A 230,686-nucleotide genomic window follows, 5' to 3' on the forward strand; every position below is an offset into this window, starting at 1 on the left:
GAGGCGTGGACGCTCATGGCCGCCTTCGCCGCCGCGACCGACCGCGTCCGTCTCGGCCAGATGTGCACGTGCATGGGGTACCGCAACCCCGCCTACCTCGCGAAGGTCGCGGCCACCGTCGACGCCATCTCGGGCGGGCGCGCCGAGATGGGCATCGGCGGCGGCTGGTACGAGCACGAGTGGCGCGCCTACGGCTACGGCTTCCCGCCCATCGCCGAGCGCCTCGGGCGCCTGCGCGAGGGCGTCGAGATCATGCACCAGGCCTGGACCACGGGTGAGGCGACGCTGTCGGGGAAGTACTACGAGGTCGACGGCGCGATCGTGCAGCCGAAGCCGCTGCAAGACGGCGGCATCCCGCTGTGGATCGCCGGCGGCGGCGAGAAGGTGACGCTGAAGATCGCCGCGAAGTGCGCCTCGTACACGAACTTCGGCGGCTCGATCGAGGAGTTCGAGCACAAGACCGCGGTCCTGCGCGGGCACTGCGAGGCGCTCGGACGCGACGTGAGCGAGATCACGCAGTCGACGAACTTCAACACGATCGTCGCCGAGACCGAGTCCGAGGCCGAGGAGCGTCTCGCCGCGGTCGTGGCCCGGCTCCGACCGCACGTGGGCGACGAGCGAGCGGATGCCATCGAAGCCGACTACCGCTCCTCCGACGGCTTCGGCACCCCCGAGCAGATCGTCGAGCGCCTGCGCGAGCGTGCGGCGCACGGTCTCGGCTACGCGATCCACTACTTCCCCGAAGCCGCGTACGACACCTCCGGCATCTCCCTCTTCGAGCGCGAGGTGATCCCACACCTCTGATCGTTCCTTCGGCGGCGGTGCCGGGCTCGCGGGAGGCCCCGCGCCCGCCGGCGTCGCGGAATCGGGTCAACGCATCGGAATCGGAACGCCGCCGCGGTGGCATCCGATTCCGATGCACCTGTCCGATTCCGCTGCGTCTTCCTCTCCGCCATGCGCTCGGGCGCTGTCCCGCGCCGAGGTCACACCAGCGGCGCCACCTCGGCGTACGCGTCGCTCTCGACGGAAGGGACGGATGCCGGAGCGTCGAACACCCGCGCACGTCGACCCGTGGCGTCCCACGTCGGCCAGCCGGGGTCGCCGTCGCGCACGAACGCGACCGCCGCGCCGTGCAGCTGCGCGGCCAGGTCGTGAGGGGGAGCATCACCGGCGATCGCGGTGACCCCGTCGGCGTCGAGGTGATCGAACCAGAACGGCACGTCGAGGCAGTGGCACGCGTCGCCGAACACCGGGGAGGGCCACGCGAAGCGGTAGACCCAGGTCGCCGGCGTCGAGCCGTTCATGCCGTCCCCTTCCCAGGACGGTGTCGCTCCCGCCGATCCGGCGTCCATCCGCGCCCGCGCCACCCGCAGCACCATCGTTCGGATCACCCGGTCGGTGGCGTACCCGCCGAGCACCGCCGCGGTCCCCCGCCGCCAGGTTCGCTCGAGGTAGGCGCGCCGCCGCGACCGCCCGAGTCCCAGCACGGCCAGCGCCAGCGATACGGGCACGAACCGCAGCACGGCGCGGTAGCGCGCCGTCAACATCGTGAACTCGTCGTCGGTCGAACCGATGACCAGGGGCACGCTCGGCTCCTCACCGAGGACTTCGAGCGGATGCCGCGGCAGAACGTCCCCGTCGATCACCGGCCCGAGCGGCAGACCGTCGTCGAGCAGCGCCGTGAGCGACGCGAGAGCGCGCCCGCGCGGAGGCTTCCCCGCGGCTTTCTGCAGCTCGATCAGCCGTTCTTCCGGCACGGACGCGAATCCCGCGCGATCCGCGGCGACCCCCGCCAGCGATGCCAGGCGCGCGGCGAAGCCCCGCGCCGCATCGACGGCGACGGCCCCGATCGCCGGCGAGATCGCCATCGCACCGCGGAAGAGTCCGGATGCCGCCGGGCTCGCCATCAGCGCGAGCACCGACCCGCCGCCCGCCGACTGCCCCGCCACGGTCACGCGCGCCGGGTCGCCGCCGAACGCGCCGATCTCGTCGCGCACCCACTCGAGCGCGGCGATCTGATCCCGCAGACCACGGTTCGAGGGCGCTCCCTCGATCAGTCCGAACCCGTCGAAGCCGATCCGGTACGAGATCACGACCGTGATCACCCCGTCGCGCGCGAACGCGTCGCCGTCGTACCACCGGCTCGCGGGCGACCCCGAGGTGTAGCCCCCGCCGTGGATCCACACGAGCACCGGGAGGGTGGCATCCGGATCTCGGTCTGCGGGGGTGAAGACGTTGACGTTCAGGGTCGCGTCGCCCGGCACGCTCGGCTCGGGGATGAGCGTGATGCCCGCGTCACCACGCTGCGCGGTCGGCCCGTACGCGGTCGCGTCGCGCTCGCCCTCCCAGGGCTCGACGGGCACCGGCGCGGCGAAGCGCAACGGCCCGACCGGGGGCTGGGCGAAGGGGATGCCGAGGAAGACGGCGGTCGAGCCCCGGCGGAACCCGCGTAGGCGTCCCCTCGAGGTGGTGGCGAGCACGGCGGCATCCATGTCCCCATCCTGCCCGTGCGGGCTCACCCCTGAGCGCCGTCCCACCACCGCAGGACGCGGAGCGCGAAGAACGTCAGCCACCGCGAGGGTTCGCCCGCGTCCACGTCGACCGGGAACCACACCGCCCCGTCGAGGGGGTACGCCTGGTGCCAGGTGCCGTCGGCATCGCGCGAGGCCCGCACGCGCTCGACGGCATCGGCGAGACGCGGATCGGGCGCGGTGCCGTCGAACTGCGCCGCCGCCCGAAAGTGGTCAAGGGCGCGCAGCGCGCTGTAGCGGTGGCGGAACGGGTAGCCCAGGTGATGCGCCCACACGTGCCGCTCGCCGGTCGACAGCCGGTAGAGCAGCTGGCGCTCGAGCAGGTACTCCTCTGCGCCCTTGCGCGCCGCGTGCAGTTCCGGCGTCCCGCCGGTGCGCCACTCGTCGTCGAGGATCCCGATCACCGAGTTGATCGTCGAATGGAACGACGACTTCGTCGCCCCCTCCACCCACGCGCAGTTCCATCCGCCGTCGTTCAGCTGATGCTCGACGAACCAGTTCCGGATGCCGCTGACATCCGCCCCGAGCCACGCCCCGCTCGCGAGGGTGAAGGCGTTGATGCAGGCGTCGACCTCGCCGCCCCAGAAGGGCAGGTCGTCGTACTCCCAGCGGGCGTTGCGCTCGAGGAGTCCGGCGGTGTCGGGGCGGAGGGCGTCGGCATCCACTCCCCATTCGCGCAGACTCATCAGCGACCAGGACGTCGCCGTCCACGGCTGCGGGTCCCCCCACTCGAACCCGGCGGGGAAGTGCGCGCCGCCGGCCCAGAGCCCGTCCTCACCTTGCGCGGCGAGGAGCTGCGCGCCGAACCCCTCGTGCGCCACCCGGGCGCGGGTCGCCTGCCACTGGTCCTCGGGGGCGTCGAGGAGGTCGCGCTCGACCTTCCACCGCAGGCTCGGATCGCTGTCGGTCAGCCATGCCAGGACGTCATCGTCGGTCATTCGGGCAGGTTACGCCCGTCCGGCGGGCGTCGCCAGGTCGGCGTCCTCGGGCGCGCGCCCCCTCGCGATAAACGCTGATCCTCGCGAAACACGCGGTGCGGCAGCGTGTCTCGGGAGGAACGGCGTTTATCGGGCGTGCCCGGTGGCCGGTGCCCGGTGCCACCGCGCGCCGTGCCTCGTGCCACCGTGCCACCGCCGCGCGCCGCGCCACCCTCGCGATAAACGCCGATCCTGGCGAAACACGCGGTGCGGCACCGTGTCTCGCCAGGATCAGCGTTTATCGAGCACATGGGCGGCCGCGGCGCGCCCCCGCCCACGGCGTCACACGCCGCCCAGCACCCCACCACCGCCGACGGCGTCACGCGTCGCGGCGCGCGCCCTCCGACGGTGTCACCGTGAAGATGTTCGGCGCACGGAAGCCGGATGCCGCGAACGCGGCGTTCACGGCCTCGGTCGCCGCCGGGATCAGCCCGGTCGGGATCAGCGCGATCGCCGCCCCGCCGAAGCCGCCGCCGGTCATGCGGGCACCGAGGGCTCCCGCGGCGAGCGTCGTCTCGACGGCGAGGTCGAGCTCGGGCACCGAGATCTCGAAGTCGTCGCGCATCGACGCGTGCGACGCCGTCAGAAGGTCGCCGATGGCCGTGGGGCCTTCGGCGTCGAGGGCGGCGACCGTGTCGAGCACGCGCTGGTTCTCGGTCACGATGTGGCGGACGCGGCGGAAGGTCACGTCGTCGAGGATCTCCTCGGCACGCGGCAGGTCGTCGATGGTGAGGTCGCGCAGGGCGGCGACGCCGAACGCCTCCGCGCCCTTCTCGCACGAGGCGCGGCGCTCGCGGTACCCGCCCGAGGAGTGCGCGTGCTCGACGAGCGTGTCGGTGACGAGGATCGACAGCCCGGCGTCGGCGAAGCCGAGCGCCACGGGGCGGGTCTCGAGGGTGCGGCAGTCGAGGAACGTCGCCGCGTCGGCCACGCCGAGCATCGAGGCCATCTGGTCCATGATCCCGGTGGGGGCGCCGACGGCGTCGTTCTCGGCGATCCGACCGACGCGGGCGAGGGCGATCTTGTCGAGGCCCGCGTTCCACACGTCGTTGAGGGCGGATGCCACGGCCCCCTCGATCGCGGCGGACGACGAGAGGCCGGCACCCACCGGCACCTCCGAGGCCAGGGCGATGTCGACGCCGCGGGGCGCGGCATCCGGAGCCTCGTGAAGAAGCGCCCACGCCACCCCGAGGGGATACCCCGCCCAGCCGAGGCCGCCGGCGGCGATGCGCGCGTCGAGCTCGGCCAGCGGAACCTCGACCGCGTCGTCGGCGAATGTCGACCGAACGCGGATCACGTCGTCGTCGCGCAGGGCGACGGCGGCGGCGGTGCGCTGGGCGATCGCGAAGGGGAAGACGAAGCCCTCGTTGTAGTCGGTGTGCTCGCCGATGAGGTTGGCGCGACCGGGCGCCGACCACACCCCCACGGGGGGACGGGCGAGAAGGGTGCGGGCGTCGTCGACGGCGGTCATGCCGTCACCTCCGGAACGGTGTCGAGGGCGGCGCGCAGGCGCTCGGCCTGCGACTCGGGGGTCACGTCGCCGATCCAGGCGCCCATGGCGGCCTCGGATCCGGCGAGGTACTTCAGCTTGTCGGCCGCGCGACGCGGCGAGGTGATCTGCAGGTTGAGGCGCACGGCATCTCGTCCCCGTCCGACCGGCGCCTGGTGCCACGCGGCGATGTAGGGGGTCGGGGTGTCGTACAGCGCGTCGATGCCGCGCAGCAGCCGCAGGTAGAACGGGGCGAGCTCGTCGCGCTCGGCGTCGGTCGTCTCGGCGAGGTCGGCGACGTGGCGGTGCGGCAGTACGTGGACCTCGATGGGCCAGCGGGCGGCGAACGGCACGAACGCGGTCCAGTGCTCGCCGCGCAGCACGACGCGGGGGCCGGCGGATTCGAACTCGAGGATGCGCTCGAACAGGTCGTTCGAGGTGCGCGAGATGGTGTCGAGCAGGCGGTGCGTGCGCGGGGTGACGTACGGGTAGGCGTAGATCTGCCCGTGGGGGTGGGGGAGGGTCACCCCGATCTGCTCGCCGCGGTTCTCGAACGGGAAGACCTGACGGATGCCGGGCAGAGCAGACAGGGCCGCGGTCCGGTCGGCCCACGCTTCGATGACGGTGCGGGCACGGGTGCGCGAGAGCGAGCCGAACGACCCCTCGTGCGCGGGACTGAAGCACACGACCTCGCAGCGCCCGACCGACGTGCGCGTGCGGCCGAGGCCGAGGTGCTCGAGGTCGTCGTCGCCGCGGGGCGGGTCGACGGCCGCCGGGGCGTCGCCGATCGCGGTGTCGAGGGCCGGGCCGAAGGACGGCGACTTGTTCTCGAACACCGCGACGTCGTACAGCGACGGGATCTCCGACGGGTTGGTCGGCGTCTGCGGCGACAGCGGATCGAGGTGCGCGGGCGGGAGGAACGCGCGGTTCTGGCGATTGGATGCCACGGTGATCCAGTCACCGGTCAGCACGTCCTGTCGCATCGTCGCCGTCGTCGGCCGCGGGTCGAGGGTGCGGGCGTCGACCGCGCGCTCGGCGCCGAGCGTCGTGTCGGGGTCGTCGAAGTAGATGAGCTCGCGTCCGTCGGCCAGGTGGGTGGGCCGCTTGACGACGCCGGCGCCCAGGGGCACCGCGGTGAGGCTGTCCGTGTTCACGATAACACGCTACATCTGGCCCGTGCTATCGTCAACATGGAGGGGGCGTGATGCGCGTATCCATGGCCGACGTGGCCGAGCGGGCCGGAGTCTCGGCGCAGACCGTGTCGCGGGTGGCCAACGGCAGCCCCCGCGTCGACCCCGCCACCCGGGCTCGCGTCGAGAAGGCCATGGCCGACCTCGGGTATCGGATGCATCGCGCCGCGCGCGCCCTGCGCACGGGACAGACCTCGACGATCGGTCTGGTCGTGTCGACGCTCGCCTCCGTCGGCAACTCCCGCATGCTGCAGGCGATCTCCGAGGCGGCCGCCGCGCGCGATTACGCCCTCGCCGTCGTCACGGTGGGGGAGCGCGGCATCCGCGAGGCTTTCGCCCGCTTGCGCTCGCAGGGCGTCGACGGGGCCGTCGTGCTGAACGAGGCGACCGAGCTCGCGCGCGACGCGCAGCCGCCCGCCGACCTGCACCTCGTCGTGGTCGACTCCCCGGCCGACCCGCGCTTCTCGATCGTGCAGACCGATCACGCCGCCGGCGCGCGCGCCGCGACCACGCACCTCCTCGCCCTGGGGTGCGGCACGGTGCACCATCTCGCGGGTCCCGCGGGCTCCTTCGCGGCGGTGGAGCGCGAGCGCGGCTGGCGCGCGGCGCTGGCCGACGCCGGGGTCGCCGCCCCGGAACCCGTTCGCGGCGACTGGACCTCGGCATCCGGATACCGTGCCGCCCGAGCGTTGGTCGGGGCCTCGGCCGTGTTCGTGGCCAACGACCAGATGGCGCTCGGCGCCCTGCGCGCGTTCGCCGACGCCGGGCGGCGCGTCCCCGACGACGTCGCCGTGGTGGGCTTCGACGACATCGTGGATGCCGCCGAGTACCGGCCCCCGCTCACCACGGTTCGGCAGGACTTCGACGCCCTCGGCCGCCGAGCCGTCGCCGCGCTGATCGCCGCGATCGAGGGCGGCGACGCCGTCGCCGAGACGGTGCCGGCCGCGCTGGTCGTGCGCGCGAGCAGCGCCGCGATCTGACCGGCGCCCCCGAAGCCTGGCGCAGACGTCCGGGGCGGAGTTCTCGGTTCGGGGCGTGAAAGCCCCCGCCCCAAACGGAAGAACGCGCCCCAACCGGGGTGGTCCGAGCGGGCCCGCCCACCGCAGCCCCGCCCCCAGATGAAAGAACGCGCCCCGAACCGGGGTGGTCCGAGCCGGCCCGCCCCCGCAGCCCCGATGGCATCCGGAGACGGAAAACGCCCGCGGATGCCGGAGCATCCGCGGGCGCCTCCCCGGGGGGAACTGTTACTTCTTCACCGGGATCGACTGCGACTCGAGGGCGGTGATCGTGGCATCCTGACCCTTCTGGAGGGCGTCGGCGAGGGTGCCGCTCCCGCTGACCGCCGCCTTGAAGCCGTCGGAGACGTCGGCGTAGGTCTTGGTCATCGTCGGTCCCCAGACGAAGTCGGGGGTGACCTCGGTGGCTGCCTTGGCGAAGACGTCGTAGATCTTCTGGCCGCCGTAGAAGTCGACGCCCTTCGCGAGCGAGGGGAGCTTGAGGCCCTCGGTGGTGGCGGGGTAGATGTTCGCCTCTTCGTTCAGCGCGGTGAGCGCCTCGGTCGAGGTGTTCAGCCACAGCGCGAACTTCGTCGCCTCGTAGGGGTGCTTGCTGCCCTTGAGGACGGCGATCGACGAACCGCCCCAGTTGCCCGAGACCGCGTCTCCGGCCTTCCACTGCGGAAGGTCCGCGACCGACCAGTTACCGGCCGTGTCGGGAGCACCGCTCGAGATGGAGTTCGCGCCCCACACGGCGGAGTTCCAGGTCCACACCTGGCTGGAGTTGTAGGCGTTGTTCCACTCGTCGGTCCACGCCGGGTAGGTCGAGACGAGGTCCTGATCGATGAGCGACTGCCAGTAGTCGGCGACCTTCTTCGACGCCGGGTCGGTCAGCGAGACCGTCCAGCCGTCGGCGTCGTTGCCGAACCACTGCCCGCCCGCCTGCCACACGAAGCCGGCGAACTGGTTGATGTCGGACTGCGAGAAGTTGGTGATGTAGCCGCCGAGCGCGCGGATCTTCTTCGCGGCCTCGGTGTACTCGTCCCAGGTGGTGGGAACGGGGATGTTGTTCTTCTCGAACAGGTCGGAGCGGTAGAACAGGCCCATCGGGCCGATGTCCTGGGGGATGCCGTAGACGCCGCCCTCGCCGCCGAGCGCGACCTGGTTCCACGCCCAGCCGACGAACTGGTCCTTCGCGGCGACCACGTCGGAGCAGCCCGCGATGTTCTCCACGCCGTCCTGGACGAGGAAGTTCGGCAGGGCGTCGTACTCGATCTGGCCGAGGTCAGGAGCGTTGCCCGCGGCGATCTGGTTGAAGAAGTTCTGGTACGTGCCGTTGTTGCCGTTGGGGCCCGTCTGCACCTTGACCTGGATGTCCGGGTTCTCGGTGTTCCACATGTCGACGACCTTCTCGATCCCCGGGATCCACGAGGTGAACTCGAGGGTGACGGGGCCGTCGGAGGGTGCGCAATCGGCCGCGGCTGCGGCGCCGTCGCCACTGCTGCTTCCTCCGCCGGCGCAACCGGCGAGCAGGAGCGCCGACAGGGCGACTCCCGCCGTCGCTGTGAAGAGCTTGTGCTTCATGTGAGTGCCTTTCTCTGGGTACCCGGACGGGCCTTTCCGCCCGGGATCGGGGCGACCGGAGTCGCCGGAGGGATCACTTCAGGGCGCCGGTCCCGAGACCGTTGCGCCAGAAGCGCTGAAGGAGCAGGAAGATGACGATGAGGGGGATGACCGACAGCAGGGCGCCGATCAGCACGAGACCGCGCAGCTCCGGGATCTGGTTGAGCTGGTTGTTCCAGCCGTAGAGACCGAAGACCACGGGGAAGAGCTCTTCGCTGCGCAGCATGATCAGCGGCAGGAAGAAGTTGTTCCAGATCGCGACGAACTGGAAGAGGAACATCGTCACCAGCGCCGGGCTCATCAGGCGCAGGCTCACGGTGAAGAACGTGCGGATCTCGCCCGCCCCGTCGAGTCGGCTCGCTTCGAGCAACTCATCGGGGACGGAGGATGCCGCGAAGATGCGCGCGAGGTAGACCCCGAACGGGCTGACCAGCGAGGGCAGGAACACCGCCCAGAACGTGTTCGTCAGCTGCACCTGGCTGAAGATGAGGAACAGCGGAAGGGCCAGCGCGGTCGCCGGGACGAGCACACCGCCGAGGACGACGTCGAAGATGAGCTCGCGTCCCGGGAAGCGGTACTTCGCCAGCGCGTAGCCGGCCATCGCCGCGAGCAGCGTCGCCACCGCTCCGCCGAGCCCGGCGTACAGCAGCGAGTTGCCGAGCCAGCGGAGGAAGATGCCGTCGCGGTAGGCGAACAGGTCGCCGATGTTCGAGAACAGGCGCATGTCGGCGAACCACAGCGGGTTCGTCGTGAGGATGTCGCCGGTGCTCTTGCTCGAGGCCACCAGCAGCCACCACAGCGGCAGCAGGAAGTAGACCGTGAACACGGCCATGACGAGCATCGCCGAGGTGCGCGAGACGAGCGGCTCCCGGATCGCGCGCGAGCGGGAGGCGCCCGGACGCGAGGCTCCCGGGCGGGGCGCGCCGGAGCGGGCTGCCCCGGAACGGTCGGCGCGGGGGCGAGGGGTGGTGACGGCGCTCATGCGTTGCCCTTCTTCTGCATCCACTTCATGAACCCGAACGACAGGACGAAGGTCGTCACGGCCAGCACGACCGAGAACGCCGCGGCGAGGTTCGCGTTGGGGATGGATGCCGTCGCGTAGACGGTCATGTTCGGGGTGAAGGTGCTGGTGACCGCCGAGCTGAACGAGCGGAACACCTGCGGCTCGGCGAGCAGCTGCAGCGTGCCGATGATCGAGAAGATCGCGGTCATGACGATCGCGGGACGCACGAGCGGAATCTTGATCGACCACGCGATGCGGAACTGCCCGGCCCCGTCGAGGCGGGCCGCCTCGTAGATCTCGCTGGGGATCGACAGCAGCGACGAGTAGATGATCAGCATGTTGTAGCCGACGTAGACCCAGGTCACGACGTTCGCGATCGACCACAGCACGAGGTCGGCGCCCAGGAAGTCGACGTTCTTCGTCAGAGCGGTGAAGGGCGACAGGTTCGGCGAGAACAGCGAGCCCCACATGATCGCGGCGATCACGCCCGGGACGGCGTAGGGCACGAAGAAGGCGAGGCGGAAGAAGCGCTTGCCCTTGAGCAGGGGCGAGTCCAGCAGCAGCGCGAAGACGAGGGCGAGCCCGAGCATGACCGGCACCTGGACGACGCCGAAGGTGAGCATGCGCAGCATCGAGGTCCAGAACGCCTCGTCCTGGAAGACCAGCGCGTACTGCGCGAGCCCGCCGAAGACGAGTTCGGCCTTGCCGAAGGTGCCCTCGCGACGGACGACGAGGAGCGACTGCCCGATCGCGAAGATGATCGGCAGCACGTAGAACAGCAGGAACAGGACCGCGAACGGCGCGAGCAGCGCCGCGATCGCGCCCTTGAACGGCACGCGCGGGCGCCGCGGGTGCGGAACGCTCGGTCGTTCCGCGCGCGCCGGGGCGGGGACGGTGGTGGTCACGAGGCCTCCTCGATGATGCGGACGGCACCGCCGGCCACGCGGACGGGGCCGGCGATGGCCTCGCCGCTGATCGCATCGCGGCCGCGCGCGGCGATCTCGACGGTGTCGGTGGTGTGGTTGATGACGAACAGGAACGCCCGGTCCGCGCTGACGCGCCGGATGACGTCGACGCCGAGCGGAACGGGAGTGGTCGGGATGCCGGCATCCTGTGCCGCGCGGGAGAGCAGGGCGCGGTAGTCGGCGGCGGAGGGCAGGGTCGCGAGGTACCACGCGCTGCCCTCGCCGACCGCGCGGCGGGTGCGGGCGGGAAGGCCCGCCGCCGGTCCGTCGAGGAAGCGGGCGTCGACCTCGGCGTCGGTGACGCGCAGGCGTTCGGCCCACACCGAGGCGGTGCCGCCGTCGTCGAGAGTGACCGTCTGACCGGGACCGAGGGGGGCGAACTCCTCCGAGACGATCCCGAGCAGGTCGCGGAAAGCGCCGGGGTACCCGCCGAGACGCACCCGGTCGTCCTCGTCCACGATGCCGCTCGCGAAGGTGATGACGGCCGTGCCGCCGTCCTCGACGAAGCGGGCGATGCGGGCGGCGTCCTCGTCGCGCACGAGGTGCAGCGCGGGGACCACCACCAGGCGGTACCCGGTCAGCTCATCGTGCGCGGAGACGACGTCGACGCTCACGCCCGAGCCGGTCAGCGCCGCGTGCGCGGCGTGCACCTGGTCGAGGTAGCGCACGTCCTCACTGGGGCGTCCCTCGTTTTCGAGCGACCACCAGCTCTCCCAGTCGAACAGCAGCGCGGCGTCGGAGTGCACCTGAGAGCCGGCGACCGGCTGGAGCCGCCGGAGGGTCTCGCCCACCTCGAGCACGGTGCGCCACTGCGCGGTGTCGGTGCCGGCGTGGGGCAGCAGGGCGGAGTGGAACTTCTCGGCCCCCTGTGCCGAGGCCCGCCACTGGAAGAAGCAGATGCCGTCGGCACCGCGGGCGACGTGCGAGACGACGTTGCGGAGCAGCTCGCCCTCGCCCTTGGCGAGGTTGTGCGGCTGCCAGTTCACCGCACCGGTCGAGGTCTCCATGAGCAGCCACGGGGTACCGCCCGCGAGGCCGCGGGTCAGATCCGCGGCGAACGACAGCTCCGCGGTGGGGTCGGCGAGCCGACGGTCGAGGTAGTGGTCGTTCGCGATGACGTCCATCTCGCCCGCCCACGACCAGTAGTCGAGGGTGCGGATGTGGGCGGTCACCATGAAGTTCGTCGTGACGGGGGCGGTGCTGTGCCGGCGGATGGCCTCGGCCTCCGCGCGGTACAGCTCGAGCTGCTGGTCGGAGGAGAAGCGCTGGAAGTCGAGCAGCTGCGCGGGGTTCCGCAGCGACAGCGCGGTCATCGGGGGGAGGATCTCGTCCCAGGCGCCGTACCGCTGGCTCCAGAACGACGTGCCCCACGCGGTGTTGAGCGCGGCGATCGACCCGTAGCGTGCTTCGAGCCATCCCCGGAAGGCCGCGGCGCTGGCGTCGCAGTAGCAGAGGGAGTTGTGGCATCCGAGCTCGTTCGAGACGTGCCACATGGCAAGGGCGGGGTGGTCGGCGTAGCGTTCGACGACCCGGCGGCTGACCTCGGCCGCGTAGGCGCGGAACACGGGCGAGCTCGGGCAGTACGCCTGGCGACCGCCCGGGAAGCGGCGCGTGCCGTCTTCGGCGACGGGCAGGATCTCCGGATGCCGCGTGGTCACCCAGGGAGCGGGGGAGGCCGTGGCCGTGCCGAGGTTCACGCGGATGCCGTGCGCGTGGGCGAGGTCCATGACCTCGTCGAGCTCGTCGAAGGACCACACGCCCGGCGCCGGGTTGATCCACGACCAGCCGAAGATGTTGACCGCGACGAGCGAGACGCCGGCCTGCCGCATGAGGCGCATGTCCTCGTCCCAGACGGCGCGGTCCCACTGCTCGGGGTTGTAGTCGCACCCGAAGACGAGGCCGTCGCGGGTCAGCGGCTCCAGAGGGGAGCCCTGACGGGTCTCGGGGGCCAGGCGGTCGACGGCGAGCATCCGGGGCGCGCTCCTTTGCGGGGTTGTGTGAACGTGCACACACGAGGCCGACGGAAATGCGGTCTGTAAATGTGTGAACGTGCACATAGTGGCATCCCGGACCCGCCGCGTCAACTCGGACCGCCCGATAGGCTTGCGCTCATGACGCCTCCTCCGCCTGGGCGCCGGCGCAGCACGGTGCACGATGTGGCCAAGGTCGCGGGGGTGTCGCGCGGAACCGTGAGCCGTGTGCTCAACGGCGGCTACGTCTCCGAACAGGCCCGCGAGGCGATCCAGACCGCGATCCGCGAGGTGGGTTACGTGCCCAACACGGCGGCGCGCAACCTCGTCCGCCAGCGCACCCAGGCGGTCGGCTTCATCGTGCACGAACCGCACTCGCTGTTCCTCGAGGATCCCAACATCGGCGGGATCATGCTCGGGGCGAACACCGCGCTGTCCAACGCCGACTACCAGATGGTGTGCGTGGTCGTCGACACCGAGCGCGACACCGACCGGGTGGCCCGCTACCTCAGCGGCGGCTTCGTCGACGGCGCCGTGATCGTCTCGGCCCGCCATCACGATCCGATCACCGACGTGGTCGAGCGCCTCGGACTCCCCGTCGCCTACGTCGGTCACCCGCCCGGCATCAATCGCCCCTGGGTCGGCATCGACAATCACGGCGCGGCGCGCGCCCTCACGCAGCGCCTGCGCGAGACTGGTCGCCGCCGTATCGGCATGATCGCCGCCGCCCTCGACCGCGACTCGGGCAGCGACCGCCTCGCCGGCTTCCGCGACGCCCTCGGTGACGATTTCGACGAGAACCTGGTGGAGTCGGTTCCGCTCTACGCCTACGCCGACGGCGAGGCCGGGATGCGTCGCCTTCTCGAGCGAGCGCCCAACATCGACGCCGTCTTCGGAGCATCGGATGCCGTCGCAGCCGGCGCTCTGCAGGCTCTGCGCGCGGCCGGACGGCGTGTGCCCGACGACGTCGGCGTCGTCGGCTTCGACGACAGCGCATGGGCCTCGCGGACCGATCCGCAGCTGAGCACGGTGGACCAGCCGGCCGAGGGGCTGGGGGCGGCTGCCGCAGAAGCCGTGCTGCTGCAGCTCTCGGGCGGGATCGCCGAGGCCGACGGCATCCTGCTGGACGCGCCCATCGTCTGGCGCGCGTCCGCCTGAGCGCCGTCGCGGGGAGTCGCCGACCCCGGCGACCACCGTGCGCGGTCAGGCGCTCTCCGCCACCACCAGCCGTGTCGCGAAGATCTCACCGGATGCCGCGTCGTCGGTGCCGTCGATCCTCCCGAGCAGGCGGCGCACTACGCGGTCGGCGATCGCGGGCACGGGAATCTCGACCGTCGTGAGGTGCGGGCGGGCGAGGGTGGCGAGCGCGCCCCCGTCGAATCCCGTCACCGCGAGCTCGGATCCCACGGCGATGCCGTGGCGGCGGGCGACGTCGACGGTGAGGAGGGCGAGGGAATCGCTCGCCGTGACGAGGGCATCGGGACGGATCTCCGCCCCCGCGAACACCGCGTCGAGACGGTCCCGGAGCTGCGCGACGGATCCGGTCAGGCGCCAGGGGGCGGGCAGTGAGAGTCCGTGCCGCTCGAGGGCGTCGACGAAGCCGCGCTCGCGCTCGCGGATCCAGGGCACGTCGCTGTCGTGCCCCACGTACGCGATGCGCGAGCGACCGGCGGCGATCACGTGATCCACCGCCGAGGCGATGGCCGCGGCGTTGTCGATGTCGACCCACGCCTGGGCCTGTGCGGGGAGTGTCCGCCCCATGAGGGCGTACGGGATGCCGAGTTCCTCGAGGATCGCGACGCGCGGATCGCCGGGAGCGCTGTTGGCGAGGACGAATCCGTCCGTCTCTCCGCGCCCCGCGTCGGCGCGGAACGCCCCCTCGACGTGGACGTCGTGCGTGTAGACGAGCACGCGCTGATCGAGTTGCGCGGCCGTGGAGAGCACGGCATCCAGGAACGCCAGGGTGAAGGGGTTCCGCGGGTCGAGGTCGCTCCGCGACATGCTGAACCCCACGCGGCGGGAGCGGCCCGTGCGCAGGTGGCGCCCGGCCGGGTCGGGGATGTAGCCGGTGCTGCGGACCGCTGCCAGGACGCGCTCGCGGGTTTCGGGCGTGAAGCCGGGGCGCTCGTTGAGGACGTTGGACACCGTCTGAGCGGACACGCCCGCGGCCCGCGCGACGTCGACGATGCGCGGGCGGGAGCCGCCGCGCCGGTGCGGGGGGAGTGCGTCGGACATCGCGGTTGACAACCTCTCGTGGGGGTTTCAGGATAGAGCGGTTGATCGTTAAAGCGATCGTTAAAGCGGGATGCGCGTCGCCGCTCCCTCGACCCGGGACGAGTTCCATGACCATGACCACCGCCGCCGGCCCGCGGGCCGTCCATGTCCGTCGCGGGGGCACCAGCCTCATCGTCCGGCTCGACGACGACGCCCTGCCCACGATCCTGCACTGGGGTCCCGAGGTCCCGGCGGGCGACGAGGACGAACTGCTCGTCGCGACGGCAGGACCGGTCGGAGACTCGCTCGTGCAGGCGCAGCCGCAGGTGGGCGTTCTCCCGTTACACAGTCGAGGCTGGCTCGGGCATCCGGGACTCCGGGGGAGTCGCGCCGGCCGCGCCTGGTCCTTCGACCCGAGCACGGTCACCCACGACGTCGGTGACACCCCCGGCGAACCCGCACGTCTCGTGAGCGTGGCCGTCGACGAGGTCGACCGCCTCGAGGTCACCACCGAGCTGCTCCTCGAGCCGTCGGGTCTCGTGCGCGTGCGGGCCGGGGTGCGCAACCTCGGCGACGCCGACTACGAGCTCACGGTGCTGGAGCCCGCGCTCCCCGTACCCGCCGTCGCCGACGAGATCCTCGACATGACCGGGCGTCACGCCCACGAACGCCACCCGCAGCGGGGAGCGTTCCGACAGGGGCGCTGGACGCGCGAGGCCTGGGGAGGGCGCCCCGGGCACGACTCGGCCACCGTCCTGTGCGCCGGCGAGACCGGCTTCGGCTTCCGGCGCGGGCTCGTCTGGGGAGTTCACCTCGCCTGGTCGGGGAACGGGGCGGTGTCGGCGGAGCGGACCGCGACCGGCTGGCGGATGCTGAGCGGCGGCGAGAAGCCGCTTCCCGGCGAGATCGTCCTCGCGCCGGGCGAGAGTCACGAATCCCCGTGGCTGATGGGGTCGTGGGGGCGCGGGCTCGACGCGCTCTCCCACCGCTTCCACGAGTATCTGCGCGCGCGCCCGTCGCACCCGCGCGTCGAGCGTCCGATCATCCTCAACACGTGGGAGGCGGTGTACTTCGAGCACGACCTCGCGCGGTTGCGCGACCTCGCCGATCGCGCGGCCGAGCTCGGTGTGGAGCGCTTCGTCCTCGACGACGGCTGGTTCACCGGGCGCCGCGACGACACGGCGGGACTCGGCGACTGGCAGGTCGACGCCGATGTCTGGCCGGACGGGCTCGGCCCGCTGGCGGATCACGTGCACGGCCTCGGCATGCAGTTCGGTCTGTGGTTCGAGCCCGAGATGGTCAACCTCGATTCGCACCTCGCCCGACGGCATCCGGAATGGGTCCTGCAGAGCTCGCACGGGCCCGGGTTGCCCTCTCGCAACCAGCACGTGCTCGACCTCGGTCGCGAGGAGGCGTTCGCGTACGTCCTCGACGCGATGTCGACCGTCATCGAGCGCCACCGGATCGACTACCTGAAGTGGGACCACAACCGTCCCCTCGTGGACGCGGGTCACGGCCCGGATCACACGCCCGGGGTCCACGCGCAGACGCTCGCGGCGTATCGCCTGATGGACGAGCTCAAGCGCCGCCACCCGGGGCTGGAGATCGAGTCGTGCTCGGCCGGGGGCGGGCGTATCGACCTGGGTGTCATGCAGCACGCCGACCGCGTCTGGGTGTCGGACTGCATCGACGCGCACGAGCGACAGCGCCTGCAGCGCTGGAGCTCGCTCCTGCTCCCGCCGGAGCTGCTCGGCACGCACGTGGGTGCCGACCGCGACCACACGACCGGGCGGGTGCTCGACCTCGACTTCCGTGCCGGCACGGCCCTGTTCGGGCACTTCGGCGTGGAATGGGACCTCGCGAAGGCGGACCCCGCCCAGCTCGCGCAGCTGCGGCGCTGGATCGAGCTGCACAAGGAGCTCCGCCCGCTCCTGCACCACGGTACGGTCGTCCACGCCGACGGCACGAACCCGGCGGTCGAGGTCGAGGGCGTCGTGGCACACGACGGCAGCGACGCCCTGTACCGGATGAGCACCGTCGACCACTCGGCGCAGTGGCCGCTCGGTCGCATCACGCTCCCGGGCCTCGATCCCGAGCGTCGCTATCGCGTGACGGTGCAGGAGCCCTCGGCGCCGGACAGCACGCGGCATCCTGTGCCCGCCTGGATGGCCGCGGGGGTGACCCTCACCGGCGCGAGCCTCGAGACGATCGGCGTGGCCACACCCCTGACCGACGTCGACCGGCTCATCCTCCTCCGCGCCCGCGCCGTCGACGCCTGACCCCTCCGCCTCGCGCGTCGCCCCGCGCCCGCTATCCCGCGGGCAGATCCAGCGTCACGGTCGTCCGCTCGTCGGGCACACTGTCGATGCGGACCGTCCCGCCGTGCGCGACGGCGATCGCGCGGACGTTCGTGAGTCCGAGCCCGAAGCCCTGGATCTCGCCCGTGCGCGCGAGCGACCCGCGGTAGAACCGCTCGAAGGCCCGGCGCTGCTCGGTCCGCGCGAGTCCCGGGCCGGAGTTGGTCACCGCCAGGACGGCGCGACCGTCGCGGACGCCGTACGACACGGTGATGGGGGCGGACGGGATGCCGAACTTCACGGCGTTCGTGAGCAGCTCCGCGACCGCGACGACGACCTGGGCGCGGTCGAGGCGCGCCGGGGTCGGACCGGTGGCGGCGGTGTCGATGGTGTGTCCGCGGGCCTCGGCGAGCGCCCCGGCTTCGGCGACGGCGGCGCCGACGACGTCACCGAGGTCCACGTCCTCCCGACGCAACGTCTTCTCACTCTCGCTCGCGGCGAAGAGGTCGCGCACCCGGCGCGAGAGATCGGCCGTCCGCCGGGTGACGACGTCGATGTGGCGCCGCAGGCGAGTGTTCTCCGGGTCGACCTCCTCCTCGATGAGATCGAGGAACCCGGTGATGCTCGTCAGGGGCGTGCGGAGCTCGTGAGAGACGGTCCGCAGGAACTGCTCTCGCAGCTCGATCGCTTCCGCGAGCACCGTGGTGTCGTAGATGACGACCACGGTCCCTCGCACGGCTCCGTCGGGTCGGTGGACGCGGCCCGACGAGGCCAGCACGGCGACGGCGGCTTCCTCGGGGCCCCACCATTCGAACCGGTCGCTGACCGCCTCCCCCGCCAGCGCGCGGGGGATGACCTGCTCGTTCGCGGGCACGACCGTGGAGCGGTCGGCGCTGAAGACGGTTCGCCCCGCCATCGGCGGCTCATCGAGGCGGAATCCCCCGAGTTCCGCGAAGTGGTGCGCCCGCTCGTTGGCCACCTCCAGGTGCCCCTCCGCGTCGTAGAACACGACCCCGGCGCTCACCGTGTCGACGATGCCGAGGGCGACCGCCTCGGTGTCGCGGGCATCCTCCAGCGCGTCCGCCTGGGCGCGGGCGGCCCGCATCACCTGTCGTGAACGACGCCGAAGCTGGCGGGCGGCGACGAACACGATGACGGCGACGCCCACGATGAACGTCGGCATGATCACGACGTTCGCCCATTCGGTCGGCGACGACGGCCAGGAGCCCACGTACGCGAAGCGGAACGACGTGATGAATCCCGCTCCGAACACCGCCGCGATGATCCCGTACCAGGGGAAGCCGTAGGCGAGCCACAGCACCGGGAACATCGCGAGCACCGAGACGGACGGGAACAGGGGCAGCAGTTCGGCGCGGATGAGCGCCACGGCCACGAAGTCGAGCCCCGCGATGAGCATCATCCACCCGCGCGGCAGCCGCTCCCAGGGCACCACGAGCGAGAGCACGCTCGCGACGATGGTCAGGAGGAAGCCCGCGATGACGACAGGCGCCGTCAGCGTCGCCGGTTCCGTGAGGCCCGCGATGCCGACCATGAAGACGACGGCGAGGAGGAACGGGAACTGCGCACGGAGGAAGACGCGCATGCGCCCGCGGGGGCTCGCCTCCATCTCGAACAACGGCATCGTTGCGTCCTTCCCCCGCGCGCTCGCGCCTCTCGACGGTACTTCACCCACCCAACCTCGGGGCGGGCTTGCGCCACGAGAACAGGGGATGCCACGAGGCCAGGGCGCTTCGCGAACGATTCCCCTGTCCCCACGGCATCCCCTGTTCTCGTGGCGGGATGCCGCTACTCCTCGAGTTGCCCCAGTGACGGCTCCGCGACGAAGCGTGCGACGGTCTCGCCCACCTGCTCGAGCTCGAGCACGACGATCTCGTTCGCGCCCGCGCGGGTCGCGGGGCCGGGGACGTACAGGGTGTTCTGCGGGGTGGTGCGCCAGTAGCGGCCCAGGAAGAACCCGTTGACGAACGCGTAGCCCTTGCCCCAGGCGGAGGTGTCGAGGAACAGGTCGGCCGGGGCGTCGAGGTCGAACGAGCCGCGGAACGCCGCGCGCCCGATCCCGTCGCCCCCGGCCCCGGTGACGGCCGTGACGTCGACGGGCGTCGACAGCCAGCCCGTCAGCGGGGAGCCGTTGAGCGTCACGGGGCCGATGAGCCCCTTCGCCTCGCCGAGCCGGTCGGCGTAGTTCACGCGGCCCTGGTCCTCGACGACCACGGTGAGCCGGGTGCCCGTGGGGATCGCGAGAGCGCGCTCGTTCAGCGAGCGCGACAGGCGCCCGACCGGCACGCCGTCCACCTCGATCCACGCGAGGTCGCGCACCTCCGCGGCGGCGAGCACGGCGCGGTCGTCGGGGAGCGCAGGCAGGTCGACGTCGTAGCGCACGAGGGCGCCGAGGTGCCCGAGCTGCTCGAACGTCCGCGGGGCGTCCGTGGGCTCGGCATCCTGTGCCGACGGCATCCAGTCGCCTTCGGCGGTCAGCGCCGCCTCGAACGCGGGCGCGGCCGGTCGCGCCGGCGGCACGTCGCCCGAGACCGGCGCGTACTTCGCGATGACCTCGCGGAACGCGTGGAACTTCGCCGTGGGGTGGCCGGATTCGTCGATCGGGGCGTCGTAGTCGTACGACGTGACGATCGGGTCGAAGCGGCCCTTGTCGTTCGCCCCGTTCGTCGTGCCGAAGTTCGTGCCGCCGTGCACCATGTAGATGTTGACGGACGCTCCGGCCGCGAGCAGCACGTCGAGATCGTGGGCGGATGCCGCGGGGTCTGTCGTGTGGTGGATGCTGCCCCACCAGTCGAACCACCCGTCCCAGAACTCGCTGCACATGAGCGGGCCGGTCGGCTGGTGCTCGCGCAGGGTCGCGAGGCGCTCCGCCGACCGCGAGCCGAACGAGCCGGTGAGGTGCAGCTCGGGCAGGCTCCCCGCCTCGAGCATCCACGGCATCGGCTGGTCGACGGTGGTCAGCGGCACGGTGATGCCGGCGTCCTTCGTCACCCGCACGAGCTCGCGCAGGTACTCCTTGTCGGAGCCGTACGCGCCGTACTCGTTCTCGATCTGCACGAGCACGACGTTGCCGCCGCGATCGATCTGACGGGGAGCGACGATCTCGTAGACGCGGCGCAGGTACTCCGACACGGCCTCGACGAACTGCGGTTCGGAACGACGGATGCCGATCCCCGGCGTCGAGGTCAGCCACACCGGCAGCCCCCCGTTGTGCCACTCCGCACAGATGTACGGGCCGGGGCGCACGATCGCGTGCAGTCCCTCGGCGGCGATGAGGTCGAGGAAGCGCCCGAGGTCGTTCCAGCCCGTGGCATCCCACTCCCCGCGAACGGGCTCGTGCGCGTTCCACGCGACGTAGGTCTCGATGGTGTTGAGCCCCATCGCCTTCGCGGTGCGGATGCGGTCGGCCCAGTGCTCGGGGTGGATGCGGAAGTAGTGCAGCGTGCCCGAGATGACCTGGTGCGGTCGCCCGTCGAGCAGGAAGTCGGTTTCGCCGATGGTGAAGGTCGTCACGGTGTCTTTCGGGTGGGGGGTCAGCCGGCCAGGCGAGCGCGTAGGCGCGCCCAGGCCAGGGCGGGGAGGGTGAAGCGCAGGATGCCGTCTTCGCCGACCCGCACATCGAGGGCGACGGGAGCGACGGGCTCGGCGCCCGCGGAGTTGGTGGTGTGCCGGTCGCCGCCCTCGGGGATGGTCACGACGATGGCTTCGATGCCCTCGACCACGCCGAGGTCGAGCTCGATCTCGGTCGACGCCTCGAGGTCTCGGTGGGCGAGGAAGACGGTGACGTCGCGTCCGTCGACGGTGGCGACGGTGTCGATCGCGTCGACGGCCCCGTGGCGCGCGGTCTCGATCGTGGCCCCCTCGACGCGGGGTTCGACGACACGACCGGATGCCGCTTCGGCGGTGAGCTTGAAGGGGTGGAACGTGCTCTGACGCCACGCCGCCCCGCCGCCCGGCTCGGTGCGGATGGGGGCGATGACGTTGACCAGCTGGGCGAGGTTCGCCATCGACACGCGGTCCGAGCGGCGGATCAGGGTGATGAGGAGCGAGCCGACGACGACGGCGTCGGTGACGGTGTAGTCGTCCTCGATCAGGCGCGGGGCGATCGGCCAGTCGCCGGTGAAGACGCGGGGCTTGTCGACCTCGTTCCAGCGGGTCTGGTTCCAGACGTTCCACTCGTCGACGCTGATGCCGATCGGGTGCCCGTCGGGGGTGGTGGCGCCGACCTCGTCGATGATGTCGGCGACCTCGCCGATGTAGCGGTCGAGGGCCGCGCCGCTGGCGAGGAAGCTCGCCGGGTCGGTCGGGTCTTCTTCGTAGTAGGCGTGGACCGAGATGTGGTCGACGAGGCCCGCCGTGTGGCGGAGCACCGTGCGCTCCCACTCGCCGAAGGTGGGCATCTCGTGGTTCGAGCTGCCGGCGGCGACGAGCTCGACGGTGGGGTCGATGAAGCGCATCATGCGGGCGGTCTCGGCGGCGAGGCGGCCGTACTCTTCGGCGGTCTTGTGGCCGATCTGCCAGGGCCCGTCCATCTCGTTACCCAGGCACCACAGCCGGATGCCGAAGGGGTCTTCGCGGCCGTTGTCGCGGCGGCGGTCGCTCAGCGCGGTGCCGGAGGGGTGGTTGGCGTACTCGAGCAGGTCGGCTGCCTCGGCGACGCCGCGCGTGCCGAGGTTGACCGCTTCCATGACCTCGAGGCCGGCGGCATCCGCCCAGTCGGCGAATTCGTGCAGACCCACCTGGTTGGTCTCGGTGCTGTGCCACGCGGCATCCAGGCGCGCCGGTCGTTCGTCGCGGGGACCTACCCCGTCCTCCCAGCGGTACCCCGACACGAAGTTGCCGCCGGGGTAACGAGCGACGGTGGCACCGAGCTCGCGCACCAGGGCGAGGACGTCACCGCGGAAGCCCGCGGCATCCGCCGTCTCGTGTCCGGGAGAGTGGATGCCGTCGTAGACGCACCGGCCCATGTGCTCGACGAACGTGCCGAACAGGCGGCGCGGGACGACCGCACCGAGGGCGTCTCGATCGACGACGATCCGGGTGGGGGAGGTCATGCGTTTCTCCTGGAGGGAAAGGAAGGGGGCGGGACCGCTCGCGAACGATGCGACCCGCCCCCCGGATGGTCGTGCTTACTTGTTGACCGAGAAGCCCTGCTCGTTGCCGTACTGCACGAGCTGGTCCTGCCAGGCGCTGAGGCCCTTGTTCAGGTCGCCCTTGGTCGAGTACGCCTGGCCGACGGTGTCGTTGAAGATGCTGTTCGCGTACACCTGGTAGGGCAGGTAGCTCCAGCCCTCGCGCACCTCGCTGGAGGCCTGCGTGAGGACCTCGTTGATCTTCTGACCACCGAAGTAGTCCGACGCCTTGTCGACGAAGGAGGGGTCGCTCAGCTGAGCGGTCGTGGACGGGAAGCCGCCGGACTCGGCGAAGATCTTCAGGCTCTCTTCGTCGTTGTTCAGCCACTTGAGGAAGCCCGCCGCCAGGGCCGGGTTCTTGCTCTGCTTCGTGACCGCCTGGCCACCGCCGCCGTTCTCGGCCGTGACGGCCTTGCCGTCGTAGGTCGGGATGGGAGCGACGGCCCACTTGCCGGCGCCGTCGGGAACCGAGGACTCGAGCACGCCCGGCATCCAGGCGCCGATCACGAGCGAGGCGATCGATCCGTCACCGAGGCCCTTGAACCACTCGTCGCTCCAGCTCGGGGTGTCCGAGATCAGGCCGCCCTCGATGAGACGGTTCCAGTTGTTCGCGAACTTCTTCGAGCCGTCGTCCTGCAGGTTGACGGTGACGTCGGTGCCCGACGTCGTGAACGGCGTGCCGCCGGCCTGCCAGATCATGCTGGTGGTGAAGCCCGCGTCGCCGGTGTCGGCGGTGATGTACTTCGTCGGGTCGGCCGCGTGCAGCTTCTGCGCCGCCGCGAGGTACTCGTCCCAGGTCTTCGGCACGCTGATGCCGTACTGGTCGAAGACCGCCTTGTTGTAGAAGAGGGCCATGGGGCCCGAGTCCTGCGGCAGGCCGTAGACCTTGCCGTCGAAGTCGACGGAGCCCCAGGTGCCGGGGCTGTAGTCGCCCTTGAGGTCGGAGAAGCCGTAGGGCGCGAGGTCGACGAGCGAGTCCGAGAGCGCGAACTGCGGGAAGGCGTAGTACTCGATCTGCACGACGTCGGGGGCGCCCGAGCCGGCCTTGATCGCGTTCTGCAGCTTCGCGTACTCGTCCTTGTTGGTGCCCGCGTTGACGTAGTTGACCTTGACCTTGGGGTACTTCGCCTCGAACGCCTTGACCTGGGCCTCGGCCGAGGGGGTCCAGGACCAGTACGTGATCTCGCCGCCGGCCTCGAGGGCCTTCTCGACGTCGTCGGCGCTGCCGCCGCCGGCCGCGCCGCCGTTGGTGCTGCCGCCCGAGCAGGCGGTGAGCGCGCCCGCGGCGAGCGCGGTCGCAGCCAGGGCGAAGACGGTCCGCCGAACGGCGGTGCCCTTGCGGATGAATGTCATTGGGGTTTCCTTCACTTCGTTGTTGTGGAGTGTTGTTGTGGATTCCGGTGCAGGACGCTCCGGGTGCGGGAGGGGGGACGCTTTACTGCTTCACGCTGCCGGCGCTGAGGCCGGACTGCCAGAAGCGTTGCAGCACGAGGAAGGCGGCCACGATCGGGATGATCGAGAGCACCGAGCCCGTGATGACGAGGTTGTAGATGGGCTGCGCGGCGACCCCGGTCGCCTGGGCGTTCCATTGGTTCAGGCCGACCGTGAGCGGGTACCACTGCGGGTCGCTCAGCATGATCAACGGCAGGAAGTAGTTGTTCCACGTCGCGACCACCGCGAACAGGAGCACGGTCACGATGCCGGGCGTCAGCAGGCGGATCGAGATCGTGAAGAAGGTGCGGAACTCACCGGCTCCGTCCATGCGGGCGGCTTCGAGCAGCTCGGTGGGAATGGCATCCGACGCGTACACCCAGATCAGGTAGAGCCCGAAGGGGCTGATGAGCGAGGGGATGATGATCGCCCACGGGGTGTTGGTGAGCCCGAGCTGGCTGAACAGCAGGAACGTCGGCACCGCGAGCGCCGTGCCGGGCACCGCGATCGCGCCGAGGACGACCGCGAACACGGCCTTGCGCCCGCGGAAGTTGTACTTCGCCAGACCGTAGCCCGCGAGGGTGGCCAGCAGAGTCGCTCCGCCCGCGCCCACGACGACGTACAGCAGGGTGTTGCCGAGCCACCGGACGAAGATGCCGTCGCGGTAGGTGAGCGTCTCGGCGATGTTGTCGAACAGCGCGAAGCTGTTGCCGGGTCCGAGGCCGAAGGTCGTGAACAGGTCGGCCTGGGTCTTGGTGGCGTTGATGAGGAGCCAGAACAGCGGGACGAGCGTATACAGCAGGTACAGGCCCATGACGATGCTCAGGACGAGCGACTTCTTGCTGTTCGTGGGGGAGCGGCGAGCGAGTCGCGGACCGCGGGGGGTGGTCACGGCGACGGTGTCGGTACGGGGTGCGGTCGCGGTGGTCATCGCGCCTCCTGACGAGAGCCGCGCAGCTGCACGACATAGGCGATGACGGCGGTGATGACGCCCATGATGATGGCGATCGTAGCCGCGTAGTTGTACTGCTGGCCGGCGAACGAGAGGTTGTACGCGTACATGTTCGGCGTGAAGAACGTCGAGATGACGTTCGGAGCCAGCGGCTTGAGGATGTTCGGCTCGTTGAAGAGCTGGAAGCTGCCGATGATCGAGAAGATCGTGGCGATCACCACGGCTCCCCGGACGGCGGGGATCTTGATCGAGAAGATCGTGCGCCACGCGCCGGCTCCGTCAATGGATGCCGCCTCGTACAGCTCGCCGGGAATGGTCTTGAGCGACGAGTAGAAGATCAGCATGTTGTAGCCGACGAACTGCCACGTGACGATGTTGCCGATCGACAGCAGCATCCATTCGGGCAGGAAGGGCTGGACGAACTGTCCGCCCAGCAGGTCGTTGAGGTTGCGGGTCAGGCCGAACTGGTCGCCGTAGATGTAGCCCCACATGAGCACGGCCACGACGGCGGGCACCGCGTACGGCAGGAAGATCACGATCCGGTAGAAGCCCGCCGCGTGCAGACGGGCGCTGTCGATCGCGAGGGCGGCCGCGAGGGCGAGGATCAGCATGATCGGCACCTGCACGACGAGGAAGATCCCGACGCGGCCGAAGCCGTCCCAGAACTTCTCGTCGCCGAACGCGGTGATGTAGTTGGCGAAGCCGACGAAGGCGTTGCCGCCGATGAGCTGGTCGCGGAACAGGCTGAGGTAGACCGAGTAGGCCAGTGGTGCGAGGAACACCAGCGCGAAGACCAGGGCGAACGGGGCGACGAACAGCCAGCCGCGATCGTCGATCCGGGAACGGCGTTTGCGTCGCGGGGGGCGCAGAGCAGGCGGGGGTGCCGCGGTGGTCGTCATCGTCCAGAGCCTCTTCGTTGGTGCGCATCCGGTCCGGGTGGCCGAGATGTTGACGTAAACATAACTCTGTCGCGCTAGTGTGTCAACGTCAACATTCCAGGGGGTAGGCATGGGCGAGACGACGACGACGTCGACCGCGAGCTGGGTGCGCGGGCGCCGGCGGGAAGTGTCGATGGCTGACGTCGCCGCGGCTGCCGGTGTCTCGGGCCAAACGGTGTCACGCGTGGCCAACGGCCGGACCAATGTCGACCCCGACACGCGTCAGCGGGTCCTCGACGCGATGGCCTCGCTCGGGTACCGCCCGAACAGCGCCGCGCGCGCTCTGCGTTCGGGGCGCTTCCGCAGCATCGGCGTGATCATGTTCTCGCTGAGCTCGTACGGAAACACGCGCACCCTCGATGCCCTGGCGTCGATCGCCGCGGCATCCGGATACTCGATCACCCTCATCACCGTGCAGTCCGCCTCGCAGTCCGATGTCTCCGGCGCGTTCCTACGCCTGCGCGAGCACGCGGTCGACGGCATCGTGATCCTCATCGAGACGCACCGCCTGGGCGAGAACGAGCTGTCGCTGCCCACCGGACTCCCCGTCGTGGTGGTCGACTCGAGCGCGGACTACCCCTACGCCGTGGTCGACAACGACCAGGCGCAGGGCGCGCGGCTGGCGACCGAGCACCTGCTGGACCTCGGGCACGAGACGGTGTGGCACGTGTCGGGTCCGCGCGAGTCGTTCGCCGCGGAACGCCGGAGCGCGGCGTGGCGAGCGGCCCTGGAGGACCGCGGATGCCGCGTGCCCGAGGTGCAGATCGGTGACTGGACGGCCGAGTCGGGGCACGCCATCGGGGTGGACCTCGCGCAGGACGCCCAGGTCACGGCGGTCTTCGCCGCCAACGACCAGATGGCGCTCGGCGTGATCCGGGCGCTGCACGAGGCCGGGCGTGCGGTGCCCGGCGACGTGAGCGTCGTCGGCTTCGATGACATGCCGGAGTCGTCGAACTTCTGGCCGCCCCTCACGACCGTCCGCCAGCGCTTCGAGCGCGTCGGCGAAGAGGCGATGAGCGCCCTGATCGCCGACATCGAGGGCACCGGCGGCGAGCACGCGCGCACTCTCGTCCCGACGTCGCTCGTGGTGCGCGCGAGCTCCGGCCCGCGCGGCTGAGGCTGTACGCCGCGTCCGCCGCGGGGCTGCCTCTCGCCCTCCGTTCGTGAGCTCCTCCGTCCGGGAGGCGCTGCTCCCGACGCTGTGCTTCCGGGAGGCGCTGCCCCGGGCGCCGTCCTTCCGGGAGGCGCTGCCCCGGGCGCCGTGCGCGCCGGTGGTCGTGGTGAGCGGAGGGTCTGTGGCGGGTGGAGGCCCTGCGGGGCGGATTCGTCCTCCCTCCGTCCCTGACCCTCCGCCCGTCACGCGGTGCCTCCCTCCGCCCGTCGCACGGTGCCTCGCTCCCGCCCGCCACGCGGTGCCTCGCTCCCGCCCGCCACGCGGTGCCTCGCTCCCGCCCGTCACGCGGCGGAACCGTTGCGCGCGACCCGCGGCTCGGCTTAGGCTCGCTGTTGACGTCAACATGTTGACGTCAACATCCCCCCACAGGCCGCACCGACGCGGCCGGAAACGGAAACGACGATGACGTCTCGAGTCCTTTCTTTCACGTGCGCCGCGGCTCTGGTCGCCGGTGCCCTGACCGCCGGAGCGGCCGCCGCGCCGCCGCCGGCGAGAGCGGCCGACGACCCGTCGGCCGTGCGCATCACCCCCAATCCCGCCTCGGCCACCGAGGCTTTCGAGGGGTGGGGTACGAGCCTGGTGTGGTTCGCCAACGCCACCGGCAACTACCCCGCGGACGTGCGGCAGAAACTCTTCGACGCCTTGTTCGGCGACGAGGGGCTGAACCTCAACATCGCGCGCTACAACGTCGGCGGCGGAAACGCGACCGACGTGCCGCCGTACCTGCGCGCGGGCGGCGCGGTGCCCGGGTTCTGGAACCCGGACCTTCCGGCGACGGATGCCGAGGGCGAGATCACCTCGACCTACGCCGACCGCGACCGCTACCGCGACGCGTGGAACCCCGATGACCCGACGCACTACGACTTCGACGCCGACTCCGCCCAGCGCTGGTGGCTCGACGCCTTGAAGGACAAGGTCACGCACTGGGAGGCTTTCAGCAACTCCCCGCCCTACTTCCTCACCGACAGCGGCTTCGTCTCCGGCGGCATCAACGACGCCACCAGCGAGCAGCTCCGCTCGGCCGACATGGACAAGTTCGCCGGGTACCTGGTGACCGTCGTCGACGAGCTCGAGAAGGCCTATGGCATCCGGTTCGACACGATCGATCCCTTCAACGAGCCCAACACGAACTACTGGCAGACGCAGATTCCCGAGGGGGCGACCTGGCCCACGGGCGGTCGTCAGGAGGGCGCTCACATCGGGCCGGAGCGGCAGGACGAGATGATCCAGGCGCTCGCGGATCGGCTCGGGCGCGACGGAACGACGACGGATGCCGTGATCTCGGCGATGGACGAGACGAACCCGGGCATCTTCGCGCGCAACTGGGACACCTGGTCGGACGCATCGAAGGACGCCGTCGACCAGCTCAACGTGCACACGTACGGCACGGGCGGGCGTCCGGTCGTGCGCGATATCGCCAAGGCATCGGACAAGCCGCTGTGGATGAGCGAGGTCGAGGGCAACTGGACCGACACGAGCCGCGGCTTCGTCACGAACGACATCGAGAACGGTCTCGGCATGGCCTCCCACATCGTGGGCGACCTGCGCGAGCTCGAGCCCGAGGCGTGGGTGTTCTGGCAGCCGGTCGAAGACCTCTACAACATGGAGAAGGTCGAGAAGCTCAACTGGGGCAGCGTCTTCATCGACTTCGACTGCAACGCCGAGGGGCTCTCGGAGCGTCGCATCGCCGACGGCGACGCCGACCCGAGCTGCCAGGTGCTGACGAACGAGAAGTTCAACACCGTGCGCAACTTCACGCACTACATCCAGCCGGGCGATCGGCTCATGGCGACGGACGACACGAATTCCACCGCGGCGATCGACGCCGACGGCCAGGGAGCGTCGATCGTGCACGTCAACGCCGACGACGCCGAGCAGGTCGTCGACCTCGACCTCAGCCGCTTCGGCGAGATCGCGCCGGGCGCCACGGTCACCCCGATCGTGACGACGCAGTCCACCGCCGAGGAGCCGACCGTGAACGCGTTGCGCGCCGGTGACGCGGTCGCCGTGGATGCGGCATCCGGAATCGCCCGGCTCACGATCCCCGCGAAGTCGGTCGTGACGTTCGAGGTCGACGGCGTCTCGGGTGTCGCCGACGACGCGCCCGCCTTCCGCGACGGCCAGACCGTGCAGCTCGTCGGGGTGCAGAGCGGACTCGCCCTCCACGGCGACGACGACCTCACGATCGAGACGGATGCCACCACGCCCGAGGCCGCTCGTGCCCAGGGCTGGACCGTGCGGACGATCGACGGTGCCGGGACCAACCGCCACCGCTTCACGCTGGAGAACGGCGACGGGGCGTTCCTCGGCTCGCGCGACGGCGCCACGGCGCTGATCGACACCGACGCCGCGACGGCCGCGGCCGACCCCGCGACGCAGTGGATGGGCTCGACCCTCGACGGCACCACCTACTCGGTGCTCAACGTCGCGGCGGAGCGGGTTCTCGACGTCGACGGCGCGAGCAGCGATGCCGGGACGGCCGTGGGGCTGTGGACCTCCAACGGCGCGGGCAACCAGACCTGGCGACTCGTGAGCACGACCGCCGTGGGAAGCGACCCGGTCTCGGCCGCGACGCCCGTGGGGACGGCTCCCGAGCTGCCCGAGACCGTGACCGTCCGCTACGCGGGCAACGTGGGCCGCTCGGCTCCCGTCACCTGGAACACCGAGGGGCTCGACTTCGGCACCGCGGGGACCGTCACGGTTCCCGGAACGGCGGCGGACGTCTTCGGGGCCTCCGTCGAGGCGCGTGCCGAGGTCGAGGTGGGCGCGTTCACGGCGACCCGTCCGCGTTCGGTGACCGTGGTCGCCGGGAGTGCTCTCGCCGCCGTGCAGGCTCAGGCCGACGACACGGTGCTCGCCGAGCTGCGCCCGTCGGGGTCCGGCTACGCGGTGCCCGTCACGTGGGACTGGACGGGCGTGGAGGCCGCCGCGTTCGCGGCGCCCGGCACCGTCGAGGTCGCGGGCACGACGGAGGACGGTCTCGACGCGCGGCTCACGGTCATCGTGACCGCCGCGGTCGAGCGCAACGTCGCTCCCGAGAGCACGCCCTCGGCGACCTACACGGAGGGCGGTTACGGCGTCGAACGCACGATCAACGGCGACACCACCGACAAGGGCTGGTCGAACTGGCGATCGGATGCCAAGAACCCGTCCGACACGCTCAGCTACGCGCTCGCCGCGGAGGAGACCGTGCGCGGCGTCGCCGTGCAGTTCTACCGCGACGGCGGGCCCAGCTGGGCCGACACCCTGCGCGTGGATCACCGTTCGGGTGACGGCGCGTGGGTCGAGGGCGAGCCGGTCGCGGTTCCCGTGCCCGAGCAGGGAGCTCCGCGGGTCGAGGTGCCGGTCGACGGTGCCCGGGCCGACGAGGTGCGGGTCGTGCTGACGGCCCGCGAGGACCAGCACATGATCGTGTCGGAGGTCGAGATCCTCGCCGACGCGGCGGGACCGTCGGGGGTCGCCGACCTCGCGCGACTGACGGTGGGGGACGACCCGGTCGCGGGCTTCGACGCCGCGACCACGGCGTACGCCGTGACGGTCGAGGGTGACACGCTGCCGCAGCTGTTCGCCCTCGCGGTCGACGAGGACGCCGTCGTGCAGATCACCCAGCCCCAGGATGCCGCGGGCACGGGCACCGTTCAGGTCACGGCCGCCGATGGGTCGGTGCGCACCTACACGGTCGCGGTGACGTTGGCGGCGCCGGGCGAACCGTCCGAGCCCGGGCAGCCGGGGGAGCCGGGGGAGCCCGGCACGCCCGGCCCGCCGTCCGGAGGAGACTCCGACCCCGGTCAGCACCACGGGCGTGACGACCTGGCATCCACGGGTCAGGACACCACGGGAACGGCCGTCACGGTCGGCGCGGCGCTGCTGCTGCTCGCGCTCGGTGCGGGGACGCTGCTGGTGCGGCGCCGTCGGTCGCGCGCGTGAGATCGGGTGCGGCCCGCCGCGGCGGGCCGCACCCCCTCGCGGGTCGAGGGTTCACTCCGGTGCGCGGGCGGTACCCGCCTTGGCGGGTCGAGGGCTCAGCGCGGCCCGGGCTCGGGGCGGTGCACGCCGCGCGGGCGGTAGCCCAGAGCGTCGGAGCACTCGAGCAGGTCCGCGAGGTACCAGACGATCGCGAGCCACATCTCGGTGCCCTGCAGGCCCGGGTCGTCGCTGTCGAGACGGAAGGCCATGCCCGCTCCCGCCCGCCAGCCGCTCAGCGCGTGACGCAGCAGGTCGGCGGCGAGGACGCGGATCTCGTCGGTGCGGTACCCGCTCGACCGCGTGAGCCACAGGGGCTGCACGATGTCGAGGACGGTGCACGCGTCGCGTCGGCCGGGCTGCATCCACCGGTCGTCGCGCGCGTGACGGAGCACGGTGTCGATCACGGCGAGCGGATGCGCGACGTCGAGGCCGAACTGCGCCACGGTGCCCCGTGCCGCGCGGTAGAAGCCGTTGACCAGGAGGCGCGAATCGCCGCCGGGGCCGGGCTCGCCCCACATCCCCGTGCGCGGGTCGGCGCGCAGCGCGAGCCAGCCGAACAGTGCCTCGGTGAGGCCCGGGGGGATGGCATCCGTCCGTCGTCCACTCCACAGGAGCGCGGTGCCGAACGCGTCGACGTGATGCCCCGCCCTCCAGGGGTCGGTGGCCCAGGGCAGGGCCTCGAGGTGCGCGACGAGACCGGGAACGTCGGCGTCGACGACATCGATGAGGGCGTGGGGGAAGCGCCCGCCGAGGAGGTCGAGGGCGTAGCCGGCGCTGAGGACGCCGTACGCGGCGTCGGGGTCGTCCCACAGTGACGCCGCGTCGGTCGTCAGACCCGTGGCGGGACGCTGCGCCGACGACAGCACGGCGATCCACTCGGCGCGCCCCGCGCCCGAGGGAGGTGTGCCGAGGAGCAGGTCGGCGAGTTCGACCGCGTCACCGAGACCGCGCAGCGACGGCGCCGCGCCCGGGCGGTCGCGGAAGCCGCCCTCGACGGCGGTGCGGGAGAGGACGGATGCCAGATCGTCACGGGCGCGGTCGGCGAACCGCGCGAGCTCGTCGCGGCGCGGATCGCGAGAACCCGGGGGAGCGACGCGCCACCGCAGATGGCGCGCGGGGTTGCCTCCGACGATCGCGCCGCTCGGGACGTCCTTCGTCACCACGGCTCCCGCGGCGAGCACCGCGTGATCGCCGACCGAGACACCGTCGAGCACGACGACGTGCGAGCCGATCCAGACGTCGTCCCCGATGCGCACGCCGCGCGAGGTCAGGGGCTGGCGGAACACCGGGGTGCCCGGTTCGAACGAGTGGTTGAAGCCGATGATCGAGGTGTGGGCACCGACGCGGACCGCGTCGCCGAGCTGCACGTCGCCGCGCACGACCGTGTAGGGGTTGATCGAGCAGTCCGCACCGATGCGGACCGTGCCCGTGACGTAGGCGCCGAGGGCGACGTACGAGCGGTCGCCGATCGCGACCTGGTCGGGGTCGACCCCCGCATGCTCCGACACGAACACGCGATCGCCGAGGTCCCAATCCGGGTGCTCCCGGCTGAGCGCGGCGAGGTGGGCGCGCTGTCGATCCCGGTCCTCGGGCGAGGCCTCGTCCCAGAACGTCCACGGCGAGAAGTCGTGCGACGAAGGAGACGTCATGACCGCGGGGCCGCCGTCGAGGCGCGGACGTTCAGCCGCGGGCTCAGCTGCACGCGGTGGACGGGACGGTCGGGCTCGGCGATGCGCCGGGCCAGCAATTCGACGGCCGCCTCGCCCACGCTCGCGCGCGGCGGGCTGACCGCGGTGAGAGCGGGCGTGAAGAGCTGGGCCACCTCGTCGTCGTACGCGATGATCGACAGGTCGTCGGGCACCGAGATGCCCCGGGTCAGCGCGAGGTCGACGAAGGCCATGGCCTCGGGGTCCGAGTGCACCAGCAGCGCCGTCACCCCGGTGGCGAGGGCCGAGTCGAGAGTGGCGTTCACGACGTCCGAGAAGTCGGGACTCGCGCGGTCGGGGAGCGTCTGCTCGAAGTGGTCGGCGGGGGTCAACGCGAGCTCCTCGCACGCGGTCTGCCATCCCGCCGCGATCTTGCGCGAGGTCGGCGAGTGCCGCGAGAGGATCAGCCCCACCTTGCGGTGGCCGAGCGTGGCGAGGTGCCGCGCGGCCAGCAGCGCGCCGAGGGCGTGGTCGGTCGTGACCGACTCCATCGGGATGCCGCCGGCCCCGGGCACCGCGTCGCGCTCGACGAGCACGCTCGGCACGGGGCAGTCGGCCAGCCAGCTCATCACGTCGGCGGCGTGGGCGGTGTCGGTGTTGGGGGCGACGATGAGTCCCCGTACGTCGCCGGTCGCGACGAGGCGATCGAGGACCGGTCGCTCGTCCTGCAGCTCGTAGGAGGCGCCGCGCAGGAGCATCTTGTAGCCGAGGCGACGCCCGGCCGTCTCCATCCCGCGCACGACGCCCGGCCAGTAGTAGGCGAGGGAGGGGACGAGGACGGCGATCGATCCCGCCGGCGTCTCGTCGGCGCGGGGTTCGGGGCGCGGCGGGGTGTTCTCTCCCGCGACGGCTCCGCCGTGGACGCGGCGCAGCACCCCCTCTTTCTCGAGCTGGGCGAGGTCGCGGCGCAGGGTCACCGTCGCGACGCCCAGGTCTTCGGTGAGCTGCGAGATGCGCACGGCGCCGTCGCTGTGCAGCGCGCTCAGGATGTGCGCGCGGCGCTCCGCGGCCAAGGGCTGATGCGGGGTGGTGTCGGTCATTCGTGATCCTCGATCGGTGAGTCCAGTTCTACCGTGACCTGGAGCTGAGTGCGGGATGCCAAGGGCAGGGCGAGGCGCGTCAGACGCTCCCCCCACACCTCGGTGAGCATCGGATCGTCGAGATCGCGCACCTCGACCGCCGCGGCGATGTCGCTCGGCCAGCGCACGCGCACCGGGCGCGCCCCGTCTCGCGGGATCACGCGCGCGCCGCCGCTCTCGAGGGTCACGTCGCCCGCGACGAGGAGGTGCAGTCGCGTGTCCTCTCCGGTCGGGATGCCGTCCGCGAAGCTCCAGGAGTCGTCGACCTCCACGCGCGCGGCCGCACGATCGAGCCGCGCTCGCCGGCGCCAGGTCGAGAGCCCCGCATCCGGGTACGCGCCCGCGAGCTCGACGGTGAACGCCGAGCCGTGGTCGGCGATCTCGACCGCGGCGCCGCGGGCGGCGGCATCCGTCCCCTCCGGCTGGGCGGTGCCCCGCACCACGGGGACGTTGTGCCACGCGCTCTGCATCGTCCAGATCGCGTACCGGTCGGGCCCGAACGTGGCCGCGGTGTAGGTCGGACGTCCGGCGTCGACGATCACGGGGACGCCGTCCACCGCGACGAGGAACGATCCGACGTCGTTGTGGTTGTGATGCTCGCCGTTATGGCCGCCCTTGGCGACGAGGGTGAGGCCGTCGCTCGACCCGGCGCTCTCGCGCGCGAGGAACACCTCGGTCGAGGCCAGCCAGACGTCGCGCGGCAGGGGAGGGGGAGCGGGGGATGCCGTGACCCAGGCGGGATCGGTGAGGCCGCGCAGCAGTCGGCCGAGGCCCTCGCGCTCGGTGGCCGCGGGCGCGCCCCGGTCGCGGTGCGACGCGGCGAACGCGGCGGCAGCGGTGTCGCCGTGCCGGCGGGCGGCGCGGTGCAGAGCGTGCCAGGGCTGGTCGGCGGGGGGCTTCGCCTGGCCGTCCGCGTGGTTGACGAACCAGTCGCCGCCCAGGTGCGATCGGTGGGGGAACGCGACGGTCTCGCGCAGGGACGTCACGGCGGTGGCATCGGCCGCGCCGTCGGTCGCGTGGGCGAGGATGTCGAGCACCTCGAGGGCGCGCGCCGCGCCGTTCCACCAGTAGGCGTAGCCCTCGTCGATCGCGCCGTCGGCGGGGAGCACGGCGACGTAGCGGTCGAGGCCCTCGATCGCGAGGGCGATGACGCGGTCGCGCTCGGCGGCATCGCCGGCAGCGTCGAGCAGGCGCAGCGCGGCGACGATGACGTTGCCGTGGATCCAGGGGTTCCAGTTGTGCACGTCGCCGTCGAGACCGATCCAGTGCCAGTCGCGCCGTCGCTGGAACGGTTCGAAGACGCGCACTCGCGCTTCGTACCGGATGCGGTCGCGAACGCCGGGAGCCCGCGTGTCGAGCTGCGCTCCGAGGAGGTGGTCGATCCAGGCGAGCTGCGCGACGGTCTCTCCCGCGCCGAGGTCGACGTAGGGATCGGTCACGGTCGCGAGGACCGCACCGTGCACGCGACGGGTGTCGTCGTGGGCGGGCCAGCACCACGAGCTCTGCTCGCACAGCAGCACGATGCCATCCACGACCTCGTCGATCCACGCGTCGTCGAGCGTGGTGGCGGCGGCGATGGCCGCGCGGCTCAGCCGGCGCTGCCGCTCGAAGGCCGCGTCCTCCCACGCGGTGCGGTCGCCGTCGCGATGGACGCGGGCGGCGTCGCTCGCGCGGGGGTGGGGCCAGGGCGTCGATCGCTCGGCCACGGCGCGGGCGACGATGTCGTCGAGCCCGAGGCGGTCTGCGGACCCGGAGTGTGGGTCCCAGACCGTGCGGTCGGACGCCGGGGCGACGGGCAGCGCATCGTCGCCGGAACGGCGGATGACGACGTGTCCGAGCTGCGCGGCGAGCGGCCCACGGAAGGGCGCGGTGGGGAACGACATCGGTCTCCTTTGAGCGGGCTTCTCCCGCCTGAAACGATCATAAACGATCACGATGATTCAGAAAAGATGTTGTGGTGTTGTTTTTTGATTGCTACGCTCGCCATCGTTCACCCGTTCGGTTCGGGTGTGACGACGGTCTTCGAAGGAGAATCCGTGGCGACTTCCGCCCTTCCCCGCCTCGCCGGCGGACAGCGCAGCGACTGGCTCGCCGTCGCCGACGCGCTCCTCGCGGCGGCGCAGCGGTACGCCACCCCGGGCCGGGGACGCATCGTGTTCCCCGGGGCCGAGGGCGGCTACGGTGCGGCGGTCGACGGCCTCGAGGGCTTCGCGCGGGTCTTCCTGCTCGCGGGCTTCCGCATCGCCGGAGCGCGCGGTCAGGGAGTGGACGAGCTCATCGCGTTCTTCGCCGAGGGCGTGCGCACCGGCGTGGATCCGGATGCCACGGACCGCTGGGTCCGCATGGACGAGCACGCGCAGGCCAAGGTCGAAGCGGCCTCCCTCGCCCTCGCCCTGGATCTCACCCGGGAGTGGATCTGGGACACGCTCGACGCGCGGACCCGCGAGAGGGTCATCGCCTACCTCGCCCCGGTCGTGGGGGACGAGACCTACCCGCAGACCAACTGGGTGTGGTTCCGCATCGTCGTCGAGACGTTCCTGCGCTCCGTCGGGGGTCCCTGGTCGCCCGACGACATCGCCGCCGACCTCGCGCGGCACGACTCGTTCGTCCGTGCCGACGGGTGGTTGTCGGACGGGGAGGAGCGCGCCTTCGACCACTACGTGGGCTGGGCCCTGCACGTCTATCCCGTGCTCTGGCCCCGCATGACGGGTGCCGCCGACCTCGTCGATCACCGCACCGCGGGTGACGTCGCTCGGCTCGACCGCTTCCTCGAGGACGCCGTGCGACTCATCGGCGCGGACGGCTCGCCGCTCCTGCAGGGCCGGAGCCTCATCTACCGCTTCGCCGCCGCGGCCCCGTTCTGGGCGGGGATCATCGCCGGAGTCCCCTCGACCGGAGCGGGCCGCCTGCGGCGCGCCGCGGGCGCGGTCGTCGACCACTTCGTCACCCGCGGCGCCCCGGATGCCGACGGCATCCTCACCCTCGGATGGCACGGCGAGTGGCGCGCGCTCGCCCAGTCGTACTCCGGCCCCGGCTCGCCCTACTGGGCCGTCAAGGGGCTGATGGGGATCGCCCTCCCCGCCGATCACCCCGTGTGGAGCGCGCCCGACGAGCCCCTCCCGATCACCGAGGCCGACGACCTGCGCGCCATCGCCGCCGCCGGATGGATCGTCTCGGGCACCCGTACCGACGGGATCGTCCGTGTCGTCAACCACGGCACCGACAAGGCCCGCCCGGGTGCCCACACGGCCGATTCGCCCCTGTACGCGCGCATCGGCTACTCCACGGCGACCGCTCCTCTCCTCGACGACCTGGCCTGGACCGATCCGCTCGAACAGGCGGTGGCCCTCGTCGACGCGAGCGGCCGCGCAACCCATCGCACGGCCCTGACGCCCTTAGGCGCCCAGGTCGTCGACGGCGTCGGGATCGCGTCCTCGACCTCGGACGTGCACACCGTCGACGTCTCTCCCACGACCCACCGCCACGGCGCGGGCCTCGCCGGCACGACGCGCCACCTCGCGCGGGTCACGGTGCGCTCGCTCGTCCGCGGCCCGTGGGAGGTGCGTCTCACCTCGATCGATGACCTCGCCGTCGGCGTCGACCTCGAGGGGCTGCGCCTGCGCGTGGGTGGCTGGCCCCTCGCCGGCGACGAGCCGCAGCACGGCACCGACACGGGGAGCGCCGAGGTGCGCCTCGACGGCCGGGTGTCCGGCATCCGGGCCCTTCGTCCCGAGGCGATCTCGAGCGTCGTGGTCCGCCGCGGCGCGAGCCCGCTGGGCGAGACCGCGGCCGTCCCGGTGCTCACGTGGGACGCGGAGGTCGGCGTGCCGTTCGCGGCGCTCGTGACGCTGACCGGCGCCGAGACCGCCGACGACATCCCGGCCTCGCTCGAGATCGAGGGCGACGAGCCCGTCGCCGTCGTCACCTGGCCCGACGGTCGGTCGACGCGCACCCCCCTCACAGACTCCGGAGCCTCTCGATGGGCGCACCGGCATTCACGGGCCCGCACCGGTGTCCCGCACGCAATCGCAAAGGAGCAGCACGCATGAAGCGCAAGATCGTCGTCGCGACCGGGGTGGGCATCGTCGCCGCCCTGTCGCTGACCGCCTGCAGCGGCGGATCGTCCGAGGCCCCCGCCCAGAGCGGTCCGGTCACGCTGTCGATGTCGGGGTGGAGCCTCAGCACCACGCCCGAGTTCCAGGCCCTCGCCGACAAGTTCCACGAGGAGAACCCCGACGTCACGATCGAGGTCAAGGAGTACGACTCCGCCAACTACGACACCCTCATGACGGCCGACCTGGCCGCGGGCACCGGTCCCGACATCATCACGCAGAAGAACCTCAAGACCTTCATCACGTACCAGGCCGGCGGCCAGCTCGCCGACGTGTCGGACGTGACCCTTCCCGACGGCATCGGCGGCGCGGACGCCTACCAGGTCGACGGGTCGACCTGGGCTGTGCCCTACCGCCAGGACTCCTGGGTGCTCTTCTACAACAAGGACCTCTTCACAAAGGCCGGCGTCGCCGAGCCCGACGGGTCGTGGACCTGGGACGACTACGAGAAGGCCGCCGAGCAGCTGACGACCAAGCTCGGCGCCGCCGGCTCCGCCGCCCTCGGCACCTACGAGCACAGCTGGCAGTCGACCGTGCAGGGCTTCGCGAACGCGCAGACCCCCGACGTGAACATCCTCGACGGCGACTACGGCTACCTGAAGCCGTACTACGAGCGTGCCCTCGCGCTCCAGGACGCGGGTGCCCAGGTCGAGTACAACACCGTCACCGCCAACAAGCTCACCTACCAGGCCGAGTTCGGCAAGCAGCAGGCGGCCATGATGCCGATGGGCACCTGGTACGTCGCGACCCTCATCGCCCAGCAGGCCAAGGGCGAGGCCGACGCCTTCCCGTGGGGCTTCGCGCCGATCCCGCAGTACGACTCCTCGACGACCGGCACCTCGAAGACCCCGGTGACCTTCGGCGACCCGACCGGCTTCGCGATCAACAAGGCGGCGGATGCCACCAAGCTCGCCGCCGCGAAGAAGTTCCTCGCCTTCGCCTCGGGTGAAGAGGGCGCGCAGGTGCTCGCCGGCCTCGGCATCACGCCGGCGCTCACGAGCGACGCCGTCGCGAAGACGTACTTCGCCGTCAAGGGCGCGCCCACCGACGAGCTGTCGTCGTTCGCCTGGTCGACGCACGAGACCAAGCCGGAGAACCCCACCTCGGCGAAGACCGCGGCCGTGCAGAACATCCTGCTCGACCTGCACACGGCCGTCATGTCGGGGTCGACGTCGATCGACGACGCGATCAAGACCGCCGAAGACCGCGTCAAGAGCGAGGTCGGCGTCGGCTGACGCCCCCTCACCGGTCGGCCCGGGCAGCGTCCCGGGCCGACCGCCCCTGAGATCCCCTCACGATCTGGAGACCCCATGGCGACCATCGCCGACACGCGCCCGAAGGCGCCGAAGACCGGGCGAGACCGCGGGCCGCGCCCCGCGCGCCGCCGGTCGCGCCTGACGCTGCGCAGCACCCTCATCGGGTGGAGCTTCATCCTCCCCAACTTCCTGGGCTTCGCGGCGCTGACGCTCGTGCCCGTCGTCACGCTCTTCTACATGTCGATGGCGAACTGGAACGTGTTCGGCTCGTCGGCGTTCGTGGGCCTCGCGAACTTCCAGCGCCTGCTCGGCGACGGCAGCTTCCGCATCGCCCTGCTGAACACGCTCTACTACGCGGCCCTGCACATCCCGCTGACGATGGTCGTCGCGCTGGGGCTCGCGCTCCTGCTCAACAACAAGCTGCGCGGGGTCGCGTTCTTCCGCACCGCCGCGTTCTTCCCCTACATCACCTCGATCGTCGCGATCGCCGTGGTGTGGAACCTGCTCTTCAGCCCCGAGTACGGCCCGATCAACGAGATCCTGCGCTTCTTCGGCCTGCAGAACCCGCCCGGGTGGCTCACCTCGTCGGAGTGGGCGATGCCCGCCGTCGTGATCATCAGCACCTGGCGCGACATGGGTTACTACATGATCCTCTTCCTCGCGGGGCTGCAGACCGTGCCGCGTGAACTCCACGAGGCCGCCCGCGTCGACGGGGCGAACGTGTGGCAGCGCTTCGTCAACGTCACGCTGCCGTGCCTGCGGCCGACGACGTTCTTCGTGACGGTGATGCTCACGATCAACTCCTTCAAGATCTTCGACCTCATCCTCGTGATGACCCAGGGCGGTCCCGGTCAGTCGACGCTCGTGCTGTCGCAGTTCATCTACCAGAAGGGCTTCCAGGAGAACCAGTTCGGGTACGCGTCCGCGGCATCCATCGTCCTGTTCCTCCTGTGCATCGTCGTGACGCTCGTGCAGTTCTTCCTCAACAAGAAGCGAGACGCCTGATGACCGATCTCCTCGTTCCCGACGCGACCCGCACGCTCGTCACCGCGGGCGCGAAGCCGCCGCGCCGTCGTCCGGTCGCCGGTGCCCACCCCGCCCGGCGCGTGGGCCGGATCATCGGCTACGCCGTGATGATCCTCGCCGCCGCGGCGTTGCTGCTGCCGTTCTTTTGGATGATCATGAGCTCGCTCAAGACGCCCAACGACGTCTTCAGCGCCCCCGTGAAGTGGCTTCCCGAGACGTGGGTGTGGAGCAACTACATCGACATCTGGACGCAGTCCGGGATGCTCACCTGGATCCGCAACACCCTCGTTCTCGCGGTCGTCGTGACGTTCCTGCAGGTGCTCACCGGCTCGTTCGCCGCGTACGGCTTCTCGCGCATGCGCTTCCCCGGTCGCGACGTGCTGTTCCTCGTGTACATCGGCACGATCGCCGTGCCGTGGCAGTCGTACATGATCCCGCAGTTCATCCTGCTGTCGAATCTCAAGGTGTCGAACACCCTCTGGGCGATCATCCTCATCCAGGCCTTCGGCGCGTTCGGGGTGTTCCTGATGAAGCAGTACTACGACACCATCCCCGAGGACCTGTCCGAGGCCGCGCGCCTCGACGGGCTGAGCGAGTACGGCATCTGGGCGCGCATCATGCTCCCGCTCTCGGTCCCCGCGATCGCGAGCCTGACGATGCTGACGTTCGTCAGCACGTGGAACGACTACCTCGGCCCGCTCATCTATCTGCGCAACCCCGACCTCTGGACCATCCAGCTGGGGCTGCAGAGCTTCGTGAGCACGCTCTACGACGCCAACTACGCGCTGCTGTTCGCCGGACTCACGATGTCGGTCGTCCCGATCGCGGTCGTGTTCCTCCTCGGACAGAAGTACTTCGTCGAGGGCATCGCCACCAGCGGAATGAAGGGCTGAGCCGTGCGCCGCATCTCCCACGACACGTACGCGAGCATCTTCTCCACGGTCTACCTGGGGCTGATGGTCAACGTGATGCTGATCGTCGGCTGCGCACCGCTGGTGTTCCTGCTGCTGACGACCGACCCCGCCGCGTCGTGGCCGCTGCTGCTGATCGCGACGCCCCTCTGCGGACCCGCGCTCGTCGGGGCCCTGACGGCCTTCCGCGCGCACGGGCTCGGGGAGGGACGGGTCGTGCGCGCCTTCTGGGCCGGCTGGCGCCGCACCGCGGGGAAGGCCCTCGGCGTGGGGGCGATCGTGGCCGTCGTGCTCGCGATCGTGCTCGTCGACGTGCGCGCCGTGTCGGCGGCATCCTGGTCCGTCCTCGTCGTGCCGCTGTGCGCCACCCTCGCGCTGCTCGCCCTGGCGACCGCCCCGGTGGCGCTCACCGCCCTGGCCGAGGCGCCGGGCACTCCGCTGCGGGTGCTGCTGTCGACGGCGGCCGCGCTGGCCGTCCGCCGCTGGTACCTGAGCGCGGTGAGCCTGCTCGTCCTCGCCGGTCAGGCGGCGCTGTTCGTGACCTCTCCCGCGCTGGCGCTCGGCCTCACCGCCGCGCCCGCCCTGTACCTGGTCTGGGCGAACGCCCGCTACGCCCTCCGCCCCGTGCTTCCGGCCGACGCCACCGTCGCCGCCGTCTGATCCGAAGGATTTCTCCCGCATGACGACCTCGCCCCCCACCACCGGCGCGGGCACCGCCCGCGTCGAGCCCGTACGCGTCGAAACCGACCGCGCGATCGCGCAGGTGCTCGCCACGATCCGCGCCAACATCGACGCCTTCGGCACGCGCTACCCCGACGACACCACCCGCGACAACCGCTACGCGCTGCGGCCGGCGGTTCCCGGCTTCGCCGAGGGCGCCAACCGCGGCTGGACGACGAGCTTCTGGCCCGGCATGCAGTGGATCGCGTTCGAGCTCACCGGTGACGACGTGTATCGGGATGCCGCCCTCGCCCACGCCGCGGACTTCGGTCGCCGCGTGCGGGTGGGCGAGGACCTCGACACCCACGACCTCGGGTTCCTCTACACGCTGTCGTGCGTCGCCCCCGCGCGACTGCTCGGTGACGAGGACGCCCGCGCGAGCGCGCTCGCCGCGGCCGACCACCTGATGACCCGCTACCTGCCGTCGGCGGGGATCATCCAGGCGTGGGGCGATCTCGCCGACCCCGCGCAGCGCGGGCGCACGATCATCGACAGCCTCATGAACATGCCCCTGCTCACCTGGGCGGCCGAGCAGACCGGGGACGACCGGTACCGCGAGGTGGTCGCCCGCCACACGGTCGAGCTGCGTCGCCAGATCCTGCGGCCCGACGGCTCGACCTTTCACACCTTCTACTGGGATGCCGAGACCGGGGAACCCCTGCGCGGAGCGACCGAGCAGGGCGCCTTCGACGACTCGTGCTGGGCGCGCGGGCAGGCGTGGGGCATCTACGGCTTCGCGATGAACCACCGCGCGACGGGGGAGACGGCGCTGCTCGAGGCGTCCCGCATCTGCGCCGAGTACTTCCTCGCGCACCTGCCCTCCGACGACGTGCCGTACTGGGACCTCGTCTACAACGACGGCGCCGACGCCCCGCGCGACAGCTCGGCGGGCGCGATCGCGGTCTGCGGGCTGTACGAGCTCGCGGAGGTCGACCCCGAGGGCGCCGAGCGCTGGCGCGCCGCGGCCGACCGGATCCTGGCCTCGCTCATCGCCCACTACACGCCGGCGACCGCGGCCGACGCCGACACCGTGCTGCTGCACAGCGTCTACGACCTCCCGAAGAACGTCGGCGTCGACGAAGGCACGCTTTGGGGCGACTACTTCTACTTCGAGGCCCTCGCCCGCGCGGCGCGGCCCGACTGGCGGCCCGCGTGGTGAGGCTCGCCCGCGTCGGCGATCGGTCGGTCGCGGTGCTGGCGGGGCCTGCGGGCGATCGCATGCTCGACCTCGGCCCCCGCCCCCTTCCCGAATTGTTCGCCGAGCTCGATGGCATCCGGGATCTCGTGGAGAGGACGGATGCCGCAACCCTGCCGCCGCTCCAGACCGCGGCGCTGCGTGCCCCGGTGGAGCCGCGCACGATGCTCTGCCTCGGCTACAACTACCGCGGGCACGTGCCCGACGGCGTCGACCCGACCGCCGACGACCCTGCGACGCCCGACGTGTTCGTGAAGACCCCCAATACGTTCGGTGGCCCGAACGATCCCGTCGTTGTGCCCGCGGTGGCCGACGACGTCGACTACGAGGGGGAGATCGCGGTCGTCATCGGGCGGCGCGCCCACGACGTGACCCTCGAGGACGCGCTGTCGTACGTGGCGGGGTACACGCTGCTCAACGACGTGTCGGATCGCTCATGGCAGCGCCGGCAGAGCCAGTGGGCGCTGGGGAAGTGCTTCGACGGGTTCGCGCCGCTCGGCCCCTGGCTGGTGACCGCCGACGAGATCGACCCGCAGGACCTGCTCGTCGAGGTGGTGCGCGACGGCGAGATCACCGTGTCGCAGTCCACCGCGACGACGATCTTCTCGGTCGCCTTCGTCGTGCACTACCTCAGCCAGGTGATCACGCTCGAGCCCGGTGACGTCATCTCCACCGGCACGCCGCAGAAGCTCGCGACCGCCCAGGACGCGCACCGCCCGCTCGCCCCCGGCGACGCGGTGACCGTACGCGTCGCCGGCATCGGCGAGCTGACCACCACCTTCATCGCACCCCCGGGAGCCCCCGCATGATCCTCGACACCTTCCGCCTCGACGGCCGCGTCGCCGTCGTCACCGGGTCCAGCCGCGGTCTCGGCCAGGGCGCGGCTCTCGCGCTCGCCGAGGCCGGCGCCGACCTCGTGCTCATCGACCGCGGCGACGCGGAGCACACGGCCGAGCTCGCCCGCGGACTCGGCCGGCGCGTGCACACGATCCACCGCGACTTCGTCTCGGCCTCGCGCGACGAGCTGGCCGCCGCGATCGACGAGGCCGCCGAGGCGCTCGGGCGTATCGACATCCTCGTCAACAACGCCGGCACCATCCGGCGCGCCCCGGCCGCCGAGCACCCCGCCCAGGACTGGGACGACGTCCTCGCGGTCAACCTCGACGCCGTGTTCCACCTCTCGCAGGCGGCCGGTCGCCGCATGATCGCGCAGGGGTGGGGGCGCATCGTCAACGTCGCCTCGATGCTGTCGTTCCAGGGCGGCATCCTCGTCCCCGGCTATGCGGCGTCGAAGCACGCCGTGGCGGGGCTGACCAAGGCCCTCGCCAACGAGTGGGCGGCCTCGGGCGTCACCGTGAACGCCGTCGCCCCGGGCTACATGGCCACCGACAACACCGCGCCCATCCGCGCCGACGCGGACCGCGAGGCCTCGATCCTCGCCCGTATCCCGGCCGGGCGGTGGGGCACCCCCGGCGACCTGCAGGGAGCGTTCGTGTTCCTGGCATCCGATGCCGCCGCCTACGTCACCGGGGCCGTGATCCCGGTCGACGGCGGGTGGCTCGTGCGGTGAGCTGACCCGCCATCGCCTCGGTCCCGCGACCCGCCCCGAACCCCGCGACCCGCCCCGCACTCCGCACTCCGCACCCCGCGACCCGCCCCGGCCCCGGCGGATCACCGACCCCACCCTCGACCCTCGCCCCGGCCCGCCGCGGGCTCGACCCCAGGAGAACCGCATGACCGCCTCGATCCCCCAGCGCTACGCGACCCACCCCGAGCAGATCCCCGGCATGGACACCGCCGCTCTGCGCGACCGCTTCCTCATCGACGACGTCTTCGTCGCGGGCGAGGTGCGCCTGACCTACACGCACCACGACCGCATCGTGCTGGGCGGTGCGGTCCCCGCGGGCCGCGACCTGCCGCTCACCGGGTGCCCCGAGATCCGCAGCGAGTACTTCCTCGAGCACCGCGAGGTGGGCATCGTCAACGTCGGGGGACCCGGCACCGTGACCGCCGACGGCGAGGTGTACGAGCTCGTCACCGGCGCGTGCCTGTACCTCGGGCGCGGCATCCGCGACGTGGTGTTCGCCGACGCGGAGGGCGCCGGCGCTCAGTTCTACCTCTTCTCCGCACCCGCCCACACGGCCTATCCCGCCGCCCTGGTCTCGCCGGGTGAGGGGACGGTGCGCGAGCTCGGCGACCAGCTCACGAGCAACCGCCGCACGCTGAATCAGTACATCCACGAGAACGGCGTGAAGAGCTGCCAGATCGTCATGGGGGTGACGCAACTGCACCCGGGCTCGATGTGGAACACCATGCCCGCGCACACGCACGACCGCCGCACCGAGTGCTACCTGTACTTCGACGTGCCCGAGGATGCTCGCGTCGTGCACCTCATGGGCGAGCGCGACGAGACCCGGCACCTCATCGTCGGCGACCGTCAGGCCGTCATCTCGCCGAGCTGGTCGCTGCACTCCGGGGTCGGCACGGCGGCCTACTCGTTCGTGTGGGCGATGGCGGGCGAGAACCAGGCCTTCGACGACATGGATGCCGCCCCCATCACCGACCTGCGCTGATGTCGGCCGTGACGCCGGGAGGGGACTCGCTCGCCTCGCCTGCCGAGGGTCCGCGCGGCGTTGCCCAGCCCACCGCCTCGCCGGTGCTCCTCGCCGTCGGCGAGACGATGGCGATGCTCGCACCCGCCGACGGCGGGGGAGTGGTGGATGCCGGGGACTTCCTCCTCGACGCGGGCGGCGCCGAGTCCAACGTGGCCGCGCACGCCGCCGCCGGCGGAATGGCGGCACGCTGGGTCAGCCGCCTCGGCGCCGACGCGCTGGGCGACCGCGTGCTGCGCCAGGTCGCCGGCCGGGGGATCGACGTGTCGGGAGTCGTGCGCGACGCCGAGCGCCCGACCGGCCTGTACGTCAAGGACCCCGGCCGCGGTGTGCGCTACTACCGCCGCGGCTCCGCGGCATCCGCCCTCGGGGAGAAGGATACCGAGACCCTGGCACTCGACGATGTCGCCGTGCTGCACGTGTCGGGGATCACCGCGGCCCTGTCGCCCTCGGCGCGCGGGTTCCTCGTCGCGGCCATGGCGCTGGCGCGATCGCTCGGGGTGACGGTGAGCTTCGACGTGAACCACCGTGCCGCCCTGTGGTCGGCCGCCGAGGCCGCTCCGGTGCTCGCCGACCTCGTGGCCCGCGCCGACGTCGTCTTCGTCGGCCGCGACGAGGCCGAGACGCTGTGGAAGACGCCCCGGGACACCGACGTCCGCGCCCTGTTCCCCGACGTTCCCGAGCTCGTGGTGAAGGACGGCGACGTCGGGGCGACGGTGTTCGCGGGAGCCGAACGCGCGTTCGTCCCCGCCCTGCGCGTGGAGGTGCTCGACGCCGTCGGCGCCGGCGACGCCTTCGCCGGGGGCTATCTCGCCGCCCGGGCCCGCGGACTCGACGCTGCCGCTCGCCTCGCGGCGGGGCACGAGCGGGCAGCCCTGACGCTGCGCACCTACGGTGACTCGCTGCACGACTCCGGCGATCGCGGCGCAGCCTCGCACCCCGTCCCCCGTGGGAGCGACGCCCGCCCCGCGTCTCGCCCCTCCGCTTCCGTGCACCCCGACAGGACACCCGCATTGACCCCTCCCGACGACACCGCCGCCTTCTTCGACCGCACCCTCGCCGACGCCCCGCTCATGGCGATCCTGCGCGGCATGGGTCGCGAGCGCTCGCTCGCTCTCGCGACCACGGCGTGGGATCTCGGCATCCGCTCCGTCGAGGTGCCCCTGCAGACTCCCGCCGACGAAGAGGCCCTGCGCGCCGTCTGCGCCGCCGGCGCCGAGCGCGGGCTCCCCGTCTGCGCCGGGACGATCATCGATCCGGCGCAGGTGCCCGTGGCCGTCGCGGCCGGAGCGGCGTACCTCGTGTCGCCGGGGCTCGATCCGGAGGTGGTCGCCGCGGCGCGGGCGCACGGCATCCCGATCCTGCCCGGCGTGGCGACGCCCAGCGAGGTGCAGCGCGCGGTGGCGCTCGGGCTGCGCTGGCTCAAGGCCTTCCCGGCGTCGTGGCTCGGCCCGGCGTGGTTCCGCGTGATCCGAGGCCCGTTCCCCGATGTGCGCTTCGTCGCGACCGGAGGCCTGGACGCGGGCAACGCGCAGGAGTTCCTGGATGCCGGTGTGCGCGTCGCCGCGGTCGGCTCGGCGCTCGAGGATCCGGCGCAACTCCCGCGCCTCGCCGCCCTGCTGTCGCACGCGGAGTGAGGCCCGGCGGGTACGCCCGCTCCCCGCTCGGACGGGGGACCTCAGGCGAGCGGCGGACCGATCACGAAGTCGGTGGCGGCTTTGTCCGGCGCGAGGATGACCGCGTCGCCGGTGAAGAGGAAGGTCTGGCTGTAGCGGCCGTCGATCTTGTACGTGAGGTAGGTGCCGCGCGGGCCGTCCTCGGTGAACCAGGCGCTGTCGTCGGCGGTGAGCTCGCTGACGAGAGCGTCCCAGTCCGTCCGCGATGCCGGTGACCACGTGTAGTAGTCGCCGTCGGGTGAGCCACTGGTGGTGCATCTCGGACCCTGCGCGAGCGCGGGGGAGGTCGGAAGGGTGACGGCCCCCTCGACGGGAACGATCTCGCGGACCGTCTTCCCGGATGCCGGGTCCATGATGTTGTCGCACGTCGAGGCCACGCGCGCCGAGGCGGGGGCGGTCAGGCGCGGATCGGCGGTCGGGCTCGTGCGCGGGCTCACCATCGAACTCGACGGGGTCGGGGGCGTACCCGGGCTCGTGTCACGGGCAGGTCCGACCCCGGGGACGCACGCCGAGAGGCCGAGCGCGGCCGTCGCGACGAGCGCGATCACGGCGAGGCTCCGGGCGGGGCGGAGGGACGTCGTGAGCACGAGTTCACCCTAGCCGCGCGTGCTCCGGCGGCTCGCGCATCCGTGACGTACCGGCGGTGCCGTGACATCTCGCGCACATCCGTGCAAGCCCGCGCCGCAGGGGGATCCGCGGGGGGAGGATGGATGCATCCGCATCGACCCTCCTGAGGAGACCCATGCACGTCAACGCCTACGCGGCGTCGTCCGCGACCTCGCCCCTCGAGCCCACGACCATCGAGCGTCGTGACGTCGGCCCGAAGGACGTCCTCATCGACATCGCCTACGCCGGCATCTGCCACTCCGACATCCACACCATCCGCGGCGAGTGGGGCGACGTCCCCTACCCCCTGACCGTCGGCCACGAGATCGTCGGCACGGTCGCGGAGGTCGGGTCCGAGGTCACCTCGCACAAGGTCGGCGATCGCGTCGGCGTCGGCTGCATGGTCAACTCGTGCCGCGAGTGCGACAACTGCCTCGCGGGCGAGGAGCAGTACTGCGAGAAGGGCAACATCGGCACGTACGCCGGCAAGGACGTCGATGGTTCCATCACGCAGGGCGGCTACTCCGAGAAGATCGTCGTCGATGAGCACTTCGTGCTGCGCGTCCCCGAGTCGATCCCCTACGAGAAGGCCGCGCCGCTGCTGTGCGCCGGCATCACGACCTACTCGCCGCTGAACCACTGGAACGCCGGTCCCGGCAAGAAGGTCGCCGTCGTCGGTCTCGGCGGTCTCGGGCACATGGCCGTCAAGATCGCCCACGCGATGGGCGCCGAGGTCACCGTGCTCTCGCAGACGCTCAGCAAGAAGGACGACGGCCTGAAGATGGGCGCCGACCACTACTACGCGACGAAGGACGACGAGACGTTCGAGAAGCTCAAGAAGAGCTTCGACCTCATCATCAACACGGTCAGCGCCCCGCTCGAGCTGCGGAAGTACCTCGGGCTGCTCACCCTCAACGGCACGATGGTCAACGTCGGCGCCCCGCCGGAGCCCCTGCCCATCCAGGTCTTCACGCTGTTCACCAACCGCCGTTCGTTCGCCGGTTCGTCGATCGGCGGCATCCGCGAGACCCAGGAGATGCTCGACTTCTGCGCCGAGCACGGCATCGCCCCCGAGACCGAGCTCATCTCGGCCGACCAGATCAACGAGGCCTACGAGCGCGTGCTGAACAGCGACGTGCGCTACCGCTTCGTGATCGACGCGAAGACCTTCGCCCCCGCCTGATCCCGGCTCCGGATGCCTCGGCCCCGACGTTCTGTGGAGCGCCGGGGCCGCGGCGTCTCTCCGCCCCGTCGTTCTCTGGGGCGCCGGGGCCGCGGCATCCCCCGCCTCGTCGCCGATAAACGCTGTTCGTGGTCAGAAACGCGGCCTCGCCGTGTTTTTCGCACGGATCGGCGTTTCTCGGCGTGGTGGGCGAGAGGGCGGCTGGGCGGATGCCGCCGTGGCGTCCCCGCCGCCGTGCCCCGGCCGCCGCCGTTGCCCGGGGCGTCGGGGCCGCGGCATCCCTCCGCCCCGTCGCCGATAAACGCTGTTCGTGGTCAGAAACGCGGCCTCGCCGTGTTTTTCGCACGGATCGGCGTTTATCGGTACCGACCGGCCGCTCGCCCGCCCGCCCGCCCGCCCGCTCGCCTGCTCGGCGCCCGCCCGCTCGCAAGCCCGCCGCGCGCGAAAGCCCGGCCCGCGCGAAAAGCCCGGCGCGCGCGCAAGCCCCGGCGCGCGCGCAAGCCCCGGCGCGCGCGCAAGCCCCGGCGCGCGCGAAACCCCGGCGCGCACGAAAACGGCGCCGCCCCGCAGGACGGCGCCGCTTCGACGGAGGCGTTACGCCTGGCCGAGCGCTGCCGACACGACCGCGCGCGCCTCTTCCTGCACCTCGCGCAGGTGCTCCTCGCCGCGGAGCGACTCGGCGTACAGCTTGTAGACGTCTTCGGTGCCCGAGGGGCGCGCGGCGAACCAGGCCGACTCGGTCTGCACCTTCAGGCCGCCGATCGCGGCGCCGTTCCCCGGCGCGTGCGAGAGCTTGGCGGTGATGGGCTCACCGGCGAGCTCGGTGGCCGACACGGCATCCGGAGACAGCTTCGACAGCGCCGACTTCTGCGCGGGCGTCGCGGGAGCGTCGACGCGCTGGTAGGCCGAGGCGCCGAACTCGGCCTCGAGCTCGGCGTACCGCTGCGAGGGCGTCTTGCCGGTGACGGCGAGGATCTCGGCGGCGAGCAGGCAGAGCAGGATGCCGTCCTTGTCGGTCGTCCACACGGTGCCGTCCTTACGCAGGAACGATGCTCCGGCCGACTCCTCGCCGCCGAAGGCAACGGAGCCGTCGAGCAGGCCCGGGACGAACCACTTGAAGCCCACGGGAACCTCGAGCAGCGTCTTGCCGAGCGAGGCGGCGACGCGGTCGATGATCATCGACGACACGAGGGTCTTGCCGACCGCGGCATCCGTCGGCCAGCCCTCGCGGTGCGAGAACAGGTAGTCGATCGCCACCGCGAGGTAGTGGTTGGGGTTCATCAGACCCGCGTCGGGGGTGACGATGCCGTGGCGGTCGGCGTCGGCGTCGTTGCCCGTGAGGATGTCGTACTCGGCGCGTGCGGCGACGAGCGAGGCCATCGCCGAGGGCGAGGAGGGATCCATGCGGATCTTCTCGTCCCAGTCGAGCGTCATGAACTTCCACGTCGGGTCGACCTCGGGGTTCACCACGGTCAGGTCGAGGCCGTAGACCTCGGCGATGAGCGCCCAGTACTCGACCGACGCGCCACCCAGCGGGTCGGCGCCGATGCGCACGCCCGCGCTCTTGATCGCGTCGATGTCGATGATGGATGCCAGATCCCGCACGTACGCGTCGCGGAAGTCGTACTGGCCGAGGTTGTCGAGATCGATGTCGGCGTGCGGGGTGCGCTGGACGCCCTCGAGGCCGGCGGTGATGAGCGCGTTCGCCCGGTCGGCGATCCAGCCCGTGGCGTCGGTGTCGGCGGGGCCGCCGTGCGGCGGGTTGTACTTGAAGCCGCCGTCGCGCGGAGGGTTGTGCGACGGGGTCACGACGATGCCGTCGGCGCGGCCCGGGTCGTCGAGCGCACGCCCGCGGTTGTACGTGAGGATCGCGTGACTCAGAGCGGGCGTCGGCACCCACGCGTCGCGGGAGTCGACGCGCACGTCGACGCCGTTCGCGACCAGCACCTCGATGGCGCTGCGCTCGGCGGGAAGCGAGAGCCCGTGGGTGTCGCGGCCGAGGAAGAGGGGGCCGGTGATGCCCTGCGCCGCGCGGTAGTCGACGATCGCCTGGGTGGTGGCGAGGATGTGGTCCTCGTTGAAGCTCGTGCTCAACGACGATCCGCGGTGGCCGCTCGTGCCGAAGGCGACGCGCTGCTCCGGCACCGCGGCATCCGGTTTGCGGTCGTAATACGCCGCGATCAGTTCGTCGATGTCGATGAGATCGGATGCCTCTGCGGGCTGCCCTGCGCGACTGCTCATGCGCCCAGTCTGCCCGCTGCATCGGACATGCGCACACGCGGTGACGGATTCCGAGGGAATCCGTTGCTCTGCGGCGCATGAGAGGGCCGCGAACGGACTTTTTCACCCCATGCATGCGAGTACGTCATACTCATCGCCATGGGTGCCGGGGTTGATGCGCGGGTGGCGATCGTCGACGACCACGAACTGGTGGCTCTCGCGGTCCAGAACCTGCTCGCGGATGCCGAGGGCCTGACGTTCGCCCGTCACGCGGGCACGGTGACCGCCTTGACGTCGCGCGCTCTCGACGCCGACCTGGTGCTCCTCGATCTGAGCCTGCGCGACGGCTCCACCCCGGGCGAGAACGTCGCCTCCTTGCGCAGGTGGGGCGCGCACGTGCTCGTGCTCACCTCGGGCGAGGATCCGTTCCTCGTGCGGGCCGCGTCGAGGGCCGATGTGGCCGGGATCGTCCGCAAATCCGCCCCGCCCGCGGCTCTCCTCGAGGCGATCATGACGGCGGCCTCCGGCGAGCACGTCGCCACGACCGAGTGGGCATCGGCCGTCGACGCCGATCCGCTGCTGCAGGGCGCACCCCTCACCGACCGCGAGCGGGAGGTGCTCGGTCTCTACGCGTCCGGCCTCGGTGCCCGCGAGGTGGCCCGTCAGCTCTTCATCTCCGAGAACACCGTGAACGACCACCTCCGGCGCATCCGCGCGGTCTACCAGCTGATCGGCCGCCCGGCGACGTCGAAGGTCGAGCTGTATCAGCGGGGGATCGAAGACGGGTTCGTCCCCGGTCCCCGCCGTGTCTGACGACAAGCCCGGCCTCCGCGCCGCTCGCCTCGTCATCATCCGGGCGTCGGCGTTCCTGATCCTCGTGGTCGCGGTGGTCAACGCGGGCTTCCTCAGCCAGGGACAGCAGCAGGGGTTCCCCCTCTGGTACACGTCCCTCGGCTCGGCCTCGGGCGCGTTCACCATCGCCGTCGGCCTGCTCGCCCCGCTACTCCGCCCCCGCGCCCTGCGTCTCGGAGCAGCCGGTGCCCTGGGAATGTACGTCGTCTTCGTCGCCCTGTTCCCGCTCGCGGCGCACGTCGGTCACGTGGAACGGATGCCGTGGCTGTTGACCGCGTCGAGCGCCGCGGTCGCGGCCGCCCTCGTCGCCGGCGGGGTGAGGTGGGGGTGGGCCACCGTCCTCTTCGGCGCGACCGCGGGGGTGTTCTTCCGGCTGGGGTTCGGGGGCTTCGACGTCGACGGGGTCATCAACGACGTCCACGCGGCGCTCACGGCATCCGTCATCTGCGTCCTGGGGGGATACGTCCTCTCGGTCGGGGCGGGCCTCGACGAGGCTGCGGCCGTGCGCCGCGCGGCCGGCTCCCGCGAGTACGCGGAGCGGGGACGGCTGGCCGCACGCACCCGCGCGGCGGCTCTCGTGCACGACGAGGCCCTCGCCACGCTCGCGCTCGCCGCGTCGCCGCTCCCCGTGCCGAGGGACCGGCTGGCTGCTCAGGCGCGACACGCCGCGGACATGCTCACCCGCCTCGTCGACGACGAAGCCGGCGACACCGCGTCCTTCGAGGCGGCGCTCCGCACGGAAGCCCACGCCCACGACGCGCAGTGCGTATCGGCCGGGGCGAGCGTGCCGCCGCTCCCCGGCGCCGTCCACGAGGCGTTCGTCGGGGCGGTGCGCCAAGCCCTCGACAACTCCCGGCGGCACGCGGGCGGGGCGCAGCGAGTGGTGAGCGTGCGGGCGAGCGACGGGACGGTCGAGGTGGTGGTCGCCGACAACGGTGCCGGCTTCGATCCGTCGCGCATCGGAGACGACCGGCTCGGCGTGCGGCAGAGCATCGTGGGTCGCATGGACCGCATCCCCGGCGGACAGGGACGCGTGGAGTCCGCACCGGGGGAGGGCACACGCGTCGTGCTGTCCTACACGCCCGAGCCCGGGGTGGAGGTGGCCGCGCTCGGCGACCGTCGGTCGCTCCGCCGCGGAGCGGCCCTCGTCGGCGTGGGGTTCGTCGTGCTCCAGATCGTCTGCGCGATCGCCATGACGGTCGCGACGCCGTCGTCGTGGCCGCGTCAGGTCGCGATCCTCGTGGTCGTGGTCGTCGCGGCCGAAGCTCTGCGACGCTCGCCCGGTCTCGTGCCCTCCCGAGGGCGGACCGTCGTCGTCGTCGCGGCCGCGGTGCTGGGGGCGCTCCTCACGGTCGTCGCGGCCCCGACGACCTACGGCGACCTGTGGCCGGTCGTCGCGCTCGCGTTCCTCCTCGTGGGACTCGCCCTCCGGGGCCGGTTCGGCATCGCGCTCGCCGCGGCGGCGGTCGTGGCCGCGGTGGTCATCGGCGGCGGCGTCGCCGACGGCACCCCGGTCGGCCAGATCATCGCCTTGACGGCCCGCCCCGCGCTCATCGTCGTCATCGCGACCGTGATGCTCCTGACCGTCCGCCGGATGCAACGGCGTATCGCCGCGCTTCACCAGCAGGCCGTGGCGGCGGAGGAACAGGAGAGCTGGTCGCGCGGCGCGCGAGCGGAGCTGCGGGAGCGGACCGACGAGCTCGCTCGAACCGTGGTGCCGCTGCTGTCCCGGATCGGCGAGGGGCAGCCCGCGTCCGCCGACGACCGGCACGAGTACGCCGCACTCGAGGGGGCGCTGCGCGACGGATTACGCGCGGGATCCCTCTCCCGCGAACCCCTGCGCGGCGCGGTCGCCGCGGCGCGCGGTCGCGGGGTCGACGTCCTTCTGCTCGACGACAGCGATCAGAGCCTGCCCGAGGCCGAGATCCGCGCCGTCGTGGCCTGGATGGTCGACGCGATCGCCCAGGCGCAGCGGAGCGTGGTCGGTCGACTCCTCCCACCGGGTCGGCAGGCGGTGGCCAGCGTCACCGTCGACGGTCACGCGCTTGTCTTCGACAGCACGGATCAGGGCTCCGTCACGAGCTTCCACGGCGAGTAGTCCCGGTCCGTGACCGAGCGGTCCGGGCGCTGACCCCTCGACCACCACTTCGCCTCGTACCCGCTCCCGTTGTACATGACCCGGTCGCCCTGGTTGTAGAGATCCCCGGCGACCCACTCGGGGTAGGTCCCCGCGGGGAGCTGGGGCAGCGCGTACGGCTGGTCTCCGGGCAGCACGGGACCGACGTAGGTCCACGCCGAGGCCGCGGCATCCAGGGTCGGATCATCCGGGACGGCGCCGTCCTCGTTCCACCACTTCGACACGTAGACCGATCCGTGCCACACGACGAAGACCCCCGCCGAATAGAACGACTGCGACGACCAGACCGGGAACGGGCTCTTCTCCGGGTCGTCCGCGATGACGGGGGAGTCGTCGTCGGGGGCGACCCGCCCCGAGGGTGTGCCGTCGCGCCCGGCGCCGAGCACGTCGGAGAACGTCTCCCCGGCCTGTTCGACACCGCTGCACGACACCGAGACCGTGTGCGGGTGCGGGTAGTTGGTGCCGCAGGTGCGGTCGCGGTTCACCGACCACAGCGACACGCGTTCCAGACCGACCTGGTCGGCGAAGGCGGCGAGGGCGTGCGCGTCGTCGAGGCTGAACACCTCGTGCTCCACGTCGTTCTGCCCGATCATTGGCGTCGCGCCGAGCAGCGACCATGCTCCTCCGGCAGGCAGCGCCAGATCCCGGTCGTTCCACGCGGTCTCGAGCTGCGCGGCGGTCGCCCGCAGCGCGCCGATCGACAGGTCGGCCAGTGACACCGACCGGTCGTCGGCGTTGAAGTTCATCGTCATCGCGTTCACTCCCGCGAGCGACACCCCGGCATCCAGCAGGGAGGCGACCTGCCCGAGCCCGTCGTCGGTCAGCCCGTTCGGGGCGACGGGCAGCGTGAGCCAGACGTCCAGCGGCTGCCCGGCCTCCGCGCGTTCCCGCTGCAGCTGCGCGACCGCGGCCGCGCGCCGGGCGGTCGCCGCGGTGTCGCGGAGCGCGTCGCCCTCGATGTCGAGGTCGATGACGTCGATTCCGTAGCGGTCGAGCACGAGACGGTAGGCCTGGACGAGAGAGTCGACCGTGGAGCAGGCCGCCGCGAGCTCCGTGTTGATCGCCCCGCCGAACGACACCGCGAGAGGCCGCCCCTCGCGTCGCAGACGCTCCACGCGACGGTCGAGCTGGAAGCGGGATGCCGCGTCGTCGAGCGAGTACGCCTTGCCCCAGGTCGGTGTGCAGTCAGCGTCTCCGGCCGCGACGACGAAGGCGAGGACGACACCGCCCGGTCCCTCCGCCACCGTGCTCCGCGCGAGCTGCTCCCCGCTGTCGAGGGTGACGTCGTAGTAGCCGGCGAACCACCGATCCGAGCCCGGGGCGACGGTCGGCGTCGTCAGGACGGGCACGACGGCCGCTGCAGCCCCGGCGGCGGCGACGGCGAGGGCGGCGACGAAGGTCAGTGCGATCCGCGCGAACGACAGGCGACGACCCGCGAACCGCGAGCGCGCGGGCGCCGTCACGGGGCTCACGCGGCGACCCCCGCCGACTCCAGTGGACCGTCGTCGAGCACGGCCGCCCAGCGCGCGCGGGCGAGGTCGGGCGTCGGCGCGGGCGCGGGCGGGGCGACCCAGATCCAATCGAGCCACGCGAACCACAGGTCCGACACCGTGTACCGGATGCCGATCAGCCGCGCGATCGCCCACGCGATCGCGAGCGCGGTGAAGGCGGCGAACACCGTCGTCCCCCAGGCCTGGGCGAACACCGAGCGCACGGCCACCGCGGCGGCGATCCCCGCGATCACGAGCGGAGCGATCAGATACAGGGCGGGCACGCGGGTCCTCGTCGACACCTTCGGCGTGCGGGCGAAGCGGGCTCGTCGACCGCTCAGCACCTGGACGAGCGACGCGGCGCTCCCCGCGAGGTTCACCGGCAGCAGGAGCAGGTTCAGCCCGTAGATCGCGGCGACATCGCTCCGGTGGTATCCCAGCGCGTGCAGGTCCGAGGCCATCTCGGTGAAGTAGGGCACCGCGATGAGCAGGAGCAGCACCGTGACGAGCTGTCCGTCCATGGGGTACAGCGTGAGCACCGCGAGCAGGCCGAGGGTCACCCACGACACCGAACCGAGGTAGTTCATCCGCAGCAGCCGTTCCGCGAGACGAAGCGGTCGCCCCTCGCGCCGACGGCGGACGGCCAGCTCGTGCAGCTTCGGCAGCACCAGCAGACCGCCGTCCGCCCAGCGCCGCCGCTGGATCACCAGCGTGCCGAAATCGGGCGGGGTCGCGCTGTAGCTCAGCCGTTCGGGGTAGTTCAGCAGGGACCACCCCCGCGCGGCGATGTCGATCGACGACTCGGTGTCCTCGATCGCGGTGCGATCCGAGATGAATCGGACGATCGGGATGCCGTCTTCCCGGCTCTCCCGTCGGAGCTGGCGGATGGCGTCCCACCGCAGGATCGCGTTCGCCCCCACCCAGAAGGTGGCGTCGAAGGCCGTGAGGCCCTGGTGCACGATGTGCTGCAGGTCGGTGGTCGCGCCCGCCAGGCGTTCCAGGCGCGTCGGTGCTCCGCGATACGCCGAGTAGGGCGTCTGGATCACGGCGACGCCGGCGTTCTCGGGCTGTTCGAGGGCGTGGACCAGACGCAGGCAATACCCGGGCAGCAGCATCGAGTCGGCATCCAGGGTGAGGACGTAGTCGCTCTCCGGAACCTCGAGATCGGTGTGTCCCTCGTCGACCCGCTCGAGCGCCACACCGCCGACCGCGACCCGTTCGCGGTACCGACCCCCCATCAGCCCGAGGTACGCGTTGAGGTTCATGGCCTTGTTCGCCGTGTGCGAGAGGTTCGTGTAGCGGCGCCGCTCGAAGGTCCGGGTCCGGACGCCGAAGATGCGCACCAGTCGTTCGACGAGGTGACGCGCACGCTCGACGGGAAGCGGCGGCTCCCCGGCTTCGGCGGCCTCCAGGAGCGCGGTGGCCGTGGCATCCAGTTCGTCCGCCAGACGGCGCAGGATCTGCTCGACGAAGAAGACCTCGACGTGCGTGTTCGCGGGTTCCTCCGCCGCCCGCGCCCGCAGCCACTGGGCGCACGCGGCGTGCTCGCGCATCGCCACCTCGGTCGCTTCGACGGGGCTGATCGCCTCGTCGCGTACCCGTGCGGCAGCGGCTTCGACACGAGCGAAGACGGGCCGGAGCGTCTCCGCGAGGTCGTCGGTGAGTCGGCGGCATCCCTCCAGCCCCGCCCGTGCGTCGTCGTCCGCGGGGGAGGGATCGTCGTCGAGCAGAAGCACGACGTCGATGCGCGGGAACTCCTGCAGGGCCACCGACCATAGTCCCATCCGTACGAGCGCTGGGTCCTCGGCGCGCGAGGGCAGCAGCGCCGTGAGTCTCGGCTCGCGCTCCGCGAAGTGCTCGTCGAGCACGATACGGCGCGTCCGCCGGTGGGCGGCGAAGCGCGGCAGGGCGCCGGAGCGGGCGAGCAGGTGCATGCACGCCGAGAGCGTGAGGAAGGTGACCGAGATCAGGAAGACGACCGTCGTCACGAGCTGGGCGGCGTCGACCAGTGCGCCGCCGCGCGAGAGCGCCACGACGACGGTCGCGCAGTAGAGCACCCACATCGACGCGCACAGCACCACGGCGAGGCGGGCCCGCGCGATGCGTCGCGCCGAGGGGCGTGCATGTGTCATCGGCTGCGGGGTCGCGTCGCGATCCGTTCCGCGTTGGCGACGAGGGACGGGGACGGCTGCGGTCTTCTCTGACATGGTCGACGGCTTTCGAACGAGTGCCCGGCGGGTCGGGTCCCGCCGGGCAGGCGTCGGGGGCTGAAGCCGGCACCTTCGTCGCATCCTTCCGAAGAGCGCCCGTCCGAAAGGCCCGTCCGCCCACCGACATCGGTGGTTTCCCGACCGGATGCCACGCCCCGCCGTCGCGCGGGCGCCCGGCTCGAGCGGGCCCACCGATCACCGCGGCGGCGGTCGGCATCCTGATCCCGGCGCACTAGGCTGAGCCGGTGCTGCCCGACACAGATCACACCCCCGCCCGCCGTACCTACAGCTACCTCGGCCCGGCCGGAACCTTCACCGAGGCCGCACTCGCCCAGGTCCCGGAGGCGCGCGATCAGATCTGGCGACCCGTCCGCAACGTCGGGGAAGCGCTGGCCGATGTCGTCGAAGGACGATCGGATGCCGCGATGATCGCGATCGAGAACTCGGTCGACGGGGGCGTCTCCACCGCGCAGGACGCGCTGGCCACGGTGCCGGGCCTGCGGATCGTCGGTGAGTACCTCGTGCCGGTGAACTTCGTGCTCGTGGCGCGTCCCGGCGCGACGCTGTCCGACGTCTCGCTCGTCGCCGCGCACCCCGTGGCGTACGGCCAGTGCCTGAAGTGGCTGAGCGAGCATGTTCCCGCCCACGCGCACCTGCCCGCGGAGAGCAACGTCGCGAGCGCGCTCGGCGTGCTCGACGGCACGAGCGCCGCCGATGCCGCGATCGCGGCGCCCGGCATCGTCGCCCACCACGATGTCGCGGTGCTCGCCGAGAACATCGGCGACAACCCCAACGCGGTGACCCGCTTCGTCCTGGTGAGCCGCACGGTGGCCCCGGCGCCGCCGACGGGGGCCGACAAGACGTCGCTCATCGTCGAGCTCCCCGAGGACCACCCGGGTGCCCTTCTCGAACTGCTCGAGCAGTTCGCCACCCGGGGCATCAACCTGAGCCTGCTGGCATCCCGTCCCATCGGCGACGCCCTCGGGCGCTACCGCTTCGTCATCGACGCCGACGGACACGTGCTCGACGAGCGCATGGCCGACGCGCTGCTGGGGCTGCGCCGCTTCAGCCCGAAGGTGATCTTCCTCGGCTCCTACGCCCGCGCCGACCGCGCGATCGTGCGCTACCCGCAGCGGTACAGCGACGACGTCTTCGTCGAGGCGCGCGACTGGCTGCGCGGCCTGCTGAGCGGCGAGCCCGAGGCCTGACCTCTGCGCCGCGCCCGGTGGCTTCGACGGGCTCAGCCACCTCGTGTGCGACGCACGCGTGGTCGCGCGGCGGAGGTCCCTGAGCCTGTCGAAGGGACCAGGACCACAGACGGTCAGGCCGCGACAGCCGCCGGCGACGCGATCAGCTCGAGCGTCTGCGCGCGCCCCACGGACGCGTCGAGCGACTCGCCGTCGTACGCGCCCGCGACGGGCGACACCATGATCTCGTCGACGCCGTACTGCGCGGCAAAGGCGGCGAGCTGACCCTGCACGTCGTCTCCCGTGCCGACGAACCACTTCTGGCGGCTCGAGGCGATCATCGACTCGGCCATGGCGTCGAACGGGTCGGCCTTCGCCTGTTCCACGGTCTCGAGCGCGGTCAGCGGGCGACCGGTGCGGATCCGCGCCATCATCCGCAGCTGCGGCAGCGCGCGCTCCTCGGCCTCTTCGGCGGTGGGCGCGGCGACGACGTTGGCCGTGACGAAGGTCCGAGGACCCTCGCCCGACTCGTTCGGGACGAACTGGTCCCGGTACAGCCGGAGCGCGTGCTCCAGCCCTTCGCCGGCGAAGTGATTGGCGAACACATATGGCAGACCGAACGAAGCCGCGAGCTGCGCGGAGTAGTCGCTCGAACCGAGCAGCCAGATCTGCGGCATCCCGGATGCCAAGGGCGTGGCCTTCACCTGATACTCGGTGCCCGAGGTGAAACGCACCGTCGCCCCCTCGGGGGAGGTGAGAGCCATGATGTCGGTCACATGGTCGGGGAAGCGTGAGACGTCGCTCGTCGTGCCCGAGCGGTTGAGCAACTGCGTGATGACCGGGTCGCTGCCGGGGGCGCGGCCGATGCCGAGGTCGATCCGGTCGGGGGCGATCGCCTCGAGTGCGGCGAACTGCTCGGCGACGATGAGCGGCGAGTGGTTCGGCAGCATGACGCCGCCCGACCCGACGCGGATGCGCGAGGTGCGGGCGGCGGCAGCGGCGATCAGCACGGGGGGAGTCGTCGACGCGACGGCGGGCATGTTGTGATGCTCGGCGAACCAGTACCGGCGGTAGCCGAGCCGGTCCGCGCGCTCCACCAGGTCGAGGGCCGAAGCCACGGCTTGAGCGCTGGTCTGTCCCGCACGAACCGGGACGAGGTCGAGAACAGAGAGGGAGGGCATCACCCCCGTGTCAACCGCGCCGCCGTGTCGTCTATTCCGTCGGAGCGGGCGCGGCAACCCCCCTCGCGGCTTCGCGTCGAGCCGCCTACCCTCCCGGCATGAGCGACGACCAGGCAGGCGACATGCAGGACGACGGACAGACGATGGTGCGCACGCAGATCGCGATCGACGAGGCGTCCTTCTTTCTCGCGCAGGGGCAGGATCTCCCCGAGTTGAGATCTCGGATCGAACAAGCCGTCCAGGCGGGCGGCCGCTTCGTCTCCTTCGTCGTGGTGGGCAACCGCGAGGTGAGCGCCCTCTTCACCGCGCATTCGCGCGTGGCACTCTCGGTCGAGACCGTCCAATACGACCCGCGTGACACGGGCGACTCGGACGATCCGTACGGCGGGTTCTTCGACGCCTGAGCCCGCGGCATCCGTCCTCAGCTTTCTCTCAGGAAATCGCCGTGACGAATCCGCTTCCCGCCGCGTCTTACTCATGACATCGCGGGACACACGGTCCCGGAGACGACGGAAGGAAAGTGCAATGGCTACCCCCACCACCCCCGCCACCCCCACCACCGCCACGAAGGACGGCGGCTCGACCGTCATCGTCGACGCCGTCGTCGCCAAGGTCGCCGGCATCGCCGCGGCCGAGGTCCCGGGCGTCCACGCTCTCGGCGGGGGCGCAGCCCGCGTGATCGGCAACATCCGCCAGGCTGTCGGCGCCAAGGACTACGCCCAGGGCGTGAGCGTCGAGGTGGGCGAGACCGAGGTCGCCGCCGACATCGCGATCCAGGTCGACTACCCGGAGCAGCTGCAGCGGGTGGCCTCGAACGTCCGCGCGGCGGTGCACCAGGCCATCACCGAGCTCGTCGGCATGAAGGTCGCCGAGATCAACGTGACCGTCGTCGACGTCTACATCCCGGGCGATGACGACGAGGACACCGCGGACGACACGCGCGTCAACTGACGACCGTCTGTCAGGGGCGTCACCGAGAGGTGGCGCCCCTTTCGCGTGTCCGGATGCCGCGACCGCGGGCGATCCGTCGGCGTCAGCCGCCGTGCCGGACCTCGGCGTAGGCGTCGAGAGCGCGCTTGCGCGTCTCGCCGAGGTCGACCATCGGCTCGGGAGGGTTCTCGCCGAGGTACTCCGGCGCCCACTCCCGCACGTACGCGTCGTGCGGGTCGAACTTCTTGCGCTGCGTGTCCGGGTTGAACACGCGGAAGTACGGGGCGGCATCCGCCCCGGATCCCGCGACCCACTGCCAGTTGAACGGGTTGCTCGCGGCATCCGCATCCACCAGGCAGTCCCAGAACCACTGCTCGCCGTGGCGCCAGTCGATGAGCAGGTTCTTGATGAGGAAGGATGCCGTGACCATGCGCACGCGGTTGTGCATGACCCCGGTGTGCCAGAGCTGACGCATCCCGGCATCCACGACGGCGACGCCCGTCTTGCCCTGCTGCCAGGTCTCGAGGTGCGCGCGGTTCAGCCTCGGCCACGGGAACGCGTCGAAGTTCCGCCGCCAGTTCACCGTGGCGATGTCGGGGGAGTGGTAGGTCACGTGCCAGGCGAACTCGCGCCAGACGAGTTCGGAGAGGAAACCGCTCGCGCTTTGCGCATGCTCGCCCGAACCGCGGTGCGCGATCGTCTCGTGCCACACCTCGTAGGGGCTCAGCTCTCCCCAGCGCAGGCGCGGAGAGAGGTTCGAGGTCGCCCCGCCGGCGAACTCGTCGCGGTATTTCGAGTAGTCGCCGAGGTCGTCGTCGAGGAACTCCTTCAGGCGCGCCTTCCCCGCGGGCTCGCCCGGCTCCCACGTCTCGCGGAGGCCGCCGGCCCAGTCGGGTTTCGTGGGCAGCAGGTCCCATGCGGCGAGGTCGTCGCCGTCGACGTGTCCGTCGAAGCCCGGAACCTTGCGCGCCTCCGGCATCGGCGGACGCGGCGCAGGAAGCTTCTGCACCGCCCGGGCGAACGGGCTGTAGACCCCATAGGGCTTGTCGGCCTGGGTGCGCACCGTCCACGGTTCGTACAGCAGGTTCGCCGCGAACGACGCGACGGTCACCCCGTCGCCCCGCAGCTTCTCCTTGATGCCCGCGTCGATCTCGCGTTCGACCCCGCCGTAGCGCCGGTTCCAGAACACCGCCCCCGCGCCCACCTCTTCGACCACCGCGGGAACGACCTCGGCCGCTCGGCCCCGCCGCAGCACGAGTCGGCCGCCCCGCTCCTCGAGGCGTTCGCCGAGGGATGCCAAAGACCCGTGCAACCACCAGCGCGCCGCCCCGCCGATCGAGCGGACGCCGTCCGACTCCTCGTCGAGGAGGTACAGCGCCACGATCGGCTCCTCGCGGTCGAGCGCGGCGCGCAGCGCCGGGTTGTCGGTGAGTCGAAGGTCGTCGCGGAACCACACGACGGAGGGCGATGGCATCCCTCGACGCTATCCACCGTGGCATCCCGCCCGCCGGGCTTGACACCCGGCGCGCGCCCGGCCCGTCCCCCGCCCGCGCGACGCGCGCCCGGCCCGGCCCGCGCGCCCGGCCCCGCCCGCCTGCCCGGCCCCGCCCGCGCGCCTGCCCCCGCCCGCCCTCGGCGAAACCGCACGTGTTTGCCGAGACCGCATCCGTTCGGCGTCGAACGCCTGCGTCCTCGGCCAAAGGATGCGTTCTCGATGGACGGCGGCCCGCGCCGCCGCCGTCAGAGCGTCGAGGTGTCGTGGCCCTTCGGCAGCGCGACCACGAGCCCACCGGCGATGATGCGGGTGTAGATGCGCGTCGCTTCGCCGAACTCGTCGCCGTCCAGCTCGATCGGCTGTGCGGGGGCCGTGGCCAGCTCGATGCCCGTGCCGCGCAGGTAGCGCACCGACGTGTCCTTGCGACGCTCGAGCACGCGCCTTCCGGCGCGGAACTTGCGCAGCACCGAGTTGTCCCACACGATGCTGCGCCACACGCCCAGCCAGCCCAGCACACCGCTCGGTTGCAGGACGGCCACGTCGAGGCGGCCGTCGGCGACGGAGGCATCGGGGATCAGCGCCACGCCGCCCTGCAGGGCGCCGCAGTTCGCGAAGAGTACGCTCTGCACCTTCGCGGAGTGCAGACGATGCCCGTCGAGCTGGTACATGACGCGGAACGGCTTGGCCGACACGAGTGAGCGCGCCGCACCGTCGACGTAGGCGACCCAGCCGACCTGCTTCTTCAGGTCGTCGCGCGTGTTCTGGATCATCGCGGCATCCAGTCCGATGCCCGCCATGACCGAGAACCCGTGCTCTTCGACCTCGCCGTCGGCGCGGCGGATGCGCGCCAGTCCGGTGTCGATGGACAGGATGTCGCCGTCGAAGGTCGCGCGGATCATCGCGTCGGTGTCCGTCAGCGGGAGGTTGAGGTTGCGGGCGAGCAGGTTCCCGGTGCCGCTCGGGATGATCGTCAGGGGGACGCCCGTCGAGGTCAGCGCCTCGGCCACCGCGCGCACCGTGCCGTCGCCACCGGCCACCAACACGGCATCCACCTTCTCGTCGAGAGCGGCGCGCGTCGCGTCATCGCCGAGGTCGTCGACCGTCGTCTCGTAGAACAGGGGCTCGGCCCAGTCGGCTTCTGCGGCGAGCCCGGCCACGCGGGTGCGCAGGGTCTCGGGGTCGACCTTCGTGGGGTTGTACACGAGGGCGGCACGCTTCTGCGTCGTCGGTTCGGCATCCATCGGGGCCTCCTCGCCCTCGACGTCGACGCGCTGCGTCTTGCCCGGCTCCTCCGCCGACGAGTCCGGCGCGACGTCCTCCGGCTGATGGATGGTGTCGTCGGGCTCGGCGGCGTCCTTGGGATCGGGGATGTCCTTGCGCGGACGGTCGCTCACGTCATCGCCGAGACGGGCGGCGTGGAAGTCCTCACCCGAGCCCTCGGCGGCGGCGGCATCCGCCTTCACCTCGTCGGGTGCGTCGGCGGGGACGTTCTCGGGGGACTCCGCGTCGTCACGCGGCGCGTCAGGGGCGGCCATTGCTCCACCATAGGACCGCGATCCCCTCCCGAACGGGGGAATCGGCCGGGGTTGACGACCGGATGCCGTTGCCCCATGGCCCGAACGGCGCGCCCGTGTTCCGTGGCCCGGTGCAGGCCGTCGGCGGCGCGGAACCGAGGTCGATGCCGACCGTAGGATGGACGCGTGATCGACCTGACTCTGCTGCGTGAAGATCCCGAGCTCGTGAAGCGCTCCCAGATCGCCCGCGGGGAGTCGCCGGACTCGGTGGACGAGGCCCTCGCCGCCGACCGCGACCGCCGCGCCGCCATCACCGCCTTCGAGGAGCTGCGCGCCGCGCAGAACGCGCACGGCAAGCGCGTCGCGCAGGCACCCAAAGAAGAGAAGGCCGCTCTCGTGGCCGAGGCCAAGCAGCTCAGCGAGCAGGTCAAGGCCGCGCAGCACGCGGTCGGCGAGGCCGAAGCCGCCGCCGACGCCGCGCTCGCGAAGATCGAGAACATCGTCCTCGACGGCGTCCCCGCCGGGGGCGAAGAGAACTTCGTCACCCTCCGCACGCATGGCGAGATCCCGACCTACGACTTCGAGCCGCGCGACCACCTCGAGCTCGGCGAGATGCTCGGTGCGATCGACATGGAGCGCGGCACGAAGGTCTCGGGCAGCCGCTTCTACTTCCTCACCGGCATCGGCGCGCGCCTCGAGCTCGCGCTGATGACGCTGGCCCTCGACCGCGCTCTGCAGGCCGGCTTCACCCCGATGATCCCGCCGACGCTCGTGCGCCCAGAGGTCATGCGCGGCACCGGCTTCCTCGGCCAGCACGCCGACGAGGTGTACCACCTGCCGAAGGAAGACCTGTACCTCGTGGGCACGAGCGAGGTCCCCCTCGCCGGGTACCACATGGACGAGATCCTCGACCTCGAGCGTGGCGCCAAGCGTTACGCCGGTTGGTCCACCTGCTACCGCAGCGAGGCCGGGTCCTATGGCAAGGACACCCGCGGCATCATCCGCGTGCACCAGTTCAACAAGCTCGAGATGTTCGTCTACACCGACCCGGCGGATGCCGAGGCCGAACACGACCGCCTCGTCGCGATGCAGGAAGCGATGCTGCAGGACCTGGGGCTCGCCTACCGCGTGATCGACGTGGCCGCGGGCGACCTGGGCTCCAGCGCCGCGCGCAAGTTCGACATCGAGGCCTGGGTCCCCACGCAGGACGCGTACCGCGAGCTCACGAGCACCTCGAACTGCACGACCTACCAGGCTCGTCGTCTCAACACGCGTTTCCGTCCCGAGGGAAGCAAGACCGCCCCGGTCGCGACCTTGAACGGCACGCTCGCGACCACCCGCTGGATCGTCGCCCTGCTCGAGACCCACCAGCGCGAGGACGGGTCGGTCACGGTCCCCGAGGTCCTGCGGCCGTACCTCGGCGGCCTCGAGGTCATGGAGCCGATCGCGTGACCGACGAGGCCGCTCTCCCCGACACCGGCGCCGTCGAGAGCGCGCCGAAGCAGGAGGCGGCCGACGCCGTCGCCGAGCTGGCCGACGCCCCCGTCGCGCGCATGCTCATCGCGCTCGACGTCGACGGCACCGTGCTCCTCGAAGACGACACCCTCAGCCCCGGCGTCGTCGAGGCGGTCGCCGGCGCCCAGGCGGCGGGCCACGAGGTCATGCTGGCCACCGGCCGCAGCTGGGGCAGCACGCACACGATCATGGACCGTCTCGGCATCCGTCCCGAATACGCCGTGTGCTCGAACGGCGCGATCGTCATGCGCCGCATCGGAGACGGGGATGCCGCGCCCTATGAGCGCGCGCACGTCGAGACGTTCGACCCGACCGAGGTCCTCACCCTCCTCGGCGAGCACCTGGCCGGAGCGCATTTCCTGGTCGAGCTGCCCGACGGCTCGCGTCTGTTCACCGACTACCTCGATGACTGGAACCTCGAGGGCGCGAACCGCGTGACCTTCGCCCAGTTGTCCGAGCAGCCGGTGTGCCGTGTCGTCGTGGTCGCCCCCGAGAAGACCGACAAGGACTTCCTGCAGCTGGTCGAGCGCATCGGTCTCAATCAGGTGTCGTACGCGATCGGCTGGACCGCCTGGCTCGACATCGCTCCGCAGGGCGTCGACAAGTCCACGGCGCTCGAGCTCGTGCGCGGGTGGCTCGGCATCCCCGCGGAGCGGGTGCTCGTCATGGGCGACGGTCGCAACGACATCGAGATGATGCAGTGGGCCGTGCGCAACGGCGGCCGCGCGATCGCGATGCACCAGGGTCCGCCCGAGGTGCACGCCGCGGCGGGAGAGGTCGGCCTCTCGGTGACCGAGGGCGGCGTCGCCGCGGTGCTGCGCGCGCTGTAGCCCTAGATGTGCGCGGCGTGCCCGGGGCGGTGGCTCGCGACGCTCGCGACGGTCCACGCCAGCAGCCCGAACGGCGGCAGGAGCAGAAGCGCCATCGTCCACGTGGCCTTCAGGCCGACGGAGACGTGAGCGTCGCGGACGGTGACGACGGTGGCCCAGATGGATGCCGCGTAGATGAGCGCGAAGGCGATGAGCATGGGGTTCCCCTCCTTGTCGAACAAGGCCCGCTGCGGAGGGCGGTGGGCTGTTTTTCCCCGGTTTACGCCGACGTCCGGGCGAACTCAAGCGCCGGCGGCGTGCGCTGGGTGAACCGATATCCGCGGCTTATCGTTCGTTCAGGAAGGGATGCCGTGCCCCGCCCACGCGGACCGCATCGCGGCGCGCAGCACACGCGTGTCAGCGCGGTCGAGGGCACGTCGACCGCGGTCGAATGCCGCGCGCGCGGCATCCTGGAAGAGATGCTCGTGCGCCGGCGAGGTGGCCGCCAGCGACGCGAGACACTTCTGCAGGCGAACCTGCACCTCGACGTCGGCCGCTCCGTCGCGTGCGAGCGGACGGAAGGCATCGGCGACGAGATCGCGCAGCGTCGGCGGGGTCACGAACACGCGCTCATAGGCGACGTCGTACGACGGCTCGGTGACGAGAGCCCGGGAGAGCACGCGCTGGAGGGCCGCGATTACCTCGATGGCCGTGCCCGGGTCGTTCGTCGCGGCCGAGAGCGCGCGACTGCCGATCTCGGTGAGGGCGATCACGCCGAACCGCGGGTCCTGCTCGAACGTGCGGTGGTGTTCGAGACGGAAACAGCGACGGATGCCGGCCCTCAGCGCGTCATCGATGTCGCCGCGCACGAATGTCAGCGGCACACGCGCGTCGGCGATGCGTCCCGGCGACGCATGGACGTGGATGTCGACCCCGTGGGAGTGCGCGAGTCGATCCAGGCCCGCGATGTCGACGTGCGTGACGTATCCCACCTCGTCGGCGCTGACCGCGGTGGCATCCGCCGGGGTGCGGGTGCTCCGCCGCGCGCCCAGCGTGGGCGAGGAGGCCCAGAGCTCGAGCGAGGTCGTCGCCGCTTTCTCGACACGGTCGATGACGTCGGCCATGCGTCCGAAGGTGGAGAGGTGCGAGATCCAGCGCAGCAGCGTGACGACGACGATCGCGATGATGACGAGGGTGCCGACGAAGAGGATCGTCCGACCCTGTTCGGTGTAGTAGTCCGTCGACAGGGCGACGATCCCGACGAGGGAGAAGGCGAACGCGCCGACGAAGGTCGACACGGCGTTCTGCGAGGTCGGGTCGGCGATGAGCAGAGAGGTCGAGCGGGGTGTCGCCGTGGTCGTCGCGGACGAGAACGCCGTCACCATCGCCGTCACCGAGAAGGTGCTCACGGTGAGCATGGCCGTCGCGATGATCTGCAGTAGCGACCCCACCGCGTTCTGGCCGAGGTCGATCGAGAACGAGAACGGCAGGAGCGGCCCGAGGAACCGCGCCGCCAGGGCTACGAGCACCGCGATCACCGTGAAGATCGCCGCCCGCACCCAGACCTGCCGTCCGAGACGAAGGAAAAAGGATGCCACCGACCCGCGCACTGCTTTCGCCATGCGCCCGACGCTAGTCAGGGCACCGCGCGGTCGGTGGGGGCTGGACGCGCGGCCCACCGCGCCCTCGGTAGACTCGGTCGACCGGGAGGGTTGTCCGAGCGGCCGATGGACCTGGTCTTGAAAACCAGTGGGCAGCAATGTCCCGTGGGTTCGAATCCCACACCCTCCGCAACGAGAGAACGCGGGCCCGCAGGGTTCCGCGTTCTCTCATTTTGACCGGTCAAGCGGGATGCGAACCCACGACGCTATAATTCTGTACATGACCACGCTCTCCCTCGCCGATGCGCGCGCGAACCTCTCGAAGCTCGTCGAGTCCGCCGTCACGACGCACGAGCGGTTCGATGTCACGCGCAACGGTGACCGCGTCGCCGTCCTTCTGAGCGCCGACGATTACGACTCCCTGCTCGAGACGGTCGACATCCTCAGCCGTCCCGACGAGATCGCGGCTGTGCGGGAGGGGCTTGCCGATCTCGCCGAGGGGCGGACCTCGTCCCTCGAGGATGTTCGTGCGGCGATGACCGTGCGTGGGCGCTTCTCGTCGTGACACCCGAGTACGAGGTCGTTTTCAGCCGGGCCGCTCGACGGGCGCTCGAGCAGGATCTCCCCGAGAAGGTCGCGGCCGCGGCCTTCGAGTTCATCGCGGGCGCCCTCCGCGCCAATCCCCGTCGTGTCGGTAAGCCGCTCCGCGAGCCGCTCGCGCCGCTCCACTCCGCACGTCGCGGCGACTACCGCGTTCTGTATCGCATCGTCGACCACCGGCTCGTGATCGAGATCGTTTCGATCGTTCACCGCCGCGACGCGTACCGAGCCTGAGGACCCGTTGTCAGGTGAGATTTCCCTGACCCTCACACGATTCTCAGCAGCGCATCCCTAAGATGGCTCCGACCTGTGGCCGCGGCCCAGGCGAGATGCGATGCCCGGCCGGATGGCATCCGTCCCCGAAAGGACCCGAGTGAGCAAGAGCACGACCCCGCGCGGGCAGAGAACCGTCGCGCGCCATGGACGTCTGCGGACGCTCAGCCCCGCCGGCCAGATCTTCCGCGCGGTCGCGGTGGGACTGGCCGTTCTGCTGGTCTCCGGTTTCGGAGTCGGCGCGTACGCGCTGTACGACCTGTCGTCGAGCTTCACGGCCGACGCGGTCGAGCTGAAGGGGCAGCCCGCGGTTCCGCCGGACCTCGGCGAGCTTAAGGGCGGCGTCAACCTGCTGCTCGTCGGAACCGACGAGTGCGAGCCCGATTTCGCGCCGCTCTTCGGCGACCGCTGTTCGGGGGCCGACTCCGGCGACAGCCTCAACGACGTCAACATGCTCGTGCACATCTCCGACGAGCCGCGCCGCGTGACGGTGATCTCGTTCCCCCGCGACCTCATGGTGCCGATCCCGTCGTGCACGGATGCCGACGGCAACGAGACCTCGGCGATGAGCAAGCAGCAGATCAACTCCGCGTTCTCGTACGGCGGGCTCTCGTGCGTCGTGCAGACCATCTCGAAGCTCAGCGGGCTCGAGATCCCCTTCGCCGCGAAGGTCAGCTTCGGCGGTGTCATCAACATCACCGACGCGATCGGCGGCGTCGACGTCTGTATCGCCAACGGCATCAAAGATCCGTACACCGGCATCGACTGGCCCGCCGGCACGCGCACCGTGGTCGGTCTCGACGCCCTCCAGTTCCTCCGCACCCGCCACGGCGTGGGCGACGGCGGTGACCTCGGCCGCATCTCGAACCAGCAGCAGTACATGTCGCGCCTGGCCAACAAGATGAAGAGCCAGGAGGTGCTGTCGAACCCGGCGACCCTCTACAAGCTCGCCTCGACCGCCCTGCGCAACGTCGACCCCTCGACGTCGCTCACGAACCCGCTGACGCTCGTGCAGATCGCTTCCGCGGTCAAGGACGTTCCCTTCGACCAGATCGTGTTCATCCAGTACCCGACGTTCACCGACTCGGCTGACCCGAACCGCGTCGTCCCCGACTACGACGCGGCCGACACGCTCTGGGCCGCGCTCGCCGCGAACCAGCCCCTCCAGCTCTCGGGCAACCTGAGCGACGGAGACGGCGTCGTCGTCGACGAGAACGCCCAGCCGACCCCGACCGACACGGCCTCCCCGGCGCCGACCGATAGCGCGGCACCCACGCCCGAGCCCTCGTCGTCGGCGATCACGCTGCCGTCGGAGATCGCGGGCCAGACGGCCGCGCAGGCGACCTGCTCGAACGGCAACGTCCGCTGACGCTTCCGCCCTGGCATCCGGTCGGTTCGGATTCGGATGCCAGGGCACGAGCGGGTAGTATGAACCGGTGTGCTCGCGCCTTCGGCGTCGATCACCTGGAGACGTCGCATAGTCAGGCCTAGTGCACCACCCTGCTAAGGTGGAGTCCCCGTAAGGGGACCGAGGGTTCAAATCCCTCCGTCTCCGCCAAATGTGCTTTGTGCGAACCCCGCGAAAACGATAGTTTCCGCGGGGTTTTTGCGTGCCGCACGCCTACCGCCGTCTGAGTGCTGAGAAGTACCGCAGAAGGGCTCCAGCGCCGTTCTGGGCGCGTTCCCCACTCAGTGGCAGGTACTAGGCGTCCATCGGGTCCGTCGGGCGAGACGGTCTCACCCGTTTGCTGCGGGACGGGCACAACCACCTTCTCCCGCTCCTCCACTGACACCATCTCGTCCCGCGACAGGATGCCTGCGAACAGGTCTTGTACCTCGGCCTCTTCGACCGACCCGTCTTCTGCGATGAACACCTTCTTGAAGAGGCCTTGATTCAGGAGACGTCGCTCCGCGTCGGGAGCGGCCGACGGACGCTCTTACGAGATCGACCTGTCGGACAAGAACGCGGACAAGTTCTACACCGCGCTCGCTCCGTACGTTGACGCTGCTCGTTCCATTGGATCGCCGTCGCGCTCAGGGAGCCCTCGACGTAGCCGATCAACCAGCCCGGCCGACCTCAACGCGATCCGCGAGTGGGCTCGTACCAACGGCCACACCGTGAGTGACCGGGGACGGGTTGCCGCCAGCATCGTGGAAGCGTACAACGCTGCACACGTCTGAGATCCGGAGCGCGTTCAGCTCCTTAGCCCCGACCGCTCAGCGTTGCGTTGAAGCTTCTATGGCTGAGTACCCTTTGAAGTCTCAGCATGTAGGCAAAAGTCATCGTTCATCTTGATGACCAACGCAATTAAGAGTCGTAGAGCGTGTGTGTACGCAGTCGCGTGTTCATTCTCTGTTGCGCCGTTTGCTTGGGTCCCGTGCAGATACTTGTTTCGAAGCTTGGGTCCGTTCCCGTGCTCCAATGTGTTCAAGAAGTAGTTGAAGTACGTTCCTTCTGGGCTCGTCAGTAAACTCGATCCCACGGTAGCCCACCCCTTCTCCACCATGCGCTCGACTTCTTTCTGTCCCGCTATCGATAGATGATGAATACTCACGGCCTCTTTGTCGTAGAACGAGCGCAGAATATTCAGGAGAGGGCGATTGGTGATCTGTACTCGCGGGCCAGTGTTCTCGATCACGCCGTTCTCGATAAGAAAATCGATCACGTGATGCTGGTATGGTCGGAAGTCATCGTAAGACACGATGTTTCTAGTGAGCAGCTTCTCTGCGCTTCTCGCCTTGAGCTCTTCGCTGATGTAGGCAATGTGTGACTGATCTGAGAACAGTTGAAACATAGTACCTGAGACTGCACTCTCCTTTATCGGGTACGCATACTTCTCAGGTATGAGGCTAGCGATTTCCTTGTATCGAACCTGATCGCCACTGATTGAAAGAAGATCACGATCCAGGGCGCCTTCCTGTGCGAACAAGTCAAACTGATTGGCGACGCTTTCCATCTCTGCGAACAACTGGCGCGCTCGCGACAGGTACGACGCGCCCTGATCCGATGGGGTGAAGGAGAAGTTCTCTGCCCCGAATTCTTTCACGATGTAGTCTTCGAAGAACCATTGGATTACGTCCTCTATGTACACATCCTTTGACTCGAGAAACTGGAGGTACGCACGAAGTCTCAGAAAGGTGAGGGTGTCAACAAGTCGGAATGCATTTCCGATCGAGTAGTCATCCTTCCCTTTCGTTCCAAGTATCCCCTCGATTGCGCTGATCTGGTTGGGGTATGAAGGTAAATTCAGAAGAACCTGATCATCGGTGAATTCGAAGAGATGCATGAAGTTGTTCAGGATGCTTGGTTTGTCGAGGGTCTCCTCGAGCCACGCAACGCTGTAGGTATAGTGAACAGACCAGCCGTCCTCTTCGCTTATCTCATACTCGACCGGTTCCTTCTGATCCTCGGAAAGTCCTATGCCGTAGCCTGTTCTCACTCCTTTGTTCTCCGCGAACATCGCTTCAGTCATGGCTTCGTACCTGCGTTTCGCGCGAAGCTTCAACTTGGCGTCGAGTCCGATCGAGGTATTTGTTCGGGCATCCCGGACTAGCTTGACGAAATTTGGGTTAGCCTCGTCGCTATCGATGTAACTTTCGAGTAGTGCTCGCGATTGTGCCGTGGAGAGACTTGAGGGAATATATGTCGAACTCCTCGAAGCTCTCTCGATATGCTTTCGTATAATGATCTCGGCGTTGGAGGGCGAGCTGATCAATAGGGCTGTCAGGTCGCCGTCGTAGGCTTTTACAAGAGCCTGATGGCCGAGCATGTGGCCGACGTGGATGTGTGCCCCAGCCAGCGCGGGCAGGGCAACCGTGCTATCGCATCGTTGGAAGACCCCGTGGCGTCCGAGTAGGTCGAGTAGATCATCGAGGAACTGCCAATCAACACCCTGGATGGCTTGGGCGAAGCTACCTTCATCAAGGTTAGAGAAGTGCCGTGCGATCGCGCCGCGAATCTTGGGTAGCTTCGCTAAGGCGCTCGCTTGCTCGACCTCGCTGTAGTCAGGCGGCAGTATGTTCGCGGCCAAGTACTGCTCGACGTTGAACAGTTCGAGGAGGTCCTGTGTATCTCTCGGCGGATTATCGGGATCGAAGTTCTCGATGATCTCAGCGACGCGAGGTGTCTGCCACCCGGTAGACAGATCGTGCGCTCCATAGAACTTGACGCGTCGCAGCGAGGCCTCTTCGTCGTCCATGCTTGTAGTCCCCCATCTGGCCGAAGGCCGCTTCATTGACAGTCTGGTAGAGGGCTCCGACATCTGACGCTGCCGACTGGTCCCCCATCTGCGGGGTTGACTATGAGACGTTCGTCGAGTCGTGTCAAGCCATGCGTGATGGCTGCGCGGTTGGTGTTGGCAAAGGCGCGGGTCAGCGGACTGTCGGAGGGTGCAGAGCGCCAACCTGGTTTGGGATCGCGCCTGGACGCACGATCGGCCAGACTCGGTTCAGATTGACCGCTACCACCTCGAAACTGGAGTCGCGATGATCATCTTGGGTGCTACGGCAGACGACAAGGGCGCGCAGCTGGAAGCATTGGTCGCTTCGATTTTTCTTTCTCAGGGGTATTCAAGTATTCGTCGCAATCTCGTAACTGCCGGTGGCAACGAGATTGATGTGTCCGCGATTCGGGAGTCCCCTGTCCTCTCTCACACGCAGTCGACGCCTATGATGTGTGAAGCGAAGGCGTATGCGAGCCCGTTGAGTATGCCGACGTGGCATAAGTTTCTGGGCAAGCTTCACCTTGCGCGTGCGGAAAATTCGAGCACCATAGGCATCTTGGTCGCGCTGAACGGTGTCAACGGGAACGTGGCCGGGAGCTACGCACAACTGGCGAAGACGGATACCGCGGTTTTTGTGATTGAGGGCCGGGATGTCTCGGACGGTGCCATCGCGCGTAGGGAGCTCTCGGACGCGAGCGCTGTGAGGGACGCTCTCGCAAATCGGCTCGGGCGCGTGCCGGTTGACCTAGACGTGACCTATTACGCGGGAGCGTACTACTGGGCAGCTAGGTGGGATGACGGCTCATATTCTGTCTTCACCGGACAAGGAGAGAGTCTTATCACCCAGCAGCTCGCGGCCTTGACGCCGGCGTTGCTGGCATCGCTGAGCGGTAATCTCGTCGGCAGCGAAACGGAGGAAGCTGAACTGGAGGCGCGGCATGCGATCCGTGTTTCGCTCCTCGACGACCTGTTTCACGATAGGACGCCTGCCATGGGCGATGATCCGGCGCTCGACGAGGAGGTGCAGGCTCTTGAAAAGGAGCCCTTCTGCGCGGGGGTAGGTAGTCAACTGCGTTTGCTGCCACCCGGAGAACTTGACCACAAGGCGGTGTCAAGGCTGTTCGTCGCACTGTTTGAGCAAAAGACAAGTGTCCTTCAGCTCGGCTTCATAGCCGACAGGCTTCACGAGCCGTATGTAGACCGCCTCGTCGATGTCCTGCCGATGATCCAACACGGATTTGCGCTGAATGACGAAGATACGGCAACGCTGAGGGCGATTGCGCCATTCTTTCCGAGCATGTGGGTTTTCTTGTCCGTGCCCTACCCTCTCATCACAACGCATCGTGAGGAAAGTTCGGACGACGTCTCCCCTGAAATTAGCGCCTCCGATTCGAATAACTTCTGGTCCGAAGTGATCCGAATCGTGAAAGCGGAGTACGTAAATCCCTCCCTTCGAGGTCTGCTTTACGACCATCTCGGGCTCGCTGAACTTGCCACCCAAACCGAACTGGTCGTGAAAACCAAATCGGGAGTAGCTGGCGTGATCAAATCCGTTGTGCGCGACGCGGTTCGTCAGATGGACTTCGCGGAGTTCGGTGGAGAGGGAATCACACACGTCTCGATTCGAATGCTGCCCCACGTCCCCGAGCCTTGGGAGGACGAACATCCTGATCCGGCGCATCCCCTGGGGAGGTCGGCGTGAAGTTCTTAGGCGCCCCGCCTGGGTTGGGCTCATGTTCCATTCAGAGCTAGCTTAGGAACGGGCTGGCCGGTGAGGACAGCGAGGGGTCGATTGCGAGGGATTCGCTCAACACCGAGGGAACGGATCGCCGATCGGCCAGCCCTCCTCCAGCCCGAAGTACTGATGCGGTAGTTGCGTTGGGCGTCGGTACTCCATGCCTTGGGCAGTCGGCTGTGCAACCTTCCAGTTGGAGAGCGGTTCGATTGTTTCGGAGGCGTACGGGTTCGGCCAAAATGTTGGAGCATACTTGCTCACCTGGCTGTAGTGGATACCCTCGGCGAGCAGAAGGCCTGCGACGTGTGGATGCCCCGGTCGACCGGGTCTACCCCAGTAGCCCTCATTTGCAAGAACGGGCGTCGCTTCGGCTTGGGGGTCCTCGACGTCGATGCGCCATCCGATCCGGCCATACAACGCTTGCGTTGTGTCCTCCTCATCATGGAAGCCGCTCGTGGTGTTGATGGCAATCACGAGTGGATGATCCAGGCTGCCGTATTTCGATCCCTTTTCGGAAAGCGCTTCTTCAAGAGGGCTGATGTCGTCGATGAAGGCGGCCTCTGCTGGAATGAAGGCTCCGAGTGCACGTTTGGCTGGGGAGTTTCTTGCACTGGCCGCCCGCGGCATCGGAAAAAACACGAGCTCCCAATCCTGCCATGACCATTCGAAGCGTCGATCAGGACGATCGTCCTGTAGAGAGAAGTCACCCGCGTCGGGGTCGAGGCCCGCGAGCCACAATTCAAGTCCCCGGCGAAGTTTGCCAGTAGGTGGAGATTGACTGCCGATCTTGATAGGAGTGACGGCGAGATGGAACGCCCCACTATCCATCGTGTTCAGCGAGTCGTATACGGATTGAAGCCGAGCGGCCGCACCACGGTCTCCACGTGAAAACAAGCATCTCGCCTCCACGTAGTACGCCGTTTCGCCTTTAGAGACGAGAAAGTCTGGGCGAGTGTTGACTCCATCGACCGGCGGTTCGACGGCGATTGTCCAATTATCGCGCCGGTACATCTCATGCAGGTACAGTTCCCAGAACGCGGACGTGAATACCCAATCGTCGTCTGATTGCAGCCGGGAGGCGATTGTTGTCCTTCCCTCGACCGGGTACAAGGCCAGCCATCGATCGATGAGGCTTCGGCACTGATCCCAAACCGGCCCCGCGACCCGACTCAGGAACGCGTGGGTCGATTCAGAGTGTCGCGACGGACTAGCGTCTGTCCGCGCCGATGATCCAAAGATGGATTCTGCTCCCTGCACCGCGCGGCGATGGTTCAACGACATACTTCCCTACTATGCGCCTATCCCGAACGGCTGAAAAGACGCCATAGCCGCCAGTAAGGTCACCCCTCTCTGACATGTGAGTTTCTTGGGTCTTCGGGTTCTGAAATAGCGCGAAGCAACTCCCCGCTAGTTTTCGCTGGTGCGTCGTCGGTCCGACCCTTCGCTTCGTCGTCGCGCCACCCACTCCAACAGTCGCTGCGTCTCCCACGAGGGGTTGGAAAGCCACTGCGTCGGGTCCGCACTGAAGAAAAGCCCCGGTTCGCCGGGGCTTTTCTCGTTTCGCGATGATCCCGCGCGGCGCGGCGCTCCCGGGTTCGGAAGGCGCAGGCGGTCTGGATGCAGGCCGGCGATCCGTTCGTCCGCGCCCGCATCGCCGGACGTTCTCTTCGAGATCCGCGGTGTGCCCCCCGACAGAAATTCCTTGCGAGAGGAGTGATGGTCATATGTATGATGTTCGCGTCCGAGGCCCCGCATCGACGCGGGGTTCCCCCAATCGGAAGGCCCCCATCCATGCTCAATGTCGAGCGATCCCTCTCCTCGTGGCGCGCCTGGGCGGTGCGAACGGTCGTTGCGGCGGTTGTCGCCGGTGCCGCTGTCGCCACCGTGCCCGCGGTCGCCCCCGCCGCCTCCGCGGCGGACGCCGCCCTCTACGTCGCGCCGAACGGCAGCGACTCGGCGAACGGCTCGATCAACGCGCCGTTCGCCACGCTCCAGCACGCGCGCGATGTCGTGCGGACGATGAACTCCACCATGAGCGGCGACATCACCGTCTACCTCCGCGGGGGCACGTACCCCGTGGGGAGCACGATCCAGTTCGGTACGCAGGACTCCGGCAGCAACGGCCACCGTGTCATCTACTCCGCCTACCCGAACGAGGTTCCCGTCCTCGATGGCGGGGTCCCGGTCACGGGGTGGACGCAGCAATCGGGCAACATCTGGAAAGCCCCGCTCGACCGCGCCGACAAGCTACGCGCGCTGTATGTCAACGGCGCGCGCTTCACCATGGCGTCGAAGTCGGTGAACGCGACCGGATGCTTCGGCACGTACAACGTCACCGCCGGTCAGGCGTCGTGGGCGTGGGAGTCGGGCAGCCAGTGCGACGGCGCGACGTATTCGCTGAACGACGTGCCCGCGATCTCGTCGAACCAGAGCGACCTCGAGCTGATGACCGCCACCACGTGGACCACGGCGATCACGGGCGTCCGCGCCGTGACCACGACCAGCGATGGATCCCAGCGCGTCCTGCAGTTCCAAGAGCCGGGTGCGGCGATCGCCTCCGGTGCCTTCAACGGGAACTTCCAGGCCACGGGCGGGCAGACGCTGTCGAACGCATACGCGTTCCTCGACCAGCCCGGCGAGTTCTTCTACGACCGCGCGGCGAAGACCGTCTACGTCTACAAGGACTCGAGCACCAATCTGTCGACCGCGTCGGTGGTCGCGCCGAACAACGTCGAGACGATCCTGGCGGTGAACGGCAACTCGACGTCCGACCGCGTGCACGATGTCACTTTCACCGGCATCACGTTCGCCCACTCCGATTGGAACCTCACTCAGATCGACGGGTCGTCCTTCAAACAGGCGCAGCAGGGCAACCTGACCAACCTGGCGTACGTGAAGGGCAACTTCCACGACTACACGTACCGCAACGTCCAGGTGCAGCCGGGCGCGGTCGAGGTGAACAGCGCGGCGGGCATCACCTTCGTGCGCAACCGTGTCGAGCACACCGGGGCTGACGGCATCCAGTTCGTCAACGACGTGGTCGACTCGGCGATCGACGGCAACGTGACCAACGACATCGGCGGCTCGGCGATCAACGTCGGCGACCCGCAGCACGTGTTCATCGGTGACGGCACGTCGACGAACAAGGAGCACTACGCTCCGGCGGTCGAGGGCGCGCCCAAGAACATCTCTGTGCGCAACAACTACATCTCTGACAGCGCCGTGCTCTTCTGGGGCTCGGCGGCCATCACCGGATACTTCCTCGACACGGTCTCGATCGAGCACAACCTCATCGACAAGACCTCGTGGGCCGGCATCTCGATGGGCTGGGGCTGGGGCAACTTCGACGGCACGAGCGGGTCGAACTCGCCCGGAAACCCGTCGCTCGTCGCCCGGAACAACAGCATCCAGTACAACGAGATCCGCGACACGATGCGGTTCCTGAACGACTCGGGTCCGCTCTACACCCTTGGCAACCAGCGCGGGAGCACGATCAGCAACAACTACATGAAAGGCATCCGTCCCGGACACACCTACGGCCTCCACCCCGACGAGGGCTCGGCCAACATCACCTACAACGACAACGTCGTCGAGGCCGACCCCGGCATCGCGTACGTCATCAACTCGGGCACGTGGGGACGGCAGCACGACCTGCAGATCCTGAACACGTTCGGGCCGACGAACTCGATCTTCGACAGCAACATCCCGAACAGCTACGTGCAGCCGATCCGCGTGGTGTCGGACTTCGTGTGGCCGCTGGAGGCGTATTCCGCCGCGGCGGGGTCCGGCATCCAGGCGCCGTACCGTGACATCCTCGGAGCGCTCGCGACGACGGCGGACTACTCGCTGCCTGCCAGTGCTCTCGTGCCCGACGGCACGGCGTCGATCGCGGTGCGCGGTGTGGGTGACTCGTCGAAGAGGCAGTGGTTGGCCCCGGCGGGGACGACGCAGTTCGCGACGGGGGCGACCATGACCTCGGCCGCGGGCGATGCGACGTCAATCGCGGCTCCGCAGACCCAGGGCGACTACAAGCTGTTCATCGTCAACTCCAACGGCTCGATCGCCTCGACCTCCGCGGCGACCGTGGTGCGGACGGCTCCGGCTCCCCGGAACCAGACCCTCACGCACCTCGACTCGGGCCGGTGCCTGGACGTGCCGGGCGGGTCGCAGCAGAACGGTGCGCAGCCGGCGTTGTGGGACTGCAGCGGCTCGGGCAACCAGCGGTACACCTACACGGCTGCACAGGAGATCCGCGTGTACGGAAACAAGTGCCTGGATGCCGCCGGCGACGGCCGCACCGACGGCACCCGCGTGATCATCTGGGACTGCAGCGGCGCCGCCAACCAGAAGTGGACACTCGCGGCGAATGGAACCCTGGTGGGCAAGTCCTCGAACCTGTGCCTCGCGCTGACGGGTTCGCGGACCGACAACGGCGCTCCCGCGCAGCTGTCGACGTGCTCGGGAGCCTCGAATCAGCGGTGGAGCTTCCCGATCTCGCAGGAGACGACGCCGGTGAGCGCCCTGGTGGTCCAGACCGATTCGCAGAAGTGCGTGGACGTCCCCGGCTCGCAGACGCAGAACGGTGTGCAGCCGGCGCTGTGGACCTGCAAGGGCGACCCCAACCAGCGGTGGACGTACACTCCCGCCGGGGAGATCCGCGTCTACGGCAACAAGTGCCTCGACGCGTACAACCGCGGCACCACCGACGGCACCGTCGTCACGATCTGGGACTGCAACGGGCAGGACAACCAGAAGTGGACGGTGAACGCGACGGGCACGATCACCGGGAAGCAGTCCGGCCTCTGCCTCGCGACCACGGGTGGTCGCACCGATAACTCCGCGCCCCTGCAGCTCTCCACCTGCAACGGTGCCTCTGCGCAGAGGTGGACGATGCGCGGCTAGCCGAGTGGATGCCGGTGTCCCGCGAATTCCTCGGGACGCCGGCATCGGTGGCGTCGCGTCCTACCGGTCGTGCGTCCGACCGAACGCGGGGCGGAGCCGCCCCCGCGTGGAACGGAAGACGGCGAGGACGAGGATCGCGTCGATCACGATCCAGGTGGCCCACGACACCGCCATGTATCCCCAGTAGCTTCCCTCCGGCAGCTCCGACAGGGGAGTCATGAAGTTGTACTGCGCCATCTGGAAGAGGTTGTTGAACAGGGCGTGCGCGAAGACGGCGGGCCAGACGCTCGAGGAGAGGTACCTCAGGGCGCTGACGAGGACCGCGGCGAGAAGCAGATCGACCGTCTTCGAGACCACGTCGCGCGGCGCGAGGTCTCCGGCGACGGCATACGCGAGGGTGAGGGGCAGGTGCCAGACGGCCCACAGCACGGCGATCACCGCGGTCGTCGTCGCGAAACCCCGGGGTGACAACAGCGTCGTGAGGTAGCCGCGCCACGCGAGCTCTTCCCCGGCCACCGGGATCATGAACAGCACGGCGACCGGCAGGGTGAGGGCGACAGCCGTCGCCGCGCCGTCGGCCCAGCGCAGGTCGACGAAGCCGAGGGAACCGGCGATGAGGATCGGCGCGATGCACGCGATGACGAGTGCGCCGAGAGCGAGCAAGGAACCACGTGTGATCGCTCCACCGTGTCCGCGCACTCGGGCCGCGGAGAGCGACCATGCGCTGAGACCCTTCGCCTGATCCCGGCCTTGCGCCCGGAAAGCGGCGTGCAGGGCGACCACCGTCACGAAGGGCACCCACTGCATGACGAAGGTCAGACCGGTGAGGTAGCCGGGGTCCGCGCCGAGGAAGACCGGCGCGGTCGCCGCTCCGACGGCGAGCAGGACGATGAGAGCGAAAGTGCCGAGGAACGGTCCCGCCGGAGGCATCCCGGGGACGGCTTTCGTGCGCGAAGGGGAGATCACGCGTCCGACGCTAGGGACGGGATGCCGGAACGTCAGGGGAGCTGTCCGGAAAGGTTCTTCGGGTTTTCCCGACATGCCACCCGGGCCTCGACCGGGGACCGCGCCCCGGCGTGCTCGCGTGTCGGGGCCTCGCGCTCTGCCACACTCTGATCCAGGGCGCGCTGGGCGTTCCGGACAGGGGGAGAGCCGTGACCACGGCAGAGAAGCACACCACTCGTACACACAGACATGCGCCCCGACGGCGCGAACACCGCCATACCCACACGGTGTGGTTCTTCCTCGGCGGGGTGGCGGTCTGGCTCTACCTCGGGATCGTGGTGCTGCACCTGCTGCGCAACTTCGCCGCGGTGCCGGCGTGGATCTTCGTGGGCGCGGCGCTCGTCCCGGCGACGATCTTCTGGATCATGGTGCATCGCCTGCGCACGACCGACAGCATCACCGCGGTGAACCTCATCGTCGCGGCGGTCATCGGTGGAACACTCGCCTTGACCGTCGCCGCGACGTTCGACACCCTCGTCGGGCAGCTGCCTCAGCCGAGGATCGACGACCTTCCCGTCGTGACCCTCGCGCTCGCCGGGTTCGTCGAGGAGTTCTGCAAGGGGCTGCTGATCGTGGTCGTGGGATGGAAGCTCGCGAAGACCACGCGAAACGGCCTCTTCGTCGGCGGTGCGGTGGGACTCGGGTTCGCCGTGCTCGAGACCATGTACTACATCTCTTCGAAGTTCACGGGCGCAGACCCCATCATCGCGGCGGCCGGCGAAGCGGCGCAGCGTGGTCTCCTCGCTCCGTTCTGCCACGTGCTCTGGAGCGCGCTCTTCGGCGCCGCGCTCTTCAGCGCGGCGGCGAAGAAGGGGCGTTTCCGTCTCTCCTGGTTGGTCGTCGCCACCTACGTCGGCGTGGCGGTCCTGCACGGGGCGTGGGACGGCTCGGCGGCATTGGTCATCGCGCTGACGGGCAACGCCCTGGTCGGAATCCTCGCGCAGCTCGTCGGATGGGCGCTCAGCATCATCGCCGGTGCACTCATCTGGCGTCATGTCGCGCGCAAAGAACCCGCGCCGCCGCTCCCTGCGGAGCCGGTGAGTGGGGAGCCGCCCCTGGGTTCGGCCCCCTCCGCGCCGGTTCCTGCCTGACCCGCTCCACACCCGGAGCACGAGGGGCGCGCTGTCCACAGCGCGCCCCTCCGTGTCATCGACGCCGATATCCTCGCTGAAGACTCCTCGTCGCCTTCCTCTACCCCCGGAGAACCCCCATGTCTGTCGGTCTACTCGCCGTCGTCGATGACATCCTCAGCGCCGCCATGAAGGCGAGCGCGAAGACCGCGGGTGTCGTCATCGACGACGCCGCCGTCACCCCGCAGTACGTCCAGGGCCTCACTCCCGCGCGCGAGCTTCCCGTCGTGTGGAAGATCGCGCTCGGCAGCATCATCAACAAGTACGTGATCATCATCCCGATCGCGCTGCTGCTGGAGGCGTTCGCACCGATGGTGCTGCCGTACCTCCTCATCGTCGGTGGCGCCTTCCTCTGCTTCGAGGGCGCCGAGAAGGTGCTCGAGTGGTTCGGGGTCCACCACGCGGAGCACGAGGACGACGGCCCCCGCGACGAGAAGAAGCTCGTGCTCGGTGCGGTGCGCACCGACCTCATCCTCAGCACCGAGATCATGCTGATCGCCCTGTCGAGCCTCGACCCCGATTTCGGGATCTGGATGACGCTGGGTGCGCTCCTCATCATCGGCCTCGCCATGACCCTCGTGGTCTACGGCGCGGTCGCGCTGCTCGTGAAGATCGACGACATCGGCCTGCGGTTCATGAAGAGCCCCTCGCGTGGCGTCCGGCGCTTCGGCGCGCGGGTCGTGGCATCCATGCCGGCGGTGTTCCGCGTCATCAGCATCGTCGGCACCGTGGCGATGCTCTGGGTCGGCGGGCATCTCCTGCTGCAGAACCTCGCCGAGACGCTGTGGGCGGGCCCGTACGACCTCGTTCACGTCGTGACGCACGCGATCGAAGCGGCGGGACCCGTGATCGTCTGGATCGTCGAGACGGCGATGTCGGCGGTGTTCGGCCTGGCGATCGGGCTCGTCATCGTCGCCGTGATCACGGGGATCACGCGCCTGACGAAGCGCGGCGGCCACTCCGCGCAGAGCCCCGCCGAGACGGCTCACGTCGACGGCTGACCCGTCGCGCCGGGGCCGCGTCAGGCGGAGATGCGGCCCAAGCGCTCGCGCAGTTCGGCTTTGACGATCTTGCCGGATGCCGTGCGCGGCAAGGCGTCGATCACGACCACCTCTTTGGGCAGCTTGTACCGTGCCACCTGCCCGTCGAGGTGGGCGCGCACGACGGCGGTGTCGACCTCCGCGCCCTCCGCCACGGTCACGACGGCCAGGGGCACCTCGCCCCATCGGTCGTCCGGGATGCCGATGACCGCGACGCCCGTGACGCCGGGGATGTCGGAGATCAGCGCTTCGACCTCGGCCGGGTAGATGTTCTCGCCGCCGGAGATGATCATGTCCTTCGACCGGCCGCAGATGTAGAGGTAGCCGTCGGCGTCGAGGTAGCCGAGGTCGCCGGAGCGGAACCAGCCGTCGTCGGTCTTCGCCGCACGTGTGGCGTCGTCGAGGCCGAGGTAGCCGACGAAGACGTTCGGGCCGCTGACGTGGATCTCTCCCACGGTGCCCGCGGGGACGGGACGGCGTTCGTCGTCCACGACGCGAACCTCGGTGAAGAAGTGCGGCAGACCGACGCTGCCCTGTTTGGCCCGCGTCATGTGCGGGGCGAGGGAGGTCGCGCCGGGGGAGGTCTCGGTCATGCCGTAGCCCTGCGAGAACGACAGGCCGCGCTCTTCCCAGGCCCGAAGGATGCGGTCGGGCACGGCCGAGCCGCCGCAGGTGAGGGTGTGCAGACTCGAGATGTCTGTGCTCGCCCAGGAAGGGTGGTCGGCCATGAGCTGGAAGGTCGTGGGGACGCCGGAGATCATCGTCACCCGGTGCTGCTCGATGAGGTCGAGCGCGCGGCCGGCCTCGAACCCCTTCTCGAGAACGAGCGTTCCGCCCTTGAGGACGACGGGGAGGGCGCCCATGCCGAGGGAGGCGACGTGGAACAACGGCGAGATCATCAGGGCGACGTCGTCGGACACGACGTCGTAATCGATGACGGTGTTCACCGCCACGGCCGTGAGGTTCTCGTGCGTGAGCACCGCGCCCTTCGGGCGACCGGTGGTGCCCGAGGTGTAGACGACGGCGGCGGGGGCGTCGGGTTCGGCGATCACGAGCGCGGGCGCCGGGGTCGCGGCATCCATCCTCCGGTCGAAGCCCGGTTCGCCGTGGCGCCCGGAGGCTCCCGTGCGCAGGCGGTGCGGCGGGTGGGCGAGCCCGGCGTCGACGGTGTCGAGGCGGTCATCGAACGAGGCGTCGTGGACGAGCACACGGGCGCGACTGTCGGAGAGGACGTGGGCGATCTCGGGTCCGGCGAGGCGCGTGTTGACCGGCACGAAGACGGCACCGATACGCACCGCGCCGAAGAGCGTGACGAGGAAGTCGGGGCTGTTCTCGCCGAGGAAGGCGACCGTGTCGCCCGCCCCGATCCCTTCTTCGACGAGGACGGCGGACGCCGCCTCGGCGCGGTCGGCCAGCTGCCGGTAGGTCAACCGCTGGTTCTCGCCGAACACCACGGCGGTCTTGTCGGGCGAGCGCAGCCGGCGGCGGGGGAGCCAGGCTCCGAGTCCTTGGGTTCTCATGCGCGGTCTCTTCTTCGAGTGCGGGTCTCGCGGGGTGGTGGCGGTGTCCGGGGCCTGCGTGTGACAGGCCCCGGGCGGCTCACGCGTAGAAGCGGTAGAGGCCGCGCGCGACGACGGCGGGCTTGCTGCCGCCGTCGATCTCGATCGTCTGGTCGACGGCGAGCTGGTAGCCACCGGCGATCTCGGTGATCTCGGCGATGACGGCGTTCATCCGCACGCGGGAGCCCACCGCGACCGGCGAGATGAAGCGCACCTTGTCGAGGCCGTAGTTGACCTTGGTGGTCACGCCCGTGACGTCCAGGAGCTCGGTCCAGAACTTCACGGCCAGCGACAGGCTGAGGAAGCCGTGCGCGATCGCACCGCCGAAGGGGCCGTCCTTCGCGCGCTCGGGGTCGGTGTGGATCCACTGGTGATCGTCGGTGGCGTCGGCGAAGAGGTCGACGCGGTCCTGGGTGACCTCGAGCCAGTCCGACCAGCCGAGGTCGGTGCCGGCGAGGCCCGCGATGTCGTCGTAGGCGATGGTGGTGGTCATGAGAGCTCCTTGGGAGGGGTGGAGAGGCCGAGGAGGCGCGCGGCGTTGTCCTTGAGGATCCCCGGCATCACCTCGGCTTTCAGGGCGGTCTGCTCGACGTCGCGCAGCCAGCGGTCGGGGGTGAGCAGGGGGAAGTCGGAGCCGAAGAGGATGCGGCTCTTCAGGAACGAGTTGGCGGCGCGGACGAGCTGTTCCGGGAAGTACTTCGGGCTCCAGCCCGACAGGTCGATCCAGGTGTTGTGCTTGTGGGTCGCGACCGAGATCGCCTCGTCCTGCCACGGCACCGAGGGGTGGGCCATGATGATCTGCAGGTCTCCGAAGTCGGCCGCGACGCCGTCGAGCAGCATCGGGTTCGACAGGCCGAGCCTCAGGCCCCGTCCGCCCTTCATCCCCGCGCCGATCCCGGTCTGCCCGGTGTGGAACAGGGCGACCACGCCGGCCGCCTGCAACACGTCGTACAGGGGGTGATGACGCTCGTCGCTCGGGTCGAAGTTCTGCACGGTGGGATGGAATTTGAACCCGCGGACTCCCGAGTCCTCGATGAGTCGGCGTGCCCGGTCGACGGCGTCGGCGCGGTTCGGGTCGACGGAGCCGAAGGGGATGAGCACGTCGTTGTGGCGCGCGGCCCCCGCGGCGATGTCGGCGCTCGACAGCGGCGGGTGGTCGAGGTGGCTCTCGGCATCCACCGTGAAGACGACAGCCGCCATCGACCGCTCGCGGTAGTACTCGGCGATGCTGTCGAGGTCGGGGCGGCCGGCGTCGACGGCGAAGTAGCGGCTCGCGGCCGCCGCCAGGTCGTCGGGCAGCGACGCGTGTCCGTGTCCGTCGATCTCGACGTGCACGTGCACGTCGATCGCGGTCAACGCCTCGACATCGATGGCGGGTTCGTAGCGGGTCATGACCGTCAGGCGGTGGGCGCGGGGCGCTGCAGGTCGGCGGGGAGCGCCGGGAATCGCTCGCCGACGCTCTGCAGCTCTCCGACGGCCTCGGCGAAGCCGTCCTCGAGAGCCTCGAACGTCCAGCCGCCCTCGCGGTAGGCCGTCGCGACGGGCTCGGGGTGCGACCACAGCTGGAGCCGGTCGCCGCCGACGCCGATGGCCTGACCGGTGACGCCGGCGGCGGCACCCGAGGCGAGATAGGCCACGAGCGGGGCCACGTCGTCCGAGGTGCCGAAGCCCAGGTCGTGCCGGAAGAACGCCGGCATCGGCTCGCCCGCCGCCTCGGCCTCGACGGCGGCGGCGAAGTACGGGACCGTCGCGGTCATCGCGGTGGCGGCGACGGGGATCACCGCGTTCACGGTGATGCCGGCCTTCTTGAGCTCGAGCGCCCACGTGCGCACCATGCCGACGATGCCGGCCTTCGCGGCCGCGTAGTTCGTCTGCCCGAAGTTGCCCCGCTGGCCGGTGGGCGAGCCGATGCAGATGATGCGCCCGGGGATCTCGTTCTGGCGCATGTAGGTCGCGGCGGCCCGCACGGTGGTGAACGTGCCGCGCAGGTGCACGCCGATGACGGTGTCGAAGTCGTCGTCGCTCATCTTCCAGAGCACGGTGTCGCGCAGCACACCGGCGTTGGTGACGAGGATGTCGAGGCGGCCGAAGTTCTCGACCGCGGCCGCGACGAGGGCGTCGGCGGTTTCGGTCGGGCCGACGGGGGCGGCCACGGCGACCGCGCGTCCGCCCGCATCGACGATGGTCTTCGCCGCGGCGTCGGCGGTGGTGGCATCCACGTCGTTGATGACGATCGCGGCACCCTGTCGGGCGAGCTCCTGGGCGTACGCGAGGCCGAGACCGCGTCCCGAACCGGTGACGATGGCGACTTTGCCGGTGAGCGACATGGTGAACTCCTTTGTGTCGCCGCCATCGTGGCATCCATTCGTTGAATAAGTCAATGATTGATTTTCGCTACACTGACGCCATGAGCACCGCGACGGGCGAAGACGCGAGCGAGGTGTCGCGGCTGGAGCACGCCCCCCTCGCCGACGACCTCGGTTTCCTGCTCGCGCGCGCCTCGGCGGTGTCGCAGGCGGCGGGTAACGAGGCGCTCGCGGCGCACGGGCTGAAGGTGCGGTCCTACTCGGTGCTGGCGCTCGCCGCGACCGGCGGGCGGCCCTCGCAGCGCGAGCTCGCGGCGTTCCTGCGCCTCGACCCCAGCCAGGTGGTCGCGCTGATCGACGATCTCGAGCGCCGCGGTCTCGTGACCCGCGAGCCCGACCCCCGGGATCGACGCGCGAACGTCCTGGCCGCCACCCTGGAGGGGCGCAAGGTGTACCGCCGTGCGTCCGCCGACGTCGAGGCGGGGGAGCGGCGCGCGCACGTCGGGCTGTCCGGCGCCGACCGGGCCGAGCTGGCGCGGCTTCTGCGCGCGGTGGCGTTTCCCGCCGACGACTGACCGCTACGCCCCCGGGTTCAGCCTCTCCAGCAGCTCCAGGCCGTGCCGCGCCCAGGCGATCTCGCCCTCCGCGCGGTCGAGGAAGCCCTCGTACGTGAAGACCTTGAAGGCGACGATGGCGTCCGGATCGTGCTCGGTGTCGCTCGCGAGGCGGCGCGCCACGATCGGGTGCGAACGGCGACGGATGGCATCCAGCTGCGCCTGCCACTGCGCGCGGCGCAACTCGTAGTGGGCGATGTGCTCCTGCAGGTGGCGGCGGGCGACATCGGGTCCGGCCCACTCGAAGTACGCGGCGCGCAGGTGTGCCGGATCGCGTTCACGCGGGTAGTCGATCGGCTCGAGCATCCACGCGCGGAAGGCCTCGACGCCCTCGTCGGTGATCGAGTACTGCGTCTTCGTCGATTTCTCGCCCCACGGCACCGGCTCGTCGACGAGCAGACCGTCCGCGACCATGCGCTTGAGCTCGGGGTAGATCTGCGAGTCGGGAGCGTGCCAGACGTGCCCGACCGACACGTGGAACGCCTTCGCGAGGTCGTACCCGGTCATCGGCTGCGCGGTCAGCAGGGCGAGGAGGGCGTACCGCAGGCTCATCGGCGACTCCTTGAAAGTGCTTGCGGATGCTCAGGTTCCACCGTATCTTCTCGGCTATAACTATCCCCATAGATAGTGGACGAAGGAGTTCCGATGCCGGAGACAGTGACCGCGAAGCTGCTCGACCACCCGCGCAACGCTTGGTACGTCGCCGCCTGGGATCACGAGGTGGGGCGCAAGAAGATCCTCGCGCGCACGGTCGCCGGCCGCCCCCTCGCGCTGTACCGCACCGAGGACGGACGCGCCGTCGCCCTCGCCGACGCCTGCTGGCACCGCCTCGCGCCGCTGTCGCAGGGGACCCTCATGGGCCCGGAGGACATCCGCTGCCCGTACCACGGCATCACGTACGACTCCCGCGGACGCTGCACGAGCATGCCTGCCCAGGAGACCATCAACCCCAGCGCGCTGGTCCCCTCGTTCCCCGTCGTAGACCGGTACCGCTACGTGTGGGTGTGGGTGGGCGACCCGGCGCTGGCCGACCCCGACCTCATCCCCGACATGCACCAGATGACGGATGCCGCCTGGACCGGCGACGGTCTCACGATCCACGCCCCGTGCAACTACCAGCTCATCCTCGACAACCTCATGGACCTGACCCACGAGGAGTTCGTGCACTCGAGCAGCATCGGGCAGAAGGAGCTCAGCGAGAGCGAGTTCGTCACCAGCCACACCGACACCACCGTCACGGTCGAGCGGTGGATGCACGACATCGAGGCGCCGCCGTTCTGGCTCAAGAACATGCGCGACAAGTTCCCCGGCTTCTCGGGCCGCGTCGACCGGTGGCAGATCATCCACTTCGAGGCCCCCTCGACGATCTGCATCGACGTAGGCGTCGCCAAGGCCGGCACCGGCGCACCCGAGGGGGACCGCTCGCAGGGCGTCAACGGCTACGTGATGAACACGATCACGCCCGAGACCGCGCGCTCGAGCCACTACTTCTGGTCGTTCCAGCGCAACTATCGCCTCGACAGCCAGCTCATCACGACGCAGTTGCGCGACGGCGTGCACGGCGTCTTCGGCGAGGACGAGGCGATGCTCGCGGCCCAGCAGGCGGCGATCGACGCCAACCCCGACTACGAGTTCTACAGCCTGAACATCGACGCCGGCGGCATGTGGGTGCGCCGGATCCTCGAGCGGATGCTGCTCGCCGAGGGGCGTGACCACGCTCCGGCCCCGCGCCGCGGCGCCCAGCTGGTGCGCTGACGTGGCGGTCTCACGGACCGAGGTCTGGCAGGGCGGCACGGTCGTGGCATCCCGCCCTCTCACTCCCGAGATCCGCCGCATCGAGATCGAGGTCGACGACCCCGCCCCGGTGAGCCCCGGTGCGCACATCGACGTGCGTCTGACGATCGCGGGCGAGCGTGACCGCCGGTCGTATTCGATCGTGGATGCCACCGACGAGGGCCGCCGCATCGCCCTCAGCATCTACACCTCGCCGGTGAGTCGTGGGGGCGCGGCCGTCATGAACGCTCTGGCGCCGGGCGACCGCCTGGAGCTCACCCAGCCGCTCAACGACTTCCCGCTCCGGCCCGGCGCGGACCGGTACGTGCTGATCGCCGGCGGCGTCGGGATCACGGCGATGGTGGGCATGGCGGCGAGCCTGCGCGCTCGCGGGGCCGACTACCGCCTGCTCTACGCGGGCCGCAGCCGCCCGCTCATGGCCTACGTCGACGACCTGCGCGAGGCGCACGGCGAGCGCCTCCGCCTGCACGTGCGCGATGAGAACAGCTCGCTGGTCGTCCCCGAGCTCGTCGACGGCATCGAGCCCGGCACCGAGGTCTACGTCTGCGGTCCGATCCGACTCATGGATGCCATCCGTCGGGAGTGGATGAAACGGAACCGCCCGATCGCGGACCTCCGCATGGAGACCTTCGGCAACAGCGGGTGGTTCGACGCGCAGGAGTTCACCGTGCGGATCCCGGCGAGCGGGATCGAGGCGCGCGTGCGCCCGAACCAGTCGATGCTCGAGGCTCTCGAGGCGGCCGGCGCCGAGATGATGTGGGATTGCCGCAAGGGTGAGTGCGGCCTGTGCGAGGTGCGCGTCCTGGGTCTCTCGGGCGACATCGACCACCGCGACGTGTTCTACAGCGAGCGCCAGAAGGACGCGCGGTCGAAGATGTGCTGCTGCGTCTCGCGCGTGGTCGCCCCCGCGGACGGCGCGGCGGTGGTGGAGATCGTCACGAGCTGACGGCGGCGCTCGTGCGCGGGTGGGCGCGGTGCGGGGGTGCGCGCGGTGCAGGGACCCGCGTCAGTCGAGCCGCGAGTGCTCGCCGAGGCGGTGCCAGGTGCGGTTGTGGTACACCAGCGCGGCGCCCGGCTCGCCCGGTTCGAGGTCGCGCTCGACGTCGACCTGCAGGGCCTGGGCGGCGATGACGGTGGAGCCGCCGGCATCCATGCGGCTGACGATCTTGCACCGCAGCCAGGCGCGGACGCCGTGGTACACGGGCTCGCCGGTGGGCAGGCGCGACCACGTCGACGTGTCGGCGAAGCGGTCGAGGCCGCTCGTGGCCGCGGTGCGGGCGAGGCCGATGTCTTCGGCGTCGAGCAGGTGCACGACGATCGTGTCGGCGGCGATGATCGTGGGCGTCGCGGACGACAGCGCCGAGACCGAGAAGATCAGCAGCGGCGGGTCGGCGCTCACCGACGAGACCGACGATGCGGTGAGCGCGACGGGGCCGTTCTCGCCGTAGGCCGTGATGACCGCGATGCCGCCGGGGTGCCCGCGGAAGGCGCGTTTGAAGTCGTCCGCCGAGACCGAGGTGCCGATCGCCGGGGTGCTCTCGGGGTCGGAGTGCGGAAGGGAAGTCATACCTCAAACGCTAGGCGCTTCTGCGGGAGGGGGCACCGTGGAGCGCAACACGGCGACACGCTCTGAGCGATCACCGTCCTGTGCGAACCGCGCTTGTGAAGCTTCACATTTATCAATTCGTGACGTTTGAGGCATGGAGATTCCTTGACAGCACCGATTGTGTGAGCGCTAACATTCAGGAGCCAGCCCACCCGAGGGGGCTGCATCACATGAACCGGCATCGGTGCCGGCGAAACGAGGAGGTTTCAACATGAAGGCGAAGAAGATTCTTGCCGGGTTCGCTCTGGTGGGCGCGATCGCTCTGACCACGGCCGGCTGCGCCGGTGGCGGCACCAACGCCGGTGGCGGGGGCGGCGACGACAAGGTCATCACCGTCGGCTTCGCGCAGACCGGCTCCGAGAGCGGGTGGCGCAGCGCCAACACCGAGTCGATGAAGGAGGCGTTCAGCGAGGCGAACGGCTTCAACCTCATCTTCAACGCGGCCGACAACAAGCCCGAGGCGCAGATCGCCGCGGTCCGCAGCTTCATCAACCAGGGTGTCGACGCCATCGTGCTCGCCCCGATCGTCACCGACGGCTGGGACGACGTGCTGAAGGAGGCGAAGGATGCCAACATCCCCGTCATCCTCGAGGACCGCACGGTCTCGGCCCCCGAGGACCTGTACGCCAGCTGGGTCGGCCTCGACTTCAAGAAGGAAGGCGAGACCGCGGGCAAGTGGGTCGCCGACAACTTCGGCAAGACGCCCACCAACCTGGTCGTCCTCGAGGGCACCACGGGCTCGTCGGCGGCGACCGACCGTGCCGCCGGCTTCGACGAGGCCATCGCGGGCACCGACATCAAGGTGCTCGACTCGCAGACGGGTAACTTCACCCGCGCCGAGGGCAAGACGGTGATGGAGGGCTTCCTCCAGAAGTACGGCTCGACGATCAACGTGCTGTTCGCGCACAACGACGACATGGGCCTCGGCGCGCTCGACGCGATCAAGGCCGCCGGCCTCAAGCCCGGCACCGACATCAAGATCGTGACGATCGACGCGGTCAAGGACGGCATGACGGCCCTGGCCGACGGCGAGTTCAACTACATCGTCGAGTGCAACCCGCTGCTGGGTGACAAGGTCGCCGACGTGGTCAAGAAGGTCGTGGCCGGCGAGTCCGTCGACAAGAGCTACATCGTCGAGGACCAGGCGTTCGACCAGGAGCAGGCCAAGGCCGCTCTGCCCGACCGCAAGTACTGATCCCTCCCTCCCCGGGTGTGCGGGGCCGACTCCGGCCCCGCACACCCTCCCGGCACCTCAGAAAGCGATCGAGCATGACATCCGAACGTGCTGCCGCGGCCCCGAGCCCGCGGGCCGCCGTGGTGGAGATGCGAGGAATCAGCATCTCCTTCCCCGGAGTGAAGGCCCTCGACGGGGTCGACTTCACTCTCTATCCCGGCGAAGTCCACTCCCTGATGGGCGAGAACGGCGCCGGCAAGTCCACGCTCATCAAGGCCCTCACCGGTGTCTACGGCATCGACGCCGGCACCATCCGCGTCGACGGCGAGCAGCGGCTCTTCCGCGCCACCGCCGACGCCCAGGCGGCGGGCATCGCCACCGTCTACCAAGAGGTCAACCTCTGCCAGAACCTCACCGTCGGCGAGAACGTCATGCTCGGTCAGGAGATCCGCCGTGCGGGCATGATCGACTGGAAGGCGACCCACGCGGCAGCCGGTCGTCATCTCTCCGGACTCGGCGTGCGCATCGACACCCGGTCGATCCTCGCGAGCCACTCGATCGCGATCCAGCAGCTTGTCGCCATCAGCCGCGCGATGGTCGTCGACACCAAGGTCCTCGTCCTCGACGAGCCGACCTCCAGCCTCGACCGCGGCGAGGTCGAGCAGCTCTTCGGCGTCGTGCGCGACCTCCGCGACCGCGGCGTCGCCATCCTGTTCGTCTCGCACTTCCTCGACCAGATCTACGAGATCTCCGATCGCCTGACCGTTCTCCGCAACGGCACGCTGGTGGGGGAGTATCCCGTCGAGGAGCTCGGCCGCGAGCAGCTCGTCGCCAAGATGATCGGGCGAGAGCTCGGCGAACTGGATGCCATCTCCGCCAGCGCCGAGCGTCCCATCGACCGCTCCGGGACCCCGGTGCTGCGCGCCGTCGGCCTGGGCCGCAAGAACGCCCTCGAGCCCGTCGACCTCGAGGTCTTTGGGGGCGAGGTCGTCGGGCTCGCGGGACTCCTCGGCTCCGGCCGCACCGAGCTCGCGCGTCTCATCGCGGGCGCCGACCGCACCGACGGCGGTTCCCTCGAGGTGGGCGGCGCGTCCGCGCGCACCGGATCGCCCCGGCACGCGCTCGACCGCGGCATCGCCTTCTCGTCGGAGGACCGTCGCGCCGAGGGCATCGTCGGCGACCTCACCGTGGCCGAGAACATCATCCTCGGGGTGCAGGCCCGTCGCGGCGCCCTCCGCAAGGTCGGAGCCGCCGAGACGCAGGCGATCGTGGACGAGTACATCACCGCCCTCGGCGTGCGTCCGGCCAACCCGAACGCCTTCATCCGCAACCTCTCCGGCGGCAACCAGCAGAAGGTGCTGCTCGCCCGGTGGCTCGCCACCGCTCCGGAGCTGCTCATCCTCGACGAACCGACCCGCGGCATCGACGTCGGCGCGAAGGCCGACATCCAGCGCAAGGTCGCCGAGCTGGCCGAGAAGGGCCTGTCGGTCATCTTCATCTCGTCCGAGCTCGAAGAGGTCCTGCGTCTCGCCCAGCGCGTGGCCGTGCTCCGCGACCGTCGTAAGATCGGCGAGCTGGCCACGAAGGACGTCGATCTCGACGGTCTCGTCGCCTACATCGCCGAAGGCCAGGCCGACTCCGAGACATCGCCGTCCGATCGGGAGAAGATCGCATGAAGAAGTTCCTCACGCACCGCCTCGTCTGGCCGATCGCGGCGCTCATCGCCCTGATCGCCGTCAACACGATCTCGCGGCCCTCGTTCCTCAGCATCACGGTGCAGAACGGTCAGCTCTACGGGTCGCTGATCGACATCCTGCGCAACAGCGCCCCGCTCATGCTCGTCGCCCTCGGCATGACGCTCGTCATCGCCACGCGCGGCATCGACCTGTCGGTCGGCGCGATCATGGCGGTCTCCGGCGCGGTCGCGCTCACGATCATCGAGGCCTCGCCCGAGCCGGGCAACCTCGGGGTCGTGATGATCGCGATCGTCGCCGCCGTCGGGACCGCCCTGCTGCTCGGGGTCTGGAACGGCTTCCTCGTCTCGGTCCTCGGCATCCAACCGATCATCGCCACGCTCGTGCTGATGCTCGCCGGCCGCGGTGTCGCCCTGCTCATCACCAAGGGCTTCATCACCACGATCAACAGCGACCCGTACCAGTTCATGGCGCAGGGGTACGTGCTGGGGCTGCCCTTCGCGTTCTACGTCTCGATCGTCGCCGTGATCGTCGTCGGTGTCCTCGAGCGTCGCACCGCCCTCGGCATGCTCACCGAAGCGGTGGGCATCAACCCCGAGGCGAGCCGCCTCGCCGGGGTCCGCTCGCGCGGCATCATCTGGGGCGCCTACATCGCCAGCGGAACCCTCGCGGGGATCGCCGGCATCCTCTACAGCTCGAACATCATGGCGGCCGACGCGAACGCGGCGGGGCTCTACATCGAACTGGATGCCATCCTCGCGGTGGTCCTCGGCGGCACCTCGCTCGCGGGCGGCAAGTTCAGCATCGCGGGCACCGTGGTCGGCGTCTTCACGATCCAGACGCTCAAGAGCACGATCACCTTCCTCGGCGTCCCGCCCGCGGTCAGCCCGGTGTTCATGGCCGCGGCCGTGCTCATCGTGGTGCTGCTGCAGTCGCCGCGGTTCCGCTCGTTCTTCCACACGGCCGGTCGCTCCGCCACCCGTTCGCTCACCCGCCGTCCTGACGCAAAGGTGCTGTCCTGATGACCACTCTCACCGCTCCGGAGCGCGGCGCCGCGTCGTCGACCAGCGCGTACCGACGCTTCCTCAGCCGTCACATCTCGTGGGTCCCGGTGTTCGCCGCCGTGGCCATCCTGATCATCATGATCGCGGGCTCGATGGCCTACTTCCCCAACTTCCAGCTGCCGCGCATCATGTCGTCGATCCTCCTCGACAACGCGTACCTGCTGGTGCTGGCCGTGGGCATGACCTTCGTCATCCTCACCGGGGGCATCGACCTCTCCGTCGGCGCGGTCATGGCGTTCACCGGCATCCTCTGCGCGAAGCTCCTCGGCGACGGGGTCCCCGTCGCCGTGGCGGTTCCCGCGATGGTGCTCATCGGCGCCGCGATCGGTCTGCTGATCGGGGTCCTCGTGCAGTTCTTCGACGTGCAACCCTTCATCGCCTCGCTGATCGGGATGTTCCTCGCCCGTGGTCTCGCGTTCGTGGTGAGCCTCGAGTCGATCAAGGTCGAGAACGAGGGCATCCTCTGGCTGCAGTCCACGCGGTTCTCCTTCGCCGGCTGGTACATCACCCCGACGGGGATCATCGCTCTGCTGACCGTCGCGATCGCGGCCTTCGTCCTCCGGTACACGCGGTTCGGCCGCACGGTGTACGCGGTCGGCGGCAACGAGCAGTCGGCTCGCCTCATGGGTCTGCCGGTCGTCCGGACGAAGCTGTCGGTCTACGTCATCAGCGGCGTGTGCGCGGGTCTGGCCGGAATCGTCCTGACGGCGTATTCCGGTGCCGGGTACCCCCTGAACGGCGTGGGAACCGAGCTCGACACGATCGCCGCGGTCGTCATCGGCGGCACGCTGCTCACCGGCGGCAGCGGGTTCGTGATCGGCTCGATGATCGGCGTGTTCGTGTACGGCCTCATCCGCACGATCATCTCGTTCTCGGGCGCCGAGCAGTCGTGGACGCGCATCACGGTCGGAGCCCTGCTGCTGCTGTTCGTCGTGGTGCAGCGGATCATCGTGTCGCGCTCCGCGCTCAGCCGGTGACGTGCCCGCGCCGTGTTAGCGATCGCCCCCGCGCGAGGGCATGATTGACCCCATGTCCACCGTCGCTCCGCCCCTCCTGGAGGTGCGCGGAGCGACGGTGCGTTTCGGGGTCGAATCGGCCCTCGCCGACGTCGACTTCCGTCTGCTCGCGGGCGAGGTGCACTCGCTCATGGGCGAGAACGGCGCCGGCAAGTCGACGCTGATCAAGGCGATCACCGGAGCCCTCCGCCTCGATTCCGGTCGGATCGAGCTCGACGGGCAGGAGATGCGCTTCTCCTCTCCCGCCGACGCGCAGGCCGTCGGGATCTCGACGGTCTACCAGGAGATCGACCTCCTGCCCAACCTCACGGTGGCCGAGAACATCTCGCTCGGCCGTGAGCCCCGCCGCTGGGGGGTCATCGACCATCGCGCGATGCGCGAGCGGGCGGTCGAGGCGCTGGCCTCGCTCGGCGTCGACGTCGATCCGTCCTCGGTGCTGTCGTCGCACCCGCTCGCGGTGCAGCAGCTGGTCGCGATCGCTCGCGCGGTCTCGACCGAGGTCAAGGTGCTCGTCCTCGACGAACCGACCTCGAGCCTGGATGCCGATGAGGTCGCCGAACTGTTCCGCGTGATCCGCGACCTCAAGGCGCAGGGCATCGCGATCGTGTTCGTCTCGCACTTCCTCGACCAGGTGTACGAGATCTGCGACCGGGTCACCGTCCTCCGGGGAGGGCGCCTGGTGGGCGAGTACGGAACGCGGGAGCTCCTGCGCATCGACCTCGTCGAGAAGATGCTCGGCGCGACCGCCGAGGTGCTCGCCCCGCTGGGCCAGCGCGAGGTCGAGACCACCGAGGGGCCTTCGGTGCTGAGCGCCCGGGGGCTGGCATCCGGGGTCCGTCTGAGAGAGGCCGACGTCGACATCGCCGAGGGCGAGGTGATCGGGGTCGCGGGTCTCCTCGGATCCGGGCGCAGCGAGCTCGCGCGCTCCCTCACGGGCGTCGACCGCCCCGATGGCGGCGAGCTGCGCATCGACGGCGAGCCGGTCCGCCTGTCGTCGCCGCGCGAGGCGATCCGTCGTCGCGTGGCCTACTCCTCCGAGAACCGTCGCACCGAGGGCGTGATCGGCGACCTCAGCGTGCTCGACAACATCACGCTCGCCCTGCAGGCGCAGCGCGGGATCTTCCATCGCCTCAGCACCGCCCGTCGCCGCGAGCTCGCGATGAGCTGGGTCGAGGCGCTGCACATCCGTCCCGTCGACATCGACCGCCCGGTGCGGACCCTGTCGGGCGGCAACCAGCAGAAGGTGCTCCTCGCGCGCCTTCTCGCGCTGTCCCCGCGGCTCATCGTGCTCGATGAACCCACTCGCGGCATCGACGTCGGGGCGAAGGCCGAGATCCAGCGGCTGGTCGGCGAACTGAGCGACAACGGCCTGTCGATCGTCTACATCTCCGCCGAACTGGACGAGGTCCTGCGCGTCGCCCACCTCGTCGCGGTGATGCGCGACGGCGTGCTCGCGCAGATCGTGCCGGCCGCCGACCTCACGTCCGACGCGCTGCTCGCGCTCGTGGCCGGACACACGAGCGGAGACGAGGGACGTGGTGCCTGAGGACAAGGGCTCGCGGACCGCTAACATCTTCGACGTCGCCCGCCTCGCCGGGGTGTCGCACCAGACGGTCTCGCGCGTGCTCAACAACATGCCGAACGTACGGCCCGCGACGCGCGCGCGTGTGGAGCAGGCCATCGCCCAGCTGCGGTACAGCCCCTCGCCCGCGGCGCGCGCCCTCGTCACCCGTCGCACGCGCACGATCGGGCTCGTCACGCCCGGCACCGTCGACTACGGCCCCACCTCGATCGCGACGAACTTCAACTTCGCCGCGCGCGCCGCCCGGTACAACGTCGACGCGATCAGCTCCCCGCAGAGCGACGTGGCTCCCGTGCGCGCGGCCATCGACGGTCTGCTCAAGCAGCGCGTGGATGCCATCGTGCTCGTCGTCGTCGACACGGAGGTGCTCGCGGCGGTCCAGGCGCTCGACATCGACGTGCCGATCGTCGCGGCGGCGACCAGCGCGCGCCCCCACCCGCGTCTGGTGGCGATCGATCAGTACCGCGGCGCCCGCAGCGCCGTGCGGCACCTGCTCGAGGCGGGATACGAGACCGTCCGCCACATCGCCGGCCCCGCCCGCAACCCCGACGCCGTCGAGCGCATCCGCGGCTGGCGCGAGGAGATCGCCGCCGCCCGCGCCCAGTCGACCCCGGCCGTGCACGGCGACTGGTCGGCCGCGAGCGGGTACCGCATCGCCTCCGAGGCGGACCTCGCCCCGGGGGAGGGGATCTTCGTCGCCAACGACCACATGGCCATCGGGGTCCTGTCGGCGCTGCGCGAGCGCGGTCTGCGCGTGCCCGAGGACATCGGCGTGGTGGGCTTCGACGACGTGCCCGAGGCGGCGTACGTCTACCCGTCGCTGACCACCGTGCGTCAGGATTTCGCGGCGCTCGGCGAGATCCTCATGCAGAAGGTGCTGCTGCTCGTGGAGGAACCCGACACGGTGACCGAGAGCACGCCGCTGCCGACGCGCCTGATCGTGCGGACGTCGGCCCCGCTCGCGCGCTGAGCTGGGTGATGCCGGCAGCGACCTGCCGCGGGGGAGCGTCCGGCCGACCGACCGCGATAAACGCCATTCCGTGCCAGACACGGTGCGGCACGGCGTGTCTCGGGAGGAATGGCGTTTATCGCGCGAAGGGTGCCGCCCTCGTGGGGACGGCAGCGCCGCAACGGGGGCCCGACGTGGGCGGGTGGCGCGATCGACGACACCGGGCCTTGCGGAGGGCCGCGCTACGGCCTACAGTGGTCGAACCGGTTCGATGACGAAGGGAGCGACGGATGCCGACGATCGGCGACGTGGCCAAAGCCGCGGGAGTCTCCCGCAGCACGGTGTCGTACGCGCTCTCGGGCAACCGACCGATCTCGCGTGAGACGCGCGAGCGCATCGACGCGGCGATCGCCGAGCTGGGATTCACCGTCAACGCGGGCGCGCGAGCGCTCGCGACCTCCCAGACCATGGTGCTCGGACTGCTCCTGCAGTTCCACGAGGACGAGTTCCCGCCGGCGATGCTGCAGTACATCCTCGCGGTGTCGAACGCGGCACGAGAGCTCGGCTACGACATCCTCATGGTCACCGACAGCGACGGCCCGGGCGCCATCCGTCGCATCACGTCGTCGAACATGGTCGACGGGGTCGTCCTGCTCGACGTGACCCACGACGACCCGCGGCTGGAGGCGCTGCGCCAGGCGCGCCAGCCGGGCGCCCTCGTCGGACTGCCGCGCGACACCGACGGCGTCGACGTGTTCGACCTCGATTTCAGCGAAGCGGCCCGCCTGACCATCGACCACCTCTACGGTCTCGGCCACCGCGACATCGTGCTCGTCTCTCCTCCCCGCCACGTCTTCGAGCGCGGGGGCGCGTACGCCTGGCGCTACCGCGATGCCGCTCTCGAGCGGGCCGCGCGGTATGGCATCCAGGTCCGTCCGTACTACGGCGAGTCGCAGCAGCCCGGGATCGAGCGCAGCCTCAACGCCATCCTCGACGCCCGCACCGACTCGACCGCGCTCGTCGTGCACAACGACGCCTCGATCGCGGCGCTTCCCGCGGTGCTGCGCGAGCGCGGGGTCGTCGTCCCCCGCGACCTCTCCGTGGTCAGCCTCTACTCTCAAGACTTCGGGCGTACCTTCCTCCTGCCGTACACGGCAGTCGAGACGTCCCCAGACGGGCTGGGCCGCAAGGCGGTCCAGCACCTGGTCCGGCGCATCGCCGACCCCGATTACGGGCCCCCCGTGGTCGGGTTCATCGAGCCGGAGCTCACCGACAGGGGGAGCACCGCTTAACGGGGCAGCGGCGTGTCCCGTTCTCGTCGGCCCATCGTCGAACCGGTTCAACGCCCTCGCCTGCACGACAACGCAGTCACATTTCAGAGAGGAAATTGCAGTGAGCACGAACACCACCCGTACCCGGGCTCTCGGCGCGATCGCCATCGGCGCCGTCGCCGTGGGCGTCCTGGCCGGATGCTCCGGCGCATCGACCGGGGCGAGCACCGACGGTGCCGCCGGCGGCACCTACACCTTCTGGGACCCGTATCCGCAGTACGACGCCTCGTCCGACTGGGCGAAGGTCATCGACAAGTGCGCCGCGGATGCCGGCGTCACGATCGAGCGGACCGGCTTCGACACCAGCGACCTCACCTCGAAGGCGCTCCTCGCCGGTCAGCAGGGCGATTCGCCCGACATCCTGCTGATCGACAACCCCGCCGTCTCGACCCTCGTCGAGGCGGGGATCATCACGTCGACCGAGGAGAACAACCTCCAGGTCGGCGACGTCGCCCAGAACATCCTCGGCGCCTCGGTCGTCGACGGGAAGACCTACGGCGTCCCCATCGGCGCGAACACCCTGGCGCTGTACTACAACCCCACCGTGCTGAGCGCGGCCGGGGTCGACCCCTCGTCGATCAAGGACTGGTCGAGCCTCAACGCCGCGATCGAGAAGGTCGTGGCATCCGGGAAGAAGGGCATCACGTTCTCGGGCATCGGGACCGAAGAGGGCAGCTTCCAGTTCCTGCCGTGGTTCTGGGGCGCGGGAGCCGACCTGACCGCGCTCGACTCCTCGCAGGCCGTCTCGGCGGTGCAGCTGTGGACCGACTGGGTGAAGAAGGGCTGGGCGCCGAACTCGGTCATCAACAACACCCAGACCACGAGCTGGCAGGAGTTCGAGACCGGTGACTTCGGTTTCGCCGAGAACGGCACCTGGCAGAAGGCGGGCGCCGCGAAAGCCGGCTACCAGGTCATCCCGATCCCGGGAGCCAAGGGCGGAGCCGCTCCGGCCCCGACCGGCGGCGAGTTCCTCACCCTGCCGGTGCAGAAGGACGCGGGCCGCTACGCCGTCTCGGCCAAGATCGTCGAGTGCCTGACGAGCACCGCCAACGTCGTGGGGACCGACAACACGCTGAACTACATCGCGGCGACCCCCGAGGCGCAGAAGGAGCAGCTCGCTCAGGACCCGACCCTCGAGCCCTGGGTCGAGGCGGTCAACGCGGCCAAGGCCCGCACCGGCGACAACCTCGGCACGAAGTACCCGGTGATCTCCGAGCAGCTCTGGACGGCCGTGCAGAACTCGCTGACCGGTGCCCAGTCGCCGCAGGACGCTCTGAAGGCCGCCCAGCAGGCCGCTTCCTCGAAGTAACACCCGATTCCTGAAAGGGGTACGCCGACATGACCGCGACGCAGTTCACTGCTTCGACGGGCACCGGCGATTCCGGGAGGGCGGCGGCCACCGCCGCCCTCCCCACCCCGGGCCGCCGTCCGCGGCACCGGGGCCAGTGGGCCGCGTGGGCGTTTCTCGCCCCCGTCGTGATCTACCTGGTCGTCTTCTACGCCTATCCGCTCTTCCGCAACCTCGACCTGAGCCTGCGCGACTACACCGTCCGCTCGTTCATCGACGGCACGGCGCCGTTCGTGTGGTTCGCGAACTACGTCACCGTCTTCCAGGACCCCACGTTCTGGCCGGCGCTGGCCAACACGGCCACGTTCACGCTCGTGTCGATCGTCTTCCAGTACTCGATCGGCATGGCGCTCGCGGTGTTCTTCTTCCAGCGCTTCCCGCTGTCGGCGACGCTGCGCGCCCTCTTCCTCGTGCCGTGGCTGCTGCCCCTGCTGGTCTCGGCGTCCGCGTGGTCGTGGATGCTGAACTCCGACTCGGGCGTCGTCAACTACCTCCTCGGCCTCCTCGGCGTCGACGCCGTCAACTGGCTCACCTCGCCGCAGTGGGCGCTGGTGTCGGTGCTCATCGCCAACATCTGGATCGGCGTGCCCTTCAACCTCGTCATCCTGTACAGCGGACTCCAGAACATCTCGAGCGACATCTACGAAGCGGCATCCATCGACGGAGCGAACGCCTGGCAGAAGTTCTGGCGCATCACCTTCCCGCTGCTGCGCCCCGTGTCGGCGATCACGATCCTGCTCGGGCTCGTCTACACGCTCAAGGTGTTCGACATCATCTGGATCATGACCCGGGGAGGACCGGGGTCGAGCTCGACCACCTTCGCCATCTGGTCGTACCGCCTCGGGTTCGGGTCCGCCCTGCCCGACCTCAGCCCCGCGGCGGCGGTCGGCAACCTGCTCATCGTGATCGCCCTGGTCTTCGGGCTGATCTACATCCGCGCCCAGCGCCGACTGGAGGTCTGATCATGAGGCGTCGTCCCTGGTGGATCACGGCGATCGGCATCGTCCTCACCGCGATCATGCTGTTCCCGATCTATTGGATGATCAACGTGTCGCTCACCCCGCAGAGCGACATGCGCAAATCGCCCCCCGATCTGTTCCCGCTCACCCCGACGTTCGAGGGCTACGAGAAGGTCCTCTCCGACCAGTTGCCGTACCTCGGCACGAGCTTCATCATCGGTATCGGCACCGTCGTGCTGACCCTTCTGCTGTCGGCTCCGGCCGCGTACTCGCTCGCCAAGCTCCGCCCGCGGGGTGGGAACGCGCTCAGCTTCGCGCTGCTCATCGCCCAGATGATCCCCGGGATCATCATGGCGATGGGGTTCTACGCGATCTATCTGAACGCCGGGATCCTCAACTCCGTGCCGGGGCTGATCCTCGCCGACTCCACCCTCGCGGTGCCGTTCGGCGTGCTCATCTTCACGGCGTTCATGCGCGGCATCCCCGATGAACTGCTCGCCGCGGCGCGCATCGACGGGGCGGGCACCTGGCGGACGTTCCGCTCGATCGTGCTGCCGGTCAGCCGCAACTCGATCGTCACGGTCTCGCTCTTCGCGTTCCTGTGGTCGTGGTCGGACTTCATCTTCGCCTCGACCCTCAACAGCGGCGGCAAGCTGCAGCCGATCACGATCGGCATCTACCGCTACATCGGCAACAACAACCAGGAGTGGAACGCGATCATGGCGACCGCCGTCGTGGCATCCATTCCGGCTGCCGTGCTGCTCATCCTCGCCCAGCGCTACGTCGCGGCCGGGGTGACCGCCGGTGCCGTCAAAGACTGACCCCGAAAGGCTCTTCGTGTCGCATCCCTCCCTGCCCACGTTCGACGTGCGCGAGATCCCCTTCAGCTTCCGCGGCTCGTGGCTCGACCTGTCGCCCGTCGTGGGGCTGCACCGCCAGGTCGACGACGTGCACCTCGTGTCGCACGTCAACGGCATGCACGCCGTCCTCCGCCTCACCCCCACCGTCGACGGGGAGCGGGCGGATGCCACGACCCGGGCGGACGCGGCAGCTCTTGCCTGGGCGGTGGGCGAGACCGTCGTCGCCACCGCCGTGTTCGAGTCGGCCGACATCGTGCGCATCGCGGGAGCGGGGGCGGACTTCACCCTCGCCGATGCGGTCGAGGAGCTCACGCCCTTCACCGGGTCGTACTTCTTCCGCGATCCGTTGGACGGCGCGTACGTCTTCACCTCCTACGAGACCGGCCGCCGGTATCGCGTCACCGTGCTGTCCGGCGAGGTGGCGACGGAAGGGGTCGAGGCGCTCGGTCAGAGCGTGCGCGCCCTGACCGTGGGAGGCGACACGTGGGAGATCGCGATCGAGCAGATCGAGGCGGCGGCCCCGGCCTATCGGGCGGGCGAGGCGTTCGACGAGGTCCGCGCGCGCGTCGTCGAGGAGTTCACGGACTACCTCGACCGGATCGCCGGCTGGCGGACCGAGGCGACGCCCGCCGTCGCCCGGGCCGCGTACGTCCTCTGGTCGGCCACGGTCGCCCCGGCCGGATTCGTCACGCGCGAGTCGGTGCTCATGTCGAAGCACTGGATGGACAAGGTGTGGAGCTGGGACCACACCTTCAACGCCCTGGCGCTCGCGCCCGGGCTCGCCGACGCCGCGCTCGATCAGTTCTTCGCCCCGTTCGACCACCAGGATGCCGCGGGCGCGATGCCCGACTCGATCACGCACGCCGAGGTGCTCTACAACTACGTGAAGCCCCCGATCCACGGGTGGGCGTGGGCGAAGCTGCGCGAGCGCCTCGCACGGCCCCTCACCGAAGACGAGCTGTTCGCGGGATACGCGCGGCTCTCGCGGTGGTCGCGGTTCTGGCTGGACTACCGCACCGCTCCCGGGCGCGACCTGCCGTACTACCAGCACGGCAACGACAGCGGGTGGGACAACTCCACGACCTTCGACCACGACCGCGTGATCGAAGCGCCCGACCTCGCCGCCTTCCTCGTCGTGCAGCTCGACGTCCTCGCCGATCTCGCGGACGAGCTCGGAACGGGGGAGGGCGCCGACTGGCGCGCCGAGCGCGATCGGGTCCAGGGCGCGCTCCTGCGCGACCTCCGAGACGACGAAGGGTTCTTCGCGGTCGGCGCGCTCAGCGGGACGGTGAGCAAACGGTCCAGTCTGCTGAACCTCCTGCCGGTTCTCGCCTCCGAGCGGTTCCCCGCCGCGGTGACGGACGCCCTGGCGGAGCGCATCGCGGAGCACCTGACCACCTGGGGTCCGGCCACTCAGCTCGTGGGAACGCCCGAATACGAGGACGACGGCTACTGGCGCGGTCCGATCTGGGCCCCCTCGACGATGCTCATCGAGGAGGGGCTGCGTCGCGGGGGGCACGTCGAGCTGGCCGACACGATCAACGAGCGCTTCCGCCGACTGTGCGAGGAGTCGGGCTTCGCCGAGAACTTCGACGCGCGGACGGGCGCGGGACTGCGCGACCGCGCGTACACCTGGACGGCGAGCGTGTACCTCGTCTTCGCGCACGAGCACACGCTGCGCACGGCCGGGGGCGACGCGTGACCGTGCACTTCCACGTCGAGGGGACGCGGCTCGTCTGGCGCGGTGACGGAGAGACCGTGGTCGTGGAGCCGTGGGGACGAGACAGCGTCCGCGTGCGGTCCCGTCTCATGCACGACATCGTCGATCACGACTGGGCGCTGCTTCCCCCCGCCCCCGCCCACGCCGAAGCCGACGTCGTCGTCGCGGGCGACACGGCGACCCTCACCAGCGGTCGCCTGCGCGTGGTCGCGACCTCGCGGACCGGCATCCAGCTGCAGACGGGGTACGACCGCAACTTCTGCCACCTCGCCTTCTTCGACGTCGACGGCCGGCTGCTCTTCCAGGAGAGGGATGCCGGGGGCTCCCTCGCGCTGGTCGCCCGCGAGCACCGTCCCATCCCCGGTGGCGACGTGCGCCTGACCGCGTCGTTCGAGAGCGCCTCGGACGAGCGTCTTTTCGGGATGGGGCAGTACCAGCAGGACGTGCTCGACCTGAAGGGCTGCACCCTCGAGCTCGCGCATCGCAACTCGCAGTCGAGCGTGCCCTTCGTGCTCTCCGACCGCGGCTACGGCTTCCTGTGGCACAACCCCGCGATCGGGCGGGCGACGTTCGCGGCGAACGGCACGCGATGGTCCGCCGAGTCCACAGACCAGCTCGACTACTGGGTCACGGCGGGAGCCACCCCGCGCGACATCTCGCGGGCCTACGCGGATGCCACGGGCCACACGCCGATGATGCCCGAGCGCGGTCTCGGCTTCTGGCAGTGCAAGCTGCGCTACTCCTCGCAGGAAGAGCTGCTCGCCGTCGCTCGGGAGCACAAGAGACGCGGCCTTCCACTCGACGTCATCGTCGCCGACTTCTTCCACTGGCCGAGGATGGGCGACTTCCGTTTCGAGGAGGAGTTCTGGCCCGACCCCGCCGCGATGGTGCGCGAGCTCGACGAACTGGGCGTCGAACTGATGGTCTCGGTGTGGCCGCAGGTGTCGCTCGAATCCGAGAACTACGCGCACATGAAGAAGGAGAACCTCCTCGTCCGCGCCGAGCGCGGCCTCGACGTGCACATGTCCTTCGAGGGGCCGAGCGCGTTCCTCGACGCCACGAACCCGCGGGCGCGCGCCTTCGTGTGGGAGAGGTGCCGGGAGAACTACGGCGGTCATGGCATCCGCACCTTCTGGCTCGACGAAGCCGAGCCCGAGTACGGCCTCTACGACTACGACAACTTCCGCTACCACGCCGGCTCCGTGCTGCAGGTGGGCAACGTCTACCCGCAGCACTACGCGCGGGCGTTCGCCGAGGGGCAGTGGGGCGACGGCGAGACCGAGGTCGTGAACCTCCTCCGCACGGCGTGGGCGGGCAGTCAGCGCTACGGCGCGTTGGTGTGGTCGGGCGACATCGCTTCGACCTTCGCGGCGCTTCGCGCGCAGGTGACCGCGGGCATCCACATGGGCGTCGCCGGTATCCCGTGGTTCACCACCGACATCGGCGGCTTCCACCACGGGGATCCGGATGCCGAGGACTTCCGCGAACTGCTCGTCCGCTGGTTCCAGTTCGGGACGTTCTGCCCGGTGATGCGTCTGCACGGCGATCGGCTGCCGACGACGCCCGTGCACGCGGCCGACGGCTCGCGGCGCTCGCCGAGCGGCGGGCCGAACGAGGTGTGGAGCTTCGGCGACGCCGTCACCCCGGTGCTCGAACGGTACCTCTTCGCCCGGGAGGCTCTGCGCCCCTACACCCGAGAGGTGATGCGCGACGCGCACCTCGACGGGCAACCCGTCCTGCGCGGGCTCTTCCACGAGTTCCCCGACGACGAGCGCTGCTGGACGGTGAAGGACCAGTACCTGTTCGGCCCGGACCTCCTCGTCGCGCCCGTGATGGAGGCCGGCGCGCGCTCGCGGAGCGTGGTGCTGCCCGCGGGCGCGGAATGGACCGACCTGTGGACGGGCGCGGTGTTCGCCGGCGGCGGCGAGATCGACGTGGAGGCGCCGCTGGAGAGGATCCCGGTCTTCGTCCGCGACGGCGCCCAGCCCGAGGTGGTCGAGGCGGTGCGCGCGGCGCTGCGTGCCGACTGACGCGCGAGCGGGGCGAACCGCCGTGCCGAGTACCGGCCGGCTGTCTTGCGATAAACGCCATTCGGTGCCGGAAACGCGGCGGCGCGGCGTTTCTCGGCAGGAATGGCGTTTATCGCGAGTGCGCGGCAGGTAAAGGGACCCCGGATGCCGTGGCATCCGGGGTCCCCTTACGGGTTGACGCTCAGCCCAGCAGCGGTACCGCACCCACCAGCACGCCGACGGCGAGCATCACCAGCGAGACGACGGTCGCGCGCCACAGCACCTTCTTGTGGTGGTCGCCGAGGTTGACGCCGGCGAGCGAGACCAGCAGCAGGATCGCGGGCACCAACGGGCTCTGCAGGTGCACGGGCTGGCCGGTGATCGAGGCGCGGGCCATCTCGACGGGGGCGATGCCGTAGTTCGCCGCGCTCTCGGCGAGGACGGGCAGGATGCCGAAGTAAAACGCGTCGTTCGACATGAAGAACGTGAACGGGATCGACAGCACGCCCGTGATGACGGCGAGGAACGGTCCCATCGACGACGGGATCACCTCGGTGATCCAGGCGGCCATCGCGGTGACCATGCCGGTGCCGTTGAGCACGCCGACCAGGACGCCGGCGGCGAGGACCATCGACACCACCCCGACGATCGAGGGCGCGTGCGCGACGATCTCGTCGGCCTGACCGCGCAGCTTCGGGAAGTTCACGATGAGGGCGACGGCCGCGCCGACCATGAAGACGAACGCCAGCGGGAAGATGTCCATCACCAGGAGGACCATGACGGCCACGGTGAGCGCGAGGTTGAACCAGATGAGCTTCGGGCGCAGCGTCGCGCGGTTCGGGTCGAGCATCGTGTCGGCCATCGCGGTGTCGGCGGTGTCGACGAGCTGGGTCGCGGCGACGGCGTCGCGTCCGCCGCGGACGGTGACGATGTTGCCGGTGCGCAGCGACGCGACCGCGCCGGGCTTGGGCTCCGCCCCGCGGAACAGCTTCGGGGCACCGAGACGACCGAAGCCACCGGGGGCGTCGAGCTTCGAGGTGTCGACGACACCGGCGAGACGCTTGCGCTCGGCGAGGCCGAGGAACCAGGCGAAGGCGAGAGAGACGACGAGACCCGCGGCGAGCGAGGGGATCATCGGCACGAAGACGTCGGTGGGCTGCAGCCCCAGCGCGGTGGCCGCGCGAACGGTCGGTCCGCCCCACGGGACGATGTTCATCGTGCCGTTCATCAGACCCGCGACGCAGGTGAGCACGACGGGGCTCATGCCCAGGCGCAGGTACAGCGGCAGCATCGCCGAGGTCGTGATGATGAAGGTCGTCGATCCGTCGCCGTCGAGAGAGACGGCACCCGCGAGGATCGCCGTGCCGAGCACGATCTTGGCGGGGTCATCGCCCAGCACGCGCGTGATCACGCGGATCAGCGGGTCGAACAGGCCGACGTCGATCATGATGCCGAAGTACATGATCGCGAACATCAGCAGGGCGGCGGTGGGCGCCATCTTGCTGATCGCGTCGATCACCATGTCGCCGAGGCCCAGGCCCGCTCCCGCGATCAGCCCGAAGATCGTCGGGACGACGATGAGGGCGACCATGGGGGTGAGGCGCCGCGTCATGATCAGGGCCATGAACGACAGGACCATGAGGAAGCCGAGGGCCACGAGCACCCCGTCGGCGGGCGTGTACGCCACCGGGTACTCGGCCGTGTCGGCCGCAAGGATCAGGGGGGTCATCGCGACTCCTTCGTCGTGACGGGCGCGAATCTCGCGCTGTCGATCCGGTGACACTACGGATGCCGAGACCCCGACCGCGCGCTTGCTCGCATTGCGCGGGGTTATGCGCGTACCGTGTGTTCTGCGCATTTCGCGCACGAGGTGGTGTTCAGGGAGGCGCATGCGGTTCGCAACCCGAATGCTCGTCGTGCAGGTGGCGACCCAGGTGGTCGTCGTCGCGGTGTGCACCGCGGTCTTCGCCTGGCTCGGCGTGCAGCAGCTCAAGGCCGAGGCCGACTCGTCGGCGCTGAATATCGCGCGCTCGGTCGCCGAAGCCCCCGAGGTGCGCGACCTCGTCGCCGCCTACTCCGCCGATCCGGGCACCCCGGATGCCGCGGGCCTGCGCGACGGCCTTCTCCAGCGGTACGCGGTCGACGTCACCAGCCGCACCGAGGGCCTGTTCGTCGTGATCACCGACGACCATGGCATCCGACTCGCCCATCCCGATCCCGACCGCCTCGGCCAGGTCGTCAGCACGAGTTTCGCGGACGCGCTCGCGGGCCGCGAGGTCGTCACCTGGGAGACCGGAACGCTGGGGGAGTCGGCGCGCGCGAAGGTGCCCGTGTACCCGCCGGGCGGCGGCGCCCCGGTGGGGGAGGTGAGCGTCGGGTTCGAACGCGCGAGCGTTTTCGACGACCTGCCCGCTCTCCTCGGCGGGATCGCCGTGGCCGTGGCGCTCGCCGTCGCGATCGGCGCGCTCGTCGCGCTCCTCATGCGCCGGCGCCTCGAGCGGCTCACGCTCGGCGTCCAACCCGAGGAGCTCGTCGCCCTCGTGCAGACCCAGACGGCTGTGCTCGAGGGAGCCGACGAGGGTGTCCTCGCCATCGACGAGGCGGGGGTCGTGCGCGTGTGCACCACGACCGCCGAACGTCTTCTCGGGATCACGGATGCCGTCGGCCGCCCCCTCGCCGACCTCGACCTCCCGCCCGCCGTCGCGACGGCCCTCGCCGGTGCCGGGGCGAGCACGGGGCTGCCGATCGAGGGTCGGGTCGTGTTCATCGACGTGCGTCCGGTGCGCCGCGGCGCCCGCGCGCTCGGCCGCGTCGCGGTGCTGCGCGACCGCACCGACGTCGCCGCGCTCTCGGGGAGGCTCGACAGCGTCCGCGCGATGGGCGATGCCCTTCGGGTCCAGCGGCACGAGAACGCCAACCGCCTGCACGCGGCGGTCGGTCTGCTCGACGCCGGGCGCACCGCCGAGGCCCGCGCGTTCCTCGCCGACCTCGTGGACCGCGGGTCGGTGGACTGGGCCGTTCCCGGCATCGACCTCGTCGGCGACGCGATGCTGCAGTCCTTCCTCGGGGCGAAGGCGCTCGCCGCGCGCGAGCGGGGAGTGATCCTGCGCGTATCCGACGACACGTACCTCCGCGGCACCGTCGACGACGTGGAAGACGTCGTGGCCGTGCTGGGGAACCTCGTCGACAACGCCGTGACCGCCACGGCATCCGGACCCGAGCCCCGCGAGGTCGAGGTCGCCGTGCTCGGCGACGGCGACGCGATCGTGCTCACGGTGGCCGATACCGGCGGGGGCATCGCCGACATCGAGGCGGCCTTCGCTCCCCGCGAGCGCGACGACGACCCCGCCGCCGTGCACGGCCTCGGCATCGGGCTGCCGCTCTCGCGCGAGTTCGCGCGGCGACGCGGCGGCGACGTGTGGGTCGTCGACCCGGGCGATGACGGCCACGGAGCTGTCGTCGCCGCGCGTCTGCCGGGAGTCCTGCGAGGAGAGAACGAATGACCGACATCCGCGTCCTCGTCGTCGACGACGACTTCCGCGTCGCGGGACTCCACCGCGACGCCGTGGCCTCTCGGCCCGGCTTCCTCGCGCTGGAACCGGCTCGCACGGTGGGGGAGGCCCGCGCGGCGCTCGCCGCGCACACCCCCGACCTCGTGCTGGCCGACGTGTACCTCCCCGACGGGGACGGGATCGAGCTGGTCCGCTCGGCCGGCATCGACGCGTTCGTCCTGTCGGCGGCGACGGATGCCGAGACCGTCCGCCGCGCGTTCACGGCCGGGGCTCTCGCGTACCTGGTGAAACCGTTCGACACCCGCGTGCTGGCGGAGCGTCTCGACCGCTACGCCCGCTACCGCAATCTCCTCTCGAGCGCGCGGCCGCTCTCGCAGGATGACATCGACCGCGCGGCATCCGTGATGCGGGGGGAGCGCGAAGGGCCGTCGCTCGCCCGCTCGGCGACCGAGCAGACGGTATTGGCGGCCCTCGGCGCCGACGAGGCCTCAGCGAGCGAGGTGGCCGAACGCATCGGCGTCTCGCGCGCGACCGCGCAGCGCCACCTCACGGCCCTCGCCGAGCGGGGCCTGGTGCAGGTGAGTCTGCGCTACGGCTCGACGGGGCGGCCCGAGCACCGCTTCCGCGCCGGCGCCTGACCCGCCCCGCCCCGGCTCGCTGTATCTCGGCAGGCGAGGTGGCTGAGCGTGTCGAAGTCGCCGGGCGCGATCCTCGGGTGGCAACCGTCGAGGTGGCTGAGCTTGTCGAAGTCACCGGGCGATGCTTGGGTGGCAACCGTCGAGGTGGCTGAGCTTGTCGAAGTCACCGGTAGTTCGGCGGCATCCCGGTCCCTTCGACAGGCTCAGGGACCTCCGGCGGCATCCCGGTCCCTTCGGCGGGCTCAGGGACCTCCGGCGGCATCGCGGTCCCTTCTACGGGCTCAGGGACCTCTGCGCGCCCTGACCTCACGCCTCCAGCACCACCCACCCGCGCGGTCCGAGCTCGACGCGCCCGTCCACCGGCGAACCCTCGCCGGCGACCACCGACCGCCCGTCCGCGATGGGCAGTAAGACGGGCTCGTCACCGACGTTCAGTGCGACCACGACCGCGTCGTCACCGATCGCGGTCCGCAGCGCGAGAGCCGTGTTCGCGACCTCGATCACGTCGGTGTGCGCGCGCCAGAGCCAGGGCTTGCGGCGGCGCAGCGCGATGAGGGCGCGGTGGGCGTCGAGGATCCGCTCGTCGGGCTCGGCGTCCCCGGGTGCCGCGGGGAAGGAGGGCCGCACCGCGTCGTCGCCCCCGATGCGCTCCTCCTTCACTCCCGTCCACCCGAACTCGTCGCCGGCGTAGACCGACGGAGTCCCGGCGACCGTGAACAGCACGGCCAGCGCGTGCGGCACGAGCGCCGTCCCGACGGCCGAGGCGATACGCGTCACGTCGTGATTGCCGACGAACGTCTGCGGCACGAACGTCGCGAGCAGCCCGTCGTGCCGCTCGATGGCGTGGCTCAGCTCGAAGAGGTTCCGGTCGGCGATGCCGTGCCAGATCCCCTGCCACAGCTCGTACTGCGTGAGCGCGTCCATCGTCGACTCCCGCACGATCGTCGGCGCGTCCCCGTGGATCACCTCGCCGAGGAACCACGCCTCGGGGAACCGCTCGCGCACGCGAGGAAGGACGGCGGCCCAGAACGACGACGGCACCGCGTACGCGGCATCCAATCTCCACCCGTCGAGCCCGCGCTCGAGCCAGTGGCACATGACCTCGACGACGAGGTCGACGACCGCGGGGGAGGAGTGATCCAGCGCGACGAGCGCGTCGTGCCCCTCGAACACCTCGGCCTCGAACCGCCCGTCGACCCAGCGCCCGCGGAACAGGTTCGGCCCGTCCTCCGTCAGGTTGCGGAAGGCCGCGTGCCCGCGCCCGACGTGATTGAACACGCCGTCGAGGAGGATGCGGATGCCACGCTCCCGCGCCGCCGCCACGAGACGTGCGAAGTCCTCGTCATCGCCCAGCCGCGGGTCGATGCGGAAGTGGTCGACGGTGTCGTACCCGTGGGTCTCGGCCGCGAAGACGGGCCCGAGCAACAGGCCGTTGAGGCCGAGGGAGATGATGTGGTCGAGCCACGGCTCGAGCCGGTCCAGACGGTGCTCGGGGGCGGCATCCGGATCCACGTCCTCGCGGATCGGGGCGCCGACGAACCCCAGCGGATAGACGTGCCACCAGATCACGTGCTCGGGCCACGCGGGCATCCGGTCTCCTCTCGATCGGGGGTGAGACCGTCTCGACGGTATCCGCCCGGTCCGTCTCCGCGAGGGGGGTTGTCAGCGTCGGCGCTCGGCCGCGCCCGCCCGCGCCCAGAGCGCCGCCGCCTGCGTGCGGCTCTCCACGCCGAGCTTCGTGAGCACCCGCCCGACGTGCGTCTTGACGGTGGGGAGCGACAGGAAGAGCTCGGCCGAGATGTCGGCGTTCGACGCCCCGCGCGCCACGGCGGCGGCCACCTCCCGCTCGCGCGGCGTCAACGACGCGAGGGCCTCCCGTTCCGCCGCGGTCGGTAGGCGGGTGTGATCGGCGGCGAGACGGATGACCTGGTCGAGCACGCCCGGGGCGAGCACCGAGCGACCGGATGCCGCTGCCCGCACCGCCGCGACGAGCTCGGCGGGAGGCGCGTCCTTGAGCAGGAACCCGCGCGCCCCCGCGCGGAGGGCCCGGACGACGTCCTCGTCGGCGTCGAAGGTCGTGAGCACGATGATCGCGCGGGAAGGGTCCGCGGCCACCTCGCGCGCGGTGGCGGTCAGGCCGTCGCAGCGCGGCATCCGGATGTCCATGAGCACGACGTCGGGCTGGTGCCGCGCGATGACCGACTCGGCTTCGAGTCCGTCTGCCGCTTCGCCGACCACCTGGATGCCGCGATCGGTGCCGAGCACGAGCCGCAGGCCCGCGCGCACCTGCGGATCGTCGTCGACGACGACCACCCCGACCTCGTCGGGCGCGCTCACGCGAGGCTCCACGGCAGGGTCACGTGCACGCGGTGCACGCGGGGGCCGGCGGTGACCTCGGTCGTCCCGCCGACCGCGCGTGTCCTTTCCTCGATGCCCACGAGGCCGAACCCGGGCGACCCCGACGGCTTCGCGAACATCGGATTGGCGACGTCGATCTCGAGGCGATCCCCGGGCTCCCCCGTGACGCGGAGGGTCACCGCCGCCCCCGGCGCGTGCCGACGGGCGTTCGTGAGGCATTCCTGCACGATGCGGTACGCGTGCCGACCGATCGCCGGGGCCAGCGTGGCGAGATCGACCTCGACCCGCGCCTCGACGTCGTCCGTCGTGGCGAGCAGCTCGTCGAGGTCGGCCAGCGTGGGCTGCGGCCTGTCCGCGTCCGCCGCCTCCGGGTCTCGGACGACGGCCAGGATGCCACGCAACTCGCCGAGCGCGCCGCGCGCGTTCTCGTGCACGGTCTCCACGGCCGCCGCTCGCTCCCCGTCGTCGAGATCGTCGCGGTAGCGCAGCGCGCTCGCGTGCATCGCGGTGAGCGACAGGCGATGGGCGAGGACATCGTGCATCTCGCGGGCGATGCGGGTGCGCTCGTGATCGCGCGCCGCGGCCTCGCGCAGACGCTGCTCCTCTTCGACGAGGAGCGCGCGCTCGCGCAGCGACACCACCAGTGCCCGTCGCGCTCCGATCGAGACGCCCACGGCGACCGTCGCCGCCAGCACGACGAGCAGGATGCCGACGGTCAGGGCCAGGTCAGCGGCCGGCGCCGGCGCGCCCAGGAGATCGAAGCCGCCCGCCACCACGCCCGTGATCGCCGCGACCCAGACGATGACGGTCGCGGCGATCTCGCCCGGGCGGCGACGCGTCGCGAGCGACACCAGCGCGAGGAGGGCGGCGGGAGCGGCGAGAGACGAAACGGCGGCGCCGAGGGCCAGGCCCACCGCGATCGCGAGGGGCGCTCTGCGGCGGAAGGGGAACACGACGTGAGCGATCACCCCGACGGCGAGATCGAGCAGGACGAGACCGGCGAAACGCGCGGAGTCGCCGTCCGCGCCGAGATCGAGGCTGAAGCCGACGTTGATGACGAAGAAGAGCAGACCCAGCGCGGCAGCGACGGCGAGGCGCCAGGCCTCACCCCAGATCGGACGGCGGGCGAGGGTGGGAGCGGTGGTCATGTCGGCGAGCCTAGGAAGACGTGCCGGCTCTCCGGATCGTCCGAAGGTCGCACGCTCACGCCCGCGCCCGATCCTCGGGAAGCGCGAACGCCTCGAGATCGAGCGCGCGAGCGCGTGCCGTCTCCACCGCCGCCGCGACGGCCCCGATCGAGACGATGTCGGCGCCGAGCGTCGAGGCCACGATCCGCGGGGCGGGGAGGTGCAGGGAGTCGGGGAACGCCTCGATCGCCGCGGTGATGATCGGTCCCGCACCCGCGGCGATGGCACCCGACACCACCACGCGCTCGATGTCGAAGAGGCTGCCGAACATCGCCGCCACCCCGGCGAGCGCCGGCCCCACCTCGCGCGCCACGGCCAGGGCGCCGGCGTCGCCCCCGGCCGCGAGATCCAGCACGGTCTTGGCATCCAGGGTGGCGGGGTCGAGACCGCGCAGCGCGCTGTCATCGGGGAGGGTCCCGGATGCCAGAGCCTCCCGCGCCGCGTCGACGCACCGCGGGGCGAGGCCCCACGCGCTGCCGACGCCCTCGACGCGGTCGAAGGCCACCGTCTCTCCGGCGCCGCCGTGCGCTCCGCGGAGGAGATGCCCGTCGACGCTGATCCCGGCGCCGAAGCGTTCCCCGGCGAGAAGGGCGACGAAGTCGGCGCAGCCCACCGCGGCCCCGTGCGTCCGCTCGGCGACGGCGGCCAGCGTCGCGTCGTTCTCGACGCGGACGACGGGCGCCCAGGCGGCGAAGGTGTCGACGAAGCCCGGGTTCATCCGCGCCCAGAAGCCGTCGTGGTGGATGGGGGAGCGCCCGGCGCGATCCACGGGCGCCGGGACGCCGACGCAGAGCGCGACGATGTCGGTCCGCGCGCGCCGCGCGCGCTTGAGGGCCGCGTCGACCGTCGCCTCGGCGGCGCGGCGCCGGCGCTCGGGGGAGTCGAGCTCGGGATCGACGGTGAGCCGCGAGGTCGCAAGGGTCGTTCCCCGGAGGTCGGCGACCGTGGCGGTCAGGTGTCCGCGCCCGGCGTCGACGCCCACGACGGTGCCCGCGCCGGGCTGGAAGGCGAAGCGCCGCGCGGGGCGACCCTTCGAGTACTCGCCGACGGCGCGGGCGTTGGGCATCTCCGCCAGCAGCCCGCGGGCGGTGAGTTCGTCGAGGACGTCGATCGCGGTCGAGCGGGTCAGGCCGACCGCCGCGATCACGTCGCTCGCGGTGAACGCGTCCTCGTCCCAGACGCGGGTCAGCACCGCGTCGAGGTTGTGGCGACGCAGCGACGGCGTCGTCGTCATGGCATCCATCGGCTCTCTTGACCCCCCTGAGTTCTCCTGCAATACTGCCTGCACGATATTGATTTGGCGAGTAGATTTACTGCTCGGCACAACATATTCGCAGTGCGGCGGAGGAGGAACCAGGTGTCGACGAAGAGCAGGGCGAGCCGACGATGGCTCGCGGCGACCGCGGTGGGGGTGCTCGGGGCGGCGATGCTGGCCGGCTGCTCCAGCGACGGTCGCGAGACGATCCGCTTCACCTTCAGCAAGCGCGAGGCGCTGGCGTTCATGAACGACGTCGTCGCCGAGTACAACGCCTCGCAGGACAAGGTCCACGTCGAGATGGACAGCTCGGGCGTCGACGTGGTGTCGGCGAGCTTCGTCCGAGGCAACCCGCCCGACATCATGCTCGCGAACTACAACTACGAGGTCGCGAGATTCGTCCAGCGGTGCGCCCTCACCGATCTCGGCGGCACCGAGGCTGCCGGAACCGTCCGTGACGACCTCCAACCGCTCATGGACCAGTACGGCTCGTGCGAGGGACGCACCAGCGCGTTGCCCTACTCGGTGATGGCCGCGTCGGTCATCTACAACAAGCAGATCTTCGAGCAGTTGGGCCTTCAAGTCCCCACCACGTGGGACGAGCTCCTCCAGGTGTCGGACACGCTGAAGGAGAACGGCGTCACGCCGTTCTACGGCACCTTCAAAGACGACTGGACCGTGGCCCAGGGCTGGTACGACTACTCCGTCGGCGGGTCGCTGAACGTCATCGACTTCTTCGACGGTCTCGCGGCCGAGGGGGACGAGGTCGGACCCTCGTCGTCGGTGTCGTTCGCGAAGGACTTCACCGAGCCGATGGACCGGATGATGCAGCTCGCGCAGAACTACACGAATCCGGATGCCGAGAGCAGGGCCTACGGAGACGGCAACCTCGCCTTCGCCCAGGGTGAGGCGGCGATGTACCTGCAGGGCCCGTGGGCGCTGGGGGAGATCGCGAAGACCGCGCCCGACCTGGCCGTCGGCACGTTCCCGCTGCCGATGACCGACGATCCCGGCGACCTGGCCGTGCGCGTGAACATGGACCTCGCGGCGATGATCCCCGAGGCATCCCGTCATCAGGATGCCGCCCGCGACTTCCTCGAGTACCTGTACCAGCCGCAGGTGATCGAGGCCTACAACGAGTCGCAGCTCGGCTTCGCTCCCACCAAGGACGCTCCCGCGCCGAGCGATCCCCGCGTGGCCGGGATGGTCCCGTACTACGAGGAGGGGCGCATCTATCAGGGTGCCTCGGTCCTCGTGCCCAAGACCATCCCGACCTTCAACTACGCCCAGGCGATGATCTTCGGCGCCTCGCCCGAGACCACGCTGCGCACCATGGACGAGGACTGGTCGCGACTCGCCTTCCGGCAGCCGCCCGCCTCGACGAACGACGCATCCGGCGAGGAGGCCGCGCGATGAGCACCACGACCACGATCGTCACGGGTGGGAAGGCGACCGCGCGTCGCAGCACCCGTCGCGTCGAGCCGATCTACTACTTCTTCCTGCTGCCGACGCTCGTGCTGTTCACGCTCGCGATCACGGTGCCGGGGATCATCGGCATCTTCTTCAGCTTCACCGACTCGATCGGTCTCGGCGAGTGGAACTTCACCGGGCTGACCAACTACATCGCCATCTTCAGCGACCCCGCGATCCTGCAGAGCTACCTGTTCACCTTCGGCTTCTCGGTGGCCACCGTGATCGTGGTCAACGTCGCCGCGTTCCTGCTCGCGGTGGGGCTGACCGCGCAGATCCGCTTCAAGAAGGCGCTGCGGACGGTCTTCGTCATCCCGATGGTGATCTCGGGCATCATCATCGCCTACGTCTTCAACTTCCTCTTCAGCAACTCCGTGCCCGAGGCGGGGGCCGCCCTCGGCATCCCGTGGCTCGAGACGAGCCTGCTGGCCAACCCCGACCTCGCGTGGGTGGCGATCGTCATCGTCACCGCGTGGCAGGCGATCCCCGGCACGCTGCTCATCTACATCGCGGGGCTGCTGTCGGTGCCCGGCGACGTCTACGAGGCCGCCGGCCTCGACGGCGCCAGCAAGACGCAGCAGCTGCTGCGCATCACGCTGCCGCTCGTGGCCGGATACGTCGTGATCAACGTCATCCTCGGCTTCAAGGGCTTCCTCAACGCCTACGACATCATCGTGGGCCTCACCGGCGGTGGCCCCGGCACCGCGACCCGCAGCGTCGCGATGTCGATCATCCTCGGCTTCAACGGCGGCGACTACGCCTACCAGATGGCGAACGCGGCGCTGTTCTTCATCGTCGCCATCGTCATCTCGCTCCTCCAGCTCTCCCTCACCCGGGGAAGGAACACCCTGTCATGACCGCTCTCAACCAGCCCGCGCTCGCCGTCGAGCAGGCCGAACTGTCCCTCCCCGCGGCAGACCGCTCGCGGCCCCGCTTCCGCCGCGTCGGCATGGAACGGGTGAACTGGTCGACGACGACCATCCTCGTGCTCTGCTCGCTGACCGTGCTGCTGCCGCTGTACGTGACGATCTCGATGGCGCTGAAGAGCGGCACCCAGGTCGTCGACGGGAACGCGTTCTCGTTCCCCTCGCCGATCAGCTTCGACGGGTTCGTCCAGGCGTGGACGCTCACGAAGTTCCCCGTGGGCTTGGCGATCTCGCTCCTGGTCACCGCGGGCACGGTCGTGGCGACGATCATCCTCGCGGCCTTCGCCTCGTACGCCATCGCGCGCAACTGGGACCGCAAGCTCTTCCGCTACTCGTTCTTCTACCTGCTCGCGGCCATGTTCATCCCGTTCCCGGTGGTGGCCCTGCCGCAGATCCAGCTCACCGGACGCGTGGGACTCGACAACCCCGTCGGCGTGATCCTCCTCGCCACGATGTTCCAGCTGAGCTTCAGCGTGCTGCTGTTCACCGCGTTCCTGCGCTCGATCCCGCTCGAGCTCGAGGAGAGCGCCCGCATCGACGGGGCGACCACCTGGCAGACGTTCTGGCAGCTGATCTTCCCGCTCCTGGCTCCGATGAGCGCGACCGTCGGCATCTTCGCGTTCCTTTACGCGTGGAACGACTTCATGATGCCCTCCCTCATCATCAGCGACCCGGCCCTGCAGACGCTGCCCGTGCGCCAGAACCTCTTCCAGACGCAGTTCAGCAACAACTACAACGTCGCCTTCGCCTCGTACCTCATGGCCATGGCCCCCGCGATCGTCGCCTACCTCTTCACCCAGCGCTGGGTGATGGCGGGCGTCACGCAGGGCGCCATCAAGGGCTGACAGACCCCCGACCCGAAAGGACCCCTCCGTGACCACCCCTGCCCCTTCCCTGCAGACCCGCGAGCTCTCCGACGCCCCCGACTGGTGGCGCCAGGCCGTCGTGTACCAGGTGTATCCGCGCAGCTTCGCCGACAGCAACGGCGACGGCCTCGGCGACATCCCCGGCATCACCTCGCGCGTGCCGTACCTCGCCGAACTGGGGGTGGATGCCATCTGGCTCAGCCCCTTCTACCCCTCCGACCTCGCCGACGGGGGCTACGACGTCGCCGACTACCGCGACGTCGACCCGCGCCTGGGCACCCTGGCCGACATGGACGAGCTCATCGCGCAGCTGCACGCCCACGGCATCCGGGTCGTCGTCGACATCGTTCCCAACCACACCTCCGACAAGCACGTGTGGTTCCAGGAGGCGCTGGCCGCGGGTCGTGGCTCGGCCGCGCGCGAGCGGTACATCTTCCGCGAGGGCACCGGGCCCGACGGCGCCGAGCCGCCCACCGACTGGGAGTCGCTCTTCGGCGGGTCGGCCTGGGAGCGCGTCGAGGACGGCCAGTGGTACCTGCACAACTTCGACGTCTCGCAGCCCGACCTGAACTGGGCCAACCCCGAGGTGCGCGCGGACTTCGTGAAGACCCTGCGCTTCTGGAGCGACCGCGGCGTCGACGGCTTCCGCATCGACGTCGCGCACATGCTGACGAAGGACCTCAGCGAGCCGTTGCCCTCCCGCGCCGAACTCGACGCCCTCCCGCAGGACGGCTCCCACCCGCTGATCGACCGCGACGACGTCCACGAGGTCTACGCCGAGTGGCGCGGGGTGTTCAACTCGTACGACCCGCCGCGCACCGCCGTCGCCGAGGCGTGGGTGCACCCCTCGCGCGTGCCGCTGTACGCGAGCGCCGAGAGCCTGGGCCAGGCCTTCAACTTCGACCTGCTCGAGGCCGACTTCGATCCGGCGCAGTTCCGCCGGATCGTCGCCGACAACCTCGCGCTCGCCGCCGAGTCGGGCTCGTCGACGACGTGGGTGCTTTCGAACCACGACGTCGTGCGGCACGCCACGCGGTACGGGCTCCCGGATGCCGAGCGCGGCGCCGACGGTCGCCCCACCCTCAAGCACGGAAACGAGTGGCTTCTCTCCGGGGGCCAGTCGCCCACCCTCGACGCCGCGCGCGGAGAGCGTCGCGCCCGCGCCGCGGCGACCTTCGTGCTGGGCCTGCCGGGGTCGGCGTACCTGTACCAGGGCGAGGAGCTCGGCCTCCACGAGGTCGCCGAGATCCCCGACGCCGACCGCCAGGACCCGACGTTCTTCCGGAGCCCCGGTGTCGATCAGGGGCGCGATGGATGCCGCGTGCCGTTGCCGTGGACAGCGGAGGGTCCCGCCTTCGGCTTCGGCTCGGCCGGTGCGCACCTGCCGCAGCCGGAGTGGTTCGGCACCTACGCCGTCGACCGGCAGGACGGTGACCCCGCGTCCACCCTCTCGCTGTACCGCCGCGCCCTCGACCTGCGGCATGCGCTGCAGGCCGACGAGCAGCTCGCCTGGGTCGAGACCGGTCGAGACGACGTGGTGGCCTTCGAGCGCCCGAACGGGTGGACGGTCGTGACCAACTTCGGCGCCGAGTCGGCCGACCTCCCCGCGGGCGAGGTGCTCCTGTCGAGCTCGCCGCTCGAGGGCGACGCCCTGCCCGGCGAGACCACGGTCTGGCTCCGTCGCGCCTGACCGCTCCGCGCCCCGCGCCCCCACGCCCCGGGGCCCCCGCTCCGCGTCGCGCGCCCCACGCCCGCCCCGGGGCCGCACCCCCCTTTGAGTGTCCAAAACACCCGGACGAAATTTCACACGTTCCGGGTGTTTTGGACACTCAGCCCGCGAAGAGCCCCCGCGATCACGGCCGGCGGATCGACTCCCGGATCACCACGGGCATGTCCACCAGGTGACGCCCCGCGGGCGGACCGTCCGGCGTGAGCAGCAGCTCGACCGCGCGGCGCCCCATCTCCTCGTGCGGGAGGCCGATCGTCGTGAGCCCGGGGCGGAGGTAGGCGGCGAGCTCGTCGTTGTCGAACGACACCAAGGAGACGTCCTCCGGCACGCGGAGTCCCGCGTCTCCGAGGGCTTGCAGAGCGCCGAAGGCGAGCCGGTCGTTCAGGCAGACGATCGCGCGAGGGCGCATCCCGTCGGCGAGCAGACGCGCGGTGAACTCGTAACCGGGAGCGGGCTCCCACAGCCAGATCGACTCTTCGTGCAGGAATGTCGCGCCCGCGTCGGCCATCGCCGCCGAGATCCCCCGCACGCGTGCGGCGACCGTGTCCGAGCGGAAGAGGTCGCGCTCGGCCTGAGCGTCGTACCCCAGGAGCAGGATGCCGTCGCGGATGCCCGCCTCGACCAGCAGCTCGATCGCACGGCGCCCCCCGGTCTCCTCATCGGGCAGGACGCTGCACCCGTGCACCTCGTTCGTGGCGTTGAGCATGACGGTGCGGAGGCCGGAGGGCAGGGGAGGGACGAAGGTCTCTCGAGCGCGCATCGACGCGAAGATGATGCCGTCGACCTGACGGTCGAGGAGCGCCGACACCGCCTCGGCCTCGCGCGCGGGTTCTCCGCCGGTCTCGGCGACGAGCACGACCTGGCCCGCCGCCTCGGCCGCGCCGAGCGCGCCCTTGATCAGCCCACTCGCGAAGCGCGTCGTCGCGACGAGGTCGGACACGAACCCGACCGTGTGCGACGTGTCGGTACGCAGGGCCCGAGCGGCCATGTTCGGACGGTAGCCCAGCTCGGCCGCGGCGGCGTGGACACGCTCGTGCGCGTCCTTCGAGAGCCGGGTGTCGGGCCGACCGTTCAGGATCATCGAGGCCGCGGCCGGGGACAGCCCGGCGAGGCGGGCGACGTCGGCCAGCGTGACCCTCTTGCCCATCGGTGCTCCCCGTTCTGCGGCGCCGGTGCCGCGGTAACGATCTTCGCAGCGATCTTGACAGCGTCGCGGACGTCTGCGTAAATGATGCTGCTAAATCCTTTCAGCAAAGGGTAGCGCACCAGAAGGCCCGACGCCGGAATCACCCGAGCGCCGGCATCACAGCATCTGACGAAGGAGTCGATATGAACCCCCGTTCCCCGCGCAGCCGCCGAGGGGCATCCCTGGCGCTGCTGGCCATCGCGGGCCTCACAGGCGCCGCCCTCACCGGGTGCGCACCCGGCAGCGCCGCGCCCGTCGCACAGAACGACGTCGAGGTGAGCACCGAGCTCACCACCGACCCCGTCCAGCTCACGATCGCCGACGAGACGGGCTTCCCGGTCACCGACAAGCTGACCGAGGAGTTCACGAAGCAGCACCCGAACGTGACCTTCACGATCAACCGCGACACGTTCCAGAACCTCACCGCCAACGCCCCGAAGCTGCTCGCCAGCTCGACGCCGCCCGACCTCATCCGCCTCCCCACCCTGGGCGACACGGTCCGCGACGGCCTCGTGGCCAACCTCGACCCCTACTTCGACGCCTACGGCTGGAGCGCCTGGCCGGCCTCGCAGCTCGCTCCGCTGCGGATGAACGACCAGGGCGTGCGCGGCTCGGGGTCCCTGTACCAGCTGGGCCTCGGCTACAGCATCACGGGCATCTACATGAACACGACCCTCGCTTCGCGGCTCGGCATCGACTCCCCGCCGCAGACGCTGGCCGAGCTCGAGGCCGACATGGCGAAGGCCAAGGCCGCCGGCATCCTCCCGATCATGGCGGGCGACAAGGACGGCGTCGTCAATTTCGTCGTGCAGGCAGCGATGAACCAGTACGTCGACAAGGACCAGTTCCTGTCGTGGATGTTCAACGAGCCTGGCGCGCGCTACGACGAGCCCGGGAACGTCGAGGGTGCCGAACTGGTGCGCAAGTGGGCGGATGCCGGGTACTTCCCCTCCGACATCAACGCGATCGACTACTTCACCTTCACGAGCCGCTTCTCGGCGGGCGAGGGCCTGTTCACGTTCAACGGCAACTGGGAGGCCGCGAACTACCAGAAGGCGCTCGGCTCCAACGTCGAGTTCTTCCTCGTCCCGCCGGCCGAGGCCGGGGCGAACCACGTCGCGATGGGAGCGGCGAACTCGTTCTCGGTGGCCGCGAAGTCCCCGCACATCAACGAGATCGTGTACTTCCTCAACTGGGTGCACACCGACCCGACGGCGCGCCAGATCATCGTCGACGTCACCGGAGCCTCGCCCGGCGGCGACCCCGCCGAAGCCCTCCCGACGGTGCAGCCCGGCTCGCTCATCGAGAACGCGCTGAAGATGTCGGCGCAGATCGGCGCCGAGGACGGCCAGGTCGACTTCATGGCCAACACCACGGCAGGCATCTACGCGGGCTCGATCATCCCCGAGTCGCAGCTGCTCGTGACGAGCCAGATCACCGGCCAGGACTTCGTCGACCGCGTGCAGAAGTTCTACGAGAGCGAGGTCGGCACCAAATGACCGACCGTGCGGTCGCCGTCGCGGCGGCCCCTCGACAGAGCGACGCCGCTCCGGCGACGACGACCGCACCGCCTCGTCGGGCTGCCGCGCGCGCGGCGGCCCGACGGGCGACCCTCGCCGGGTGGCTGCTCCTCGTCCCCGCCCTCGGCTTCTACATCGGCTTCGTCGTCTGGCCGCTCATCCAGGGCGTCCAGTACTCGTTCTACGACTGGAACGGCATCGGCGTGGCCCGGTGGGTGGGCGTCGGCAACTACCTCACGGTGTTCACCGACCCCGATCTGCTCGGGGCCATCCGCAACGCCTTCATCCTCATCGCGTTCTTCACGTTCATCCCCGTCGGCCTCGGCCTGGTCCTGGCGACGCTGATCCGCGGCATCCGGTACAAGGCCTTCGCCGCGACCGCACAGACGGTGCTGTTCCTCCCGCAGATCATCCCGCTGGCGGCCGCCGGCATCGCCTGGTCGTGGATGTACGCCCAGACCGGCGCGGTGAACCAGATCCTCGGCTGGCTCGGACTCGGGTGGATCACCCGCCCGTGGCTCGCCGATTACGGCACGGCCCTGCCCGCGGTCGGCCTCATCGGCTCGTGGGTGCTCACGGGCCTGTGCACGGTGCTGCTGCTCACGGGCCTCGGCAAGATCGACGTCTCGCTGTACGAGGCGATCCGCCTCGACGGCGCCGGGTGGTGGCGGGAGTTCTTCACCATCACCCTTCCGGGCCTGCGTCAGGAGATCGCGGTGCTCGTCACCGTGACCGTCATCGCGGCCCTGTCGAGCTTCGACATCATCTACACCTCGACCCAGGGCGGCCCCGGCCGCGCGACCCTCGTGCCGGGCCTGTCGATCTTCCGCATCGGCTTCACCCAGAGCGACGTGGGCCTCGCCTCGGCCTTCGGCATCGTGCTCATGGTGCTGGTGCTCATCGTCGTGCTCCCCATCCAACGCCTCTCGAGAGCGAGTGACTCGTGATCGCCAGCCGCACCGAGCGCTACCTCGGGATCGTCCTCCTCAGCGTCGCGACCATCGTGACGCTTCTGCCCCTGATCAGCATGTTCTCTGCGGCGCTCCAGCCCGCCGACCAGAATCCGACCGGCCTGACCTGGCCGACCGACCCGCAGTGGGGCAACTTCGCCACCGCGTTCGAGACGGGCCACGTGTGGCAGCTCATGGGGTCGAGCCTGCTCATCGTGCTCGGCGTCGTCCCGGTGAGTCTCGTCGCGGCGACCCTCGCCGGCTTCGCGCTCGGTGCCCTGCAGGTGCGCTTCGGTCGCGGCATCCTGGTGTTCTTCGTCCTCGGTCTGACGATCCCCTTCGAGGCGCTCATCATCCCGCTCTACTACCAGGCGCAGTCGATGGGCACCGTGAACACCCCGTGGGCGGTGATCTTCCCCCTGATCGGGCTCTACATGCCGTTCGGTGTCTTCTGGATGCGCGCGCACTTCATCAACGTGCCCCGCGAACTGTCCGAGGCCGCCCGCGTCGACGGGGCCTCCATCTGGCGAGAGTTCCGCAGCATCCAGCTCCCGCTGGCCGCCCCGGCACTCTCGGCGCTGGCGATCCTGCTCTTCATCTGGACGTGGAATCAGTTCCTGCTCCCGGTCGTCCTCATCGCCGACCCGCTGCAGCGCACGGTCGCCGGCGCGCTGACGTTCTTCCAGGGCCAGTACTCGCTCAGCATCCCCCTGCTCAACGCCGGAGCGCTGATCATCATCACCCCGGCGGTGCTGCTGTTCCTCGTGTTCCAGCGCCAGTTCATCCGCGCCCTCGTGCAGGGCGCGGTCAAGGGCTGATCGCCCTCCTCTCTTCGAAACGGATTCCCATGACGTTCACGCTGCCCGACCACTGGGTCTGGGACTTCTGGCTCGCCCGCGACGGCGACACCCATCACATGATGTTCCTGCAGGCGCCGATGAGCCTCGGCGACCCCGACCTGCGCCACCGCAACGCGAGCGTCGGCTACGCCACCTCCGACGACCTCCGCTCCTGGACGGTCCACGGGACGGTGCTCGAGCCGTCCGGAGGGCACGCACCGGATGCCACGGCGACGTGGACGGGCAGCATCGTGCGGACGGATGCCGAATGGCGCATGTTCTACACCGGATCGCGATTCCTGCGCGAAGGGGCGATCACGAACGTCGAGACGGTCCTCGCCGCGTCGTCGGACGACCTCGCCACCTGGGCCAAGGACCCGGCCGTGGTGGTGTCCGCCGACCCGCGCTGGTACGAGACCCTCGAGGCGGGCACCTGGCATGAGGAGGCCTGGCGCGATCCCTGGGTCTTCGCCGACCCCGACGGCGACGGGTGGCACATGCTCGTCACCGCGCGAGCGCGCGATGCCGAGACCCGCGACCGCGGGGTCATCGGCCACGCGTGGTCGGCCGACCTGCACCGTTGGGAGGTGCGACCGCCGCTCAGCCGCCCGGGCGCGGGCTTCGCGCACCTCGAGGTGCCGCAGGTCGTCCGTGTCGACGGGAGCTGGGTCCTGGTGTTCTCGTGCGATTCGGCGCACCTCGCCGGTGCCCGCGAAGGACACACGGGCGGCATCTGGGCCGTCGCGCTCGACGACCCCCGCGGCCCCTACCCGGTAGAGCACGCGACCCTCGTCACGACCGAGAGTCTCTACAGCGGCCGCATCGCCGAAGACCCCGACGGTCGGGCGGTGATGCTCGCGTTCGAGAACATCTCCTCCGTCGGCTCGTTCGTCGGGACGCTCTCCGATCCCCTCCCGCTCCGCTGGAACGGCGACCGCCTCGAAGCCGCGGGGGAGGACCGGTGACCGCGGTGGAAGGCACCGTCGCGCCGGGGTTCGAGCGCGTCGGTGAGGCCTTCGCCGCCGCCTTCGACGGCCTGCCCGAGATGGGCGCCGCGCTCGCGGTCCGCCTCGACGGGCGCACGGTCCTCGACCTGTGGGGCGGTGTCGCCGACAGCCGCACCGGTCGCCCGTGGGAGCGGGAGACACCGTCGGTCGTCTTCTCGAGCACCAAGGGGCTCATGTCGATCCTCGTGGCCCGGCTCGTGGCATCCGGTCGTCTCGATCTCGACGAGCCGTTGAGCGCGCTGTGGCCCGCGTTCGGTGCGCACGGCAAGCACCTCGTGAGCGTCGGCGATGCCCTCGCCCACCGCGCGGGGGTGTCGGCGCTGCGCGTGGACGTCTCGCGTGCCCAGCTCCGGGACTTCGACGCGATGACGACGCTGCTCGCCGCGCAGGAACCGCTGTGGGAACCGGGCACGGCGTGGGCGTACCACGCTCTCACGCACGGCTGGCTGTCGGGCGAGATCGTGCGCCGGGCCGGCGGAATCGACCCCGGCGCGGCCTTCGCCGAGATGGCCGAGTCCCTGGGCGGGGGAGCCTGGCTCGGGATGCCGCCCGAGGTCGCCGCCTCCGTCGCGCACCTCCGCGTCGGACCGACGTTGGCCGCTCATGTGGCGCGGCAGCGCGCGGCGCGCGGGCCCTCGGCCGTCGACTGGCAGGAGCGCGCGATGACGCTCGGCGGGGCTCTGCCCGAGACCCTCGTCACCGACGACGACGGCTTCAACGCCGACGACGTGCGGGCCGCGGTCATCCCCGGTGCCGGCGCGATCGCGACGGCGCGCGCGGTCGCCGCGATGTGGTCGGCCACCGTCGCCGACACCGAGGGGGTGCGTCTGCTCGACGACGACACCCTGCGGATCGTGACCCGCGAACGTACCGCGGGCGCCCCCGTCTTCCCCGCACCGGCGCCGTGGCCACGCTGGGCCGCGGGCTTCCAGCTCGACTCGGAGGCACGTCGATTCCTGGGGGATTCGAGCTTCGGTCACGACGGCGCCGGGGGACAGGTCGCGTTCGCCGACCGCGAGTCCCGGGTCGGCTTCGCCTTCGTCACGAACTGGATGGAGGCCGACGACCCCCGCGCGACGCGGATCGTCGATGCGCTGCGGACCGTCGTGCGCTGACCCGGCGTGCACTGACCCGTCGTGAGCTGACCCGGCGTGCACCGACCCGGCGTGCACCGACCCGTCGTGAGCTGACCCGGCGTGCACCGACCCGGCGTGCACGGACCCGCGTGCGCTGCCCCGCCCGCCGCTGACCGACCGTGCGCGGAGCCGCCCGCTCAGCGCACCCGCGCCCAGCCGTCGCCGCGTCGTTCGATCGCCCCCGCCGCGGCGAAGGCGTCGAGCCACCCGCCCATCGGCCAGACGCCCCACCGCTCGTGGAACGTCGCCCCGTTGCGGAGGATGTCGTCGAGGTGCTGCCACGGCGGAGACGACACCGGATGCCACTGGTGGAAGGCGTCCGCCCCGCCGATCCAACGCAGCTCGACATCCCGCTCCCGCGCCGTCCACGCGAGGTCGGTGTCCTCCGCGCCGTAGCCCTCGTATCCGGGGTGGAATCCCCCGAGTCGCCCCCAGGTCGCCGGGGTCACGGCGAAGGACAGCGACCAGAACAGGTCGTACTCCGCGGCGGTCGCGGCACGCGTCTCGCCGACCGGCAGCGCGGGGCGAGCCCGGTGCGGCCGACGGAGAAATGGCAGGTCGGTGGCTGATTCGGGCCGCTGTACGCTCGCGAGGTACGTCACCGGTCCGGCCAGGAGCGCGTCCGGGGTGGCGCGCGCCGCCGCCTGATACGCGGGCACCAGCTCCGGGCCGGGGAGACAGTCCACGTCGAGGAAGACGAGCAGGTCCGCCCCGGCGTCGATCGCCGCTCCCGCGGCCCGATTGCGGCCCTCGCCGACTCGGAATCCGTGCGGCCCCGGCGGCACGTGCAGCGTGCGGGTCCCGGCATCCCGGACGCCATCCGGCGGCGTCTCATCGAGCCACGCCTCGACCCGCACGATGTCGCCGGCCACCTCGGCGAGCGCCCGGCGCTGCCGCTCGAGGTGTTCGCGGCGGGCCGAAGAGGCGACGGTGATGACGGCTGTCCTCACGGCAGGACCCCCTCGACGGCCGCGGCCATCCGTGCCGCGGCCCCGCCGACCTGCCACCGCGCCCAGTCGGGATGGTCGTGCGCGGCTGCCTCGATGATCCCGACCAGGTCGGCGGCAGAGACCTCGTCGTCGGCGCGTCGCGCGAGCCCCCAGCCCGCAAGCGCGTCGGCGGTCGCCCGCTGCTCGTCGAAGGGCCGGTCCTGCGCGATCACGACGGCACGGGCCCCGGATGCCGCGAGGTCGGCGACACTGTTCTGCCCGGCCGCGCTGACCACCACGGTGCTCCGCGCGATCAACGGCCAGGGATCGGCGACCCGGGAAGCGGCGTCGTGCCCGACGGCGGTGACGTTCCAGCCGCGGTCGGAGAGCAGCGCGGTGACCGACGCGTGCGTCTCGGCGTCGAGCACCCGGCCGAGCAGGAGCACCGAGCGCGTCGCGTCCTCGGGCACCGGCATCCGTCCGTCGAACCGTGAGATCCCGCCGGTCCAGACGACCCGGTCGCCGTGCGCGTCGAGCCCGGGAGTGGGCACCGCCCCGTGCGGCCACGGCGCGACGATGCGATCGGCGAGGGCGTAGGCGAGCGAATGGGGAGCGTCCGTGCGGACTCCGGGCTGGGTCACCGCCACGGTGCGCAGTCCGAGCAGCCGCGCGAACGCGACCACCTCGGCGCTGACATCGACGACGAGGGCACCCAGCCGGCGGTCGGAGGCGACCCGCGCGATCGTCGCGAGGCGCGCGCGGTGGCCCGGGTGGTCGTGCGGAGCCCAGTGGAGCGCGCCCCGCGCCGTCGGTTCCGCGTCGCGCGGATCGAGGACCGTGCCGTCCGCCGCCTCGACGACGTCGGCATCCGGGGCAAGCTCCACCCAGTCGACCGCGGGGTCGAGTCCGGCGGGCCGAGCCATTGACGAGAACGCCACGACCGGCGTCCGCAGGTGCGGCTGCACCGCGAGGAACCGGGCCACATGGCCGAAACCGTGATGGTGGACGTACCAGCCGATCACCACGACACCGCCGGCGCGCGCCGCGCGGCGACCGGTTGGGCGACATGCGACAGCACGCGTTCGACCTCGCGGTAGCGCTGCGCGAGCGAGTGCTGACGCACGGCCGCCCGTCGCGTCCACACGCGCGTCAAAGGTTCGCGGGTTCCTTGCGCGGCGAGTTCGGCTGCGGCCTTTCCGAGCGCGACGACATCGCCCGGCATCACGGTCGCCGATCCCGGCATCCCGGCGAGCACCTCCGACACCCCGCCGATGTCGAAGGCGGCCACGGGCGTGCCGGTCGCGAGCGCTTCGGCGATCACCAGCCCGAACGGCTCCTCCCACATGGGCGTGACGAGCGCGACGGCGGACGAGCCGACGAGACGGCACAGGTCGGGTTGACGCAGCGGTCCGACGTACCGCGCGTGCGGGCCGAGCCGGGGGACGACCTCCTGCTCGAAGTAGTCGACGTCGCCGATCCGCCCGGCCAGCACGATGTGGGCGCCGACCGCACGCGCGGCCTCGATGGCCAGGTGAGGGGCCTTTTCCGGCACAACCCGTCCCGACCACACCCACGACGTTCCGCCCTCGCCGCGCGTCCACTGGTCGGTGTCTATGCCATTGGGGAAGACGAACGCGTCGACCCCCTCGACCGACCAGGCGCGGGCGGTCGCCTGACTCACGGCCACGAAGCGGTGCGGGCTGTCGCGGACCTCCGCGGCGGCCTCGAGCAGGGGCTCGAGCGGCGGGGTGTGAAGGGTTGTGATCACCGGGATGTCGGCTTCGTCGCTCCACCGGATGGGGGCCGGATGCAGGCTGTGGTTGTCGACGACGTCGAACAGGTGCCGGTCGGCGATGAGCCGCTGCCGCGCGGCGTCGAAGGCGGCGTCCACGGCCCGGGCGTACCCGAGCGGATAGTCCGTGTCGGACGACTCCTCCGGCCGCGTCCACTCGGGCGTCGGCAGGCGGAATTCGGGGGTCTCCCCGAGGAAGTCGGAGCCCTCCGCCGCGCACAGCGTGACCTCGTGACCGCGCGCCCGGAGCCAGCGCACGCGGTCCCACACGGTGGCCTCGAGCCCGCCCGCGTGCGGCTGCCGCAGCGGATAGCGCGAGGGCGCGACGACCAGCACGCGAAGGGGTCGCGACGCCCGCATCACGCGGCGGCCGCCGTCCGCAGGGCCCGACGATAGACGCGCAGGTGGGCGTCGCGCACGGCGTCGCGCTCGGCGGAGCGGTCCGCGCGGCGCCGCGCGACCTCCTCGGCCCGCCGCGGCGAGCCGGGTGTCGACCACGCCGGAGCCGTGGCATCCGTGATCGCGCGGGCGAGTGCGATCGGATCCCCCACCGCGAACGCGTGGAAATCCCGGGGGTGCTGCGCCGCGATGTGGCCGACGCGCGTGCCGATCACGGGCACGGCGAGGTCGAAGCAGAGCTCGGCCCACCCCGATTGCGTGCCATGCCGGTACGGCAGGAGGCACGCGTCGAGGTCGGACAGCCACCTCTCCAGCTCGTCGTCGTCCATGCGGCTTCCGCGTTCGATCGTCACGCCGTCCGCGTCTGCGGCGAGAAGACCGATGGATGCCGCCGCCTCCGCGTCGCGGACCCGCTCGTTCATCCGCACGACGGCCTCGACCCGCGCACCCTCGGCACGGAGGTCCGCGACGGCGCGCACGAGGGTCGCGACGGTGCCGACCCCGTCGATGTTGGGTCGGAGATCGCGGAGGTGCACGCCCACCCGCGTCGTCGCGTGCGGGGTTCCGACCGGTGAGGTCGCGGACGCGAGGAGCGTGGGATGGGGGATGACGGTCGTGGAGCGGCCGTACTCCCGCCGCACCTCGGCGTCGGCGGAATCGGTGAGGGTGATGAGCTCGGCGGCAGCGGCGGTCAGCACGGCCAGCGCGGCACGGTGCTCCTCCTGCGACGAGAGCTGAGGGTTCTCCAGATCGTGCACGGTGTAGACGAGCGGACGCTTCAGCCGTCGCAACGTCGCCACGGTCTCCCCCAGCTCCTCGGGGCTGTACGACTCCATCCCGAAGTGCAGGTGCACGAGGTCGAACTCCGCCGCGTGGGCGTCGAGCCACGCGGGCAGCAGCGCCTGCGGCGGCCACCACTGGCCCTCCGGTGCGCCCGGCACCGGGGGATCGCCGAGCAGGCGTACCGCGCGGGGATCGGCGACGGCGGCGACGTACGGATGCGCCGACGGCACCGCGGCAACGCGGAGCGGGGGGATGGTGGGGACGTCGATTCTTTCTCCTCCTCGTGCAGCGGGCTTCGTCGGTGCGCGTACCGCATCGACGGAGACATCGCAATGCAACGGGGCGGTTGGGACGACGACGGCACCGACGGATACGTTCACATCATGAGCGGCGGCGAGGGCGGGGCAACGAGCCTTGCGGATCATGACGACCCGGTGCTAGCGCGCCGACGCCACTACGCCGAGTTCTTCGGAGAGGCGCCGCTGCCGGCACGGTTCGGGGTGGTCGTCGGCAATTGCCAGGCCGAGTCGCTGCGTCTGGTCATCGCCTCCGACGCCCTGCCCGCCATCCGCATCCCGGCCGTTCACGAGCTGACGGCGACCGAGACCACGCGCCTGCACGAGGTCCTCGCGCGCGCCTCGTTCCTCGTCGCGCAACCCGTCCGCGACGACTACCGGGGGCTCCCGCTCGGGACGGCGCAATTGCGCGCATCGCTCCCGTCCGAGGCGCGCGTCGTCCTCGTCCCCTCGATCCGCTACGCCGGTCTGCACCCCTTCCAGGTCGTCCTGCGCCTCCCCGGCTTCGAGCTCGACCCGCCTCTCGTCGCCTATCACGACGTGCGGCTCCTGGCCGAGGCGGCGGGACTCCCGATCGCCCGAACGCTGCCGCCGGAGTCGGTACGGGAGGTCGCCGCCGAGTCGGTCGCCGAGCTGCGCCGCCGGGAGGGGCTCGGGCTCGACGTCGTGGCATCCGACCTGTTCTCTCCCGTCGTCGCCGACCTCGCCCGCACCGTCAACCACCCCGGGAATGCCGTGTTCCTCCCCCTCGGCGAGCGGCTCGTCGCCGCCCTCGGCGCTCCCGGCCGTGCGGTCGACCCGGGTCGACCGATCCTCGCCGGCGTCCGCGCCCCGCTCGAGGAGTGGGTCGTCGACGCCTGGAGCCTGGATGCCGAGCCCCAGCCCGACTGGATCGTCGGGGGCGAACCCCTCGCCGCCGAGACCGTCGCCGAGGCCCACCGCGCCTGGTACGCCGAGCGTCCTGATTTCGTCGCCGCGGCGGTCACGCGGGTCGCTCCGCTCCTGCACCGGTGGCGGGCGGCATGACGACCGCGCGCGCTTCGACCCCGCCGGTGCTTCTCGTCCACTCGGGCCCCCACGGGGTCGCGGTCTACGCGCGGGAAGTCGCCGCAGCGGTCGCCGAGGTCGGGGAGGCCCCACGGTCCGTCACCCTCGCCGAGGTCGCCTCGCTCGAGTGCGGCACGCCCGTCCACGCGCAGATCACCGATCGCCTGTGGGGGACCTCGCCCGAGGAGGCGACCGATCACGTTCTCGCGCTCGCCGAGCGTCACCCGTTGACGGTCACGTTGCACGACGTCCCTCAAGCCTCCGACGGGGAGCGCAACCGACCTCGCCGCCGCGCGTTCTACTCCGCCGTCGCCCACGCCGCCGCAGCCGTCGCGGTGAACAGTGCGCACGAGCGCGCGCTGCTCGCCGAGGAGGGGGTGTGGGACGGCCCTGTCGCCGTGGTGCCCCTTCCTGTCGCCTCCGAACCGGTATCGCACCGCCCCGAGCCGGACGCCGCCGTCGGGGTGCTCGGCTACTTCTACCCGGGTAAGGGGCACGACGAGGCGCTCGCCGCGACGGTGGCCGCGGGGCTGACGAGTCTCACCGTGCTGGGACGGGCGTCCGACGGGCACGCCGCCGAACTGGATGCCTTCGTCCGGCGCGCCGCCGATCTCGAGGTCGTCGCGGAGGTCACCGGCTGGCTGGACGATGCGGAGATGGCGGCTCGGGCGCGCGCCGTCGCGGTGCCGGTCATCGCCCATCGGCATGTCTCGGCCTCGGGGTCGTTGGCCTCGTGGATCGGCTGGGGGCGCCGCCCCCTCGCGGTCCGCAACCGCTACGTCGACGAGATGTCCGCACTGCGCCCGGGCACCCTCTCCGTGGCCGAACCCGACTCTTTTCCCGTGATGATCCGGGACGCGTTCGACGATCCGTCCCTGACCTGGCACGGCATCCATCCCGTCCCGTTCGACCGCGCCGACACCGCCCGCACCTACCTCCGGTGGTGGGCCGAGGTGTTCTCGTGAGTGGTCCGGGCTGGGTGATCGGCAACCGTTGGGACGAGCTCTCCGGCGCGACGCCGCGCCTCGCATCGGTGAGCGTCATCGTCACCCACTACGACCAGCAGGCGGAGCTCGACCGCACCCTCCGCGCGCTCGCGAACCAGGACTACCCCGCCGACCTCCTCGAGATCGTCGTCGCCGACGACGGGTCGCCCTCGGCCCCGGTCGTTCCCCGCGGCGTCCGGGTCGTGAGCCAGCCTGATCTGGGGTTTCGCGCGGCGGCCGCACGGAATCGGGGCGTCGAAGCGAGCACGGGGGAGATCCTGTGCTTCCTCGACGCCGACACGTCACCCGAGCCCGGCTACCTGCGGGCGATGAGCCGTCTCCCGGCTCTCCTCCCCGAGGCCGTCACGGTCGGTCGACGCCGGCACGCCGATCTCACGGACGTGGATCCGACCGCACCGGTGGCCACAGTCGCTCCGGCCGTCGAGCTTCCGGAGCCGCAGTGGCTTCTCGACGCGTACGCGCGCACCGAGAACCTGCTGCACGCGGACGACCGCAGCTACCGCTACGTGATCGGAGCGGTCACGGCCTGCTCGCGGGAGATGTTCGACGACGTCGGAGGTTTCGAGGAGAGCTTCACGTCCTATGGCGGCGAAGACTGGGAGTGGGCGCACCGCGCCTGGCAGGCGGGCGCCGTGTTCGCGCACGTTCCCGACGCGGTGGCCTGGCACGACGGTCCCGAGTGGGCAGGTCGCCCGGGTGTCGACCGCGTCCGCGAAGGCAACGCGCAGACGCTCGCGCTCTCGACGCTCATCCCGATCAACGGATCCGCCGGGCGGGGACTCCTGCCCTCGACCCCCGACCTCGCGGTGCACCTCGTCGGCGACGCGAGCCCCGCCGCGACCTTCCTGTGCGTCGACTCGCTTCTCGCCGCGTTCCCCCGCGCGACGGTGATCCTGGATGCCACCCCCAGCACGCCGGCACTGACCTCCGATCCGCGGGTCGCGGTTGGCGCGGTTCCCGACGCCCGGGTCGTCCTGCGCCTCGACCGCCCCGTCGTCCTACAGGAAGTCGAGGAGCTTCGAGAACGCCTCCTCGGCCTCGGGCAGGGAGACGAGGGGCGGCTCACCGTGCGCAGCCCCGATGGAATCCCCGTGGGCGAGGCGGTTTCGCGCCGCGCGCGCCGCAGGGAAGAGCGATGGGGACGGCCGGTGGGCTTCGCCGCGGGCTCCATCGACGCGAGCGGACTCCATGTCCTGGCGGAGGAGCCTCATCTCGAGTCCTGGGTCGGCGGATGGGGTCACCTCGACCGCTGGACCTGAGATCCGCGTTTTTCCGCGGTTTCGGGGGTGCGACACGCCCGGGCGGTGGTGTGGATTGGACGAGTCGGTGGGATCCGCGTAACTTATTACTTGTTCGCCCCACAGGGGAGAGCGGAGCGGCCGAAAGGCCCCGCGTCCTCTCAAGCGGTGAACCACCCCCAACACTCACACTTGAGAGTTTCGATTCTCTGGTCTACAGTTGGGATCCTGCCACTCGGCACCTGTCACCGACACAAACTCTTCTTCAGGAAGTGTTTCTCGTCGTGTTGGCCGTCGGATGTGGCACATATAGAAGTGAACTGCCTCACGGGTAGGTCGAGAGATCGTTTCTGTGGGTGCGTCCGTTCCTTGAGAACTCAACAGCGTGCACTTGTCAAATGCCAATTTATTCCTCGTCGGTCCGTTTTGCGGATTGCGAGAAATTCCTTTGGATCAAAGTCCAACCCTTTGGGGTTGGCATCTGGATAGTCAGTTTTGACTTCCTGTTTGGTCAGATTGAACTCGCTTGTCCCGACCTTATTCCGGTTGGGTGGGCATTTTTCTTTTACGGAGAGTTTGATCCTGGCTCAGGATGAACGCTGGCGGCGTGCTTAACACATGCAAGTCGAACGGTGAAGCCAAGCTTGCTTGGTGGATCAGTGGCGAACGGGTGAGTAACACGTGAGCAACCTGCCCTGGACTCTGGGATAAGCGCTGGAAACGGCGTCTAATACTGGATATGAGACGTGATCGCATGGTCGTGTTTGGAAAGATTTTTCGGTCTGGGATGGGCTCGCGGCCTATCAGCTTGTTGGTGAGGTAATGGCTCACCAAGGCGTCGACGGGTAGCCGGCCTGAGAGGGTGACCGGCCACACTGGGACTGAGACACGGCCCAGACTCCTACGGGAGGCAGCAGTGGGGAATATTGCACAATGGGCGGAAGCCTGATGCAGCAACGCCGCGTGAGGGATGACGGCCTTCGGGTTGTAAACCTCTTTTAGCAGGGAAGAAGCGAAAGTGACGGTACCTGCAGAAAAAGCGCCGGCTAACTACGTGCCAGCAGCCGCGGTAATACGTAGGGCGCAAGCGTTATCCGGAATTATTGGGCGTAAAGAGCTCGTAGGCGGTTTGTCGCGTCTGCTGTGAAATCCCGAGGCTCAACCTCGGGCCTGCAGTGGGTACGGGCAGACTAGAGTGCGGTAGGGGAGATTGGAATTCCTGGTGTAGCGGTGGAATGCGCAGATATCAGGAGGAACACCGATGGCGAAGGCAGATCTCTGGGCCGTAACTGACGCTGAGGAGCGAAAGGGTGGGGAGCAAACAGGCTTAGATACCCTGGTAGTCCACCCCGTAAACGTTGGGAACTAGTTGTGGGGACCATTCCACGGTTTCCGTGACGCAGCTAACGCATTAAGTTCCCCGCCTGGGGAGTACGGCCGCAAGGCTAAAACTCAAAGGAATTGACGGGGACCCGCACAAGCGGCGGAGCATGCGGATTAATTCGATGCAACGCGAAGAACCTTACCAAGGCTTGACATATACGAGAACGGGCCAGAAATGGTCAACTCTTTGGACACTCGTAAACAGGTGGTGCATGGTTGTCGTCAGCTCGTGTCGTGAGATGTTGGGTTAAGTCCCGCAACGAGCGCAACCCTCGTTCTATGTTGCCAGCACGTAATGGTGGGAACTCATGGGATACTGCCGGGGTCAACTCGGAGGAAGGTGGGGATGACGTCAAATCATCATGCCCCTTATGTCTTGGGCTTCACGCATGCTACAATGGCCGGTACAAAGGGCTGCAATACCGTAAGGTGGAGCGAATCCCAAAAAGCCGGTCCCAGTTCGGATTGAGGTCTGCAACTCGACCTCATGAAGTCGGAGTCGCTAGTAATCGCAGATCAGCAACGCTGCGGTGAATACGTTCCCGGGTCTTGTACACACCGCCCGTCAAGTCATGAAAGTCGGTAACACCTGAAGCCGGTGGCCCAACCCTTGTGGAGGGAGCCGTCGAAGGTGGGATCGGTAATTAGGACTAAGTCGTAACAAGGTAGCCGTACCGGAAGGTGCGGCTGGATCACCTCCTTTCTAAGGAGCATCTGGCGCTCATGGTTTTGCTGTGGGTGTCCAGGCGCCGGATCAGACCGAGTGTGTCTGCCGGTTAGCTCATGGGTGGAACATTTGATGGGGTGCTCATTCTGAGGATTTCGGGTCTAGTACGCAGCTTGTCTGTGGGAACGGTTCGGGTCGGAGGGGTGGGTACATGCACGCTGTTGGGTCCTGAGGGGCCGGGCGCTGATCGGGTTTTCGGATCTGGTTGGTGGCTGTTTCCTTGTGGGCCTTCCCTGCTGTCACGGTTGTGGCGTGTGGGGTGGGTACCGCCCGTACTTTGAGAACTACACAGTGGACGCGAGCATCTTCGACATGAGCCTTCGGGTTTGTGTCGTGAAGATGATCTTAAAGATCATTAGTCAATTTTTTGACGATTCAACTCATGTGATTTCAAGTCTTTAAGAGCAAACGGTGGATGCCTTGGCATCTGGAGCCGAAGAAGGACGTAGCAATCTGCGATAAGCCTCGGGGAACTGATAAGCGAGTTTTGATCCGAGGGTGTCCGAATGGGGAAACCCCGCCAGGGCGCGTGCGTACCTGGTGACTCCCGCCTGAATATATAGGGCGGGTAGAGGGAACGTGGGGAAGTGAAACATCTCAGTACCCACAGGAAGAGAAAGCAAAAGCGATTCCGTGAGTAGTGGCGAGCGAAACCGGAAGAGGCTAAACCTAGCGTGTGTGATAGCCGGCAGGCGTTGCATGTTGGGGGTTGTGGGACTTTTCTGATTGTTCTGCCGAGCAGTCGACGTGACAAGAGGGTATAGACGAACGGTTTTGAATGGCCGGTCATAGAGGGTGCGAACCCCGTAGTCGAAATGCCTGTTCTTGGCGTGAAGAGTATCCCAAGTAGCACGGGGCCCGAGAAATCCCGTGTGAATCTGTCAGGACCACCTGATAAGCCTAAATACTCCCAGATGACCGATAGCGGACAAGTACCGTGAGGGAAAGGTGAAAAGTACCCCGGGAGGGGAGTGAAATAGTACCTGAAACCGTTTGCTTACAAACCGTTGGAGCCTCCTTAGTAGGGGTGACAGCGTGCCTTTTGAAGAATGAGCCTGCGAGTTAGCGATACGTGGCGAGGTTAACCCGTGTGGGGTAGCCGTAGCGAAAGCGAGTCTGAATAGGGCGATTCAGTCGCGTGTCCTAGACCCGAAGCGAAGTGATCTATCCATGGCCAGGTTGAAGCGACGGTAAGACGTCGTGGAGGACCGAACCCACTTAGGTTGAAAACTGAGGGGATGAGCTGTGGATAGGGGTGAAAGGCCAATCAAACTTCGTGATAGCTGGTTCTCTCCGAAATGCATTTAGGTGCAGCGTTGCGTGTTTCTTGCCGGAGGTAGAGCTACTGGATGGCCGATGGGCCCTACAAGGTTACTGACGTCAGCCAAACTCCGAATGCCGGTAAGTGAGAGCGCAGCAGTGAGACTGTGGGGGATAAGCTTCATAGTCGAGAGGGAAACAACCCAGACCACCAACTAAGGTCCCTAAGCGCGTGCTAAGTGGGAAAGGATGTGGAGTTGCTTTGACAACCAGGAGGTTGGCTTAGAAGCAGCCACCCTTGAAAGAGTGCGTAATAGCTCACTGGTCAAGTGATTCCGCGCCGACAATGTAACGGGGCTCAAGCACGCCACCGAAGTTGTGGCATTGACATTTTTGGTAGGCCTTCGTGGTCCAGCCGTGTTGATGGGTAGGAGAGCGTCGTGTGGCGAGTGAAGCGGCGGGGTGACCCAGCCGTGGACGCTACACGAGTGAGAATGCAGGCATGAGTAGCGAAAGACGTGTGAGAAACACGTCCTCCGAAAGACCAAGGGTTCCAGGGTCAAGCTAATCTTCCCTGGGTAAGTCGGGACCTAAGGCGAGGCCGACAGGCGTAGTCGATGGACAACGGGTTGATATTCCCGTACCGGCGAAGAACCGCCCAAGCTAATCCAGTGGTGCTAAGAGTCCTAGCTCACGCTTTAGCCGATCCCTTCGGGGTGAGGCGGGTGTGTGTGAACGCTCGACCCCATGCTGGTGCGGCTAGCGTATTAACAGGTGTGACGCAGGAAGGTAGCCCAAGCCAGGCGATGGTAGTCCTGGTGCAAGTGCGTAGGCCGACTCTTAGGCAAATCCGGGAGTCATTGAGGCTGAGACACGATGCGGATAAAAAGTGGGTGATCCTATGCTGCCGAGAAAAGCATCGACGCGAGGTTCTAGCCGCCCGTACCCCAAACCGACTCAGGTGGTCAGGTAGAGAATACCAAGGAGATCGAGAGAATCGTGGTTAAGGAACTCGGCAAAATGCCCCCGTAACTTCGGGAGAAGGGGGGCCATCCACTTATTAGGACTTGCTCCGAAAGGGTGTGGTGGCCGCAGAGACTAGTGGGTAGCGACTGTTTACTAAAAACACAGGTCCGTGCCAAGTCGCAAGACGATGTATACGGACTGACGCCTGCCCGGTGCTGGAAGGTTAAGAGGACCGGTTAGCCGCAAGGCGAAGCTGAGAATTTAAGCCCCAGTAAACGGCGGTGGTAACTATAACCATCCTAAGGTAGCGAAATTCCTTGTCGGGTAAGTTCCGACCTGCACGAATGGCGTAACGACTTCCCAACTGTCTCAACCGCGAACTCGGCGAAATTGCATTACGAGTAAAGATGCTCGTTACGCGCAGCAGGACGGAAAGACCCCGTGACCTTTACTACAGCTTGGTATTGGTGTTCGGTGTGGCTTGTGTAGGATAGGTGGGAGACGGTGAAGCATTCACGCCAGTGAGTGTGGAGTCATTGTTGAAATACCACTCTGGTCACTCTGGATATCTAACTTAGGACCGTGATCCGGTTCAGGGACAGTGCCTGGTGGGTAGTTTAACTGGGGCGGTTGCCTCCCAAAATGTAACGGAGGCGCCCAAAGGTTCCCTCAACCTGGTTGGCAATCAGGTGGCGAGTGTAAGTGCACAAGGGAGCTTGACTGTGAGACTGACAGGTCGAGCAGGGACGAAAGTCGGGACTAGTGATCCGGCAGTGGCTTGTGGAAGCGCTGTCGCTCAACGGATAAAAGGTACCTCGGGGATAACAGGCTGATCTTGCCCAAGAGTCCATATCGACGGCATGGTTTGGCACCTCGATGTCGGCTCGTCGCATCCTGGGGCTGGAGTAGGTCCCAAGGGTTGGGCTGTTCGCCCATTAAAGCGGTACGCGAGCTGGGTTTAGAACGTCGTGAGACAGTTCGGTCCCTATCCGCTGCGCGCGTAGGAAGTTTGAGAGGATCTGACCCTAGTACGAGAGGACCGGGTTGGACGAACCTCTGGTGTGTCAGTTGTTCCGCCAGGAGCACCGCTGATTAGCTACGTTCGGAATGGATAACCGCTGAAAGCATCTAAGCGGGAAGCCGGCCTCAAGATGAGACTTCCATACCTTTATGGTGAGAGGCTCCCAGCCAGACTACTGGGTTGATAGGCCGGATGTGGAAGCGTAGTAATACGTGAAGCTGACCGGTACTAATAAGCCGATGACTTGATAACACACCGTTTTTGGTGCTTGCGTCCACTGAGTGGTTCTCGATGTACGGTCGGGAACGCAACAATGAAAGTAATCGTTGTTGGTTTTTGAAACATCAATAGTGTTTCGGCGGCCATAGCGAGAGGGAAACGCCCGGTCACATTCCGAACCCGGAAGCTAAGCCTCTCAGCGCCGATGGTACTGCAGGGGGGACCCTGTGGGAGAGTAGGACACCGCCGGACTTCTTCTAACGAAATGGCCACCCAAAGCTGGGTGGCCATTTCGCATTTACGGGTAGTTTTTCCCGGGGAGGACAGTCATGTCGACGGACGACGCGAACGATCGCAAGGGCAAGGAAGGACGCTCGGGCGACCGCGCGTTCGGTCGCGGGCCGTCTTCAGGCGGAGCTCCGCGTGGGGACCGTCCCGCGCGCCGCGACGGGGATCGCCCGTTCCGTCGCGACAATGATGCGCGTCCGCCGCGCGATGGCGACCGTCCGTTCCGTCGCGACAACGACGGGCGTCCCCCTCGAGATGGCGATCGTCCTTTCCGTCGTGATGGTCAGGGCGCGGGGCGTCCCGCGCGTGATGGCGACCGTCCTTTCCGTCGCGACAACGATGCGCGTCCGCCGCGCGATGGCGACCGTCCTTTCCGTCGGGACAACGATGCGCGGCCCCCGCGGGATGGCGATCGTCCTTTCCGTCGCGACAACGATGCGCGTCCCGCGCGTGATGGCGACCGTCCTTTCCGCCGGGACAACGATGCGCGTCCGGCGCGGGATGGCGATCGTCCTTTCCGTCGGGACAACGATGCGCGGCCCCCGCGGGATGGCGATCGTCCTTTCCGTCGGGACAACGATGCGCGGCCCCCGCGGGATGGCGATCGTCCTTTCCGTCGCGACAACGACGGGCGTCCGCCGCGGGACGGTGATCGTCCTTTCCGTCGTGACGGCGAGCGTCCGTTCCGACGCGACAGTGATGGACGTCCGCCGCGCTCGAGTGACGGTCGGCCGCAACGCGACGGCGATCGTTCTTTCAACCGTGACTCTCGTGGCTCCGGTCGACCGTCCCGTGATGGCGACCGTCCATTCCGCCGTGACGGCGACGCCCCCGGGCGCCCGCGGCGTGACGGTGAGTCGCGCAGCTTCGGCGGGGGTGACCGTCGCCCCTCCGGCGACCGTCGGCCCGGTGCCGGCGCACCTCGCCGTTTCGACCGTGAGGACTCCCGCGCGACGCGACCGCCTCAGGATCGCCGCGAACGCGGCCCGGAGATTCCGGAAGAGGTCACCGCGTGGGACCTGCCGGGCGCTGCGCGCAATGAACTGAAGACGCTCAGCAAAGACAACGCCGAGAACGTCGCTCGACATCTCGCCATGGCAGCGCGTCTCATCGACGAGGACCCGGCTCTCGCACACCAGCACGCTCTCGCGGCCTCGCGCAGTGCCGGTCGCGTCGGTGTCGTGCGCGAGACCGTTGCCATCACGGCCTACGCGGTCGGCGACTTCGCCCTTGCGCTGCGCGAACTCCGTACGCACCGCCGCATCACCGGCTCCGACGAGCAGCTTCCTCTCATCGTCGACAGTGAGCGCGGGGTCGGCAGACCCGACCGCGCTCTCGAAGAAGGCCGCGCGGTCGATCGTGCGACCCTGTCGGTCCCGGTGCGCGTGCAGCTGGCGATCGCGATGTCGGGCGCGCGCCTCGATCTCGGCCAGACCGACCGTGCTCTTCAGGAACTCGAGATCCCCGAGGCCGATCCCGACCGGGCGTTCGAGTGGAGCCCCGCGCTGTTCTCCGCACGGGCGGCGGTCCTCGAAGAACTGGGCCGGCACGACGAGGCCGCGGAGTGGGAGCGCCGTGCGGAGATCGCCGCTGATGCTCTCGACGCCGCCTCCGGCGTCGCGGACCGCGAGGTCATCGTCGTCGAGGAGATCGACCTGATCGACGACGAGGGCGGTGTGGATGTGGCATCCGGAGTCATTCCCGTAGCCGACATCGACGGCGACCCGGCGGAGGCCGGCGAGTCGACCGTCGACGAGGTTCCGGCCGGTGAAGAGGTGAACGACGGCGCCGCGGTAGACGGCGTGGCTGCGGGAGAGAAGCCCGCCGAGGTCGACGACGACGCGTCCGAGGGCGAACGGTGATCTTCGGCCGTAGCAAGCAGGAGCCGACTCCGCTCGACGGCGTCGATGTCGTGCTCGCGGACCTCGACGGCGTCGTGTACGCCGGTCCGGGTGCGCTGCCGCACGCGGTAGACAGCCTCAACCGCGCCCAGAGCGAGGGCCGTCGGCTCGGATACATCACGAACAACGCCTCGCGGACGGACGCGACGGTCGCGGAGCACCTGTCGTCGCTCGGGCTGCGTGTCGCGGCCGACGACGTCGTGACGAGCCCGCAGGCGGCGATGCGCCTCATGCGCGATCTCGTGCCGGCGGGGTCGACACTGCTGGTCATCGGCGGCGAGGGGCTCGTCGTCGAGGTCGAGAAGGCCGGCTTCGTGGTCACCCGCAGCGCCGAGGACTCCCCGGCGGCCGTGGTGCAGGGCTTCGCGCCCGAGGTCGGATGGGCACAGCTGGCGGAGGCCGCTTACGCTCTCGCGACACCGGTGGAAGAGGGCGGCATCCCGTGGGTGGCGACGAACACGGACTGGACGATCCCGCAGGCGCGGGGGATCGCCCCGGGAAACGGCACCCTCGTGTCGGCGGTGCACACCGCGGTGGGGCGCCTGGCCACGATCGCGGGGAAGCCCGAACGCCCGATCTTCGATGAGGCCGTGACGCGGACCGGCGCCACGAAGCCGCTGTTCATCGGCGACCGGCTGGACACCGACATCCAGGGTGCCCGTGCGGCGGACATGGCGTCGTTGCTCGTTCTGACCGGTATCGATCGTCCGAAGCAGGTGCTCGCGGCGCCACCCTCGCAGCGCCCGGATTACATCGTCGCCGATCTTCGCGAGCTGTTCGAGCCGTACCCCGCGACGATCGTCAAGGGGGAACGGACACGTGTCGGTGACGCGGTCGTCGAGATCGACGGTGTGGACCTCCGGATCGTGTCCGAGGGCTCGCGGCAGATCGATCTCCTGCGGGCCGGGGCGGCCGCGATCTGGAACTCGGGTCGCGCGATCTTCGGCTTCCGCGTCCCCGAACAGCTCTACGCGGATCCCTTCCGCGTGCGGTGACGCCGGTAGCATGGCATCCATGTCGGACAGCCGAGAGAACGCCGCCGACCCCGAACTGATCAGCCGCCTTCGCATCATCGAAGAGCAGCCTCTGGACGCGCGGGCCGAGGCCTACGCGGCCGTGCACGACGAGCTGGCGCGACGACTCGAGTCCGGACCGACCGACCACGCATCATCGACGCACGCATGACGCGACTGGATGCCGAGCTCGCTGCTCGCGGCCTTGCCCGCTCGCGGTCGCACGCGACGCAACTGATCGCCGCCGGCGAGGTGAGCGTCAACGGGCGTGCGGTCGTCAAGGCATCCGCCCCCGTCGACACGGACAGCGTGATCGAGGTGGCGAGTCCGGATCATTACGTCAGCCGCGGGGCGCACAAACTACTCGCGGCGCTCGACGCCTTCGAGGTCGACGTCGCGGGGCGCGTCGCGCTGGACCTCGGCGCATCGACGGGCGGGTTCACACAGGTGCTCCGCGAGCGCGGTGCGCGGCCGGTGTTGGCGGTCGACGTCGGCCACGGGCAGTTGTCCACAGCCCTGGCGTCCGACCCCGACGTGGTGTCGGTCGAGGGGTATAACGTGCGGTTCATGACCGCCGCCTCCCTCGCGCACGCCACCGGCGTCGCCGAGCGACCCGCGATCGTCACCGGGGACCTCTCGTTCATCTCGCTCCACCACGTTCTGCCCGCGGTGGTGGAGACGGCCGCGCCCGACGCGGATGTCATCCTCCTCGTGAAACCGCAGTTCGAAGTGGGACGCACGGCCGTCAAGGGCGGACTCGTGACTGACCCGGCGCTCCGCGCGGACGCCGTTCACACGGTGCTCTGGGCCGCGTGGGATGCCGGTCTCAAGACCAGCGGCCTCATCTCGTCGCCCATCGTCGGGACCCACGGCAACCAGGAGTACGTCGCGTGGTTCTCAGCCGCTCACGGCACCGACCCCTCAGAATGGGAGAGCACCGTGACCCGACTGACCGGAAGCCGATGACCCCCAGCGATCGCCGAATCCTCCTCGTCGTCCACGCGCGCCGTGACGACACCGTCCAGGCTGCCGAGCGCATCATCTCGGCGGTGCTCACGGCGGGGGCGGTTCCCGTCGTCTCGGCGGAGGACCGTCCCGAACTCGCCGAGCGCCTTTCGCTCGAGGGTGTGGCGACGCTCGGCGCCGAGGTGGGCATCGACGAGGTCGAACTCGCCATCGTTCTCGGCGGCGACGGAACGATCCTGCGCGCGGCCGAGATGGTGCGGGGCAGCACCGCACCCATTCTGGGTATCAACATGGGCCACGTCGGTTTCCTCGCCGAGATCGAGCGCGACGACATGGACGATGCCGTGCGTCGCGTGATCGCCCGCGACTACACGGTCGAGGAGCGCCTGGCTCTGGCGGTCAAGATCCAGGATGCCGATGACCGCGTCATCTACGAGACCTGGGCCCTGAACGAGGCCACGGTCGAAAAGGCCAGCCGGGAACGCATGCTCGAAGTCGTCATGGCGGTCGATGGACGCCCTCTGTCGTCGTTCGGCTGCGACGGAGTGGTCATCGCGACCCCCACCGGCTCGACCGCCTACAACTTCTCCGCGGGTGGCCCGGTCGTCTGGCCGACCGTCGAGGCCATCGCCGTGGTTCCCCTTTCCGCGCACGCGCTGTTCGCGCGGCCCCTCGTCGTGGGCCCGGATGCCAGCGTCGCGGTCGAGGTCCTCGAGCGCACGAGCGGGAGTGGCATCCTGTGGTGCGATGGTCGACGCTCGCACGATCTACCGCCGGGAGCCCGGGTCGTCGTGCGTCGGTCGTCGCGGCCCGTGCGTCTGGCTCGGCTGCATCCCGCGGCCTTCACGGAGCGTCTCGTCCGCAAGTTCCGTCTCCCCGTCACGGGCTGGCGCGGCACCGCCGGAGGCGTCTCATGATCGAAGAGATGCGTCTTCGCGACCTCGGCGTCATCGCCGACGCGACACTGCCCATCGGGCGGGGTTTCACCGCGATCACGGGGGAGACCGGCGCCGGTAAGACCATGGTCGTCACCGGGCTGGGGCTTCTGCTGGGCCAGCGCGCCGACTCCGGTGCGGTGCGCAAGGGCGCGGCGCAGGCGGCGGTCGAGGGCGTCTGGCTCGTCCCCGAGGACGGCACGGTCGCGGGGCGCGTGCGGGAGGCCGGCGGTGACGTCGAGCCCGTCGGTGGCGGATCCGCCGAGCTTTACCTCGGACGGACGGTCTCCAGCGAAGGGCGCGGACGCGCCACGGTGGGGGGACGCACCGCTCCGGCCGGCGTCCTCGCCGACCTGGCCGACGATCTCGTCGTCGTCCACGGGCAGTCCGATCAGCTCCGGCTGAAGTCGGCGTCCGCGCAGCGCGACGCGCTCGACCGCTTCGGCGGGGAGGTCGTCACGGCGGCCCGAGAGGCGTACCGCGCGGCGTGGGACGCGTGGCGGACGCTCGACGCCGAGCTGACCACGCTCACCGCCGACCGAGACGAGCGTGCCCGTGAGGCCGAGCAGTTGCGGGCGGCGATCGCCGAGATCGAGGCTGCCGCCCCCGTCCCGGGAGAGGACGAGGAGCTCGCCCGCCGTGCGGAGCGCCTCGCCAACGCCGAGGAGCTGCGGCTGGCCGCGGTCACCGCCCACGCCGCACTGTCGAACGAGGACGGCACACCCGACGTGATCACCCTGCTCGCCGAGGCGCGTCGCGCCCTCGAGCGCATCGCCGGGAGCGACGACGCCCTCGCCGCGATCGGGGAACAGGTCGCCGACCTCGGATACCGAGCCACCGACGCGTCCGTCGCGCTGTCGGGTTACCTCGCCGACCTCGACGAGTCGGGCCCCCACGAGCTGGCCGCCGTCGACGAGCGGCGCGCCGTCCTCGCTGGACTCACCCGCGCACACGGATCCGTGGATGCCGCCCTCGCCCTGCTCGAGACCGGCTCGGCGCGTCTCGTCGAACTCGACGACGACGGCGACCGCTTGCAGCGTCTGGAGACGCAGCGCGATGACGCGGCGGCCGAGCTCGACGTCGCTGCCGAGAGACTCACCGCGGCCAGGCGCGAGGCGGCGGAGCGCCTGGGCGCCGCCGTCACGGAGGAGCTTCACGCGCTCGCCTTGCCCGATGCCCGCCTGACGGTCGACGTGGCGCCCGCGGCACCGGCGGGTCATGGTCGTGACGAGGTGTCGATCCTCCTCGCACCGCACCCCGGCGCCGACCCGCGTCCCGTGTCGCGGGGTGCTTCGGGCGGCGAGCTCAGCCGCGTCATGCTCGCGATCGAGGTGGTGATCGCCGGGGTCGACCCGGTCCCCACGTTCGTCTTCGACGAGGTCGACGCCGGGATCGGCGGTGCGGCCGCGATCGAGGTCGGACGTCGTCTCGCGCGCCTCGCCGAGTCGTCCCAGGTGATCGCCGTCACCCACCTCGCGCAGGTGGCCGCGTTCGCCGGCAACCACCTCACGGTGGTCAAGGGCAACGACGGTGCGGTCACGGCATCCAGCGTCCGTCGGCTCGAGGGAGCGGAGCGCGAGGCCGAGATGGCGCGCCTGCTCTCCGGGTTGAGCGACTCGGATGCCGCGCTGACGCACGCGCGCGAACTGCTCGAGACCGGGCGCAGCGCGGGCTGATCTCAGCGATCGACCCGCGATCGTCACGACGCCGTGACACGGATGTCGGAGGTCGATGCCAGACTGCCGGACGAGGCGGAGAGGATCCGCGAGCCCACCGGACAGATGCGACTGATAGGATCGAAGCCCGTGATGCAGACTTCGGACGCGGCGGGAAATTCAGACGACAAGACCTTCACGACGAAGCACATCTTCGTCACCGGAGGCGTGGTGTCCTCCCTGGGTAAGGGCCTGACGGCGGCAAGCCTCGGCAACCTCCTCACGGCTCGCGGCCTGCGTGTGGTCATGCAGAAGCTCGACCCGTATCTGAACGTCGACCCGGGAACGATGAACCCGTTCCAGCACGGCGAGGTCTTCGTGACCGACGACGGCGCCGAGACCGACCTCGACATCGGGCACTACGAGCGCTTCCTCGACATCGAGCTGAGCCAGGCAGCCAACGTCACCACGGGTCAGATCTACTCGCAGGTCATCGCGCGCGAGCGTCGCGGCGAGTACCTCGGCGACACCGTGCAGGTGATCCCGCACATCACGGACGAGATCAAGCGCCGCATGCGCCTGCAGGCGAGCGAGACCCCGCAGCCCGACGTGATCATCACCGAGATCGGCGGCACCGTCGGCGACATCGAGTCGCAGCCGTTCATCGAGTCGGCGCGTCAGATCCGCCACGAGCTGGGGCGCAAGAACGTCTTCTTCGTGCACGTGTCGCTCGTGCCGTTCATGGGTGCTTCCGGCGAGCAGAAGACCAAGCCCACGCAGCACTCCGTGGCGACGCTGCGCTCCATCGGCATCCAGCCCGACGCCCTCGTGCTGCGCAGCGACCGGCCCGTCACCGAGTCGAACAAGCGCAAGATCGCGCTCATGTGCGACGTCGACGAGGACGCCGTCGTCAACGCGATCGACGTGCCGAGCATCTACGACATCCCCACGATGATGCACGACCAGGGTCTCGACGCGTACATCGTCGACGCGCTCGACATCGACAAGGCGGCGGACGTCGACTGGTCGCGCTGGCAGCGCGTGCTGCAGGCGGTGCACAACCCCAAGCACGAGGTCACGATCGGCCTGGTCGGCAAGTACATCGACCTCCCCGACGCGTATCTCTCGGTCACCGAGGCGATCAAGGCGGGTGGCTTCGGGCAGGAGACCCACGTGAAGATCACGTGGATCCCCTCCGACCTGTGCGAGACGCCCGAGGGTGCCGAGAAGGCGCTCGCGGCGGTCGACGGCATCATCGTGCCCGGCGGCTTCGGCATCCGCGGTATCGAGGGCAAGCTCGGCGCGCTGCGGTTCGCGCGCGAGCAGGGCATCCCGACGCTCGGGATCTGCCTCGGCCTGCAGTGCATGGTCATCGAGTACGCGCGGACCGTCGCGGGCCTCGAGGGCGCCTCGTCGAGCGAGTTCGACCCCGACACCACGCACCCCGTCGTGGCGACGATGGCCGAGCAGGTCGACATCCTCGAGAGCGGCGACCTGGGCGGCACGATGCGGCTGGGCCTGTACCCCGCCGATCTCGCCGAGGGCTCGCTCGCGGCCGAGCTGTACGGCGCGAATCGCATTTCCGAGCGCCACCGTCACCGCTACGAGGTGAACAACGCCTACCGCGAGCAGTTGAGCGACGCGGGTCTCGTCTTCTCGGGGCTGAACCCCGACCTCGACCTGGTCGAGTTCGTGGAGCTGCCGCGCGACGTGCACCCGTACTACATCGCCACGCAGGCGCACCCCGAGCTGCGTTCGCGTCCGACCGAGCCGCACCCGCTCTTCCGCGGGCTCGTCGGCGCGGCGCTCGAGCGTCACCGTTCGAGCGAGCTGTTCGACGTCGAGGAGGACTGACATGGATGAGCTGCGCGACGAGCGGGTGGACCTCGAGATTCTCTCGACAGATCTCGTCTACGAGGGCGCCGTGTGGAACGTGCGCAGCGACACCGTGCGGTACGGCGACGGCGAGATGACCCGCCAGTACGTCGAGCACCCGGGGGCCGCGGCCGTCGTGGCGATCGACGACGACGAGCGCGTCGTGCTCATCCAGCAGTACCGCCACCCGATCAAGGAACGCGACTGGGAGATCCCGGCGGGTCTGCTCGACGTCGCCGGTGAACCACCGCTCGAGACGGCGAAGCGTGAGCTGACCGAAGAGGTCGACCTCGAAGCGGACCGCTGGCAGCACCTGATCTCGATGCACACCACGCCCGGCGGCAACGACGAGGTCGTGCACGTCTTCCTCGCCCGCGGCCTGCGGTCGGTCGAGACCGACTACGAGCGCGAGCACGAGGAGTCCGACATGCGGGTCGAGCGCGTGCCGCTCGCCGACGTGATCGACGGTGTGCTCGCGGGGCGCCTGCGTAACGGCATCCTGGCCACCGGCGCTCTCGCCGCGGCCGAGGTGCTGCGCCGCGAGGCCACCTCGGCCTGACGTGGAGCTCGAGCGCGCTGTCGAGGGGTACCTCCGGCACGTCGCGCTCGAGCGCGGGCTCTCGGACCATACCGTCGCCGCCTACCGGCGCGACCTCGCGGTGTACATCGAGTGGCTGCGCGGTCGAGGGGTGGATGCGATCGAGACGGTGACGCCCGCGCTCATCGCCGACTTCGCCGCCGAACGGGCGTCGGCCGAACCCCCGCCCGCGTCCTCCTCGCTCGCACGGCTGCAGTCTTCGGTGCGGGGACTGCATCGTTTCCTCGTCCTCGAGGGACGAGTCGATGACGACCCGAGCGGACGCCTGCGCCCCCCGAAAGCCCCACGGCGCCTGCCGAAGGCGCTGACCATCGGCCAGGTGAACGAGCTTCTGGATGCCGCGGGGCCTGCCCCCGGCTCGTCCGACGCCTCGGTGGCCGAGCCCGCCGCGGTGCGCGACCGTGCGTTGCTCGAACTGTTGTACGCGACCGGCGCGCGGGTGTCGGAGATCGTCCAGCTCGACGTCGACGACACCGTGCACGGCGACCTGCTGCGTGTACGCGGCAAGGGCGACAAAGAGCGCGTGGTGCCCGTGGGCTCGTACGCCCGCGCCGCGATCGAGGCCTATCTCACCCGGGTACGCCCGGCCCTCGCGGCCAAGGGGCGAGCCACGCCGAGGTTGTTCCTCGGGGTCCGCGGTGCTCCTCTCTCGCGCCAGAGCGCGTGGCTGATCATCCAGGCCGCAGCCGAACGCGCGAGCCTCACCGCCCACGTCTCGCCGCACACGCTGCGCCACTCCTTCGCGACCCATCTCCTGCAGGGCGGAGCCGACGTCCGCGTCGTGCAGGAGCTCCTGGGGCACGCGTCGGTCGCGACGACCCAGATCTACACGCACGTCACCGTCGACGCGTTGCGCGACGTCTACGCGGGCGCTCATCCGCGGGCGCGGTGAGCGCGCGGCATCCGGTCCCATCGACAGGCTCAAGGACCTCGACGTCGCGCGGATGCACGGCACTCGGGATGACGATCTCGGGGCTCGGGTGCCGGACGGCGTCCTGAGAGACTAGGAGGATGACCGCCACCCTCGTCGCGCAGAACCTCACCGGGGGCCACGGGCACCGCACGCTTTTCGGAGGCATCGACCTCACGGTCGCGCCCGGAGATGTCATCGGCGTCGTCGGGGCGAACGGCGCGGGGAAGTCCACGCTGTTGCGTCTGCTCGCCGGCGTCGACGAGCCGCAGGGCGGGTCGATCAGTCTCGCTCCCGCCGACGCGTTCGTCGGCTGGTTGCCGCAGGAGCACGAGCGTGTCGCGGGCGAGACCGTCGCCGCGTACATCGCGCGCCGCACCGGCGCGGCCGAGGCGACACGGGAGATGGATGCCACGGCGGCGGCGCTGAGCGACCCCACGGCCGTGGGAGCCGACGACGCCTACGCCACCGCCCTCGAGCGCTGGCTCGCGAGCGGTGCCGCCGACCTCGACGAGCGGATGCCGCAGGTCCTGGCCGACCTCGGACTGGACGTGGGACCGGATGCCGAGATGACGGGGCTGTCGGGCGGTCAGGCGGCCCGCGTGGGTCTGGCGGCGCTCCTGCTGTCGCGCTTCGACATCGCCCTGCTCGACGAGCCGACGAACGACCTCGACCTCGACGGGCTCGAGCGCCTCGAGACGTTCGTGAGGGGGCTGCGCGGGGGAGTGGTGCTCGTGAGCCATGACCGCGAGTTCCTCGCCCGGTCGGTCACTCGAGTGCTCGAGCTCGACCTCGCGCAGAACGCGCACCGCGTCTACGGCGGCGGGTATGACGCCTATCTCGAAGAGCGGGCGACGCTGCGTCGCCAGGCGCGCGAGAAGTACGAGGAGTACGCCGACACGAAGGCCGATCTCGTCTCGCGCGCGCGGACCCAGCGGGAGTGGTCGAGCCAGGGCGTGCGCAACGCGATGAAGAAGTCGCCCGACAACGACAAGATCCGCCGCAAGGCCGCGACGGAGTCGAGCGAGAAGCAGGCGCAGAAGGTCCGCCAGATGGAGAGCCGCATCGCGCGGCTCGAAGAGGTCGAAGAGCCCCGCAAAGAGTGGCAGCTCGAGTTCACCATCGGCTCGGCGCCGCGATCGAGCTCGGTTGTGTCGACACTCTCGAGCGCCGTGTTCCGCCAGGGCGACTTCACCCTCGGCCCCGTCTCGCTCCAGGTGAACGCGGGGGAGCGGATCGGCATCACCGGGCCGAACGGTGCCGGAAAATCGACGCTGCTGCGCGGCATCCTGGGGCGTCAGACGCCGGATGGCGGGACGGCGAGCCTGGGCGCGAGCGTCGAGATCGGTGAGATCGACCAGGCCCGCTCGCTGCTGGTGGGGGAGCGGCCGCTCGCCGAGACGTTCGAGGGCTTCGTGCCCGAGATGAACGCCGGCGAGGTGCGGACGCTGCTCGCCAAGTTCGGGCTGAAGGCCGACCACGTGACGCGTCCGGTCGACGGCCTGTCACCGGGAGAGCGCACGCGCGCGGGACTCGCTCTCCTCCAGGCGCGCGGCGTCAACGTGCTCGTGCTCGACGAGCCGACCAACCACCTCGACCTGCCCGCCATCGAGCAGCTCGAGCAGGCGCTGGAGTCCTACACCGGCACGCTGCTGCTTGTCACGCACGACCGGCGGATGCTCGCGGCTGTGCAGACCGACCGGCGGTGGCGCGTCGAGGCGGGTGTCGTGACCGAGCTGTAGCGCGAGCGCGATACGGCGCGAGAAACGCCGATCCTGTCGAGACACGCGGCAGCGCAGCGAGTCTCGACAGGATGAGCGTTTATCGGGGGACGGGCGCGCGGGTCAGCGGCCCTGGCGCTTCTTGTAGGGCTTGGGCTGGCCCTTCACGATCGGGGCGCGGCCCTTGCCCTTCGACGCCTTCGCCTTGCCGCCGCCGGGTGCCTTCTGCTTCGGCGCGGGCGGCGGGGCGTCGGCGATGCGGTGATGCGCCTCCTCGAGCAGCAGACGCCCCGCGGGGGTGAGCTGCGTGGGCGGGGTGCGGGAGATCAACGACTGCCCCACCTCTTCCTCGAGCTTGTCGATGGTCGTGTAGAGGGATGCGAGGGGGATGCCGAGCTGCTCGGCCGAGCGCGGGAAGTGCAGCTCCTCGGCGAGGACGGCGAACCGGCGGAGATGCTCGAGCTTCATGGCATCCATTCTCCCGTGCCGGGCTGGCGACCGTGGCAGGCAGGCGGGCGGCCCGTGCCCGGATCACACGATCGTGACGAGATCGCGCGGCCCGGCAGTCTCGGTGCGTGCGACCTCGCACCGATCGTATGATCTCGGCGGCCCCGAGCACTGCGCCGCGCGGGCGGGAGGGGCGCGGGTCAGGCCGCCGACGCGAGGAAGCGGTCCGCGGTGCGCAGCGACAGCGCCATGATCGTCAGGGCGGGATTCGCGGCGATGGCCGAGGGGAAGACGGAGTTGTCGCTGATCCACAGGTTGGGGATCTCGTGCGAGCGGCCGTCGGCATCCACGACGCCGTCGGACGGGTCCACCGACATCCGGCACGTGCCGATCGTGTGAGCGGTGCGGGCCAACACCATCGTCTCGCGGGCGCCGGCGGCCTCCATCACCCGCAGCATGAACGCCGTCGCGTGCCGATCGATCGCCTTCTCGTTCGCTCCCGCGGTGAAGCTCACCCGGGCGCGAGGGATGCCGAACTCGTCGAGCTCGTCGACCAGCTCGAGCCGGTTGTCGTCCGACGGCAGACACTCGGCGTTGATGCCGATGCCCGCCATGAACCGCGACTGCTCGAGTCGCTGCATGAGCTCGGGACCCCAGAGGCCACCACCGCGAACGAGCGTCGTCGAGAAGGTCAGGGGCATGACGCCCAGGCTCTGCACGAGATAGCCACCGGCGAAATCGGCGTCGGCGGGCCGCATCATGTCCTCGCTGATGAGCGAGGAGGGGTATCCACGGTGGCCGCGGACGGGTTCGTCGAACCGCCCCCACACCTGGGTCGCACCGTGGGCGAGGAAGTTGCGGCCGACCTGACCGTTGGCGTTCGCCAGGCCGGTGTGCAGCAGCAGGCGCGGCGTCTCGACTCCGCCGCCCGCGAGCACGAGCGAACGACACCGCTGGCGTACATCGACGCCGTTCCGGCGGTAGACGACAGCGGCGACATGGCCGCGCGCGTCGAGTTCGATCGCGTGGACCATCGCCTCGGCGCGGATCTCGGCGCCGGCGGCGACCGCCGCAGGCAGGTAGGTGTTGGCGGTGGAGGCCTTGGCATCCGTCCGGCATCCCTGGTGGCACTCGCCGCAGTTGACGCACGCCCCGCGCTCGCCGTGGTGATCTTGCAGGCGCGCGCGGGTGAGAACGGCGGCGGGCGCATCGGCCCAGCGGATACCGAGGGCGTCGCAGCCCTTCGCCACGAGGTTCGCGGGCGCGTTGCGCTTCGCGGGCGCATAGGCGTAGCGACGCGAGGGGTCCCACGGGTAGGGGGTGGGCCCCGAGACGCCGATGTCACCCTCGACCCGCTCGACGTAGGCCAGCAGCTCGTCGGGGTCGACGGGCCAGTCGCGGCCCTCGCCCGTCTCGGTACGCAGCGCGAGGTCGCGGCGGTCGGGACGCGGGGTGAACGCGCCCCAGTGCAGCATCGACCCGCCCACGCCGCGTCCGCTGTTGTTGGGCCCGAAGGCGGTGGGGTCGTCGCCGCCGCTGAGTCGCTCCGACATCCAGTTGATCTCGACGGCCTCGGTCTCATCGGGGGTGAGGTCGTCGAGCGCGAAGTGGCGCCCGGCCTCGATCGCGACGACGCTCAGGCCCTTCTTCGCGAGCTCGGCCGTCAGGGGCGCGCCGCCCGCGCCGGTTCCCACGACGACCACATCGACGGTCTCGTCGGTGCCGAACGTGCGCATGGTCTCGATGTTCATGCCGCGTCTCCCGCCGCTACGGTGCCGCCGACGCCGGCGGGCTCCCAGTCTTCGCGTCTCCCGAGACGCAGTTCCACGAACCCGCGGATCGGGCTGCCGCCGGTGGCGAACCCGTCGTATCCGAGGCGCGCCATGCTCGCCGGGTGCGCCAACCACTGGCGTACGAGGTCGTTGCGGGCGTCCTCGAGCCACAGCTTCAGTCGAGCAGCGTCGAGGGGGCCTTCGGCATCCGTCCGCCCCTCGACCGCGGCACGCAGCACGTCCTCACGCGCCACCGGGTCGGTCGGCCAGCTCGCGGAGAGGGTGTCGAGTCCCGCGCGGTACGCCTCGGGGTCGGGAGGCAGGTCGGCGTTGCGCCACCCGTCGCCCTCGCCGCGCGCGAGCTGCGCGTCGACGCGCGCGGCGATGTCGATCGCGAGACCGTCCTGCGGCACGACGAGGTCGGCGATCTCGCGCAGCAGCGTCAGCTGCGCGAGATCGAGCACCTGGGGGGCGTACCCCCGGTCGTCGGGAACGGCCCGGAGATTCAGGATGCCGCGCACCCGGGCATCCACCCGGTCCCCGGCGATGAGAGCGGCCCAATCGTCGGGAACGACCGGCCCGATGAGGACCTCGTCCGCCACGAAGCGCGCGATCGCCTCGGAGGTCTCGGGAGCACGTTCGAGGGGGATCATGTGGCCCGTGTCGTCGAGCGAGACGAAGCGCGCGCGGGGGTACACCGGGGCCAGCAGGCCCGGCTGAGCCGCGGCGCCGAGGTCGGCGTCCTCCGTGCCCGCCAGGACGAGGACGGGCAGGTCGAGGGTTCCGACCTCCGCCGAGGCGTCGACACGGCTGCCGGTCTCGAGCCACGCGCGCCACGCGGCGGGGGAGGTGCGTCGCAGATCCGTCAGGGCTTTCTCGTGGGCGCCGGGATCGAGCGGTTCCGCGGTGTTCTGATCGATGAAGGTCTCGGCATCCTGCTCCGAGATCGACCCCTCGGCCACCCACGACAGCATGCGCTCACGGCGCTCCTCGTCCATCGGCTCGGGCCGCGGGGGCGAGGGCGCCATGAGCACCATGCCGGCGAGACCCACGAGCGGAGCGTCTCCGCGGAGGACCCGGGATGCCACGAGCCCCGCGACCTTCCCGCCCATGCTGTGGCCGCCGAGCATCCAGCGTCCGCGCGCGTGGGCCGCGAGATGTGCGAGGACGTGGTCCACCGTCGTCTCGAGCGAGGAGTCGCGCGCCTCGGCGAGGGAGCCGAAACCCGGGAGATCGATGCCCTCGACGCGCACCCGACCGGCGAGATGCTCCGCGACCCGGTCGAAGGACCCGGCGCTCGCGCCGAGCGCGTGGAGGAGGAACAGGGTGACGGGCTCCCCGCCCGAGGCGGTGGGGTTGTCGGTGAGCATGTCTTCACGCTCGCGCACGTCGGGTGCCGGAACGGGTCGCTTGCGCGGCGACCCGTTATACGCAAGGGCGGCGTTACGGCGTGACCATGCCGCCGTTCACGTTCAGCGTCTCGCCCGAGACATAGCTCGACTCCGCGGACGCGAGGAAGACGAACGCGGGCGCGATCTCGGCCGGCTGGCCCGCGCGCTGGTACGTGCTCTCGTCGTCGAAGTGCTCCATCTGATCGTCGGAGACGCCCTGGCTGACCTGGAGCGCCGACCAGGTGGGACCGGGAGCGACGACGTTGACCCGGATGCCACGCGGTGCGAGCTGCTGAGCCAACCCCTTCGAGAGGTTGTTGATGGCCGCCTTCGTTGCGGCGTAGTCCAGCCGGTCGGGGGCGGGGACGTAGGCCTCGAGCGACGCGGTGTTGATGATCGTTCCGCCCTCGGGCAGATGCGCGAGCGCGGCCTTCGTGATCCAGAACGGTGCGAAGACGTTCGTTCGGAACGTCTGCTCGAACTGCTCGTCGGAGAGGTCGTCGACCTTTTCGACCATCACCTGCTTACCCGCGTTGTTGACGAGGATGTCGAGACCGCCCAGCGCGTCGGCGGCGCGGGCGACGAGGTCGCGGCAGGCGTCCGGATCGGTGATGTCGGTGGCGATCGAGACGCCGGTCCGGCCGGCATCCCGGATCTGGGCGAGCACGTGATCGGCGTCGCGCTGTTCCGCGGGGAGGTGGACGATCGCGACGTCGGCGCCCTCTCGCGCGAACGCGATCGCGACCGCGCCGCCGATCCCGGAGTCGCCGCCGGTGATGAGCGCCTTGCGTCCCCGGAGGCGGCCGAGACCCCGGTAGGACTTCTCACCCAGGTCGGGAACGGGGGTCATGTCGGCCTGCACGCCGGGCTCGGGCTGGTGCTGGATCGGCGGCTCGACGCGGGAGTAGCGGGTGACGGGGTTGTCGAAAGTCAGCTGGTCGTCTTCGGAGGTCATGGAGCGACGCTAAGCAGCGGAGACCTCGCGGCGCATGGCCTTGACGGCCGGCAGGTGGTGCTTCACCCGCACGCCTCGATCGCTCGGCCGAACCACCATGCCACGTGTCGTCTCTACCCTCTCGGGGTGAGTCGTCTCCCTCTGCGTCGCGTCCTGCATGTCGTAGACCGCGTGACGGGTGGTGTTCCCGTCGCGGTGCGCACCTACATCCGGCATTCGCCCGAGGGGTACCGGCACACCATCGCCTCCCCGTTCGTGGACGGCGTCCCCGCTCCCGTCTGGGGCGAACTCGAGGCCGACCACCTGGACTGGGACACGTCGACACCGGCGCGCGCAGCGCAGAGTCTGCGGCGTCTGCGTCGTCGGCATCCGCTCGACGTGGTCCACGCGCACTCGAGCTTTCCCGGAGCCTACGTGCGCACGCTGCGGTGGCCCTCGGGCGTGCGCGTCGTCTACACCCCCCACTGCTTCGCGTTCTCCCGCACCGATGTGGGTGTCGGAAAGCGCGCGCTCTTCCGTGGGATCGAAGCGGCCCTCGCGGGGCGGGCGATCGTGGCGGCCTGCGGTGCGGGCGAACGCCGGCAGGCCGTGGCGGTGGGAGTGCCCGAGGGGCGGAGCCTCGTCATCCCGAATGTGGCGTCCTGGGAGCGGACGGGAGAACCGCTCGCGCTGTCACTCCAGGGAATCGACGGCCGGCTCCGGATCGGGATGCTGGGGCGTTGGGCCGCGCAGAAGGACCCGGACTACTTTCTCCGGTGCGTCGACGACCTGCGCCGGGCACTTCCGTCGATCCACGTCGCGCCGACCTGGATCGGCGACGGCGAGACGGCGGCACCACAGGACATCCGCGTCACGGGCTGGTTGTCGAGCACCGGCGTGCGCGCGGAGCTCCGCGCCCTCGATCTCTACCTCCACACCGCCGCGTGGGAGGGGTTTCCGATCGCGCTTCTCGACGCGCACGCGACCGGACTGCCGATCCTGGCGCGGGCGATCCCCGCGCTCGCCTGTCTCCCGCCGGCCCTGACGATCGAGGAAGGGATGCCGAGCCTCGTCGCGGCGATCGAGAACGGACGGTTCCCGGAATGGCGTGCCTCGAACCGCGGGGAATGGGCGCGCTACCTGGGACCGCGGGACGCCGCCGCTCAGCGGCGCGCGCTCGCCGAAGCCTGGGCCTGACGACTACTCGTACGCCAGCTCGCGGGCGATCGCGCGCGGGTCGGTGCTCTGCCCGTACCCGTGCTTCGCGCGGACGGTCCGTGTCCGCACCCAGGCGCCCACCCGCATCTTCCACAGCTTCCACGGGATGCGTTCGAGCGGCGCGATGAGCGTGGTCAGTGGCAGCCGCGCCCCCCACTTCCGGCGCATGTAACGGTGGCCCTCGGCGTAGCCGCCGCCGAGCGAGGTGATCGGCTTCGCGTGATGGACGATGTTCAGCGGGAGCGCGTACGACGAACGTCCCTCGTCCTTCCCCATCTGCACGAGGTCGACGCCGTACAGGTGGAAGCCCGGCAACGCGGTGTCGACGAGTGACAGATCGCCGGCGCGGAGGACGAGCAGGCACTCGTCGAGGCAGTCGACGGGCCGGGGCCCATCGATCACCGTTCCCACCACCATTCCGCGGTCGGTGCTCCAGACGGTCCCGTGCGTGCGCTGGCGCGCGTCGCGTCCGATGGCGCCGGCGACGGCCCACCGCGGGTCGACGGCGTCGAGAGCGGTGAGGCGGTCGGCGAGCACTCGGAAGAACCCCCGGGGGAAGTACACGTCCTGATGCGCGTACACCACGAACGCGGTCGCGGCGTCTCGAAGGGCGGCCTCGATGACGAGAGAAGCGGACGCCGCGTCGGCGACGGTCCGCAGCGGGACCGTCCCCTCGACGATGTCGGGGGATGCCGCGAGGCACCGCTCGAGAGTGACCGGCTCGTTCACGGGGGACACGACGGAGAAGTCCTGCGGGGTGTACATGGGAGAAGAAGAAGCTCCAGGGTGAGGGGTCAGATCGAGGGAGGCTGCGGGGATCCGGCTCGCGGGGGCCCTGCTCGCAGGGACTCGAGAACGTCGTGAAGGCGCGCGCGGAAGCGTTCTTCGGAGAACTCCTCGCCCGCCCATTTGCGCGCGGCCGCCCCGACGCGTCTCGCGGCGGCTGGATCGGATGCCGCGGAGAGGACGCCCGCTGCGAAGTCGTTCGCCGTGTCGGCCGCCCGCCAGACCAGCTCCGGGTCGGCGGTGATCCCCTCGAGGCCGACCTGCGTCGAGACCACCGGGAGCCCCCACAGCATCGCGACGACGGTCTTGAACTTCACTCCCGCGCCCTGTTGCACCGGGACGACGGCAAGGTCCGCCCGGCGGTACACGGCATCCAGGCTGTCCATGTAGCCGGTGACGGTGACGCTCGAGTCGGAGGCGGCGATCTCGAGAAGGGCGGGCGAGGGGTCCGCGCCCGCGAGTGTCAGGCGAGCGTCGGGTCGCGCGGCGCGCACGGTCGGCCACACCTCGCGGCAGAGCCACTCGGCCGCCTGCGCGTTGTCGGTGCGGCGGAACCACCCGACGAAGAGCACGTCGAAGCCCGGCGACGGCTCGATGTCGTCCGGCTCGAGCTCGCCCGGCTCGTCGTCGACGTGCGCTCCCGTCGCCAGGGGAGGGCGAAGCACGGCGATCCGGGTCGAGGCAGGGGCGAGGGTCTCCGCCTTCTGCGCGTCTTTCTCGCTGAACACGACCGCGACATCCACGGAGGCGATCGCGCGGCGCTCCGCGCGGCGCACCAGGCGCAGTTTGGCCGCGCGCCCGACCCGGACGGGCACCGAGCCTCCGCCCGAGCGCACCTGGCGCTCGATCTGCTGCGTCATGACGTCGTGCAGGACGAGGAGTCGCCGCACATCGCGGGGGGCGTGACCGCCGGCGAGACGAGTGAGGTCGCCCGCCTGGGTCCAGTGGAACTCGAGGACGTCCGCACGCGCGAGGGCTGAGCGGACGGCGGCGTCGCGCGCGAACGCGCTGCGCTCGCGGCGGGAGAGCCGAGCGGGGGACAGGCGCCGACGGAGGCCTTCGATCTTCCCGGGGGTGTCGACCTCCTCGTTTCCGTACAGAAGGGCGGCGCCTCCGTCCCCTCCCGCGGTGACGGCGCGCCGGTTCTCGGCGGTGTTCGGCGCGATGAACGTCACGGAATGCCCGAGTTCCGTCAACGCCCGCGCGTGTCGCAGTGCGTACTCGCCGCCCGCGTGCGGGATGCCGTCGTACGGAACGGTCCGCGTCACACTGACGATGTGCATCGTGTCCCCCTCATGGTCGTTCGATGGTTGCTCAGGTCCGGGGACGAGCCGATACCGACCGGGATCAGCGCGACCGGATGAACCCGCGGATGAGCGCGATGTCCGATTTCGCGAAAAGGGCGCACGCGATCACGACGACGAGACCCCAGGAGCCCGTGATCGCCATCAGCCGGGGGAAGGCCTCCCATGACGTGAGGAGCCAGGAATCGAGGCCGCGCGCGGCGGCGAAGGAGAGGCCGAAGACGAGCAGGGCGGGTCCTGCCGCGCGCGCGAGGGCCCAGCCCGACACCCCGGCGCGCGGGAGGAACACGAGCGTCGCACTCAGCCAGACGGCGAGATGGCCGACGGCGATGGCCGAGGCCACCCACATCGGGCCACGGGTGGCGCAGACGATAGACAGCGCGATCATGAGCGACCGGCCGACGCCCTCCGATCCCAGGAGCAGGCCGGGGCGACCCGTCGCCAGGAATGCCCAGTACGCGACGTACCCCAGGGTCTGGAAAACGGCGCCCACCGCGAGGATGGTCACATCGTCGGCGGCCGGGGTCCAATCCGAGCCGAGCACCACGTGGATCGCGGGTGCAGCGGCGGCAGCCAGAAGGCTCAGGTAGGCGAGCACCGGGTAGCAGAGCACGATCTGGAAGCGGCTGAGGCGGCGCTGGATCTCGGCGGGACCGCCGGCATCGACGAGGGTGGGGATCACGATCCGGGTCAACGGACTCGCCACCTGCTCGAGAGGCAAATTCACCAGCTGATTCGCCCGGCTGAAGAGGCCCAGGACGGTGCTCCCCGACGCCGCGCCGACCGCCATGGTCCCGATGTTGGACGACGCGTAGTTGACGAGGTGCACCGCGAACGTGTTGCCCCCGAACGCCAGCAGAGAACGCAGGGGGACATCTCGACGAGGCCGCCGAGGACACCAGGGGGACGCCGTCACCGCTGCGATCAGCGTGATCGCGGCGGCCACCCCGCCCTGGAGCGTCAGCCCCAGCACGCCGTACCCGCACAACGCCAGGACGGCCGCGGTCACGAGACCGATGGCATCCCCCACGACTTCCACGAGGGCCAGCGCGCTCAGCCGGCCCGCGCGATTCAGCTCGACGCGGTACTGCACGCTCGCGGAACGCAGCGCGAAGGCGGGCGCCAGCAGCGCCATCACGGGAGCCAGTCGTTCATCGCCGAAGGCCGCGCTCACGGGAACCGCGGCGGCGACGACGAGCAGGGATGCCACGGCCCCGATGAGGGTGTTGATCCAGAACAGCATGTCGCGCTGATCCACCGACAGGGTCGGCGCGCGAAGGGCGGCCAGGCTCAACCCGAAGTCCCCGAGAACCGCCGCGAAGCCCGACAGTGCGAGGCCGAGCGCCACGAGGCCGAAGTCCCCGGGATCGATCAGACGGGCGAGGATCACGATCCCGCCGACCTGAAGACCGTACTTGCCCCACTGGGCGCCGAGGAGAGCGATCGCCCCGCGTCGCCTGGGCGCGGTCGAATCGAGTGTGGACAAGCGCTCTCTCCTTCGGTTGTAGCGTGACGCCGGTGAGCAGGCTAATGAGCGACCGAGGCCGGTCCGCCCGCAGGGCGGCACCGCGGAGCGGGCGAGAGGACCATCCCGTTCGTCGCCGGTTCGCCGTCGTGCTGTTGCTGCTGGCCTCTCTCGCAGAACCCGTCGTCGAGACGTTGACGACCGACCGCTCGCACTACGTCGAGGGAGCGATCACCGCCCCGCGGCCGTTGGTCGAAGCCGCGACGGCGCTGTCGAACGCCGTCATCCCGGTCGTCGCGCTCTCGGCGCTTCTCCTGGTGCTGTTGTGGTCGAAGGTGAATGGGACGGCGCTGGTGATCTGTGCGCTGCCGTCGCTGACGATGGCGGCGAACGAGTTCGTGCACGGACGCACGGTCGGCCCGTCGCTGTTCCTGCCCGCCCTCGCGGGTGGGCTACTGGTGACGTTGAGGGTGAAACTGAGCGATCTCGTGGTCCTCGGTCACGCCGGCGGGCTCGTGGCATCCCTCTCTCTGTGGGGGTTCGCCTTCGAGCCCTCGATGGTGCTGATGTCGGCCGGGCTCGCCCACGCCGACAAGTCCCTCACCGGTGCTCCCCTGCTCGCGGGGATCTTCTCGCACTCGAACACCCTCGGGCTGTTCCTCGTCGTATCTCTCCCGTTCGTCTTCCTCGAGAGGCGATTCTGGATCCGGTGGCCGATCGTCGTCGTCATCGCCGTCGCGCTGGTCCTGTCGTCCGCCCGTACCGCTCTCTTCGGAGCCGGCGTCGTGCTCGTGGCCGTCGCGCTGGGATGGCTTCTCCCCCGGATCGCATTCCGGGTGGTGGCCGTGGCGGGGCTTCTCGTCCTGTCCGCGCTGGTGGTGCACACGCCCTTCTCGGAGCATGACCCGGCGGCCTACACGTTCCGTGGGGAGATCTGGATCTTCAACATCGCTCAGCTGTCGGGGCACATGCTCTTCGGACGAGGCGCGTGGTACTACTCCGACAACTACGGCGTCTTGAAGGAGGCGCTCTCGAGTGCCGCCAGCCACGCGCACAACGGGCTCTTGACCACACTGATGGTGGGCGGCCTGGTGACCCTCGGCGCCGTGCTGGTCGTGATCTTCTTCGCGTGGCGCGGCGCAGACCGGGCGCCGGCGCGCCGCGAAATGATCGTCGGGGTCGCCTCCCTCACGGGGCTGCTCGCGGTGAGCATCACCGAGACCACGCTGCGGTTCGCCGGGTGGGGCCCGCTTTCGGCGAGTCTGCTGGTGCCGCTCTTCGTGTACGTGGCGGCCGCCGTGACGCCGCCGACGCCTCTGCCAGCCGAGCGGCTCATCGACGGAGCGGTCGTTCCGCTGACCCGCAGGTCTGCCCGCGCGTCAGCCGCCCCGACGAGATGACCGCACCCACTCACCGATTCCGCGGACAAGACGCCGGAGGCGCGCGCGGAGCACGTCATCCGTCGGCTCGCCCGCGCGGCGAGCGGACTCGATCGTGACGTCGGCGGGCGGCCACAGCAGTCGGAGGAGCAGACGCATGCGCGCCGTCGGTCGCTGCTCGCGCAGGGCCGAGAAGTAGGCGCGGACGCGGCTCGATTCAGCACGCCACGCCCAGTCGCGCGGGGACCCGCCAGGGAGGGGAGCAACGGTCCCCGCCGGGGCGAGGAGCTCGATCTCGGCCTCGAGGGCCGGGAATGCGCCGAGACGTCGAACGGCCTCGAGGGACTGAGGCGCTCGCCGGAGCAGGTCGGCGGAGGCCTCGATGGATCGCGCGGTGCGGGGGCCCCGGCCGATCTCGGGTCGTGCCGCGTGCAGAGCGGCGATGACCGCGTGCGGGGCAGGCGCGGGGAAGACGACCGGGACGCCGGCGTGGATCTCGGTCACGGTGTCGGAGAACACCGCGTCGAACGCGGCGAGATCGTCGAGCGTCATGCCCGGGATACGGCGGTGCACGTCGATCTCGCACCCCCAGTCACCCGGGACGAGCGTGGCGGAATGGTTCACGGGCGTGCCGAACCAGGGGTCCGGTTCACGCCGCCACCCGTACGGCTCGAGCGCGACGATGAGATCCTCCCAGCGCCGCGGGTCGCACCACACGTCGACGTCTCCGGAGTGATCGCGGTCGCGGATGCCCTGTCGGTGCAACGCCGGTCCTTTCACGAAGACGCACCGGATGCCATGCTCTCGCGCGACGTTCGCCACCACCGCGTACACCAGCTCGTGGGAGGGGGAGGACAGCACCGGACGGTGCAGGGTGCGCACTCTCGAGGGATGCGAGGAGAGAGGAGAGACAAGCTCCATGTGCTCCAGGTCGTCCACGATCTGGAGATCGGTCGCCGAGAGCGAGGCCGTCGGGACCGGAGGCTCGCTGATCAGACGTCGCCAGACGCGCGCCCCCTCGCCTTTCAGACCGAGGGGTGACGATGCGTGGAGGGGAACCAGGACGATCTCCACCCCGCCCGCGAACACGGTGGTTCCCGTCGTGTCGAGGGCGGCGACGGCGATCGGGATCCGATGCGCGGGTGTGGGAGACCGCGTGTCAGAGGAGCTCATAGCGGGGAAGAGCGGGTTCTCGCCGCCGCGCCACGGCGAGGAGCGACCGGAGGATGCCCAGGACGTGCGGACGGATCGGCGCGGCGGCGAAGGGGACGAGCGGGAGACGCGCGACGAGTGCCAGGAGCACGAGCGCCTCCGCCAGGCGGGGACGGCATCCCGTCGCCACGAGATACGTGCGCGCCGAGTAGGCGATCGCGGGAAGCACGCGGGCGATGTGCCGCCCGGTGGTCGTCGACTTGTCGTGGGTGATACCGACGTCGACGGACGCGGGCGTCGAGCCGCCGCGCGCGAGGTGCGCACGGACGAAGTACGCATCCTCGAAGCAGAAGACGAAACGGTCGTCGAGACCGCCGAGATCCGACCAGACGGCATGGGAGATCGCGACGGCGCTGAAGGATTTGTACGTCGGGGCTCCGGGGCCGGCGGAGAAGCGCTTCCGGCGACGGCGGAGCCGCGCGAGTACCGCTTCGAAGAGGGAGAGGGATTCGAAGACGCCGCGTCGCCCGGGAATGGGACGCGCTGGTTCCGGATCGAAAAGGAGGATGTCTGAGGCGGCTTCGACGATTGCGGCGCGGATGCGGGCCGGCGACGTCTCGTCCAACAGAAGATCGTCGTTCAGGAGGATGACCCAGTCCCAGGCGTCGATAGTCGCCATCGCCGCGGTGAGGGAGCGGGCGAAGCCGGAATTCGCCCGGCTGTCGATGACACGCGCCCCGACCGACGGGGGAGAAGCGACGACAGAGGCCGCATTCGCCACGACGCGGACGTCGACGCCGTGCGCGCTCAGCCCCGCGATCCAGGGGCCGGCCGCGGCGATCCGTGCGCCGCTGATGGTGGGGATCAGAGCGACGATGTGCGGCGCGGTCACAGCGAGGGCTGCCGGTCGTAGAGCTCGAGATGGGCATCGACGACGCTCGGCCACGCCCAGCGGGGATGGACGTGCGATCGTGCACGGGAGCGCAGCCCGTCGATGTCCGGCAGGTTCAGCGCGTCGACGACCGCCTCGGCGATGTCTCTCGGCGACGCGCTGCGCGCGATGAAATGCGGGGACAGGTCGCGGACGACCTCGGGATTCGCGCCGATCGGGGTGACGACGACCACCGTTCCGCACGCGAGCGCTTCCGCGGTCGCGAGTCCGAAACCCTCCAACGCCACCGTCGGGGTGATGGCGAGGTCCGCCCGTCGGTATGCGTCGCGCAGATCCTCCTCGGAGATGCGTCCGAGAAGGCGGACACGCTCGGAGAGGCCGAGTTCTCGCACGCGGTCGGCGATCGCGGCTCCGAGCGGCCCCGAACCGGCGATCTCCAAGCGCGCACCCGGGATGCGCGCGAGGATCGCCGGCATCGCTTCCACGAGTCGGTCGACCCCGGTCCGCTCGACGAGACGCCGCGCGGTGAACAGCGTGATCTCGGTATCCGCCGGCGCGTGAGAGACAGCCGCCGGCGTCGCCGCGGGGCTGAACCAGGTCGTGTCCAGTCCTCCGGGAATCAGCGCCACGCGCTCGCCGGCCGCACGGTCGAGCGTCGCGACCTCCGCCCGGACGAACTCGCTGAGCGTGACGAGCGCGTGCGCTCGCCGCAGGACATGGCGCTCGGCCGCGCGAAGGCCCTGCACCGCCGCGTTGTGAAGAGGTCGAGGTAGCGCGTAGGAGCCACGCCGTTCCGACAGCAGCTCACGGTAGACGGGCGCGTGGCAGGTGTAGACGAAAGACGTACGGCGGAGCGCCGGCCCCAGCATGGGGACGGGGAAGTGGCCGTGCAGGACGACGCGGCGGCCCGCCCCGTCTCGTACCGCGAGCGATACCTGTGCGCGGACGCCGCGCGAGATGTCGAACGGGTAGCGGGCGGCGAAGAGGGGGTCGCTCTTGGCGGGTGGCGAGTATCTCCGCACGCGGACACCGTCTTCTCCGCGCTCGTGGTCGGGCTGCTCCGCGGCGGTGCGTTTGGTCACCACGGTCACGGATCCGCCGACCGCGACGAGGCCGCGCGAGAGCTCACGCACGTATCTCTCGAGGCCGCCGAGCTTGTCGGGCGCGACGGCGTTGGTCACCATGACGACGTGAGGGGCGATCGCGTTCACGCGTGGGGCTCTCGATGCGCGACCGCGTGGGCCCGCGTGCGCGGGCGTCGGACGGAACAACGGGGGGAGACGGAGCGCTCGGGCGCGGCAGCGGTCATCCCTCGACTATCGCTCTCGACCGCGGGCGCTCCGACGATCTCGGCACCGGATCATGCCGCTCCGCAGGCCGATTCACGGGGCATTTCACCCGGCGCGGAGCGAGCTGTCACCTCTGCGCGCCGGGCTCCATGACAGCCCACGGGCACGTGTGCCGCGGACGTGGTGGGGTTCGCGGCACGGCGCACGGAACGGGGGCCCGGGCACGACGCCCGAGCCCCCGCTCGCAACCGTTCACTCGATCGCGGTCACGGAACCGGCGTCAGTACCACCTGGTCCACGAAGGCTGTCGCATCTCCCGAGGGCGCCGAGCCGCGGAAAGTGATCTGCCGATCGCCCGCCGGGACGGTGAAAGTCGCCGAGGTGTGCGCGGTGAACGTGGCCGTCGGGGGAGCGAAGCTGTCGACGACGACCCCGTCGACCAGCACCTGCACGGTCTGCACCGCGCTGTACCCGGGACGACGCGACGCCTGGTAGCTCAGCGTGTAGTCGCCGGCCGCCATGTCGAGCGTCTGCGTGAACGACCCGTGCTCGCCGTTGCGTGACTGCAGCAGGGCCGTCTGGGTCCCCTCCGGCGCGGTCGGGGCGCCGAAGGCGCTGCCGTTGTGCTGGATGCCGCTGCGCCCGACGAACGACCACCCCTCGGTGAAGGGAGCGGACTTGACGCCCGTCGTGGCGGGAGCTTCGAACCCGGTGTTCTGCAGCTGCGCCGGCTCCGGCGGAACGGGCGCCTCGATGCGGACCGCGTCGAGGAACGCGGTGCGGTCTCCCGACGGCGCCGTCGCGCGGAACGTGATGGTGTGACGACCACCGGCGGAGGTGAACGCGGGAGTCCGCTTGGTCTCGTACGAGCTCGTCGAGCCCACCGAGAACGAGCCGATCACCGAGTCGTCGTAGAGCACGTCGAAGCTCTGCGCGGGATATCCCGAGCGACCCGACAGGGCGAACACCACCTGGTACTCCCCGGCCGGGAACGCCGCCTCCTGCGAGATGGTGCCCTGGACCCCGGCATCCGTCTTCAGGTATCCGACCTGTTGACCCTCCGAGGGGGTGGGAGGTCCGAGGGGACCTTGGCCGTTCTGGATGCCGGAGCGGCTGTTGAAGGTCCAGCCGTTCGTGAACGGGCCGGTCTTCGACTTCGTGCCGCCGGGCTTCTCGAAGCCCGCGTTGGTGAGCGTCACCAGCGGGTACGAGGACGGAAGCTCGGGGCTGACGTAGCAGCGCTGGGTGCCGTTCGGGTTCGGGTCGCCGAGCGTCGCGGCGTCGCACGAGACCGGTCCCGTCTTCGCCTGGTAGGTGAACAGTCCGTCGCCTCCGAAGGCGACGCTCTGCTGACCGGAGAAGAAGCACGTTCCGCCCTCGTTCGCGCAGAGGGTGTATCCGTCCGGGCCCTGCGAGACCCCGCCGACCTTGAACAGGCGGCTGGTGACCCCGGAGTCCTGCTTGCCCGTCGCGAAGGCGGCGGCCCGGTAGAGCTTCGTCGAGGTCTCGGCGAGGATCAGCGGCCGTTCGTACAGCGTCGAGTTCGCCGTGGGCGCCGAACCGTCGGTGGTGTAACGGATCTGCGCACCCGAGGTCGGAGTGGACAGCGTCAGCACCTCGGAACCGGCGTACACGCCGCTGTCGAGGTCGAACTGGACGGGGTCGACTCGACCGGCCGTGAGCTGAGGAGTGACGGTGACGCGCGCGACAGCCGAGGACGACGGATCGGCCGTGCTGGTGGCGCGGACCGCGACCGTCCGTTCGGAGTCGACGACGGGCGGGGTGAAGACACCCGCGCTCGTCACCGATCCGTTGCCCGTGCCCTCGACCGACCAGGTGACCCCGGGGGCCCCGTCGAGAACCTCGGCGGTGAGCGGCAGGGTCGAACCCGAGGCGACCGAGGGGTCGACGTCGCCCAGGCGCACCTGTACGGCGGGGGCGGCCGTCGTGTAGATGGCGAAGGAGTACCCGTCGTCGAGCTGGTCGGAGAAACCGGTCGCGGCGGGCAGCGTCGCTGACACGGTGGGCAGCAGCGCGTTCTTGTCGGGCACGAGGTCGTTGGCGTAGACGACGCGGTGGAAGTCCTTGTTCACGGCGGTGGTGCCGAAGGAGACGTCGAGGTCGGTCGGGGCGGTGCCCTTCGCCTCGACGAGGACGGTGTACTCGCCGGCCGCATCGCGGAAGGCGGCGGTGCGCACATCCGACGTCGACGAGCTGGACTGCAGTACCTGGCTGTGCGCGGGGATGTAGCGGTTCAGCAGACCCGCCGACAGGAATGTCTTGCGCGGCTCGAGGCCGAGGGGGAGGGCGTCCCACATGTTGTAGGTGCCGTTCGTGTCGCCGTCGGGGTCGACGGTCCACGTGCCGTTGAGCTGCCAGACGAGCAGCGAATGCAGACCGAGGTTCGCGCCCGCGATCACGTAGTTGGCGTATCCCGAGTCCCAGCCGCTCGCGTTGTCGTCGGACCACCCGAACTCGGACATGTTCACCGGCTTGCCGCCTGCGACGCTCTTGCGGGCGTTGATGCTCGCCGGCACCGAACCGTACGAGTCGCCGTAGGTGTGGAAGCTGTACTGGTCGAACGCGTCACCGCCGTTCTGTGCCATGTAGGTGGTCCACGCGGGGGCGCCGGTCTCCTCCGGTCCCCAGATCTCGACCTCGTCGCGCAGGCCGTCGGCGACGAGACGCTGATGCACGGCCTGGGCCATCTGCACGTACGCGGCCTGCTGGTCGCCGGGGGCCTCGAAGTCCCAACTTCCGTTGGGCTCGTTGTAGTACGTCAGGTACTTGACGTTGTCGTAGCCGCGGACGTTCTTGAGCTGGTCGATGAGGGCGGACGCGGATGCCGCGTACGCGGCGTTGTCGGCCGGGGCGCTGGTCCACGGGTCGACGCCGGGGATGCCGAACCAGTCGTGGACGGTCGAGCCGACCTTCCACCCGAAGTTCAGCTCGATGTCGGTGCCCGCGGCCTTGAACGCGTCGAGGTACTTGTAGAACGCCTTCATCCGGTCGCTGTCCCACGTGTAGACGCCCTTGTCGGGCTCCATCCAGTCGATCTGGAACCACACGCGCGCGACCTTCGGGCGGATCGTGGCGATGCGTTCCGCGTCGATCGCCCAATCGGCATCGGAGTAGCCGAAACCGCGCGACCGCTCCATGAGGGCGGAGGGGATGACGTTCACCCCGATCCCGAGGAAGTCGTCCTGCACCACGGTGCCCGTGTCGATCGTGACCGTCGCGGAGGTGTCGGCGGCGGCGGACGACACGCTGCCGGCGACGGCGAGCGAGGCGATCACCGCGCCGGTGGTCGTGAGCGCCGTCCAGCGGCGCAACGGGTGGGGGGATGTCATGAGGGCTCCATCGTCATTGAGGGTGAGCCGCAGAAGGTAGTAGAACTACTCAATGCGCGCAGGAGCGAGCGTAAACCGCGAGGAAGACCCGTCACAAGAGTGCTGGAAAAGCTAGTGGAGGTAGTGCAGCTACGTATGGGAGAAGCAGCAAGAGGGAGCGGGCGCGGCGTCCCCCAATGCCGCCGCGCCCGCTGATGAGAACGGGAGGGCGCGGCGTCCGCCTGCGCGAGCGAGGAGGAGTCGGGGGCCACTCACCATGTCTCTCTTTCATCCAAGCACAGCGGTTCGTAAATAGCACTCCTGGATTCACGTAAATACGATCAACCTCTGCCGGAACCGGGTCGTCTACGATCGAAGCGTGGGTCGCGGCGCTGTCGGACCACCCTCTCGGTACTCCCGGCGAGTGGTGGCGAATGTGGATCGCCTGCGGAAGTCCAGGGGGCTCACCGTGGGTGAGCTCATCAGTCGCGCCGGGATGACCAAGAGCTATTACCAGTCGCGTGCCGGGTTCTCTCTGCCCTACAACACGAACGACATCGAGGCCCTCGCCGCCGCCCTCGACGTGACGCCGGAGGAGCTGGCGAGCCCGGAGTCGGCGCCGCGCATCGAGATGCGGGTTCCCGCCCGCCCCGTGGGGGACCGCGTGCGCCGGTTGATCGCGAGTCACGCCGCCACCGAGTCCGACCTGATCCACCACCTCGAGCACCTCGACCCCGGGTTCGCCCGGGGCGCGCGGGGGCTCCTCGAGGCGACCACCAACACCGTGGTCCTCGACGAAGAGGTCCTGCGCGAGATCACGCGGTGGGCCGACGTCCCCGTCGAGTACCTCACCGATCACACCGACGAGGCACTGACCGACCGCACCGAGGCCGAGCTCGAGCTCCGCGATGCGATGCGCGAGGCCGGTGCCCAGAGCATCCAGTTCCGCGCCCTCGGGCAGATGTCGCCCGATGCCCTCCGCGCCATCGCACAGTCCCTCCGGGGGAGGCCGCCGGCGTCATGACGGACCGGACGGAGAGGCGGCCGTGACGGCATCCGACGAGATGCTCGCGCGCGCGCGGGCGAGAGGGGATCGCGCGCTCGCTCGGCTGGACGTGTCTCCCGGGGCGACCTTCGACGACGTCGTCCGCGCGGTGGAGCGCGCCGTCGGCATGCGGCTCACCGTCGTCGCCGAGACCGACACCGCGACGTGGGGCACGCTCACCGGATTCCTCCTCTCCTTCCCCGATCGTCGCGAAGGCTCGATCCACGTGCGCGCAGCGGACGCCCCCGTCTACCGCGAGTTCGCCGCCTCGCACGAGCTCGGCCACCTGCTCGACGATGCACACTGCTGCGGGGCCGTGCACGAGCGCTCGTCGGTGTCGCCGCACACCAACCCGGACCTCGACACGACCCAGGTCGAGGCCGAGCTCGTGGCCGAGCATGTCGCACACGCCATCGCGCGGTTGATCTACGCCAGTCCGAGGATCGCGGAGCTCTCATGGTGACCCTGCTGCTCATCGACGCCGCGCTCGTCGGGCTCGCTCTCGTCGTCGTCACCCGAGCCCGCGCGGCGTGGCGTCAGCCACGATCGAGAATCGCCTGGCTCGCCGCGCTGCTCGGGATGATCGCGCTCCTGACGCAGGGCACGGTCATCCCTCTCCCCGCGATGGACGCCCTCCTCGGCGGAACCAACGTCCTCAAGCTCGTTCAGAACGTCCTGACGATGATCGCCATCTGGCTCGGCATCCAGGCGGGGACCGCTCCGGCGACCGCGCGGATCCGGACGCTCCGGTGGGGTTTCCCGCTGACGCTCGCGGCCCTGTTCGCCGTGGTCTTCTTCGTCGCGATGCCGGAGCGCGGCCCGTCGTCGTTCCTCTTCCTCGAGACGGCCGTGGCGACCTCGACGGGGGCCTGGGCCTACGGCGTGCTGCACATGTCGGGGATCGCGCTCGTCGGGGTGCTCCTCTACCGGTCGGCGCGAGGCTCGCTCCCCACGGCTCGCCGGCTCTTCCGCATCGGGGCCGCGGGCATCGTGCTGGGCTGTCTCAGCGAGGTCCTCGACCTCACCCTCACGCGGTTCTTCGCGCCGAACGCGCTCGTGAGCGCGCTGTTCGACCCCCTGTTCTACCTCGGCGTCGTCTCGTTCGTGATCGGGATCTTCGTGGCATCCCGCACGACCGCGGCGATCCGCCGCCGCGGCGAGAGCCTCCTGGAGCGTGCGGAAGCCCTCGCCGTCGAGCGCGGCGCGGGCGTGCCGGCCGGCCCCACGGCTTTCGCGGATGTCGACACCCGGCTCCACACGCTGCGCGTCGCCATCGAAGACGACGCGATCGCCACGTCGACACCCCTGACGCCGGAAGAGCGCGCGCTCCTCGACGAGATCGATGCCCACCTCACCCGCCGTACCACCGGAGTTCGCGCATGATTCGCCGCCTGATCGTCGGAACGGGTGCCGCCGTCGCGGCAGCCGGCGCCCTGCACCTCGCTCTCGGCGGCTACGTCGCCCGGCGGCTCATCGCGCCGCGGGCCGCCAAGCCGTTCGTCCCGCTGATCGTGGACGGAGACACCGTCGACGTTCCCGCCACCGACGAGAGCCGTCAGCCCGGGACGTACGGCGTATGGCTCGACGACGGCACGCACCTCACGGTCGGCGAGATCCTTCGCACGTCCGGCGACCGTGTCGTACGCTCCCTTGTCGCGAAGCCCGCGGGCCTGCCTGACGGTACCGTCCGCGGGGCGTGGACCTCGCAGAACATCGCAGCGCCCGAGGCCGTCGGCCCTACCCAGCACGTCGCCGTCCCCCTTCGCCGCGGCGGGAGCGCCGACGCGTGGGTCATCGGGGATCCGGATGCCACCCGCTGGGCCATCCATGTCCACGGCCTGCGCTCGAGTCGATCCGGTGCCTTGCGTTCCGCGCCCGCCGCGGTCGATGCCGGCTGGACCTCCCTCGTCGTCTCCTACGCGGGCGACGACGAGGCGGCTCCCGCGGACACCCTGCCCTCTTCTCTCGGGACGCGCGAGTGGCGTGATGTCGACGACGCGATCACCTACGCCGTCGAACAGGGGGCGCGCGAGATCGTGCTGGTCGCGTGGTCGATGGGGGCGACGATCGCGATGCTCGCCCTCGAACAGTCGCGTCATCGGGAGGCGATCACCGGACTCGTCCTCGTCGCGCCCGCCCTGGACTGGGGCCGGATCGTCGCGCGGGCCGTCAAGGGCGTGCACCTGCCCTCGTCGGTCGGGGCCACGTCTCTCCGCGTGCTGCGGAGCCGGTGGGGCGCTCGCGCGCTGGGTCTCATCGAGGCCGTGGACGCGCGCGCCCTGAACTGGGTCGACGGCGCGCGCCGCGCCCCCGACCTCCCGACGCTGATCGTGCACAGTCTGCGCGACCCCGTGGTGCCGGTCACCGGATCGCTCGCCTTCGCGGCGCGGCATCCGGGAGCCCGCCTCGTTGCGTTCGACGCGACGGGACACTGCAACGAGGCGAACCAGGATCCGAAGCGGTTCCACGCCGCGATCGGCGATTTCCTGCGTGAGCTGCGGCGCCCGGTCTAGAGTCCGAGCGTCCGCTCGAGGAACGCGTTGCGGAAGACGCCGCGCGGATCGGCCTCGCGGGCCGCGGCGAGGAAGTCGTCGGCACGGGGGAGCGTCGCGCGGACGGCCGCGCCCGGCATGGTGAACGCTTTGCCCCAGTGCGGTCGCACGTCGAACGGCGCCAGGGCGGCCTCGATGTGCGGGAGGACCGCGAGCACACCGTCGGTGTCGTTGCGCCAGGTGAAGTGGATCGCGAGGACGTCGCGCTGATACGCCGGGCTCAGCCACAGATCGTCGGCGGCGACGGTGCGCAGCTCGGTGACCAGCAGCTGCGCGTCGAACGCGGGGGCGATCGCCCGCACCGCGGCGAGGGCGTCGCGCGCGGCGGAGAGCGGCACGAAGTACTCGGACTGGATCTCATCGCCGTCGCTCGGCAGCGCGTCGGCGCGGAAGTGCGGGAGGCGCGTGTGCCAGGGCCCGACGGTTCCGCGCGGGGTCGTGTTGTCGACCGTGCGGATGCGCCCGAGGTGGATGTCGTCACCGACCGGGCGCCCGCCGAGGTCCTCCACCCACTCCGGTGCGCCCGCGTCGCTCTTGGCCCAGACGAGGTCGTGCGCCGGATCGCCCCAGGTGGTGAAGACGCTCACGCTGCGAGAACCGCCGAACACCCGCTCCGGGTCACCGGCGATGTCGTCCCACGACACGCCCGTGTACGCCTGCTGCGTCACCTCGTAGGTCGGCTCCGTCTGCAGCTCGACGGCGGTGACGACACCGAACGCGCCGAGGCTCAGAGCGGCGGCGGGGAACCACGCGTGACCCTGATCGATGCGGTGCGTGCGGCCGTCGGCATCCAGGATCTCGACCGCGCGGACCGCACTCGACAGGTTGCCGTTCCGGACGCCCGAGCCGTGCGTGCCCGTGGCGGTGGCGCCCGCGACGGAGATGTGGGGGAGCGAGCCGAGGTTGTGCAGAGCCCGACCCCGGGCCTCGATCACGGGGGCGAGCTGTGCGAAGGTCACGAGTCCTTCGACGCGCACGCGGTCGTCGACGAGGTCGATGCGCGTCGGCATCCGCTCGAGCGACACGAGAGCCGCCTCGGAGTCGGCGACGTCGTTGAACGTGTGGCGGGTCGCCTGGACGCGGAGAGTACGGGCGGATGCCACGACCTCGGCGAGCTCGTCGAGATCGGCGGGCAGCAGAACCTCGGTGGCGCGGTAGCGGTGGTTTCCCGACCACGTGGTGCCGGCAGGTCGTGTCTCGGTCATGGTTCTCCTCGCGTCGACGTGTCCATCCTGCCCTGAGCCACCGACATCGGGCGCGGTGCCGGGATGCCGGGTGCTCAGCGCCCCGGGAACAGCTCGGCCTCGAACACGGCCTCCGCCGCCCCCACGAGCAGCCGGTCCTCACCCAGTCCCGCGACCGCGAGGCGCAGCCCCTCGGCGCACGCGGGCACCGTCTGCGCCCGCACGGCGGCGTCGAGGCCGGCGAGATCGCGCCCCGCCAGGACGGCCAGGAACCCGCCGAGCACGATGACCGCGGGGTTCAGCACGTTCGCGGCATTCGCCAGCGCCGTCGCGAGGATCCGCCGTTGCCGGTCGACCTCGGCGCTCGCCGCGGGATCGGACGTGGATGCCAAGGCGGCGGCCAGGGCCGCATCGTCGCCGCCGTCGAGTCCCACCGCCGCGAGGAGGTGCGCCCGGCTGACCTCGTCCTCGAGCACGCCCTCCGCCGCCCGCCGGTCGGCCGCGGCGACGATGCCCGGGCGGTTCTGGCCGAACTCTCCGGCGTAACCGCCCGCGCCCCCGAGGGGAGTGCCGCCGACGATCACCGCCCCGCCGATTCCGCTCGCGCCGCCATTGAGGTAGACGACGTCGTGTGCGCCGCGCGCGGCGCCGAACAGGTACTCGGCGAGGGCGCCGAGCGCGGCGTCATTGGCGACGTGGGCGGTCAAGCCGGTGGCATCCGTCATCAGGTCCGGGAGCGGAGCGTCGATCCAGCCGAGGTGCGGGGCCTCGCGGACGAGTCCGTCGGACGCGCGCACGGGGCCGGGCACGGCGACGCCGACACCGACGATCCGCGCCTCGGCGAGCGGTCCGCGGCTCCAGGTCGCGACGGTCTCGGCGACCAGCGCTGCCGTGCGTTCGGGCGTCAGCAGGGACCGTTGCTCACGGCGCTCGCGGGCGACGATGGTGCCGTCGAGGGCGATGGCGCCGATGTCGAGGGCGTCGACCTCGGGGTTCGCGGCGACCGCGACCACGCGCGGGTCGGGGACGACGATCGGCGACGGGCGTCCGACACGGCCCTGCGCGTCGGACGCGCGCTCCACGACGAGTCCCGCGCGCTGCAGCTCTCCGACGAGATCGGCGATGGTCGAGCGGTTCAGTCCCGTGGCCTCGGTGAGCGCGGCGCGCGAGCGCGGACCCTCGCGATGCACCGTGCGCAGCACGAGCGACAGGTTGGCGCGGCGCATGCCGTCGCCGCGGGTGCCCGCTGTGGCCATTGGTCCACTGTGCCACGAGCCGCGCGATCTCTCGGTGCGGCGCGGAAGGGTCGGGATTCCCACCCCGGTCAAAATCCGCGGTGCCAGGATGGATCCATGGACCTTTCCGGCATCCCGATCACGACCATCCGCGGCGAGCAGACGACTTTCGGTGACCTCACCGACGGAAAGGCCGCCCTCGTCGTCAATGTCGCGTCGCGCTGCGGCCTCGCGGGGCAGTACGAGACGCTCGAGGCGCTGCACAAGCGCTACGCGGACCGTGGGTTCACGGTCATCGGCTTCCCCAGCAACCAGTTCCTCCAGGAGCTCAGCGATGAGGACAAGATCGCGGAGTACTGCTCGGCGACGTGGGGCGTGACCTTCCCGATGTCGGAGAAGGTGAAGCTCAACGGGCGCAACGCGCACCCGCTGTACAAGGAGCTCACCTCGACTCCGGATGCCGAGGGCAAGACGGGCCGCATCTCGTGGAACTTCGAGAAGTTCGTCGTCGCCCCCGACGGTCGCGTGACCCGCTTCAGCCCGCGGACGCTCCCCGACGCCCCCGAGGTCGTCGCGGCGATCGAGGACGCGCTGCCGCGCTGAGCGCAGCGGTGCGCGTCGGTATCCTGACGCCATGATCGATGCCGTCGTCCTGGTCTCCGGCGGAGCCGCCGTCACGCCCTACACCGACACGGAGCACGCTGCGGCGTCGGGTCTGGCGGCGGGCAACACGATGACCGCCCTCCGCGCGCACTTCCTCGATCGCGGCATCCGCGTCTTCACCGCTCCAGCCCGGATCGGTGCGGGAGAGGTGCGGGAGGATGCCGGGTGGCAGGGGTTCTCCGATGTCCCCGTCGTGCTGCCGGCCGAGGTGACGATCAATGCGGTCGGTCGTGTCGACGACGCCGGCGTGGCGCTCGCCGGGTTCCTCCGATGGCTCGCCGCGGAGGCGGGCGTGGACAGCGTCGCCCTCGTCGGTCACTCGATGGGCGGGCTCTTCTCGCGCGCCGCGATCCGTGAGCTCGGCGACCACGGCCCGCGGGTCGAGCACCTCGTGACGCTCGGGACCCCGTGGGACGGTTCGGTGCTCGGCGACCTGCTGGACGACGAGATCACCGAGGACGACGCGCACGGCGACCCGGCGACGCTGCAGATCTTCGCCGAGGCGCGCCCCTACGCCGACGCGAACTCCGAGGGCGCCGCGGCCGAGGTGTCGCGCCGTTTCCTGCGCGGCTGGAACGACGCGCAGGCGGGGGTGCTCGACGGCATCCCCGTGACCGCGATCGGGGCGGGGTACTTCTCCGCGGCGAGCGATCCGGCGCAGCTGTGGCCGCACGACGGTCTCGTCTCGCTCACCAGCGGACGGGCCGACGAGGTGCCCGCCGCGGTGCTGCCACTCGTCGAGCGGCACGCGTTCCCCGACCACGTGCACAGCATCTTCTTCGCCGCGGCTTTCGGCCTGCCGTGGGAGCGTGCGTTGACCTGGGATCCGGCGGTGTTCGCCGTGGTGGACAGCGCGCTGGGGCTCTGACGCGGGCGCGTCAGAGCGTCGGGGCGACGAACTCGTGAGCGAGGTCGCTCACGGCGGCGATGTGATCGAAGTCGTGGTCGGCGCTGAGGATGGTCGCATCGTTGGCGATCGCGTAGGCGGCGATCAGGATGTCCACCGCGCCCGCGGCGCGTACGAGTCCGGCGTTCCACAGCGCGGATTGGATGCCGACGGCGAGTGACTCGTCAGGTGCGCGCTCCAGCGGGAAGCCGAGCGATATCTGCTCGAGGTAGTGCGCATGCTCCTCGGGTGAGCGGGCGCTGTGGCAGAACTCCAACACCTGGGGAGGGCACGTGACGAAGAGGTCCGACGGAGAGCGGGCGATTCTGTCGAGCCGCGTTCGGATGGCGGGGTCGCCCGAAGCCAAGCGTGCCCAGACCGAGTTGTCGACCAGGTAGTCCGTCACGGGGTCGGAGCGGTGACAGGCGAATCCAGTTCGGCTTCGAGGTCGGTGAGCCCGGCGATTCCGGCGATCATCGCGTCTTTCTGCTTCGATGCGATGAGCCGACGGAGAGCGAGGTCGAGGACCGCGCGGTTGGAAGGCTCGCCGGTGAGGATGCGCGCGCGTTCGATGAGTCGTGGGTCGAGATCGACGCTGGTGACTGCCATGAGCGGCTCCCTTCGATATATAACTCAGTATATGCCCGACCGGGCCTTCGGGGCTGGACGTTGTGGCATCCGGGGTATATGTTGTGAACACCAACAAACCCGCCGTGCGTCACCGCGCACTCGTGCGTCTCCATGCGAAGGAGCAGGAATGCCCACCCCTACCCGCGATGACAAGTTCTCGTTCGGACTCTGGACCGTCGGCTACAACGGCACCGACCCGTTCGGCGGACCGACCCGTGAGCCCCTCGATGTCGTCCACGTCGTCGAGAAGCTCGCCGAGCTCGGTGCCTACGGCCTGACGTTCCACGACGACGACCTCTTCGCCTTCGGCTCGACCGACGCCGAGCGTCAGACCCAGATCGACCGCCTCAAGGGGGCGATGAAGGACACCGGCATCATCACGCCGATGGTGACCACCAACCTCTTCTCGGCTCCCGTCTTCAAGGACGGTGGCTTCACGTCGAACGACCGTCAGGTGCGTCGTTTCGCCTTGCGCAAGGTGCTGCGCAACCTCGACCTCGCCGCCGAGCTCGGCGCGAAGACGTTCGTCATGTGGGGCGGCCGCGAGGGCGCCGAGTACGACTCCGCGAAGGACATCCGTCAGGCTCTCGAGCGCTACCGCGAGGCCGTCAACCTGCTCGGCGACTACGTCACCGACAAGGGCTACGACATCCGCTTCGCCATCGAACCCAAGCCGAACGAGCCCCGCGGCGACATCCTGCTGCCCACCCTCGGTCACGCGATCGCGTTCATCGACTCGCTCGAGCGCCCCGAGCTCGTGGGCCTGAACCCCGAGGTCGGCCACGAGCAGATGGCGGGCCTGAACTTCGCCGCGGGCATCGCCCAGGCGCTGTACCACGGCAAGCTCTTCCACATCGACCTCAACGGTCAGCGCGGCATCAAGTACGACCAGGACCTCGTGTTCGGCCACGGTGACCTGCACAACGCCTTCGCCCTCGTCGATCTGCTCGAGAACGGCGGCCCCGGCGGCGTCCCCGCGTACGACGGCCCCCGTCACTTCGACTACAAGCCCTCGCGCACCGAGGACGAGACCGGCGTCTGGGACTCGGTCTCGGCCAACATGAACACCTACCTGCTGCTCAAGGAGCGCGCCGCGGCCTTCCGTGCCGACCCCGAGGTGCAGGAGGCGCTCGAGGCCGCCAAGGTGTTCGAGCTCGCGCAGCCCACGCTGAACGAGGGCGAGACCTACGACGACTTCCTCGCCGACCGCTCGGCGTACGAGGACTTCGACGCCGACGCGTACCTCGGCGGCAAGGGCTTCGGCTTCGTCCGTCTGCAGCAGCTCGCCACCGAGCACCTGCTCGGCGCGCGCTGAGTCCCGCGGGGGCCCGGATGCCACGGCATCCGGCCCCCGAACCGCTTTCGCAGCGGCCGGCGCGTGGCATCCCGCTCCCTCGCTGAGTGTCCAAAACACCCGGACGGCTGCGGAAAGCGTCCGGGTGTCGTGGACACTCAGCCGGCATCGCGACCCGGCACCGGTGGCATCCGCGCTGTCGGGGATCACGAGTGCGTTCGGTTCGAGGGGCCCTCGGGCCTCCCCGTTGAGTGTCCAAAACACCCGGACGGACCGCGAAGGCGTCCCGGGTGTCTTGGACACTCGACCGGGGGAACCCCGCAGCGACGCTGAACGCATCACAGACCACAGCCCGCGCCGAAGAAGGCGCGGCGGACAGAAGGGCAGAGCATGGCGCTCGTCATGGGAGTCGATTCGTCGACGCAGTCGTGCAAGGTCGTCGTCGTCGACGCCGAGACCGGGCGCGTGGTGCGCGAGGGGCGCGCGTCGCACCCGTCCGGAACGTCGGTCGACCCGGAAGCCTGGTGGACCGCGCTGCAGGATGCCATCGGCCAGGCCGGCGGCCTCGATGACGTCGCGGCGGTGTCGATCGCGGGTCAGCAGCACGGCATGGTCGTGCTCGACGCCGACGGCGCCGTGATCCGCGACGCCCTGCTGTGGAATGACACGCGCTCGGCGCAGGCCGCGCGTGACCTGATCGACGAGGTGGGTGCCGCGGAGTACGCCGAGCGGACCGGGGCGGTGCCGGTGGCCTCGTTCACGGGCACGAAGCTGCGGTGGCTGCGGGATGCCGAGCCCGACAACGCCGCGCGCGTGGCCGCGGTCGCCCTGCCGCACGACTGGCTCACCTGGCGTCTGCGCGGCTTCGGACCCGGCAACGCCGTGCTGGAGGAGCTCGTGACCGATCGGTCCGACGCCTCCGGCACCGCCTACTGGGGCGCCGACGGGTACGACCTCGATCTCTTCACGCGCGCTCTCGGCCACGAGGCCGTGCTTCCCCGGGTCCTCGGGCCGTGGGAGAGCGCGGGGACCCTGCCCGGCGGTGCTCTCGTGGGACCGGGAGCGGGCGACAACGCCGGAGCTGCTCTCGGGCTCGGCGCCGGAGTGGGGGACGTCGTCGTCTCGCTCGGGACGTCGGGCACGGTCTTCGCCGTCGCCGATGCCCCGACCCGTGACACCACCGGAACGGTGGCCGGTTTCGCGGACGCGACGGGGAAGTTCCTCCCGCTGGTCGCGACCCTCAACGCGGCGCGCGTGCCCGACGCCTTCGCCGGACTTCTCGGTGTCACGCACGACGAACTCGGCGCCCTCGCGCTCGAGGCCGAGCCCGGTGCCGGCGGGGTCGTGCTGGTGCCGTGGTTCGAGGGGGAGCGGACCCCCAATCTGCCCCAGGCGCAGGCGTCGCTGACGGGCCTGACCCTGGCATCCACGAACCGGCCGAACTTCGCGCGCGCGGCGATCGAGGGCATGCTGAGCGGACTCGCGGTGGGGCTCGAGGCGATCCAGGCGCACGGTGTCGAGGTGCAGCGCATCTTGCTGATCGGCGGGGCCGCGGCCAACGACGGGGTGGCGCGCATCGCCGCTCAGGTGTTCGACGCCGAGATCGTCGTGCCCGCCGCGGGTGAGTACGTCGCTCTCGGTGCCGCGCGTCAGGCGGCCGGAGTGCTTGCCGGTGGCCCGGTCGACTGGACCGTGGCGACGACGCGGGCCGTCGATCCCGATCATCGACCCGCGATCCGCGAGCGGTACGACGTCGTGGCGGCGCTTCGCGCGCAGGAGTGATCCACCGCGTCAACGCCCTCGTGCCCGGGTGCGGCCCTGCGTAGCGTCCCACCATGCCCCGAATCCGCCTGGACGCCCCCACCTTCCACCGCGATGTCGAGGTCGATGTCGCCACGGACCTCGTCGAAGCGGAAGGGATGACGTGGGTGCGTGACGGCGAGGTCGATGGCCTCCCGCGCTACCTTCCCGCCGCCGCGGGCTGATCCGTCGGCGTCCGGAGCTCCGCGTCGTCCAGCTGCACGCGGACGTAGGACGGCTGCCGCGCCGCCCGCACCCACGCGTACGACTCCGCGCCCGGGACCGGACGTCGTACGGCGTCGAACCGCAATCCGCGGGCGTCCTGGTCCGGGTCCAGATGCAGCTCGAGTCGGGCGAACGGATGCCACGGCCCCACGGCCGTGGCATGGCCGAGGGTGAGGACCCAGGCGGTGTCCCTCGCGCCGGTGACCTTCCGAGGGTCCGTCGCCGGAGGTCGTCCCGCCGAGGTGCGGGCGATGAAGAGGACGGGTCCGCGCGCGCCGCGGAAGGGCAGGAGCGTGCCCAATCGCGCCCGCTCCGCGCGCCGTCGAGGCAGGAGCGCGAACCGCGCGGGGACGTTCCATCCCGTCGAGGCGAGCTCGATGTCGGCGACGGCGCGGCTTGCGGCTGTCGCACCGCTCAGCGATGCGCGCCTTCCGCCGGTTCGTCCCCGTTCGAGGATCCCGTCATCCGGGTCGGGCCCCTCCCCGCCCCGGCGCGCCCACGCCTGGACATCGATGCGGAGCGCGAGCCCGATGATGTCGGGAAGCGGCGCAGGCAGCCCCACCGACCGCGACACCCGCGCGACGACCGGCACCGGGCCCGGCGGGGCGTCGTCGACGAACGACACGCCGGCGGGGGCGGCATCCGGAATCCACCGCATCTCCCCGCGCAGCACGACTCCCCGGCTGTGGATGGGGCGCGGCGGGCGGAGCCTTTGCAGGAGGCTGAATCCGCTCGCGAGCAGGGACCCGAGCGCGCGCGCGACGGGGGAGCGGTGCAGGGGCGGGATGCCGGTGGGCGCGGTCATGCTCCCAGGGCACCTCGAACACCCGGCGGCGGCCGAGGGGGTTGCGCGCCGCTACTGTGAGGGACCATGAGCGGCGACGTCGGGGGCAAGCGCATCGGCGTGCGCGAGGTCGCCGCCGCCGCGGGTGTCTCGACGCAGACGGTGTCGCGCGTGCTCAACGGGTATCCGGGCATTCGCGAGACCACGCGCGAGCGGGTGCTCGCCGCCGTCGCGGCGCTCGACTATCGCGTGAACAACGCCGCGCGCGCGCTCGGCACGAGCCTGACCCGCACGGTCGGCGTCGTGGCATCCGATGCCGTTCTGCACGGGCCCGCGGCCGGAATTGCCGCTCTCGAACGAGCCGCGCGGGCGCGCGGGCGGTGGATCGCGACCGCCTACACGGATTCGGACGACCCCGCGGACATCGACACCGCCGTGCGCCACCTTCTGGCGCAGGGGGTCGACGGGATCGTTCTGGTCGCGGCGCACGGATCCACTCCTCTCGACGGGTACGACGTGCCGATCGTGCCGCTGTACGGCGAGTCGGGGACCCGCCAGCGCGACGCGGCCGCCCTGGTCGTGGATCATCTCGCGGACCTCGGACATCGGCGGATCGTCGAGCTCGCCGGTCCGTCCGATTGGCGGGAAGCCCTGGCGCGCACCGCGGGCGTGGCTGATGCCGTCACCCGCCGGGGGATGACGCCCACCGAACGTGTCGAAGGGGACTGGAGCGCCGCCTCGGGCTTCGCCGCCGCCGCGTCGGTCGCGGCCGCCGTCGCCCACGGCGCGACCGGGGTGGCCGCCGCGAACGACCAGATGGCGCTGGGGCTCATGGCGGGCCTTGCGGCCCGGGGTCTGCGTGTTCCGGCGGACGTCTCGGTCACGGGCTTCGACGACAACCCGGATGCCGCCTTCTACAACCCCTCGCTGACGACGGTGCGCCTCGATGTCGAGGGCGAGGCCGAGTACGCCGTCGCCGCGGTGCTGGGCGACGAGGTCGTCGCGCCGGAGGCTCCCGTCTTGGTCGTCCGCGACTCGACGGCCTGACGCCCGGCCCGGGCCGCCGCGGGGCGGGGCGCCGGGGGGCGCGGGGCGCGGGGCGCCGCGGGTCGCCGGGGCGCGAGACCGTACGTGCTTGCCGAGAACCCACGAGATTCGCGTCCGCGGCGTGCGGTCTCGACAAGAGCGTGCGGTCTCGGCGGCCCGGAGACCCGGAGATCCGGCGATCCGGCGATCCGGCGGGCCGGCGGTGCGGCGGGCCGGCGGGTGCGGCGGGTCAGCGCGCGGCGCGGGTGAGGGGGCCGGCCAGCCACCGCTCCGCCTCGCGCGCGGTGCGGAGTCGCGCGACGGGGAGCTCGGCATCCAGAACGGGAATGCGCTCGCGGTACTTGTTGCGGGTGGAGATCGACCACCGCACGATGTGCTCGGGGTCGGTGAAGAACGTGTGCAGCGGGGGCTCGACGTTCCCGTTCCACAGGTGTTCGCGGCGGAGGCGCCGGCGCAGGGTCCGCGCGATGACACGGGGGAGTGTCACGGTCGCGAACGGCAGGTCGAGCCAGACGAGGAGGTCCGCGCGAGCGGTCAGCAGGGGGCGCGCGTCGGAGTACTGCCACTCCGTGACCCACGCGTCGCCCGCGACGAGAGCGCGGACGTCGTCGAGGAATTCCGGTCTCGGCGTCCAGTCCGGACCGTGGAACAGCGCGTCGATCTCGGTGTGCGGGATGCCGAGCACCTCGGCGATCCGTCCGGCCAACGTCGTCTTGCCCACGCCGGACACGCCCGCGACGACGACGCGCCGTGGCCGAGCCGGGAGAGGGTCGGTGGCACTCAGCACCCGTCCACGCTACGACGGGTCGGCGCAATCGGCGGTGCGGCTCAGCCCTCCCGCGCCGGTGGTGCGACCGCTGCGGCGATGTCGGCCGCCGCGGTCAGTCCGGAGGCCATCGCGGTGACGACGGCCGCGGGGATGTGGGGATCGAGACGGCGCGCGATGTCGCCCGCCGCCCAGATGCCGGGCTGATCCGTGCGCCCGAGTGCATCCACGACGATCCCGTCCGTCTCGACGCGGACGCCGAGGTTGGTGGCGAGGCGCGAACGGGGCCTCGGGTTCGGCGGGATGAAGACGGCCGCGACCTCGGTCGTCCGACCGTCGTGCCGGGTGATGAGGGCGCGATCGTTCACACGCGTGACGGATGCCACCTCATCAGGCCCGAAGAGCGGCACCTCGGCGGTGAGCCCGCGCAGCAGTGCCCCGACGTGGTCCGCGTGCGCGCCGGAGGAGATCACCGCGATGGGCCCGTCCGCGTGCTCGTGGCCATGACAGTACGGGTAGGGCAGCACGAGGTCTCCCCCAGAGCTCCGCGAGCCCGGGGAGCGGCAGGAGCGCGTCCTCCACTCCTGCGGCGATGAGGAGGTTGTCGGTGCGCCACGGCCCGTCGGCGGTGTCGAGCTCGATGTCCGTGTCGCGCCGCGCCCCGCGGACGGTGTGGTCGACCACCCGCGCCCAGGGGTATCGCTGAAGCTCATCTCGCGCCGCCGCACGAAGCCGCGCGGGCTCGGTCCCATCCCACCCGATCACGTTGTGCATGCGGGGTGATGTCGTGTTCCGGGGACGGCCGTCGTCGAAGACGACCGTGTCCACGTGCATCCGGCCCAGTGTCAGAGCGGCCTGCAGGCCGGCGGGTCCTCCGCCGACGACGGCGACCGTCGCGAATTCCGTCATGCGCTCATCCTTCTGGGCGGACCTTTGCGGCCGCCCTGCGTTTTCCCCCTCGCGCCACCGGGATGTTACCGGTAACATTGCGACACGAGCGCCTTGCGCCCCACCGCCCCACCGCCCCGAACCCCGTCGAAGGAGACCGCGTGTCCGACGCCGCCCCGTTCACGCCCGAGGTGCAGGAGGCGATCGACGCCGTCCGCGCCGACGTCGCGAAACTGCACGCCGAGCTCGTGCGCTACAACCTCATCGTCTGGACGGGCGGCAACGTCTCGGGTCGTGTGCCCGGTGCCGACCTGTTCGTGATCAAGCCCTCCGGCGTCTCGTACGACGACCTGGCGCCCGAGAACATGATCCTCTGCGACCTCGACGGCAACGCGATCCCCGGCACCCCCGGCTCCGAGCGCAGCCCCTCGAGCGACACCGCGGCGCACGCGTACGTGTACCGCCACATGCCCGAGGTCGGCGGGGTCGTGCACACGCACTCCACCTACGGCGTCGCGTGGGCGGCCCGCGGCGAAGAGATCCCCTGCGTCATCACCGCCATGGCCGACGAGTTCGGCGGACCCATCCCGGTCGGCCCGTTCGCGATCATCGGCGACGACTCGATCGGCCGCGGCATCGTCGAGACCCTGCGTGGTCACCGGTCGCGCGGCGTGATCATGCAGAACCACGGTCCCTTCACGATCGGCACGAACGCGAAGGATGCCGTGAAGGCCGCGGTCATGCTCGAAGACGTCGCCCGCACCGTGCACATCGCGCGCGAGGCGGGCCCGCTCATCCCCATCCCGCAGGACAAGATCGACGCCCTCTACAACCGCTACCAGAACGTCTACGGACAGAGCACGGACGACCGCCGATGAACGCGCAGAACCCCGACGCCACGGCATCCGCCGCCGTCATCGCCGAAGGCCGCGCCAGCCTCGGCATCGAGCTCGGATCCACCCGCATCAAGGCCTGCCTCATCGGCCCCGACGCCGAGGTGCTCGCCACCGGCTCCCACGAGTGGGAGAACGTCTACGCCGACAAGCTCTGGACGTACTCCCTGGATGCCGTCTGGGCGGGCCTGCAGGCCGCCTACGCCGAGCTGGTCCAGAACGTCCAGCAGCAGCACGGCGTCACCCCCGAGCGCTACGCCGCGATGGGTGTCTCGGCGATGATGCACGGCTACCTGGCCTTCGACGCCGACGGTGAGCTGCTCGCTCCCTTCCGCACCTGGCGCAACACCAACACCGGGGTCGCCGCCGCCGAGCTGACCGAGCTGCTGGGGGTGAACATTCCGCTCCGCTGGTCTATCGCGCACCTGCACCAGGCCGTGGTCGACGCCGAACCGCACGTGCCCGAGATCCGCTTCCTCACGACCCTCGCCGGGTACGTGCACTGGAAGCTGACCGGCGAGAAGGTGCTCGGCGTCGGCGACGCCTCGGGCGTGTTCCCCATCGACTCCGCCGCTCGCGACTACGACGCCGAGCTCGTCGCGCGTTACGACGACCTGGCCGCGGGTCGGGTTCCCGCGCTGACCGACCTGCTCCCGCGCGTGCTCGTGGCGGGTACCGCCGCCGGCGACCTGACCGCGGAGGGCGCGGCCCTGCTCGACCCGAGCGGAACCCTGCGTCCCGGCATCCCGTTCGCCCCGCCCGAGGGCGACGCGGGCACCGGCATGGTCGCCACGAACGCCGTCGCCCCCCGCACGGGCAACGTCAGCGCCGGCACGAGCATCTTCGCGATGGTCGTCCTCGAGCGCCCGCTCTCCGAGGTGCACCACGAGCTCGACCTCGTCACGACGCCCTCGGGCGACGCGGTCGCGATGGTGCACTGCAACAACGGCGCGAGCGAGCTGGCGGCGTGGGCGAACATGTTCACCGCCTTCTCGGCCGCGGCCGGCGTGCCCCAGACCCCGGATGCCACCTACGCGGCCCTCTTCGAAGCCGCCCTGTCGGGCGAGGCCGACGCCGGCGGGCTGCTGGCGTACAACCACCTCGCGGGGGAGCCCATCGCGGGTCTCGACGAGGGCCGCCCGCTCGTGGTGCGCACTCCCGACAGCCGCCTGACGCTGCCGAACTTCATGCGCGCGCAGTTGTACGGCGTGTTCGGCACGCTCGCCCTCGGTATGGCTGTGCTGCACGCGGAGGGCGTCGGCCTCGACAAGATGTACGCGCACGGCGGCATGTTCCGCACCGCGGGAGTCGCCCAGCGCTTCCTCGCGGCGGCTCTCGACGCGCCCGTCGCAGTCGCCGAGACGGCGTCCGAGGGCGGGGCGTGGGGTATGGCGGTGCTCGCGGCGTACGTCGCCGAGGGCGCCGGCCGCGATCTCGACACCTACCTCGCCGAGGCCGTCTTCGCCGATGCGCCCCTCACGACCGCCGACCCCGACCCGGCCGACGTCGCCGGATTCTCGTCCTACCTCGACCGTTACCGCGCCGGACTCGCCGTCGAGGCCGCCGCCGTGGCATCCCTCTGAAGATCCCTCACGAAGGAAAAGAAATGACCCGCACTCCCCTCAAGAACGACCTCGACGGCTACGAGGTCTGGTTCGTCACCGGCAGCCAGAACCTCTACGGCGAAAAGACGCTGAAGCAGGTCGCCGAGCAGTCGCAGGCCGTCGTCGAGGGCCTGAACGGCCTGCCGGTGAAGGTCGTCTGGAAGCCCGTGCTGAAGGACTCCGACAGCATCCGTCGCATGGCGCTCGAGATCAACGGTCGCGACGACGTCATCGGCGTCATCGCGTGGATGCACACCTTCAGCCCCGCGAAGATGTGGATCTCGGGTCTCGACGCGCTGCAGAAGCCGCTCCTGCACCTGCACACGCAGGCCAACGTCGAGCTGCCGTGGAACGACATCGACTTCGACTTCATGAACCTCAACCAGGCCGCGCACGGCGACCGCGAGTTCGGGTACATCCAGACGCGCCTCGGCGTCTCGCGCAAGACGGTCGTCGGCCACGTGTCGAACCCGGCCGTGCGCCAGCAGATCGAGGACTGGGAGCGCGCCGCCGCCGGCTGGACCGCCGCGCGCACCCTCAAGCTCGCGCGCTTCGGTGACAACATGCGCTACGTCGCGGTCACCGAGGGCGACAAGACCGAGGCCGAGCTGCGTTTCGGCGTGCAGGTCAACACGTGGGGCGTCAACGAGCTCGTCGAGGCCGTCGAGAAGGCATCGGATGCCGACATCGACGCGCTCGTGCAGGAGTACATCGACAGCTACGACGTCGTCGAGGAGCTGCTCCCCGGCGGTGCGCGTCACCAGTCGCTGCGCGACGGCGCCGCGATCGAGCTGGGCCTGCGCTCGTTCCTCGAGGAGGGCGGCTTCGGCGCCTTCACCACGTCGTTCGAAGACCTCGGTGCGCTGAAGCAGCTGCCCGGTCTCGCGGTGCAGCGCCTCATGGCCGAGGGCTACGGCTTCGGCGCCGAGGGCGACTGGAAGACGGCGATCCTCGTGCGCGTCGCCAACGTCATGGGCGCGGGTCTGCCCGGTGGGGCCTCGCTCATGGAGGACTACACGTACGACCTCGTTCCCGGCTCCGAGCGCATCCTCGGTGCGCACATGCTCGAGGTCTCGCCCTCGCTGACCACGAAGAAGCCGCGCCTCGAGATCCACGAGCTGGGCATCGGCGGCAAGGACGACCCGGTGCGCCTGGTTTTCACGGCCGACGCAGGCCCCGCGCTGGTCGTCGCGATGAGCGACATGCGCGACCGCTTCCGCCTCGTGGCCAACGTCGTCGAGAACGTCGACGCGCCCGACCTGCCGAAGCTGCCCGTGGGACGCGCGGTGTGGAAGCCCGCGCCCGACTTCGCGACCTCGGCCGGCTGCTGGCTTGCCGCGGGAGCTGCGCACCACACCGTCATGACGACGGCCGTGGGCATCGAGGTGTTCCGCGACTTCGCCGAGATCGCCAAGACCGAGCTCGTCGTCATCGACGAGGACACCACGGTCCGCGGCTTCCAGAGCGAACTGCGCTGGAACCAGGCGTACTACCGCCTGGCCCAGGGCCTGTAAGACCCCCGCCGTCCTCGGATCCTCGCTGATCCGGGGGCGGTGCGGCACTCGCGCGCCTCGCTCTCTCGGGGCGCGTGCCGTGCACCGGTTCGTCCGGCGCGCGGATCGTGCCCCGGACTCGTGGTGGCGGTGGGCTGCCGCGGGGTCCGGGGCACGTCTGTTTCGGGGCGATGTTCGGCGGAGACGTGCCCCGATCTGTGCATCGCGTGTCCCAGGAGGTGCGGCCCGGAAGGGCCTCGGATCGCACTTCTTCGGACATGGATGCCGGGAGGATGGACATGCCGAACGGCCGGGGCCCTGTCTCGATCGTTCGTGACCCCCTCCGCGACGTCTGGACCACGGCGCGCGCATCGACTCATCGGAGAACCATGACCCACCACGACGGCGCGGCCGACGCGGGCTCTGCGGAGCCGCTTTTCGTCGTTCAGCGATACCCCTCCCAGCACCTGGTCGCCCGGGGGATTGGCATCCTGTTCATGGGCGGTGCCGTGGTCCTCGCCGCGTCGGAGATCATCGAGCGGGATCCTCTCGCGTACATCGGCATCACGGTGTGGTTGACCACGCTGGGCGGCCTCGGGGCGATCATCTTCTTCTACGCCCTGTCCCTGGGGCGGGCGCGCATCCTCGTGTTCGACGATCACCTCGTCGTCCGCTCGGGACGGCGCCGGGCACGTACCGTGCCGGCGTCCGACATCGTCGAGCTCGCGGCGCTGATGTCCGGACGGATCCGCGGCAGAGACGCACGTGGTCGCACGCTGTTCGAGACGATGAGCGTCTATCAGGGCTTCCCGGAGTTCACCTCCTGGCTGCAGGAGAAGGCACCCCGGGCGTGGGCCGAGATGACGGGGTAGAACGTCTGGCGTGGAGGGTGCTCAGACCGTACCTTTCGGGACACGGACGCCGAGGAGCGCGGGCGGCGCGCCGGTACGAGCTCAGGGACGGTCGACGGGCTTCTGTCGTCCGGCGTCGGGGCCGTGTTCGGCGGTGAATCGCCGGAGACTGCCGACGGCACTGACCAACCGGATCACGCCGTACACCGTCAGGACGAGGAACGTGATCGCCGCTCCCCACCGCCACCACGGGGCGTCCGCCCCCTCGGACATGAGCGTCCACACGCTGCTCAACGCCAGGAACACCGCGCCGATCAGCGTCCAGATCGCCGCTGTCCTGGCCCGGTCGAACCGCATCCGCTGCTGGATGAGCGACCCCGACTCCTCGTCGCTCACAGCCGCTGTCCCAGAGACCACAGTCGGTCCGCGCGCCCGGAGATGGCCTCGGACAGCGCGAAGGCCTGCGAATCGGTGAGGGATGCCACGTAGTCCACGATTCCGCGAGAGCGCGCGAGCGTCTCGGCTTCGGCATCCGAGGGGCGACGTTCGGCGGGGAGGAGGGTGTACTGCTCGCGGGCGAGGGCGATGAGTTCGCGGAGGCGGCGCGGGGTGCGGGCGCGGTCGAGATCGTCGTCGAGCCATTCGCCGAGCGCGCGCACCGAGCGGGCGAGGATGCGGCTCATGCCGCGCTGCTGGATCGCGAGGTCGGGGCGGCTGAGCACGAACCGCTTGTGCACGAATTTCAGCACCTCGACGTGGTGCCACGCCCAGGGCGACAGCACGACCGGTCCCGCCCGCGGGGTGTCGAGCGGGCGCAGCCGCGCCGACTCCTGGAATCGCCGGATCCACCGATCCGTGAAGGCCGCGAGGCGGCGCTCGGCCGTCAGCGACCCGTCGAATGGGCGGGCGAGGAGGTCGGTGACCATTTCGGCATCCACGTCGCTCACCGCGGCGAGGAAGGCCTCGTCGTCGGCGATCCACGGGTCGTCGCGGCGCATCTTGCGGCGCAGGCGCTCGAGGCCCGCTCCCGGCGCGAGCTCGGCGCGCACCTCGGCCTCGTCGCGGTCGCGCCACTCGAGCACGTCGTCGAGCCAGCCGCGGAACTCCGCCGCGATCGGGGCGTGGTCGAGGATCCCCGCGCGGTAGAAGTCGTCGACGTCGTGCACCGAGTACGCGATGTCGTCGGCGAGGTCCATCACGGCGCCCTCGATGCTCTGGCGGAGGGGCTCGGCATCCACTCCCTCGCGGGCCTCGTCGAGGTCGGCGAGGTCGAGGTCGTACGCGGAGTACTTGTGCACCCGGTACGCGCCGTCGGGGGAGCGACGGATGCCGCGGGGCGGGCCGATCCGCTCGACATCGGCCGCGTCGACCGACGGTGCCCACGGGTACTTCGCCGAGGCTGCGCGAACGGCGGCGGTGAGGTTGAGCCCACGCGGGGCGTTCTCGACCACGTCGAGGGAGGTGAGGATGCGGTAGGTCTGCGCGTTGCCCTCGAACCCGTCGGGAAGGCCGAGCTCCTCGCGCGCGAGGCGGTTGAGCGTCGATTCGCCGAGGTGGCCAAACGGCGGGTGGCCGAGGTCGTGCGCGTACGCGGCGGCCTCGACGACGGTGGCGTTGCAGACGTCGCCTTCGCCCGCCTGCCGCGATCGCGTGTTGAGCTGCAGCGCGACGACCCGTGCGATCGCGCTCACCTTCAGCGTGTGCGTGAGGCGATTGTGCACGGGAGCGGCGCCGATGGAAGGCGAGACCACCTGGGTCACGGCCGACAGGCGCGAGAAGTACGGCGAGAACTGGATCCGCTCGAGGTCGATCGACCACGGGTCGGCGCGGGCGTCGTCGTGGTCGGGGTGGATCCGGGATGCCGGGTTGCCGACGACGGCCTCGGGTCGGGCGGGGGTCTCGTCGTGCAACGTCATCCGGTCCTCTCGCGCGTGCGTGGCGTGGGTCCACGCTAACGCGGATGCGCGGGAGGTTGGTGACGGCGGCGATGCCTCTCGCGTGAGTGTCCAAAACACCCGGACGATCTCGAAAATCGTCCGGGTGTTGTGGACACTGAACCGGGGAACCCGGCGGGGCGGCGGGCCCGGCGGGAGCGGCTCAGCCCCGCTGCACCTCCACCTCGACCACGCGGGCGTCGTCGACACCGAGCTCGTACGTCGGGCCGGTGATCCGCAGCGGTACGGCCTCGTCGACCTCGGCGCAGGACGGCCCCAGTCGCAGTTCCATCTCACCCGGCTCGACCACACGGCGGAGCGCCCGGTCACTGTACGCGAGGCGTGACGCAGGCACCGTGAACCGGACCTCGGCGCTCTCGCCGGGCTCGAGTTCGACCCGCGCGTACGCCACGAGCGCGGCGACGGGACGCGTGACGCTCGCGCCCGTGCGGTGCGCGTACACCTGCACGACATCGGCTCCGCGCACGGCGCCGGTGTTGGTCACCCGGGCGGACACGGTGAACGCATCGCCCGCGCGGACCCCGGCGGAGGTTCCGGATGCCACGGCCCCGGCCTCGACGGACCGCACGGCCCCGCGCTCGGCGGCGCCGGAGCCCGCGGCCCCGCGCTCGGCGGCGCCGCCGCGTCCCGGACCCGCGACCCCGTCCACCCGCAGCTCGCCGCGCGCGAACGTCGTGTACGACAGCCCGAACCCGAACGGCCGCACGGGCGTCGGGTCGGTGCTCGTGACCCCCGAAGGCCCGCCGAGAAGCGGATGCAGGTACGAGTACGGCTGAGCGCCGGCCGAGCGGGGGAGCGAGACGGGGAGGCGCCCCGAGGGCGTGGCATCCCCCGCCAGAAGAGAAGCCAGAGCGGGCCCGCCCTCCTCGCCGGGGAAGAACGCCTGCAGGACGGCCGCGGGACCGGTCTCGCCGTCGAGCGCCCAGCCGAGCGCGTACGGGCGTCCGGTCAGCAGCACGAGCACGACCGGGGTGCCGGTGGCGACGATCGCCTCGACGAGCTTCCGCTGTACGCCGGGCAGTTCGAGGGAGTCGGCGTCGTTGCCCTCGCCGACGGTTCCGCGGCCGAAGAGCCCGGCGCGGTCGCCGACGACGACGATCGCGACGTCGGCGTCTCGAGCCACGGAGGTCGCCTCCGCGAAGCCCTCGATGTCGGCGCCCTCCACCGGGCAACCGAAGGCGTACGCGACCTCGCCGAACCGAGAGGCGAGGGCCTCGCGGACGGTGGGGATCTCGAAGCCCATCTCGAAGCCCGGGTGGTGCGCGAGCACGTGGTTCGCGAACGAATAGCACCCCATCAGCGCCTCCGCGCTGTCGGCGTTGGGGCCGATGACCGCTATCCGTCCCGGTGCCGCGAGCGGAAGTACACCGTCGTTGCGCAGCAGCACCGCGCTCTCGAGAGCGAGGCGGTACGCCAGCGCCCGGTGTTCGGCGTCGTCGAGGTCGATCTCGGTCGGGGCGTCGGTGAAGTCGGCATCCAGGAGTCCGAGGTCCTCCTTCTCGGCGAGCACGCGGGCGACGGCGCGGTCGACCACGGCCTCGGGAAGGGCTCCGGATGCCACCCGCTCCGCCAGGTGCGGATACGCGTCGGGGCCGGGGAGCTCGACGTCGATCCCCGCCTCGAGAGCGAGCTGGGCGGCTTCGCCGAGAGAGCTCGCGATGCCGTGCATCGAGCGGAGGAACTCCACGGCGAAGTAGTCGGACACCACCGTGCCGTCGAAGCCCCAGCGCCGACGCAGGAGGTCGGTGAAGATCTCGGGGGAGGACGCGATCGGCACGCCGTCGATCTCGACGTACGCGTTCATCACCGACCGCGCGCCGCCGTCGCGCACGGCCATCTCGAACGGCGGGAGGAACACGTCCTGCAGCTCGCGCGGACCGGCCGAGACGGGGGCGTGGTTGCGACCGGCGCGCGAGCCGGAGTACCCGACGAAGTGCTTGAGCGTCGCGTGCACGCCCGCGCTCTGCAGGCCCCGGACGTACGCCGTGCCGATCGTCCCCACGACGTACGGGTCTTCCGCGATGCACTCGTCCACGCGCCCCCAGCGGGGGTCGCGCACGACATCCAGGACCGGCGAAAGTCCCTGGTGCACGCCGAGATCGCGCATCGACCGGCCGATCGCGGATGCCATGGCCTCCACGGCATCCGGATCGAACGCCGCTCCCCACGCGAGGGGTGTCGGGAAGGTTGCGGCTTTCCACGCCGCGAACCCGGTGAGGCACTCCTCGTGCACGATCGCGGGGATGCCGAGACGGGTCTCGGTCTTCAGCCGACGCTGCTCGCCCCAGAGCCATTCCGCGCGCTCGATCGGGTCGACCGGGCGCGTGCCGTACACGCGCGTGAGGTGGCCGAGGCCGTGGACCGTGGCATCCGCATAGGCGGTGGAGGTGACTTTCTCTCCCGAGAGGGGAGCGACGACCTCGTCGCCCTGGTCGACCCAGTACCCGACGAGTTGCGCGAGCTTCTCGTCGAGGGTCATCTCGGCCACGAGGGCCTGCACGCGGGGGGACACGCCGGGAGTGAGGGCAGCACCGACGTCGGTGTTGTGGATGGTCATGCGGGATCAGCCCTTCACGGCGCCGGTCAGGCCGCCGACGATGCGCCGCTCGAAGACGCTGAAGAACAGCAGAGCGGGGATCATCGACAGCGAGGTGAATGCGAGCACGCGGGCGGTGTCGACGGAGTACTGCGAGGCGAAGGCCTGCGTTCCGAGCGGCAGCGTGTAGGTCGCCTCGTTGTTGAGGATGAACAGCGGCAGCATGTACGAGTTCCAGCTGTTGACGAAGGCCAGGATGCCGACGGTCACGACCGCGGGGACGGCGAGCGGCAGCACCATGCGCCAGAAGAACCCGAGGCGGCCGAGTCCGTCGATCGACGAGGCTTCCTGCAGTTCGTTGGGGATCGCCGCGAGGAACGGCGACAGGATGATGATCGTCAGCGGCAGGGCGAACGCGATCTGCGGAACGATGACGCCCGCGAGCGAGTTCATGAGCCCGAGGTTGCGGACGAGGATGTACAGCGGCGTGATGGCCACGGTCATTGGGAACATCAGGCCCGCGGTGAAGAGCGCGTATACCGCGCCGCGCCCGCGGAAGCGGTAGCGCGAGAGGGCGTAGGCGGCCATGAGGCCCAGGGCCACGACGAAGACTGTCGTCGCTACGGCCGCGATCGCCGAGTTGCCGACCTGGCCCCAGAAGACGCCGCTCGTGAGGACGTCGGCGTAGTTCTCCCAGTTCCAGCGGGTGGGGAAGCCCGAGGGGTCGACGGTGATCTCGGCGTTCGAACGGAAGCCGCCGAGGATGATGTAGACGACCGGCGCGAGCATCATGCCGATGAGCAGCAGGGCGACGAAGCCGACGATCACGGACGAGCCGCGGTTCGTCCCGGCGGGGGTCCGCCGCGGGGCTTTGCCGCCGCGCGGGGTGACGAGGGTGGCGGTGGCGGTCACTTGGTGCCTCCCGTGAGGGCGCCGGCCGTGTCGCGACGGAGCACGAAGCGCTGGTAGATGAGGGCGACGGCGAGCGAGATGAGGAACATCACCACGGCCACCGCGCTGCCGTAGCCGAAGCTGCCGGCGTTGCGGCCGTTGGCGACCATGTAGGTGGCCATGGTGGAGGTGCCCGCGGTCGAGGCGACGTACTGACCCCAGATGATCCAGACGAGGTCGAACAGCTGCAGCGAGCCGATGATCGACAGGAACGCCCAGATGCGGATCGTCGGTCCCATGAGCGGGAGCACGATGTGGCGCTGGATCTGCCAGTACGAGGCGCCGTCGATCGCGGCGGCTTCGCTGAGCTCCTCGGGGATGCCCTGGAGGCCGGCGAGGAAGAGGATCACGGCGAAGCCGATGTACTTCCACGTGATGATGATGAGCAGCGTCCAGATCGCGAGCGCCGGGTCGGAGATCCAGTCGGCGCGGAGGGCCCCCAGCCCGATCTTGTCGAGCAGACCGTTGAGCGCGCCGCCCGACTGCAGCATGAGGCCCCAGCCGAGGCCGACGACGACCTCGGAGATGACGTAGGGCACGAAGATCAGGACGCGGATGAGCGACTGCGCCCGCATCTTGCGGTTCAGCAGCAGCGAGAGGCCGAGGGCGAGCGGCCCCTGCACGACCAGCGAGCCGATCACGATGAACGCGTTGTGACCGAGCGCCTCGTGGAAGGCGGGGTCGGTGAGGATCGTGACGTAGTTGCGCAGCCCGACGAAGTCGACGGGGGTGCCGAAGCCCGACCACTTGTAGAAGCCGTAGTAGGCGGCGAGGACCACCGGGAGGATGACGAACGAGACGAAGACGACCAGGGCGGGGCCGAGGAGGATCGCGAGCTCGCCGCGGATACGCCAGTTCTCGCGACGACGCCGGACGGGCGACCGCCCGGCCGAGGGGGTGCGCGGGGCACCCTCCTCGGCCAGGCGACGACCGGCGACGTCGTCGGACGCGGTGGCGACCGGATGACGCACGGTGGTCATGTCAGCACTCCTCAGCGCGAAGCGGCGGCGTTGACGGCGTCGACGATGCCCTGCGGGGTGCCCTTGCCGGCGAACAGGTCCACGACCGCGACGTTCAGCGCGTTGCCGACGTTCTGCCCGTAGAGGGTGTCGAGCCAGACCGACACGTAGGGAGCGTCGGTGTACGCCTTCAGCGCCGACTGCAGGGCGGGGGTGGTGACGGCATCCGTCGCTTCGGTCGAGGCGGGGATGGTCTGGAACGCCTTGGCGTAGTTCTCCTGGTTCTCCTTGTTGACGAGGAAGTTCAGGAAGTCGGTGCACTGCGCGGGAGCGTCGACCCAGCACGAGTAGCCGTCGACGCCGCCCATGATGGCGCCCTCTTCGCCCTTGCCGCCGGGGACCTCGGGGAAGGGGAACCAGCCGAGGTCGGCCAGCGGCTTCTCGTCGGGGGTGAGCGAGGCGATCACGCCGGGGTTCCAGGCGCCCATGAGCTCCATGGCGGCCTGGTGGTTGGCGAGCAGGCCCGCGGACGAACCGGCGCCCTGCTGGGCGGCGGTGGTGAGGAAGCCGTCGTTGAACGGCTGGGTCTTCAGGAACGACTCGAGGTTCTCGCCGGCCTGGAGCCAGCACGGGTCGTCGAAGCTGCGGCTCTGGGCGGCTTCGTCGAGGACGTCCTTCGAGCACGCGCGGAGCGCGAAGTTGTAGTACCAGTGCGCGGCGGGCCAGGCGTCCTTCGCGCCGACGGCGATCGGGGCGACCCCGGTCGCGCGGATCTTCGCGTCGGCGGCCTCGAGGTCGGAGATGGTGGCGGGAGCCTCGGTGACGCCGGCGGCGGTGAGGAGGTCCTGCGCGGTGAAGATGCCCGAGGGGAGCACGGCGACGGGCATGCCGTAGTTCTTGCCGTCGACCTCGAACGCGTTCAGCGAGGTGCCGAGGGCGGTCTTGGCATCCGCGGAGATCTTGTCGGTGAGGTCCATGACCTGGCCGGCCGCGACGATGTCGGCGAGCTTTCCGCCACCGCGCGCCATGAAGAGGTCGGGGGCGTCGCCGGAGTTGAGGGCGGTCTGGAGCTTGCCGTCCATCTCCTCGTTCTGCACGGCCTGGATCTCGATGGTGACGCCGGGGTTGGCCGCCTCGAAGGCCGCGGCGGTGTCTTCCCAGTACTTCTTGCCGTCCCCGGTGGTGGAGTTGTGCCACAGCGTCAGCGTGACCGAGCCGTCGGCGTTCTGGCCCCCGCCGCCGCCGGCGCAGCCGCCGAGCGCGAGGGTGCCGGCGACGGCGAGGGCCGCTCCGGCGAGGATTTTGCGCGTGTTCATGTGATTCCCGTTTCTCTTCGTCGAGGTGCGTCCCTCAGGGATGCGCGGTGGTCATCGGCAGCGATGCCGTTTTCCGGGGAGTGTGCTGCGCCCCGGGTCTGAGCAGTGTCACCCGGGGCACAGGGCTCGTCAAACGTTTTCGAAAATGATTTCCACGCTATCGTCGGATGCCATGACCCGACGCGCCACCATCCACGACGTCGCCGCGGCGGCCGGAGTCTCGGTGGCCACGGTGTCGAAAGCCGTCAACGGCCGGTACGGGGTTTCCCCGGAAACGGTGAGCCGGGTCCTGGATGCCGTGAAGACCCTCGGCTACGAGTCGAGCCTCGTCGCGAGCAGCATGCGCTCGCGTAAGACGGGCGTGGTCGGCGTCCTCGTCGCCGCGATCGAGCCGTTCTCGGCCGAGATCCTCAAGGGCGTCGGGGGAGCGCTGTCGGGTACCGGGTACGACCTCCTCGCCTATAGCGGCTCGCGCCGCGAGGGCGAGGGCTGGGAGCGGCGATCCCTCAGTCGCTTGAGCGGCACGCTCATCGACGCGGCGATCATCGTGACCCCGACCGTCGTGAACGTCACGAGCGACGTGCCGATCGTCGCGATCGACCCGCACACGGGCCGCGCCGACCTCCCCACGGTCGAGTCCGACAGTTTCACCGGGGCGCAGCAGGCCGTGCACTACCTCGTCCAGCTCGGGCACCGCCGCATCGGTTTCATCGCCGGGCGTCCGGATCTGCGGTCGGCGGTGGCCCGCGCGTCGGGGTATCGGGCCGGGCTCTCGGCCGCCGGCATCCCGTTCGATCCCGCCCTCGTCGGCGTCGGGCGGTACGAGCAGGACGTCGCGCGCGAAGCCGCCGAGGCCATGCTGTCGCTCGACGATCCCCCGACCGCGGTGTTCGCGGCGAACGACCTCTCGGCCCTGTCGATCATCGACGTCGCGGCCGAGCGCGGCCTGCGCGTGCCCGACGATCTGTCGGTCGTGGGGTTCGACGACGTGCCCGAGGCCGCGCGCGCCCAGCCCGCGCTGACGACCGTGCGCCAGCCGATGAAGCGCCTCGGCGCCGAGGCCGTGCGGATGGTCCTCGCCCTGCTCGCGGGGGAGGACCTCCCCGAGACGCACCTGCTGCTGCCGACGCGGCTCGTCGCCCGCGGCACCACGGCGCCGCCGCGGGTGCGCTGAGCCGGGCGGAACCGACGGGCCGCGGCATCCGTCACCCGTGGGATGGCGCGGGGGGACTGTGCCGAACTCCGAAGTTTCCGACCCGACGATGCGGTTCGGCGGCGGTCGCCGTGCGATGCAGGGCGGTTTCTCCGGAGTTCGGCACGGCCGAGCGGGTGGCCGGGGCCGCGGCAGTGCGGAGCCCCGACCGGGGGAGCGGTCTGAGAGCGGGCGGAACTCCTGAGTTTTCGGGGCGACGGGACCGTTCTGCGGCGGGGGAGAGGCGTGACGCGCTGTTTCTCAGGAGTTTCGCGCGGCCCGCCGCCCGCAGCCGCACCTGTGGGCAACGGCCGGGGTTGGACAGCGCCGGCCCGGACACGCCCGGGGCGGCAGTGAACAGCGCCGCGGTCAGCGCGCGGCGAGGCGGTACAGAACCTCGGGGCGGCCGCGGGCGCCGAAGCGGTGCGAGATGTCGACCTCGCCCCGGGCGACGAGAACGTCGAGGTAGCGCCGCACCGTCGCGCGCGAGGCGCCCGAGGCGGCGGCGATGTCCTTCGCGCTCGCCGGGGTGACGGGGTGCAACGCGCCCCGGATGATGTGCATGGTCGACTCCGCGAGCCCCTTGGGGAGGAGGGTTTCGGATGCCACGACCGTGCGCACCGGCGAGGTGACCGGCGAGACCAGCCGGTCGATGTCGCCCTGGCCCATGCTCACCGGGACCTCGGCGGGTCGGTCGGCGCGGCCTCGGCGGTACTCCTCGAGGCGGCGGACGAAGGCCTCGCGGGTGAAGGGTTTCGCGAGGTACCCGACGACGTGCGCCGCCGCGGCCTGGCGGATCGTCAGGGTGTCGCGCGCCGAGCTGATGACGACGACGTCGACGTCCCACTCCCGCACGAGCCGCAGCCGGTGGAGCACCTCGACGCCGCTGAAATCGGGGAGGTTCATGTCGAGCAGCACGAGGTCGACGTCGGTCCCCGCCGCGAGCGCCGCCCCCGCGGCCCCGGTCCGCGCGGTTCCCACGAGGCGGAACCCGGGCAGCGCCTCGAGATACGCGGTGTGCAACCGCACGACCGCGGGGTCGTCGTCGACGATGACGGTGCGGATCTCGGCATCCGGTGTCATCCGTGCCCCCTCGACGCTGATCCGTACGCGCGCTGCGCCCGCCGCGCGCCCCGCTCGCCCCGTTGAGTGTCCAAAACACCCGGACGCCTTGAAAAATCCTCCGGGTGTTTTGGACACTCGACCGTCGGGAGCGCCCCCTGCGCCCCGCCGCCGCGCGCTCCCGCGGCCCCGACCCGCGCGCCCGCGGCCCCGGCCCGCGCGCCCCGGCCCGCGCGCGCCCCCGCGGCGCGGACGCTCACGCCCGCACCCCCGCGTGCGGCAGCTCCACGGTGAACCGCGCCCCGCCCGCGGCCGACCGCCCGACCGTGACCGAGCCCCCGCGCGCCCCGGCGATGCGGCGCACGAGGTCGAGTCCCACGCCCCGGCCCGCCGCGGCCTTCGAGCTGACTCCGCGGTCGAAGATGCGCGCCGCGTCCGCGGGGGCGACGCCGGGCCCGTCGTCGGCGACGTCGATCGTCACCCGTTCGTCGCCCGCGAGCACGAGAACGTCGATGCGTCCGCTCGGCCCGGACGCCTCGGCGGCGTTGCGGACGAGGTTTCCCAGCACCGTCAGCACGTCGTCGTCGACGGTCCCGCGCGGCACGAGGCTGGCGGGGTCCACGCGCAGCCCCGGAAGTTCCGCGGCCAGCCCGTCCAGCAGCGCGCGCAGCGCCGGATCGTCGATCGGAAGACCGGATGCCACGGGCGCGAGCCCCCCGATGTAGGTCAGCGCCTCGCCGGTCTCGCCCTCGGCGACCAGTCCGCGGATCACGTGCAGGCGCGTGTGGAACTCGTGCGTCTGGTCGCGGAGCGCCCCGGAGATGCGCCGCTGGGTGTCGAGCTCGCGCGCGTCCGCCTCGAGGCGCCGGACGCGTCGGCGGAGGGCCGCGGTCAGCAGGCCGCTCAGGACGACCCCGAGCACGATCGAGCCGGCCACCCAGGGCAGCAGCCCTCCGACGGCCTCCTCGTAGCTGCCCGAGATCTCGGACTCGAGGACGCCCACCGAGGCGGTGCCGACGACCTCCCCGCCCAGGGAACGCACCGGCACCTTCGCCCGCAGGCTCGGTCCGATCGTGCCCGTCTCCGTGCCGAGGAAGGTTTCTCCGGCCAGCACCGCGGTGGCATCCGTCGACACCGTCCGTCCGCGCTCGGCCGGATTCGGATGGGTGAGCCGGATGCCGCGGGCATCGGTGACCACGACGTAGTCGACCCCGGATGCCGCGGCGACGACGTCGGCGAGCGGTTGCAGTTCCGCGGTGGCGGCCGCGGTGTCGAGCAGCACCGCGCGCTGCACCTGGTCGAGCTCGACGAGGCTCGTGGCGACGTCGAGCACGCGCTCCTCAGTCGCGGCACGGATACTGCGTTCCTGCACCGAGATGGCGACGAGTGTCGTCGCGAGCACGCACACGAGGACGACGGTGCACTGCAACGCGAGCAGCACGGCGAGGCGCACGCGCACGGGAGCGCGGTCGGGCCGGGTGGTCGACATGGGCACCTCCTCGTGCGCGCGCTTCGTGAGCGGATCGTCGTGAGCATCAAAGAGCGCAAAGGCTCCCGAGCGCGCCACCGGGGGAGAGGCGCTGACAACCTAGCTTCTCATCCGGCAACGACGATGTCCCGGGAGGGCGACGAGCATGCAGCCATCAGCAAGACGGCGGATCACCGGCACGATCGTGGGAGTGGTCGCCGCGGGCCTGTTCGTGACCGCGGGTCTCAGCGCCGCCGCGACCGGGGGCGTCGCCAACCCGCGCACGAAGCTGACGATCGTCGCTCCCGCCGCTCCGGGCGGTGGCTGGGACACCTTCGGCCGCGAGGCCCAGCAGGTCATGCGGGAGGAGGGCATCGCCGGGGCTGTGCAGGTGATGAACATCCCCGGCGCCGCCGGCACGATCGGCCTCGGCGCGGTCGCCGAGATGGGCGACCGGCACGACATCATGCTCGTCACGGGCGGGGTCATGGTGGGCGGCGTGATCGTGAACCGCTCGCCCGTGAGCCTCGAGGACGTGCGACCCATCGTGCGCCTCGCCGACGACTTCAACGTGCTGGTCGTGCCGGGCGACTCGCCGTTCCAGACGCTCGACGACTTCATGCAGGCGTTCCTCGCCGACCCCGAGGGCACCGCGATCGCGGGCGGATCGCTCGGCGGCATCGACCACCTGCTCGCCGGCATGCTCGCGCAGCAGGGCGGCATCGACCCGCAGCGCGTCAACTACCTCGCCTACCCGGGTGGCGGCGAGGTCGTCACCTCGCTCCTGTCCCACACCACGCAGGCCGGGCTCTCCGGCTACAACGACTTCCGCGACCAGATCGAGTCGGGCAACCTCCGCGCCCTGGCGCTCTCGGCCGAGGAGCCCCTCGACGACGTCGACGTGCCGACCTTCCGCGAGCAGGGCGTCGATGTCGCGATGTCGAACTGGCGCGGGCTCGTGGCGCCCCCGGGCATCGACGACGAGGTGCACGCGGAGCTCGTGGCCATGGCATCCGAAATGCGGGAGACCGAGGCCTGGCAGGAGGTGCTCGCCCGCAACAGCTGGGAGGACAGCTTCCTCGCCGGCGACGAGTTCGCCGCCTACCTGTCGGAAGAGACCGAACGCACCACCGCGATCATGAAGGAGCTGGGTCTGTGACCGAACCGTCCACCCTCACCACGGGGTCGCTGCGCGTGCAGCGCACGCCCCGCTGGTACACCGGCCGCAGCGAGCTGGTGGTCGTCGCGGGGGTCTTCGTCCTCGCCGCGTTCCTGACGTACGGCACCGCGACCATGCAGGTGCCTGCCGACGTCGCCTTCCCCGGGCCCCAGTTCTTCCCGATGCTGGTCAGTGGCTTCCTCTGGCTCGCCGGGATCGGGCTGCTGATCGAGGTGCTGCGCACGAGCCGCCGCTCCCATGTCGCCGACGACCCCGTCGAGATCTCGAACGAGATGCTCGAGGACCTCGGCGCGATCGACGAGACGGGGGAGATCCGCATCGTCTCGCCCGCAGACGTCGCGTCGACATCGAAGCCGGCCGCCGTCGATTGGCGCACGCTCGGCATCACCGTGGCTGCGCTCGCCGGGTTCATCGTCGTGCTGCCCGTCCTCGGGTGGATCCTCTCGGCCGCCGCCCTCTTCTGGGTCATCTCGTGGGCGTTCGGCAGCCGCCGGCCGCTGCTCGATATCGGGGTCTCGGTGATCGTGTCCTCCCTCGTGCAGCTCGCCTTCGGCGCGGGGCTCGGCCTCTCGCTTCCTGCCGGCATCCTGGAAGGACTCTCGCCGTGGATCAGCTGATCAACCTCGCCGACGGATTCGCGGTCGCTTTCACGCCGCAGAACCTCCTGTTCCTCGTCATCGGAGCGATCCTCGGCACCGCCGTGGGTGTGCTCCCCGGCCTCGGCTCGGCGATGGCGGTCGCGCTGCTGCTGCCCGTGACCTTCAGCCTCGACCCCACGGGCGCGTTCATCATGTTCGCCTCGATCTACTTCGGGGGCCTGTTCGGGGACTCGACCGCCGGCATCCTGCTCAATACCCCCGGGAACTCGTCGGCGATCGCCACGACGTTCGAGGGCCATCGCATGGCCAAGGACGGCAGAGCCGCGAAGGCACTCGGCACCTCCGCGATCGGCGCGTTCATCGGCGGCACGATCGCGTGTGTGCTGGTGGTCTTCTTCGCCCCGTACATCGTCGAGCTCGCCAAGGTCTTCGGGCCCGCGGAGTACTTCGCGCTCGCCGTGTTCGCCTTCGTCGCCATCTCGGCCGTCGTCGCGGACTCGATCGTCCGCGGCCTCGTCGCCCTCGGTCTCGGGTTCGCCCTCGCCCTCGTCGGGATCGACGGGATGACGGGAGCCGAACGCTTCACCGGCGGCAGCCCCGTGTTCTTCGACGGGATCTCGATCATCGTGATCACCGTCGGTTTGCTCGCGATCGGCGAGGTCCTGCACGTCGCGGGTCACATCCGCCGCGCGGGCGGCCCGGGAAAGCTCGTCGCCCCGAGCGGCTCGCCGCTGCTGTCGAAGCGCGAGTGGCGGCAGGCTCTGCCCGCGTTCCTGCGCGGCACGGCGTTCGGTGTGCCGTTCGGCGCCATCCCGGTCGGCGGCTCCGAGGTGCCGACGTTCCTCGCGTACGGCACGGAGAAGCGCCTCGCCCGCCGCCGCGGCGACACCGACTTCGGCTCGCGCGGGGCGATCCAGGGCGTCGCCGCCCCCGAGGCCGCGGGCAACGCGACCGCCGGTTCGGCGATGGGCGCCCTGCTGGGCCTGGGCCTTCCGACCTCGGCGACGGCCGCGATGATGATCGCTGCCTTCCAGCAGTACGGGATGCAACCGGGCCCCCTGCTCTTCGAACGCTCCGGCGACCTCGTCTGGCCGCTGTTGGCCAGCCTCTTCCTGGGCCTGATCATCCTGCTGATCATCAACCTGCCCTTCGCGGCGGTGTGGGCGAAGCTCCTGCTGATCCCGCGCCACTACCTGTACGCGGGCATCACGGTCGTCGCGATGCTCGGCGTCTACGCGATCGCTTCGCGCGTGGTCGACCTGTGGCTCGCTCTTGCGATCGGCGTGATCGGCTTCGTCATGCGGCGCTTCTCGATCCCCCTCGCGCCGGTGCTGATCGCCGCGATCCTCGGACCGATGGCCGAGACGCAGATGCGTCGCGCGCTCGCCGTGTCGGAGGGCGACCCGACGATCTTCGTCTCGTCGCCGTTGACGGTCGTGCTGTACGCGCTGCTCGCGATCATCGTCACGGTGAGCGTCCTGCAGCACGCGCGTCACGCCCGCCGCGAGCGTCTCGAGGCCGCCGCCCGCCGCGACGCCCCGGTCCCCGCCGTGCGCCGCTGACCCCGGGCTCGGTCCCGTGCGCCGCTGACCCCAGGCCCGGCCCGGTCCCCGCAGTGCGCCGCTGGCCCCGGGCTCGGCCCGGTCGGGCACCGCGCGGCCAGAGGCTCGTCGAGTGTCCAAGACACCCGGATGCCGTGGAGGTGGCATCCGGGTGTCTTGGACACTCAACACGTCCGAACCTGCGTACCGCCCCGAGCACCCGACGCGCCGGCGCCCACCCGCTAAGGTCGGCGCGTGACCACCGTGCTGCTCGCGCCCGACGGCTTCAAGGGCTCGATCACCGCCGCCGATGCCGCCGCAGCCCTCGCCGCCGGGTGGCTCGACGCGCGTCCCGACGACGTCACGATCGCCCGCCCCATGGCAGACGGGGGAGAGGGCACCGCCGCCGCCTTCCTCGCGGCGATTCCCGGCGCGCGCCGGATGCCCATGCGGGTGACCGGTCCGCACGGCCGCGAGGTCGCGGCATCCTGGATCCTCCTCCCACCGACCGCCGCCGCGCCGAACGGCACCGGGGTGGTCGATCTGGCGTCTACGTCGGGCATCGAGCTCCTCGGGAGCAGCCTCCGCCCGCTCGACGCCGACACCCGCGGCTTCGGGCAGGCGATCGCCGCCGCGATCGAGCACGGCGTCTCGCGACTCGTCCTCGGCATTGGTTCGAGCGCGTCGACCGACGCCGGCTTCGGCGTCCTCACCGCCCTCGGCGCGCGGATCACGGATGCCACCGGCACCGACGCCGCGCCCGGATTGCGGGGCGTGCGCACCGCCGTCCACCTGGACCGTTCCTGCCTGCGCCCACCCCCGCCGGGCGGGGCGGTGGTGCTGACCGACGTCCGGAGTCCGCTCACCGGGCCCGCGGGCGCGGCTGCGGTGTTCGGTCCGCAGAAGGGGCTCATCGACATCTCCGGGGCGGATGCCGCCCTCGCCCGCGCCGCCGTGCTGCTCGACACCGACCCCCTCGCGCCCGGAGCCGGAGCCGCCGGCGGAACCGGGGCGGCCCTGCGGGCGTGGGGTGCCGAGCTCGTTCCCGGAGCCGAGGCCGTCGCCGAGCTCATCGGGATGCGCGAGGCCGTCGCCCGCGCCGACATCGTGGTCACCGGGGAGGGGGCGTTCGACGCGAGTTCGGCGGCCGGAAAGGTCCCCGTCCGTCTCGCGGCGCTCGCCGCAGACCGTCCGGTCGCGCTCGTCGCGGGACGGATCGCTCCGGATGCCGACACCTCGGCGTTCACGACCACGATCGCGCTCGACGACCTCGCGGGTTCCCCCGCCGCCGCCCTCGCCGACCCCGTCCGCTGGCTGCGCGCCGCGGGCCACGTGCTCGCCGAGCGGCTCGGTTCGTCCTGACCCCGCGGCGGTCCCCGAGCGAGCGGGGTCCCTGCGCGAGGGGAGGTCCCCGAGCGAGCGGAGGTCCCTGCGCGAGCGGAGGTCCCTGAGCTTGTCGAAGGGACCGGTGGCTTCGACAAGCTCAGCCACCTGCGTCGAAGGGACCCAGTGGCTTCGACAAGCTCAGCCACCTCCGCCGCGGGGACCGGTGGCTTCGACAAGCTCAGCCACCTCCGCCGCGGGGACCCGGTGGCTTCGACGAGCTCAGCCACCTGCGCCGCAGGGACCCGGTGGCTTCGACGAGCTCAGCCACCTGCGCCGCAGGGACCCGGTGGCTTCGACGAGCTCAGCCACCCCCGCCGAAACACCGCCATCGCCCCGCGGCTCCGGTACCGTCTTTCATGTGACTACCGCTAGCAACAAAGATGACGAGGTCGATCTCCTCATCGACGCGTGGTCGCGACTGCTCCCCGACATCGACCTCACGCCGCTCGACGTCATGTCGCGTCTGCGGCGCGCGGCCTTCCATCTCTCGAAGCTCCGCGCGCGGGCGTTCGCGAGCGCCGACATCGCGCTGTGGGAGTTCGACGTCCTCGCGGTCCTCCGTCGCGCCGGCACCGAGCTGAGCGCCACCCGGTTGATCGCCGCGACCATGATCGGCAGCGCGGCGATGACGAACCGCCTCGACAAGCTCGCCGAGCGGGGGCTCGTGCACCGCCGCCCCAACCCCTCCGACGGTCGGGCGATCCTCGTGGCCATCACGCCCGAGGGCATCGAGCGCGTGGATGCCGCCATGACCGAGCTCGTCCGCCTCGAGGCCGAGGCGCTCCGCGGAGTCAGCCGCGCCGATCAGGCCCTGCTTGCCGATGCCCTGCGCGTCCTCGCCGCCGGGGAGACACACGAGGCGTGATCGACCTGGCGTCGACCCTCCCCGCGCGGGCGGTCGTGCTCGATGGCGGCCTCGGAACCCTCCTCGAGGCCCGCGGCAACGACGTGTCGTCGTCCCTGTGGTCCGCGCGCATCCTCCGCGACGATCCCGACGAAGTCCGCGCCGCCCACGCCGCCTTCATCGACGCGGGAGCCGAGGTCGTCATCACCTCGAGCTACCAGGTCGGTTTCGGAGTCGGGATTCCGGATGCCGACGTCGACACGCTCCTCCGCCGGTCGGTGACGCTCGCCCGAGAGGCCGGCGACGTCGCGGTCGCGGCATCCGTGGGTCCGATGGGGGCTCTGCGCGCCGACGGCAGCGAGTACACCGGTGAGTACGGCCTGACCCTCGAACAGCTGCGCGACCGGCACCGTCGCCGCCTGCGCGTCCTTGCGGACGCCGGCGCCGACCTGCTCGCGATCGAGACCATCCCCGCCGAGCTCGAGGTCGAAGCGCTCTCCCTCGAGCTCGAGGGGCTCGGCATCCCCGCCCTCTTCAGCCTCTCCGCCGACAGCACCGGCTTCGCGTCCGCGGGGTCTCTCGACAGGGCGCTGCGCACCGCGGCATCCGCTCCCGGCGTCATCGCGGTCGGGGTCAACTGCTGCGCTCCCGAGACGGTCCTTCCCGCGCTCGCCGGAGCTCCCGGCATCCCGCTCGTCGCGTATCCGAACACGGGCGAACGGTGGGATGCCACCACCCGTACCTGGCGCGGCGCCACCGCCCCGTTGGCCGACGCCGCCCCCGACTGGGTCGCGGCCGGGGCGCGCCTGGTCGGCGGATGCTGCCGCTCGCTGCCCGCCGACATCGCGGCGATCGCGGCCGCGGTGCGGGGCTGACGCCCGCGTCGCGCCTCAGCCTTCCGCGATGACGCGATCGAGCCACTCGGCGAGCAGCGCGCGCTCGGCGGCGGACAGAGCACCGAGATCGGACGCGACGGCCCGCAGAGTGACGGCGGCGGTGCGGTGACCCGCGTCGTCGGGGGAGGGGAGCGGGGATGCCGTGCGGTCGAGGATCCGGTCCAGCACGGCGTCGAAGAGGGTCTCGGCGAGATCGGGATCGCGCTCCGCGACGGGCCGCTGGATCAGCGACAGGATGGCTCCCGTACCCGCGGCGTGAATGAGGTTCACCGCGCGGGCCTCGGTCACGCGGAGACGGCCGGCCGCCGCGACGCGTCGGACGCGCTCCTCGAGCGCACGGATCCCGGCGGCCAGAGCGGGGGAGTCGCGACCGCGTCGGGGATCGCTCAGGATGACGTAGAGATCGGGGTTGTCGACGCCGAACCTCAGCGTCTCGCTCCACCCGTGACGGAGCTCCTCGACGGGGTCGCGTGGAGCGGCCGCGGGTGAGAGGGAGGCGACCTTCTCGGCGCTGAAGCGCGCCATCGCATGCTCCGCGACGGCGTCGAGAAGCCCTTCCTTGTCTCCGAACAACCGGTAGATGGTCGGCGCCTGTATTCCCGCGCGCTCGGCGACAGCGCGCGTCGTCACGGCGGCGGAACCCTCCTCCCGGAGCAGGTCGGCCGCGGCGCCGACGATCCGTTCGCGGACGTCGTGCCGGGGCGGCGGGGCGGTCATGGAATGACGATAACAAAGACTTGTTATCGGTGGTAATCGCTGTTAGCTTCCTCGTGTTTCCATTGATAACAAAAGGGGCTTCACCATGATCACCATCACCGGGGCGACAGGCGCCCTCAACGGCCGCACGGTCGAGCACCTCCTGCGGGAGGTCGATCCGTCGGACCTCACGGTCGTCGTCCGCGACCCTGCCCGAGTGGAATCCTTCGCGCGTCGCGGGGTCGCCGTCCGTCAGGGCGACTACGCGGATGCCGAGAGGCTCCCCGCCGCTTTCGAGGGGGCGGATCGACTGCTGCTCGTCTCGTCCAACGACCAGGGCGCCGACGCGGTCGCTCTGCACGAGGCGGCGATCCGCGCGGCCGTCACCGCGGGCGTCGGACACGTGTTCTACACGAGCCACCAGGGCGCCCACGCGGACTCGCCGTTCTCCCCGGCGCGCGACCACGCCGCGACCGAGGAGCTTCTCGCCGCCTCCGGGCTCCGGTGGACGTCGCTGCGCAACGGGTTCTACGCCCACGCGCTCGAGTGGATGCTCGGTCCGTGGCGCGAGACGGGCGTCGTGGCGGTTCCCGCCGAGGGGCCCGTGTCATGGACCTCGCGTGACGACGCGGCCGAGGCGGCCGCCCTGCTCCTCCTGCAGCCGGAGCCCCCGCGGGGGCCGGTGACCCTGACCGCCGCCGAGGCGCCGACCTTCGCCGACCTCGCGCGCTGGGCGGCGGAGGCCTCCGGGCTTGCCGTCGGATTCGAGGTGATCGACGAGCGGGGCTGGATGCAGCGCGCCGTCCAGGCGGGACAGCCCGAGGGGGCGGCGCGGTTCACGCTCGGGATCTTCCAGGCGGCGGCGGGCGGCTTCTTCGCCGGCACCACGCCCACGCTCCGTGACCTGCTCGACCGTGACCCGGCCACGGCGGGGGACGTGGTGGAGTCCGTCGCGCGGCGGTGATCAGCGGGCTACCCCGCCGCCCGAGGCTTCCTCCGCAACACCGTCCCGTCCGTGATGAGCTCCGTCTCCTCGGGGCGCCAGCCGTAGCTCGACCGCATGCGCTCGCGGAGCGCGGCGACGGCGGAGGGCGTTGCCACCTCGACGCCGCGCGGGCTGTCGACGGCGGACGGGTCGAGGTCACGGGCCGCCAGGCGCAGCTCCAGCAGGAGACCGAGCACGCGGTCGGTCCCGAACGCCGCGTTGGCGAGCTTCCAATCGCCGATGACGACGAGCGTGCGGCGACGATCCTCGTCGTCGTCGGGGCGAGCCGCCGGTCGACCCACCAGCCCGACGGCGACCCCGGTCATCAGCATCGTCCCCACGGCCGCGATCCCCGCGCCCGTGGAGGAGAAGAGCGTCTGCGTGAGAAGCGACTCCGGGGTGGCCAACACCATGACCCGCAGGGCGGCGTACACGCCGTACGTGATCATCGTGGCGCCGATCACCCGCATGGACGCCTGCGGAAGGACTCGGTTGCGCAGCGCGAGGGTGGCACCCACCGCGCTGACCAGGAGGAGGGCGACGCTCTTCACGACGAGGGACACGTCGGGCGAGAGCAGGGCCGACGAGATGGCTACCACCGCGGAAAGGGCGACAGCGGCACCGAGCGCGCGCGGCGACGCGCTACGTCCCGCGCGCGGTTTCGCCAGCCCGACGCACACGAGCGACGAGGCCAGCACCATGGCGGTGTCCGCGGCGACGAGCGTCCCGATCTCGCCGCCGCTGAACCGCACGATGTACATCGCCCCGGCGCCTACGGCCAAAGCACCCGACACCGAGGCCAGCCGCAGGAACACCCCGAGCGGTGTGGGATCGCCGATCCGCGGCAGCACGACGCGGATGACGCCGGCCGCCAGCCCGACGCCCATCACCACGACTCCGATCGACAGCAGCATCTCTCCCCCGGCTCTCATCATGAGCCGTTCCGGAAAGGCGGGCTGTTTTCGAGCGCCCGCTTGACGCGCGGTTCTCCGTGTGAGCCGGGGCGCGGGCTCCTCAGTCGAAGTCGGCCGCGACCGCGTTCCGGTGGTACTCGAAGATGATGCTCGTCCGTGTGGATGCCACGCTGTGCCGCGCGGAGAGATGATCGACGACGAAGCGGCGGACGGCGGACGAGTCGTCGACCGCGATGTGGACCAGGAAATCGTCGGCGCCGCCGAGGAAGAAGAGCTGGATGACGTCCGGATGCCGCCGCACGTCGTGCGCGAACGCGTGGATGCTCTCCTGTCGTTGCCCGGGGCGGAGGGTCACGCCGACGATCGCCTGGAGTCCGCGGCCGAGTCGGCTCTGATCCACCGCCGCGTGGAAGCCGGTGATGAGGCCCCGCTCGACGAGCGAACGCAGGCGGGCGTGCGCGGTCGACGCGGCCACGCCGAGGTCCTCGGCGATCGCGGCGTTCGTGATGCGCGCGTCGGCGGACAGCAGCTCGATGATGCGGGCATCGTGCGGGTGCAACTCGTCATCGGGCATCGCAGATCCTTCGGCCGTCGGCGGTCATCGGGGCGTTCACGTTCGAGAATACGCGCGCCAGGCGGCATCCATTCGAAGAATCAACGGTGTAACGCCACCGAAACACTCGTTTCTGCGATTCTCTCCGCATCGCTCATCCGCTCGAGGAGGAACCCGTGCGCGTTTCCGTGCCGACCGAGATCAAGAACAACGAGAACCGCGTCGCGATGACGCCCGCGGGCGTGGATTCCCTCGTCCACCGCGGCCACGAGGTACTTGTCCAGGCCGGTGCCGGCGAGGGCAGCGGGTTCTCCGACGAGCAGTACCGCGCCGCGGGAGCCGAGATCGTCGCCACCGCCGAAGAGACCTGGGCGCGCGCCGAGCTCCTCGTGAAGGTCAAGGAGCCGATCGCTCCCGAGTACGGGTTCCTGCGTCCCGATCTCACGCTCTTCACCTACCTGCATCTCGCGGCCGACCGCCCGCTCACCGATGCCCTGATCGCCGCCGGCACCACCGCCGTCGCGTACGAGACCGTGCAGACCGCGGACCGCGCCCTGCCGTTGCTCGCGCCCATGAGCGAGGTCGCCGGTCGACTGTCGATCATCGAGGGCGCGCACCACCTGCTGCGCGCCTCGGGCGGACGCGGCCTGCTGCCCGGCGGGGTGCCGGGCACGCCCCGCGCGAAGGTCGTCGTGATCGGCGGCGGTGTCGCGGGGGAGCACGCGGCCGCCAATGCCCTGGGACTCGGTGCTCGCGTGACGGTCGTCGACATCTCGCTGCCCAAGCTCCGCCAGCTCGAGGAGCGTTTCGGGGGTGCGATCGAGACCCGCGCCTCGACCCGCCTCGAGATCGCCGAGCAGCTCGCCGATGCCGACCTCGTGATCGGCTCGGTGCTGATCCCGGGAGCGGCGGCCCCCAAGCTCGTGACCGACGACATGGTCGCCGCGATGAAGCCCGGCTCGGTGCTCGTCGACATCGCGATCGACCAGGGCGGATGCTTCGAGGGCTCGCGTCCCACGACGCACGACGCCCCGACCTTCCGCGTCCACGAAGCGCTGTACTACTGCGTCGCGAACATGCCCGGCGCGGTCCCGCACACCTCGACGCGGGCGCTGTCGAACGCCACCCTGCCCTACATCACGCGGATCGCCGACGCGGGCTGGGACGCCGCGGCATCCGCGGATCCCGCTCTCGCGAAGGGCCTGAACGTCCGCGCCGGCGAGGTCACGAACGAGGGCGTCCGCGCCGCCTTCGCCCTCTGACGCCCCCTCAGCGCTCCGCGCGCCCCGCGCGCCCCGCGCCGCCCCGCCCCGCGCGCCCCCGCCCCGCGCGCCCCCGCCCCGCCCCGCCCGCACCGTTGAGTGTCCAAGAAACCCGGACGATTTTTCGAGGAGTCCGGGTGTTCTGGACACTCAACGCTCACGAGCGTCGGGTCACGCCCGCACCCACGCGTACGTGATCTCGGGGCGGCCGGGGCCGCCGTAGCGGGGCTCGCGGCGCACGCGGCCCACGTCGGCGAGGTGCTCGAGGTAGCGCCGGGCGGTGACCCGGGACATCCCCTCGCTCTCGCCCACCTCGGTCGAGGAGACGGCTCCGGATGCCGTGCGCACCCGCTCCGCGACGGCCTGCAGCGTCTCGTCGCTCAAGCCCTTCGGCAGCCCGGGCGACGTGACGGTGCGCAGCGATCCGAGCAGCGCGTCCACCTCGGACTGCGTCGCGTCGCCCGCCGCGCGATCCAGGCCCTCGACGTAGGCGCGGTACGCCTCGAGGCGCTCGCGGAAGGCCGCGAACGCGAACGGCTTGATGAGGTACTGCACGACCCCGATCGACACCGCGGCGCGGACGGTCGCGGCATCCCGGACCGCCGTCACCGCGATGATGTCGACGCCCGATCCGGCCGCGCGCACGCGCCGCGCGACGTCGAGGCCGTTGCCGTCGGGCATCGTCATGTCGAGGAGCACGAGGTCGATCCGGCGTTCGGGGTCGGCGATCGCCGTGAGCGCGGCCCGAGCTCCCGACGCCTGCCCCGCGACCTCGAATCCGGGCACGCGCTCCACGTAGGCCGTGTGCAGCTCGAGGGCGAGGGCGTCGTCATCGACGACCAGGACCCGGATCACGACGCCTCCTCCACCGACGGCAGGAACACCCGCACCCTCGTCGGGTCGGCGGTGACCTGCAGGGTTCCACCCCGGGCGGCCACGATATCGCGCACGAGCGCGAGTCCGACGCCGCGCCCGCCGGGGGCGTGCTCGGCCTTCGTCGACGCCCCGAACGCGAAGGGGTCGGCGAGCGACGGATCGAACCCGCCCCCGCTGTCCGACACCTCGATCACCACGTCGCTGCCGTTGTCCGCCAGAGCCGCGCGCACCCACCGGGGTTCCGCGCCCGCGGCCGCGGCATCCAGAGCATTGTCGACGAGGTTGCCGACGACGGTCACCGCCTCGGCGGGCGCGAGCGGCAGGGTCGGCCGCGGTTCGGACACGTCGAGGTCGAGTCGCACCCCGCGCTCGGCCGCCTCGTCGAGCTTGCCGAGCAGCAGGGCGACGACCACCGCATCCTCGTCATCCGAGACCAGTCGGTCGGCCAGTTCTTGGCGTTCGCCGGTGGATGCCACGATCAACCGCCGCGCGTCCTCGATCCGCCCGAGTTCGAGCAGCGCCAGCAGCGCGTGCAGGCGGTTGCCGTGCTCGTGCGTCTGCGAGCGGAGGGTGTCGCTGAGCGTGCGGACGCCCTCGAGCTCGCCGAGGAGCGCCTGCAGCTCCGACCGGTCGCGGAGCGTCATGACGTGCCCGCGCTCGGGGGCGCGGCGTCCGTTCAGGTCGCGCGCGTCCTCCTGGTTCACGAGCAGCACGCGGTCGCCGTTGACCACCGTCTCCTCGACCATGCGGCGCCCGGTGGAGATGGCCTCGGCCAGGGTGGCATCCATGTCGACCTCGTTCGGGTCGAGCGAGACCTGGCCCATGCTCGCGGGCGGAAGCCCGAGCAGGTCGGCGGCCTCGTCGTTGTACAGCACGATGCGGCCCTCGCGGTCGGTGACGACGAGCCCCTCGCGCAGCGAGTGCAGCACCGTCTCGTAGCTCTCGACCAGGCGCGACAGCTCGGCCGGGGTGTACGACCCGGTCACCCGGCGGGCGCTGCGCCGCACATACAGCGCGCCGAGCACGCCGACACCGACGATGGCGGCGGATGCCACGGCGATCAGCGGCACGCGAGCGGCGAGGTCCTGCTGCACGGCGCCGAGCGTGACCCCGACCGAGACGAGACCGACGATGGGTCCGTCCTCGTCGCCGCCCTCGCGGATGGGCGCGATCGTGCGCACGGAGGGCCCGAGGGTCCCCTCGTACACCTCGGTGTAGGTCTGACCGGCGAGCGCCTCGTCGCGCGACCCCTGGTATTCCTGGCCGATCTCGGAGCGATTGCGGTGGGTGAGACGGATGCCGTCGGGCGTCATGATCGTGACGAACGACAGGTCGGCATCGCCCAGGATCGCCTCGACCATGGGCTGCAGGGTGTCGGAATCGCGTCGCTCGACGAGGGCGGCGACGTCGGGTTCGTGGGCGAGGGTCTCGGCGACCGACCGGGTGACCTGCTCGGCCTGACGCTGTCCCGAGTCGGTGAGCTGGAACGACAGCAGCACCGCGAGGACACCCGCGACGAGCACGACGACGCCGAGAGAGACGAGCGCCAGCCGCCCACCCACGCTCAGTCGCATGCCACACCCTTCGTCGCGCCTGCCGTGAACAATACGACCACAAATGGTTCCGCCGTTCCGCCTCGATCAAAGTCGTCACATCGACCGGCGCCCCCGCCGGACTCAACGACGGCGTTAGAAAAGGGGAACTCCCAATGGCACTCTCACTCCGCACCACGCGTGACGGTCGGCCCCGCAGGAAGATCGACCGCAACCATTGGCTCTACATCTCGGTCATCGTGGCGGTGATCGCGGGTGTGATCGTCGGCCTCGTCGCCCCGGCATTCGCGACGGCCCTCGAGCCGATCGGAAAGGGCTTCGTCAGCCTGATCAAGATGATGATCGCCCCGGTCATCTTCTGCACGATCGTCGTGGGCATCGGCTCGATCGCGAAGGCCTCCACGGTCGGCAAGATCGGCGGCCTGGCGATGATCTACTTCCTCGTGATGTCGTCGTTCGCGCTGATCATCGGCCTCGTCGTCGGCAACATCATCCACCCGGGTGAGGGCCTCAGCATCGCGGGCGCCCACTACGACGCCCCGACCACCGAGGCGACCACGACGCAGGACTTCATCCTCGGCATCATTCCGACGACGTTCTTCTCCGCATTCACCGGCGGCAGCATTCTCCAGGTGCTCTTCATCGCTCTTCTCGTGGGCTTCGCCCTGCAGGGAATGGGCGAGCGCGGAGCGCGCATGGTCGAGGGAATCCGCAACTTCCAGGCGCTCGTCTTCCGCATTCTCGGAATGATCCTGTGGCTCGCGCCGATCGGTGCCTTCGGGGCGATCGCCGCGGTCGTCGGAAAGACCGGATTCCAGGCCGTGATCAGCCTCGGCATCCTGATGGGCGCGTTCTACATCACGTGCTTCCTCTTCATCGCCGTGGTCCTCGGAACGCTGCTCTACGTCGTGACCCGCGTCAACATCTTCACGCTCATGAAGTACCTGGGCCGCGAGTACCTCCTCATCGTCGGCACCTCGTCGTCCGAGGCCGCTCTGCCCCGCCTGATCGCGAAGATGGAGCACCTGGGCGTCTCGAAGCCCGTCGTCGGCATCACGGTCCCGACCGGATACTCCTTCAACCTCGACGGCACGGCGATCTACCTCACGATGGCGTCGCTGTTCATCGCCACCGCGATGGGCTCGCCCATGTCGATCGGTGAGCAGATCGGCCTCATGATCTTCATGATCATCGCCTCGAAGGGCGCCGCCGGTGTCACCGGCGCCGGTCTCGCCACCCTCGCCGGCGGCCTCTCGGCCTACCGCCCCGACCTGGTCGACGGCGTCGGCGTGATCGTCGGCATCGACCGGTTCATGTCGGAGGCCCGCGCGGTCACCAACTTCACCGGCAACGCGGTGGCGACCATGCTGATCGGCGTCTGGACCAAGCAGTACGACGGCCAGCGCGTCCGTGAGGTCCTCGCCGGCAACATCCCCTTCGACGAGTCGCTGCTCACCGGCCACGACCACTCGGCGACTCCGGCGACGGATGCCAAGGAGCAGGCGTCGCTCGACGCGGGCACCGGCCCCACGGTCGACACGAAGTCGCTCGACGCCTTCCGCGCTCAGGCCGAGGCGGAGGCCGCGGCCCGGGGTCGCTCGTGACCCTGGCGCACTCTCCGGCGGGGGCGGCTTCGGCCGCCCCCGCCCCCGCGCGTGTCGACCTCGCGCGCACCTGGATGCTCCGCTCGCCCCTCGCCGGCGGACTCGAGACCGCGGCCGACGTGCTCGTGCTCGACCTCGAGGACGGCCTCCCCTCCGGACGCAAGGCCGAGGGCCGCGACCGCGCGCGCCGCGCGGCCGACCACGCGCCCGTGTGGCTCCGCATCAGCGCCGCCGGTACGCGCGATGGGGAGGACGACCTCGCCCTGGGTCGCGAGCTCGACGATCGCCTGGCGGGGGTCGTCCTGGCGATGTGCGCCGGTCCCGCGGATGTCGCGCACGTCGCGGCATCCCTCCCCGCCGGCGTCCCCATCGTCGCGATGATCGAGTCGGCCGCGGCCCTGCTCTCGGCCCCCTCGATCGCGGCGCACCCCGCGACGCGGCGCCTCGCGTTCGGCACCGGCGACTTCCGTCGCGACACCGGTATGTCGGCCGACCGCCTCGCGCTGTCGTGGCCGCGCGCGCAGCTCGTCGTCGCCTCGGCCGCGGCGGGAATCGCCGGTCCCATCGACGGCCCGTGCGGCCCGGTGGATCAGGCTCGGGATGCCGCCGTCCACGCCGTCGCGATGGGCTTCACCGGCACTCTCGCGCTACAGGATGCCGCCGTCCCCGGCGCGCACGCCGGCTTCACGCCCGCGCCCGACGAGGTCGAGCGCGCCCGGGCGCTGCTGTCGGCGACGCCGGACGGCCCGGTCGACGGCTCCTACGCCCCGACGCTCGCCCGCGCCCGCGCCCTGGTGACCCGCGCTGAGGCCCTCGCCGCGCTGTAGCCCCCCCCAGCCCGCGTGCCCGCGCGCCCGCGCGCCCGCGTGCCCGCGCGCCCGCGCGCCCGCGTTCCCGCGTTGAGTGTCCAAAACACCCGGACTGTTTTCTGAAGCGTCCGTGTGTCTTGGACACTCAACGCCGCGACCCCGGCGCGCTCAGCTCCGCCGAAACCACCGCCGGCGCACCACCGGCGCGACAGCCGCCGCTTCCTCCCGCGCCCGGCGCCGCTCGGCCCACGCCGCCACCTCGGCCTCCACGTCGACCGTCGGCGTGACCACGGGCGGCCCGCCCTGCAGCTGCCGCCGCGCCTCGATCACGCGCCGGTTGAAGTCGTGCAGCGCCTCGCGGACGTCGGGCTCGCGTGCAATGGCATCCATTCGCTCCGCCCGCTCGGCGTACTCGACCCGAAGCGTGAGGGCCGGCGGCCCGAGACCGGTGAGCTGCTCGGCCTCGATCTTGCGCCGGATCCACCAGTCGGGGTCATGCGCCCCGTCGAGGTCGGGGAGGGGCTTGCCGGCACCGGGCAGGTCGTCGAACTCCCCGCGGCGGATCGCCTGCTGGATCGACGTCTCGACGTACGCGGCGCGCTCGGCCGCGGTCGATCCGCGCTCCGGTCCGGTCGCCGCGGGCTCAGGTTCGAGCCCGCTCTCGCGCAGCTCGCGGTCGAGCCGGTAGCGCTCGGCCGACTGGCGTGGGTCGTCGCTCATGGGCACCTCCGGTCATTCCAGGCTACGACGCCTCCGCGGGCCGGGCGCCGACGCGCGGCCCGGGCACGGCGAGCGGGCTGGGTGCCACGCGCGGACCGGGCGCAGCGTGCGAAACTCCGGAGAACCGGATGCCACGGCCCCCGCACGCACCCAAAACGGCGTCACCACGCCAAGAACTCAGGAGTTTCGCACACCTCGCGCCCCACACCGGAGCCCCGCACGGTCGCCGAGCCCCCCTCACACACCCAGCCGCCGCAGCCTCTCCCGCGCCATGTCCTGAGCGCGCGGACCCGACCCGAGCGCCCGCTCCGTCACGCGCAGGACCAGCCGCGTCACCGTCAGCACCGGAAGCGGCGACCGGCGCAGCCCCAGCATCTTCCGGAATCGCGGCGGGATCGTCGCGACCGCCGCGGCGAACAGCACGCGGTACGACAGCCCCATGAGCCCGCGGAACGGCGGCTTCTTGAGGAACCGCACGACCTCGTCGACGCGCTCGTCGTGGCGCAGCTCGCCGCGCTCGAGGAAGCCGTCGAGCTCCGCGTGCAGAGCCGCGCGCGTGAGCGGGGGGTCCACGACGCGCATCAAGCGCCCCGCGGTGGCCCAATCGGCGACGTACGCGTCAGGGCCACCGGGGATGGGCCGGCGCGACACCTCGTGTCCCGACAGGAACGCGTCCGTGAAGGCGAGGTGCACCCAGCGCACGAGGTCGGGCGCTTCGGCGGAGTAGGAGCGCTCGTGCCCGTCACCCGCCCGGTACTCGCCTTTCACCCGCTGGTGGAACCGGCCGACGCGTGCGGTTTCGGCATCCGCCTGTGTCCGTGAACCGTAGGTGAGCGTGACGACCCAGCGCACCGTACCGGTGAGGCGCCCGAGCGGATCCTCGCGGTACCGCGACCAGTCGTGCACACCCGCGAGGGCGCCCGGGTGCAGAGCCTGAAGGAGCAGGGCCCGGATGCCGGCGACCAGGGTCCCCGTCCCGGCGTGAACCGTCCACGCGGGACCGTTCTCGGCGAAGTACCCGGCGTCATCGCCCTCGGCGATCGCCCGCACGTAGGGGGCCATGCCGGTCGGATCTCCGGCGAGGGCGACGAGGAGTTTCCCCCGCAGCGACGGAATCCAGCCGGGTGCGGGGGAGGGGGAGTCGCTCACCTCTCCAGCGTGCCACCGCCGCGCCCCACGGGCGCCGAGGTGTCGCGGCATCGAGAGAGTCAGTGCCCCTCGTGCGAGATGACGGGCACCGTGCCGTCGTCGCGCAGCAGGACAGCATTCTGCGTCGCGCCGAGGGCGGGGGTCACGACGACCGCGATCACGGCGGCGGCCACGAGGAGCCCGACGACGCTCATGGGCTGCGCGGTACGCGTCGCGCTCGCGGAGCGGCGCTGATGACGCAGATGCACCGCAACGCTCGCGCCCACGATGACGAGAAGAAGGGATGCCGCAGCCACCGCGAGCACACTCGTATGCGCCGGGACGACGAAGAGCAGGGCGGTGACACCGAAGATCGTGATGAGGCTTCCGCCGAGCACGAGGGCCGGAACGACGAGGCGTCCCGCCCAGAGGACCACGCCACCCCACGCGAGGGCGGCGAGTCCGAGAGCCACCAGTCCGATCCCGAGGCCGTCGGCGACGGCCCCGGAATCGGGACGGGTGATGGCGCCCGCACCGAGGGCGGCGGTGATCAGGCCGGCCCCCCAGGCGAACACGGAGGGCCACGACCGGACGAAGGTCGCAGCAGTCATGCTCAGACCGCCGCGGTGCGGGGGATGCTGCGCTCGGTGCCGAGGCCGACACCCAGCAGCACGACGGCGCTGGCGAGGTGCAGGAAGTGGTCGGGCACGTTCAGAGCCAGGATGTTGGCCGGGCCCATGAGGAAGAAGCCGACGATGCCGAGCAGCAGGTAGACGGCACCGACAGTGGTGTTGACGCCCTTCGCCGCGCGGGCGTTGGCGAGGCCGGCGACGAGCAGGGCGCCACCGATCAGGAGGTGAGCGATGTTGTGGAGCGGGTTGACCTCGAAGATGCCGAGGAGCAGGCCGCCCTCGTTCGAGATGAAGCCGACGCCGCCGGTCACGGCGAAGCCGAGCAGACCGACGAGCAGGTAGACGGCCCCGAAGATGGTGGCGACGAGGCGGTTGGGTGAAGAGCTCATGATGAACCTCCCAGTGAGTTAGCAGCGACCTCGTGGCCGCCTTCGTCACATCTTCGGAGACAATGAGTGGTTCGGATTGGGCTTTGCGTCGCCGCACGTTCTCCGGTAGAAGCGGTTCGCGAAATGCCCGCCCCCGGAAACGACAGAAGGCCCCCGAGTACTCTCCGAGGCCCTCCGCAACAAAGCCCACCATACGAAGCGACCCGACCCCTCCTCGGGGGATTGCATTTCACACGCTGTTCACGTAGCGCGCGCTCTGCCACGATCGGCTCATGGAATTCGAAACGACTCTGCTGCAGATGGGCAACAACACCGGCATCGAGGTGCCGGTCGAGGTCGTCGAGGCGCTGGGCGGCGGAAAGCGCGCGGCCGTCATCGTCGACGTCGCCGGGTACGTGTTCTCGAGCACCCTGGGCGCCATGGCCGGAAAGACGCTCATTCCGTTCTCGGCCGACAAACGCGCCGCATCAGGCCTTTCAGGTGGGGATGCCATCTCCGTCGACCTGAAACTCGACACGGCCCCGCGCACGGTCGAGGTGCCCGACGACCTCGCCGCGGCCCTCGCGGAGGCGGGCGCGCGAGCGGCGTTCGACGCCCTCGCGCCGAGCGCGCGCAAAGCGCACGTGACGAACGTCGAGGGGGCCAAGACGGCCGAGACCCGCACCCGCCGCATCGCCGCGATCGTCGCCAAGCTCGTCTAGTCCGACCGGCTCGTCGGAACGTCCCGACCGATAACCTGGAGCGGGAGGGTTTCGTGGGCCGCACAAAGGATGCCATTGCCGAAGGGCTGTCGATCGCAACGGCGGCAGCGCGACTCACGGTGCGCAACCGCATCCTCGTCGAGACGATCGCCCGCGGCGGCCACTTCGACAGCGAGGTGTTCGCGGACTTCGCCCGCGCCACGCTCCGCGACCTCGCCGACGAGCAGGATCAAGCGGCCGAGCGCGTGACGAACCAGCGCAAGCGCGCGTGGGGACGGTTCTCCGACTCATCGGGGACGCACGATTACCGCGACCGCGACACCCGCAATCTGCGTCGTCGTGCCAACCAGTCGCGCGGTGTCGCGAAAGAGCTGCGCGCCCTCGCCGACGACGCGACGCGCGTCAACGCCCTCGTCGCCGACGCCCGGATGGCCGCGTGGGGCGATGTCGAGGCCAACCTGAGCCAGCGCCTCGACGTCGAAGGCATGACGGCGGATGCCGATCCCGATTACGCCACCATGCGCCGGGCCCGGATGGATGCCCTCCGCATGGTCGACCTCGCCCGGCTCGCCTCGCAGGCGAAACGGAAGGCGAAAGAGAAGGCGGCGTCCGAGCCCGTCGATGCGGAAGATTCGGGCGGCAAGAAGAAGAAGTCGGCCGCTCGCTGACACCGGATTCTTCGCGGTCGCATGTCACACGACGGTGCCGGCCGGACATTCCCGGGTATGGACGAAGCCGAGCTGTGGCGCCGCGTCACCGCCGACGGCGACGACCGGGCGCTGAGCGCGCTGTACGAGCGGCACGTGGACCGCGTCTTCCGTCACGCGGCTCGACTTGCGTCGGATCGACGGGATGCCGAGGATGCCACGGCCGTGGCCTTCTTCGAGCTGTGGCGCCGGCGTGACGCGGTGCGTGTCGTCGACGGGTCGCCGCTGCCGTGGCTGCTCGCGACGACGACGAACGCGCTGCGCAATCTGCAGCGCGCGGCCGCCCGATACCGGCGCCTGCTCGACACCTTGCCCCGCGCCGACGACGCGGCATCCGCCGAGGAAGACGCCTTCGCCGATGAGAACGCCCTCGCGGTGCTCGCTCCGCTGGGTGCCGTCGACCGCCAGCTGGTCACGCTCGTGCATCTGGTTCTGCCCCCTCGCCCCGACAGGGCGAACCAGCTTCGCGTGGAGGTGCGCTGTCTCACGCCGGGCACGTTCACGTTCCCCGGCGGCTCCGCCACCTGCACGGCCGCGGACCTCGCGGCGAATCCCGCGGGGGTGGTGTCGTGGATCGACGTCCCTCTCGCGTCGGTCGGCTCCGAGGTGGCGGTGTCAGCGGGTCGCGGCGAGAGCTGGCGCCTGACCGCGACCTTCCTCGAGGCTGAGCCGGTGCCTCTCGCGGTCAACGACCGCGGCCAGACTTACGGTTCTTCGGGGGCGGGGGAGGAACCCGACCTCATTGCCGTCGTCGCGACCAACGGACGCGAAGGATACGTGGATGCCGATGAGCTGGCGGATGCCACCGGCTCGAGCCAGAAGGTCGCGTCGCCCGACGAGGCTCTGCGGTGGCAGGGCGAGCGCGCGGGCCAGGCCTTCGTCGTTCCGGTGCACCTGTCGGATGGCGTGACACGGGTCGGCGACTTCGTGGTGCAGTGACGAACGAGAGAGCCCCCGTCGACCGAAGTCGACGGGGGCTCTCTCGTAGTTGTGTGCGCTTACGCCTTGTTCTCGGCGCGGTTGCGACGAACCTTCGCGGCGACCGCGACCGTCGCACCGGCGAGCACGAGCGCGCCGCCACCGATGTAGATGCCCATCAGCGACTCGCCGTTGACACCGGTCTCGGGGAGAGCGTTGGTGCCACCGTTGTTGTTGCCGCCGCCGGTGTTGCTGTCGGCGCGGGCGCCGGACGCCGCGAGCGTGTAGGTGCCGCTCGGGTTGGCGGGGAGGGTGACCGTGGCGGTGGCGGTACCCGACGAGTCGGCCGTCTTGTTCACGGACGCCGAGGTGACCGGGAGGTTCGCGGTGGCGATGTTGGCACCGGTGACGCCACGGCCGACGAGCGTGAACGTGACTTCCGCGCCGGGCTGGAAGCCTGCGACGGGAACCGGACCGTTCGAGGTGACGGTGATCGTCACGGTGTTGGGGCCGGTGGGGACGTACGCCTGTGCGACCGCGGGGGCGGCGAAAAGCAACGCGCCCGCGGCGGCGAACGACGCCACTGCCTTGGTGATCTTGTGCTTCATGAGTGCCTGCTTTCGAATCCGGGCTGCCGGTCGTTTGATGGTTCCGCACGCCTCGTAGGCGAGTCCTTCGCGAACATCGAGGAAGAAAGAGCGGAATGGTGTGTTGAGACCTACCTGAGTATTCCGTAGGGGTACGCCTTATTGCAAACCACCGTCATTTCTTTCAGGTAAATGTTTCGCAACGTGATAAAGCGCAGCCATTCGCAAGCCCATGGCCGGTGGTCGGCTGTGTGATCAGCGCAGGGTCAAGGTTCCCGGTCCTGGTGAACCACAGGACGCGCGGATGACGGGATCCAAAGAGGAATCTGCGGTCGGCGTCACGTACGCTTCTGCGTCCGTCGCTGTTGTCAGCGCCCGCACTTCCACGGTGATGCGCGTGGAGGCTTGAGGCGTCAGATCAACGCCGAACGTCAGGACCTGTCGTCCTTGAAACGTCGCGTCGGCGAAATTCGCTCCGTTGGACGCGGCCGAGGAGACCACCTCGAAACCCTCGGGCAGATAGAGATTGCCGACGACCTTAGCTGTTCCGGGAGCCGTCCCGTAGGCGCCTTCGCCCGTGATGTATGTCGGTAGTGATGTAGCGGCGTCCGATGGTGCGTCGTTTGTCAACGTCAGGCTGAGCGTGAGAGAGCGTAGCCCGGTCGCCGTGAGGGGCTGGCACGACGTCCACTCGACGGCGACGTCCGGCTTGACGTAGTAGCTCATCTTCGAGCCGGTTCCATCGTTCAGGTAAACCCCGAAGCGGACCGTTCGATCGTCCGTGACGGGGAGCGGCCCGGCGACCGTCGTATCGGCGAGGATGGCTTGATCGGCGGGGTCGGCACTCCAGAGGAGAAGGCGGTGCTGTTCGCCGGCGCGATACAGCGCCGATATCAGCGAGGGGGCGGATCCCCGGCCGTCGATCAATGCTTGGAAGACAGCGCCGGTGGCGGCAGCGAAGAATGCATCCTGTGCCGAGGGGTCGGAATACCGGAAGTACACCTCGTTCATCAGGATTCGAGTCGCATTACCCGCGTTGAGTTGCTCCCCGGAAGGAAGCGTGACGGGTCCCGTCGCTTCCAGTACGTACGAGAGCAGGACTGGGTCGACGGCGATCACGCCGTCTACGTCGAGTCCGGTCTTCGTTCGGTACATCTCGCGCGCGAGAGGACCGTCGATCGAGAAAACAGGAATCTGGGTGAGGTTGTGAAAGTAACGTCCCGGTCGAGTGCCGTAGATGTCCACGACCTCGTCCGGCAAGGTGGTGACCGGTTCGCGCAGGTCGCGCACGATTGCGCCCGCCGACTGAGTGTCGAGGAGAGATACGGCGCCCTGGTTCGTGTGGAGGAGAATCGCCGTTCCCGTGATTCCTCCCAGCGATCGCCATTCCGCGTTGTTCTGGACGAGAAGGAGATAGTTGCGTTCCCCGTCTTGCCCCAGCATCTCGGGGAGGAGGCGAGCGGCGCCGGCGAGAGTGTCGATGGCGGTTGCTGACTGGTCGAGGAGTTCGCCGGTCTTGTCGACTGCAGAGGCGGCAACCCCTACCAGCGGTGTGCGATCGATGGTCTCGACGTTGTTGGCTGCCTCCCTCGCACGCGTCTCGGCGGCGGATGCGGGTTCGGCCAGGCTCGTCAGAGAGCTTGCATCGATACGCCCCCCGACGGGGCGGAGTGAGTCCAACGAGACGTCCTTGGCCGCTGTCGCGAGCGGAAGGATGGCTCCGCTGAGGAGTTCGTCGGCGGAGGCGGACACCGTGCCGAACGCGGCAAGCTGCGGTCCGACCCAGGGGACCACCTCCGCTGCGCTCCAGATCGGATCGGACGTGAGTTGACGCGCCTCCGACGCCTCCATTGCGATTCGTGCGATAGAGGGAACGGCGCTCGCCGGATCGGATGCCAGAGCGGAAGTGCTCTGGCCCACCTCCGTTTGAACGCGAAGCAGATGCTGATAAGCGAGGGTGCCGCGAACGCCGATCCAGACGGCAGCGAGGAACGTCACGACGATGAGGCCAGCCAGAACCCACGCGAAGACGCGTCCCGCGATCTGGGCCGGGCGGGGAAGCACCGCGTTGCTCACGTCGTCGTTTTACGCATCGGAGTCTCTGCTGGACTCGCGCGTCGCCCGGCGGGATGCGAGCCCGAGCTCTTCCAGCGTCGGGGACTCGGGGGCATCGCTCGCAGAACCTGAGCGCCGCCGCTGTCCTCCGGCCGAACGTGTGGCCTTCTTCTTCGCCGGAGGCGTCTCGACGTAGCGATAGCCATAGCCGTATCCGTAGCCGTAAGCCGAGTAGTACGAGTCAGGTCCACGAGTTGGCACCATGGACATGACGAAGCCTGCGAGTTTTGCTCCCACAGTGTTCAGCGCTTCCGTCGCCAGGGTGAGCTGGTGGCGGCTTGTGCGCCCGGCGGAAACGATCATCAGCGCCCCACTGGTGGCTCGTGCGAGGATCGCGGCATCGGTGACGGGGAGGAGAGGAGGGGCGTCGCAAAGAACGACGTCGAAATCGCGCTCGAGCATCTCGAGCAATGTCCCCATCTGTCGCGAGCCGAGGAGCTCGCTCGGGTTGGGCGGCACCTTCCCTGCGGGCAGGACGTAGAGGCTGCGTCCGCCCCAGGGGAGCATGACCTCGTTGATCTTGGCTCGTCCGATGAGGACGTCGGTCAGTCCGGCCCCACCCTCGATACTGAGGTACTCGGCAACCTTCGGTTTGCGCAGGTCCGTGTCGAGAAGTGCCACACGCTTACCGGCGTCGGCCAGCGCGATGGCGAGATTGATGGTCGTCGTCGACTTGCCCTCGCTGGGGACCGAGCTCGTCACGACGAAGCTCGATCGTCCTCCCATGTCCAGGAACTGCAGGTTCGTGCGCAGCGCGCGGAACGATTCCGCTCGGGGGCTCAGCGGATCCGCGTGAACGATCAGCGGGCGATCCTTCGCCTTCGTGTCGAAGGCGATCGCGCCGATGCCCGGTGCGCCCGTGATTTGCTCCGCGTCGCGCGGGGTACGGACGCGATTGTCCAGTCGGCTCCGCAGCGCAGCGGTACCAAGGCCCATCGCGAGTCCGATGAGTGTGCCGAGCGCGAGGTTCAGAACGACGTTCGGGCTCGACGGCTGCGCTGCCGGCTGGGCATCCCTCACGCGGCTGAGGCGCACCGGGCTGGTCCCGTCGCCCGCCTCGGGCTCCAATTGCGGGACTTTCGTCGCCAAACTGTCGGCGACCGCATTGGCGATCTCCGCGGCTCGCGCCGCATCCGCGTTCGACACCGTCACGGTGATCAACGTCGAGTTCAGCCCCGCGGAGGCCTTCACGGAACTCGCGAGAGAATCCGACGATGTCGGAAGGCCGAGTTCCGTGATGACGGGATCCAGGACGACAGGCATGGTCGCCAGCCCGACATAAGTATTGATTCGTGCTTGCGCGAACGAAGAACCCTGCTGGAGCTCTGCAGCGGTACTTCCCGCTTGGGTTGAGACGAAGACGGTGCTCGACGATTCGTAGATGGGGGTTCGCGTCAGCGTGTAACCCGCAACCACTGCCAACCCCAAGAAGGTCAGCGCGACGATCAGGAGCCAGTTCTTGCGCAGGGTGCGGATGTGATCACTGAGCTCCATGGTGCCTCTCGAAGACGCGCTGTCGACCTGCGTTGCAGAGGTCGGAGAATCCCACTCAGTGTGCCACACCTATTGTTTCCGGATTCGCAACAACGACATACGGCTAGCGCTTCGGGTTCGGGCCCTCCGAATACGCCGTGTCCGTGCGCGGGTGAAGGAATTCGTTCGTCAGAATTTCGGTCTTCACGCCTGCGGTATCGCTGAGGTCGAGGAGTTCTCTCAGCGACGCACGGGCGATAGGTTGGCCACCGTGCCCGAGAAGCCGAGCGATGCCGTTCTGGTGGATGGGGGTCGTGGCGCTGAGGCGCCGGCCTCTTCCGCTGATCCCCCTCGTGCGCCTGGGCGGCGGAGGAGAAGGCGTTCGGATTGGCGACAGGGTGGCACGGCCGTTCGACAGTGGAACCTCACCGTTCTGACGACCGCTCTCATCGGAATCGGTGGGGGGCTCGTCGTGAGCGTGACGCTGAGCCGATTGGGTGGTCCATGGGCACCGCTCGCGTCGTCGATGGCGCTGTGGGCCGGCCTCGGACTTCCGGTCGTCGTCGCGCTCCGGCGAGCGCGCCCCGCGGGGTTGCTCCGAGTGCGCTCGATCGACCTCCTTTGGGGTTTGGGAGTCGGAGGCGGGCTCCGTCTTCTCCAGGGCTGGCTGAGCGGGGCAGGTTACTCGACGTTCCCTAGCCTTCCGAGCTCTCCTGACTCAACGGCGTGGGGCTGGCTATGGAGTTACGGTGTCCCCTCTATCCTTGTCGCTCCGGTGATCGAGGAGTTCTTCTTTCGTGCGGTGATCCTGGTCGGCGTCTACCAGCTACTCCGGCGCGGTGTCGGTCCTCTTGCCGCCGCGACAACTGCGCTCCTTACCTCGGCTGGCGGTTTCGTGCTCTTGCACTCCGCCTTCAGCTCTTTGTCATTGGCAGACGGCGTTCAGTTTTTTGCCGTGGGTGCCGCATGCGCTCTGGTCGTGTTGTTGAGCGGACGGATCTGGGGGGCGGTCCTGGCGCACCTGGTCTACAACGCGAGCTTCATGGCGCTGGCGGTCGTCGGCACAATCTTGGCGTAGTGGCTCGCGCTCTCCTTGTGCCTGTCACAGTGCTTCATGACGGCGGGCTCGAAATTCGATGTTCACACGATGATGATTTCGAGGGTCATGTCGGGCTGTTAGTGTTCAGCCGATGCCAGCAGGAAACACCGCGCGGGCGAGAGGGGCCAGGGAAACCGTGGCAGTCCACCGCACAGTCCAGGACATCCCCTTGTTCTCGGCTGATCCGTTCGACCCGCTCCCGGTGCGGGGAGTCGATGATTGTGTTATCCGCTCGATGGTCGGATCGAGCCGTAGTCGGTGACCGTCTTCGCCGTTCTCACACATGGGGATTCGCGGGTCTTCCGCATCGCAGCGGAGGCTCTCAGCCCTTGTCAGATTGTGGTTCACGTCGATGCGACCTCGAAGCAGGACGAGTATCCGCGAGCCGCGAACATCACCTACGTCGAAGACCGCACCAACGTCAAATGGGGAGGATTCTCGGTCGTCGAAGCGACTGAGAAGCTCTATGCATTGGCGTTGCAGAAGTGCGCATCGCCGGACGAGTACATCGTCTTGCTCTCTGGCCAATGTGTGCCCATCCGACCTCTCGCCGACCTCGAAGCACTCTTTGCCGAAAGGCCGGGCGTGCTCTACTGCCGGGCAGGCCTTGTGCTGGACGGTTATGAGATGAACGAACGTCGGATTCTCCGCGAGTGGCATTTCGATAGGTTCGATGCGCGCTCTCGGGGACTTCGAGGTCGCGGTGCCGCTGTCGCTCGCAGAATCAAACAGCTCATGACCCCTCAGAAGAAGAAGAGCGACTTCGCTGGGTTCAGGATGGTCGCGGGCAGTCAGTGGACAGCGCTCACGGCGGCGGCGGTGGAGGCGATGATGTCGGATGTGGGCGCGCGGTCGCGCCTCGCGCGCCTTCTCCGCCATGCCCTCGCTCCGGACGAGATCTACTTCCACACGCTCATCCACAGCGGCGACTGGGCGTCGAGAACCACCTCGGCACCGCCGCAGCCCAAGGGCGACAAACGCACCGCAGATTTCGCGAATCTCCATCACATCGATCGATCGCTCACTCGATATCTGTCACCGGACGAGTTGCGACACATTGGCGGATCCCTCGAGTTCTTTGCTCGAAAGGCGAAGGGCGACGACCCGCAGAGGCTTGCGAGCGTCGTGCGGGAGCTGACCTCCCAGAACGGTCAAGGATGAAAGCTCCTCATCTCGTCAAGTCGGGCTCGGGGTACTTCCTTTCGGTAGCCATCAGTGCGCTCGTGGGCGTCGTCAGTGTCCCCGTCGTGATTCAGGTGGCCGGGGCAGCCGCGTGGTCTGCCCTGGCCGTCGCGCAGGCTGCGGGTGCCATAGCGGCGACGGTCGTCGCCTTCGGCTGGCCGGTGATCGGCCCGGCTGCCGTCGCGGCCGCCCCGGATTCTGAACGCGGCCGGATCTTCCTTATCTCTCTCATCTCGAGGGCGGTGATCCTCGTACCGGCCGCCGCGGTCGCGATCGCCGTGATCCTCGTGTCGGTGGGATGGTCCCCGACCACCGCCGCTGCTTTGGTCGCCGGTCTGACGCCGGTGGTCGGCGGACTCACGGCGTCGTGGTTCTTCGTGGGGGAGTCGCGCCCCTCGAAGCTCAACTCGCTCGATGTGCTCCCGAGAGCGGGAGGAACGGTGATCGGTATCGCGTTGATCCTCGCGACCTCGAACATCCTCCTGTTCGTCATCGGCCAGCTTGCCGGGCAGCTCGGTGCTCTCGCGCTTTCGTGGATGTCGATCCGCCGGCGCTACCCTCGCGGTGAGCGGGTCGTCGTTCGCGACATCACCGGCACCGTTGCAGCGGGAGGTGCCGGCTTCTGGAACGCCATCCTCACGTCGCTCTACCAGAACTCGCCCCTTGTCGTGGTCACGAACTTCGCGGGTTCCGGCGTCGAAACGTATGCCATGGCGGACCGACTCTTCCGGATCGCTGCCCTTGCGCTCGCCCCGGTGACGCAGGTGGCCCAGGGGTATGTGCCTGCCGCGAAATCGCACGATGAGCTTTTGTCACGTATTCGGCGGACGATCGGCGTCGGAGCTGGACTGGGAGTGGCGACGTTGATCGGGTTCGGTTTGTTGGCGCCGGTCCTGGGAACGCTCTTGTCGCACGGAGCGATCGAAGTTCCGTACGGGATCTCCTTCTCCCTGGGCGGTGCGATGGGAATGGCGCTCATGTCGTCCTTGGTCGGACGCGCCTGCCTGGTTCCCCTCAAGAAGACCGCGACCCTCGCGCTGGCGGCGACTGTTGCCTCGATCGTGGGACTTTCCGGAATGGTCGCTGGGGGTATCGCCTTCGGAGTCGGCGGTGTCGCCTCGGCCTACCTGCTGGCGGAGGTCATCGCCTTCACCATCACCATCTGGCCCGCGATCGGTGCGCTGCGGGGCGTCGGCAAGCGGAGCCGCATCGAAGGGAATTCATGATGCCCGGTCGGAAGTGGTTCCAGGACGTGCTCTCGGAGATATCGGCTCTCTCTCTTCTGCCTCACCGCCTCCGCCCGGCTCTCCTGCGGCGTGCGGGTGCCTCCGTTGGCGATAACGTGCTGATCTACGGCGGCTCCACATATCACTCACAAATGCGCCTCTCGATCGCGGACGACGTCTTTGTCAATCAGGCGTGCCACTTCGACATGCAGGCTCTCATTCGTATCGAGAGCGGGGTCCGAATCGGAAATCACGTCCGGTTCGTCACGTCCGATCATGAGGTCGGACCATCCGGCCGCAGGGCTGGGCCCGGCCGCAGTGCGGCGATCACGATCGGGCGCGGAACGTGGATCTGCAGCGGTGCAACGATCCTCCCGGGGGTATCTGTCGCAGAAGGTAACATCATTGCGGCGGGCGCTGTCGTCACGCGTTCGACCGAGGCGAATTGCCTCTACGCGGGTGTGCCGGCTCGTCTGATCAAAAGGCTCGACCAAGAGGAATCTGCGCCGTGAGCAAGTTCGTCGCTCCTCTGATCGGGCGAGCGGGGCTCGGCAACGAACTCTTTCCCGTCCTTCGCGCCGCTGATATCGCCGCCAAGGAATCGCGAGTGGTCCTCTGGCCGGCCTGGTTCCAGCTCAAGATCGGTCCGATTCTCCGCCGGGAACGTGACAAGCGGATGTACTGGACCCTCTTCCGGACACCCGACCTGATCTCGCTGCTACGGCTCATCTGGGCGAAGGCTCGCGGAGTCCCGCACGACGGAGCGAGCTCAAATCACCGCTACGTGACTGTTCAGGGTATGAAGGGCTACTTCGACGGTGTGAACATCAGTGGTCCCGAGTTTCGCGACCTTCTGCTCGCCCGTGCCCGCCGGGGCGTCCTTTCGTCTCCGCCCCGGGAGCCGTACATCGCGTTCCATGTCCGCCTGGGCGACTTCTCCCGGGTGGGGGCCTCCGAATCCGGAGTATCGAAGAACAACACCAGTTCCCCGATCGAGTGGTTCGTCGCCCGTGCGAGGGCAGCTCGCGACGCGCATCCCGGCGTTCGCCTGTTCGTCTGCTCCGACGGCGACGACGCCGAGCTGGCACCCCTTCTCGACGAACACGGGGTCTACCGGTCCACGGGGCGGAACGCACTCGATGACATGGTTTTCATGTCCCATTCGGTCGGAATCGTCGGCAGCCGCTCGACGTTCAGCGCGTGGGGGGCCTTCCTCGGGGACGTCCCCATGGTGGTCCAGACGGGGGGCGACGCCTACCGTCCGCACGCTCGCGTATGGGAGGCTTCCGCTGACGAGGCGACCACGGATTGGGATGATCAGGTACGCCGCCGCTGCGGGGAAGGGCACTGAGCGCCGCAGCGAATCTGAGCGCTGCGGAAAGGCG

190 protein-coding genes, 2 tRNA genes, 3 rRNA genes and 2 pseudogenes (1 of these 197 cut by a window edge) are annotated in these 230,686 nt (G+C 70.1%); 111 read left to right on the forward strand and 86 right to left on the reverse strand.

The window, feature by feature from the left end:
* Positions 1 to 804 carry the 3' portion of an LLM class F420-dependent oxidoreductase gene (locus MTES_RS10100; protein WP_013585154.1) on the forward strand. It extends 294 nt beyond the left edge of the window, so 804 of the gene's 1,098 nt are visible here — the last part of the coding sequence; its start codon lies beyond the left edge, outside the window; its stop codon occupies positions 802 to 804.
* Between the two features lie 179 nt (positions 805 to 983).
* Here the strand turns inward: MTES_RS10100 and MTES_RS10105 are convergent, their stop codons facing one another.
* The 4 genes from MTES_RS10105 to galT all read right to left on the reverse strand — a co-directional run bounded on the left by MTES_RS10105 (position 984) and on the right by galT (position 6,151).
* Positions 984 to 2,492, reverse strand: coding sequence for a carboxylesterase/lipase family protein (locus MTES_RS10105; protein WP_013585155.1), 1,509 nt, complete (start codon positions 2,490 to 2,492; stop codon positions 984 to 986).
* Positions 2,493 to 2,515: 23 nt separating this feature from the next.
* On the reverse strand, positions 2,516 to 3,469 hold the full coding sequence (locus MTES_RS10110) for a hypothetical protein (protein ID WP_013585156.1): 954 nt from the start codon (positions 3,467 to 3,469) through the stop codon (positions 2,516 to 2,518).
* 358 nt (positions 3,470 to 3,827) lie between these two features.
* Complete coding sequence (gene galK, locus MTES_RS10115; protein ID WP_013585157.1) at positions 3,828 to 4,979, reverse strand: galactokinase; 1,152 nt, start codon at positions 4,977 to 4,979, stop codon at positions 3,828 to 3,830.
* Complete coding sequence (galT, locus tag MTES_RS10120; protein ID WP_013585158.1) at positions 4,976 to 6,151, reverse strand: galactose-1-phosphate uridylyltransferase; 1,176 nt, start codon at positions 6,149 to 6,151, stop codon at positions 4,976 to 4,978. The genes galK and galT overlap by 4 nt, the downstream gene beginning before the upstream one ends.
* A gap of 50 nt (positions 6,152 to 6,201) precedes the next feature.
* Between galT and MTES_RS10125 the strand changes: the two genes are divergently transcribed.
* The gene (locus MTES_RS10125; protein WP_013585159.1) at positions 6,202 to 7,167 is read left to right on the forward strand and encodes a LacI family DNA-binding transcriptional regulator; all 966 of its coding nucleotides are present in this window, start codon (positions 6,202 to 6,204) and stop codon (positions 7,165 to 7,167) included.
* A 264-nt stretch (positions 7,168 to 7,431) separates the two neighbouring features.
* Here the strand turns inward: MTES_RS10125 and MTES_RS10130 are convergent, their stop codons facing one another.
* The 4 genes from MTES_RS10130 to MTES_RS10145 all read right to left on the reverse strand — a co-directional run bounded on the left by MTES_RS10130 (position 7,432) and on the right by MTES_RS10145 (position 12,743).
* On the reverse strand, positions 7,432 to 8,766 hold the full coding sequence (locus MTES_RS10130; RefSeq protein ID WP_013585160.1) for an extracellular solute-binding protein: 1,335 nt from the start codon (positions 8,764 to 8,766) through the stop codon (positions 7,432 to 7,434).
* Between the two features lie 73 nt (positions 8,767 to 8,839).
* Complete coding sequence (locus MTES_RS10135; RefSeq protein WP_013585161.1) at positions 8,840 to 9,787, reverse strand: carbohydrate ABC transporter permease; 948 nt, start codon at positions 9,785 to 9,787, stop codon at positions 8,840 to 8,842.
* A complete protein-coding gene (locus MTES_RS10140; protein ID WP_013585162.1) occupies positions 9,784 to 10,713 on the reverse strand; it encodes a carbohydrate ABC transporter permease in 930 nt (309 codons plus the stop codon). The genes MTES_RS10135 and MTES_RS10140 overlap by 4 nt, the downstream gene beginning before the upstream one ends.
* The gene (locus MTES_RS10145; RefSeq protein WP_013585163.1) at positions 10,710 to 12,743 is read right to left on the reverse strand and encodes a beta-galactosidase; all 2,034 of its coding nucleotides are present in this window, start codon (positions 12,741 to 12,743) and stop codon (positions 10,710 to 10,712) included. The genes MTES_RS10140 and MTES_RS10145 overlap by 4 nt, the downstream gene beginning before the upstream one ends.
* A 141-nt stretch (positions 12,744 to 12,884) precedes the next feature.
* Here MTES_RS10145 and MTES_RS10150 point away from each other — a divergent pair, with 141 nt between their 5' ends.
* A complete protein-coding gene (locus tag MTES_RS10150; protein WP_013585164.1) occupies positions 12,885 to 13,901 on the forward strand; it encodes a LacI family DNA-binding transcriptional regulator in 1,017 nt (338 codons plus the stop codon).
* A 45-nt stretch (positions 13,902 to 13,946) separates the two neighbouring features.
* Here MTES_RS10150 and MTES_RS10155 read toward each other — a convergent pair whose 3' ends face one another.
* Positions 13,947 to 14,978 carry a LacI family DNA-binding transcriptional regulator gene (locus MTES_RS10155; RefSeq protein ID WP_013585165.1) on the reverse strand — a complete coding sequence of 344 codons (1,032 nt, stop codon included), beginning with the start codon at positions 14,976 to 14,978 and terminating at the stop codon, positions 13,947 to 13,949.
* 107 nt (positions 14,979 to 15,085) lie between these two features.
* On the opposite strand from MTES_RS10155, the gene MTES_RS10160 reads away from it, so the two are divergent.
* The gene (locus tag MTES_RS10160; RefSeq protein WP_013585166.1) at positions 15,086 to 17,236 is read left to right on the forward strand and encodes an alpha-galactosidase; all 2,151 of its coding nucleotides are present in this window, start codon (positions 15,086 to 15,088) and stop codon (positions 17,234 to 17,236) included.
* A 31-nt stretch (positions 17,237 to 17,267) separates the two neighbouring features.
* Here the strand turns inward: MTES_RS10160 and MTES_RS10165 are convergent, their stop codons facing one another.
* From MTES_RS10165 to MTES_RS10190, 6 genes are all read right to left on the reverse strand, one after another.
* Positions 17,268 to 18,896, reverse strand: coding sequence for a sensor histidine kinase (locus MTES_RS10165; RefSeq protein WP_013585167.1), 1,629 nt, complete (start codon positions 18,894 to 18,896; stop codon positions 17,268 to 17,270).
* A gap of 164 nt (positions 18,897 to 19,060) precedes the next feature.
* Entirely contained in the window at positions 19,061 to 20,785 is a 1,725-nt protein-coding gene (locus MTES_RS10170) for a glycoside hydrolase family 35 protein (protein ID WP_013585168.1), read from the reverse strand.
* A gap of 20 nt (positions 20,786 to 20,805) precedes the next feature.
* Positions 20,806 to 22,326, reverse strand: coding sequence for an alpha-N-arabinofuranosidase (locus MTES_RS10175; protein ID WP_013585169.1), 1,521 nt, complete (start codon positions 22,324 to 22,326; stop codon positions 20,806 to 20,808).
* 75 nt (positions 22,327 to 22,401) lie between these two features.
* Positions 22,402 to 23,757 (reverse strand): ABC transporter substrate-binding protein, encoded by a 1,356-nt coding sequence (locus tag MTES_RS10180; protein WP_013585170.1) that lies wholly within the window; start codon positions 23,755 to 23,757, stop codon positions 22,402 to 22,404.
* 82 nt (positions 23,758 to 23,839) lie between these two features.
* Positions 23,840 to 24,649 carry a carbohydrate ABC transporter permease gene (locus MTES_RS10185; RefSeq protein WP_050901858.1) on the reverse strand — a complete coding sequence of 270 codons (810 nt, stop codon included), beginning with the start codon at positions 24,647 to 24,649 and terminating at the stop codon, positions 23,840 to 23,842.
* 113 nt (positions 24,650 to 24,762) lie between these two features.
* The gene (locus MTES_RS10190) at positions 24,763 to 25,686 is read right to left on the reverse strand and encodes a carbohydrate ABC transporter permease (protein WP_013585172.1); all 924 of its coding nucleotides are present in this window, start codon (positions 25,684 to 25,686) and stop codon (positions 24,763 to 24,765) included.
* A 172-nt stretch (positions 25,687 to 25,858) separates the two neighbouring features.
* On the opposite strand from MTES_RS10190, the gene MTES_RS10195 reads away from it, so the two are divergent.
* Both MTES_RS10195 and MTES_RS18865 read left to right on the forward strand, forming a co-directional pair.
* Positions 25,859 to 26,842: a LacI family DNA-binding transcriptional regulator gene (locus tag MTES_RS10195; RefSeq protein ID WP_013585173.1), complete on the forward strand. Its 984-nt coding sequence runs from the start codon at positions 25,859 to 25,861 to the stop codon at positions 26,840 to 26,842.
* 459 nt (positions 26,843 to 27,301) lie between these two features.
* The gene (locus MTES_RS18865; RefSeq protein ID WP_013585174.1) at positions 27,302 to 30,826 is read left to right on the forward strand and encodes a glycoside hydrolase; all 3,525 of its coding nucleotides are present in this window, start codon (positions 27,302 to 27,304) and stop codon (positions 30,824 to 30,826) included.
* A gap of 95 nt (positions 30,827 to 30,921) precedes the next feature.
* On the opposite strand, the gene MTES_RS19990 is transcribed toward MTES_RS18865, so the two are convergent.
* Genes MTES_RS19990 through MTES_RS10215 form a run of 3 tightly spaced genes read right to left on the reverse strand, consistent with a single transcriptional unit; the run spans position 30,922 to position 35,533 of the window.
* Complete coding sequence (locus MTES_RS19990; RefSeq protein ID WP_013585175.1) at positions 30,922 to 32,514, reverse strand: acyltransferase; 1,593 nt, start codon at positions 32,512 to 32,514, stop codon at positions 30,922 to 30,924.
* The gene (locus MTES_RS10210) at positions 32,511 to 33,611 is read right to left on the reverse strand and encodes a substrate-binding domain-containing protein (RefSeq protein ID WP_013585176.1); all 1,101 of its coding nucleotides are present in this window, start codon (positions 33,609 to 33,611) and stop codon (positions 32,511 to 32,513) included. Before MTES_RS10210 ends, MTES_RS19990 begins: the two co-directional genes overlap by 4 nt.
* Positions 33,608 to 35,533, reverse strand: a complete 1,926-nt coding sequence (locus MTES_RS10215; RefSeq protein WP_013585177.1) for a heparinase II/III domain-containing protein — start codon at positions 35,531 to 35,533, stop codon at positions 33,608 to 33,610. Before MTES_RS10215 ends, MTES_RS10210 begins: the two co-directional genes overlap by 4 nt.
* Before the next feature lie 153 nt (positions 35,534 to 35,686).
* Here MTES_RS10215 and MTES_RS10220 point away from each other — a divergent pair, with 153 nt between their 5' ends.
* The 10 genes from MTES_RS10220 (at position 35,687) to MTES_RS19885 (ending at position 47,119) form a co-directional block, all read left to right on the forward strand.
* Positions 35,687 to 37,699 carry a DUF2264 domain-containing protein gene (locus tag MTES_RS10220; protein ID WP_013585178.1) on the forward strand — a complete coding sequence of 671 codons (2,013 nt, stop codon included), beginning with the start codon at positions 35,687 to 35,689 and terminating at the stop codon, positions 37,697 to 37,699.
* Positions 37,696 to 38,997 (forward strand): ABC transporter substrate-binding protein, encoded by a 1,302-nt coding sequence (locus MTES_RS10225; protein WP_013585179.1) that lies wholly within the window; start codon positions 37,696 to 37,698, stop codon positions 38,995 to 38,997. Before MTES_RS10220 ends, MTES_RS10225 begins: the two co-directional genes overlap by 4 nt.
* A 75-nt stretch (positions 38,998 to 39,072) precedes the next feature.
* Positions 39,073 to 40,023: a carbohydrate ABC transporter permease gene (locus MTES_RS10230; protein ID WP_013585180.1), complete on the forward strand. Its 951-nt coding sequence runs from the start codon at positions 39,073 to 39,075 to the stop codon at positions 40,021 to 40,023.
* Positions 40,023 to 40,937 carry a carbohydrate ABC transporter permease gene (locus tag MTES_RS10235; protein ID WP_013585181.1) on the forward strand — a complete coding sequence of 305 codons (915 nt, stop codon included), beginning with the start codon at positions 40,023 to 40,025 and terminating at the stop codon, positions 40,935 to 40,937. Before MTES_RS10230 ends, MTES_RS10235 begins: the two co-directional genes overlap by 1 nt.
* A 3-nt stretch (positions 40,938 to 40,940) precedes the next feature.
* On the forward strand, positions 40,941 to 41,615 hold the full coding sequence (locus MTES_RS10240; protein WP_013585182.1) for a hypothetical protein: 675 nt from the start codon (positions 40,941 to 40,943) through the stop codon (positions 41,613 to 41,615).
* Positions 41,616 to 41,634: 19 nt separating this feature from the next.
* Entirely contained in the window at positions 41,635 to 42,834 is a 1,200-nt protein-coding gene (locus MTES_RS10245) for a glycoside hydrolase family 88 protein (RefSeq protein ID WP_013585183.1), read from the forward strand.
* Positions 42,828 to 43,679, forward strand: coding sequence for a fumarylacetoacetate hydrolase family protein (locus MTES_RS10250; RefSeq protein ID WP_013585184.1), 852 nt, complete (start codon positions 42,828 to 42,830; stop codon positions 43,677 to 43,679). Before MTES_RS10245 ends, MTES_RS10250 begins: the two co-directional genes overlap by 7 nt.
* Positions 43,676 to 44,440 carry a 2-dehydro-3-deoxy-D-gluconate 5-dehydrogenase KduD gene (gene kduD, locus MTES_RS10255; protein ID WP_013585185.1) on the forward strand — a complete coding sequence of 255 codons (765 nt, stop codon included), beginning with the start codon at positions 43,676 to 43,678 and terminating at the stop codon, positions 44,438 to 44,440. Before MTES_RS10250 ends, kduD begins: the two co-directional genes overlap by 4 nt.
* A gap of 163 nt (positions 44,441 to 44,603) precedes the next feature.
* Positions 44,604 to 45,443, forward strand: a complete 840-nt coding sequence (gene kduI, locus MTES_RS10260) for a 5-dehydro-4-deoxy-D-glucuronate isomerase (protein WP_013585186.1) — start codon at positions 44,604 to 44,606, stop codon at positions 45,441 to 45,443.
* A complete protein-coding gene (locus MTES_RS19885; protein ID WP_013585187.1) occupies positions 45,443 to 47,119 on the forward strand; it encodes a PfkB family carbohydrate kinase in 1,677 nt (558 codons plus the stop codon). Before kduI ends, MTES_RS19885 begins: the two co-directional genes overlap by 1 nt.
* A 41-nt stretch (positions 47,120 to 47,160) precedes the next feature.
* Here MTES_RS19885 and MTES_RS10275 read toward each other — a convergent pair whose 3' ends face one another.
* Positions 47,161 to 47,745, reverse strand: a complete 585-nt coding sequence (locus MTES_RS10275; RefSeq protein ID WP_013585188.1) for a hypothetical protein — start codon at positions 47,743 to 47,745, stop codon at positions 47,161 to 47,163.
* Positions 47,746 to 47,900: 155 nt separating this feature from the next.
* Here MTES_RS10275 and MTES_RS10280 point away from each other — a divergent pair, with 155 nt between their 5' ends.
* Positions 47,901 to 48,947, forward strand: coding sequence for an NAD(P)-dependent alcohol dehydrogenase (locus MTES_RS10280; protein WP_013585189.1), 1,047 nt, complete (start codon positions 47,901 to 47,903; stop codon positions 48,945 to 48,947).
* A 594-nt stretch (positions 48,948 to 49,541) separates the two neighbouring features.
* On the opposite strand, the gene pgm is transcribed toward MTES_RS10280, so the two are convergent.
* Positions 49,542 to 51,188 carry a phosphoglucomutase (alpha-D-glucose-1,6-bisphosphate-dependent) gene (pgm, locus tag MTES_RS10285; protein WP_013585190.1) on the reverse strand — a complete coding sequence of 549 codons (1,647 nt, stop codon included), beginning with the start codon at positions 51,186 to 51,188 and terminating at the stop codon, positions 49,542 to 49,544.
* Positions 51,189 to 51,326: 138 nt separating this feature from the next.
* Here pgm and MTES_RS10290 point away from each other — a divergent pair, with 138 nt between their 5' ends.
* Both MTES_RS10290 and MTES_RS18495 read left to right on the forward strand, forming a co-directional pair.
* Positions 51,327 to 51,980, forward strand: coding sequence for a response regulator transcription factor (locus MTES_RS10290; protein ID WP_013585191.1), 654 nt, complete (start codon positions 51,327 to 51,329; stop codon positions 51,978 to 51,980).
* A complete protein-coding gene (locus tag MTES_RS18495) occupies positions 51,973 to 54,117 on the forward strand; it encodes a sensor histidine kinase (RefSeq protein ID WP_013585192.1) in 2,145 nt (714 codons plus the stop codon). The genes MTES_RS10290 and MTES_RS18495 overlap by 8 nt, the downstream gene beginning before the upstream one ends.
* Here MTES_RS18495 and MTES_RS10305 read toward each other — a convergent pair.
* Positions 54,084 to 55,628, reverse strand: coding sequence for a chitinase (locus tag MTES_RS10305; RefSeq protein WP_013585193.1), 1,545 nt, complete (start codon positions 55,626 to 55,628; stop codon positions 54,084 to 54,086). The genes MTES_RS18495 and MTES_RS10305 overlap by 34 nt on opposite strands.
* Entirely contained in the window at positions 55,625 to 57,853 is a 2,229-nt protein-coding gene (locus MTES_RS10310) for a glycosyltransferase family 2 protein (protein WP_013585194.1), read from the reverse strand. Before MTES_RS10310 ends, MTES_RS10305 begins: the two co-directional genes overlap by 4 nt.
* A 248-nt stretch (positions 57,854 to 58,101) precedes the next feature.
* Here MTES_RS10310 and pheA point away from each other — a divergent pair, with 248 nt between their 5' ends.
* A complete protein-coding gene (gene pheA / locus MTES_RS10315) occupies positions 58,102 to 59,064 on the forward strand; it encodes a prephenate dehydratase (protein ID WP_013585195.1) in 963 nt (320 codons plus the stop codon).
* Positions 59,065 to 59,177: 113 nt separating this feature from the next.
* On the opposite strand, the gene MTES_RS10320 is transcribed toward pheA, so the two are convergent.
* Complete coding sequence (locus MTES_RS10320; RefSeq protein ID WP_013585196.1) at positions 59,178 to 60,224, reverse strand: LLM class flavin-dependent oxidoreductase; 1,047 nt, start codon at positions 60,222 to 60,224, stop codon at positions 59,178 to 59,180.
* Between the two features lie 98 nt (positions 60,225 to 60,322).
* On the opposite strand from MTES_RS10320, the gene MTES_RS10325 reads away from it, so the two are divergent.
* Complete coding sequence (locus MTES_RS10325) at positions 60,323 to 60,628, forward strand: hypothetical protein (RefSeq protein WP_013585197.1); 306 nt, start codon at positions 60,323 to 60,325, stop codon at positions 60,626 to 60,628.
* 121 nt (positions 60,629 to 60,749) lie between these two features.
* Positions 60,750 to 61,175, forward strand: coding sequence for an Asp23/Gls24 family envelope stress response protein (locus MTES_RS10330; protein ID WP_013585198.1), 426 nt, complete (start codon positions 60,750 to 60,752; stop codon positions 61,173 to 61,175).
* 82 nt (positions 61,176 to 61,257) lie between these two features.
* On the opposite strand, the gene MTES_RS10335 is transcribed toward MTES_RS10330, so the two are convergent.
* Together MTES_RS10335 and MTES_RS10340 are read right to left on the reverse strand one after the other, a co-directional pair.
* Positions 61,258 to 62,628, reverse strand: a complete 1,371-nt coding sequence (locus MTES_RS10335) for a cryptochrome/photolyase family protein (protein WP_013585199.1) — start codon at positions 62,626 to 62,628, stop codon at positions 61,258 to 61,260.
* Between the two features lie 266 nt (positions 62,629 to 62,894).
* Complete coding sequence (locus MTES_RS10340) at positions 62,895 to 64,184, reverse strand: diacylglycerol kinase family protein (protein ID WP_013585200.1); 1,290 nt, start codon at positions 64,182 to 64,184, stop codon at positions 62,895 to 62,897.
* A 165-nt stretch (positions 64,185 to 64,349) separates the two neighbouring features.
* Between MTES_RS10340 and serS the strand changes: the two genes are divergently transcribed.
* Together serS and MTES_RS10350 are read left to right on the forward strand one after the other, a co-directional pair.
* Positions 64,350 to 65,615 (forward strand): serine--tRNA ligase, encoded by a 1,266-nt coding sequence (gene serS / locus MTES_RS10345; RefSeq protein ID WP_013585201.1) that lies wholly within the window; start codon positions 64,350 to 64,352, stop codon positions 65,613 to 65,615.
* Positions 65,612 to 66,508, forward strand: coding sequence for an HAD family hydrolase (locus MTES_RS10350; protein ID WP_013585202.1), 897 nt, complete (start codon positions 65,612 to 65,614; stop codon positions 66,506 to 66,508). Before serS ends, MTES_RS10350 begins: the two co-directional genes overlap by 4 nt.
* A 2-nt stretch (positions 66,509 to 66,510) precedes the next feature.
* On the opposite strand, the gene MTES_RS10355 is transcribed toward MTES_RS10350, so the two are convergent.
* The gene (locus tag MTES_RS10355) at positions 66,511 to 66,705 is read right to left on the reverse strand and encodes a PLDc N-terminal domain-containing protein (RefSeq protein WP_013585203.1); all 195 of its coding nucleotides are present in this window, start codon (positions 66,703 to 66,705) and stop codon (positions 66,511 to 66,513) included.
* Positions 66,706 to 66,843: 138 nt separating this feature from the next.
* Positions 66,844 to 68,109: a DUF2254 domain-containing protein gene (locus MTES_RS10360; RefSeq protein ID WP_080575402.1), complete on the reverse strand. Its 1,266-nt coding sequence runs from the start codon at positions 68,107 to 68,109 to the stop codon at positions 66,844 to 66,846.
* Positions 68,110 to 68,193: 84 nt separating this feature from the next.
* On the opposite strand from MTES_RS10360, the gene MTES_RS10365 reads away from it, so the two are divergent.
* The 6 genes and pseudogenes from MTES_RS10365 to MTES_RS18875 form a co-directional block, all read left to right on the forward strand.
* A tRNA-Ser gene (locus MTES_RS10365) sits at positions 68,194 to 68,278 on the forward strand.
* Between the two features lie 90 nt (positions 68,279 to 68,368).
* On the forward strand, positions 68,369 to 68,653 hold the full coding sequence (locus tag MTES_RS10370) for a type II toxin-antitoxin system Phd/YefM family antitoxin (RefSeq protein WP_080575403.1): 285 nt from the start codon (positions 68,369 to 68,371) through the stop codon (positions 68,651 to 68,653).
* Positions 68,650 to 68,922 carry a type II toxin-antitoxin system RelE family toxin gene (locus tag MTES_RS10375; protein ID WP_013585206.1) on the forward strand — a complete coding sequence of 91 codons (273 nt, stop codon included), beginning with the start codon at positions 68,650 to 68,652 and terminating at the stop codon, positions 68,920 to 68,922. Before MTES_RS10370 ends, MTES_RS10375 begins: the two co-directional genes overlap by 4 nt.
* Before the next feature lie 139 nt (positions 68,923 to 69,061).
* Positions 69,062 to 70,330 carry an LCP family protein gene (locus MTES_RS10380; protein WP_013585207.1) on the forward strand — a complete coding sequence of 423 codons (1,269 nt, stop codon included), beginning with the start codon at positions 69,062 to 69,064 and terminating at the stop codon, positions 70,328 to 70,330.
* Positions 70,331 to 70,427: 97 nt separating this feature from the next.
* A tRNA-Ser gene (locus MTES_RS10385) sits at positions 70,428 to 70,519 on the forward strand.
* Between the two features lie 377 nt (positions 70,520 to 70,896).
* Positions 70,897 to 71,142 (forward strand): annotated as a pseudogene (locus MTES_RS18875) (histone-like nucleoid-structuring protein Lsr2); the annotation flags it as partial.
* Positions 71,143 to 71,198: 56 nt separating this feature from the next.
* On the opposite strand, the gene MTES_RS10395 reads toward MTES_RS18875, so the two are convergent.
* A complete protein-coding gene (locus tag MTES_RS10395; protein WP_013585209.1) occupies positions 71,199 to 73,160 on the reverse strand; it encodes a hypothetical protein in 1,962 nt (653 codons plus the stop codon).
* Positions 73,161 to 73,350: 190 nt separating this feature from the next.
* On the opposite strand from MTES_RS10395, the gene MTES_RS10400 reads away from it, so the two are divergent.
* The gene (locus tag MTES_RS10400) at positions 73,351 to 74,886 is read left to right on the forward strand and encodes a hypothetical protein (protein WP_013585210.1); all 1,536 of its coding nucleotides are present in this window, start codon (positions 73,351 to 73,353) and stop codon (positions 74,884 to 74,886) included.
* Positions 74,887 to 74,991: 105 nt separating this feature from the next.
* Here the strand turns inward: MTES_RS10400 and MTES_RS19325 are convergent, their stop codons facing one another.
* Positions 74,992 to 76,029 (reverse strand): hypothetical protein, encoded by a 1,038-nt coding sequence (locus tag MTES_RS19325; protein WP_013585211.1) that lies wholly within the window; start codon positions 76,027 to 76,029, stop codon positions 74,992 to 74,994.
* A gap of 681 nt (positions 76,030 to 76,710) precedes the next feature.
* On the opposite strand from MTES_RS19325, the gene MTES_RS10405 reads away from it, so the two are divergent.
* Positions 76,711 to 79,821, forward strand: coding sequence for a ricin-type beta-trefoil lectin domain protein (locus MTES_RS10405; protein WP_013585212.1), 3,111 nt, complete (start codon positions 76,711 to 76,713; stop codon positions 79,819 to 79,821).
* 60 nt (positions 79,822 to 79,881) lie between these two features.
* On the opposite strand, the gene MTES_RS18500 is transcribed toward MTES_RS10405, so the two are convergent.
* On the reverse strand, positions 79,882 to 80,787 hold the full coding sequence (locus tag MTES_RS18500) for a CPBP family intramembrane glutamic endopeptidase (RefSeq protein ID WP_158309750.1): 906 nt from the start codon (positions 80,785 to 80,787) through the stop codon (positions 79,882 to 79,884).
* A gap of 266 nt (positions 80,788 to 81,053) precedes the next feature.
* Between MTES_RS18500 and MTES_RS10415 the strand changes: the two genes are divergently transcribed.
* Together MTES_RS10415 and MTES_RS10420 are read left to right on the forward strand one after the other, a co-directional pair.
* On the forward strand, positions 81,054 to 81,917 hold the full coding sequence (locus MTES_RS10415; protein WP_013585214.1) for a PrsW family intramembrane metalloprotease: 864 nt from the start codon (positions 81,054 to 81,056) through the stop codon (positions 81,915 to 81,917).
* Between the two features lie 119 nt (positions 81,918 to 82,036).
* Complete coding sequence (locus tag MTES_RS10420) at positions 82,037 to 82,957, forward strand: DUF808 domain-containing protein (protein WP_013585215.1); 921 nt, start codon at positions 82,037 to 82,039, stop codon at positions 82,955 to 82,957.
* A 20-nt stretch (positions 82,958 to 82,977) separates the two neighbouring features.
* Here MTES_RS10420 and MTES_RS10425 read toward each other — a convergent pair whose 3' ends face one another.
* The 4 genes from MTES_RS10425 to MTES_RS10440 all read right to left on the reverse strand — a co-directional run bounded on the left by MTES_RS10425 (position 82,978) and on the right by MTES_RS10440 (position 86,882).
* Complete coding sequence (locus MTES_RS10425; protein WP_013585216.1) at positions 82,978 to 84,516, reverse strand: acyl-CoA synthetase; 1,539 nt, start codon at positions 84,514 to 84,516, stop codon at positions 82,978 to 82,980.
* A gap of 79 nt (positions 84,517 to 84,595) precedes the next feature.
* Positions 84,596 to 85,048: a MaoC family dehydratase gene (locus MTES_RS10430; protein WP_013585217.1), complete on the reverse strand. Its 453-nt coding sequence runs from the start codon at positions 85,046 to 85,048 to the stop codon at positions 84,596 to 84,598.
* The gene (locus MTES_RS10435) at positions 85,045 to 85,947 is read right to left on the reverse strand and encodes a 4-hydroxyphenyl-beta-ketoacyl-CoA hydrolase (protein ID WP_013585218.1); all 903 of its coding nucleotides are present in this window, start codon (positions 85,945 to 85,947) and stop codon (positions 85,045 to 85,047) included. The genes MTES_RS10430 and MTES_RS10435 overlap by 4 nt, the downstream gene beginning before the upstream one ends.
* Before the next feature lie 5 nt (positions 85,948 to 85,952).
* A complete protein-coding gene (locus MTES_RS10440) occupies positions 85,953 to 86,882 on the reverse strand; it encodes an SDR family oxidoreductase (protein ID WP_013585219.1) in 930 nt (309 codons plus the stop codon).
* Between the two features lie 80 nt (positions 86,883 to 86,962).
* Between MTES_RS10440 and MTES_RS10445 the strand changes: the two genes are divergently transcribed.
* Positions 86,963 to 87,436, forward strand: coding sequence for a MarR family winged helix-turn-helix transcriptional regulator (locus MTES_RS10445; RefSeq protein ID WP_043361309.1), 474 nt, complete (start codon positions 86,963 to 86,965; stop codon positions 87,434 to 87,436).
* 3 nt (positions 87,437 to 87,439) lie between these two features.
* Here MTES_RS10445 and MTES_RS10450 read toward each other — a convergent pair whose 3' ends face one another.
* Positions 87,440 to 88,027, reverse strand: a complete 588-nt coding sequence (locus tag MTES_RS10450; protein ID WP_013585221.1) for a PadR family transcriptional regulator — start codon at positions 88,025 to 88,027, stop codon at positions 87,440 to 87,442.
* 93 nt (positions 88,028 to 88,120) lie between these two features.
* On the opposite strand from MTES_RS10450, the gene MTES_RS10455 reads away from it, so the two are divergent.
* Positions 88,121 to 89,230: an aromatic ring-hydroxylating oxygenase subunit alpha gene (locus tag MTES_RS10455; protein ID WP_013585222.1), complete on the forward strand. Its 1,110-nt coding sequence runs from the start codon at positions 88,121 to 88,123 to the stop codon at positions 89,228 to 89,230.
* 1 nt (position 89,231) lies between these two features.
* Positions 89,232 to 90,215, forward strand: a complete 984-nt coding sequence (locus MTES_RS10460) for a PDR/VanB family oxidoreductase (protein ID WP_043362677.1) — start codon at positions 89,232 to 89,234, stop codon at positions 90,213 to 90,215.
* Between the two features lie 60 nt (positions 90,216 to 90,275).
* Here MTES_RS10460 and MTES_RS10465 read toward each other — a convergent pair whose 3' ends face one another.
* Complete coding sequence (locus MTES_RS10465) at positions 90,276 to 90,836, reverse strand: flavin reductase family protein (RefSeq protein WP_013585224.1); 561 nt, start codon at positions 90,834 to 90,836, stop codon at positions 90,276 to 90,278.
* Between the two features lie 250 nt (positions 90,837 to 91,086).
* On the opposite strand from MTES_RS10465, the gene MTES_RS10470 reads away from it, so the two are divergent.
* From MTES_RS10470 to MTES_RS10525, 12 genes are all read left to right on the forward strand, one after another.
* Positions 91,087 to 92,070: an ABC transporter substrate-binding protein gene (locus MTES_RS10470; RefSeq protein ID WP_013585225.1), complete on the forward strand. Its 984-nt coding sequence runs from the start codon at positions 91,087 to 91,089 to the stop codon at positions 92,068 to 92,070.
* A gap of 74 nt (positions 92,071 to 92,144) precedes the next feature.
* Positions 92,145 to 93,725, forward strand: a complete 1,581-nt coding sequence (locus tag MTES_RS10475) for a sugar ABC transporter ATP-binding protein (protein WP_013585226.1) — start codon at positions 92,145 to 92,147, stop codon at positions 93,723 to 93,725.
* The gene (locus tag MTES_RS10480) at positions 93,722 to 94,765 is read left to right on the forward strand and encodes an ABC transporter permease (RefSeq protein WP_013585227.1); all 1,044 of its coding nucleotides are present in this window, start codon (positions 93,722 to 93,724) and stop codon (positions 94,763 to 94,765) included. Before MTES_RS10475 ends, MTES_RS10480 begins: the two co-directional genes overlap by 4 nt.
* Complete coding sequence (locus MTES_RS10485) at positions 94,765 to 95,784, forward strand: ABC transporter permease subunit (protein ID WP_013585228.1); 1,020 nt, start codon at positions 94,765 to 94,767, stop codon at positions 95,782 to 95,784. The genes MTES_RS10480 and MTES_RS10485 overlap by 1 nt, the downstream gene beginning before the upstream one ends.
* 52 nt (positions 95,785 to 95,836) lie before the next feature.
* Positions 95,837 to 97,369, forward strand: coding sequence for a sugar ABC transporter ATP-binding protein (locus tag MTES_RS10490; RefSeq protein WP_013585229.1), 1,533 nt, complete (start codon positions 95,837 to 95,839; stop codon positions 97,367 to 97,369).
* Complete coding sequence (locus tag MTES_RS10495; RefSeq protein WP_043362682.1) at positions 97,362 to 98,375, forward strand: LacI family DNA-binding transcriptional regulator; 1,014 nt, start codon at positions 97,362 to 97,364, stop codon at positions 98,373 to 98,375. Before MTES_RS10490 ends, MTES_RS10495 begins: the two co-directional genes overlap by 8 nt.
* Positions 98,376 to 98,644: 269 nt before the next feature.
* On the forward strand, positions 98,645 to 99,646 hold the full coding sequence (locus MTES_RS10500) for a LacI family DNA-binding transcriptional regulator (RefSeq protein ID WP_013585231.1): 1,002 nt from the start codon (positions 98,645 to 98,647) through the stop codon (positions 99,644 to 99,646).
* A gap of 100 nt (positions 99,647 to 99,746) precedes the next feature.
* The gene (locus MTES_RS10505) at positions 99,747 to 100,994 is read left to right on the forward strand and encodes a sugar ABC transporter substrate-binding protein (RefSeq protein ID WP_013585232.1); all 1,248 of its coding nucleotides are present in this window, start codon (positions 99,747 to 99,749) and stop codon (positions 100,992 to 100,994) included.
* A gap of 29 nt (positions 100,995 to 101,023) precedes the next feature.
* Complete coding sequence (locus MTES_RS10510) at positions 101,024 to 101,995, forward strand: carbohydrate ABC transporter permease (RefSeq protein ID WP_013585233.1); 972 nt, start codon at positions 101,024 to 101,026, stop codon at positions 101,993 to 101,995.
* A gap of 2 nt (positions 101,996 to 101,997) precedes the next feature.
* The gene (locus tag MTES_RS10515; protein ID WP_013585234.1) at positions 101,998 to 102,813 is read left to right on the forward strand and encodes a carbohydrate ABC transporter permease; all 816 of its coding nucleotides are present in this window, start codon (positions 101,998 to 102,000) and stop codon (positions 102,811 to 102,813) included.
* A 16-nt stretch (positions 102,814 to 102,829) separates the two neighbouring features.
* Positions 102,830 to 104,554 (forward strand): amylo-alpha-1,6-glucosidase, encoded by a 1,725-nt coding sequence (locus MTES_RS10520; protein WP_013585235.1) that lies wholly within the window; start codon positions 102,830 to 102,832, stop codon positions 104,552 to 104,554.
* Entirely contained in the window at positions 104,551 to 106,602 is a 2,052-nt protein-coding gene (locus MTES_RS10525) for a TIM-barrel domain-containing protein (RefSeq protein WP_013585236.1), read from the forward strand. Before MTES_RS10520 ends, MTES_RS10525 begins: the two co-directional genes overlap by 4 nt.
* Before the next feature lie 181 nt (positions 106,603 to 106,783).
* Here the strand turns inward: MTES_RS10525 and MTES_RS10530 are convergent, their stop codons facing one another.
* Positions 106,784 to 108,310: a CitMHS family transporter gene (locus MTES_RS10530; protein ID WP_013585237.1), complete on the reverse strand. Its 1,527-nt coding sequence runs from the start codon at positions 108,308 to 108,310 to the stop codon at positions 106,784 to 106,786.
* Positions 108,311 to 108,470: 160 nt separating this feature from the next.
* Between MTES_RS10530 and MTES_RS10535 the strand changes: the two genes are divergently transcribed.
* Together MTES_RS10535 and MTES_RS10540 are read left to right on the forward strand one after the other, a co-directional pair.
* A complete protein-coding gene (locus tag MTES_RS10535; protein WP_013585238.1) occupies positions 108,471 to 110,084 on the forward strand; it encodes a sensor histidine kinase in 1,614 nt (537 codons plus the stop codon).
* A complete protein-coding gene (locus MTES_RS10540) occupies positions 110,081 to 110,731 on the forward strand; it encodes a response regulator (protein ID WP_013585239.1) in 651 nt (216 codons plus the stop codon). Before MTES_RS10535 ends, MTES_RS10540 begins: the two co-directional genes overlap by 4 nt.
* Positions 110,732 to 111,037: 306 nt before the next feature.
* On the opposite strand, the gene MTES_RS10545 is transcribed toward MTES_RS10540, so the two are convergent.
* From MTES_RS10545 to MTES_RS10560, 4 genes are all read right to left on the reverse strand, one after another.
* On the reverse strand, positions 111,038 to 112,321 hold the full coding sequence (locus tag MTES_RS10545) for an alpha-amylase family glycosyl hydrolase (protein ID WP_013585240.1): 1,284 nt from the start codon (positions 112,319 to 112,321) through the stop codon (positions 111,038 to 111,040).
* A gap of 72 nt (positions 112,322 to 112,393) precedes the next feature.
* Positions 112,394 to 113,068 (reverse strand): response regulator, encoded by a 675-nt coding sequence (locus MTES_RS10550; RefSeq protein ID WP_013585241.1) that lies wholly within the window; start codon positions 113,066 to 113,068, stop codon positions 112,394 to 112,396.
* On the reverse strand, positions 113,065 to 114,237 hold the full coding sequence (locus MTES_RS10555; protein ID WP_013585242.1) for a sensor histidine kinase: 1,173 nt from the start codon (positions 114,235 to 114,237) through the stop codon (positions 113,065 to 113,067). The genes MTES_RS10550 and MTES_RS10555 overlap by 4 nt, the downstream gene beginning before the upstream one ends.
* A gap of 55 nt (positions 114,238 to 114,292) precedes the next feature.
* Positions 114,293 to 115,519, reverse strand: a complete 1,227-nt coding sequence (locus tag MTES_RS10560; RefSeq protein ID WP_013585243.1) for an ROK family protein — start codon at positions 115,517 to 115,519, stop codon at positions 114,293 to 114,295.
* 114 nt (positions 115,520 to 115,633) lie between these two features.
* Here MTES_RS10560 and MTES_RS10565 point away from each other — a divergent pair, with 114 nt between their 5' ends.
* From MTES_RS10565 to MTES_RS10580, 4 genes are read left to right on the forward strand one after another with little or no spacing between them, the layout of a single operon-like run.
* Positions 115,634 to 116,947: an ABC transporter substrate-binding protein gene (locus MTES_RS10565; RefSeq protein ID WP_013585244.1), complete on the forward strand. Its 1,314-nt coding sequence runs from the start codon at positions 115,634 to 115,636 to the stop codon at positions 116,945 to 116,947.
* Entirely contained in the window at positions 116,944 to 117,858 is a 915-nt protein-coding gene (locus MTES_RS10570; RefSeq protein WP_013585245.1) for a carbohydrate ABC transporter permease, read from the forward strand. The genes MTES_RS10565 and MTES_RS10570 overlap by 4 nt, the downstream gene beginning before the upstream one ends.
* Entirely contained in the window at positions 117,855 to 118,772 is a 918-nt protein-coding gene (locus MTES_RS10575; RefSeq protein WP_013585246.1) for a carbohydrate ABC transporter permease, read from the forward strand. Before MTES_RS10570 ends, MTES_RS10575 begins: the two co-directional genes overlap by 4 nt.
* A gap of 28 nt (positions 118,773 to 118,800) precedes the next feature.
* On the forward strand, positions 118,801 to 120,483 hold the full coding sequence (locus tag MTES_RS10580) for an alpha-amylase family glycosyl hydrolase (RefSeq protein WP_013585247.1): 1,683 nt from the start codon (positions 118,801 to 118,803) through the stop codon (positions 120,481 to 120,483).
* A gap of 163 nt (positions 120,484 to 120,646) precedes the next feature.
* Here MTES_RS10580 and MTES_RS10585 read toward each other — a convergent pair whose 3' ends face one another.
* Positions 120,647 to 121,669, reverse strand: a complete 1,023-nt coding sequence (locus MTES_RS10585; protein WP_013585248.1) for a LacI family DNA-binding transcriptional regulator — start codon at positions 121,667 to 121,669, stop codon at positions 120,647 to 120,649.
* A 182-nt stretch (positions 121,670 to 121,851) separates the two neighbouring features.
* Between MTES_RS10585 and MTES_RS10590 the strand changes: the two genes are divergently transcribed.
* Genes MTES_RS10590 through MTES_RS10610 form a run of 5 tightly spaced genes read left to right on the forward strand, consistent with a single transcriptional unit; the run spans position 121,852 to position 127,139 of the window.
* Positions 121,852 to 123,207: an ABC transporter substrate-binding protein gene (locus MTES_RS10590; RefSeq protein ID WP_013585249.1), complete on the forward strand. Its 1,356-nt coding sequence runs from the start codon at positions 121,852 to 121,854 to the stop codon at positions 123,205 to 123,207.
* Positions 123,204 to 124,175: a carbohydrate ABC transporter permease gene (locus MTES_RS10595; protein WP_013585250.1), complete on the forward strand. Its 972-nt coding sequence runs from the start codon at positions 123,204 to 123,206 to the stop codon at positions 124,173 to 124,175. Before MTES_RS10590 ends, MTES_RS10595 begins: the two co-directional genes overlap by 4 nt.
* Positions 124,172 to 124,996: a carbohydrate ABC transporter permease gene (locus MTES_RS10600; protein ID WP_013585251.1), complete on the forward strand. Its 825-nt coding sequence runs from the start codon at positions 124,172 to 124,174 to the stop codon at positions 124,994 to 124,996. Before MTES_RS10595 ends, MTES_RS10600 begins: the two co-directional genes overlap by 4 nt.
* A 29-nt stretch (positions 124,997 to 125,025) precedes the next feature.
* The gene (locus MTES_RS10605; protein ID WP_013585252.1) at positions 125,026 to 125,982 is read left to right on the forward strand and encodes a glycoside hydrolase family 68 protein; all 957 of its coding nucleotides are present in this window, start codon (positions 125,026 to 125,028) and stop codon (positions 125,980 to 125,982) included.
* On the forward strand, positions 125,979 to 127,139 hold the full coding sequence (locus MTES_RS10610; protein ID WP_013585253.1) for a serine hydrolase domain-containing protein: 1,161 nt from the start codon (positions 125,979 to 125,981) through the stop codon (positions 127,137 to 127,139). The genes MTES_RS10605 and MTES_RS10610 overlap by 4 nt, the downstream gene beginning before the upstream one ends.
* A gap of 158 nt (positions 127,140 to 127,297) precedes the next feature.
* Here MTES_RS10610 and MTES_RS10615 read toward each other — a convergent pair whose 3' ends face one another.
* The 4 genes from MTES_RS10615 to MTES_RS10630 are packed head-to-tail and all read right to left on the reverse strand — an operon-like array spanning position 127,298 to position 131,293.
* Positions 127,298 to 128,110, reverse strand: a complete 813-nt coding sequence (locus tag MTES_RS10615; protein WP_013585254.1) for a glycosyl transferase — start codon at positions 128,108 to 128,110, stop codon at positions 127,298 to 127,300.
* Positions 128,107 to 129,111 carry a hypothetical protein gene (locus MTES_RS10620; protein ID WP_043362691.1) on the reverse strand — a complete coding sequence of 335 codons (1,005 nt, stop codon included), beginning with the start codon at positions 129,109 to 129,111 and terminating at the stop codon, positions 128,107 to 128,109. The genes MTES_RS10615 and MTES_RS10620 overlap by 4 nt, the downstream gene beginning before the upstream one ends.
* Positions 129,108 to 130,217, reverse strand: a complete 1,110-nt coding sequence (locus MTES_RS10625) for a glycosyltransferase (RefSeq protein WP_158309751.1) — start codon at positions 130,215 to 130,217, stop codon at positions 129,108 to 129,110. The genes MTES_RS10620 and MTES_RS10625 overlap by 4 nt, the downstream gene beginning before the upstream one ends.
* A gap of 23 nt (positions 130,218 to 130,240) precedes the next feature.
* Positions 130,241 to 131,293, reverse strand: coding sequence for a glycosyltransferase (locus tag MTES_RS10630; RefSeq protein WP_013585257.1), 1,053 nt, complete (start codon positions 131,291 to 131,293; stop codon positions 130,241 to 130,243).
* A 102-nt stretch (positions 131,294 to 131,395) separates the two neighbouring features.
* Between MTES_RS10630 and MTES_RS10635 the strand changes: the two genes are divergently transcribed.
* The 6 genes from MTES_RS10635 (at position 131,396) to rrf (ending at position 140,479) form a co-directional block, all read left to right on the forward strand.
* A complete protein-coding gene (locus MTES_RS10635) occupies positions 131,396 to 132,385 on the forward strand; it encodes a WcbI family polysaccharide biosynthesis putative acetyltransferase (protein WP_013585258.1) in 990 nt (329 codons plus the stop codon).
* Entirely contained in the window at positions 132,382 to 133,371 is a 990-nt protein-coding gene (locus MTES_RS10640; RefSeq protein ID WP_013585259.1) for a hypothetical protein, read from the forward strand. The genes MTES_RS10635 and MTES_RS10640 overlap by 4 nt, the downstream gene beginning before the upstream one ends.
* Entirely contained in the window at positions 133,368 to 134,672 is a 1,305-nt protein-coding gene (locus tag MTES_RS10645) for a glycosyltransferase family 2 protein (protein WP_013585260.1), read from the forward strand. The genes MTES_RS10640 and MTES_RS10645 overlap by 4 nt, the downstream gene beginning before the upstream one ends.
* A 543-nt stretch (positions 134,673 to 135,215) precedes the next feature.
* Positions 135,216 to 136,737: ribosomal RNA gene (locus MTES_RS10650) — 16S ribosomal RNA — on the forward strand.
* Between the two features lie 412 nt (positions 136,738 to 137,149).
* Positions 137,150 to 140,260, forward strand: a 23S ribosomal RNA gene (locus MTES_RS10655).
* 102 nt (positions 140,261 to 140,362) lie between these two features.
* A 5S ribosomal RNA gene (gene rrf, locus MTES_RS10660) occupies positions 140,363 to 140,479 on the forward strand.
* Together the 16S, 23S and 5S rRNA genes form the textbook arrangement of a ribosomal RNA operon.
* 155 nt (positions 140,480 to 140,634) lie before the next feature.
* Here rrf and MTES_RS19330 read toward each other — a convergent pair.
* Entirely contained in the window at positions 140,635 to 141,603 is a 969-nt protein-coding gene (locus MTES_RS19330; protein WP_148272856.1) for a hypothetical protein, read from the reverse strand.
* A gap of 6 nt (positions 141,604 to 141,609) precedes the next feature.
* Between MTES_RS19330 and MTES_RS10670 the strand changes: the two genes are divergently transcribed.
* The 10 genes from MTES_RS10670 (at position 141,610) to MTES_RS10715 (ending at position 152,110) form a co-directional block, all read left to right on the forward strand.
* A complete protein-coding gene (locus MTES_RS10670; RefSeq protein ID WP_013585262.1) occupies positions 141,610 to 142,377 on the forward strand; it encodes a hypothetical protein in 768 nt (255 codons plus the stop codon).
* Positions 142,374 to 143,411, forward strand: coding sequence for an HAD-IIA family hydrolase (locus MTES_RS10675; protein ID WP_013585263.1), 1,038 nt, complete (start codon positions 142,374 to 142,376; stop codon positions 143,409 to 143,411). Before MTES_RS10670 ends, MTES_RS10675 begins: the two co-directional genes overlap by 4 nt.
* Before the next feature lie 19 nt (positions 143,412 to 143,430).
* A complete protein-coding gene (locus MTES_RS19665; protein ID WP_013585264.1) occupies positions 143,431 to 143,601 on the forward strand; it encodes a hypothetical protein in 171 nt (56 codons plus the stop codon).
* Positions 143,598 to 144,395 carry a TlyA family RNA methyltransferase gene (locus MTES_RS10685; RefSeq protein WP_013585265.1) on the forward strand — a complete coding sequence of 266 codons (798 nt, stop codon included), beginning with the start codon at positions 143,598 to 143,600 and terminating at the stop codon, positions 144,393 to 144,395. Before MTES_RS19665 ends, MTES_RS10685 begins: the two co-directional genes overlap by 4 nt.
* Positions 144,392 to 145,312: an NAD kinase gene (locus tag MTES_RS10690; protein WP_013585266.1), complete on the forward strand. Its 921-nt coding sequence runs from the start codon at positions 144,392 to 144,394 to the stop codon at positions 145,310 to 145,312. Before MTES_RS10685 ends, MTES_RS10690 begins: the two co-directional genes overlap by 4 nt.
* Complete coding sequence (recN, locus tag MTES_RS10695; protein ID WP_013585267.1) at positions 145,309 to 147,006, forward strand: DNA repair protein RecN; 1,698 nt, start codon at positions 145,309 to 145,311, stop codon at positions 147,004 to 147,006. Before MTES_RS10690 ends, recN begins: the two co-directional genes overlap by 4 nt.
* Before the next feature lie 132 nt (positions 147,007 to 147,138).
* Complete coding sequence (locus MTES_RS10700) at positions 147,139 to 148,839, forward strand: CTP synthase (protein WP_013585268.1); 1,701 nt, start codon at positions 147,139 to 147,141, stop codon at positions 148,837 to 148,839.
* Between the two features lies 1 nt (position 148,840).
* A complete protein-coding gene (locus MTES_RS10705) occupies positions 148,841 to 149,419 on the forward strand; it encodes an NUDIX domain-containing protein (RefSeq protein WP_013585269.1) in 579 nt (192 codons plus the stop codon).
* Between the two features lies 1 nt (position 149,420).
* On the forward strand, positions 149,421 to 150,350 hold the full coding sequence (gene xerD, locus MTES_RS10710; RefSeq protein ID WP_013585270.1) for a site-specific tyrosine recombinase XerD: 930 nt from the start codon (positions 149,421 to 149,423) through the stop codon (positions 150,348 to 150,350).
* A gap of 119 nt (positions 150,351 to 150,469) precedes the next feature.
* Complete coding sequence (locus MTES_RS10715; protein ID WP_013585271.1) at positions 150,470 to 152,110, forward strand: ABC-F family ATP-binding cassette domain-containing protein; 1,641 nt, start codon at positions 150,470 to 150,472, stop codon at positions 152,108 to 152,110.
* A gap of 102 nt (positions 152,111 to 152,212) precedes the next feature.
* Here MTES_RS10715 and MTES_RS10720 read toward each other — a convergent pair whose 3' ends face one another.
* From MTES_RS10720 to MTES_RS10735, 4 genes are all read right to left on the reverse strand, one after another.
* The gene (locus tag MTES_RS10720; protein WP_013585272.1) at positions 152,213 to 152,557 is read right to left on the reverse strand and encodes a LysR family transcriptional regulator; all 345 of its coding nucleotides are present in this window, start codon (positions 152,555 to 152,557) and stop codon (positions 152,213 to 152,215) included.
* Positions 152,558 to 152,736: 179 nt separating this feature from the next.
* Positions 152,737 to 154,287 carry a GMC family oxidoreductase gene (locus tag MTES_RS10725; protein WP_013585273.1) on the reverse strand — a complete coding sequence of 517 codons (1,551 nt, stop codon included), beginning with the start codon at positions 154,285 to 154,287 and terminating at the stop codon, positions 152,737 to 152,739.
* Positions 154,284 to 155,678: an alpha/beta fold hydrolase gene (locus tag MTES_RS10730; RefSeq protein WP_013585274.1), complete on the reverse strand. Its 1,395-nt coding sequence runs from the start codon at positions 155,676 to 155,678 to the stop codon at positions 154,284 to 154,286. Before MTES_RS10730 ends, MTES_RS10725 begins: the two co-directional genes overlap by 4 nt.
* Before the next feature lie 73 nt (positions 155,679 to 155,751).
* Positions 155,752 to 156,654 (reverse strand): SDR family oxidoreductase, encoded by a 903-nt coding sequence (locus tag MTES_RS10735; protein ID WP_013585275.1) that lies wholly within the window; start codon positions 156,652 to 156,654, stop codon positions 155,752 to 155,754.
* 126 nt (positions 156,655 to 156,780) lie between these two features.
* Here MTES_RS10735 and MTES_RS19335 point away from each other — a divergent pair, with 126 nt between their 5' ends.
* On the forward strand, positions 156,781 to 157,830 hold the full coding sequence (locus MTES_RS19335; RefSeq protein ID WP_331437148.1) for a glycosyltransferase family 4 protein: 1,050 nt from the start codon (positions 156,781 to 156,783) through the stop codon (positions 157,828 to 157,830).
* 3 nt (positions 157,831 to 157,833) lie between these two features.
* Here the strand turns inward: MTES_RS19335 and MTES_RS10745 are convergent, their stop codons facing one another.
* From MTES_RS10745 to MTES_RS10755, 3 genes are all read right to left on the reverse strand, one after another.
* Positions 157,834 to 158,616, reverse strand: coding sequence for a hypothetical protein (locus MTES_RS10745; protein WP_013585278.1), 783 nt, complete (start codon positions 158,614 to 158,616; stop codon positions 157,834 to 157,836).
* Between the two features lie 29 nt (positions 158,617 to 158,645).
* Positions 158,646 to 159,920: a glycosyltransferase family 4 protein gene (locus MTES_RS10750; protein WP_013585279.1), complete on the reverse strand. Its 1,275-nt coding sequence runs from the start codon at positions 159,918 to 159,920 to the stop codon at positions 158,646 to 158,648.
* 64 nt (positions 159,921 to 159,984) lie between these two features.
* Entirely contained in the window at positions 159,985 to 161,427 is a 1,443-nt protein-coding gene (locus MTES_RS10755; protein WP_013585280.1) for an oligosaccharide flippase family protein, read from the reverse strand.
* A gap of 128 nt (positions 161,428 to 161,555) precedes the next feature.
* On the opposite strand from MTES_RS10755, the gene MTES_RS10760 reads away from it, so the two are divergent.
* Entirely contained in the window at positions 161,556 to 162,806 is a 1,251-nt protein-coding gene (locus MTES_RS10760) for an O-antigen ligase family protein (RefSeq protein WP_013585281.1), read from the forward strand.
* On the opposite strand, the gene MTES_RS18510 is transcribed toward MTES_RS10760, so the two are convergent.
* From MTES_RS18510 to MTES_RS10780, 4 genes are all read right to left on the reverse strand, one after another.
* Entirely contained in the window at positions 162,786 to 163,958 is a 1,173-nt protein-coding gene (locus MTES_RS18510; protein WP_050901785.1) for a nucleotidyltransferase family protein, read from the reverse strand. The two genes, MTES_RS10760 and MTES_RS18510, sit on opposite strands and share 21 nt — an antisense overlap.
* Positions 163,945 to 164,829: a hypothetical protein gene (locus MTES_RS19555; RefSeq protein ID WP_013585283.1), complete on the reverse strand. Its 885-nt coding sequence runs from the start codon at positions 164,827 to 164,829 to the stop codon at positions 163,945 to 163,947. The genes MTES_RS18510 and MTES_RS19555 overlap by 14 nt, the downstream gene beginning before the upstream one ends.
* Positions 164,826 to 166,040: a glycosyltransferase family 4 protein gene (locus MTES_RS18515; protein ID WP_013585284.1), complete on the reverse strand. Its 1,215-nt coding sequence runs from the start codon at positions 166,038 to 166,040 to the stop codon at positions 164,826 to 164,828. Before MTES_RS18515 ends, MTES_RS19555 begins: the two co-directional genes overlap by 4 nt.
* 344 nt (positions 166,041 to 166,384) lie before the next feature.
* A complete protein-coding gene (locus MTES_RS10780; protein ID WP_013585285.1) occupies positions 166,385 to 169,468 on the reverse strand; it encodes a chitobiase/beta-hexosaminidase C-terminal domain-containing protein in 3,084 nt (1,027 codons plus the stop codon).
* Positions 169,469 to 169,916: 448 nt separating this feature from the next.
* Between MTES_RS10780 and MTES_RS10785 the strand changes: the two genes are divergently transcribed.
* Genes MTES_RS10785 through MTES_RS10800 form a run of 4 tightly spaced genes read left to right on the forward strand, consistent with a single transcriptional unit; the run spans position 169,917 to position 173,005 of the window.
* Positions 169,917 to 170,471: a hypothetical protein gene (locus MTES_RS10785; protein ID WP_043361322.1), complete on the forward strand. Its 555-nt coding sequence runs from the start codon at positions 169,917 to 169,919 to the stop codon at positions 170,469 to 170,471.
* 22 nt (positions 170,472 to 170,493) lie between these two features.
* On the forward strand, positions 170,494 to 170,955 hold the full coding sequence (locus MTES_RS10790; RefSeq protein WP_013585287.1) for a hypothetical protein: 462 nt from the start codon (positions 170,494 to 170,496) through the stop codon (positions 170,953 to 170,955).
* Positions 170,949 to 171,875, forward strand: coding sequence for a hypothetical protein (locus tag MTES_RS10795; RefSeq protein ID WP_013585288.1), 927 nt, complete (start codon positions 170,949 to 170,951; stop codon positions 171,873 to 171,875). The genes MTES_RS10790 and MTES_RS10795 overlap by 7 nt, the downstream gene beginning before the upstream one ends.
* Positions 171,872 to 173,005 (forward strand): alpha/beta hydrolase, encoded by a 1,134-nt coding sequence (locus MTES_RS10800; RefSeq protein ID WP_013585289.1) that lies wholly within the window; start codon positions 171,872 to 171,874, stop codon positions 173,003 to 173,005. The genes MTES_RS10795 and MTES_RS10800 overlap by 4 nt, the downstream gene beginning before the upstream one ends.
* On the opposite strand, the gene MTES_RS10805 is transcribed toward MTES_RS10800, so the two are convergent.
* Together MTES_RS10805 and MTES_RS10810 are read right to left on the reverse strand one after the other, a co-directional pair.
* Positions 173,002 to 174,249 carry a D-arabinono-1,4-lactone oxidase gene (locus MTES_RS10805; RefSeq protein WP_013585290.1) on the reverse strand — a complete coding sequence of 416 codons (1,248 nt, stop codon included), beginning with the start codon at positions 174,247 to 174,249 and terminating at the stop codon, positions 173,002 to 173,004. The two genes, MTES_RS10800 and MTES_RS10805, sit on opposite strands and share 4 nt — an antisense overlap.
* 74 nt (positions 174,250 to 174,323) lie before the next feature.
* A complete protein-coding gene (locus MTES_RS10810; protein WP_013585291.1) occupies positions 174,324 to 175,484 on the reverse strand; it encodes an ROK family transcriptional regulator in 1,161 nt (386 codons plus the stop codon).
* Between the two features lie 96 nt (positions 175,485 to 175,580).
* Between MTES_RS10810 and MTES_RS10815 the strand changes: the two genes are divergently transcribed.
* Both MTES_RS10815 and MTES_RS10820 read left to right on the forward strand, forming a co-directional pair.
* A complete protein-coding gene (locus tag MTES_RS10815; RefSeq protein ID WP_013585292.1) occupies positions 175,581 to 176,066 on the forward strand; it encodes a glutathione peroxidase in 486 nt (161 codons plus the stop codon).
* A gap of 31 nt (positions 176,067 to 176,097) precedes the next feature.
* The gene (locus tag MTES_RS10820) at positions 176,098 to 176,994 is read left to right on the forward strand and encodes a lipase family alpha/beta hydrolase (protein WP_013585293.1); all 897 of its coding nucleotides are present in this window, start codon (positions 176,098 to 176,100) and stop codon (positions 176,992 to 176,994) included.
* Positions 176,995 to 177,004: 10 nt separating this feature from the next.
* On the opposite strand, the gene MTES_RS10825 is transcribed toward MTES_RS10820, so the two are convergent.
* Positions 177,005 to 177,418, reverse strand: a complete 414-nt coding sequence (locus tag MTES_RS10825) for a PIN domain-containing protein (RefSeq protein WP_013585294.1) — start codon at positions 177,416 to 177,418, stop codon at positions 177,005 to 177,007.
* Positions 177,415 to 177,621: a type II toxin-antitoxin system VapB family antitoxin gene (locus MTES_RS10830; RefSeq protein ID WP_013585295.1), complete on the reverse strand. Its 207-nt coding sequence runs from the start codon at positions 177,619 to 177,621 to the stop codon at positions 177,415 to 177,417. Before MTES_RS10830 ends, MTES_RS10825 begins: the two co-directional genes overlap by 4 nt.
* 148 nt (positions 177,622 to 177,769) lie before the next feature.
* On the opposite strand from MTES_RS10830, the gene xylA reads away from it, so the two are divergent.
* From xylA to MTES_RS19560, 3 genes are all read left to right on the forward strand, one after another.
* Positions 177,770 to 178,957 (forward strand): xylose isomerase, encoded by a 1,188-nt coding sequence (gene xylA, locus MTES_RS10835; protein WP_013585296.1) that lies wholly within the window; start codon positions 177,770 to 177,772, stop codon positions 178,955 to 178,957.
* Positions 178,958 to 179,326: 369 nt separating this feature from the next.
* Positions 179,327 to 180,718: a xylulokinase gene (gene xylB / locus MTES_RS10840; protein WP_013585297.1), complete on the forward strand. Its 1,392-nt coding sequence runs from the start codon at positions 179,327 to 179,329 to the stop codon at positions 180,716 to 180,718.
* A 53-nt stretch (positions 180,719 to 180,771) separates the two neighbouring features.
* Positions 180,772 to 180,921, forward strand: a complete 150-nt coding sequence (locus MTES_RS19560; RefSeq protein ID WP_013585298.1) for a hypothetical protein — start codon at positions 180,772 to 180,774, stop codon at positions 180,919 to 180,921.
* Here MTES_RS19560 and MTES_RS19120 read toward each other — a convergent pair.
* Positions 180,897 to 181,766 (reverse strand): hypothetical protein, encoded by an 870-nt coding sequence (locus tag MTES_RS19120; protein WP_013585299.1) that lies wholly within the window; start codon positions 181,764 to 181,766, stop codon positions 180,897 to 180,899. The two genes, MTES_RS19560 and MTES_RS19120, sit on opposite strands and share 25 nt — an antisense overlap.
* Before the next feature lie 66 nt (positions 181,767 to 181,832).
* Between MTES_RS19120 and MTES_RS10850 the strand changes: the two genes are divergently transcribed.
* Positions 181,833 to 182,792 (forward strand): LacI family DNA-binding transcriptional regulator, encoded by a 960-nt coding sequence (locus MTES_RS10850; protein WP_013585300.1) that lies wholly within the window; start codon positions 181,833 to 181,835, stop codon positions 182,790 to 182,792.
* Between the two features lie 229 nt (positions 182,793 to 183,021).
* Here the strand turns inward: MTES_RS10850 and MTES_RS10855 are convergent, their stop codons facing one another.
* The 3 genes and pseudogenes from MTES_RS10855 to MTES_RS20040 all read right to left on the reverse strand — a co-directional run.
* The gene (locus tag MTES_RS10855; RefSeq protein WP_013585301.1) at positions 183,022 to 183,579 is read right to left on the reverse strand and encodes an ATPase AAA; all 558 of its coding nucleotides are present in this window, start codon (positions 183,577 to 183,579) and stop codon (positions 183,022 to 183,024) included.
* Positions 183,580 to 183,620: 41 nt separating this feature from the next.
* Complete coding sequence (locus MTES_RS10860) at positions 183,621 to 184,085, reverse strand: FAD-dependent oxidoreductase (protein WP_043361325.1); 465 nt, start codon at positions 184,083 to 184,085, stop codon at positions 183,621 to 183,623.
* A gap of 19 nt (positions 184,086 to 184,104) precedes the next feature.
* Positions 184,105 to 184,545, reverse strand: a pseudogene (locus tag MTES_RS20040) (FAD-dependent oxidoreductase); the annotation flags it as partial.
* 62 nt (positions 184,546 to 184,607) lie between these two features.
* Here MTES_RS20040 and MTES_RS10865 point away from each other — a divergent pair.
* From MTES_RS10865 to MTES_RS10880, 4 genes are all read left to right on the forward strand, one after another.
* Positions 184,608 to 185,324, forward strand: coding sequence for an L-ribulose-5-phosphate 4-epimerase (locus tag MTES_RS10865; RefSeq protein WP_013585304.1), 717 nt, complete (start codon positions 184,608 to 184,610; stop codon positions 185,322 to 185,324).
* Positions 185,321 to 186,922: a xylulokinase gene (locus MTES_RS10870; protein WP_013585305.1), complete on the forward strand. Its 1,602-nt coding sequence runs from the start codon at positions 185,321 to 185,323 to the stop codon at positions 186,920 to 186,922. The genes MTES_RS10865 and MTES_RS10870 overlap by 4 nt, the downstream gene beginning before the upstream one ends.
* A gap of 23 nt (positions 186,923 to 186,945) precedes the next feature.
* Positions 186,946 to 188,457, forward strand: coding sequence for an L-arabinose isomerase (gene araA, locus MTES_RS10875; RefSeq protein ID WP_013585306.1), 1,512 nt, complete (start codon positions 186,946 to 186,948; stop codon positions 188,455 to 188,457).
* A 368-nt stretch (positions 188,458 to 188,825) separates the two neighbouring features.
* Entirely contained in the window at positions 188,826 to 189,308 is a 483-nt protein-coding gene (locus MTES_RS10880; protein WP_148272858.1) for a hypothetical protein, read from the forward strand.
* An 81-nt stretch (positions 189,309 to 189,389) separates the two neighbouring features.
* On the opposite strand, the gene MTES_RS10885 is transcribed toward MTES_RS10880, so the two are convergent.
* From MTES_RS10885 to MTES_RS10910, 6 genes are all read right to left on the reverse strand, one after another.
* Positions 189,390 to 189,683, reverse strand: a complete 294-nt coding sequence (locus MTES_RS10885; protein WP_013585308.1) for a hypothetical protein — start codon at positions 189,681 to 189,683, stop codon at positions 189,390 to 189,392.
* Positions 189,680 to 191,203: a deoxyguanosinetriphosphate triphosphohydrolase family protein gene (dgt, locus tag MTES_RS10890; protein WP_013585309.1), complete on the reverse strand. Its 1,524-nt coding sequence runs from the start codon at positions 191,201 to 191,203 to the stop codon at positions 189,680 to 189,682. The genes MTES_RS10885 and dgt overlap by 4 nt, the downstream gene beginning before the upstream one ends.
* A gap of 181 nt (positions 191,204 to 191,384) precedes the next feature.
* Complete coding sequence (locus tag MTES_RS10895) at positions 191,385 to 193,799, reverse strand: glycoside hydrolase family 3 N-terminal domain-containing protein (protein ID WP_013585310.1); 2,415 nt, start codon at positions 193,797 to 193,799, stop codon at positions 191,385 to 191,387.
* A 6-nt stretch (positions 193,800 to 193,805) separates the two neighbouring features.
* The gene (locus MTES_RS10900) at positions 193,806 to 194,690 is read right to left on the reverse strand and encodes a carbohydrate ABC transporter permease (RefSeq protein WP_013585311.1); all 885 of its coding nucleotides are present in this window, start codon (positions 194,688 to 194,690) and stop codon (positions 193,806 to 193,808) included.
* Complete coding sequence (locus tag MTES_RS10905) at positions 194,687 to 195,709, reverse strand: carbohydrate ABC transporter permease (RefSeq protein WP_013585312.1); 1,023 nt, start codon at positions 195,707 to 195,709, stop codon at positions 194,687 to 194,689. Before MTES_RS10905 ends, MTES_RS10900 begins: the two co-directional genes overlap by 4 nt.
* 11 nt (positions 195,710 to 195,720) lie before the next feature.
* On the reverse strand, positions 195,721 to 197,004 hold the full coding sequence (locus tag MTES_RS10910) for an extracellular solute-binding protein (RefSeq protein ID WP_013585313.1): 1,284 nt from the start codon (positions 197,002 to 197,004) through the stop codon (positions 195,721 to 195,723).
* Positions 197,005 to 197,176: 172 nt separating this feature from the next.
* On the opposite strand from MTES_RS10910, the gene MTES_RS10915 reads away from it, so the two are divergent.
* Entirely contained in the window at positions 197,177 to 198,178 is a 1,002-nt protein-coding gene (locus MTES_RS10915; RefSeq protein WP_043361328.1) for a LacI family DNA-binding transcriptional regulator, read from the forward strand.
* A 387-nt stretch (positions 198,179 to 198,565) separates the two neighbouring features.
* Here the strand turns inward: MTES_RS10915 and MTES_RS10920 are convergent, their stop codons facing one another.
* Positions 198,566 to 199,279, reverse strand: coding sequence for a response regulator (locus MTES_RS10920; RefSeq protein ID WP_013585315.1), 714 nt, complete (start codon positions 199,277 to 199,279; stop codon positions 198,566 to 198,568).
* Positions 199,280 to 199,514: 235 nt separating this feature from the next.
* The gene (locus tag MTES_RS10925; protein WP_013585316.1) at positions 199,515 to 200,747 is read right to left on the reverse strand and encodes an ATP-binding protein; all 1,233 of its coding nucleotides are present in this window, start codon (positions 200,745 to 200,747) and stop codon (positions 199,515 to 199,517) included.
* Between the two features lie 145 nt (positions 200,748 to 200,892).
* On the opposite strand from MTES_RS10925, the gene MTES_RS10930 reads away from it, so the two are divergent.
* The 6 genes from MTES_RS10930 to mmuM all read left to right on the forward strand — a co-directional run bounded on the left by MTES_RS10930 (position 200,893) and on the right by mmuM (position 207,151).
* A complete protein-coding gene (locus tag MTES_RS10930; RefSeq protein ID WP_013585317.1) occupies positions 200,893 to 201,885 on the forward strand; it encodes a Bug family tripartite tricarboxylate transporter substrate binding protein in 993 nt (330 codons plus the stop codon).
* The gene (locus MTES_RS10935; protein ID WP_013585318.1) at positions 201,882 to 202,523 is read left to right on the forward strand and encodes a tripartite tricarboxylate transporter TctB family protein; all 642 of its coding nucleotides are present in this window, start codon (positions 201,882 to 201,884) and stop codon (positions 202,521 to 202,523) included. The genes MTES_RS10930 and MTES_RS10935 overlap by 4 nt, the downstream gene beginning before the upstream one ends.
* Positions 202,511 to 204,067 carry a tripartite tricarboxylate transporter permease gene (locus MTES_RS10940; protein WP_013585319.1) on the forward strand — a complete coding sequence of 519 codons (1,557 nt, stop codon included), beginning with the start codon at positions 202,511 to 202,513 and terminating at the stop codon, positions 204,065 to 204,067. Before MTES_RS10935 ends, MTES_RS10940 begins: the two co-directional genes overlap by 13 nt.
* A gap of 234 nt (positions 204,068 to 204,301) precedes the next feature.
* Positions 204,302 to 205,408 carry a glycerate kinase gene (locus MTES_RS10945; RefSeq protein WP_013585320.1) on the forward strand — a complete coding sequence of 369 codons (1,107 nt, stop codon included), beginning with the start codon at positions 204,302 to 204,304 and terminating at the stop codon, positions 205,406 to 205,408.
* 382 nt (positions 205,409 to 205,790) lie between these two features.
* Positions 205,791 to 206,297 (forward strand): MarR family winged helix-turn-helix transcriptional regulator, encoded by a 507-nt coding sequence (locus tag MTES_RS10950; RefSeq protein ID WP_013585321.1) that lies wholly within the window; start codon positions 205,791 to 205,793, stop codon positions 206,295 to 206,297.
* The gene (gene mmuM, locus MTES_RS10955; protein ID WP_013585322.1) at positions 206,294 to 207,151 is read left to right on the forward strand and encodes a homocysteine S-methyltransferase; all 858 of its coding nucleotides are present in this window, start codon (positions 206,294 to 206,296) and stop codon (positions 207,149 to 207,151) included. Before MTES_RS10950 ends, mmuM begins: the two co-directional genes overlap by 4 nt.
* Before the next feature lie 15 nt (positions 207,152 to 207,166).
* Here the strand turns inward: mmuM and MTES_RS10960 are convergent, their stop codons facing one another.
* Complete coding sequence (locus MTES_RS10960) at positions 207,167 to 207,889, reverse strand: TetR/AcrR family transcriptional regulator (protein WP_013585323.1); 723 nt, start codon at positions 207,887 to 207,889, stop codon at positions 207,167 to 207,169.
* A gap of 85 nt (positions 207,890 to 207,974) precedes the next feature.
* Here MTES_RS10960 and MTES_RS10965 point away from each other — a divergent pair, with 85 nt between their 5' ends.
* The gene (locus MTES_RS10965) at positions 207,975 to 208,832 is read left to right on the forward strand and encodes an NAD(P)H-binding protein (RefSeq protein WP_013585324.1); all 858 of its coding nucleotides are present in this window, start codon (positions 207,975 to 207,977) and stop codon (positions 208,830 to 208,832) included.
* A gap of 8 nt (positions 208,833 to 208,840) precedes the next feature.
* On the opposite strand, the gene MTES_RS10970 is transcribed toward MTES_RS10965, so the two are convergent.
* Both MTES_RS10970 and MTES_RS10975 read right to left on the reverse strand, forming a co-directional pair.
* On the reverse strand, positions 208,841 to 209,788 hold the full coding sequence (locus MTES_RS10970) for a hypothetical protein (protein WP_148272859.1): 948 nt from the start codon (positions 209,786 to 209,788) through the stop codon (positions 208,841 to 208,843).
* Positions 209,789 to 209,867: 79 nt separating this feature from the next.
* Positions 209,868 to 210,341, reverse strand: coding sequence for an Lrp/AsnC family transcriptional regulator (locus MTES_RS10975; RefSeq protein ID WP_013585326.1), 474 nt, complete (start codon positions 210,339 to 210,341; stop codon positions 209,868 to 209,870).
* Between the two features lie 155 nt (positions 210,342 to 210,496).
* On the opposite strand from MTES_RS10975, the gene ald reads away from it, so the two are divergent.
* Positions 210,497 to 211,582, forward strand: a complete 1,086-nt coding sequence (gene ald / locus MTES_RS10980; protein WP_013585327.1) for an alanine dehydrogenase — start codon at positions 210,497 to 210,499, stop codon at positions 211,580 to 211,582.
* 171 nt (positions 211,583 to 211,753) lie between these two features.
* On the opposite strand, the gene MTES_RS10985 is transcribed toward ald, so the two are convergent.
* Together MTES_RS10985 and MTES_RS10990 are read right to left on the reverse strand one after the other, a co-directional pair.
* The gene (locus MTES_RS10985) at positions 211,754 to 212,437 is read right to left on the reverse strand and encodes a response regulator (RefSeq protein ID WP_013585328.1); all 684 of its coding nucleotides are present in this window, start codon (positions 212,435 to 212,437) and stop codon (positions 211,754 to 211,756) included.
* Positions 212,434 to 214,032 (reverse strand): sensor histidine kinase, encoded by a 1,599-nt coding sequence (locus tag MTES_RS10990; RefSeq protein ID WP_013585329.1) that lies wholly within the window; start codon positions 214,030 to 214,032, stop codon positions 212,434 to 212,436. Before MTES_RS10990 ends, MTES_RS10985 begins: the two co-directional genes overlap by 4 nt.
* Positions 214,033 to 214,166: 134 nt before the next feature.
* On the opposite strand from MTES_RS10990, the gene MTES_RS10995 reads away from it, so the two are divergent.
* Positions 214,167 to 215,615: a C4-dicarboxylate transporter DctA gene (locus tag MTES_RS10995; RefSeq protein WP_013585330.1), complete on the forward strand. Its 1,449-nt coding sequence runs from the start codon at positions 214,167 to 214,169 to the stop codon at positions 215,613 to 215,615.
* Positions 215,612 to 216,442 (forward strand): HpcH/HpaI aldolase/citrate lyase family protein, encoded by an 831-nt coding sequence (locus tag MTES_RS11000; protein WP_013585331.1) that lies wholly within the window; start codon positions 215,612 to 215,614, stop codon positions 216,440 to 216,442. Before MTES_RS10995 ends, MTES_RS11000 begins: the two co-directional genes overlap by 4 nt.
* Before the next feature lie 150 nt (positions 216,443 to 216,592).
* Here MTES_RS11000 and MTES_RS11005 read toward each other — a convergent pair whose 3' ends face one another.
* The 4 genes from MTES_RS11005 to MTES_RS11020 all read right to left on the reverse strand — a co-directional run bounded on the left by MTES_RS11005 (position 216,593) and on the right by MTES_RS11020 (position 219,293).
* The gene (locus tag MTES_RS11005; protein ID WP_013585332.1) at positions 216,593 to 217,144 is read right to left on the reverse strand and encodes a DUF1992 domain-containing protein; all 552 of its coding nucleotides are present in this window, start codon (positions 217,142 to 217,144) and stop codon (positions 216,593 to 216,595) included.
* Between the two features lie 237 nt (positions 217,145 to 217,381).
* Positions 217,382 to 218,293, reverse strand: coding sequence for an oxygenase MpaB family protein (locus MTES_RS11010; protein WP_013585333.1), 912 nt, complete (start codon positions 218,291 to 218,293; stop codon positions 217,382 to 217,384).
* A 59-nt stretch (positions 218,294 to 218,352) separates the two neighbouring features.
* Entirely contained in the window at positions 218,353 to 218,883 is a 531-nt protein-coding gene (locus MTES_RS11015) for a hypothetical protein (protein ID WP_013585334.1), read from the reverse strand.
* 2 nt (positions 218,884 to 218,885) lie between these two features.
* Positions 218,886 to 219,293 (reverse strand): DUF4383 domain-containing protein, encoded by a 408-nt coding sequence (locus MTES_RS11020; RefSeq protein ID WP_013585335.1) that lies wholly within the window; start codon positions 219,291 to 219,293, stop codon positions 218,886 to 218,888.
* A gap of 272 nt (positions 219,294 to 219,565) precedes the next feature.
* Between MTES_RS11020 and MTES_RS11025 the strand changes: the two genes are divergently transcribed.
* From MTES_RS11025 to MTES_RS19755, 3 genes are read left to right on the forward strand one after another with little or no spacing between them, the layout of a single operon-like run.
* On the forward strand, positions 219,566 to 219,994 hold the full coding sequence (locus MTES_RS11025; RefSeq protein WP_013585336.1) for a YdeI/OmpD-associated family protein: 429 nt from the start codon (positions 219,566 to 219,568) through the stop codon (positions 219,992 to 219,994).
* A gap of 53 nt (positions 219,995 to 220,047) precedes the next feature.
* Positions 220,048 to 220,662, forward strand: a complete 615-nt coding sequence (locus MTES_RS11030; RefSeq protein ID WP_013585337.1) for a hypothetical protein — start codon at positions 220,048 to 220,050, stop codon at positions 220,660 to 220,662.
* Between the two features lie 57 nt (positions 220,663 to 220,719).
* Entirely contained in the window at positions 220,720 to 221,640 is a 921-nt protein-coding gene (locus MTES_RS19755; protein WP_013585338.1) for an RNA polymerase sigma factor, read from the forward strand.
* 59 nt (positions 221,641 to 221,699) lie between these two features.
* On the opposite strand, the gene MTES_RS11045 is transcribed toward MTES_RS19755, so the two are convergent.
* The 3 genes from MTES_RS11045 to MTES_RS11055 form a co-directional block, all read right to left on the reverse strand.
* Complete coding sequence (locus MTES_RS11045) at positions 221,700 to 222,227, reverse strand: hypothetical protein (RefSeq protein ID WP_013585339.1); 528 nt, start codon at positions 222,225 to 222,227, stop codon at positions 221,700 to 221,702.
* Positions 222,228 to 222,461: 234 nt separating this feature from the next.
* Positions 222,462 to 224,282: a DUF4012 domain-containing protein gene (locus MTES_RS11050; protein ID WP_013585340.1), complete on the reverse strand. Its 1,821-nt coding sequence runs from the start codon at positions 224,280 to 224,282 to the stop codon at positions 222,462 to 222,464.
* 9 nt (positions 224,283 to 224,291) lie between these two features.
* Positions 224,292 to 225,815, reverse strand: coding sequence for a polysaccharide biosynthesis tyrosine autokinase (locus MTES_RS11055; protein WP_013585341.1), 1,524 nt, complete (start codon positions 225,813 to 225,815; stop codon positions 224,292 to 224,294).
* A gap of 505 nt (positions 225,816 to 226,320) precedes the next feature.
* Between MTES_RS11055 and MTES_RS19995 the strand changes: the two genes are divergently transcribed.
* The 5 genes from MTES_RS19995 to MTES_RS11080 all read left to right on the forward strand — a co-directional run bounded on the left by MTES_RS19995 (position 226,321) and on the right by MTES_RS11080 (position 230,652).
* On the forward strand, positions 226,321 to 226,872 hold the full coding sequence (locus tag MTES_RS19995; protein WP_269453427.1) for a CPBP family intramembrane glutamic endopeptidase: 552 nt from the start codon (positions 226,321 to 226,323) through the stop codon (positions 226,870 to 226,872).
* A gap of 279 nt (positions 226,873 to 227,151) precedes the next feature.
* Complete coding sequence (locus MTES_RS11065; protein WP_013585343.1) at positions 227,152 to 228,054, forward strand: beta-1,6-N-acetylglucosaminyltransferase; 903 nt, start codon at positions 227,152 to 227,154, stop codon at positions 228,052 to 228,054.
* Positions 228,051 to 229,301 carry a hypothetical protein gene (locus tag MTES_RS11070; RefSeq protein ID WP_013585344.1) on the forward strand — a complete coding sequence of 417 codons (1,251 nt, stop codon included), beginning with the start codon at positions 228,051 to 228,053 and terminating at the stop codon, positions 229,299 to 229,301. The genes MTES_RS11065 and MTES_RS11070 overlap by 4 nt, the downstream gene beginning before the upstream one ends.
* Before the next feature lie 152 nt (positions 229,302 to 229,453).
* Positions 229,454 to 229,813: an acyltransferase gene (locus MTES_RS11075; RefSeq protein ID WP_158309753.1), complete on the forward strand. Its 360-nt coding sequence runs from the start codon at positions 229,454 to 229,456 to the stop codon at positions 229,811 to 229,813.
* On the forward strand, positions 229,810 to 230,652 hold the full coding sequence (locus tag MTES_RS11080) for a dihydroorotase (protein ID WP_013585346.1): 843 nt from the start codon (positions 229,810 to 229,812) through the stop codon (positions 230,650 to 230,652). The genes MTES_RS11075 and MTES_RS11080 overlap by 4 nt, the downstream gene beginning before the upstream one ends.
* Positions 230,653 to 230,686: the final 34 nt, after the last annotated feature.

It is taken from the genome of Microbacterium testaceum StLB037, from assembly GCF_000202635.1.
In the GTDB taxonomy this organism is placed as follows: Bacteria; Actinomycetota; Actinomycetes; order Actinomycetales; family Microbacteriaceae; genus Microbacterium; species Microbacterium testaceum_F.

Excerpts from the sequence above, each read along its gene's own strand:
- MTES_RS10105 (WP_013585155.1), bottom strand. The coding sequence starts at position 2,492 with ATGGATGCCGCCGTGCTCGCCACCACCTCGAGGGGACGCCTACGCGGG.
- MTES_RS10110 (WP_013585156.1), bottom strand. The coding sequence starts at position 3,469 with ATGACCGACGATGACGTCCTGGCATGGCTGACCGACAGCGATCCGAGC.
- galK (WP_013585157.1), bottom strand. The coding sequence starts at position 4,979 with ATGACCGCCGTCGACGACGCCCGCACCCTTCTCGCCCGTCCCCCCGTG.
- MTES_RS10125 (WP_013585159.1), top strand. The coding sequence starts at position 6,202 with ATGCGCGTATCCATGGCCGACGTGGCCGAGCGGGCCGGAGTCTCGGCG.
- MTES_RS10130 (WP_013585160.1), bottom strand. The coding sequence starts at position 8,766 with ATGAAGCACAAGCTCTTCACAGCGACGGCGGGAGTCGCCCTGTCGGCG.
- MTES_RS10135 (WP_013585161.1), bottom strand. The coding sequence starts at position 9,787 with ATGAGCGCCGTCACCACCCCTCGCCCCCGCGCCGACCGTTCCGGGGCA.
- MTES_RS10145 (WP_013585163.1), bottom strand. The coding sequence starts at position 12,743 with ATGCTCGCCGTCGACCGCCTGGCCCCCGAGACCCGTCAGGGCTCCCCT.
- MTES_RS10150 (WP_013585164.1), top strand. The coding sequence starts at position 12,885 with ATGACGCCTCCTCCGCCTGGGCGCCGGCGCAGCACGGTGCACGATGTG.
- MTES_RS10155 (WP_013585165.1), bottom strand. The coding sequence starts at position 14,978 with ATGTCCGACGCACTCCCCCCGCACCGGCGCGGCGGCTCCCGCCCGCGC.
- MTES_RS10160 (WP_013585166.1), top strand. The coding sequence starts at position 15,086 with ATGACCATGACCACCGCCGCCGGCCCGCGGGCCGTCCATGTCCGTCGC.
- MTES_RS10165 (WP_013585167.1), bottom strand. The coding sequence starts at position 18,896 with ATGCCGTTGTTCGAGATGGAGGCGAGCCCCCGCGGGCGCATGCGCGTC.
- MTES_RS10175 (WP_013585169.1), bottom strand. The coding sequence starts at position 22,326 with ATGACCTCCCCCACCCGGATCGTCGTCGATCGAGACGCCCTCGGTGCG.
- MTES_RS10180 (WP_013585170.1), bottom strand. The coding sequence starts at position 23,757 with ATGACATTCATCCGCAAGGGCACCGCCGTTCGGCGGACCGTCTTCGCC.
- MTES_RS10185 (WP_050901858.1), bottom strand. The coding sequence starts at position 24,649 with ATGGGCCTGTACCTGCTGTATACGCTCGTCCCGCTGTTCTGGCTCCTC.
- MTES_RS10190 (WP_013585172.1), bottom strand. The coding sequence starts at position 25,686 with ATGACGACCACCGCGGCACCCCCGCCTGCTCTGCGCCCCCCGCGACGC.
- MTES_RS10195 (WP_013585173.1), top strand. The coding sequence starts at position 25,859 with ATGGCTGACGTCGCCGCGGCTGCCGGTGTCTCGGGCCAAACGGTGTCA.
- MTES_RS18865 (WP_013585174.1), top strand. The coding sequence starts at position 27,302 with ATGACGTCTCGAGTCCTTTCTTTCACGTGCGCCGCGGCTCTGGTCGCC.
- MTES_RS19990 (WP_013585175.1), bottom strand. The coding sequence starts at position 32,514 with ATGACGTCTCCTTCGTCGCACGACTTCTCGCCGTGGACGTTCTGGGAC.
- MTES_RS10210 (WP_013585176.1), bottom strand. The coding sequence starts at position 33,611 with ATGACCGACACCACCCCGCATCAGCCCTTGGCCGCGGAGCGCCGCGCG.
- MTES_RS10215 (WP_013585177.1), bottom strand. The coding sequence starts at position 35,533 with ATGTCGTTCCCCACCGCGCCCTTCCGTGGGCCGCTCGCCGCGCAGCTC.
- MTES_RS10225 (WP_013585179.1), top strand. The coding sequence starts at position 37,696 with ATGAAGCGCAAGATCGTCGTCGCGACCGGGGTGGGCATCGTCGCCGCC.
- MTES_RS10230 (WP_013585180.1), top strand. The coding sequence starts at position 39,073 with ATGGCGACCATCGCCGACACGCGCCCGAAGGCGCCGAAGACCGGGCGA.
- MTES_RS10235 (WP_013585181.1), top strand. The coding sequence starts at position 40,023 with ATGACCGATCTCCTCGTTCCCGACGCGACCCGCACGCTCGTCACCGCG.
- MTES_RS10245 (WP_013585183.1), top strand. The coding sequence starts at position 41,635 with ATGACGACCTCGCCCCCCACCACCGGCGCGGGCACCGCCCGCGTCGAG.
- kduD (WP_013585185.1), top strand. The coding sequence starts at position 43,676 with ATGATCCTCGACACCTTCCGCCTCGACGGCCGCGTCGCCGTCGTCACC.
- kduI (WP_013585186.1), top strand. The coding sequence starts at position 44,604 with ATGACCGCCTCGATCCCCCAGCGCTACGCGACCCACCCCGAGCAGATC.
- MTES_RS19885 (WP_013585187.1), top strand. The coding sequence starts at position 45,443 with ATGTCGGCCGTGACGCCGGGAGGGGACTCGCTCGCCTCGCCTGCCGAG.
- MTES_RS10280 (WP_013585189.1), top strand. The coding sequence starts at position 47,901 with ATGCACGTCAACGCCTACGCGGCGTCGTCCGCGACCTCGCCCCTCGAG.
- pgm (WP_013585190.1), bottom strand. The coding sequence starts at position 51,188 with ATGAGCAGTCGCGCAGGGCAGCCCGCAGAGGCATCCGATCTCATCGAC.
- MTES_RS10290 (WP_013585191.1), top strand. The coding sequence starts at position 51,327 with ATGGGTGCCGGGGTTGATGCGCGGGTGGCGATCGTCGACGACCACGAA.
- MTES_RS10310 (WP_013585194.1), bottom strand. The coding sequence starts at position 57,853 with ATGTCAGAGAAGACCGCAGCCGTCCCCGTCCCTCGTCGCCAACGCGGA.
- MTES_RS10320 (WP_013585196.1), bottom strand. The coding sequence starts at position 60,224 with ATGCCCTCCCTCTCTGTTCTCGACCTCGTCCCGGTTCGTGCGGGACAG.
- MTES_RS10325 (WP_013585197.1), top strand. The coding sequence starts at position 60,323 with ATGAGCGACGACCAGGCAGGCGACATGCAGGACGACGGACAGACGATG.
- MTES_RS10330 (WP_013585198.1), top strand. The coding sequence starts at position 60,750 with ATGGCTACCCCCACCACCCCCGCCACCCCCACCACCGCCACGAAGGAC.
- MTES_RS10335 (WP_013585199.1), bottom strand. The coding sequence starts at position 62,628 with ATGCCATCGCCCTCCGTCGTGTGGTTCCGCGACGACCTTCGACTCACC.
- MTES_RS10340 (WP_013585200.1), bottom strand. The coding sequence starts at position 64,184 with ATGGCCGCCCCTGACGCGCCGCGTGACGACGCGGAGTCCCCCGAGAAC.
- MTES_RS10355 (WP_013585203.1), bottom strand. The coding sequence starts at position 66,705 with ATGCTCATCGCCTTCGCGCTCATCTACGCGGCATCCATCTGGGCCACC.
- MTES_RS10360 (WP_080575402.1), bottom strand. The coding sequence starts at position 68,109 with ATGGCGAAAGCAGTGCGCGGGTCGGTGGCATCCTTTTTCCTTCGTCTC.
- MTES_RS10370 (WP_080575403.1), top strand. The coding sequence starts at position 68,369 with ATGACCACGCTCTCCCTCGCCGATGCGCGCGCGAACCTCTCGAAGCTC.
- MTES_RS10395 (WP_013585209.1), bottom strand. The coding sequence starts at position 73,160 with ATGGACGACGAAGAGGCCTCGCTGCGACGCGTCAAGTTCTATGGAGCG.
- MTES_RS10405 (WP_013585212.1), top strand. The coding sequence starts at position 76,711 with ATGCTCAATGTCGAGCGATCCCTCTCCTCGTGGCGCGCCTGGGCGGTG.
- MTES_RS10420 (WP_013585215.1), top strand. The coding sequence starts at position 82,037 with ATGTCTGTCGGTCTACTCGCCGTCGTCGATGACATCCTCAGCGCCGCC.
- MTES_RS10425 (WP_013585216.1), bottom strand. The coding sequence starts at position 84,516 with ATGAGAACCCAAGGACTCGGAGCCTGGCTCCCCCGCCGCCGGCTGCGC.
- MTES_RS10430 (WP_013585217.1), bottom strand. The coding sequence starts at position 85,048 with ATGACCACCACCATCGCCTACGACGACATCGCGGGCCTCGCCGGCACC.
- MTES_RS10435 (WP_013585218.1), bottom strand. The coding sequence starts at position 85,947 with ATGACCCGCTACGAACCCGCCATCGATGTCGAGGCGTTGACCGCGATC.
- MTES_RS10440 (WP_013585219.1), bottom strand. The coding sequence starts at position 86,882 with ATGTCGCTCACCGGCAAAGTCGCCATCGTCACCGGTTCGGGACGCGGT.
- MTES_RS10445 (WP_043361309.1), top strand. The coding sequence starts at position 86,963 with ATGAGCACCGCGACGGGCGAAGACGCGAGCGAGGTGTCGCGGCTGGAG.
- MTES_RS10450 (WP_013585221.1), bottom strand. The coding sequence starts at position 88,027 with ATGAGCCTGCGGTACGCCCTCCTCGCCCTGCTGACCGCGCAGCCGATG.
- MTES_RS10455 (WP_013585222.1), top strand. The coding sequence starts at position 88,121 with ATGCCGGAGACAGTGACCGCGAAGCTGCTCGACCACCCGCGCAACGCT.
- MTES_RS10465 (WP_013585224.1), bottom strand. The coding sequence starts at position 90,836 with ATGACTTCCCTTCCGCACTCCGACCCCGAGAGCACCCCGGCGATCGGC.
- MTES_RS10470 (WP_013585225.1), top strand. The coding sequence starts at position 91,087 with ATGAAGGCGAAGAAGATTCTTGCCGGGTTCGCTCTGGTGGGCGCGATC.
- MTES_RS10475 (WP_013585226.1), top strand. The coding sequence starts at position 92,145 with ATGACATCCGAACGTGCTGCCGCGGCCCCGAGCCCGCGGGCCGCCGTG.
- MTES_RS10480 (WP_013585227.1), top strand. The coding sequence starts at position 93,722 with ATGAAGAAGTTCCTCACGCACCGCCTCGTCTGGCCGATCGCGGCGCTC.
- MTES_RS10485 (WP_013585228.1), top strand. The coding sequence starts at position 94,765 with ATGACCACTCTCACCGCTCCGGAGCGCGGCGCCGCGTCGTCGACCAGC.
- MTES_RS10490 (WP_013585229.1), top strand. The coding sequence starts at position 95,837 with ATGTCCACCGTCGCTCCGCCCCTCCTGGAGGTGCGCGGAGCGACGGTG.
- MTES_RS10500 (WP_013585231.1), top strand. The coding sequence starts at position 98,645 with ATGCCGACGATCGGCGACGTGGCCAAAGCCGCGGGAGTCTCCCGCAGC.
- MTES_RS10510 (WP_013585233.1), top strand. The coding sequence starts at position 101,024 with ATGACCGCGACGCAGTTCACTGCTTCGACGGGCACCGGCGATTCCGGG.
- MTES_RS10515 (WP_013585234.1), top strand. The coding sequence starts at position 101,998 with ATGAGGCGTCGTCCCTGGTGGATCACGGCGATCGGCATCGTCCTCACC.
- MTES_RS10530 (WP_013585237.1), bottom strand. The coding sequence starts at position 108,310 with ATGACCCCCCTGATCCTTGCGGCCGACACGGCCGAGTACCCGGTGGCG.
- MTES_RS10535 (WP_013585238.1), top strand. The coding sequence starts at position 108,471 with ATGCGGTTCGCAACCCGAATGCTCGTCGTGCAGGTGGCGACCCAGGTG.
- MTES_RS10540 (WP_013585239.1), top strand. The coding sequence starts at position 110,081 with ATGACCGACATCCGCGTCCTCGTCGTCGACGACGACTTCCGCGTCGCG.
- MTES_RS10545 (WP_013585240.1), bottom strand. The coding sequence starts at position 112,321 with ATGCCCGCGTGGCCCGAGCACGTGATCTGGTGGCACGTCTATCCGCTG.
- MTES_RS10555 (WP_013585242.1), bottom strand. The coding sequence starts at position 114,237 with ATGACCACCGCTCCCACCCTCGCCCGCCGTCCGATCTGGGGTGAGGCC.
- MTES_RS10560 (WP_013585243.1), bottom strand. The coding sequence starts at position 115,519 with ATGGATGCCATGACGACGACGCCGTCGCTGCGTCGCCACAACCTCGAC.
- MTES_RS10570 (WP_013585245.1), top strand. The coding sequence starts at position 116,944 with ATGAGCACCACGACCACGATCGTCACGGGTGGGAAGGCGACCGCGCGT.
- MTES_RS10575 (WP_013585246.1), top strand. The coding sequence starts at position 117,855 with ATGACCGCTCTCAACCAGCCCGCGCTCGCCGTCGAGCAGGCCGAACTG.
- MTES_RS10585 (WP_013585248.1), bottom strand. The coding sequence starts at position 121,669 with ATGGGCAAGAGGGTCACGCTGGCCGACGTCGCCCGCCTCGCCGGGCTG.
- MTES_RS10590 (WP_013585249.1), top strand. The coding sequence starts at position 121,852 with ATGAACCCCCGTTCCCCGCGCAGCCGCCGAGGGGCATCCCTGGCGCTG.
- MTES_RS10595 (WP_013585250.1), top strand. The coding sequence starts at position 123,204 with ATGACCGACCGTGCGGTCGCCGTCGCGGCGGCCCCTCGACAGAGCGAC.
- MTES_RS10605 (WP_013585252.1), top strand. The coding sequence starts at position 125,026 with ATGACGTTCACGCTGCCCGACCACTGGGTCTGGGACTTCTGGCTCGCC.
- MTES_RS10635 (WP_013585258.1), top strand. The coding sequence starts at position 131,396 with ATGCAACGGGGCGGTTGGGACGACGACGGCACCGACGGATACGTTCAC.
- MTES_RS10640 (WP_013585259.1), top strand. The coding sequence starts at position 132,382 with ATGACGACCGCGCGCGCTTCGACCCCGCCGGTGCTTCTCGTCCACTCG.
- MTES_RS19330 (WP_148272856.1), bottom strand. The coding sequence starts at position 141,603 with ATGTCGAGCGACGTTCTCGGCGTTGTCTTTGCTGAGCGTCTTCAGTTC.
- MTES_RS10670 (WP_013585262.1), top strand. The coding sequence starts at position 141,610 with ATGGCAGCGCGTCTCATCGACGAGGACCCGGCTCTCGCACACCAGCAC.
- MTES_RS19665 (WP_013585264.1), top strand. The coding sequence starts at position 143,431 with ATGTCGGACAGCCGAGAGAACGCCGCCGACCCCGAACTGATCAGCCGC.
- MTES_RS10685 (WP_013585265.1), top strand. The coding sequence starts at position 143,598 with ATGACGCGACTGGATGCCGAGCTCGCTGCTCGCGGCCTTGCCCGCTCG.
- MTES_RS10690 (WP_013585266.1), top strand. The coding sequence starts at position 144,392 with ATGACCCCCAGCGATCGCCGAATCCTCCTCGTCGTCCACGCGCGCCGT.
- recN (WP_013585267.1), top strand. The coding sequence starts at position 145,309 with ATGATCGAAGAGATGCGTCTTCGCGACCTCGGCGTCATCGCCGACGCG.
- MTES_RS10700 (WP_013585268.1), top strand. The coding sequence starts at position 147,139 with ATGCAGACTTCGGACGCGGCGGGAAATTCAGACGACAAGACCTTCACG.
- MTES_RS10705 (WP_013585269.1), top strand. The coding sequence starts at position 148,841 with ATGGATGAGCTGCGCGACGAGCGGGTGGACCTCGAGATTCTCTCGACA.
- MTES_RS10715 (WP_013585271.1), top strand. The coding sequence starts at position 150,470 with ATGACCGCCACCCTCGTCGCGCAGAACCTCACCGGGGGCCACGGGCAC.
- MTES_RS10720 (WP_013585272.1), bottom strand. The coding sequence starts at position 152,557 with ATGAAGCTCGAGCATCTCCGCCGGTTCGCCGTCCTCGCCGAGGAGCTG.
- MTES_RS10725 (WP_013585273.1), bottom strand. The coding sequence starts at position 154,287 with ATGAACATCGAGACCATGCGCACGTTCGGCACCGACGAGACCGTCGAT.
- MTES_RS10730 (WP_013585274.1), bottom strand. The coding sequence starts at position 155,678 with ATGCTCACCGACAACCCCACCGCCTCGGGCGGGGAGCCCGTCACCCTG.
- MTES_RS10735 (WP_013585275.1), bottom strand. The coding sequence starts at position 156,654 with ATGACCTCCGAAGACGACCAGCTGACTTTCGACAACCCCGTCACCCGC.
- MTES_RS10745 (WP_013585278.1), bottom strand. The coding sequence starts at position 158,616 with ATGTACACCCCGCAGGACTTCTCCGTCGTGTCCCCCGTGAACGAGCCG.
- MTES_RS10750 (WP_013585279.1), bottom strand. The coding sequence starts at position 159,920 with ATGCACATCGTCAGTGTGACGCGGACCGTTCCGTACGACGGCATCCCG.
- MTES_RS18510 (WP_050901785.1), bottom strand. The coding sequence starts at position 163,958 with ATGAGCTCCTCTGACACGCGGTCTCCCACACCCGCGCATCGGATCCCG.
- MTES_RS10780 (WP_013585285.1), bottom strand. The coding sequence starts at position 169,468 with ATGACATCCCCCCACCCGTTGCGCCGCTGGACGGCGCTCACGACCACC.
- MTES_RS10795 (WP_013585288.1), top strand. The coding sequence starts at position 170,949 with ATGGTGACCCTGCTGCTCATCGACGCCGCGCTCGTCGGGCTCGCTCTC.
- MTES_RS10800 (WP_013585289.1), top strand. The coding sequence starts at position 171,872 with ATGATTCGCCGCCTGATCGTCGGAACGGGTGCCGCCGTCGCGGCAGCC.
- MTES_RS10805 (WP_013585290.1), bottom strand. The coding sequence starts at position 174,249 with ATGACCGAGACACGACCTGCCGGCACCACGTGGTCGGGAAACCACCGC.
- MTES_RS10810 (WP_013585291.1), bottom strand. The coding sequence starts at position 175,484 with ATGGCCACAGCGGGCACCCGCGGCGACGGCATGCGCCGCGCCAACCTG.
- MTES_RS10815 (WP_013585292.1), top strand. The coding sequence starts at position 175,581 with ATGGACCTTTCCGGCATCCCGATCACGACCATCCGCGGCGAGCAGACG.
- MTES_RS10820 (WP_013585293.1), top strand. The coding sequence starts at position 176,098 with ATGATCGATGCCGTCGTCCTGGTCTCCGGCGGAGCCGCCGTCACGCCC.
- MTES_RS10830 (WP_013585295.1), bottom strand. The coding sequence starts at position 177,621 with ATGGCAGTCACCAGCGTCGATCTCGACCCACGACTCATCGAACGCGCG.
- xylA (WP_013585296.1), top strand. The coding sequence starts at position 177,770 with ATGCCCACCCCTACCCGCGATGACAAGTTCTCGTTCGGACTCTGGACC.
- xylB (WP_013585297.1), top strand. The coding sequence starts at position 179,327 with ATGGCGCTCGTCATGGGAGTCGATTCGTCGACGCAGTCGTGCAAGGTC.
- MTES_RS19560 (WP_013585298.1), top strand. The coding sequence starts at position 180,772 with ATGCCCCGAATCCGCCTGGACGCCCCCACCTTCCACCGCGATGTCGAG.
- MTES_RS19120 (WP_013585299.1), bottom strand. The coding sequence starts at position 181,766 with ATGACCGCGCCCACCGGCATCCCGCCCCTGCACCGCTCCCCCGTCGCG.
- MTES_RS10850 (WP_013585300.1), top strand. The coding sequence starts at position 181,833 with ATGAGCGGCGACGTCGGGGGCAAGCGCATCGGCGTGCGCGAGGTCGCC.
- MTES_RS10870 (WP_013585305.1), top strand. The coding sequence starts at position 185,321 with ATGAACGCGCAGAACCCCGACGCCACGGCATCCGCCGCCGTCATCGCC.
- araA (WP_013585306.1), top strand. The coding sequence starts at position 186,946 with ATGACCCGCACTCCCCTCAAGAACGACCTCGACGGCTACGAGGTCTGG.
- MTES_RS10880 (WP_148272858.1), top strand. The coding sequence starts at position 188,826 with ATGACCCACCACGACGGCGCGGCCGACGCGGGCTCTGCGGAGCCGCTT.
- dgt (WP_013585309.1), bottom strand. The coding sequence starts at position 191,203 with ATGACGTTGCACGACGAGACCCCCGCCCGACCCGAGGCCGTCGTCGGC.
- MTES_RS10895 (WP_013585310.1), bottom strand. The coding sequence starts at position 193,799 with ATGACCATCCACAACACCGACGTCGGTGCTGCCCTCACTCCCGGCGTG.
- MTES_RS10905 (WP_013585312.1), bottom strand. The coding sequence starts at position 195,709 with ATGACCACCGTGCGTCATCCGGTCGCCACCGCGTCCGACGACGTCGCC.
- MTES_RS10910 (WP_013585313.1), bottom strand. The coding sequence starts at position 197,004 with ATGAACACGCGCAAAATCCTCGCCGGAGCGGCCCTCGCCGTCGCCGGC.
- MTES_RS10915 (WP_043361328.1), top strand. The coding sequence starts at position 197,177 with ATGACCCGACGCGCCACCATCCACGACGTCGCCGCGGCGGCCGGAGTC.
- MTES_RS10920 (WP_013585315.1), bottom strand. The coding sequence starts at position 199,279 with ATGACACCGGATGCCGAGATCCGCACCGTCATCGTCGACGACGACCCC.
- MTES_RS10925 (WP_013585316.1), bottom strand. The coding sequence starts at position 200,747 with ATGTCGACCACCCGGCCCGACCGCGCTCCCGTGCGCGTGCGCCTCGCC.
- MTES_RS10930 (WP_013585317.1), top strand. The coding sequence starts at position 200,893 with ATGCAGCCATCAGCAAGACGGCGGATCACCGGCACGATCGTGGGAGTG.
- MTES_RS10960 (WP_013585323.1), bottom strand. The coding sequence starts at position 207,889 with ATGACCGCCCCGCCGCCCCGGCACGACGTCCGCGAACGGATCGTCGGC.
- MTES_RS10965 (WP_013585324.1), top strand. The coding sequence starts at position 207,975 with ATGATCACCATCACCGGGGCGACAGGCGCCCTCAACGGCCGCACGGTC.
- MTES_RS10970 (WP_148272859.1), bottom strand. The coding sequence starts at position 209,788 with ATGATGAGAGCCGGGGGAGAGATGCTGCTGTCGATCGGAGTCGTGGTG.
- MTES_RS10975 (WP_013585326.1), bottom strand. The coding sequence starts at position 210,341 with ATGCCCGATGACGAGTTGCACCCGCACGATGCCCGCATCATCGAGCTG.
- MTES_RS10990 (WP_013585329.1), bottom strand. The coding sequence starts at position 214,032 with ATGCGACTGAGCGTGGGTGGGCGGCTGGCGCTCGTCTCTCTCGGCGTC.
- MTES_RS10995 (WP_013585330.1), top strand. The coding sequence starts at position 214,167 with ATGGCACTCTCACTCCGCACCACGCGTGACGGTCGGCCCCGCAGGAAG.
- MTES_RS11005 (WP_013585332.1), bottom strand. The coding sequence starts at position 217,144 with ATGAGCGACGACCCACGCCAGTCGGCCGAGCGCTACCGGCTCGACCGC.
- MTES_RS11015 (WP_013585334.1), bottom strand. The coding sequence starts at position 218,883 with ATGACTGCTGCGACCTTCGTCCGGTCGTGGCCCTCCGTGTTCGCCTGG.
- MTES_RS11020 (WP_013585335.1), bottom strand. The coding sequence starts at position 219,293 with ATGAGCTCTTCACCCAACCGCCTCGTCGCCACCATCTTCGGGGCCGTC.
- MTES_RS11025 (WP_013585336.1), top strand. The coding sequence starts at position 219,566 with ATGGAATTCGAAACGACTCTGCTGCAGATGGGCAACAACACCGGCATC.
- MTES_RS19755 (WP_013585338.1), top strand. The coding sequence starts at position 220,720 with ATGGACGAAGCCGAGCTGTGGCGCCGCGTCACCGCCGACGGCGACGAC.
- MTES_RS11045 (WP_013585339.1), bottom strand. The coding sequence starts at position 222,227 with ATGAAGCACAAGATCACCAAGGCAGTGGCGTCGTTCGCCGCCGCGGGC.
- MTES_RS11055 (WP_013585341.1), bottom strand. The coding sequence starts at position 225,815 with ATGGAGCTCAGTGATCACATCCGCACCCTGCGCAAGAACTGGCTCCTG.
- MTES_RS19995 (WP_269453427.1), top strand. The coding sequence starts at position 226,321 with ATGGCGCTGTGGGCCGGCCTCGGACTTCCGGTCGTCGTCGCGCTCCGG.
- MTES_RS11070 (WP_013585344.1), top strand. The coding sequence starts at position 228,051 with ATGAAAGCTCCTCATCTCGTCAAGTCGGGCTCGGGGTACTTCCTTTCG.
- MTES_RS11075 (WP_158309753.1), top strand. The coding sequence starts at position 229,454 with ATGCGCCTCTCGATCGCGGACGACGTCTTTGTCAATCAGGCGTGCCAC.